184 protein-coding genes, 4 tRNA genes and 2 pseudogenes (1 of these 190 cut by a window edge) are annotated in these 214,480 nt (G+C 68.6%); 80 read left to right on the top strand and 110 right to left on the bottom strand.

The window, feature by feature from the left end:
* The 12 genes and pseudogenes from bamA (ASD78_RS21490) to ASD78_RS07805 form a co-directional block, all read left to right on the top strand.
* Window positions 1–823, top strand: a pseudogene (gene bamA / locus ASD78_RS21490) (outer membrane protein assembly factor BamA); the annotation flags it as partial.
* A 1-nt stretch (window position 824) separates the two neighbouring features.
* Window positions 825–2,372, top strand: a 1,548-nt coding sequence (gene bamA / locus ASD78_RS07855) for an outer membrane protein assembly factor BamA (RefSeq protein ID WP_235566459.1), incomplete at its 5' end; no start/stop codon positions are given.
* 28 nt (window positions 2,373–2,400) lie between these two features.
* Window positions 2,401–3,438, top strand: a complete 1,038-nt coding sequence (lpxD, locus tag ASD78_RS07850) for a UDP-3-O-(3-hydroxymyristoyl)glucosamine N-acyltransferase (protein WP_055902480.1) — start codon at window positions 2,401–2,403, stop codon at window positions 3,436–3,438.
* Window positions 3,435–3,890 (top strand): 3-hydroxyacyl-ACP dehydratase FabZ, encoded by a 456-nt coding sequence (gene fabZ, locus ASD78_RS07845; protein WP_055902482.1) that lies wholly within the window; start codon window positions 3,435–3,437, stop codon window positions 3,888–3,890. The genes lpxD and fabZ overlap by 4 nt, the downstream gene beginning before the upstream one ends.
* A 19-nt stretch (window positions 3,891–3,909) precedes the next feature.
* The gene (gene lpxA / locus ASD78_RS07840) at window positions 3,910–4,707 is read left to right on the top strand and encodes an acyl-ACP--UDP-N-acetylglucosamine O-acyltransferase (protein ID WP_055902484.1); all 798 of its coding nucleotides are present in this window, start codon (window positions 3,910–3,912) and stop codon (window positions 4,705–4,707) included.
* Between the two features lie 2 nt (window positions 4,708–4,709).
* Window positions 4,710–5,198 (top strand): hypothetical protein, encoded by a 489-nt coding sequence (locus ASD78_RS07835; RefSeq protein ID WP_056099776.1) that lies wholly within the window; start codon window positions 4,710–4,712, stop codon window positions 5,196–5,198.
* Window positions 5,195–6,418, top strand: a complete 1,224-nt coding sequence (lpxB, locus tag ASD78_RS07830; RefSeq protein WP_056099773.1) for a lipid-A-disaccharide synthase — start codon at window positions 5,195–5,197, stop codon at window positions 6,416–6,418. Before ASD78_RS07835 ends, lpxB begins: the two co-directional genes overlap by 4 nt.
* 13 nt (window positions 6,419–6,431) lie before the next feature.
* A pseudogene (rnhB, locus tag ASD78_RS07825) lies at window positions 6,432–7,025 on the top strand (ribonuclease HII); the annotation flags it as partial.
* A gap of 384 nt (window positions 7,026–7,409) precedes the next feature.
* Window positions 7,410–8,039 carry a hypothetical protein gene (locus tag ASD78_RS07820; protein ID WP_156087629.1) on the top strand — a complete coding sequence of 210 codons (630 nt, stop codon included), beginning with the start codon at window positions 7,410–7,412 and terminating at the stop codon, window positions 8,037–8,039.
* A 163-nt stretch (window positions 8,040–8,202) separates the two neighbouring features.
* Window positions 8,203–11,724 (top strand): DNA polymerase III subunit alpha, encoded by a 3,522-nt coding sequence (dnaE, locus tag ASD78_RS07815; RefSeq protein ID WP_056099770.1) that lies wholly within the window; start codon window positions 8,203–8,205, stop codon window positions 11,722–11,724.
* 130 nt (window positions 11,725–11,854) lie between these two features.
* Entirely contained in the window at window positions 11,855–12,814 is a 960-nt protein-coding gene (locus ASD78_RS07810; protein WP_055902497.1) for an acetyl-CoA carboxylase carboxyltransferase subunit alpha, read from the top strand.
* A gap of 16 nt (window positions 12,815–12,830) precedes the next feature.
* Window positions 12,831–13,523, top strand: a complete 693-nt coding sequence (locus ASD78_RS07805) for a transglycosylase domain-containing protein (RefSeq protein WP_156087628.1) — start codon at window positions 12,831–12,833, stop codon at window positions 13,521–13,523.
* A 24-nt stretch (window positions 13,524–13,547) separates the two neighbouring features.
* Here ASD78_RS07805 and ASD78_RS07800 read toward each other — a convergent pair whose 3' ends face one another.
* Window positions 13,548–14,609, bottom strand: a complete 1,062-nt coding sequence (locus tag ASD78_RS07800; protein WP_055902502.1) for an NADH:flavin oxidoreductase/NADH oxidase — start codon at window positions 14,607–14,609, stop codon at window positions 13,548–13,550.
* Between the two features lie 103 nt (window positions 14,610–14,712).
* Between ASD78_RS07800 and tilS the strand changes: the two genes are divergently transcribed.
* The 3 genes from tilS to ASD78_RS07785 are packed head-to-tail and all read left to right on the top strand — an operon-like array spanning window position 14,713 to window position 17,209.
* Window positions 14,713–16,011, top strand: coding sequence for a tRNA lysidine(34) synthetase TilS (gene tilS, locus ASD78_RS07795; RefSeq protein WP_056099763.1), 1,299 nt, complete (start codon window positions 14,713–14,715; stop codon window positions 16,009–16,011).
* A gap of 57 nt (window positions 16,012–16,068) precedes the next feature.
* The gene (locus ASD78_RS07790) at window positions 16,069–16,335 is read left to right on the top strand and encodes an exodeoxyribonuclease VII small subunit (RefSeq protein WP_055902506.1); all 267 of its coding nucleotides are present in this window, start codon (window positions 16,069–16,071) and stop codon (window positions 16,333–16,335) included.
* Window positions 16,328–17,209, top strand: a complete 882-nt coding sequence (locus ASD78_RS07785) for a farnesyl diphosphate synthase (RefSeq protein WP_056099758.1) — start codon at window positions 16,328–16,330, stop codon at window positions 17,207–17,209. The genes ASD78_RS07790 and ASD78_RS07785 overlap by 8 nt, the downstream gene beginning before the upstream one ends.
* Before the next feature lie 716 nt (window positions 17,210–17,925).
* Here ASD78_RS07785 and ASD78_RS07780 read toward each other — a convergent pair.
* Together ASD78_RS07780 and pmbA are read right to left on the bottom strand one after the other, a co-directional pair.
* A complete protein-coding gene (locus ASD78_RS07780) occupies window positions 17,926–18,288 on the bottom strand; it encodes a DUF4870 domain-containing protein (protein ID WP_055902510.1) in 363 nt (120 codons plus the stop codon).
* A 227-nt stretch (window positions 18,289–18,515) separates the two neighbouring features.
* Window positions 18,516–19,877, bottom strand: a complete 1,362-nt coding sequence (gene pmbA, locus ASD78_RS07775) for a metalloprotease PmbA (RefSeq protein ID WP_156087651.1) — start codon at window positions 19,875–19,877, stop codon at window positions 18,516–18,518.
* A gap of 119 nt (window positions 19,878–19,996) precedes the next feature.
* Here pmbA and yjgA point away from each other — a divergent pair, with 119 nt between their 5' ends.
* A complete protein-coding gene (yjgA, locus tag ASD78_RS07770) occupies window positions 19,997–20,569 on the top strand; it encodes a ribosome biogenesis factor YjgA (protein WP_055902515.1) in 573 nt (190 codons plus the stop codon).
* Window positions 20,570–20,763: 194 nt separating this feature from the next.
* On the opposite strand, the gene tldD is transcribed toward yjgA, so the two are convergent.
* The 4 genes from tldD to ASD78_RS07750 all read right to left on the bottom strand — a co-directional run bounded on the left by tldD (window position 20,764) and on the right by ASD78_RS07750 (window position 28,623).
* Window positions 20,764–22,206 (bottom strand): metalloprotease TldD, encoded by a 1,443-nt coding sequence (tldD, locus tag ASD78_RS07765; protein WP_056099752.1) that lies wholly within the window; start codon window positions 22,204–22,206, stop codon window positions 20,764–20,766.
* A 306-nt stretch (window positions 22,207–22,512) separates the two neighbouring features.
* Complete coding sequence (locus ASD78_RS07760) at window positions 22,513–26,421, bottom strand: YhdP family protein (RefSeq protein WP_235566458.1); 3,909 nt, start codon at window positions 26,419–26,421, stop codon at window positions 22,513–22,515.
* Window positions 26,422–26,499: 78 nt separating this feature from the next.
* Entirely contained in the window at window positions 26,500–27,987 is a 1,488-nt protein-coding gene (rng, locus tag ASD78_RS07755; protein WP_056099749.1) for a ribonuclease G, read from the bottom strand.
* A gap of 66 nt (window positions 27,988–28,053) precedes the next feature.
* Window positions 28,054–28,623, bottom strand: coding sequence for a Maf family nucleotide pyrophosphatase (locus ASD78_RS07750; protein WP_055902520.1), 570 nt, complete (start codon window positions 28,621–28,623; stop codon window positions 28,054–28,056).
* Window positions 28,624–28,746: 123 nt separating this feature from the next.
* Here ASD78_RS07750 and ASD78_RS07745 point away from each other — a divergent pair, with 123 nt between their 5' ends.
* From ASD78_RS07745 to ASD78_RS07740, 3 genes are all read left to right on the top strand, one after another.
* A complete protein-coding gene (locus ASD78_RS07745) occupies window positions 28,747–29,526 on the top strand; it encodes an SIMPL domain-containing protein (protein ID WP_056099746.1) in 780 nt (259 codons plus the stop codon).
* On the top strand, window positions 29,523–29,693 hold the full coding sequence (locus ASD78_RS20625) for a hypothetical protein (protein WP_156087627.1): 171 nt from the start codon (window positions 29,523–29,525) through the stop codon (window positions 29,691–29,693). The genes ASD78_RS07745 and ASD78_RS20625 overlap by 4 nt, the downstream gene beginning before the upstream one ends.
* Before the next feature lie 279 nt (window positions 29,694–29,972).
* Window positions 29,973–30,644: an energy transducer TonB gene (locus tag ASD78_RS07740; protein ID WP_056099744.1), complete on the top strand. Its 672-nt coding sequence runs from the start codon at window positions 29,973–29,975 to the stop codon at window positions 30,642–30,644.
* A 123-nt stretch (window positions 30,645–30,767) separates the two neighbouring features.
* On the opposite strand, the gene rlmH is transcribed toward ASD78_RS07740, so the two are convergent.
* On the bottom strand, window positions 30,768–31,238 hold the full coding sequence (gene rlmH, locus ASD78_RS07735) for a 23S rRNA (pseudouridine(1915)-N(3))-methyltransferase RlmH (protein ID WP_055902522.1): 471 nt from the start codon (window positions 31,236–31,238) through the stop codon (window positions 30,768–30,770).
* A 142-nt stretch (window positions 31,239–31,380) separates the two neighbouring features.
* On the opposite strand from rlmH, the gene ASD78_RS07730 reads away from it, so the two are divergent.
* The gene (locus ASD78_RS07730) at window positions 31,381–32,928 is read left to right on the top strand and encodes an alkaline phosphatase PhoX (protein ID WP_056099741.1); all 1,548 of its coding nucleotides are present in this window, start codon (window positions 31,381–31,383) and stop codon (window positions 32,926–32,928) included.
* A gap of 246 nt (window positions 32,929–33,174) precedes the next feature.
* On the opposite strand, the gene rsfS is transcribed toward ASD78_RS07730, so the two are convergent.
* The 6 genes from rsfS to ASD78_RS20620 form a co-directional block, all read right to left on the bottom strand.
* The gene (rsfS, locus tag ASD78_RS07725) at window positions 33,175–33,600 is read right to left on the bottom strand and encodes a ribosome silencing factor (RefSeq protein ID WP_055902527.1); all 426 of its coding nucleotides are present in this window, start codon (window positions 33,598–33,600) and stop codon (window positions 33,175–33,177) included.
* Window positions 33,601–33,640: 40 nt separating this feature from the next.
* Window positions 33,641–34,306: a nicotinate-nucleotide adenylyltransferase gene (nadD, locus tag ASD78_RS07720; RefSeq protein WP_056099737.1), complete on the bottom strand. Its 666-nt coding sequence runs from the start codon at window positions 34,304–34,306 to the stop codon at window positions 33,641–33,643.
* A gap of 49 nt (window positions 34,307–34,355) precedes the next feature.
* Window positions 34,356–35,402 carry a DNA polymerase III subunit delta gene (gene holA, locus ASD78_RS07715; protein ID WP_055902533.1) on the bottom strand — a complete coding sequence of 349 codons (1,047 nt, stop codon included), beginning with the start codon at window positions 35,400–35,402 and terminating at the stop codon, window positions 34,356–34,358.
* Window positions 35,403–35,404: 2 nt separating this feature from the next.
* Window positions 35,405–36,052, bottom strand: coding sequence for an LPS assembly lipoprotein LptE (gene lptE, locus ASD78_RS07710; RefSeq protein WP_082575478.1), 648 nt, complete (start codon window positions 36,050–36,052; stop codon window positions 35,405–35,407).
* A 259-nt stretch (window positions 36,053–36,311) separates the two neighbouring features.
* Window positions 36,312–39,071: a leucine--tRNA ligase gene (leuS, locus tag ASD78_RS07705; RefSeq protein WP_055902535.1), complete on the bottom strand. Its 2,760-nt coding sequence runs from the start codon at window positions 39,069–39,071 to the stop codon at window positions 36,312–36,314.
* A gap of 178 nt (window positions 39,072–39,249) precedes the next feature.
* Window positions 39,250–39,417, bottom strand: coding sequence for a hypothetical protein (locus ASD78_RS20620; RefSeq protein WP_156087626.1), 168 nt, complete (start codon window positions 39,415–39,417; stop codon window positions 39,250–39,252).
* 177 nt (window positions 39,418–39,594) lie between these two features.
* Between ASD78_RS20620 and ASD78_RS07700 the strand changes: the two genes are divergently transcribed.
* Entirely contained in the window at window positions 39,595–40,902 is a 1,308-nt protein-coding gene (locus ASD78_RS07700; RefSeq protein WP_056099731.1) for an amidohydrolase family protein, read from the top strand.
* 112 nt (window positions 40,903–41,014) lie between these two features.
* Window positions 41,015–41,266 carry a SemiSWEET transporter gene (locus ASD78_RS07695; RefSeq protein WP_156087625.1) on the top strand — a complete coding sequence of 84 codons (252 nt, stop codon included), beginning with the start codon at window positions 41,015–41,017 and terminating at the stop codon, window positions 41,264–41,266.
* A gap of 30 nt (window positions 41,267–41,296) precedes the next feature.
* On the opposite strand, the gene ASD78_RS07690 is transcribed toward ASD78_RS07695, so the two are convergent.
* Genes ASD78_RS07690 through ASD78_RS07680 form a run of 3 tightly spaced genes read right to left on the bottom strand, consistent with a single transcriptional unit; the run spans window position 41,297 to window position 42,752 of the window.
* On the bottom strand, window positions 41,297–41,902 hold the full coding sequence (locus tag ASD78_RS07690; RefSeq protein WP_235566457.1) for a DUF998 domain-containing protein: 606 nt from the start codon (window positions 41,900–41,902) through the stop codon (window positions 41,297–41,299).
* Window positions 41,899–42,099, bottom strand: a complete 201-nt coding sequence (locus ASD78_RS07685; protein WP_200944138.1) for a helix-turn-helix transcriptional regulator — start codon at window positions 42,097–42,099, stop codon at window positions 41,899–41,901. The genes ASD78_RS07690 and ASD78_RS07685 overlap by 4 nt, the downstream gene beginning before the upstream one ends.
* Before the next feature lie 23 nt (window positions 42,100–42,122).
* Window positions 42,123–42,752, bottom strand: coding sequence for a hypothetical protein (locus tag ASD78_RS07680; RefSeq protein ID WP_156087624.1), 630 nt, complete (start codon window positions 42,750–42,752; stop codon window positions 42,123–42,125).
* Between the two features lie 132 nt (window positions 42,753–42,884).
* Between ASD78_RS07680 and trxA the strand changes: the two genes are divergently transcribed.
* The 7 genes from trxA to ASD78_RS07645 all read left to right on the top strand — a co-directional run bounded on the left by trxA (window position 42,885) and on the right by ASD78_RS07645 (window position 51,552).
* Window positions 42,885–43,760: a thioredoxin gene (trxA, locus tag ASD78_RS07675; RefSeq protein WP_056099716.1), complete on the top strand. Its 876-nt coding sequence runs from the start codon at window positions 42,885–42,887 to the stop codon at window positions 43,758–43,760.
* A gap of 142 nt (window positions 43,761–43,902) precedes the next feature.
* On the top strand, window positions 43,903–44,355 hold the full coding sequence (locus ASD78_RS07670) for a DUF4442 domain-containing protein (protein WP_056099712.1): 453 nt from the start codon (window positions 43,903–43,905) through the stop codon (window positions 44,353–44,355).
* 268 nt (window positions 44,356–44,623) lie between these two features.
* Window positions 44,624–46,645 carry a bifunctional serine/threonine-protein kinase/formylglycine-generating enzyme family protein gene (locus ASD78_RS07665; protein ID WP_082575477.1) on the top strand — a complete coding sequence of 674 codons (2,022 nt, stop codon included), beginning with the start codon at window positions 44,624–44,626 and terminating at the stop codon, window positions 46,643–46,645.
* 300 nt (window positions 46,646–46,945) lie between these two features.
* Window positions 46,946–47,611, top strand: coding sequence for a DUF502 domain-containing protein (locus tag ASD78_RS07660; protein ID WP_055902560.1), 666 nt, complete (start codon window positions 46,946–46,948; stop codon window positions 47,609–47,611).
* Between the two features lie 5 nt (window positions 47,612–47,616).
* The gene (locus ASD78_RS07655) at window positions 47,617–48,819 is read left to right on the top strand and encodes a PQQ-dependent sugar dehydrogenase (protein ID WP_156087623.1); all 1,203 of its coding nucleotides are present in this window, start codon (window positions 47,617–47,619) and stop codon (window positions 48,817–48,819) included.
* An 11-nt stretch (window positions 48,820–48,830) separates the two neighbouring features.
* Window positions 48,831–49,622, top strand: a complete 792-nt coding sequence (locus ASD78_RS07650) for a queuosine precursor transporter (RefSeq protein ID WP_056099964.1) — start codon at window positions 48,831–48,833, stop codon at window positions 49,620–49,622.
* Window positions 49,623–49,746: 124 nt separating this feature from the next.
* On the top strand, window positions 49,747–51,552 hold the full coding sequence (locus ASD78_RS07645; protein WP_056099706.1) for a DUF885 family protein: 1,806 nt from the start codon (window positions 49,747–49,749) through the stop codon (window positions 51,550–51,552).
* 169 nt (window positions 51,553–51,721) lie between these two features.
* Here the strand turns inward: ASD78_RS07645 and ASD78_RS07640 are convergent, their stop codons facing one another.
* Together ASD78_RS07640 and ASD78_RS07635 are read right to left on the bottom strand one after the other, a co-directional pair.
* On the bottom strand, window positions 51,722–52,948 hold the full coding sequence (locus ASD78_RS07640) for a WG repeat-containing protein (protein ID WP_162250142.1): 1,227 nt from the start codon (window positions 52,946–52,948) through the stop codon (window positions 51,722–51,724).
* Window positions 52,949–53,061: 113 nt separating this feature from the next.
* Window positions 53,062–53,772: an rRNA pseudouridine synthase gene (locus tag ASD78_RS07635; RefSeq protein WP_056099700.1), complete on the bottom strand. Its 711-nt coding sequence runs from the start codon at window positions 53,770–53,772 to the stop codon at window positions 53,062–53,064.
* 96 nt (window positions 53,773–53,868) lie between these two features.
* Between ASD78_RS07635 and ASD78_RS07630 the strand changes: the two genes are divergently transcribed.
* Window positions 53,869–54,726, top strand: coding sequence for a PA4780 family RIO1-like protein kinase (locus ASD78_RS07630; protein ID WP_055902576.1), 858 nt, complete (start codon window positions 53,869–53,871; stop codon window positions 54,724–54,726).
* Window positions 54,727–55,027: 301 nt separating this feature from the next.
* On the opposite strand, the gene ASD78_RS07625 is transcribed toward ASD78_RS07630, so the two are convergent.
* The 4 genes from ASD78_RS07625 to ASD78_RS07610 all read right to left on the bottom strand — a co-directional run bounded on the left by ASD78_RS07625 (window position 55,028) and on the right by ASD78_RS07610 (window position 58,444).
* Entirely contained in the window at window positions 55,028–56,134 is a 1,107-nt protein-coding gene (locus ASD78_RS07625) for a hypothetical protein (RefSeq protein WP_156087621.1), read from the bottom strand.
* A gap of 113 nt (window positions 56,135–56,247) precedes the next feature.
* Complete coding sequence (locus tag ASD78_RS07620; protein WP_056099694.1) at window positions 56,248–56,562, bottom strand: hypothetical protein; 315 nt, start codon at window positions 56,560–56,562, stop codon at window positions 56,248–56,250.
* 57 nt (window positions 56,563–56,619) lie between these two features.
* On the bottom strand, window positions 56,620–56,991 hold the full coding sequence (locus ASD78_RS07615) for a hypothetical protein (RefSeq protein ID WP_056099690.1): 372 nt from the start codon (window positions 56,989–56,991) through the stop codon (window positions 56,620–56,622).
* A 121-nt stretch (window positions 56,992–57,112) separates the two neighbouring features.
* Window positions 57,113–58,444 (bottom strand): DEAD/DEAH box helicase, encoded by a 1,332-nt coding sequence (locus tag ASD78_RS07610; RefSeq protein ID WP_055902587.1) that lies wholly within the window; start codon window positions 58,442–58,444, stop codon window positions 57,113–57,115.
* A 729-nt stretch (window positions 58,445–59,173) separates the two neighbouring features.
* On the opposite strand from ASD78_RS07610, the gene ASD78_RS07605 reads away from it, so the two are divergent.
* The gene (locus ASD78_RS07605) at window positions 59,174–59,530 is read left to right on the top strand and encodes a DoxX family protein (RefSeq protein WP_055902590.1); all 357 of its coding nucleotides are present in this window, start codon (window positions 59,174–59,176) and stop codon (window positions 59,528–59,530) included.
* Between the two features lie 13 nt (window positions 59,531–59,543).
* Window positions 59,544–60,737 (top strand): low temperature requirement protein A, encoded by a 1,194-nt coding sequence (locus ASD78_RS07600; RefSeq protein ID WP_056099686.1) that lies wholly within the window; start codon window positions 59,544–59,546, stop codon window positions 60,735–60,737.
* A gap of 60 nt (window positions 60,738–60,797) precedes the next feature.
* Here the strand turns inward: ASD78_RS07600 and ASD78_RS07595 are convergent, their stop codons facing one another.
* From ASD78_RS07595 to ASD78_RS07585, 3 genes are all read right to left on the bottom strand, one after another.
* Window positions 60,798–62,171, bottom strand: coding sequence for an MBL fold metallo-hydrolase (locus ASD78_RS07595; RefSeq protein ID WP_056099961.1), 1,374 nt, complete (start codon window positions 62,169–62,171; stop codon window positions 60,798–60,800).
* Between the two features lie 120 nt (window positions 62,172–62,291).
* The gene (locus ASD78_RS07590; protein ID WP_056099682.1) at window positions 62,292–63,278 is read right to left on the bottom strand and encodes a hypothetical protein; all 987 of its coding nucleotides are present in this window, start codon (window positions 63,276–63,278) and stop codon (window positions 62,292–62,294) included.
* Window positions 63,279–63,580: 302 nt separating this feature from the next.
* A complete protein-coding gene (locus tag ASD78_RS07585; protein ID WP_055902602.1) occupies window positions 63,581–64,597 on the bottom strand; it encodes a hypothetical protein in 1,017 nt (338 codons plus the stop codon).
* 333 nt (window positions 64,598–64,930) lie between these two features.
* On the opposite strand from ASD78_RS07585, the gene ASD78_RS07580 reads away from it, so the two are divergent.
* Together ASD78_RS07580 and ASD78_RS07575 are read left to right on the top strand one after the other, a co-directional pair.
* Entirely contained in the window at window positions 64,931–67,018 is a 2,088-nt protein-coding gene (locus tag ASD78_RS07580) for a M13-type metalloendopeptidase (protein WP_056099957.1), read from the top strand.
* A 354-nt stretch (window positions 67,019–67,372) separates the two neighbouring features.
* Complete coding sequence (locus ASD78_RS07575) at window positions 67,373–69,394, top strand: M13 family metallopeptidase (RefSeq protein WP_056099680.1); 2,022 nt, start codon at window positions 67,373–67,375, stop codon at window positions 69,392–69,394.
* A gap of 77 nt (window positions 69,395–69,471) precedes the next feature.
* Here the strand turns inward: ASD78_RS07575 and ASD78_RS07570 are convergent, their stop codons facing one another.
* Complete coding sequence (locus ASD78_RS07570; RefSeq protein WP_055902608.1) at window positions 69,472–70,128, bottom strand: rhomboid family intramembrane serine protease; 657 nt, start codon at window positions 70,126–70,128, stop codon at window positions 69,472–69,474.
* A gap of 82 nt (window positions 70,129–70,210) precedes the next feature.
* The gene (locus tag ASD78_RS07565; protein ID WP_056099677.1) at window positions 70,211–70,558 is read right to left on the bottom strand and encodes an MGMT family protein; all 348 of its coding nucleotides are present in this window, start codon (window positions 70,556–70,558) and stop codon (window positions 70,211–70,213) included.
* A gap of 41 nt (window positions 70,559–70,599) precedes the next feature.
* Here ASD78_RS07565 and ASD78_RS07560 point away from each other — a divergent pair, with 41 nt between their 5' ends.
* On the top strand, window positions 70,600–71,007 hold the full coding sequence (locus ASD78_RS07560) for a hypothetical protein (RefSeq protein WP_055902613.1): 408 nt from the start codon (window positions 70,600–70,602) through the stop codon (window positions 71,005–71,007).
* Between the two features lie 141 nt (window positions 71,008–71,148).
* On the opposite strand, the gene ASD78_RS07555 is transcribed toward ASD78_RS07560, so the two are convergent.
* Both ASD78_RS07555 and ASD78_RS07550 read right to left on the bottom strand, forming a co-directional pair.
* On the bottom strand, window positions 71,149–72,276 hold the full coding sequence (locus tag ASD78_RS07555; protein WP_056099674.1) for an inorganic phosphate transporter: 1,128 nt from the start codon (window positions 72,274–72,276) through the stop codon (window positions 71,149–71,151).
* Window positions 72,277–72,286: 10 nt separating this feature from the next.
* Entirely contained in the window at window positions 72,287–72,913 is a 627-nt protein-coding gene (locus tag ASD78_RS07550; protein WP_055902623.1) for a DUF47 family protein, read from the bottom strand.
* Between the two features lie 346 nt (window positions 72,914–73,259).
* Here ASD78_RS07550 and ASD78_RS07545 point away from each other — a divergent pair, with 346 nt between their 5' ends.
* Window positions 73,260–74,597 carry a hemolysin family protein gene (locus ASD78_RS07545; RefSeq protein WP_055902624.1) on the top strand — a complete coding sequence of 446 codons (1,338 nt, stop codon included), beginning with the start codon at window positions 73,260–73,262 and terminating at the stop codon, window positions 74,595–74,597.
* Window positions 74,581–75,216, top strand: coding sequence for an exopolysaccharide biosynthesis protein (locus tag ASD78_RS07540; RefSeq protein WP_055902627.1), 636 nt, complete (start codon window positions 74,581–74,583; stop codon window positions 75,214–75,216). Before ASD78_RS07545 ends, ASD78_RS07540 begins: the two co-directional genes overlap by 17 nt.
* A gap of 172 nt (window positions 75,217–75,388) precedes the next feature.
* On the opposite strand, the gene ASD78_RS07535 is transcribed toward ASD78_RS07540, so the two are convergent.
* The 3 genes from ASD78_RS07535 to ASD78_RS07525 form a co-directional block, all read right to left on the bottom strand.
* On the bottom strand, window positions 75,389–77,521 hold the full coding sequence (locus ASD78_RS07535) for an EAL domain-containing protein (RefSeq protein WP_056099670.1): 2,133 nt from the start codon (window positions 77,519–77,521) through the stop codon (window positions 75,389–75,391).
* Window positions 77,518–78,405, bottom strand: coding sequence for a phosphate/phosphite/phosphonate ABC transporter substrate-binding protein (locus tag ASD78_RS07530; RefSeq protein ID WP_055902633.1), 888 nt, complete (start codon window positions 78,403–78,405; stop codon window positions 77,518–77,520). Before ASD78_RS07530 ends, ASD78_RS07535 begins: the two co-directional genes overlap by 4 nt.
* Window positions 78,406–78,559: 154 nt before the next feature.
* Complete coding sequence (locus ASD78_RS07525; RefSeq protein WP_056099955.1) at window positions 78,560–79,306, bottom strand: RNA methyltransferase; 747 nt, start codon at window positions 79,304–79,306, stop codon at window positions 78,560–78,562.
* 121 nt (window positions 79,307–79,427) lie between these two features.
* Between ASD78_RS07525 and ASD78_RS07520 the strand changes: the two genes are divergently transcribed.
* Complete coding sequence (locus ASD78_RS07520) at window positions 79,428–80,246, top strand: inositol monophosphatase family protein (RefSeq protein ID WP_055902636.1); 819 nt, start codon at window positions 79,428–79,430, stop codon at window positions 80,244–80,246.
* A 390-nt stretch (window positions 80,247–80,636) separates the two neighbouring features.
* Here the strand turns inward: ASD78_RS07520 and secF are convergent, their stop codons facing one another.
* The 8 genes from secF to ASD78_RS07480 form a co-directional block, all read right to left on the bottom strand.
* Complete coding sequence (gene secF, locus ASD78_RS07515) at window positions 80,637–81,590, bottom strand: protein translocase subunit SecF (protein WP_055902639.1); 954 nt, start codon at window positions 81,588–81,590, stop codon at window positions 80,637–80,639.
* Window positions 81,591–81,603: 13 nt separating this feature from the next.
* Window positions 81,604–83,472, bottom strand: coding sequence for a protein translocase subunit SecD (gene secD / locus ASD78_RS07510; RefSeq protein WP_055902642.1), 1,869 nt, complete (start codon window positions 83,470–83,472; stop codon window positions 81,604–81,606).
* A gap of 58 nt (window positions 83,473–83,530) precedes the next feature.
* On the bottom strand, window positions 83,531–83,884 hold the full coding sequence (gene yajC, locus ASD78_RS07505; RefSeq protein ID WP_055902644.1) for a preprotein translocase subunit YajC: 354 nt from the start codon (window positions 83,882–83,884) through the stop codon (window positions 83,531–83,533).
* A 317-nt stretch (window positions 83,885–84,201) separates the two neighbouring features.
* Entirely contained in the window at window positions 84,202–85,299 is a 1,098-nt protein-coding gene (gene tgt / locus ASD78_RS07500; RefSeq protein WP_200944137.1) for a tRNA guanosine(34) transglycosylase Tgt, read from the bottom strand.
* Between the two features lie 23 nt (window positions 85,300–85,322).
* Entirely contained in the window at window positions 85,323–86,399 is a 1,077-nt protein-coding gene (gene queA / locus ASD78_RS07495; protein WP_056099666.1) for a tRNA preQ1(34) S-adenosylmethionine ribosyltransferase-isomerase QueA, read from the bottom strand.
* 256 nt (window positions 86,400–86,655) lie between these two features.
* Window positions 86,656–87,258 carry a response regulator transcription factor gene (locus ASD78_RS07490; protein WP_056099663.1) on the bottom strand — a complete coding sequence of 201 codons (603 nt, stop codon included), beginning with the start codon at window positions 87,256–87,258 and terminating at the stop codon, window positions 86,656–86,658.
* Window positions 87,255–88,424, bottom strand: a complete 1,170-nt coding sequence (locus ASD78_RS07485; RefSeq protein ID WP_056099661.1) for a sensor histidine kinase — start codon at window positions 88,422–88,424, stop codon at window positions 87,255–87,257. The genes ASD78_RS07490 and ASD78_RS07485 overlap by 4 nt, the downstream gene beginning before the upstream one ends.
* A gap of 99 nt (window positions 88,425–88,523) precedes the next feature.
* Window positions 88,524–90,305: a CIA30 family protein gene (locus tag ASD78_RS07480; RefSeq protein WP_162250141.1), complete on the bottom strand. Its 1,782-nt coding sequence runs from the start codon at window positions 90,303–90,305 to the stop codon at window positions 88,524–88,526.
* A 450-nt stretch (window positions 90,306–90,755) separates the two neighbouring features.
* Here ASD78_RS07480 and ASD78_RS07475 point away from each other — a divergent pair, with 450 nt between their 5' ends.
* The 3 genes from ASD78_RS07475 (at window position 90,756) to upp (ending at window position 93,468) form a co-directional block, all read left to right on the top strand.
* Window positions 90,756–92,249, top strand: a complete 1,494-nt coding sequence (locus ASD78_RS07475) for an aminotransferase class III-fold pyridoxal phosphate-dependent enzyme (protein ID WP_055902660.1) — start codon at window positions 90,756–90,758, stop codon at window positions 92,247–92,249.
* A gap of 54 nt (window positions 92,250–92,303) precedes the next feature.
* Window positions 92,304–92,615 carry a hypothetical protein gene (locus tag ASD78_RS07470; RefSeq protein WP_056099654.1) on the top strand — a complete coding sequence of 104 codons (312 nt, stop codon included), beginning with the start codon at window positions 92,304–92,306 and terminating at the stop codon, window positions 92,613–92,615.
* A gap of 217 nt (window positions 92,616–92,832) precedes the next feature.
* Complete coding sequence (upp, locus tag ASD78_RS07465; RefSeq protein ID WP_055902665.1) at window positions 92,833–93,468, top strand: uracil phosphoribosyltransferase; 636 nt, start codon at window positions 92,833–92,835, stop codon at window positions 93,466–93,468.
* Between the two features lie 316 nt (window positions 93,469–93,784).
* On the opposite strand, the gene ASD78_RS07460 is transcribed toward upp, so the two are convergent.
* The 8 genes from ASD78_RS07460 to rsmD form a co-directional block, all read right to left on the bottom strand.
* Entirely contained in the window at window positions 93,785–94,555 is a 771-nt protein-coding gene (locus ASD78_RS07460; protein ID WP_056099650.1) for a TMEM43 family protein, read from the bottom strand.
* Window positions 94,552–95,442, bottom strand: a complete 891-nt coding sequence (locus ASD78_RS07455) for an MBL fold metallo-hydrolase (protein WP_055903933.1) — start codon at window positions 95,440–95,442, stop codon at window positions 94,552–94,554. Before ASD78_RS07455 ends, ASD78_RS07460 begins: the two co-directional genes overlap by 4 nt.
* 320 nt (window positions 95,443–95,762) lie before the next feature.
* Complete coding sequence (locus ASD78_RS07450; RefSeq protein WP_156087620.1) at window positions 95,763–96,365, bottom strand: hypothetical protein; 603 nt, start codon at window positions 96,363–96,365, stop codon at window positions 95,763–95,765.
* A gap of 103 nt (window positions 96,366–96,468) precedes the next feature.
* Window positions 96,469–98,178, bottom strand: a complete 1,710-nt coding sequence (ggt, locus tag ASD78_RS07445) for a gamma-glutamyltransferase (protein WP_056099642.1) — start codon at window positions 98,176–98,178, stop codon at window positions 96,469–96,471.
* Between the two features lie 9 nt (window positions 98,179–98,187).
* Window positions 98,188–98,436: a YfhL family 4Fe-4S dicluster ferredoxin gene (locus ASD78_RS07440; protein WP_055902675.1), complete on the bottom strand. Its 249-nt coding sequence runs from the start codon at window positions 98,434–98,436 to the stop codon at window positions 98,188–98,190.
* A gap of 240 nt (window positions 98,437–98,676) precedes the next feature.
* On the bottom strand, window positions 98,677–99,180 hold the full coding sequence (locus ASD78_RS07435) for a hypothetical protein (protein WP_056099638.1): 504 nt from the start codon (window positions 99,178–99,180) through the stop codon (window positions 98,677–98,679).
* Window positions 99,181–99,202: 22 nt separating this feature from the next.
* The gene (gene coaD, locus ASD78_RS07430; RefSeq protein ID WP_055902681.1) at window positions 99,203–99,709 is read right to left on the bottom strand and encodes a pantetheine-phosphate adenylyltransferase; all 507 of its coding nucleotides are present in this window, start codon (window positions 99,707–99,709) and stop codon (window positions 99,203–99,205) included.
* Window positions 99,710–99,906: 197 nt separating this feature from the next.
* Window positions 99,907–100,509, bottom strand: a complete 603-nt coding sequence (gene rsmD, locus ASD78_RS07425) for a 16S rRNA (guanine(966)-N(2))-methyltransferase RsmD (RefSeq protein ID WP_235566456.1) — start codon at window positions 100,507–100,509, stop codon at window positions 99,907–99,909.
* A 65-nt stretch (window positions 100,510–100,574) separates the two neighbouring features.
* Between rsmD and ftsY the strand changes: the two genes are divergently transcribed.
* The 4 genes from ftsY (at window position 100,575) to ASD78_RS07405 (ending at window position 104,532) form a co-directional block, all read left to right on the top strand.
* On the top strand, window positions 100,575–101,765 hold the full coding sequence (gene ftsY, locus ASD78_RS07420) for a signal recognition particle-docking protein FtsY (protein WP_056099630.1): 1,191 nt from the start codon (window positions 100,575–100,577) through the stop codon (window positions 101,763–101,765).
* Window positions 101,766–101,785: 20 nt separating this feature from the next.
* A complete protein-coding gene (locus ASD78_RS07415; RefSeq protein WP_056099627.1) occupies window positions 101,786–103,069 on the top strand; it encodes a hypothetical protein in 1,284 nt (427 codons plus the stop codon).
* A gap of 86 nt (window positions 103,070–103,155) precedes the next feature.
* The gene (mutY, locus tag ASD78_RS07410; protein ID WP_082575493.1) at window positions 103,156–104,190 is read left to right on the top strand and encodes an A/G-specific adenine glycosylase; all 1,035 of its coding nucleotides are present in this window, start codon (window positions 103,156–103,158) and stop codon (window positions 104,188–104,190) included.
* A 69-nt stretch (window positions 104,191–104,259) separates the two neighbouring features.
* Window positions 104,260–104,532, top strand: a complete 273-nt coding sequence (locus tag ASD78_RS07405) for an oxidative damage protection protein (RefSeq protein WP_055902695.1) — start codon at window positions 104,260–104,262, stop codon at window positions 104,530–104,532.
* 20 nt (window positions 104,533–104,552) lie between these two features.
* On the opposite strand, the gene ASD78_RS07400 is transcribed toward ASD78_RS07405, so the two are convergent.
* A complete protein-coding gene (locus ASD78_RS07400) occupies window positions 104,553–105,041 on the bottom strand; it encodes a DUF6491 family protein (RefSeq protein WP_056099625.1) in 489 nt (162 codons plus the stop codon).
* Window positions 105,042–105,210: 169 nt separating this feature from the next.
* On the opposite strand from ASD78_RS07400, the gene ASD78_RS07395 reads away from it, so the two are divergent.
* From ASD78_RS07395 to ASD78_RS07385, 3 genes are all read left to right on the top strand, one after another.
* Window positions 105,211–105,286 (top strand) — tRNA-Phe (locus ASD78_RS07395).
* 444 nt (window positions 105,287–105,730) lie between these two features.
* A complete protein-coding gene (locus tag ASD78_RS07390) occupies window positions 105,731–106,306 on the top strand; it encodes a sigma-70 family RNA polymerase sigma factor (RefSeq protein ID WP_055902703.1) in 576 nt (191 codons plus the stop codon).
* Window positions 106,303–107,070, top strand: a complete 768-nt coding sequence (locus ASD78_RS07385) for an anti-sigma factor (RefSeq protein ID WP_056099623.1) — start codon at window positions 106,303–106,305, stop codon at window positions 107,068–107,070. Before ASD78_RS07390 ends, ASD78_RS07385 begins: the two co-directional genes overlap by 4 nt.
* A gap of 261 nt (window positions 107,071–107,331) precedes the next feature.
* On the opposite strand, the gene ASD78_RS07380 is transcribed toward ASD78_RS07385, so the two are convergent.
* Window positions 107,332–108,723, bottom strand: a complete 1,392-nt coding sequence (locus ASD78_RS07380; protein ID WP_056099948.1) for a S8 family serine peptidase — start codon at window positions 108,721–108,723, stop codon at window positions 107,332–107,334.
* Window positions 108,724–108,981: 258 nt separating this feature from the next.
* On the opposite strand from ASD78_RS07380, the gene ASD78_RS07375 reads away from it, so the two are divergent.
* The 12 genes from ASD78_RS07375 (at window position 108,982) to ASD78_RS07320 (ending at window position 124,048) form a co-directional block, all read left to right on the top strand.
* Window positions 108,982–109,788: a DUF6689 family protein gene (locus ASD78_RS07375; protein WP_327037115.1), complete on the top strand. Its 807-nt coding sequence runs from the start codon at window positions 108,982–108,984 to the stop codon at window positions 109,786–109,788.
* Between the two features lie 44 nt (window positions 109,789–109,832).
* Entirely contained in the window at window positions 109,833–110,708 is an 876-nt protein-coding gene (locus ASD78_RS07370) for an FHA domain-containing protein (protein ID WP_056099620.1), read from the top strand.
* The gene (locus tag ASD78_RS07365) at window positions 110,705–114,028 is read left to right on the top strand and encodes a serine/threonine-protein kinase (RefSeq protein ID WP_082575476.1); all 3,324 of its coding nucleotides are present in this window, start codon (window positions 110,705–110,707) and stop codon (window positions 114,026–114,028) included. The genes ASD78_RS07370 and ASD78_RS07365 overlap by 4 nt, the downstream gene beginning before the upstream one ends.
* A 9-nt stretch (window positions 114,029–114,037) precedes the next feature.
* Entirely contained in the window at window positions 114,038–114,754 is a 717-nt protein-coding gene (locus ASD78_RS07360) for a sensor histidine kinase (RefSeq protein WP_055902712.1), read from the top strand.
* A 45-nt stretch (window positions 114,755–114,799) separates the two neighbouring features.
* Window positions 114,800–115,450, top strand: a complete 651-nt coding sequence (locus ASD78_RS07355) for a response regulator transcription factor (protein WP_055902718.1) — start codon at window positions 114,800–114,802, stop codon at window positions 115,448–115,450.
* Between the two features lie 283 nt (window positions 115,451–115,733).
* Entirely contained in the window at window positions 115,734–116,210 is a 477-nt protein-coding gene (locus tag ASD78_RS07350) for an LEA type 2 family protein (protein ID WP_055903945.1), read from the top strand.
* Window positions 116,211–116,312: 102 nt separating this feature from the next.
* A complete protein-coding gene (locus tag ASD78_RS07345) occupies window positions 116,313–118,103 on the top strand; it encodes an acyl-CoA dehydrogenase C-terminal domain-containing protein (RefSeq protein WP_056099616.1) in 1,791 nt (596 codons plus the stop codon).
* Window positions 118,104–118,296: 193 nt separating this feature from the next.
* Window positions 118,297–118,911 (top strand): HNH endonuclease, encoded by a 615-nt coding sequence (locus tag ASD78_RS07340; RefSeq protein WP_235565810.1) that lies wholly within the window; start codon window positions 118,297–118,299, stop codon window positions 118,909–118,911.
* Between the two features lie 187 nt (window positions 118,912–119,098).
* Window positions 119,099–120,277, top strand: a complete 1,179-nt coding sequence (locus ASD78_RS20615; protein WP_156087618.1) for a hypothetical protein — start codon at window positions 119,099–119,101, stop codon at window positions 120,275–120,277.
* 118 nt (window positions 120,278–120,395) lie between these two features.
* Window positions 120,396–122,303, top strand: coding sequence for a 1-deoxy-D-xylulose-5-phosphate synthase (gene dxs, locus ASD78_RS07330; protein WP_056099610.1), 1,908 nt, complete (start codon window positions 120,396–120,398; stop codon window positions 122,301–122,303).
* A 114-nt stretch (window positions 122,304–122,417) separates the two neighbouring features.
* A complete protein-coding gene (locus ASD78_RS07325; RefSeq protein ID WP_056099607.1) occupies window positions 122,418–122,690 on the top strand; it encodes a hypothetical protein in 273 nt (90 codons plus the stop codon).
* Window positions 122,691–123,037: 347 nt separating this feature from the next.
* A complete protein-coding gene (locus ASD78_RS07320) occupies window positions 123,038–124,048 on the top strand; it encodes a TraB/GumN family protein (RefSeq protein ID WP_056099604.1) in 1,011 nt (336 codons plus the stop codon).
* A 60-nt stretch (window positions 124,049–124,108) separates the two neighbouring features.
* Here ASD78_RS07320 and ASD78_RS07315 read toward each other — a convergent pair.
* The 13 genes from ASD78_RS07315 to uvrB all read right to left on the bottom strand — a co-directional run bounded on the left by ASD78_RS07315 (window position 124,109) and on the right by uvrB (window position 137,030).
* Window positions 124,109–124,185 (bottom strand) — tRNA-Pro (locus ASD78_RS07315).
* Between the two features lie 53 nt (window positions 124,186–124,238).
* Window positions 124,239–124,595, bottom strand: a complete 357-nt coding sequence (locus ASD78_RS07310; protein ID WP_055902735.1) for a MerR family transcriptional regulator — start codon at window positions 124,593–124,595, stop codon at window positions 124,239–124,241.
* On the bottom strand, window positions 124,576–124,875 hold the full coding sequence (gene ihfA / locus ASD78_RS07305) for an integration host factor subunit alpha (protein ID WP_055902738.1): 300 nt from the start codon (window positions 124,873–124,875) through the stop codon (window positions 124,576–124,578). The genes ASD78_RS07310 and ihfA overlap by 20 nt, the downstream gene beginning before the upstream one ends.
* A 35-nt stretch (window positions 124,876–124,910) precedes the next feature.
* Window positions 124,911–127,316 (bottom strand): phenylalanine--tRNA ligase subunit beta, encoded by a 2,406-nt coding sequence (pheT, locus tag ASD78_RS07300; protein WP_056099601.1) that lies wholly within the window; start codon window positions 127,314–127,316, stop codon window positions 124,911–124,913.
* 97 nt (window positions 127,317–127,413) lie between these two features.
* The gene (gene pheS / locus ASD78_RS07295) at window positions 127,414–128,439 is read right to left on the bottom strand and encodes a phenylalanine--tRNA ligase subunit alpha (protein WP_055902743.1); all 1,026 of its coding nucleotides are present in this window, start codon (window positions 128,437–128,439) and stop codon (window positions 127,414–127,416) included.
* Between the two features lie 158 nt (window positions 128,440–128,597).
* Window positions 128,598–128,957 (bottom strand): 50S ribosomal protein L20, encoded by a 360-nt coding sequence (rplT, locus tag ASD78_RS07290; RefSeq protein WP_055902745.1) that lies wholly within the window; start codon window positions 128,955–128,957, stop codon window positions 128,598–128,600.
* A gap of 13 nt (window positions 128,958–128,970) precedes the next feature.
* Complete coding sequence (gene rpmI / locus ASD78_RS07285; RefSeq protein ID WP_055902747.1) at window positions 128,971–129,168, bottom strand: 50S ribosomal protein L35; 198 nt, start codon at window positions 129,166–129,168, stop codon at window positions 128,971–128,973.
* Between the two features lie 218 nt (window positions 129,169–129,386).
* The gene (locus ASD78_RS07280) at window positions 129,387–130,628 is read right to left on the bottom strand and encodes an XVIPCD domain-containing protein (RefSeq protein ID WP_056099597.1); all 1,242 of its coding nucleotides are present in this window, start codon (window positions 130,626–130,628) and stop codon (window positions 129,387–129,389) included.
* A 65-nt stretch (window positions 130,629–130,693) separates the two neighbouring features.
* Window positions 130,694–131,368 carry an ankyrin repeat domain-containing protein gene (locus tag ASD78_RS07275; RefSeq protein ID WP_055903951.1) on the bottom strand — a complete coding sequence of 225 codons (675 nt, stop codon included), beginning with the start codon at window positions 131,366–131,368 and terminating at the stop codon, window positions 130,694–130,696.
* A gap of 441 nt (window positions 131,369–131,809) precedes the next feature.
* The gene (infC, locus tag ASD78_RS07270) at window positions 131,810–132,334 is read right to left on the bottom strand and encodes a translation initiation factor IF-3 (protein ID WP_235565829.1); all 525 of its coding nucleotides are present in this window, start codon (window positions 132,332–132,334) and stop codon (window positions 131,810–131,812) included.
* An 88-nt stretch (window positions 132,335–132,422) separates the two neighbouring features.
* Window positions 132,423–134,324: a threonine--tRNA ligase gene (gene thrS / locus ASD78_RS07265; RefSeq protein WP_056099594.1), complete on the bottom strand. Its 1,902-nt coding sequence runs from the start codon at window positions 134,322–134,324 to the stop codon at window positions 132,423–132,425.
* Window positions 134,325–134,792: 468 nt separating this feature from the next.
* Window positions 134,793–134,867: transfer RNA gene (locus ASD78_RS07260), tRNA-Val, on the bottom strand.
* A 132-nt stretch (window positions 134,868–134,999) separates the two neighbouring features.
* Window positions 135,000–137,030: an excinuclease ABC subunit UvrB gene (uvrB, locus tag ASD78_RS07255; protein ID WP_055903957.1), complete on the bottom strand. Its 2,031-nt coding sequence runs from the start codon at window positions 137,028–137,030 to the stop codon at window positions 135,000–135,002.
* 149 nt (window positions 137,031–137,179) lie between these two features.
* Here uvrB and ASD78_RS07250 point away from each other — a divergent pair, with 149 nt between their 5' ends.
* The 4 genes from ASD78_RS07250 to ASD78_RS07235 all read left to right on the top strand — a co-directional run bounded on the left by ASD78_RS07250 (window position 137,180) and on the right by ASD78_RS07235 (window position 139,387).
* The gene (locus tag ASD78_RS07250) at window positions 137,180–137,710 is read left to right on the top strand and encodes a GspH/FimT family pseudopilin (RefSeq protein WP_055902757.1); all 531 of its coding nucleotides are present in this window, start codon (window positions 137,180–137,182) and stop codon (window positions 137,708–137,710) included.
* 68 nt (window positions 137,711–137,778) lie between these two features.
* A tRNA-Asn gene (locus ASD78_RS07245) sits at window positions 137,779–137,855 on the top strand.
* 309 nt (window positions 137,856–138,164) lie between these two features.
* Window positions 138,165–138,869: a DUF5343 domain-containing protein gene (locus ASD78_RS07240; RefSeq protein WP_056099592.1), complete on the top strand. Its 705-nt coding sequence runs from the start codon at window positions 138,165–138,167 to the stop codon at window positions 138,867–138,869.
* Between the two features lie 5 nt (window positions 138,870–138,874).
* Window positions 138,875–139,387: a hypothetical protein gene (locus tag ASD78_RS07235; RefSeq protein WP_056099589.1), complete on the top strand. Its 513-nt coding sequence runs from the start codon at window positions 138,875–138,877 to the stop codon at window positions 139,385–139,387.
* A gap of 350 nt (window positions 139,388–139,737) precedes the next feature.
* On the opposite strand, the gene ASD78_RS07230 is transcribed toward ASD78_RS07235, so the two are convergent.
* The 12 genes from ASD78_RS07230 to grxD all read right to left on the bottom strand — a co-directional run bounded on the left by ASD78_RS07230 (window position 139,738) and on the right by grxD (window position 154,992).
* Entirely contained in the window at window positions 139,738–140,400 is a 663-nt protein-coding gene (locus tag ASD78_RS07230) for a hypothetical protein (protein ID WP_162250140.1), read from the bottom strand.
* 412 nt (window positions 140,401–140,812) lie between these two features.
* A complete protein-coding gene (locus ASD78_RS07225; RefSeq protein WP_056099583.1) occupies window positions 140,813–141,223 on the bottom strand; it encodes a type IV pilin protein in 411 nt (136 codons plus the stop codon).
* Window positions 141,224–141,245: 22 nt separating this feature from the next.
* Entirely contained in the window at window positions 141,246–145,115 is a 3,870-nt protein-coding gene (locus ASD78_RS07220) for a PilC/PilY family type IV pilus protein (protein ID WP_056099580.1), read from the bottom strand.
* Window positions 145,116–145,126: 11 nt separating this feature from the next.
* Entirely contained in the window at window positions 145,127–145,600 is a 474-nt protein-coding gene (locus ASD78_RS07215; protein WP_055902770.1) for a PilX N-terminal domain-containing pilus assembly protein, read from the bottom strand.
* Window positions 145,601–145,612: 12 nt separating this feature from the next.
* Window positions 145,613–146,872 carry a PilW family protein gene (locus ASD78_RS07210; protein WP_056099577.1) on the bottom strand — a complete coding sequence of 420 codons (1,260 nt, stop codon included), beginning with the start codon at window positions 146,870–146,872 and terminating at the stop codon, window positions 145,613–145,615.
* Window positions 146,869–147,354: a type IV pilus modification protein PilV gene (gene pilV, locus ASD78_RS07205; RefSeq protein ID WP_082559644.1), complete on the bottom strand. Its 486-nt coding sequence runs from the start codon at window positions 147,352–147,354 to the stop codon at window positions 146,869–146,871. Before pilV ends, ASD78_RS07210 begins: the two co-directional genes overlap by 4 nt.
* A complete protein-coding gene (locus tag ASD78_RS07200; RefSeq protein ID WP_082559645.1) occupies window positions 147,351–147,887 on the bottom strand; it encodes a GspH/FimT family pseudopilin in 537 nt (178 codons plus the stop codon). Before ASD78_RS07200 ends, pilV begins: the two co-directional genes overlap by 4 nt.
* 334 nt (window positions 147,888–148,221) lie before the next feature.
* On the bottom strand, window positions 148,222–149,625 hold the full coding sequence (gene ppnN, locus ASD78_RS07195; protein ID WP_200944132.1) for a nucleotide 5'-monophosphate nucleosidase PpnN: 1,404 nt from the start codon (window positions 149,623–149,625) through the stop codon (window positions 148,222–148,224).
* A 99-nt stretch (window positions 149,626–149,724) separates the two neighbouring features.
* Window positions 149,725–152,988 carry a TonB-dependent receptor gene (locus ASD78_RS07190; RefSeq protein ID WP_056099575.1) on the bottom strand — a complete coding sequence of 1,088 codons (3,264 nt, stop codon included), beginning with the start codon at window positions 152,986–152,988 and terminating at the stop codon, window positions 149,725–149,727.
* Window positions 152,989–153,323: 335 nt separating this feature from the next.
* Window positions 153,324–153,920 (bottom strand): YhgN family NAAT transporter, encoded by a 597-nt coding sequence (locus ASD78_RS07185; RefSeq protein WP_055902790.1) that lies wholly within the window; start codon window positions 153,918–153,920, stop codon window positions 153,324–153,326.
* Window positions 153,917–154,675 (bottom strand): SDR family NAD(P)-dependent oxidoreductase, encoded by a 759-nt coding sequence (locus tag ASD78_RS07180; protein ID WP_056099570.1) that lies wholly within the window; start codon window positions 154,673–154,675, stop codon window positions 153,917–153,919. Before ASD78_RS07180 ends, ASD78_RS07185 begins: the two co-directional genes overlap by 4 nt.
* On the bottom strand, window positions 154,672–154,992 hold the full coding sequence (gene grxD, locus ASD78_RS07175) for a Grx4 family monothiol glutaredoxin (RefSeq protein WP_055902796.1): 321 nt from the start codon (window positions 154,990–154,992) through the stop codon (window positions 154,672–154,674). Before grxD ends, ASD78_RS07180 begins: the two co-directional genes overlap by 4 nt.
* Window positions 154,993–155,162: 170 nt before the next feature.
* On the opposite strand from grxD, the gene sodB reads away from it, so the two are divergent.
* A complete protein-coding gene (sodB, locus tag ASD78_RS07170; RefSeq protein ID WP_056099568.1) occupies window positions 155,163–155,741 on the top strand; it encodes a superoxide dismutase [Fe] in 579 nt (192 codons plus the stop codon).
* 115 nt (window positions 155,742–155,856) lie between these two features.
* Here the strand turns inward: sodB and ASD78_RS07165 are convergent, their stop codons facing one another.
* The 3 genes from ASD78_RS07165 to purE form a co-directional block, all read right to left on the bottom strand.
* Window positions 155,857–156,360 carry a DUF2314 domain-containing protein gene (locus ASD78_RS07165; RefSeq protein WP_056099565.1) on the bottom strand — a complete coding sequence of 168 codons (504 nt, stop codon included), beginning with the start codon at window positions 156,358–156,360 and terminating at the stop codon, window positions 155,857–155,859.
* Between the two features lie 74 nt (window positions 156,361–156,434).
* Window positions 156,435–157,583 carry a 5-(carboxyamino)imidazole ribonucleotide synthase gene (locus ASD78_RS07160; protein ID WP_056099562.1) on the bottom strand — a complete coding sequence of 383 codons (1,149 nt, stop codon included), beginning with the start codon at window positions 157,581–157,583 and terminating at the stop codon, window positions 156,435–156,437.
* The gene (gene purE, locus ASD78_RS07155) at window positions 157,580–158,113 is read right to left on the bottom strand and encodes a 5-(carboxyamino)imidazole ribonucleotide mutase (protein ID WP_055902808.1); all 534 of its coding nucleotides are present in this window, start codon (window positions 158,111–158,113) and stop codon (window positions 157,580–157,582) included. Before purE ends, ASD78_RS07160 begins: the two co-directional genes overlap by 4 nt.
* 64 nt (window positions 158,114–158,177) lie before the next feature.
* Here purE and ASD78_RS07150 point away from each other — a divergent pair, with 64 nt between their 5' ends.
* Both ASD78_RS07150 and nadC read left to right on the top strand, forming a co-directional pair.
* Window positions 158,178–158,447 (top strand): Trm112 family protein, encoded by a 270-nt coding sequence (locus ASD78_RS07150; RefSeq protein WP_056099560.1) that lies wholly within the window; start codon window positions 158,178–158,180, stop codon window positions 158,445–158,447.
* Window positions 158,444–159,319 (top strand): carboxylating nicotinate-nucleotide diphosphorylase, encoded by an 876-nt coding sequence (gene nadC / locus ASD78_RS07145; RefSeq protein WP_056099557.1) that lies wholly within the window; start codon window positions 158,444–158,446, stop codon window positions 159,317–159,319. Before ASD78_RS07150 ends, nadC begins: the two co-directional genes overlap by 4 nt.
* Before the next feature lie 97 nt (window positions 159,320–159,416).
* Here nadC and ASD78_RS07140 read toward each other — a convergent pair whose 3' ends face one another.
* The gene (locus tag ASD78_RS07140) at window positions 159,417–160,214 is read right to left on the bottom strand and encodes an FHA domain-containing protein (protein ID WP_055902817.1); all 798 of its coding nucleotides are present in this window, start codon (window positions 160,212–160,214) and stop codon (window positions 159,417–159,419) included.
* A gap of 79 nt (window positions 160,215–160,293) precedes the next feature.
* Here ASD78_RS07140 and ASD78_RS07135 point away from each other — a divergent pair, with 79 nt between their 5' ends.
* Window positions 160,294–160,617, top strand: coding sequence for a DUF3301 domain-containing protein (locus ASD78_RS07135; RefSeq protein WP_055902819.1), 324 nt, complete (start codon window positions 160,294–160,296; stop codon window positions 160,615–160,617).
* Between the two features lie 299 nt (window positions 160,618–160,916).
* Here ASD78_RS07135 and ASD78_RS07130 read toward each other — a convergent pair whose 3' ends face one another.
* From ASD78_RS07130 to ASD78_RS07105, 6 genes are all read right to left on the bottom strand, one after another.
* Entirely contained in the window at window positions 160,917–161,396 is a 480-nt protein-coding gene (locus ASD78_RS07130; protein ID WP_235565830.1) for a ClpXP protease specificity-enhancing factor, read from the bottom strand.
* 150 nt (window positions 161,397–161,546) lie between these two features.
* Window positions 161,547–162,182: a glutathione S-transferase N-terminal domain-containing protein gene (locus ASD78_RS07125; RefSeq protein WP_055903960.1), complete on the bottom strand. Its 636-nt coding sequence runs from the start codon at window positions 162,180–162,182 to the stop codon at window positions 161,547–161,549.
* Between the two features lie 178 nt (window positions 162,183–162,360).
* Window positions 162,361–163,206 (bottom strand): cytochrome c1, encoded by an 846-nt coding sequence (locus tag ASD78_RS07120; protein ID WP_200944131.1) that lies wholly within the window; start codon window positions 163,204–163,206, stop codon window positions 162,361–162,363.
* Complete coding sequence (locus ASD78_RS07115; protein ID WP_056099551.1) at window positions 163,199–164,458, bottom strand: cytochrome bc complex cytochrome b subunit; 1,260 nt, start codon at window positions 164,456–164,458, stop codon at window positions 163,199–163,201. The genes ASD78_RS07120 and ASD78_RS07115 overlap by 8 nt, the downstream gene beginning before the upstream one ends.
* Window positions 164,459–164,461: 3 nt before the next feature.
* Window positions 164,462–165,073, bottom strand: a complete 612-nt coding sequence (gene petA, locus ASD78_RS07110; protein ID WP_055902826.1) for a ubiquinol-cytochrome c reductase iron-sulfur subunit — start codon at window positions 165,071–165,073, stop codon at window positions 164,462–164,464.
* A gap of 235 nt (window positions 165,074–165,308) precedes the next feature.
* The gene (locus ASD78_RS07105) at window positions 165,309–166,271 is read right to left on the bottom strand and encodes a lytic transglycosylase domain-containing protein (RefSeq protein ID WP_056099548.1); all 963 of its coding nucleotides are present in this window, start codon (window positions 166,269–166,271) and stop codon (window positions 165,309–165,311) included.
* Window positions 166,272–166,410: 139 nt separating this feature from the next.
* Between ASD78_RS07105 and miaB the strand changes: the two genes are divergently transcribed.
* Window positions 166,411–167,856, top strand: coding sequence for a tRNA (N6-isopentenyl adenosine(37)-C2)-methylthiotransferase MiaB (gene miaB, locus ASD78_RS07100; protein ID WP_055902831.1), 1,446 nt, complete (start codon window positions 166,411–166,413; stop codon window positions 167,854–167,856).
* An 18-nt stretch (window positions 167,857–167,874) separates the two neighbouring features.
* Window positions 167,875–168,372 carry a GNAT family N-acetyltransferase gene (locus tag ASD78_RS07095; RefSeq protein ID WP_055902834.1) on the top strand — a complete coding sequence of 166 codons (498 nt, stop codon included), beginning with the start codon at window positions 167,875–167,877 and terminating at the stop codon, window positions 168,370–168,372.
* Between the two features lie 15 nt (window positions 168,373–168,387).
* Here the strand turns inward: ASD78_RS07095 and ASD78_RS07090 are convergent, their stop codons facing one another.
* From ASD78_RS07090 to ASD78_RS07065, 6 genes are all read right to left on the bottom strand, one after another.
* The gene (locus tag ASD78_RS07090) at window positions 168,388–169,782 is read right to left on the bottom strand and encodes a DUF1501 domain-containing protein (protein WP_056099545.1); all 1,395 of its coding nucleotides are present in this window, start codon (window positions 169,780–169,782) and stop codon (window positions 168,388–168,390) included.
* 18 nt (window positions 169,783–169,800) lie between these two features.
* Window positions 169,801–171,591, bottom strand: coding sequence for a DUF1800 family protein (locus ASD78_RS07085; protein ID WP_162250139.1), 1,791 nt, complete (start codon window positions 171,589–171,591; stop codon window positions 169,801–169,803).
* Between the two features lie 134 nt (window positions 171,592–171,725).
* Window positions 171,726–172,841, bottom strand: coding sequence for an ABC transporter permease (locus tag ASD78_RS07080; protein ID WP_056099540.1), 1,116 nt, complete (start codon window positions 172,839–172,841; stop codon window positions 171,726–171,728).
* Window positions 172,838–173,773 carry an ABC transporter ATP-binding protein gene (locus ASD78_RS07075; RefSeq protein ID WP_055903963.1) on the bottom strand — a complete coding sequence of 312 codons (936 nt, stop codon included), beginning with the start codon at window positions 173,771–173,773 and terminating at the stop codon, window positions 172,838–172,840. Before ASD78_RS07075 ends, ASD78_RS07080 begins: the two co-directional genes overlap by 4 nt.
* A gap of 53 nt (window positions 173,774–173,826) precedes the next feature.
* Window positions 173,827–174,837: an HlyD family efflux transporter periplasmic adaptor subunit gene (locus tag ASD78_RS07070; RefSeq protein WP_156087615.1), complete on the bottom strand. Its 1,011-nt coding sequence runs from the start codon at window positions 174,835–174,837 to the stop codon at window positions 173,827–173,829.
* A 42-nt stretch (window positions 174,838–174,879) separates the two neighbouring features.
* Window positions 174,880–175,560 carry a TetR/AcrR family transcriptional regulator gene (locus ASD78_RS07065; RefSeq protein ID WP_055902850.1) on the bottom strand — a complete coding sequence of 227 codons (681 nt, stop codon included), beginning with the start codon at window positions 175,558–175,560 and terminating at the stop codon, window positions 174,880–174,882.
* 542 nt (window positions 175,561–176,102) lie between these two features.
* Between ASD78_RS07065 and ASD78_RS07060 the strand changes: the two genes are divergently transcribed.
* The 3 genes from ASD78_RS07060 (at window position 176,103) to ybeY (ending at window position 177,935) form a co-directional block, all read left to right on the top strand.
* The gene (locus ASD78_RS07060) at window positions 176,103–176,336 is read left to right on the top strand and encodes a hypothetical protein (RefSeq protein ID WP_056099535.1); all 234 of its coding nucleotides are present in this window, start codon (window positions 176,103–176,105) and stop codon (window positions 176,334–176,336) included.
* Window positions 176,337–176,437: 101 nt separating this feature from the next.
* Window positions 176,438–177,424, top strand: coding sequence for a PhoH family protein (locus tag ASD78_RS07055; RefSeq protein WP_055902856.1), 987 nt, complete (start codon window positions 176,438–176,440; stop codon window positions 177,422–177,424).
* Window positions 177,425–177,452: 28 nt separating this feature from the next.
* On the top strand, window positions 177,453–177,935 hold the full coding sequence (ybeY, locus tag ASD78_RS07050; protein ID WP_055902859.1) for an rRNA maturation RNase YbeY: 483 nt from the start codon (window positions 177,453–177,455) through the stop codon (window positions 177,933–177,935).
* 330 nt (window positions 177,936–178,265) lie between these two features.
* Here the strand turns inward: ybeY and ASD78_RS07045 are convergent, their stop codons facing one another.
* Window positions 178,266–178,766, bottom strand: a complete 501-nt coding sequence (locus ASD78_RS07045; protein ID WP_200944130.1) for a hypothetical protein — start codon at window positions 178,764–178,766, stop codon at window positions 178,266–178,268.
* Between the two features lie 263 nt (window positions 178,767–179,029).
* Here ASD78_RS07045 and ASD78_RS07040 point away from each other — a divergent pair, with 263 nt between their 5' ends.
* The 6 genes from ASD78_RS07040 (at window position 179,030) to ASD78_RS07015 (ending at window position 185,969) form a co-directional block, all read left to right on the top strand.
* On the top strand, window positions 179,030–179,563 hold the full coding sequence (locus tag ASD78_RS07040) for a GspH/FimT family pseudopilin (RefSeq protein WP_055902866.1): 534 nt from the start codon (window positions 179,030–179,032) through the stop codon (window positions 179,561–179,563).
* A 219-nt stretch (window positions 179,564–179,782) separates the two neighbouring features.
* Window positions 179,783–180,643, top strand: a complete 861-nt coding sequence (locus ASD78_RS07035) for a transporter associated domain-containing protein (protein WP_055902869.1) — start codon at window positions 179,783–179,785, stop codon at window positions 180,641–180,643.
* Between the two features lie 446 nt (window positions 180,644–181,089).
* Complete coding sequence (locus tag ASD78_RS07030; protein WP_082575490.1) at window positions 181,090–182,304, top strand: DUF4105 domain-containing protein; 1,215 nt, start codon at window positions 181,090–181,092, stop codon at window positions 182,302–182,304.
* Between the two features lie 47 nt (window positions 182,305–182,351).
* A complete protein-coding gene (gene corA / locus ASD78_RS07025; protein ID WP_235565812.1) occupies window positions 182,352–183,344 on the top strand; it encodes a magnesium/cobalt transporter CorA in 993 nt (330 codons plus the stop codon).
* A 356-nt stretch (window positions 183,345–183,700) separates the two neighbouring features.
* Complete coding sequence (locus ASD78_RS07020; protein ID WP_056099529.1) at window positions 183,701–185,761, top strand: carbon starvation CstA family protein; 2,061 nt, start codon at window positions 183,701–183,703, stop codon at window positions 185,759–185,761.
* Window positions 185,733–185,969, top strand: a complete 237-nt coding sequence (locus tag ASD78_RS07015) for a YbdD/YjiX family protein (protein WP_055902881.1) — start codon at window positions 185,733–185,735, stop codon at window positions 185,967–185,969. The genes ASD78_RS07020 and ASD78_RS07015 overlap by 29 nt, the downstream gene beginning before the upstream one ends.
* Window positions 185,970–186,085: 116 nt before the next feature.
* Here the strand turns inward: ASD78_RS07015 and ASD78_RS07010 are convergent, their stop codons facing one another.
* A complete protein-coding gene (locus tag ASD78_RS07010) occupies window positions 186,086–188,164 on the bottom strand; it encodes a S9 family peptidase (RefSeq protein ID WP_056099526.1) in 2,079 nt (692 codons plus the stop codon).
* A 151-nt stretch (window positions 188,165–188,315) separates the two neighbouring features.
* Between ASD78_RS07010 and ASD78_RS07005 the strand changes: the two genes are divergently transcribed.
* The gene (locus tag ASD78_RS07005) at window positions 188,316–190,043 is read left to right on the top strand and encodes an oligopeptide:H+ symporter (RefSeq protein ID WP_056099523.1); all 1,728 of its coding nucleotides are present in this window, start codon (window positions 188,316–188,318) and stop codon (window positions 190,041–190,043) included.
* A gap of 113 nt (window positions 190,044–190,156) precedes the next feature.
* Here ASD78_RS07005 and ASD78_RS07000 read toward each other — a convergent pair whose 3' ends face one another.
* From ASD78_RS07000 to ASD78_RS06925, 16 genes are all read right to left on the bottom strand, one after another.
* A complete protein-coding gene (locus ASD78_RS07000) occupies window positions 190,157–192,145 on the bottom strand; it encodes a S9 family peptidase (protein WP_056099520.1) in 1,989 nt (662 codons plus the stop codon).
* A gap of 109 nt (window positions 192,146–192,254) precedes the next feature.
* Window positions 192,255–194,261 carry a S9 family peptidase gene (locus tag ASD78_RS06995; protein ID WP_056099518.1) on the bottom strand — a complete coding sequence of 669 codons (2,007 nt, stop codon included), beginning with the start codon at window positions 194,259–194,261 and terminating at the stop codon, window positions 192,255–192,257.
* 112 nt (window positions 194,262–194,373) lie between these two features.
* The gene (rfbD, locus tag ASD78_RS06990; RefSeq protein WP_056099515.1) at window positions 194,374–195,264 is read right to left on the bottom strand and encodes a dTDP-4-dehydrorhamnose reductase; all 891 of its coding nucleotides are present in this window, start codon (window positions 195,262–195,264) and stop codon (window positions 194,374–194,376) included.
* Window positions 195,261–195,818, bottom strand: a complete 558-nt coding sequence (gene rfbC, locus ASD78_RS06985; protein WP_056099512.1) for a dTDP-4-dehydrorhamnose 3,5-epimerase — start codon at window positions 195,816–195,818, stop codon at window positions 195,261–195,263. The genes rfbD and rfbC overlap by 4 nt, the downstream gene beginning before the upstream one ends.
* On the bottom strand, window positions 195,815–196,699 hold the full coding sequence (gene rfbA / locus ASD78_RS06980; protein WP_055902913.1) for a glucose-1-phosphate thymidylyltransferase RfbA: 885 nt from the start codon (window positions 196,697–196,699) through the stop codon (window positions 195,815–195,817). The genes rfbC and rfbA overlap by 4 nt, the downstream gene beginning before the upstream one ends.
* Window positions 196,700–196,707: 8 nt before the next feature.
* On the bottom strand, window positions 196,708–197,760 hold the full coding sequence (gene rfbB / locus ASD78_RS06975; RefSeq protein ID WP_056099509.1) for a dTDP-glucose 4,6-dehydratase: 1,053 nt from the start codon (window positions 197,758–197,760) through the stop codon (window positions 196,708–196,710).
* 547 nt (window positions 197,761–198,307) lie between these two features.
* Window positions 198,308–199,507: a CoA transferase gene (locus ASD78_RS06970; protein WP_235566455.1), complete on the bottom strand. Its 1,200-nt coding sequence runs from the start codon at window positions 199,505–199,507 to the stop codon at window positions 198,308–198,310.
* 114 nt (window positions 199,508–199,621) lie between these two features.
* Entirely contained in the window at window positions 199,622–201,478 is a 1,857-nt protein-coding gene (locus ASD78_RS06965; RefSeq protein ID WP_056099505.1) for a beta-L-arabinofuranosidase domain-containing protein, read from the bottom strand.
* 4 nt (window positions 201,479–201,482) lie between these two features.
* Entirely contained in the window at window positions 201,483–203,675 is a 2,193-nt protein-coding gene (locus ASD78_RS06960; RefSeq protein WP_056099501.1) for an SUMF1/EgtB/PvdO family nonheme iron enzyme, read from the bottom strand.
* 50 nt (window positions 203,676–203,725) lie between these two features.
* Window positions 203,726–204,643: a ribokinase gene (locus tag ASD78_RS06955; protein ID WP_056099498.1), complete on the bottom strand. Its 918-nt coding sequence runs from the start codon at window positions 204,641–204,643 to the stop codon at window positions 203,726–203,728.
* Complete coding sequence (locus ASD78_RS06950; protein ID WP_162250138.1) at window positions 204,640–205,878, bottom strand: serine hydrolase domain-containing protein; 1,239 nt, start codon at window positions 205,876–205,878, stop codon at window positions 204,640–204,642. Before ASD78_RS06950 ends, ASD78_RS06955 begins: the two co-directional genes overlap by 4 nt.
* Before the next feature lie 125 nt (window positions 205,879–206,003).
* Complete coding sequence (locus ASD78_RS06945; RefSeq protein WP_056099492.1) at window positions 206,004–208,280, bottom strand: TonB-dependent receptor; 2,277 nt, start codon at window positions 208,278–208,280, stop codon at window positions 206,004–206,006.
* 307 nt (window positions 208,281–208,587) lie between these two features.
* A complete protein-coding gene (locus tag ASD78_RS06940; RefSeq protein ID WP_056099488.1) occupies window positions 208,588–209,469 on the bottom strand; it encodes a LysR family transcriptional regulator in 882 nt (293 codons plus the stop codon).
* A 59-nt stretch (window positions 209,470–209,528) separates the two neighbouring features.
* The gene (locus ASD78_RS06935) at window positions 209,529–212,033 is read right to left on the bottom strand and encodes a sodium:solute symporter (RefSeq protein WP_082575472.1); all 2,505 of its coding nucleotides are present in this window, start codon (window positions 212,031–212,033) and stop codon (window positions 209,529–209,531) included.
* A complete protein-coding gene (locus ASD78_RS06930) occupies window positions 212,030–212,878 on the bottom strand; it encodes a CoA ester lyase (protein WP_055902936.1) in 849 nt (282 codons plus the stop codon). The genes ASD78_RS06935 and ASD78_RS06930 overlap by 4 nt, the downstream gene beginning before the upstream one ends.
* Window positions 212,879–213,062: 184 nt before the next feature.
* Window positions 213,063–214,480, bottom strand: partial view of a serine hydrolase gene (locus ASD78_RS06925; RefSeq protein ID WP_082575471.1) — the 3' portion only. The gene runs 142 nt beyond the window's last position; the window shows 1,418 of its 1,560 coding nt (coding positions 143–1,560); its start codon lies beyond the right edge, outside the window; the stop codon is at window positions 213,063–213,065.

Raw genomic sequence — 214,480 nt, 5'->3', positions numbered from 1 at the left:
TGTTCACCTACCTGCCGATCGAACGCGGCGACACCATGGACGGCGCCAAGGCCGGCGATGCGATCCGCGCGCTGTACAAGACCGGCTTCTTCGAAGACGTGCAGATCGGCCGCCAGGGCAGCATCGTCGTGGTCACCGTGACCGAGCGTCCGGCGATCAACAAGCTGACCCTGACCGGTAACAAGGACATCAAGAGCGAAGACCTGCTGCGCGGCCTCAAGGAAGCCGGCCTGGCCGAAGGCGACACCTTCGACCGCCTGGCCCTGGACAAGGTCACCCAGGAGCTCACCAAGCAGTACAACAACCGCGGCAAGTACAACGTCGAGATCACCCCGACCGTCGCCCGCCTGGACCGCAACCGCGTCGACCTGACCATCACGGTCAAGGAAGGCAAGGCCGCCAAGATCCGCCACATCAACCTGATCGGCAACGAGAAGTTCGAGCAGGAAAACATCGTCGACAGCTGGGAATCGCGCGAGCACAACTGGCTCAGCTGGTACCGCCGCGACGACCAGTACTCGCGCGAGAAGCTGTCCGGCGACCTGGAAAAGCTCAACAACTACTACCTCGATCGCGGCTACGTCGATTTCAACATCGAATCGACCCAGGTCTCGATCAGCCCCGACCGCCAGGACATGTTCATCACCGCCGGCATCAGCGAAGGCGACCAGTACAAGGTCTCCAAGGTCGAGGTCACCGGCGACACCGTGCTGCCGAAGGACCAGATCGAGCGCCTGGTGATCGTCAAGCCCGACCAGATCTTCTCGCGCCGCCTGCTCGAGATCAGTTCCGACGCGATCGTCGCGACCCTGGGCAACGTCGGNATCGAGCGCCTGGTGATCGTCAAGCCCGACCAGATCTTCTCGCGCCGCCTGCTCGAGATCAGTTCCGACGCGATCGTCGCGACCCTGGGCAACGTCGGYTATGCGTTCGCGCAGGTCAAYCCGATCCCGGACGTGGACCGCGAAGGCAAGACCGTGGCCATCAACATGCAGGTCGTGCCGGGCCCGCGCGTCAACGTGCGCCGCGTSGTGTTCAAGGGCAAYACCCGCACCGGCGACGAGGTCATGCGCCGCGAGATGCGCCAGTTCGAAGGCAGCTGGTACTCGCAGGCCGCGATCGACCGYTCCAAGATCCGTCTGCAGGGCCTGGGCTACTTCGAGACCGTCGACGTCGAGACCCAGCCGGTGGCGGGCAGCAACGACGAAGTCGACGTGGTCTACAACGTCAAGGAAACCACCTCGGGCAGCTTCGTGTTCGGCCTGGGCTTCTCCCAGCTGACCGGCCTGACCACGCAGATCCAGCTGTCGCAGAGCAACTTCCTCGGCAGCGGCAACCGCGTGTCCGTGCAGGCCAGCCGCAACGACTACCTGCAGCGCTACGACTTCTCGTACACCAACCCGTACTTCACCGACGACGGCATGTCGCTGGGCTACAACCTGTGGTGGCGCGAGTTCGACAACTCCGACTACAACACCGCCCAGTACTCGACCACCAGCGGCGCGGCCCAGGTCGTGCTCGGCCTGCCGATCACCGAGACCGATACCGTCTCGGCGATGTTCGGCATCGACAGCAACGAGATCCTGGTGACCCGCGGCGGCACGCCGTTCAGCCTGGTCGACTACATCGACGCCCTCGGCACGCGCACTTTCCACGCCTGGCGCGCGGAGTTCGGCTGGTCGCGCAACTCGCTCGACAACCTGCTGACCCCGACCCGCGGCATGCAGCAGCGCGTCTGGCTGGAAATGACCCTGCCCGGCTCGACCGTCGAGTACTACAAGCTCAACTACAACATCTCCAAGTTCTGGCCGATTTCGCGCCACTTCGTGCTCAACACCCGCGCCGAACTCGGCTACGGCGACAGCTACGGCGACGCGGTCACCCGCGTGATCCCGGACCCGGACGGCGCCGGCCCGCTGACCGGCCGCACCGTCACCGCCGACGGCCTGCCGTTCTTCGAGAACTTCTACGCCGGTGGCGTGCGCTCGGTGCGCGGTTTCACCGACAACACCCTGGGTCCGCGCGAAGGCGCCGCCCCGACCAGCACCTTCACCCAGCCGGTCGGCGGCTCGTTCAAGACCGTCGGTTCGCTGGAAATGTACTTCCCGACCCTGTTGGACACCCCGCAGGCGCGCGTGTCGGCCTTCATCGACGTCGGCAACGTCTACAAGAACTACGACGCCTTCGACGCCGGCGAACTGCGCGCGTCCACCGGCATCTCGCTGATGTGGCGCTCGCCGATGGGACCGATCTCGATCAGCTACGCCTTCCCGCTGAAGAAGGAGGACGCGGTGTTCAACGCCTCCGGACAGAAGATCAAGGAAGGCGACGAGCTCGAGCGCCTGCAGTTCACCTTCGGCGGCACGTTCTGACGGCGGCGGTCGCCCCCGGCACCGCCCCGTGTTGACGCCCGACTACACCGCCCGCGAGCTGGCCGAGCGTTTCGCGCTCGGCCTGCGCGGCGACGGCGAGGCGCGCGTGCGCGGCGTCGGCACGCTCGCGCGTGCCGGCGGCGACCAGCTCGCGTTCCTGGCCAATCCCAAATACCGCGGCCAGCTCGCCGACAGCGGCGCCGGCGTGGTGGTGATGCGCGAGGACGACGCCGAAGCTTACGCCGGCACCGCCCTGATCGCGCGCGACCCCTACGTCGCCTTCGCCCATCTGGCCGCCCTGTTCGAGCCGCGCCCGCTGCGCGAGCCCGGCATCCACCCTTCCGCCGCGATCGACCCCAGCGCCCAGGTCGCCGACGACGCCCACATCGGCGCCTTCGTCAGCATCGGCGCGCGCAGCCGGGTCGAATCCGGCGCCAGCATCGGCCCCGGCTGCGTGATCGGCGACGACTGCGTGGTCGGCGCCGGCAGCGAGCTCGTCGCGCGCGTCACCCTGGTCACGCGCGTGCGCCTGGGCCGGCGCGTGCTGGTGCACCCCGGCGCGGTGCTCGGCGCCGACGGCTTCGGCCTGGCCTTCGAACGCCTGCCCGACAGCGAGCCGCACTGGATCAAGGTGCCGCAGCTGGGCGGCGTGTCGGTCGGCGACGATTGCGAGATCGGCGCCAACACCACCATCGACCGCGGCGCGATTGAGGACACCGTGCTCGAAGACGACGTCCGCCTCGATAACCAGATCCAGATCGGCCACAACGTCCACATCGGCGCCCACAGCGCCATGGCCGGCTGCTCGGCGGTGGCCGGCAGCGCCCGGATCGGCCGCTACTGCATGATCGGCGGCGCCGCCGGCGTGCTCGGCCACCTGGAAATCTGCGATCGGGTCACGGTCACCGCCATGAGCCTGGTGACCAGCTCGATTCGCGAGCCCGGCGAGTATTCCTCGGGCACCCCGTTGATGGACAATCGCAGTTGGCGCAAGAACGCCGCCCGCTTCAAGCAGCTCGACGCGCTCGCAAGGCGTGTGGCGGCTGCCGACAAGGAACCGAAATGAGCCCTACCGTGCAACTCCCGATCGATGTCCCCGCGATCCAGAACCTGCTGCCGCACCGCTACCCGTTCCTGCTGGTCGACCGCGTGGTCGAGTTCGAGCCCTTCAAGCGCGTGCTCGCGTACAAGAACGTGACCGCCAACGAACCCTTCTTCAACGGCCACTTCCCCGGTCACCCGGTGATGCCGGGCGTGCTGGTGGTCGAGGCCCTGGCCCAGGCCGGCGGCATCCTGACCCAGCTGTCGACCCAGTCCAGCGCCGACGGCCGCCTGTTCTACCTGGTCAAGATCGACGGCGCCAAGTTCGTCAAGATGGTCGTCCCCGGCGACCGCCTGGAGCTGGACGTGACCGTCAAGCGCGTGATCCGCAATGTCGCCATCTACACCGGCATCGCCCGCGTCGACGGCGAGCAGGTCGCCTGCGCCGAGATCGTCTGCGCCGAGGCCAAGGCCTGAACCGCGTGAGCAAGATCGTATGAGTGAGCCGACCTCCTCCAGCGCGATCCATCCCAGCGCGGTGATCGAGCCGGGCGCCAGGCTCGGCGCCGGCGTGCGCGTGGGCGCCTTCAGCTACATCGGCGACGAGGTCGAGATCGGCGACGGCACCGTGGTCGGTCCGCATTGCGTGATCCGCGGCCCGACCCGGATCGGCCGCGACAACCACTTCGTCGCCCAGTGCGCGATCGGCGGCGACCCGCAGGACAAGAAGTTCGCCGGCGAGCGCACCGAACTGGTGATCGGCGACCGCAACACCTTCCGCGAATTCGTCACCGTCAACCGCGGCACCGGCAACGGCGGCGGCGCCACCCGCATCGGCGACGACAACTGGCTGCTGGCCTACGTCCACGTCGCCCACGACTGCGTGGTCGGCAACCAGTGCGTGTTCTCCAACAACGCGACCCTGGCCGGCCACGTCGCGGTCGGCGACCACGTCATCCTCAGCGGCTTCGCCGGCATCCACCAGTTCTGCCGGATCGGCGCGCACGCCTTCATCGGCATGGGCGCGTTCGTCAACGGCGACGTGCCGCCGTTCGTGATGGTGGCGCAGGACGGCTACGGCCGCCCGCGCGGCATCAACAGCGAAGGCCTCAAGCGCCGCGGCTTCGACGCCGAGCGCATCGCCGCGATCAAGCGCGCCTACCGCGCCCTGTATATGTCCGGCACCTCGCTGGAAGAAGCGCGCGGCAAACTGATCGCGCTGGCCGGCGACAGCGACGACGTGCGTGCGCTGCTGGCCTTCATCGACGCCGGCGAGCGCCCGCTGCTGCGCTGAGCATGGCCGCGGCCTTACATCGCCTGCGCATCGGCGAGGCCGTCGCCGAAGACCGCATCGACGGCCGGCCGCAGCGCTGGGCGGTCACCGAACTGTTCATCGACGAACGCCCGCTGTGCCAGTGGCTGGGCATCGCCCGCGACCTGCGGCGCCACGGCACCGATCTCGACCCCGAACTGCCCCTGCCCGAGCGCGAGCTCGGGCGGGACGCGTTCCTGGGCCGCATCCCGGCGCCCAATCAATTCGGCTCCGGTCGCCTGGTCCTGTACCGCTGCCACTGCGGTAGCGACTACTGCGGCGTGATCTCCTGCCGCCTGGAAACGGACGGCGATCACGTGCTTTGGCAGGATGTGACCCATGAGGACGACGATGGCCCCTTGGCAGGGCACAATGCCGCCGACAGCTCAGCCCCCGAGCTGACGCCCGTGGCGCGCTTCGTGTTCGACCGCGCGCAGTACGAGCAAGAACTGGAGCGCCATTTCCCCCGATGAACGCCACCGCCCCCGCTGCCGCCGTCGAAGACATCTTCCCGGCCCCGCCGCCGCCCCCGCTGCGCATCGCCCTGGTCGCCGGCGAGGCCTCCGGCGACCTGCTCGGCGCCGGCCTGATCGCCGAACTCAAGCGCCGTCATCCCGGCGCGCTGTTCGTCGGCGTCGGCGGCGAACAGATGCAGGCCGCGGGCCTGGATTCCTGGTACGACGCCTCCGAACTGGCGGTGATGGGCATCGTCGAAGTGCTCAAGCACCTGCCGCGGCTGCTGAGCCTGCGCAGCGAGCTGCGCAAGCGCGTGCTCGACTGGAAGCCCGACGTGTTCATCGGCATCGATGCGCCGGACTTCAACCTCGGCGTCGAACGCTGGCTCAAGCAGCGCGGGGTCAAGACCGTGCACTACGTCAGCCCCTCGGTCTGGGCCTGGCGCGAGAAGCGCGCGGAGAAGATCGGCCGTTCCGCCGACCGCGTGCTGTGCCTGTTCCCGATGGAGCCGGCGATCTACGAGCGCCACGGCGTCGATGCGCGCTTCGTCGGTCATCCACTGGCCGACGAGATGCCGCTGCAGCCCGACCGCGAAGAAGCGCGCATGCGCCTGGGCCTGGACGACGAGGCGCCGGTGCTGGCGCTGCTGCCGGGTTCGCGGGTCGGCGAAGTCGAACGCCTGAGCGGCGACTTCCTCGCCGCCGCGGCGCGCCTGCGCGCGGCCGAGCCGCGCCTGAGCGTGGTCGCGCCGATGGCCAACGCCCAGGCCCGCGCCGCCTTCGAGCGCGTGCTGGCCGCGCACCCGGACGCGGCCGCCCTGCGCCCGGCGCTGCACGTCACCGACGGCGGCGCACGCACGGTGATGGTCGCCAGCGACGTGGTCCTGCTGGCCTCCGGCACCGCGACCCTGGAAGCGATGCTGGCCAAGCGGCCGATGGTGGTGACCTACAAGATCGCGCCGCTGACCTACACCCTGGTCAAGACCTTCGGCCTGCTCAAGACCGACACCTACTCGCTGCCCAACGTGCTCGCCGGCGAGCGCGTGGTGCCGGAGCTGATGCAGCACGACTGCACGCCCGAGAAGCTGGCCCAGGCCACGCTCGCGCTGCTGCGCGACCGCACGCTGGCGGCGGCGCTGCCGGCGCGCTTCGAACGGATCCACGCCAGCCTGCGCCGCGACGCCTCCGCGCGCGCCGCCGACGCGGTCGCCGACCTGCTGCCGACCGGCCATGACTGAGCTCCCAGGCCAGATGACGCTGGACTTGGCCGTGGCGCGCGGCGCGCAACGCATCGCCGGCGTCGACGAAGCCGGACGCGGCCCGCTCGCGGGCCCGGTGGTGGTCGCCGCGGTGGTGCTGGGCCCGGGGCGCACGCCGGTCAACGGCCTGGACGATTCCAAACAACTCAGCGCGCAGCGCCGCGAAGCGCTGTACGCGCGCATCGTCGAACGCGCGCTGGCCTGGAGCGTGGTCTACGTCGAAGTCGACGAGATCGACCGCATCAACATCTTCCAGGCCACCATGGCCGGCATGCGCCGTGCGGTCGAAGCGGTCGCGCACGCCGCCGAACTGGCGCGCATCGACGGCAACGCCCTGCCGCGCGGCCTGCCCTGCCCGGCCGAGGCACTGATCGGCGGCGACGCGCGCGACCGCGCGATCATGGCCGCGTCGATCCTGGCCAAGGTCTCGCGCGACCGCCACATGCGCGAACTGCATGCGCAGTGGCCGCAGTACGGCTTCGACGAACACAAGGGCTACGGCACGCCTGCGCACCTGGCCGCGCTGGCCGCGCACGGCCCCTGCCCGCAGCACCGCCGCAGCTTCGCTCCGGTGCGCGCGGCGCTGACGCCGCAAGCCTTCGCCGAAGCGATCGCGGTCGGCTGAGCGCGGCCTGCGCCACCGCCACAACCTCCACCGACCACGTCTTCGCCGAACTGCCCGGCTAGCGCTACCCGCAAAGCCGCCCGCGGCGCGCGCCTTCCGCGAGCCTTCCACGATCGCGACGACTCCCAGGGAAGTAGCGCTACACTACGCAACAGATCGAGCGGTCTTCGCGGCGACCGCCCGTCGGCTGAACAGCCGCCCCGTGCCCTAGGTCACGGCGACTTTCCGCAGGCGCGCCCAGGCTTGGCAACCACGCATGCTGCCGCGGCATCCTTAAGGATGAGGGTCGACGCACTCCGGCCGTGCCCGACGCCCCGCTCCCATGGCCGGACCCGGAGGTGCACCATGCGCACGCCCCATCCGACCCCGACTTCGCAACCCCTGCCGTTCGAATCCGATCACGCCGCAGCGCCCACGCCGGAACCGGCGATGGCGCTCACGCCTGCCGCGATCGCCGCCTTCGACGCCCTGGTCCACGAACTCCACCCCGACGCCGCCCGCGTCGACGCCACCCGCCTGCAGCGCCTGGCCGCCTGGCTGAGCGCGATGCCGACCGAGCAGGCGCGCGCCGTCGTAGACGAGCGCCTGCAACGCCTGCAGGAGCTGCGCGGCATGCTCGCCGATCCCGACTGGGACTGCGACGAGGCCATGCGCGCGCGCCTGGCCAAGCTGTTCGCCTACATCGAGAACGACGACGGCCTGATCCCCGACCGGATGCCGCTGCTGGGCCTGCTCGACGACGTGCTGCTGATCGAACTGGCCTGGCCGGCCTTCGCCGAGGAGGCCGAGGACTACCGCGATTTCTGCGCCTACCGCGAGGTCAGCCATCCGGACGGCAACGGCGCCGAACTGCGCGCGGCCTGGGTGCGCGAGCGCCTGGACGAAATCGCCCTGCTGCAGCAGCGCGTGCGCATCCACGATTATCACTATGCGCCGGCGTTCCACGCCGCCGAATCGCCGTTCCGGGTGACCTGACGCCCGTGGCGGGCACGGCCGAACGCGCGCGAAAGCGCGGCGATCGGCGCGCAACGGCAGCGATTCGCGCCATCCGGCGCGGGCGTCGGACGGCGGCCGCGATGTCAAGCCTTGTACCCGGCGGCCGGGCTGCTAACCTGCTGGCTGTCACGCCGGTTGTCGCATGTCCGCACGCTTCGTTCATCTCCACCTGCACAGCGAATACTCGCTAGCCGACTCGACGATCCGCATCGGCGAGCTGGTCAAACGCTGCGCGAGCCTGGGCCAGCCCGCGGTCGCCCTGACCGACATCGACAACCTGTTCGCCACGGTCAAGTTCTACAAGGCCGCCGAAGGCGCGGGCCTGAAGCCGATCATCGGCGCCGACATCGGCATGGCCGACGGCAACGAAACGCCCTCGCGCATGACCCTGCTGTGCCGCGACCGCGGCGGCTACCTGACCCTGTCGCGCCTGCTCAGCCGCGCCTGGCTGGAAGGCCAGCGCATCGACGGCGTGGTGCTGCGCCCGGAATGGCTGCGCGAGGACAACGCCGGCCTGTTCGCCATGGCCGGCCGCCACAGTCTGGGCGGACGCCTGGCGATCGGCGGACGCCACGAGCTGGCCGAGGCCTGGATCGCCGACTGGCAGAGCGTGCTCGACGATCGCCTGCACCTGGAACTGACCCGTACCCGCCGCGACGGCGAGGACGCATTCAACGCCTTCGCCCTGCACGCGTCCAGCAAGCGCGGCCTGGCCGTGGTCGCCAGCAACGACGCCCGCTTCCTCGACCGCGACGGTTTCGAAGCGCACGAGGCGCGCGTGTGCATCGCGTCGGGCCGCGTGCTCGACGACCCCAAGCGTCCGCGCGACTACAGCGAAGAGCAATACCTGAAGTCGTCGGAGGAGATGGCCGAGCTGTTCGCCGATATCCCCGACGCGATCGACAACGCGCTGGCGCTGGCGACGCGCTGCAACGTCGAACTCAAGCTCGGCGAATATGCCCTGCCCGCGTTTCCGGTGCCGAGCGAGCACACCATCGAGAGCTGGCTGCGCAACTCCGCGCACGAAGGCCTGGAAAAGCGCCTGGAAAAAGCCCCGTTGGCCGAGGGCAAGAGCCGCCAGGACTACGACGAGCGCCTGGAGATCGAGCTCGACGTCATCATCAAGATGGGCTTCCCCGGCTACTTCCTGATCGTCGCGGACTTCATCAACTGGGCCAAGGACCACGGCATCCCGGTCGGTCCGGGCCGCGGTTCCGGCGCCGGTTCGCTGGTGGCCTGGGCGCTGGGCATCACCGACCTCGACCCGCTGCCCTACGACCTGCTGTTCGAGCGCTTCCTGAACCCGGAACGCGTGTCGATGCCCGACTTCGACATCGACTTCTGCATGGACCGCCGCGACGAAGTCATCGACTACGTCGCCGCCAAGTACGGCCGCGACCGGGTCAGCCAGATCATCACCTACGGCACCATGGCCGCCAAGGCGGTGGTGCGCGACTCCGGACGCGTGCTCGGCCATCCGTACGGCTTCGTCGACGGCATCGCCAAGCTGATCCCGAACACCCTGGGCATCAGCCTGGACGACGCGCTCGGCAATTCCGACGCGGCCAAGCAGAACCCGATGCTGGCTTCGGCCGACCTGATCGACCGCTACCGCACCGAAGACGACGTGCGCGACCTGCTCGACCTGGCGCTGAGCCTGGAAGACCTGACCCGCAACGCCGGCAAACACGCCGGCGGCGTGGTGATCGCGCCCTCGCCGCTGAGCGACTTCTGCCCGCTGTTCGCCGAACACGACGGCGAGGGCCGCGGCAGGAATCCGGTCACCCAGTTCGACAAGGACGACGTCGAAGCGGTCGGCCTGGTCAAGTTCGACTTCCTCGGCCTGCGCACGCTCACCATCATCGATTGGGCGGTGAAGGCGATCAACGTGCGCCGCGCCGCCGCCGGCGAAGCGCCGCTGGACATCACCGCGCTGGAGCTCGACGACAAGCTCAGCTACGAGCTGTTCGCGCGCGGCGACACGGTCGCGGTGTTCCAGTTCGAATCGCGCGGCATGCGCGAGCTGCTCAAGCGCGCCAAGCCCGACACCTTCGAAGACATCATCGCGCTCGCCGCGCTGTTCCGCCCCGGCCCGCTGGGCTCGGGGATGGATCGCGAATGGGTCGACCGCAAGCACGGCAACACCGAAGTCAGTTACCCGCACCCCTCGCTGGAACCCGTGCTGTCGCCGACCTACGGCGTCATCGTGTACCAGGAACAGGTGATGCAGATCGCGCAGGTGCTGGCGGGCTATACGCTCGGCGGCGCCGACATGCTGCGCCGCGCGATGGGCAAGAAAAAGCCCGAGGAGATGGCCAAGGAGCGCGCCAAGTTCGAGGCCGGCTGCGCCGAGCGCGGCATCCCGGCCAAGCAGGCCAGCCCGATCTTCGACTTGATGGAGAAGTTCGCCGAGTACGGCTTCAACAAGTCGCACTCGGCCGCCTACGCCCTGGTCGCCTACCAGACCGCCTGGCTCAAGGTGCACTACCCGGCCGAGTTCATGGCCGCGGTGCTGTCGTCGGACATGGACAACACCGACAAGATCGTCGGCTTCCTCGACGAAGCCCGCACCATGGGCCTGGACGTGCTGCCGCCGGACGTGGACGCCTCGGCCTACATGTTCGAAGCCAAGGACGCGCGCACCATCCGCTACGGCCTGGGCGCGGTGAAGGGCGTCGGCCGCGGCGCCTGCGAGGCCATCGTCGACGCGCGCCGCGCCGGTCCCTTCGACGATCTGCTGGATTTCTGCAAACGCGTCGACAGCGGCAAGCTCAACCGGCGCGCCCTGGAAGCGCTGACCCAGGCCGGCGCGCTCGACCGCCTGGGCAAGAACCGCGCGAGCCTGATGCTGCAATTGCCGGAAGTGCTCAAGGCCACCGACCAGCTCGCGCGCGAGCGCGACGCCGGCCAGGTCTCGCTGTTCGGCGGCTTCGAAGCCGCGGCGCCGGCGCTGCACCTGGACCTGTCGGAGGCCGACGAATGGCCGCTGGCGCAGCTGCTGGCCGGCGAACGCGAAACCCTCGGCCACTACCTCAGCGGCCATCCCTTCGATCCCTACCGCGACGAACTGCGCGGCCTGGTCGGCAACGACCTGGGCGAGCTCGACCGGATCTGGGAAAACCGCCCGGAAAGCGCGCGCAGCGGCTGGCGCCCGGAGCTGGAAGTGGTGGTCGCCGGCCAGGTCGTCGGCCTGCGCAAGAAGGGCGACAGCCAGATGTTCGTGCAGATCGAGGACGGCCGCGGCCGCCTGGAATGCGCCTTCTTCGCCGAGACCTACAGCGAATTCGCGTCCATGCTCGCGCGCGACCGTCTGCTGGTCGTGCAGGGCGGCCTGCGCGAGGACGCCTTCAGCGGCGGCTTCGCCCTGCGCGCGCAACGCTGCTGGGACTACTCGCAGGTCTGCGCCAAGCACGCCCAACGCCTGTCGATGCGCCTGGACCTGCGCGTGCCCGGCACCTGGCAACGCGTCGACGCCCTGCTGGCCAAGAACCGCCCCGGCCAGACCCCGATCCGCCTGGACCTGCTGCGCACCGGCGCGGCCGGCATGCTCGACCTCAACGGCAGCCAGTCGGTGCGTGTGGACGCCGACCTGGTCGGCACCTTGCGCGCCCAGCCCGGCGTGCGCGCGGTCAAGCTGACCCTGGCCAAGCCCTGGGCGAACTGAGCCGCGGCGCGAATTTTCCGCAGCAGAAACCGTCGCTTACGTATCGCAACACCGCGATACGCTACCCAACCCCTCGGTACGGTCGTGGTCGCTGGGCTAGACTGTGCCCCTTTCCGGCCCCGGCCCGAGCATGAATCCGAACTACCTCGACTTCGAGCAGCCCATCGCCGACCTGGAAGCCAAGATCCAGGAACTGCGCCACGCCAACAGTGGGCCGGCGGTCGACATCGATTCCGAGATCCACGCCCTGCAGGACAAGCTGCGCCTGCGTACCGCGCAGATCTTCCGCGACCTCAGCCCCTGGCAGATTTCGCAGCTGGCCCGCCACCCGGCGCGCCCCTACACCCTGGACTACATCCGGGTGTTCTGCGACGAGTTCCAGGAACTGGCCGGCGACCGCGCCTTCGCCGACGACGCCGCCATCGTCGGCGGCCTGGGCCGCATCGACGGCCGCTCGGTGGTCATCATCGGCCACCAGAAGGGCCGCGACACCAAGAGCAAGATCCGCCGCAACTTCGGCATGCCGCGCCCCGAGGGCTACCGCAAGGCGCTGCGCCTGATGAAGATGGCCGAGCGCTTCAAGCTGCCGCTGCTGACTTTCATCGACACCGCCGGCGCCTGGCCGGGCATCGACGCCGAAGAGCGCGGCCAGTCCGAAGCGATCGCGCGCAATCTGCTGGAAATGGCCGAACTCAAGATCCCGGTGATCTGCACCGTGATCGGCGAAGGCGGCTCCGGCGGCGCGCTCGCGATCGGCGTGGGCGACCGCACCCTGATGCTGGAATACAGCACTTACTCGGTCATCACCCCCGAAGGCTGCGCCTCGATCCTGTGGAAGACCGCGGAAAAAGCCAAGGACGCCGCCGAACAGCTGGGCCTGACCGCCAAGCGCCTGTTCGAGCTGGGCCTGATCGACAAGATCGTGCGCGAGCCGATCGGCGGCGCGCATCGCAATCCCAAGCAGATGGCGACCCGGCTCAAGGCCGTGCTGCTGAACGAACTCGACGCGCTGGAACAGATCCCGACCCCGGAACTGCTGCAGCGCCGCTACGAGCGCCTGCGCGGCTACGGGGCGTACGAGGCCGCGTAAGCGCGCGGCCGGCGACGTGGGCGGCTGGCCGAAATGGATCGTCGGCGCGGTGTTGGCGCTGATCGCGGCGTTCGTGTCGCTGGTTTACGGCTTGTATTGGTATGGGGCGAGCGCGCTTCCGCATGAACTGCCACGCGCGCAGCGCAGCTACCCCGACGAAGTGCGTGCGATCTACTGGGCGTCGCTGGGCGGCGAAGGACCGATGCGGGTCGAGCCACTCGATCCTCTGAAGTTGATCTGGCAGGTTTATAGCGATACTCAGGAGGATCGGTGGCCTCATCCTCCTCCGCCTGAGCATCAGCTACTGACTTCAACGGCGCGTCAGATTGCGCTCGAACACGCGCGAGAGTTACGCGGCGCCCGCTGGCACATGGCAGACATCGCTGCCGTCATTCGTCTAAGCAACGAACAAGCACCCGAACAGATTGCAGACCTCACGTTCGACCGCGCCTGGATGGGTCGCGACGCGCACGGTCTGGACGAAGCAGCTCCCGCCTACTTCGGCGTGCCGTTCGAGCAAACGACCCAGGCTGAGCGCATCGCATTGATCGCCTTGATGCGCGGGCCGTCCTATTTCGATCCGAGTCGAAACCCGGAGCGCTTTCGTAAGCGTTACACGCACGTTGCTCAGCAATTCGGCATCAGCACCACAAGCATCGATCCGGATCGCGATCTGGCGCGGCTAAAACCCACTGCGACCGCGCGCTAGCCGCGCGGTCGGACGCGACTCGGGCTACCAAGCCCGCAAATACTGATCCGGCCCATGCAGCTCCGCGCCCAGCTCCGCCGCAGCGCGGCGCGGGAAATACGGGTCGCGCAGCAGTTCGCGCGCCAGCAGGACCACGTCGGCTTCGCCGCTGTCGACGATGTGTTCGGCCTGCGCGGCATCGGTGATCTGGCCGACCGCGCCGGTGGCGATACCGGCTTCGCGGCGGATGCGCGCAGCGAACGGCACCTGGTAGCCGGGGCCGACCGGAATGCGCACTTCGGGCATCAGGCCTCCGCTGGACACGTCGATGAGATCGACGCCCAGCGATTTGACGATGCGCGCCAGCTCGATGCTCTGTTCGACGTCCCAGCCGCCCTCGACCCAATCGGTCGCCGACACCCGCAGCCACAGCGGCAGGCGTTCGGGCCAGACTTCGCGCACCGCCGCCAGCACTTCGCGCAGCAGGCGCGTGCGGCTGTCGAAATCGCCGCCGTAGCCGTCGTCGCGGCGGTTGCTCAGCGGCGACAGGAATTCGTGCAAGAGATAACCGTGCGCGGCATGCAGCTCGATCAGCTGGAAACCGGCCGCGAGCGCGCGGTGCGCGGCGGCGGCGAAATCGTCGACGACGTTGGCCAGACCGCAGGTATCCAGCGCGCGCGGCCGCGTCGAACCATCGGCGAACGGCAGCGGCGACGGCGCCACCGGCGTCCAGCCGCCGTAACCCGGCGCGATCGCGCGCCCGCCCAGCCACGGCGGCTCGACGCTGGCCTTGCGGCCGGCATGCGCCAGCTGCATGCCCGGCACGGCGCCGTTGGCGCGAATGAAGCAGGCGATTTCCGACCAGGCTTCGCCCTGGCGATCGTTCCAGATGCCGGTGTCGCTGGGCGAAATCCGGCCTTCGGGCGAGACCGCGGTCGCTTCGGTCAGGACCACGCCCGCGCCGCCGACCGCGCGGCTGCCCAGGTGCACCAAGTGCCAGTTCTCGGGCATGCCGTCGATCGCCGAGTACTGGCACATCGGCGAAACCGCGATGCGGTTGCGCAGGGTCACGGAGCGTTGCGGGTACGGGTCGAACAGGCGGGCCAATGCAGCGTCTCGATAGGGGGTGACGAGACAGTAAGCCCGCTGCGCGGCGGATACAGCGCCATCGATGGGTTGCTCCGTCCCACCGCCGTGGCACCATCGGCGGATGCCGCCGCATGCGCCCTCCCCGTTCGCCGACGCCCTGCGCGACCTGCCGCAGGGGCCGCTGTGCGTGGGCTACAGCGGCGGCCTGGATTCGACCGCGTTGCTGCATCTGTTGGCCGAGACGCCGGCCGCGCGCGCGCGCGGCTTGCGCGCCTGGCACGTGCATCATGGGCTGCACGCGCAGGCCGACGACTGGGCCGCGCACTGCGCCGCGGAGTGCGCGGCACTCAGCGTTCCGCTGACGGTGTCGCAGGTGAACGTGACCCGCGACGGCGGCGACGGCCCCGAGGCCGCGGCGCGGCGCGCGCGTCATGCCGCCTTCGAGCGCGGGCTGGGCGAAGGCGAGACCCTGGCCCTGGCCCACCATCGCGACGATCAGGCCGAGACCTTCCTGCTGCGCGCGCTGCGCGCCTCCGGCCCGGACGGTCTGGCGGCGATGCGGCGCTGGCGCGACTGCGGCCGCGGCCGCTTGTGGCGGCCCTTGCTGGAACTGCCACGCAGCGCGCTCGAACGCTACGCGCGCGATCGCGGCCTGCGCTGGATCGAAGACCCCAGCAACGCCGACGATGCCTACGACCGCAATTTCCTGCGCCGGCGCGTGCTGCCGCTGCTGCGCGAACGCTGGCTGCAGGCCGATGCGGCATTGGCGGCCTCGGCCGGCCTGAACGCGCAGGCGGCGGCGCTGCTGGAGCAAGGCGACGCGCTCGCCCTGGCCCAGGTCCGCAGCGCCGATCCGCAGGCCCTGTCGCGCGCGGGCTTGCGCACGCTGCCGTCCGCGCGCCGCGCCCGGGTGCTGCGGCGTTGGATCGCCGAACTCGGCCTGCCTCCCTTGCCGGCCGTGGGCGTCGTCCAGATCGAACGCGAACTGCTGGCGGCGCGCGACGACGCCGAAGCCGAGTTCGCCTGGCACGGCGCGAGCATCCGCGCCTGGCGCGACCTGCTGCATGCACAAACGCGGTCCGCCGCCCTGCCGCCCGGCTGGCGCACGCCCTGGGACGGCCGCGCGCCGCTGGCGCTGCCCGGAGGCGGCGAATTGCGCCTGGAAGGCGCGAGCGCGCTGGAAGGCGCCTGCGAGGTCCACGCGCGCGTCGGCGGCGAACGCATGGTCCTGCCCGGCCGCGAGCACAGCCACGCGCTCAAGCAGGTCCTGCAGGAGCTGGGCGTACCGCCCTGGGAGCGCCGCAGGCTGCCACTGCTGTCGCGCGACGGCGTGCTGCTGGCGGCCGCCGATCTGGCCTATTCCGCCAATCTCGACCGCTGGCTGCGCGAACGCGGCGCGCGCCTGGTCTGGCGCGCCTGAGCGCCGCCCGGCCGCGCATGCGTTGACCCCGCCGACCCCGCGCCGCACACTAATCGCATGCCCCGCAAAGCCGCCACCGAGCCTTCGCCCGTGACCGATTTCGAGCAGTCCCTGGACGCGCTCGAACAACTGGTCGAAAAGATGGAACACGGCGAGATGAGCCTGGAAGACTCGCTCGCCGCCTACGAACGCGGCGTGGGTCTGTACCGCCGTTGCCAGAGCGCGCTGGAACAGGCCGAACTGCGCGTGCGCCTGCTCAGCGATCCGCAGGACCCGGCCGGCGCCGAACCCTACTCCGGCTCGCACAACGCCTCCGATGCGTGACCCGCGCCTGGTCGTCTGGCGCGAACGCGCCGACGCTGCGCTCGTGCGCGCGCTGCCCGACCCGGACTCGCCGCCACAGGATCTGCACGCCGCGATGCGCCACGCCGTGCTGCTCGGCGGCAAACGCCTGCGTCCGCTGTTGGTCTACGCCGCCGGCGCGCTGTTCGACGCCGACGAGGCCGCGCTGGATGCGCCCGCCGCCGCGGTCGAACTGATCCACGCCTATTCGCTGGTCCACGACGATCTGCCGGCGATGGACGACGACGCCCTGCGTCGCGGCCAGCCGACCGTGCACGTGGCCTACGACGAAGCCACCGCGATCCTGGCCGGCGATGCGCTGCAATCGCTGGCCTTCGCGGTGCTGGCCGATGCCCGCACCGACGACGGCGTACGTGTCGCCCTGCTGAGCACGCTGGCCCACGCCGCCGGCGCCGCCGGCATGTGCGGCGGCCAGGCGCTGGACGTGGCCGCCACCGGCGGCGGCGCCTCGCTGGATCTGGCCGCGCTGGAACGCCTGCATTCGCTCAAGACCGGCGCCCTGATCCGCGCCGCGGTGCGCATGGGCGCGCTCTGCGGCGGCGCCGACGCCCAGGCGCTGATCGCGCTGGACCGCTACGCGCATGCGCTGGGCCTGGCCTTCCAGGTCCGCGACGACATCCTCGACATCGAAGGCAGCAGCGCCACCCTCGGCAAGACCGCGGGCAAGGACGTGGCCCAGGACAAGGCGACGTTTCCGGCCTTGATCGGCCTGGACGGTTCGCGCGCGCGCCTGGACGCACTGGTACGCGGCATGCATGAGGCGCTGGCTCCGTTCGGCGAGAAGGCCGCGGCGCTGACCGAGTTGGGCGAGTTCGCCGCGCAGCGGAATCACTGAGGTCGGCGAGAGGGCCGGCAGGCGAGGTTGTCCGTAGCGCCTGCAGCGGATGCGGCTCGCGCGGCGATGCGGTTCGCCTGTGGCTCACCGCATCCTACAAAGCACACATGCAGCGGCAGCGCCGTTGGCATTGAAATCCATTGAGCCGCACCACGACGAACAACCGTAGACCCGAAGGGCGGCGCGCAGGACGCGCGCCGTTTTTCGAGGAACAGGATGTTCCTTCGAAAAGTCCCCGCGTCAGCACCGAACCCGCACGGGAGGGTTGTCTAGGTAAGCCCTTCTCTTTGGTTACTTTCTCTTGGGCTAGCAAGAGAAAGTGACCCGCACGCGCAGCGGGCGGAAGCCGTTGCTTAAGAACGAAACCAACGAAGTAGCTGGGATTCGCGATCGCGGCTCACGCCGCTCCCACAGAAAGCAAAAAGCAGAAAGCGAAGCCGATCCGCATCGAAACTCATGCGGCAGCCGGAGGTCGTGGTCGCGGCTCACGCCGCTCCTACCCCAAGGCAAGTGGCAAGAGAAGTGATCCGCATGCGCAGCGGGCGGAAGCCTTTGACTTGGGAATCGAAACCTTCGCCGAACCTCGGAGTTCGCAATCGCGGCTTACGCCGCTCCCACAGAAAGCGACGGCGGGCCCCAGGCGAAAGGTAATCGGCTCCCAAAACGAAACGGGCCCGGCAATGCCGGGCCCGCAATACCGCAGTCTCGCTCGCCGATTACTTGATCAGACGCAGCGTAACCGGGTAACGATAGCGTTCACCCTTGTTCGCAGCCAGACCGGCCATGATGAAGAGAATCAGCGACACCACCCACACCAGCATCGACACCAGACCGGTGAGCCCCAGGGTGAAGGGAGCGAGAACGGTCAGCACGACATAGACGATCAGCAAGGTGATGGTGAAGTTCAGCGCTTCCTTCGACTGATCGATCAGGAATGCCTTCTCCGGCTTGTCCTTGTTGATCAGCCAGATGATCAGCGGGACGATGAAGCCCAGCAAGATTCCCGACAGATGGGTGATCAGCGCCAGGGTGCGGTCTTCGGAGTTACCGTCGACCGATGATTCGTTGATATCGCTCATTCCTTGTTTCCCCTTTCCAGTTCCAGTTTGGATGGCCTTGCGGCGGCCATTGGCGGCCGCCCCAGCCGGCCCACTCTCAGCCGCGTTGCCACCGCTGTCAAGGACGGCGGCGCACGGTCCGCGGGGCGCGGCCTTCGAAGCAACGCGGCAGCGGTCCCGCAACGGCCGGACCGGCGCGGTCGCGCAGCATGACCGGTCCGCGTTACAGGCCGGCGTCGGCGCGGGACTCAGTCTTCGCCGGTATCGCCGGCGACGGTCATGCGTCCGACCAGGATCGAGCCGGTGCGCAGGTGCGAACGCAGGTCGACGTCGCTGCCGACCGCTTCGATCGATTCGAACATGCTGCGCAGGTTGCCGGCGATGGTGATGCCGTCGACCGGGTGCTGGATCTGGCCGTTCTCGACCCAGTAGCCCGCGGCGCCGCGCGAGTAGTCGCCGGTGACGGTGTTGACCCCCTGCCCCATCAGCTCGGTGACCAGCAGGCCGCGGTCCATGCCGCGCAGCATGGCGTCGAAGTCGCCGCCGTTGGCGGCGACCTGCAGGTTATGCACGCCGCCGGCGTTGGCGGTGGTCTGCAGGCCGAGCTTGCGCGCCGAATAGCTGCCCAGGATGTAACGCTGCAGCACGCCGTCCTGGACCAGCGCCGACTCGCGCGTGGCCACGCCTTCGGCGTCGAAAGCGCTGGAGCGGAAGCCGCGCACCAGGAACGGCCGCTCTTCGATCGAGAACCACTCCGGGAACAGCCGGGTGCCGGCGGAATCGAGCAGGAAGCTGGCGCGCCGGTACAGCGCGCCGCCGGACACCGCGCCCAGCAGGTGGCCGATCAGCGAGCGCGCGGATTCGGCCGCATACAGCACGGGGTATTCGCCGGTGGCGATCTGGCGCGGCGCCAGTCGCGACACCGCACGCTGCGCGGCGTGGCGGCCGATCGCGGCGGTGGCTTCGAGGTCGCCTTCGGCCAGCGCGATGCTGTACCAGCCATCGCGCTGCATGGCGTCGCCGCGGCCGGCGATCAGGGCGCAGCCGACGCTGTGCTGGGTGCTGCCCTCGCGGCCGATGAAGCCGTGCGAATTGGCGTAGACGCCCAGGCTGGCGCCGGTACCGACCGAGGCGCCGTCGGAATTCTCGACCCGGGCGTCGTACTCGCGGCCGGCGTTTTCGCAGGCCAGGGCCAGGTCGACCGCGCGGTCGGCTTCCAGCATCCACGGGTGCCAGCTGTCGAACGCGCGCCAACCGCCCTCGGCCTGGGCCGCGGCCATCAATTCGGCGTCGGCCAGGCCGGCGGCGGGGTCGTCCTCGGTGTAGCGCGCGATCGCGCACGCCTGCTCGACGGTGGCCTCCAGGCTGTCCGCGCGCAGGTCGGCGGTGCTGGCGCTGCCCTTGCGGCGGCCGAAATAGACGGTGACCGCGATGCCGCGGTCGCGGGTGGCTTCGACCGTCTCGACCTCGCCCATGCGCACGTTGACGTTGAGCCCGGTCTCTTCCGAGCACGAGACTTCGGCCTGGCTGGCGCCGCGTGCGCGCGCGGCGGCGAGCAGGCGCTGGGACAGCTCGGACAGGGCGTCCAGGCGCGCTTCGGGGTCGGCGATGACGTGGGCCGGAGCGGTCTGACGGAGGGCGACTGCGTTCAATGTCTTATCCTTGGCTGCCGTGGCGCTGGACGCCACGGGATTTCGATTCAGTTTGACGGTACGAGAGGTGGTTTGCGATGCGCGGCAGAGACGACGAAACCGGTGAATTCTTCAGCCCCAGCCGCAGCCAGAACCGGCGCGAGGCGCTGGAGGTGCTGGCCCTGGGCGACCAGCTGTCCAAGCTGACCGACGCCCAGCTGGCGCGGCTGCCGATCCCGGAGGGCCTGCTGCCGCATATCCGCGAATGCCGGCGCATCACCGCGCACATCGCGCACAAGCGCCAGCTGGCGTTCCTGGCCAAGCAGATGCGGCGCGAGGACGACGCCACCCTGGAGGCAATCCGCGATGCGCTCGACGTCAACGGCGAGGCCGGGCGGCGCGAAGTCGCGGCGATGCACCGGGTCGAGGCCTGGCGCGAGCGCCTGCTCGCCGACGGCGACGCCGCGCTGGCGACGCTGCTCGACGAGTACCCCGAGGCCGACCGCCAGCGCCTGCGGCAACTGGTGCGCAACACGCTCGAAGAGCGCAAGCGCAACAAGCCGCCGCATTCGTTCCGCGAGCTGTACCGCGAACTGCGCAGCCTGGTGCTGGGCGCGAACGAGGCCGGCGACGACGACAGCGACGAACTCGCGAGCGACGACGAGAACTGAGCCGCATGCAGTGAACCCCTCTYCCGCWTGCGGGAGAGGGGTTGGGGTGAGGGCCCGCCGCGAGYGTYGAAYGCCCACCGMCTGCGCCGCCCTCATCCGCCCTGCGGGCACCTTCTCCCGCRAGCGGGAGAAGGGAGGACCGAAGCGTCGCGCTATTGGACCTGCTCCCGCCGGGACCAGGACGCCGACAGCACTCACGACTGCGTGCCACCCACCGTCAGCCCATCGATCAGCAGCGACGGCTGGCCCACGCCGACCGGGACGCTCTGGCCGTCCTTGCCGCATACGCCCACGCCTTCGTCCAGGGCCAGGTCGTGGCCGATCATGCGCACCTTCTGCATGGTTTCCGGGCCGTTGCCGATCAGGGTCGCGCCCTTGACCGGCGCGGTGATCCTGCCGTCTTCGATCAGGTAGGCCTCGGTGGCCGAGAACACGTACTTGCCGCTGGTGATGTCGACCTGGCCGCCGCCGAAGTTGACCGCGTACAGGCCCTTCTTGACCGAACGGATCATTTCTTCCGGGTCGTGCGTGCCCGCCAGCATGTAGGTGTTGGTCATGCGCGGCATCGGCAGATGCGCGAAGGACTCGCGGCGGCCGTTGCCGGTCGGCGACATGCCCATCAGGCGCGCGTTGAGGGTGTCCTGCATGTAGCCGACCAGGACGCCGTCCTCGATCAGGGTGGTGCAGTTCGTCGGCGTGCCTTCGTCGTCGATGTTGAGCGAACCGCGGCGGCCCGGCAGGGTGCCGTCGTCGACGATGGTGACGCCGGGCGAGGCCACGCGCTGGCCCATGCGGCCGGCATAGGTCGACGTGCCCTTGCGGTTGAAGTCGCCTTCCAGACCGTGGCCGACCGCTTCGTGCAGCAGCACGCCGGGCCAGCCGCTGCCCAGCACCACCGGCATCACGCCGGCGGGGGCGGCGATCGCCTCCAGGTTCACCAGCGCCTGACGCAGCGCTTCGCGCGCCAGCGACTCGGGCTTGCCGCCGGCGAACAGCTCGGCGTAGCCGTAGCGGCCGCCGCCGCCGGCGTAACCGCTCTCGCGGCGGCCGTTCTGCTCGACGATCACCTGCACGTTGAGCCGCACCAGCGGGCGCACGTCGGCGGCGAGCACGCCGTCGCTGCGCGCGACCAGCACGGTGTCGACGCCGCCGGACAGGCTGACGGTGACCTGCTGCACGCGCGGGTCGGCGGCGCGCAGCAGGCGATCGATCTTGCGTAGCTCTTCGACCTTGTCTTCGTTGCCGATGCCGTCGATCGGATCCTCGGCCGGGTACAAGGCACGCCCTGCGCCACGCACCAGCGCGCGCGGCTCGTGCGCCGAACCGTCGCGCGAAATCGCCCGCGCCGACTTCGAGGCCGCGATCAGCGCTTCGCCGTTGATCTCGTCGGAATAGGCGAAGCCGGTTTTCTCGCCGCTGATCGCGCGCACGCCGACGCCCTGCTCGATCGAATGCGAACCGTCCTTGACGATGCCGTCCTCGACCGTCCAGCTCTCGCGGCGCGCGTGCTGGAAATACAGATCGCCGAAATCCACGCCCGGCCCCAACAGGGTGCCGAAGGTGCGGTCCAGGCCGTTGGCGTCCAGGCCGGCGGGCAGCAGCAGGCGGGTTTCGGCGAGTTGCAGGGGCAGCGTCATGGGGTGTCCGGGGGCGATGAAGGAGACATGCTAACCAACGAGCGCCGGGCTGGGTCTGGCGGGCTGGATGGTTCGGGCGGTGCAGTTAGAGATGGAGTCTGGGCGGGGCGGGTTCAACCGTGTGGGGTTTGGCGCCAAGTGGATCGATTCGGGGCGTATTTCCCACGAAAGGTGGGAAGCAGTACGGTTTTGGTTCGCACTGGCACCTCGCACTCCGGGATTTTGGACGAAACCAGGCCGAGACCGCGCTTGCCCGGGCCCTGCGCCCAACCCCTCTCCCGAGAGAGAGCGGCTGATCTTGCCTGGCTAGCCGGCCGGAGGCGCGCTGTTGCCGGCGCTGCGCGTCTGCTCGCGGGTCATGACCTCGACCTTGGGTTCCTTCCAGGGACCGGTCACCCGGTAGGTCTTGGCGCCGATCTGGCTCAGCGGCTTCTGCAGCACGGTGCCGGCGGCGGCGCCGATGGCCGCGCCGACCGGGCCGGCCGCGATCGCGCCGACCGCGGTCAGCAGGTTGCCGGTCTTGGGCCGGACCTCGATGGTCTGGTCGTAGCTCTGCGCGCGCAGATTGGTGGAGCCGCGGATGTTCACGGTCGCCGCGGGGCCGTCCATGACCAGGTCGTCGCTGCGCGCGCTGCCGCCGCCGATGGCGATGTGGCCGCCGACGCGGTTGAAGGCGAAGCCCTTGGAGAACAGGTCGCGGAAATCCAGGCCCAGGCGCCGCGGCAGCTGGGCGATGCTGAGCAGGCCGATCACCCGCCCGGTGCCGGGCTCGACCTCGAGCAGGCGCCCGTCGCGCACGTCCAGGGTCAGGCTGCCGTCCAGCGAACCCAGCGCGAACGTGGCCGGGCTGCCGGGCCAGCCCGCATCGAAGCGGACCTTGGCCTTGCCGCCGGCGACCAGGCCGCCGAAGCCGAAGCCGCTCAGCAAGGCGCCGGTGTCGCCGCTGTCGATGTTCATCGTCAGGCGCGTGCGCGCCGCCGCGCCGCGGCCGTTCCAGTCGCCACTGATGTCGATACTCTGCTTGTCGGCGCGCGTCTGGATCTGTTCCAGGCGCATGCCGAGCGCGGTCGGCCGGGTACGGACGCGGGCGCTGCCCATGCGCGCGTCGCGCAGGCGAAGATCGGCGATGTCGATGGTCAACGGCGGCACCTTGGCCGGGTCGAAGCCGGCGTCGATCGCGCGCGCGGCCGGTGCGGGAATCGCGGCGGCAGGCGCAGCCGATGCCGTGCCGTTGTCGGCCACGGATGCGGTGGGCGCGCGCCAGTACACGCGCTCGAACTTGCCGGCCAGCGGCGCGGCCGGATCGGCCGGGGCCAGCACTGCGCCTTCCAGGGCAGGGCCTTCGACCCGCACCGCGGTGGCGCCGCGCGGGGCCGGCACGACGACCAGGCGGGTGTCGGCGAACACGCCGCCCAGCAGTTGCAGCTTCTGCGCGGTCACGTCCACGCGCTGCAGCGGCAGGCCCTCGCCTTCGCCCTTGCCGCCGCTGCCGGCGAACGCCATCCATTCGATCGCGTCCAGTGCGCCGGCGCGGCCGGTCGCGACCAGACCGTGCGCCGGCGGCGCTTCGTCGACGCGGGTGGTGCCGAGCGCGACGCGCACGCCGGTGCGGCCGTTGACGGTGCGCGCGCGCAGCGCCATCACGTTGCCGAACCCGACCCGGATGTCGCCGCTGCCCACCGGCAAGGGCGTTTCCACCGTCGTCGCCAGGCTGCCCGCGGCCGGCTTGTGCAAGGGCGCCGGCAGTTCCAGGGCGGTGCCGACCAGGTTGGAATGCAGTTGCAGCAGGGTCGGCGGGGTGGCGCCGGCGAGCGCCTTGGGGATCGCTATGCCGATGGTCCAGTTCGAACGCCCGTCCAGATAGGGCTTGAGCCAGCCCAATTCCGGCGCGCGTTCGATCAGCGATTGCGCACCGACGCTGGCGTCCAGCCCGGCCTCGAACACATTGCCGCGGTCGCGCACGTAGTCGCCCGCGCGCAGCGAGAGCTTGCCGGGCTGGCCTTCGTGGCGCACCGCCAGATCGTTGGCGCCGAAGCCGCCGCGCGCGTATTCGGCACGTCCGCGCACATCGTCGAAAGCGAGTTTCCAGCGCGCGTCGGCGAGCTTGGCACCCTGCAATTCGACCGAACCCGAAATCGCGGTGACGCTGCCCGGCTTCAGCGGCAGTTTCATATCAAAGCCGACCTGGGCCGGACCGCTGGCGGTGAGATTGGCGAAGGTGTCGGCGTGCTGCTTCTGCAGCGGGCTCAGGCGCAGCATGCTCAGCAGCTGCGCGGCGTCGGACGCGGTCCGCGCCTGCACGCTCAGCGCGCCGTCCTTGTAGTGATCGATGCCGGCATGGATCTTCTGCACGCCGACACCGGCGAGCCTGGCGACGCCGTCGACGCTGAAGCCGTCGGCGATGAAGGCCACGTCCGCATCCAGACCCTCGGCCGCCGGCCATTCGGGCTGGAACTTGACCACCGCCTGGTGCAGCTTCGCGGTCGCTTCGAACCGTCCGTTGCGGTCGCGGAACGGCCAGTTGTCGAGATCGCCGGACACGATCGCATGACCGTCGCGCACGCTGCCGCCGATCAGGGCCGAATCCAGCCACTTCACCAATGCCGGCGACATGCTGTGGCGAATCCAGAAGCCCTTGGCGACCGGCACCCGCGCCTCGTCGAGGTCGGCGGCGATGTCGATCCACGGCCGCGTTCCATCGCCCTGCCACCACAGGCCGCCGCGCGCGCGCGCGCCGAAACCTTCGCCCTTGATCGTCAGGGCATGGGTGCCGACGCGCCAGCCCGCGCCCTCGCGCCAGCCGGCGACGGTGCCGTCGAGGTTCACGGTGTGGGCCACGCCGAAACCGGCCGGCCAGTCGAACCGCATCGGCGAGGCCGAATCCAGGCGCAGGCTGAAACCGTCGGCGTCGCCTTCGATATCGCCCGACAGGCCGCTCAGGCCCGGTGCGGTGCCGATCGCGGCGAAACCCAGGCCGTCGATGCGCGCGCTGGCGTGCAGCGGCCCGTCGCGGCGGCCGGCGACCGAGATGCGTTGCAGCGACATCTGCGGCTTGGTCCGGTGCAGCCAGCGGCGCAGGCCGGCGGGCACGCGGTCGCTGAGCGCGGCCGCCTGCAGCAGCGGCCCGGCGTCGATGCGGTCGGCGAGCAAGGCGTAGCGTTCGCCGCCGGCCAGCGCGAGGCCGTCCAGCACCTGTTGCCTGGGCGCGCCGCCGATGCGCAGATGCGGCGCATCGAAGCGCCAGCCGCCATGGTCCAGGCGCCAGCGTGCACGCGCTTCGACGCGGTCGAACTCGATCCGCGGCAGCGCGGCGGCGCCGTCGCCCAGCGGCGCGCCGCGCAACGCGACCCGCTCCAGCGCGGCGTCGACGGTGACCATGGCGACGCGGTGGTCGCGCAATTCGGCCCAGGCCTCGGCGCGGCCCTGCCCGCTTTCGGCGCCGATGCCGGCGACCTGCAGCAGCGCCGCCCAGGCGCTAAGGTCGGCGCGGCGCGCGCCGGCGTAGGCGCGGCCGTCGCCGCGCTTGCGATCGAAGTCCAAGGCCGCGTCCAAGGGCGAGGAAGCTGCGCCGGCGACGCCTACGCTGGGCCAGGCGCGCAGGCCCGCACGCACGCGGTTGCCGTCCACGCGCAGGCGCAGGTTGATCTTGGGAATGCGCGCGTCGACGCCGAGCTTGGGCGCGATCACCGCGAGCTTGCCGTCGATCACCTGCAACTCGCCCAGGCCTTCCAGCGCGGCCAGCGGGTCCTTGCTCGGCTGCTCCTGTCCGGGCAGGCCGCGTACCTTCCAGCGGCCGTCGTCGGCGCGCTCCAGGGTCAGGTCGAGGCCGTGCAGGCGCAGCTCGGAAAAGGAATGACCGGGCAAAAGGCCGGCGTAGATCGACACCAGCATTTCGGCATCGCCGACCACGAAGGCCTGCGCGCCCTCGCCGACCCGCAGGCCGTCCAGACGCAGCAAGGGCCCGCGTCGGGTCCATTGGGTTTCGACCCGGTCGAAGGCGACCGGACGGCCGGCGCGCTGGCTCAGCCAGGCCGCGATCCGGTCCGGATTGCGCTCGGCCATCGGCAGGATCTGGCTGGCCACGCCCAGCGCCAACGCCAGCAATACCAGCAGTACCGCGCCGGTATAGGCGACGCTACGGCGGGCGAAGCGCAAACGGCGGCGCAGCGGGGTCGGCATCAGCGTCGCGCTCCGCGCGCCGCCGGGATTCGGCATTCGGGATTCGGGGTTCGGCGAAGCACGGGCCGGCATTCGCCTCTGCGAATCGCGAATCCCGAATGCCGAATCCCGGCTTTAAAGCAGCACGACATCGAACTGCTCCTGCGCGTACTGGTCGTCGGGCTGGAAGCGGATCGATTTGCCGAGGAACTCCTCCAGCTCGGCCACCGCCGCCGACTCCTCGTCGGTGATGCGCGCGACCACTTTCGGCGAGGCGATCACCAGCAGCCGCGGCGCGTCGAACTGGCGCACCTGGCGGACGATGTCGCGGAAGATTTCGTAGGTCACCGTTTCCGGCGTCTTCAAGGTGCCGCGGCCGCCGCACTCGTGGCAGGGCTCGCTGAGCTGGCGCTCCAGGCTTTCGGTGGTGCGCTTGCGGGTCATCTCGACCAGGCCCAGCGGCGAGAACTCGTAGACCGTGGTCTTGGCGTGGTCGCGCGCCAGCGACTTCTCCAGCTGACGCAGCACCTGGCGCTTGTGCTCGGCGTCGGTCATGTCGATGAAGTCGATGATGATGATGCCGCCGAGGTTGCGCAGGCGCAGTTGCCGGGCCACCGACTGCGCCGCTTCCAGATTGGTCCGGTAAACGGTTTCCTCGAGATTGCGTTGACCCAGGAAGGAGCCGGTGTTGATGTCGACCGTGGTCATGGCCTCGGTCTGGTCGATCACCAGGTAGCCGCCCGACTTCAGCGGCACCTGCTTGTCGAGCGCGCGCTGGATCTCGTCCTCGACCCCGTACAGGTCGAAGATCGGGCGCGCGCCGGTGTAGTGCTCGATCTTCTCGTCCAGGCCCGGCATGTATTGGCCGGCGAACACGCGCAGGCGTTCGCAGGTCTCGCGCGAATCGACCTTGACCTTCTCGACGTCGCGCCGCATCAGGTCGCGCACCGCGCGCAGCGGCAGGCTCAGGTCCTCGTACACGCGCTCGCCCACGCGCGAGCTTTGAGATTTCTCGGCGATCAGGGCCCAGGCCCGGCTCAAGTAGGCCACGTCCTCGGCCAGGGCCTCGGCGGGCTGGCTCTCGGCGTTGGTGCGCACGATGTAGCCGTGGTTCTCGCCAGCCGGCGCCAGTGCGGTGACGTGCGACTTCAGGCGCTGGCGCTCGCTCTCGTCCTCGATCCGCGCCGATACCCCGACCACGCGCGTGCGCGGCAGCAGCACCAGGTAACGCGAGGGAATGCTCAGCTGGGTGGTCAGGCGCGCGCCCTTGGTGCCGATCGGGTCCTTGACCACCTGGACGATGATTTCCTGGCCCTCGCGCAGCAGCTCGGCGATCGGCCGGGTCGGGGCCGGCGGCAGCGGCGCCTGGTCGCCCTCGCCCTCGCCGACCTGGGCCGGCTTGACGATGTCGGCCGCGTGCAGGAACGCGGCGCGCTCCAGGCCGATCTCGACGAACGCCGCCTGCATGCCCGGCATCACCCGCTGGACCCGGCCCTTGTAGATGTTGCCGACCACGCCGCGGCGCCAGCCGCGCTCGATGTGCAGCTCCTGCAGCATGCCGTTTTCGACCACCGCGACTCGGGTTTCGCGCGGGGTGACGTTGACGAGTATTTCTTCGGTCATGGCGTGGATGGCGCTCTGCGTTCGTCAACGGTGGGGGAAGGTCGCGCGGCGGCCGGCGCGCGCGGGTCACGCATCAAGGCCGGCCTCGCGCAGCAGGCGTACGGTTTCGTGCAGGGGCAGCCCCATCACGCCGGAGTAACTGCCCGACAATCGGCTGACGAAGGCCTCGGCGCGGCCCTGGATCGCGTAGGCGCCGGCTTTGCCCTGCCACTCGCCGCCGGCGATGTAGCCGGCGATGCGCGGCTCGTCCAGGGTCTCGAACACGACCTCCGACACCGACACCGCCTGCGCTTCGCGCGCCGGCGAGACCAGCGACACCGCCGAGATCACCCGGTGGCTGCGCCCGGACAGCCGGCGCAGCATGGCCGCGGCGTCCTGCGCATCGCGCGGCTTGCCGAAGACCTCGTCGTCGAGCACGACCTCGGTGTCCGCGCCCAGCACCAGCGCGCTCGGGTTGGCGACCACGCTCAGCAGACCGGCGCCGGCCTTCTCGCGCGCGACCCGGCGCACGTAGTCCTCGGCGGGCTCGCCGGGCTGGCGGTGCTCGGGTATGTCGAGGTCGAGCACGCCGAACGGCAGGCCCAGGCGGCCGAGCAACTCGTGCCTGCGTGGCGATTTGGAGGCGAGATAGAGCATCCTGCGAAGCATAACCCGCGCTGACTGAGCGCCGGCCGACGCGACGGGCGCCAACCCCGCCGCGGATCACGGTTCGTTAACCAGCTCGGCAACACCCTATTCCCACATCAACAGGAGTTGAACATGTCGTCCTCGCCAAGCTGGCACCGTACCTCCACATCCCGTTTCGCCCTGCGCCCCCTGGTGCTGGCCGCCACTCTCGCCCTCGGAGCCGTCACCGCCATGTCCGCCACCGCCCAGACCGCTCCGGCCTACGTGGCCACCGACGGCACCCTGCTCTCGGTGTCGGCCCAGGCCGAGGCCAAGCGCGTCCCCGACATCGCCACCGTCTCCACCGGCGTGGTCACCCAGGCCGCCGACGCCAACGGCGCGATGCGCGCCAACGCCGAGCAGATGGCCAAGGTGGTGGCCGCGATCAAGGCCGCCGGCATCGCCGACCGCGACGTCCAGACCAGCGGCGTCAACCTCAACCCGCAGTACCGCTACGCCGAGAACCAGCCGCCGGTGATCACCGGCTACCAGGCCAGCAACAACGTCAACGTGACCGTGCGCGATATCGCCAAGGTCGGCAAGATCCTCGACGCCCTGGTCGCCAACGGCTCCAACCAGATCAACGGCCCGACCTTCGACATCGACGAGAAGATCAAGGAAACCGCCTACGACGAAGCCCGCCGCAGTGCGATCGAGAAGGCCCAGGCGCGCGCCGAGATGTACGCCAAGACCCTGGGGCTGAAGGTGCGCCGCATCGTCAGCGTCAGCGAGGGCGGCCGTTTCAGCCCGCCGATGCCGATGATGTCGATGGCGCGGATGGAGAAGGCCGGCGCCGCCGCCGACACCTCGATCTCGCCGGGCGAAAGCGCGCTGTCGATCAACCTCGACGTGGTCTTCGAGCTGGGCAAGTGAGCTCCCCGGCCGCCCCCGACCCGCGCAAACCCGCGCCCGGCTACGCCGAGCCGCAACCGCGCAACCCGGACGACGCGCGCCAGCCGCATCCCAAGCGGCCGCCGAATCCGGACGAAGGCGGCCTGGAACGCGAGCCGGACCCGGCGCCCGACCCGGCCGAGGAGTGATAGCCCGGTATCCGCAGCACCGAAGGCCCGCGCAAGCGGGCCTTCTTCATTTTGCGGCGCGCAGACGGCTGACCGGCCGCGCCGCGCTCTTTGCCAATCGGCTTGGCGGCGGCCTGCCGGACCACGACACCGGACTCAATCCCCGCGCCTCGCCGTGCCGCTCGTCCCAGGCGCCGACGAGGCGCGCCGACGCGCCATCGAAAAAATTTCCGCGCGGCTTAACCCCGCCCGCGATCCCGGCCCGTTTCGATCCGTGCAGACCACACCAGGAGAGCTTCCATGGCGCACGCGATCCCGCATCCCGACCGTCCGCAACTGGACTACAACCGCATCGCCGGCAACGCCGGGGCGATCGCCGTCAACGCGGTGCTGCTGATGTTGCTGCTGGTGCCGCTGTCGGCGCCGCAGCTGATCGAAAAGCCCGACGAGTTCATCACCGACGTGTTGTTCCGCGATAAGCCCAAGGTGACCGAGCCGCCGCCGAAAGTGGTCGAGCGCGAGATCCGCAAGGAGCCCAAGCCGAACCCGACGATCGCGCCGAAACAGGTGCTGGTGGAGACGCCGCCGCGGCCCGTGGTCGACCCGATCGAGACCGACAACATCTACGTGCCGGAAACGCCGCAGCAGCCCGAAGTGTTCGCCAAGAACGACATCGGCCGCGGCGAAATCCTGACCGGCGCGACCCTGCAGGTGGTCAACAACCCGCCGCCCAGCTATCCCGGCGAGGCGGTGCGCAACAACCTCACCGGCACAGTGATGCTGGAAATCCTGGTCGGCATCGACGGCAAGCCGGTCGAGGTGACCGTGGTCAAGAGCAGCGGCCACCGCGTGCTCGATCAGGCCGCACGCCGCGTGGTGATGTCGCGCTGGACCTTCCAGCCGGCGATGGAAGGCGGCCAGCCGGTGCAGGCGCGCGGACGGGTGCCGATCGAATTCACTCTGGAACGTTGAGTCCCTTGGCGAGGGAGCGGCCCGGGCCGGTATGGCCGGGCCGTTTTTTTGTGTCGCCTCGCTCAGGCGCAGCGATGCTCAGGCGCGGTGTGCCCCAGCGCGGTGTGCTCAGGCGCGGTGTGCTCAGGCGCGGTGATATGGATGGTTCGCCAGCAGCGCCGCCGCGCGGTACAGCTGCTCGGCCGCGACTAGGCGCACCAGCATGTGCGGCAGGGTCAGCGGCCCCAGCGACCACTGCTCGTCGGCGCGCGCGAGCGCATCGGGCGCATGGCCTTCGGGGCCGCCGATCAGGAACGCCAGATCGCGGCCCTGGCCGCGCCAATGCTCCAGGCGCTGCGCCAGCTGTTCCGAGGTCCACAGCCGCCCGCGCCCTTCCAGCGCGACCACGCAGGCGTTCTTGGGCAAGGCCGCGATCACGCGCGCGCCTTCGTCCGCGGTCGCGCGCGCGGCGTCGCGGCCCTTGCCGCGCAGACCCGGCTCGATCTCGACCAGGTCCAGCGGCAGCCAGTGCGAGAGCCGCTTCTGGTATTCGCCGAAGCCCTCGGCGACCCAGCGCGGCGCGCGTTCGCCGACGGCGATCAGTTTCGCTTTCATCGCGACATGGTAGCGGTCCGCGACGCATGCACGGGCCAAACCGCGCCTGCGTCGCATTTGGGCGCTGTGACACGCTCGCGTCATCGAACGGTTACCGCGCCGACCTAGCGTGCAGGCTCCCCCAGCCAGCAGGAGCTGCACCATGGATGCTTTCGATCCCTCCCGCCGCCAGGTCCTCAAGGGCAGCGCCGCCGCGATGGCGGTCGGCGCGATGAGCACGCTGGGCGCGTTGTATTCGCGCCAAGCGCTCGCCGCCCAAGACCCGACCCGGCTCGCCCCCGTTCCCAGCCGCTACGGCCCGCTCGCCCCGGTCGCCGATCGCAGCACCGGCCTGCCGCTGCTGCAGCTGCCGCGCGGCTTCAGCTACCGCTCCTTCGGCTGGAGCGGCGACCGCATGGACGACGGCCAGCCCTGCCCCGACCGCCACGACGGCATGGCCGTGGTCGGCGTGCGTCCGGGCGGGCGCCGGCCGCACGAGATCGGCGCCGGCCGCCTGCGCCCGCACGGCCCCGAATACGTGCTGATCCGCAACCACGAGCGCGGCGCGGCGACGCCGATCCAGGCCCCGGGCATGTACGACAAGGGCGACCTCGGCGGCGGCAAGTTCGCCGGCGGCGGCACCACCACGCTGAGCTACCGCAACGGCGAATGGGGCAGCCTGGAACCCAGCCTGGGCGGCACCCTGGTCAACTGCGCCGGCGGCCCCACGCCCTGGGGCACCTGGCTGAGCTGCGAGGAGATCAAGAGCGACGCGGTCTCCAGCGCCGGCCGCAAGCACGGCTACGTGTTCGAGGTCGATCCGCGCAGCGAACGCACCACCGGCCGGCCGCTGATCGGCCTGGGCCGCTTCAGCCACGAGGCGGTGGCGATCGACCCGCGCACCGGCATCGTCTATCTGACCGAGGACGACCGCAACAAGGCCGGCCTGTACCGCTTCATTCCCAACGACCGCGCCGGCCGCAACGGCTCGCTCGAGCACGGCGGCCGCCTGCAGGCCGCGCGCGTGCGCGGACGCCGCAACGCCGACCTCACCGTCGCCAGCATCGGCACCGAGTACGCGCTGGAGTGGGTCGACATTGCCGATCCGGATCTGGATTCGATCGCCGCCCCGGCCGGCTTCCCCGACATCTCCGCCGGCGAAACCCTGAGCGGCACGTTCGCGCAGGCCTGGAGCGACGGCGCGCTGCGCATGAGCCGCGGCGAAGGCATCTGGTACAGCTACGGCAAGATGTTCATCGTCGACACCAGCACCGGCGTCGACAGCCAGGGCCGCAAGGGCCGCGGCAACGGTTCGGTATGGGTGCTGGACCTGGCTAGCCAGCGTTTGCGCGCGCTGTTCGTGAGCGGCAACCAGCTCGCCGCGCACAACCCCGACAACGTCAGCGTCAGCGCGCGCGGCGGCGTCATCCTGTGCGAGGACGGCGGCGAAAGTCCGGACGAATACGGCCCCGGCGCACGCCTGATCGGCCTGACCCGCGCAGGCGAATCGTTCTATTTCGCCAAGAACAACGTCGCCCTGACTTCGCAGCAGATCGCCGACGCCGGCAAGTCGGTGCCGGAAGGCGACTACCGCGACACCGAGTTCTGCGGCGCCTGCTGGGACCCGTTCGCGCGCACCTTGTTCGTCAATATCCAGACGCCGGGGATCACCGTGGCGATCACGGGACCGTGGGAACGCGGCCCCTTGTAAGGCCGGCGCAGGAAGCGCCGGCCCACGGCGCTCCCTGCGGCGACGGATGCCCTGCAGGAGCGGCGTAAGCCGCGATTGAAACCTCAGTCGCGGCAGAATTCGTCGCTTGAGGCTGTCCAATCGCGACTCGCGTCATTCCCACACGCGAAGGCGTTCGCATGGCAACAGGCAGCGGACGCAAACGAAAACGGCGCCCTCGGGCGCCGTCGTCTGTTACGAATCAGGTGTTACGGATGAGGAACGGCCTTACAGCCGGTCCTCCTCGTCGGTCTCCAGCGCATCGCCGAATTCCGGCGGCTGGTCGCCGACCGTCCACAGGCGCTCCAAGGCGTAGAACTCGCGCACGCGCGGCAGCATCACGTGCACGACCACGTCGCCCAGATCGACCAGCACCCACTCGGCCTCGCGCTCGCCCTCCACGCCCAGGGGCATGACATCGAGGTTCTTGGCGAACTTGACCACTTCGTCGGCGATCGACTTGACGTGGCGGGTCGACGTGCCCGACGCGACCACCATGTAGTCGGTGACGCTGCTCTTGCCGCGCACATCGATCTCGACGACGTCCTTGGCTTTGAGTTCCTCGACCGCCGCGCGCACCGTGCTCAGCAGAGCGTCGGTCGACGGGGGAGGGGTCGGCATGCGGGTCTTGATGACGTGGGCTTGGCTGGTCAAGGAAAGGACTCTGGGGGACTAAGCGGGGTTGCGTCGGAGATTATAACGGAGCGCCGGCCGCCGCCTGGCCTCCGTACAGGCCATGGCGCTCGATATAGACGGCCACCGGCGCCGGCACCAGGTCCTGCCAGGGCTGGCCCGCGGCGATGCGCTGGCGCACCTCGCTGGCCGACTCGGCGTGAAGAGGCTGGTTCAGGCGCAGTACCCGGCCGGCCGGGGCGGCGCGCAGCGCGGCCGCGTCGGCGGCGTCGCGGCCGGCGACCAGGGCCGCCAATTCAGGCGCCAGGCCCTGCTCCAGGGGGCTGCTGGGGCGCTGGGCGACGACGAAATGGGCCAGGTCGAACAGCGACCGCCATTCGTGCCACTGCGGCAGGCCCAGGAAGCTGTCGGCGCCGACCAGCAGCGCGACCGGCGCGGCGTCGCCGATCTCCCGGCGCAGCTCGCGCAGGGTCTCGACCGTGTAGGAGCGGCCGGCGCGGGCGAGTTCGCGGGTGTCCACGAGCAGCCGCGGTTCTCCGGCCACCGCGAGATCGAGCATGCGCGCGCGTTGCGCGGCGTTCGCGCCCGGCGGCGCGCGATGCGGCGGATCGGCCGCGGGCATCAGGCGGATGGTCGCGTCCAGGGCGTCGCGCGCGGCGCGCGCGATCGCGAGGTGGCCGTCGTGGACCGGATCGAAGGTGCCGCCGTAGTAGACCCGCAAGCTCATCGTCCGGCCGCCGTCGAACGCAGGCGGCGATCGCGCGGGGCGACCGCGCTCACGCGCCGCCCGACACCAGCAGCCGCGCTGCGCGCGGTTCGGCGACGGCCAGCAACAGGCGTTCCAGCGCGATCCAGGCGTCGCCGGCTTCGCGGCCCTTGGCCATGCGATCGACGCGCCCGGCCTGGGCCACGAACGCGTCCCAACGGCGCGCGTCGTGGCGCTGCAGCGCGCGCCGGTACATCGGCTGTTTGGAATCCCACACCCGCTGCGCCTTGAACTCCGCCGACAGATTGCCGCCGCGCGCATTGACCCGCGCCAGCGCGGCGCCGCGCTGCAGTTCGATCACCACCATGCCCAGCAGCGCCGGCACCGCTTCGCCTTCCGCGCGCAGGCCGGCGAGCATGCGCGAGACCTGCGCGCCCTGCCCGTTCATGGCCGCATCCACGACCCGGAACACGTCGTAACGCGCGGCGTCGGCGACCAGCGATTCCATCCGCGCCAGGTCGATGGCTTCGCCGTCGGACAGCAGGGCGAGCTTGTCGACTTCCTGGGCGGCGGCGAGCAGGTTGCCCTCGACCCGGTCGGCCAGGCTCTGCACCGCGTCGCGGTCGGCGCGCAGGCCGCGCGCGCGCAGGCGGCGCTCGATCCATTCGGGCAATTCGTGCGGCTTGATCTGCCAGGCGATCGCGACCCTGCCGACCCGGCCGATCGCCTCGCTCCACTTGCCGCCGTGCTGCTTGCTCCATTCGCCGCAGCTCACCAGCAGGCACACGTCCTGCGGCGGATCGGCGCAGAAGCCGGAAATCACCTCGGCGCCGTCCTTGCCGGGCTTGCCGGTGGGCAGGCGCAATTCGACCAGGCGCCGGCTGGCGAACAGGCTGGGCGCACGGAAGCTGGCCTCGAGCGCGTTCCAGTCCGGTTCGCGCTGGTTGCCTTCGGCTTCGAACACTTCGCGCTCGGCGATGCCCTGCTGGCGGGCGGCGGCGCGCACGGCATCGGCGGCTTCCAGCACGCGCAGCGGCTCGGGGCCGGCGATCAGGTAGGCCGGACGCAGCGGCTCGGACGCGACTTGGGCGGCCAGCTGTTCCGGCTTGAGTTCCATCGTCAGCGCGGCGGCTTGGGCGGCGCCGGCTCGATCTTCGCGGGAGCCTGCGGCGCGGCCGAGCCGGCCGCTTCCATCGCCGCCTGCGCGGCGTCGGTGGCGATCGGAGGCTCGCCCTGCGCGCTGGGCGCGGCGGCACTGCCGTCGACCTTCTTCACCACCGCATCGATGCGGCGCAGCACCGAGGCGCTCATCTCGCGGCGCATTTCGCGCTGCAGGGTTTCGCGTTCGCCCTCGGTACCCAGCGAGGTCACCGGGTTGGAGACGTAGTCCCGCGACAGTTCGACGGTCTGGCGCGGCACCAGCGGGCTGCCGTCGGCCTTGCGCAGTTCGAAGATCACCGCGTAGCGCAGGCTGTATTCCTGGGCGCGGCCGAGCTGGTCGAGCGCGACCGGGGTATCGCCCCAGCGCTCCGACATCAGGTCCAGCACCGCGGCCGATTCGGTGTCCGCCGTGGCCGGCACCGCCCCGGCGCGGGTCAGCGCCTGGGCCAGCGATTCGGCCAGCGGACTGTAGCGATCCACCGACACCACCCGCACCGGACCCAGGTCCGGCGGCAGCGTCAGAGCGCTGCGCAGTTGGAAACCGCAGGCCGACAAGGCCAGCGCGAGGGTGGCCGTGGCGACGGCGATGAACGGACGAGGGGTCATGCGCGAAGTCTGGACGAGCGGGCCGCGCGCATCAATAGCGGCGCCGGATTCGGCTGAACGAGGCTTCAGGGGTCTGAGCCGCTACTCCGGCCTCCGCACGAATGGAGGGCCGCAAGTTTCAGAAGAATCGAAACTTTCGCAGGCGCCGCCGTGGGCGCTGCGAAACACCCGGGCTTGCGACACCCCATCCCTGCCCGCGTGCCGCGAGCGCCGCGGCCCCGCTCCCCGTGCAGCGGGGAGCGAGGGAATCGCTGCAGATTCAGCTCGCGACGATATTGACGATCTTGCCCGGCACCACGATCACCTTGCGCACGGTCAGGCCTTCCAGGTACTTGATCACGTTCGGCTCGGCCAGGGCCAGGCGCTCGGCGTCTTCCTTGGCGACGTTGACCGCGACTTCGATGGTGCCGCGCAGCTTGCCGTTGACCTGCACCGCCAGCGTCAGCGCGTCGCGTTGCAGCGCCGAGGCGTCGGCCTGCGGGAACGCCAGGTCCTCGAGCAGGGTTTCGCCGTGGCCCAGCGCCTGCCACAGCGCATGGCTGGCGTGCGGGGTGATCGGATTGAGCAGCAGCACCGCCGCGGCCAGCGCTTCCTGGCGCAGGGCGCGGCCGTTGCCGCTGGCGTCGTCGAACTTGGACAGGTGGTTCAGCAGTTCCATCACCGCGGCGATCGCGGTGTTGAAGCTGTGGCGGCGGCCGTAGTCGTCGCCGACCTTCTGGATGGTCTCGTGCAACTGGCGGCGCAGGGTCTTCTGCGCGGCGTCCATCGTCGCCAGGTCCAGCGCCGGCGCCGGGCCGTCGGCGGCGTGCTTGTGCACCATCGTCCACAGCCGGCGCAGGAACCGCGCCATGCCTTCGACGCCGGCCTCGTTCCATTCCAGCGACTGCTCCGGCGGCGCCGCGAACATCGAGAACAGGCGCACGGTGTCGGCGCCGTACTTGCCGACCATCAACTGCGGGTCGACGCCGTTGTTCTTCGACTTCGACATCTTTTCGGTGCCGCCGATATGCACCGGCTGGCCGTCGGACTTCAGCGTCGCGCCGACGATGCGGCCGCGCTCGTCGCGCGCGATCTCGACGTCGGCCGGGTTGATCCAGTCCTTGGAGCCGTCTTCGAGGTCGCGGTAGAAGGTTTCGGCGATCACCATGCCCTGGGTCATCAGGTTGGTCGCCGGCTCGTCGCTGTCGACCAGGCCCTGGTCGCGCATGAGCTTGTGGTAGAAGCGGAAATACATCAGGTGCAGGATCGCGTGCTCGATGCCGCCGATGTACTGATCGACCGGCGTCCAGTACTTGGCGCGCTCATCGACCTGCGCGGCCGCGCCCGGCGAGGTGTAGCGCGCGTAGTACCAGCTCGACTCCATGAAGGTGTCGAAGGTGTCGGTTTCGCGCTCGGCTGCGCCGCCGCAGCTCGGGCATACGGTCTTGCGCCACTCGGGGTCGGCCTTGATCGGCGACTGCACCCCACTGAAGGCCACGTCTTCGGGCAGCACCACCGGCAGTTGGTCTTCCGGCACCGGCACGTCGCCGCAGTTCGGGCACAGGATCACCGGGATCGGGCAACCCCAGTAGCGCTGGCGGCTCACGCCCCAGTCGCGCAGGCGGTAATTGACCCGGCGCACGACCCGGCCGTCGCCGCCGTAGCGCGCGGCGATCGCATCCAGCGCCTGCTGGAAGTCGAGGCCGTCGAACTCGCCCGAATTCACCAGCCAGCCGCGCTCGGTATAGGCCGATTCCTCGACGATGCGGCGCTGGAAGTCCTCCACCACCTGCACCGCGGCGCCGGTGTCGTAGACGTCGACCGAACCGGCTTCGCCCAGCGCGCTGCGCATCGGGTCGTCGTGGCGGGCGACGTGGCGGCCGATCTCGTCGAGCGCGTCGCGCACTTCGTCGGGCACGATCACCATCTTGATCGGCAGCGCGTAGCGCAGCGCGAACTCGTGGTCGCGCTGGTCGTGGCCGGGCACGGCCATGACCGCGCCGGTGCCGTAGTTCATCAGCACGAAGTTGGCCACGTACACCGGCAGCTCCTCGCCGGTGACCGGATGCAGGGCGCGCAGGCCGGTGTCCATGCCGCGCTTTTCCTGGGTCTCCAGCTCGGCCTCGGTGACGCCGCCGCGCTTGAGATCGGCCAGGAACGCGGCCAGGTCGGGATCGCCCTCGGCCGCGGCCAGGGCCAGCGGGTGTTCGCCGGCGATCGAGACGAAGGTCGCGCCCATCAGGGTGTCGGGGCGGGTGGTGAACACCGTCAGCGGTTCGACCGCATTACCGGCCTCGTCGCGCACCTCGAAGCGGATCTCCAGGCCTTCGCTGCGGCCGATCCAGTTGCGCTGCATGGTCTTGACCGCCTCCGGCCAGCCCGGCAGCGCGTCCAGGCCGTCGAGCAGTTCCTGGGCGTAGTCGGTGATCTTGAGGAACCACTGCGGGATCTCGCGCTTTTCCACCAGCGCGCCGGTGCGCCAACCGCGGCCGTCGATCACCTGCTCGTTGGCCAGCACGGTCTGGTCGACCGGGTCCCAGTTGACCACCGAGTTCTTGCGGTAGGCCAGGCCCTGCTTCATCAGGCGCACGAACATGCGCTGCTCGTGGACGTAGTAGTCCGGGCGGCAGGTCGCGAACTCGCGCGACCAGTCGATCGCGTAGCCCATGGTCTTGAGCTGCGCCTTCATGTGTTCGATGTTGGCGTAGGTCCACTTGGCCGGCGCGGTCTTGTTCTTGATCGCGGCGTTCTCGGCCGGCAGGCCGAACGCGTCCCAGCCCATCGGCTGCAGCACGTTGTGGCCGGTCATGCGCTTGTAGCGGCTGATGACGTCGCCGATGGTGTAGTTGCGCACGTGGCCCATGTGCAGCGCGCCCGAAGGGTACGGCAGCATCGACAGGCAGTAGTACTTGGGCTTGTCGGAGCGCTCGTCGACCTCGAAGGCGCGGGTGCCGTCCCAAAACTGCTGGGCGGCGACCTCTACGGACTTGGGGTCGAAGGCGTGGCTGTCGGTGGGAGCTGGGGCGACGTCGCTGGACACAGGGGGTCTGGCAGGGCAAGGAAAGACCGGAAAGCCTACCGCAGTGCACAAAAGCCCGCCATGGCGGCCGGCCCTGGGCCCATGTCTGGCCTGGGTCGGGCCCGGCGCGGCGGCCGCCCCGAGGCGTCGAAGGGGGTATGGCCGCGGCCGGCGGCGCGCGCCGGCCGCGGCGACGGCGTCAGCGTTTCACACACACCCAGGTGACGACCTTGCCGGTGCTGTCGTATACAGGCGCGGCCTTGTATCCGATCGGACAGAGCAGCAACGGCTGGTTGGCGGCTACGGCCACGACCGGCGCGAGCGACATCGCGACGAACGCGGCGAGCAGACAGAGCGTCAATTTCATGGACGACCTCCAGTTGATTTCCGCAAAGGTTCGCTTGCATGCTGCGGCGGCCATTCCCGGACCGCGCGGGCGATTGTCCCTGCATTCGTCCCCGCATGTGCGAAGTCGGTCGCACTATTTGCCGGTGCGCCAGCGTATGGCGCATCGATTCCTCCACGAGCACCGCCGGAATCCACGATGACCCGCCTGACCGCCGCCGTATCGTTCGTCCTCGCCGCCCTCCTGGCCCCGCCCGCCCTCGCCGCCGAAGCGCCGACCGCCCTGCACTGCGGGCATCTGTTCGACGCGCGCAGCGGCCGGTTGCTGGACGCACGCACGGTGGTGGTGCGCGAGGGCAAAGTCGCCGAAGTGCTGCCGGGCCGCGCCGATGTCGCCGGCGCGCTCGCGATCGACCTCAGCGGGCACACCTGCACCCCGGGCTGGACCGATCTGCACGTGCACCTGGCCTCGCAGTCCAGCCCGCAGAGCTATTCCGAAGGCTTCCGCCTCGACGACGTCGACTTCGCCTTCCGCTCGGTCGGCTTCGCCAAGAAGACCCTGCTGGCCGGATTCACCAGCGTGCGCGACCTCGGCGGCGAAGTCAGCCCGCACCTGCGCGACGCGATCAACCAGGGCCTGGTCGACGGGCCGCGGATCTGGGCCGCGGGCAAGTCGATCGCCACCACCGGCGGCCACGCCGATCCGACCAACGGCTACAACGACGCGCTCTCGCACCTGATCGGCCCGCCAGGCCCGACCGAGGGCGTGATCAACTCGATCGAGGACGCGCGCCAGGCCGTGCGCCAGCGCTACAAGGACGGCAGCGACGTGATCAAGATCACCGCTACCGGCGGTGTGCTGTCCTACGCCAAGTCCGGCGACGCGCCGCAATTCACCGTCGAGGAGGTCAAGGCCATCGTCGACACCGCCAAGGACTACGGCTACCGCGTCGCCGCCCATGCCCACGGCGAGGAAGGCATGAAGCGCGCGGTGCTAGGAGGCGTCACCAGCATCGAGCACGGCACCTACATGAGCCCGGAAGTGATGGCGCTGATGAAGCAGAGAGGGACCTGGTACGTGCCGACCATCTACGCCGGCCGCTTCGTCGCCGAAAAGGCCAAGATCGACGGCTATTTCCCCGAAGTGGTGCGGCCCAAGGCCGCGCGCATCGGCGCGCAGATCCAGGACACCGCCGGCCGCGCCTACCGTGGCGGGGTCAAGATCGCGTTCGGCACCGACATGGGCGTGGGCCCGCACGGCGACAACGCGCGCGAGTTCCTCTACATGGTCGAAGCCGGCATTCCGGCCGCGACCGCGCTGCAGGCCGCAACCATCCGCGCCGCCGAAGTCCTGGGCGTGGACGACCAGGGCGTGATCGAAGCCGGCAAGCGCGCCGATATCGTCGCAGTGCCGGGCGACCCGATCGCCGACATCAACGCGGTGATGAAAGTCGCGTTCGTGATGAAGGACGGCAAGGTCTACAAGCAGCCCGGCGCCGCGGAATGAACCTGGTCGCGACGTCGTGCCGGCAGCCCCGGCCGGCGTCGCGGCGGTGCCCGCGACAACAGACACACCGATAGCCGGATCGATAGCCACACCGACAGCCAGGAGAACGCCCGTGGACCTGGAATGGATGGGTTACGTCGGCGCCACGCTGACCACACTGTCGTTCCTGCCGCAGGCGGTAAAGACCATCCGCAGCCGCGACACGCGCGGCATTTCCCTGGGCATGTACGTGGTGTTCACCGTCGGCGTCGGCTTCTGGTTCGGCTACGGCGTGGCGCTGCAGTCCTGGCCGATGATCGTGTCCAACGCCATCACCTTCGTGCTGGCGACGACCATCCTCGGGCTCAAGCTCAAGCACGGCTGAGGCCGCGCGCCGCCCTGCCCCAGCGCAAGCTCACGACGGGCGCGGCGCCGCCTGCGCGCGCGCCGCGGCCAGCCACCACAGCAGCCAGGCGCCGAACGCCGCGCGCTGGGCCAGGCCCACCGGCAACAGCGACGGCAGCACCAGGGCGAACAGCAGCACCGCCAGCGCCGCGATCAGGCTGGCCTGGCTGAAGCCGCGCAGTTCCGGCCGCGCGCGGCTGCGGCTGCCGATCGCGATCGCCAGCGCACCGGCGGCGAAGGCCAGCCACCACAGCAGCCACACGGTCGCGTGCAGGCGGCTGGGCGCGGCGTCGAAATCCTGCGGGTCCAGCGGCAACAGGCCCTGCGCCGCGAACGCCAGCGCCGACAGCAGGACCAGCTGCGCACCCACGCGCACGCTCCAGCGCGTGCCGGCCAGCGACTGGCGCAGGCCCACCGCGACCGCCGCGGCGAGCACGCCCGGCAGCACGAACGCCAGCAGGTTGAACCACAGCGCATACGGCACGCCGGCGGCGCCCAACAGCGCGACCGGATGGCGGCTGTGCGCATAGCCGTCGAGGACCGCGCCGAAGCCGGCCAGGGCGAGCGCGAACGACACCAGCGCCGCCGCGGCCACGATCGATTTCCAGGATTTCACGTCGTCTCCCAAGCGAATACGTCTTCGACTCCGACCCCGAACGCGCGCGCGATCCGGAACGCCAGCTCCAGCGACGGCGCGTAGCGTCCGGCCTCCAGCGCGATGATGGTCTGCCGGGTCACGCCGCAGGCATCGGCCAGCGCCTGCTGGGTCATTTCGCCGCGCTCGAAGCGCAGGCGGCGGATCTGGTTCGCGATCGGTGTGCTGCCCATGCGCGCGCTCAGTGCCGGTCGCGCCAATAGTGGACTGCGCTGGCCGCGTATTCGAACAGCCAGCCGCACATCAACGCGAACACCAGCAGGCTGGACACCATCGCCGGCGTCGCCCAGTCCAGTCGCGCGGCGGGGCTGAAACCCAGCGTCACCGCCATCGCGATCACGCTCAAGGTCAGCGCGCCACGGCCCCAGTCGGCGGCGCGGCGGGCGATCTCGCGGTCGCGCTCGTCCTCCTCGACCGCACCTTGCCAGCGCGAGCTCAGCAACTGCGACAGCACCGCCCATGCCGCCAGCAGCAGGACCAGATGGCGGCCGACCGCGCCGGCCTCGGGGTTGCGCCAGATTTCCGCGCCCTGGAAGGCCTGCAGCTTGGCCAGGTAATAGGCCACCGCCACGGCCATGAAGCCCAGGCCGATCCAGGCCCGCCATTCGGCCGGCGCGGCGCGGCCTTCGAACTCCGCGCGCGGCACCCGCTGCAGCCGCCACAGCGACACCCAGGCGGTGGCGACCAGCAGGGCCACGCCGATCTTGCCGCCGTCGAAACCCAGCACCGCCGACGGGCTCGCGATCAGCAGCCACAAGGCCAGCCCCGCCACCGCCAACAGCCCGGCCAAACTCCAGGTACGCGTCATCATGATGTCTTCCCTGCCAGACAATATGTACGCTTTACATTACATTCGCTGCGACGCATGTCAAGTATCTTTTACATGCCTTGGATTCCCCCGCGACTGGCACCATGTCCGCTGGATCGCTTTCCGGGACCACCCATGACCGCCTCCGCCACCGCCTCGCCGCACGTCTTCGACGCCACCACCGACCGTTTCGAAGCCGACGTCATCCAGAAATCCGCGCAGACGCCGGTGCTGGTCGACTTCTGGGCCGAATGGTGCGAACCCTGCAAGACCCTGGGCCCGCTGCTGGAAAAACTGGCCGCCGAGTACAACGGCGCCTTCGTCCTGGCCAAGGTCGACGTCGAAGCCGAGCAGCAGCTGGCCGGCATGTTCCAGATCCGCTCGATCCCGACCGTGTACCTGGTCAAGGACGGCCAGCTCGTCGACGGTTTCCCCGGCGCCCTGCCCGAAGGCCAGTTGCGCGAGTTCCTGAGCCACCACGGCATCCAGCCGGCCGCGGCCGCCGAGGAAGCCGCGCCGGTCGCCGCGGAAGCCGAACCGGACCCGCACGCCGAAGTGGTGCGCCTGCGCGCCGAGGTCGCGGCCGAGCCCGGCCAGGACGAACGCAAGCTCGACCTGGCCCTGGCCCTGCTGCGCACCGGCGCGGCGACCGAGGCCGAACACCTGCTGGACGCCCTGCCCGCCAACCTCGCCACCGACGACCGCGCCCTGCGCGCCCGCGCACGCCTGGGCTTTGCCGCTGTGCTCAAGGACGCGCCGCCGCCGGAAGTGCTGGAGGCGGCGATCGCCAGCGACGAAAGCGACCTGCGCGCGCGCCACCTGCTCGGCGCGCACCGTCTGGTCGGCGGCCAGTCCGAGGCCGCGCTGGAGCAGTTCATCGAGATGCTGCGCCGCGACCGCGCCTACCAGGACGGCCTGCCGCGCAAGGTCCTGATCGACGCCTTCCGGGTGGTCGAGGACGAGGACCTGGTCGGTCGCTACCGCCGCAAGATGTCGTCGCTGCTGTTCTGAGACGCGGCGCCCCGGCGCACCGTCCCGAACGCAAACCCGAGGCGGCGCCCGCGCGGCGCCGTCGCGCGGCTTGACCATCCGCGGCTTGACTATACGCATGCGTATGGCAGGCTGGGCGCCTCTCACCGCTCCCCGGCCGCGCATGAAAGCCAGCACCCTCAAACTCGGCCTCAACCTGTGGCCGCCGTTCCTGTTCAGCGGCATCCGGGTGCGCAAGATCGCGCCCGATTACCGCCGGGCCCAGGTCGAGCTGCGGATGCGGCCGTGGAACCGCAACTACGTCGGCACCCACTTCGGCGGCAGCCTGTTCGCGATGACCGATCCGTTCTGGATGCTGCTCACGCTGAGCGCGCTGGGCCGCGACTACATCGTCTGGGACAAGATGGGCACGATCGAATTCGTCAAACCCGGGCGCGGCACGATGCACGCCGAGTTCGCGCTCGACGAACAGGTACTGGAGCAACTGCGCGCGGCCACCGCCGGCGGCGACAAGACCCTGCACTGGTTCGACACCGACGTGATCGACGCCGACGGCGAAGTGGTCGCACGCGTGCGCAAGCAGCTTTACGTGCGCCGCAAGCCGGGCCGCGGCTGACGCCCCTCCGCGCCGTGCCCGACGTGGCGGCGTTCACGATGCGCAGACCGGCGACGGTCGATTTCTGACGCAATGGGGCCAATCCCGACGCGCCAGCGGCAGGACGCAGGCGCACCGCCACACGCGGCCTGTCGCCTTGCGCTCGCAACGAGGCACAATAGGCGTGCGCGCCAATGGATGGCGCGTCTTCACGTAATTTGCGTGATGTGAGTGTGGTCAGTCCCGGCACGCATCGGCGTATGCTGGGCACTCGCGACAGGGGGCCGCGATGTCCAGGTCTACACAAAACCCGCACGAAATCGCAGCACCGTTGCCGGAGATCACCGGCTATCGCCTGCTGCGCGTGATCAATCACGGCGGCATGTCGACCGTGTACCTGGGCGAACAGATCGGCCTGGCGCGCGAAGTCGCGATCAAGGTCATGCAGCCGATCGCGCTGGCCGACGAAGTCAGCCGCCGCCGCTTCGAGAACGAAGTGCGCACCATCGCGCGGCTCGAACACCCCAACGTCGTCGTGATCCACGAAGTCGGCCGCACCCGCGAGGGTCTGCCCTACTACGCCATGCCCTACCTCTCGCGCGGCCACCTCGGCCAGCGCGATCTGAGCAAGGACGAACCGCGCGCGATCTCGATCATGGAGACGCTGCTGTCGGCGCTGGACTACGCGCATGCGCGCGGCGTCGTGCATCGCGACGTCAAGGCCGAGAACGTGCTGTTCGACGACGCCGAACGTCCGCTGCTCGCCGATTTCGGCATCGCCCTGCGCCGTGGCTTCGGCCCGCGCGTGACCGCCGCTGGCCTGGCCGTGGGCAGCACCGCCTACATGGCGCCGGAACAGGCGCGCGGCGAAGACGTCGACGGCCGCGCCGATCTCTACAGCCTGGGCGTGCTGGGCTGGGAAATGCTCACAGGGCGCCTGCCGTTCGAAGCCGCCGATGCGCTGTCGATGGCGGTGATGCACGCCCAGGATCCGATTCCGAAACTGCCGCAGCACCTGCGCCACTGGCAGCGCTTCATGAATCGCGCCCTGTGCAAGCAGCCCGCGCAGCGTTTCCAGGACGCCGCCGAAATGGCCGAAGCGCTCGCCGACGTGCAGCGCAGCGGCCTCAAGCACACCATCAAGCGCATGATTCCGCGCGCCAGCCGCCTGCGCCAATGGGCGGTGCCGCTGTGGGCCGGCGTCGCGGCCGCCGCGGTCGCGGTGGTCGCGATCGGCTTCGGCCTGAACAATCGCCAGGACGACGGCTTCTTCCGCGTCCAGGCCGGCACCGCCGCGCCGGTCGGCGCCGCCGCAGCGGTCGCCACCCCCGGCGATCCCACCGATGCGATGCTCGCGCCGTTGCCGGAAGCGCCGCTGCAACGCTCGCTGGAAGAAGTGCGCCGCTACATCCGCCAGGGCAAACTGACCGCGCCGGCCGACGGCAACGCCTATAACAGCCTGCTCACCGCCTGGCATGCCGACAGCACCAGTCCGGACGTGCGCGCCGGCGTGACCGAACTCACCCACGCGCTCGGCGACCAGATCGCCGTCGCGGTGCGCGAACGCAACGACCAGCGCGCGCGCGAACACTTGCTCAACGCCACCACCCTGGCCCAGCAGACCGGCAGCGCCGACTCGCCCGCGATGCGCGCATTGCGCGAGCAGGCCGCCGCCGCGCTGCAGGCGCGCCTGGAACTGGACGCCAAGCGCAACGACCGCGAGGACGCGCAACGCACCGCCGCGCTCGCCGCCGGCTTCGACCTGCCCAAGGCCACCGCCACCCGCCTGATGGCCCAGGCCCGGGCCGTCGGCGGCGTCGCCGCCGGCGAACCGATCGCGGTCGGCAGCCTGATCCAGGACAACAGCCGCGTCACCGTCGCGCTCAGCCCGCGCCCGGTCAGCCGCGCCGAGTACGCGCGCTTCGCCAGCGCCAGCGGCCGCAGCCCGGCGCTGTGCCGCGAACGCGCCTCGCTGCTACGCGTGCTGGCGCCGCGCAACTGGGAGTCGCCGGGCTTCAAGCAGGCCGACGCCGAACCGGTGGTCTGCGTCTCGCAGGCCGACGCCGAAGCCTATGCGCAGTGGTACAGCCAGCAGACCGGCCGCCGCTACCGCCTGCCCAGCGCGGCCGAAGCCGAACACCTCAACGACACTCCCGGTCGCGCGCTGTCGATGTGGCTGCGCGACTGCGGCCGCGACTGCCAGCAGCGCCAGGCCAGCGGCGCCTCCTGGCGCAGCAACCAGGCCCAGCGCCCGCTGGCCGCCGCGCGCGGCTACGACGACGTCGGCTTCCGTCTGGTACGCGAGCGCTAGGCGCAGTCCCGACGCAGTTGCCGGTTTCGCCGCGCGATCCGGCTGATGGTGCGGCGGTCACTGCACCCCACGTCCACCCTGCCCACCCCGCACTCCACCGTAGGATGCGGTGAGCCGAAGGGCGAACCGCATGCCGCGCGATCCGGCGGACGACGACGGTGCGAGCCCACGGCCCCACCGTCCCAGCCGTTCGCGCCGAGTCTGTAGAACCACGACGCGGCGGCCCGCACAGCCGCTTTTCCCGCCAAATCGCCACCACGCACCGCCGCCCTTGCCCGCGCTCGCCTACAATCTGGCGCCATGCGCATGTCCAGCCTGCAACGCCTGTTCCTCACCGGTCTGCTGACCCTGCTGCCGATATGGCTGACCTGGGTCGTGGTCAAGTTCGTGTTCGTGCTGCTGTCCGACACCAGCCGCCCGCTGATCGATCCGCTCCTGGCCAACCTCGCCGCGACCAATCCGCAGGCGCTGGGCTGGCTCACCGAACGCTGGTTCGCCACCGCGCTGGCCCTGGCCGCGACGCTGGGCGTGATCCTGCTGTCCGGGGTGATGGCGCGGCGCGTGGTCGGACAGACCGCGCTGCGCGGTTTCGAATCGTTGATCAAGCGCATCCCGCTGGCGAACACGATCTACTCCAGCGCACGCCAGCTGCTCGACATCCTGCAGACCAAGCCCGACGGCACCCAGCGCGTGGTCCTGATCGACTTCCCGCACACCGAGATGAAGTCGATCGGCTTCGTCACCCGCGTGCTCAAGGAACAGGGCACCGGCCGCGAGCTGGCCGCGGTATACGTGCCGACCACGCCCAACCCGACCTCGGGCTATCTGGAAATCGTGCCGGTGGAAAAGATCACCCCGACCGACTGGACCGTCGATCAGGCGATGAGCTTCATCATCTCCGGCGGCGCGGTCTCGCCCGAAACCATTCCCTTCTCCGTCCCCGCCGACGTCAAAGCCGCGAGCTGACCCGCATGAACTTGCAAGGACGCTTCCACTTCCGCCCGTTGTTGCTCGCCGCTGCGCTGCTGTGCGCCGCGATCGCCGCGCCCGCCGACGCCGCGCCTGCGCCGCTGGTCGCGCAGACCGTCAAGCTCGACGACGGCCGCAGTTTCCAGCTCAAGCTGCCGGCGAACCTGGAGATCGTGCCGGTCGCGCAGGGTTACAAGCGCATCCGCTTCTTCGCCCGCAGCCCCGACGGCCGCCTGTTCCTCACCGACATGCGCGACCTCAGCGACAACCGCAAAGGCCGGGTGTTGATCCTCGACGGCTGGGACGAGAAGAAGGCCAAGTTCGCCAGCATCACGCCCTACCTCACCGACCAGCGCAATCCCAACAGCCTGGCCTTCCACACCGACCGCGACGGCCAGCAATGGCTGTACCTGGCCCTGACCGACAAGCTGGTGCGCTACCGCTATCGCGCCGGCGACCTCAAGCCCAGCGCGGCGCCGCAGACCCTGGCGACCTACCCCGACTACGGTCTGAGCTACAAATACGGCGGCTGGCACCTCACCCGCACGGTCGCGTTCGCCAACAACGGCAAGATGTACGTCTCGGTCGGCAGCAGCTGCAATGCCTGCATCGAGAAGGAAGTCGTGCGCGCAACGGTGATGGAGTACAACCCCGACGGCAGCGGCGCGCGCGTGTATGCGCGCGGCCTGCGCAACGCGGTCGGGCTGATCGCCCACGACGACCGCCTGATCGCGACCAACCAGGGCTCCGATCACCTCGGCAACGACAAGCCCGACGAGACCTTCTTCAAGCTCAGCGACGGCGCCGACTACGGCTGGCCGCACTGCTACCACAGCGCCGGCAAGGTCTACGCCGATCCCAAGTTTCCGCGACCGGCCGGCTGCGCCAAGGTGCCGCGCGCGTTCGGCTGGTTTCCCGCACACGCGTCCGCGCTCGGCGTCGACTGGTTCCCGGCCGGCGACAGCACCCTGTCCAGCCAGTACGTGGTCGCCCTGCACGGCTCGACCAACGCCAAGATCGGCCACGGCTACAAGCTGGTGCGGGTCAACGCCGACGGCAGCAGCGGCGGCGACCTGATCACCGGTTTCCTCGACGGCGCCAAGGTCAACGGACGCCCCTGCGGCGTGATCCGCATGGGCCGCGACGCGTTCCTGTTCACCGACGACAAGTACGGCGTGATCTATTACGTGAGGCCGAAACGATGAACCACGAAACGATGAATCAAGTGCAGACCGGTATCGGCGCCAAGACGCTGGAAGACCGCGCGCTGCGCTTGTTCATCGTGCTGTCGGCGTTCTTCTGCGTGAACGCCGTGCTGGCCGAGTTCATCGGGGTCAAGATCTTCGCGCTCGAAGACACCCTGGGCATCGCTGCGCTGCAGTGGAACCTGTTCGGCCAGAGCGGCTCGCTCAGCTTCACCGCCGGCACCCTGCTGTGGCCGGTGGTGTTCCTGATGACCGACGTCATCAACGAGTTCTTCGGCCGCCGCGGCGTGCGCACGATTTCCTGGCTGGCCGCGCTGCTGATCGTCTACGGTTTCGTGTTCGCGTTCGCGGCGATCTCGCTGGCGCCGGCCGACTGGTGGGTCAAGGCCGCGCAGTCGCAGGGCGTGGACGACTACCAGGCCGCATTCTCCGCGGTGTTCGGCCAGGGCCTGTGGACCATCGCCGGTTCGCTGGTCGCCTTCATGCTCGGCCAGCTGATCGACGTCGCGGTGTTCCACCGCATCCGCAACGTCACCGGCGAAAAGCACATCTGGCTGCGCGCGACCGGCTCGACCGCGGTCTCGCAGCTGGTCGACAGCTTCGTGGTGCTGTACATCGCCTTCGTGCTGGGGCCGCAGAAGTGGCCGACCTCGCTGTTCCTGGCGGTGAGCACGGTCAACTACGCCTACAAGATGCTCGCCGCGATCGCGATGATCCCGCTGATCTACCTGGTGCGCGCGGCGATCGTGCGCTACCTCGGCCGGGCCCGCGCCGAACAGCTGCGCGACGAAGCCGCCGCCTGAACGCGACGCAGGCCGCGATTCGGGCCATCGGCGCGGCGCATCGCTGCGACCCGTGACTTCCGACCGGGGCGGCTGAGCGGGCGCTCGGCCATGCTGGGTGACTCATCGCTCCGGGGAACCCGTAATGACCTTGCGTCCGCTCGCTCTCGCACTCGCTCTGACCGTCGCCGCCGCGGCCATTGCGCCCGGCCATGCCGCCGAAACACCCAAGGCCGCCGCCGTCGACCAGGCCAAGGCCGCCAAACTGACCGCGCTGTACGGCCAGTACTGGGAGGAAGTGCTCAAGCTCAACCCGGTCCAGGCCACGTTCCAGGGCGACAACCGCTACAACGACCAGTTGCCCGATTTCGGCACCGCCCAGTATCGCCAGGAATCGCACGACTTCACCGTGCGCTGGCTCAAGACCGTGCAGGACATCGGCCCGGCCGGCTTGCAGGGCCAGGACCTGCTGAGCTACGAGACCTTCGTGCGCGACTCGAAGATGTCGCTGGAGTCCGAGCAGTTCCCCGACTGGATGATGCCGATCAATCAGATGGGCAGCATGGCCAGCTTCGCCGTGCAGATGGGTTCGGGCACCGGCCCGCAGCCGTTCAAGACGGTCAAGGACTACGACAACTGGCTCGCCCGCGGCAGCAAGCTGCCGGGGCTGTTCGACACCGCGATCGACAACATGCGCCAGGGCATGAAGGCCGGCGTGGTCCAGCCCAAGGCGCTGATGATCAAGGTCATCCCGCAGTTCGACGCGCTGATCAAGGACAAGCCGGAAGAAACGCTGTTCTGGGGCCCGATCACCAACCTGCCCAAGGACTTCTCCGACGCCGACAAGCAGCGCTTGACCGCGGCCTACCGCGAGATGATCGGCACCCGTCTGATGCCGGCCTACAGGAAGCTGCGCGCCTTCATCAACGACGAATACCTGCCGGCCACGCGCGACAGCGTCGGCCTGGACAAGTTGCCCAACGGCCAGGCCTGGTACGCGTTCAACGCGCGCCAGCGCACCACCACCGACCTGAGCCCGGCGCAGATCCACCAGATCGGCCTGGACGAAGTCGCGCGCATCCACGGCGAGATCCGCAAGGTGATGACGCAGGTCGGCTTCAAGGGTTCGCTGCAGGACTTCTTCAAGTTCATGCAGAACGATCCGCGCTTCGGCTTCAAGAGCGAGGACGCCCTGCTGGCGCATTACCGCGCGCTGGAAGCCAAGATCAACCAGAAGATCCCGCAACAGTTCTCGCTGGTGCCGAAGGCGCCGTTCGAGATCCGCGCAGTCGAACCGTTCCGCGCCCAGTCCGCGGCCGGCGGCGAATACCGCAGCCCGAGCGAGGACGGTAGCCGTCCGGGCGTGTTCTACGTCAACACCTACGACCTGCCCACGCGCAAGACCTGGGACGCCGAGGACCTGTACCTGCACGAAGCCATCCCGGGCCACCACTTCCAGCTCGCGCTGCAGCAGGAGCTGACCGGCATTCCGGCGTTCCGCCGCTTCGGCGGCGAAACCGCCTTCATCGAGGGCTGGGGCCTGTACGCCGAATCGCTGGGCAAGGACCTGGGCGTCTACACCGACCCTTACGACTACTTCGGCTACCTGCAGAACGAACTGTGGCGCGCGATCCGCCTGGTCACCGACACCGGCCTGCACAGCAAGGGCTGGACCCGCGAGCAGGTGATCAAGTACATGCTCGACAACTCGGCCGAGAGCGAAACCCAGTCCACCGCCGAAGCCGAGCGCTACATCGCCTGGCCGGGCCAGGCGCTGGCGTACAAGATCGGCGAACTGAAGATCCAGGAACTGCGCCGCAAGGCCGAAAAGGAGCTGGGCACGAAGTTCGACGTGCGCGAGTTCCACGCCGAAGTGCTGAAGGACGGCTCGGTGCCGCTGGAAGTGCTGCAGCAGAAGGTCGACCGCTGGATCGCCAGCAAGAAGGGCTGACCGCGAATGCGGTGATGCAAGAAAAAGCCGGGCATGCCCGGCTTTTTCTTTGTCCGCGACTGGCGCGGGCGATGCTGCGAGGTGGCGCGCCTGCCGGCGCGGCAGACGCACGCCACTTATCGGATCGGCGGAAAAGCGGATTGCGCCTCACGTCACGCGTTTCAGGAGTTCAGCCGCCATACCGGGGATAGCCAGCGGGCACGGCCATTGGACCTCGTTGTCGGCGCTCGCGCTTGCCTGCGTCCTTCCTGGTGGCGGCCTTCGCGCAGTCGCGCGCGGCCCGCTCCGTGCCCGGCGGATCGGCGGCATCGATGCACACCGTACGGCCGGAAGAGGTCATCAGGGCCTGCCCGCCACCGTAGTCCTTGATCTCGTCGTACTTGAAATCGGTCAGCGGCCGGCCATCGGCATCCAGCAGGGCTATCTTGTTCGCTCGCCACACCGCGGTGAGTCCGCTCAAGTCCCAGGTATCGCCGATATCGCCCTGGTCGTAGACCAGCTTGCCATACATATCGAACAACTCCAGCCGATAACGTTCGTCGTGGTCCTTGCGCCACTGAATTTTTTCGTACGGGTTGAGCGTTTCAGGCTCTGGATTGAGCAGGGTGCTATAGCCCACCGTCCGGCCGTAATAGCTGCCGCCCGGCCGTTGCATGCGCAAGCCGGTGATGAAATTCACAGTGATGCTCTTGTGCTCCTGTTCGGACACGCGGGCCCAGCCGTTATCCAGACCATCGAGCGCGTAGCCAGGCGAAACTTCGTAGTACTCGCTCGGTAGCACGACCCGACCTCGGGCATCGAGCAAGCCCCGGCGGACCTTTCTCGGCTCTCCCGGTTTGGCGACATCGCGCTGCACCTGATACCAGGAGACGTCCGGTCGCAACTTGGTGCTGACTTCGACGATGTTGAGATACTCGAAGGGGATGACAGTACTTCCGTCCTGGCCGATGACGCCGTAGCGATCGTCCCTGAAACCCCCGTCCGAAAGCTTGGTGATGGCAACCGCCTGACCGTTGACGAAATGCAGTTCCCTGGCGAACAAGGTGGCCGACAATTCATTTCCTTGACGATCGAATTTGCGCACGCTCTGCAGGCCGATAGCGCGCAGGCCCTCGTCGCCCAGATCGGCAATGTGCTGATAGCCGATGGGGATGACGACGAGATTGCGTTGATCCACCACGCCGAAGGCGGATCGGCCTTTCCTGTCGATCCGGGCCAAATACAGGCAGCCGCCGAGCGATGCGACCTTCCGATGCGATGGCGCGCGTTTCCCGCGCTCTGATATCGAAACAGGTCCAGGTTCCGGACTCTCCTTGCCGGTCATCGCCTGATAGAAACGAACCGGCGCGCAAGCCGCCAAGAGGCAAAGCAGAACTACTGAGGCGATCCTGGCCATCTTTCTCATACGTCCGATGTTTGCATGCGCACGCGCGCCCGGAAAGGGCCGCGCGCGGCCCCTATGGCTGCGATCACGGCGATCCGCGCACGTCCCACATCTCTCGCGACGACTCAGAACTTCTCGCCCACCGGCAAGTAGCGCCACTCGCCTACCGGCATCTTGCTCAGCGAAATGCGTCCGATGCGCAGCCGCTTGCTGGAAACGACCTCCAGGCCGACCTGGGCGCACATATGCCGCAACTGCCCGCCCATCACGTTCTTGATCGCGAAGCGCAGGCGGGTTTCGTTCGCCCAGCTGACCTTGCACGGCGCCAGCGGCCGCCCGCGGTATTCCAGACCGTGCGCGAGTCGCTTCAAACCGTAGGGCCCCAACTCGCCGCTCACTTCGACCACGAACTCCTGCTCGATCTGCGCGTAGTCCTCGGTCAGGCGGCGCCAGGTCCGGCCGTCCTGGCTCAGCACCACCAGGCCGGAGGCCTCCGCATCGATCGGCATCAGCGGGGTCAGGTTGTGGAAATGGCGCTTGAGCAGGCGCACGCCGGACAGGTCGCCCTCGGCGTGGGCCGCCGCCAGGGCCAGGCCGGGGGCGTCCTTGAAGTCCACGCCGGCCGGCTTGTGCAGCAGCATCGTCGCCGGCTCGGCCGGCTCCAGCCGCGCATCCGGGTCCAATTCGACCTGTTGGGTCGAGATCGGCGCCTGGGGCTCTTCCACGACCTCGCCGTCGACCCGGACCCAGCCGCCCTCGATGTATTGCTGGGCTTGCGCGCGCGAACAGCCCGTCAGTTCTGCGACGCGTTTATCTAGACGTAGGGGCTCGGACATGGAAAAAAGTCGGTGGGAAAGGCGTTAAGTGTAAAGATACGCCGGCGCCCGGCGGAAAACCCTTCTCCGCCGGACCGATTTCGTTCATAGGATTAGATGAAGACTCCCTCCGGCTTGCAGGCGCTGATCGACGACGGCGTAATCGATGAAGTGATGCGTCCGCTGAAAAGCGGCAAAGAGGCGTCGGTGTACGTGGTGCGCTCCGGCAACGACGTGCGCTGCGCCAAGGTCTACAAGGACATGGCCCAGCGCAGCTTCCAGCAGCGCGTGCAGTACCAGGAAGGCCGCAAGGTGCGCGGCAGCCGCGAGGCGCGCGCGATCGGAAAAGCCAGCAAGTACGGGCGCAAGCAGCAGGAAACCGCCTGGAAGAACACCGAGGTCGATGCGCTGTACCAGTTGCGCGAGGCCGGCGTGCGCGTGCCCGAGCCCTACGGCTATTTCCACGGCGTGCTGGTGATGGAACTGGTGACCGACGCCGACGGCCACTCCGCGCCGCGCCTGGGCGAGGTCGAGCTGGCGCCGGATCAGGCGCGCGGCTTCCACCGCTTCCTGGTCCGCCAGGTGGTGAAGATGCTGAGCGTGGGCCTGATCCACGGCGACCTGTCCGAGTACAACGTGCTGGTCGCGCCCGACGGCCCGGTCATCATCGACTTCCCCCAGGTCGTCAGCGCAGCCGGCAACAACGCCGCGCGCACGATGCTGCTACGCGACGTCAACAACCTCACCGCCAGCCTCGGCGCCTGGGCGCCGGAGCTGCTCGACACCTGGTACGCCGAAGAAATGTGGGCGCTGTTCGAAGCCGGCGAGCTGCATGCCGACAGCGAACTCACCGGGACCTTCGTCCACGACGAGTCGACGGTCGATCTGAACAGCGTGCGCGATGCGATCAACGATGCCCGCGATGAAGCCCTGATCCGCCAGCAAGGGCGCGAAGCGGCGGCTGCGGAAGAGTGAGACACGACGCCGCGCGATCGCGCGGCGAATCGCTCAAGCGCGAAGGGCCATCACAAAGCGCTCGCTCGACGACATCGCTCGGTGATCGACCTGTCTCGACCGGTTTCGCCACCGGCTGGAGCTATGGCGCAGTCCGAAGCGAGAACATGATCGTGGCCTACGCAGGCTATTGCTGGCGCCCCGGTTTCCGGGGCGCTGCTTGGGTTCTCGCGGAAGAAGGCCTCTACACAGGCACCGCTTGGGTGTCATCGTTCGCTGCGTGGGCGGCATCAGTGGCGTGGCGTCGCCAAAACACGGGCGACTAACCGCCGAAGATCTCTTCCGTGCAGACCAATTTGTCGCCTGGCTTAAGGGCAATGACATTGGTGCCGCCGGGCTGCACCAGCCAGGATGATTCACCAGAGGCGGTGACTTGTCCGGTGTAAGTGCGATTCTTTCCGGCCTGGGCGAAACCAAACGCTTGAGCGACCTGCTTACCGTTGATTGCGCAGCCGACAATCACGTCTCCCTGCTCGGGACTCGACGCGACAAAGCGCAGTTTTCCGGCATTGGGCGCAGCTTGACGTACGTCGACCACACGTTGCGTTTGGTCGTCCGCCGTAGCGGCCACGACCACATAGCGCCCACCACCCTTGCGAACCGGATAGACCATGACCTTGCCTTCCGGCATTTCGTTCATGGAAATGGGTTCGAGCTCGGCGTCGTATGCATCGAATCCAAAGGCTTGATAGGGGAGTTGCATTGCAGGGAAGCGCTTGCCGATCAGGCCGGAAAACGCAGCGCCATTGCCCCTGGCTGGCGTGGAGCCGGCCATCGCGCTTTGCGTTACGCCAGTGCTGCCTTTCAATTCCGCACGTTCGCTATCGCGCAACGGGCGGGTAAAGCGCAGTACGGTATTCGCGCGCGGCCAAGCCATCTCTCCCAAGTTGCCGGCGTCTTTACAGCGGCCGCCGAGATGCTTGATCGCCGCGCCTTCGACGACAAAGCGGCTTTCGCACTCACCGTCTTCACTCTTGCCTCTCAGCACCCACGCCCCATTGCTGAATGTGGCGATGCCGGAGGTCTCAACCGTTCCATTCATCACGCCGCCGAAGCCGCCGGGGTCGGCAGCGCTGGCGTCACCAATGAATTTGACCAGAGCGCGTCCACTACCGATGTCTTCAATGGAGTAGCTGAACTCGGCGCCCTCATTCTGCAGCTTTCCCTTGCCATCTTTGTGTCGCGACTGTGCTTGGTAGCTGTAAACGCCTGAGGCCGGTGCACCAACAGCCCCTCGCTGATTGACCGATACCGCAGCGCCACCCTGGGCCACAAGATTGACTAAGGCCGTTTGTCCGCCAGAGGTTCCAGCGGAGACTTGATAACTAAGCAGAGCGATAGATGCCGCCAGAAGAGCCAATCTTTTCATTCGAAATGCGTCCTTTTCCTTGGATGATGAATTTTCACGGCGCGCCGTATCTTGCCGAACATTTCCAGCGTAAATCGCGGGGTAGGAACAAACCTGCGATCACGCCCATACCCCTACACCGCCGCCTGCTGCAACAACTTCGCCAGTTCTTGCGCCTGAGCCCTGCTCAGCCGGTAGGGCACCATGCTGATCGCCAACGGCGCCTTGGACACCACGGACAGCGCGACGAAATCTTCGCCTTCCGCATCCTCCATGCGGATCACGTTGAGCGTCTGCGAGGTCATCACACGGCCGGTCAGCTCGACCTTGCCCACCTCGCGCTTGATGGTGCCGCCCAACAGCGCGCCGACCAGACTGCCGCTGCGCGCGTAGCGCAGGATGAAGTAGCCGATGATGCCTAGAAACAGGATGGGGAACAGGTAGTCCATTCGATCCTCTTCGATGCCTGCCCAGAATTCGCAGATCGGCGCAGCGGGTCGCTGCGGTTACATCTCCCAGCTCGCCTTCGACACGATGCGCCGGCCTTCCAGGGTCAACGTCGCCTCGGTCGCGGTCATGACCAGCGTGAACGAGGGAATGCCGGGGGCTTGGTCGGTCGCGGTGTAATGCAGTTCGAGCCGCTTGCGCTGGGTATCGAATTCCTTGACGCGCACCTGCTGCCTGGGCACCGGCCGGTAGTCCTTGTCGCCGGGCTGGCCGATGCGGACGGTCGAGATCACGGGACGTTCGTCGTCGCCGATTTCCAGGTCCACCGAATACCCCTCGCCGTTGAACTGCAGGGTCGAGGTGGCGTGCGCGGACCGCGTGGGCGCGAAGGCCAGCACCAGGGCGGCGAACAGGGCGAGCAGTGGCTTCATCGGTGCGTTCCTTGCGTTCCGTAGGTACCCCATCCTAGCGCGCGCGGCAGGTTGCCCGCCTGCGCGCCGGCAAAGAAAAAGGCCGGCGATGCCGGCCTTTTTCATCGACGCTGCGAAACGCTTACACGCCTTCGCGACGCTGGCCGTTGCCCGAACCCGAGCGGCCGCCGCTGCGGTGCTGCGGACCGGCGTGGGCGTGGCGCGGGGCCGGCTTGCCGTGCGGACGATGCGAGGGCTTGCGCGGGCCGTTGTTGCCGCCCGGACGCTGACCGCCGGGGCGACGGGCGCCCGGTGCGTCGGAACCCATGCGGATCGGGCGGCTCGGCTCGAAGCCCTCGACCGTGACCATCTGGATGTCGTCCTTGAGGATGCGCTGGATCTGGCGCAGCAGGCCGCCTTCGTCCGGCGAGACCAGCGACAGGGCTTCGCCGGTCGCGCCGTTGCGGCCGGTGCGGCCGATGCGGTGGACGTAGTCTTCGGCGACCATCGGCAGATCGAAGTTGATCACCAGCGGCAGGCTGGGGATGTCGAGGCCGCGCGCGGCGACGTCGGTGGCGACCAGCACGCGGGCCTTGTTGGCCTTGAAATCGCGCAGGGCTTTCTGGCGCTGGGCCTGGCTCTTGTTGCCGTGGATGGCGACGGCCTTGAAGCCGGCGTCTTCCAGCTGTTCGGCCAGTCGGTTGCAGCCGTGCTTGGTGCGGCCGAACACCAGCACCTGGTCGGTGCTGCGCTCGGCGAGGATGCGGACCAGCAGATCGCGCTTGCGGCCGCCGTCGACCGGATGCGCCTTGTGGGCGATGGTGTCGGCGATGGTGTTGTTGGCGGCGACCTGGACCTGCTGCGGCTCGCGCATGAACTCCAGGGCCAGCTTCTTGATCTCGGTTTCGAAGGTGGCCGAGAACAGCATGGTCTGGCGCTGCGGCGGGACGCGGCCGAGGATGCGCTTGATCGCGGGCAGGAAGCCCATGTCGAGCATGCGGTCGGCTTCGTCCAGGACCAGCACTTCGATCGCGTCGAGCTTGGCGGTGCCGCGCTCCATGTGATCGATCAGGCGGCCGGGGGTGGCGACGAGCACGTCGACACCGCGACGCAGCATGTCGACCTGCGGGCCCATGCCGGCGCCGCCGTAGATCGAACAGATGCTCAGGCGCAGGTGCTTGGCGTAGCTGCGCAGGCTGTCGTTGACCTGCACCGCGAGCTCGCGGGTCGGCACCAGCACCAGCGCGCGCGGCTTGCGCGGGCCGTTGGCGCCGGTGAGCTTGGACAGGCGGTTCAGCAGCGGCAGGCCGAACGCGGCGGTCTTGCCGGTACCGGTCTGGGCGCCGCCCAGCAGGTCGTGCCCGGCCATCGCCAGCGGGATCGCTTCGGACTGGATCGGGGTCGGGGTGTTGTAGTTCTGCTCGACGAGCGCGCGCAGCAACGCGGGCGCGAGCCCGAGGGATTCAAACGTCATGGTGGAACTCCAAGTGCTAAGGATCCGCGGACCGAAGTCGCGGAGTCACTCGGAGCGTTCCCTAGAACCGCGCTGCGAGTAATCGAAATGACGGTGCCGGATGCTCCGGACCGTGTCGGCGCTACGAAAGACGTGCGGGATAAAAGCCGATCGGCGAGTCCTGGACTCTTGCGATACGGCGGGCAACCTGGGAAACGTACCCCTTGCGGGGAGGCAGCCGTGCGCTGAACAGGCGGAACTGTACGCGAAAGCCGGCGCTTCCGCCAGCGCTAAATTCTTGTCGGGATTAGGAAAACGGGCGGTGGGCAGGAACGGGCGGTTCGCCGGCCGGCCCGGTGGGTGGTGCCTGGCGCCCTGGGTACCGTGGCCTCGCGGTACCGATCAGCCCGCCCGGTAAGCCGGTGGAGGCCGCCTTGGCCACAGACGGAAAGTTAAATTTGCGTTAAATAACAAGGGGCGCGCCAGAGCCGCGGAGCCTCAGGACGCGTCCACCGCTCGCGCCGATTCGACCGGCCCCAGCCGATCTTCGCCAGCCGGTGCCGGAAGGCTCAATGGATTCGCGGCCCACGACCGCGCCCACTCGCCGCAGCCATCGCCGCCCCCTTGCTCACTCGACCTGCATGCTCTCGCCCACGGCCATGCATGATCGCGCGCAGACTGGTAGAAAGGGTCGAACCGCGCGTCCGTCGGGCGCGCGGCGCAGCACCACCGCAGCCTGGGGAGCAGGCCATGGACAACCGCAGCCTAGCCACCACCGCACGCACGCTGATCGCCAGCGTCTTCATCGTCATGGGCCTGTACCGCCTGCTCACCGCCTGGGGCGGCGCGGCGACGCCGGTCGCGACCCTGGTCTTCAGCGCGGTCGAACTGGTCCTGGGCCTGCTGATCGCCAGCGGCTGGAAACTGCGCTGGACCGCCGGCCTGGCCGCGCTGCTGATGGCCGTGGACGCGCTGATGTCGCACCCGTTCTGGAGCCTGGCCGGCGCCGAACGCGGCGCCCAGTTGCTGCACTTCATGAAGAACGTCGGCCTGATCGGCGGCCTGTTCTTGCTGATGGCCCACGCCGGCCATCCGCCGCGACGCTGAGCGGGGCCGCACCATGAGCGACGCCTCCGCACGCGGCCTGCTGCGCACCCGCAACGCGCACGAGCACGGGCGGGTGACCATGGTTGAGCTGTTCTTCGACCTGGTGTTCGTATTCGCCGTCACCCAGATTTCGCACACCCTGCTCGAACACCTGACCCTGGCCGACGCGCTGCGGACGGTGCTGCTGTTCGTGGCCGTGTGGTGGGTCTGGATCTACACCTCCTGGTGCACCAACTGGCTGGACCCGGAAACCGCGCCGGTGCGGCTGCTGCTGTTCGCGCTGATGCTGGGAGGGCTGTTGCTGTCGAGTTCGCTGCCGCAGGCGTTCGGTGAGCGCGGACTGCTGTTCGCCGCGGCCTACGCGGCGATGCAGGTCGGGCGCACGCTGTTCATGCTGTACGCGCTGCACGGCGTGCACGCCGCATGGTTCCGAAGCTTCCTGCGCATCGCGGTGTGGCTGCTGGTCTCGGGCCTGCTCTGGATCGCCGGCGGCCTGGCCGAAGGCGAGGCGCGCGTCGCCTGGTGGGCGGGCGCTTTGTCGATCGAGTTCCTCGGGCCGATCGCGTACTTCTGGGTGCCGGGCCTGGGCCGCTCGACCATCGGCGATTGGAACGTTGATGGCGGCCACCTGGCCGAACGCTGCGCGCTGTTCGTGATCATCGCCCTGGGCGAGTCGATCCTGGTCACCGGCGCGACCTTTGCCGGGCTACCGATGGACGCCAGCCATACTTCTGCGTTCGTGTTCGCCTTCGTCGGCAGCGTGGCGATGTGGTGGATCTATTTCGACAGCGGCGCCGAGCGCGCGAGCCGGCGCATCGTCCATGCCGCCGATCCTGGCCGGCAGGCGCGCATGGGCTACACCTACCTGCATCTGCTGATCGTGGCTGGCGTCATCGTCTGCGCGGTCGCCGACGAAATCGTGCTGGTGCATCCGGGCCATGCCGACAACGCCGGCATCGCCGCGATCCTGGGCGGGCCGGCGCTGTACCTGCTCGGCAACGCGCTGTTCAAGTGGACGACGAACGACCGCCGGACTCCGCCTTTGTCGCATCTGGCGGGTTTGATCCTGCTGCTGGCTTTGTCGTTGACGGCGCGCTCTCTGCGTCTGTCGGCGCTGGCGCTGGGCGGCGCCACCACCGCGATCCTGGTACTGGTGGCGACGTGGGAGCGCCTGGCGCTGTCGCGCGAGGCGCAGGCGGCGCATTGAACGAACGACAGCGTCGCCGACAGGAGCCCGAGACCGCGCGACACCACGGCGTAGAAGCGCTCACACCTCCAGGGTCATGCCCGGCCGCGCCAGCGCCGCTTTGATGCCATAACGCTCGCCGATCTCCCCGGCCAGCGCCTCGCGTGCCTTGTCTTCGCTGTGCACCAGGGTTAGCGGCGGATGCCCGGCGATCGCACCGTACCAATCCATCAGCCCGCGTTGATCGGTATGCGCGGACAAGCCGCCGACGGTATGGCGCTGCGCGTTGACGCGCACGTCGCGGCCATGGATACGCGCCCACTGCGCGCCGTCGACCATGCGACGCCCCAGCGTGCCTTCGGCCTGATAGCCCACGAACACCACCCGCGTCTTCGGGTTGTCGAGGCGATGGCGGAAGTGGTGCAGGATGCGGCCGGCGTTGGCCATGCCGGAGCCGGCGATCACGATCGCGCCGCGCTCGATGCGGTTGATCGCGATCGAATCCTCGCTGGACTCGGTCAGCTGCAGGTTCGGCAACCGGAACGGATTGGGTTTGTCGCGCCAGACCTGCTGCGCGTCCTCGTCGAACAGACCGGCATGCCGGTCGTAGACGGCGACGACTTTGGCCGCCATCGGGCTGTCGAGAAAGATCTTCCAGCGCGCCATCTGCCATTCGTCCCAGTGCTTGGCGAACCAGTACAGCAGCTCCTGGCTGCGCCCCACCGCGAACGCGGGGATCAGCACGTTGCCGCCGTCGTTCCAGGCCTGATCGAGGATGCGGCCGAGTTCGCGAATGGTCTCGGCGCGGTCGCGGTGCAGGCGATCGCCGTAGGTCGATTCCATCAGCACCAGGTCGGCGCTGTCGATGCGGGCGGGATCGCGCAGGATCGGCGTGCCCTTGGGGCCGAGGTCGCCGGAGAACACCAGCTTGCGGCCGTCGGCCCAGACTTCGACCGCGGCCGAGCCGAGGATATGACCGGCATCGCGGAACGCGATCTCGACGCCGGGCAGGATCTCGCTGCGTTGGTCGTAAGGCAGCGGCCGCACCAGCGCCATCGCGGCTTCGACATCGGTCTGGGTGTACAGCGGCAGCGCTTCGGGTTCGTCGCGGCCACGCCGGCGATTGCTGCGCTCGGCCTCGCTTTCGGCGATATGGGCCGAGTCCAGCAGCATGATCCGCATCAGTTCGGCGGTCGCGGTCTGGGCGTGGATCGCGCCACGGAAACCGCGACGCACCAGCAGCGGGACCCGGCCGATATGATCGATGTGGGCATGACTGATAACCAGCGCGTCGAGCGCGGCCGCATCGAACGGGAACGGATCGGCGTTGCGGCGCTCGCCCTCGGGGCTGCCCTGGATCATGCCGCAGTCCAGCAGTACGCGCCGGCCGGCGGCCTCGACTTCGTGCAGGGAGCCGGTGACTTCGCCGGCGGCGCCGCGGAAATGCACTTTCATCGCAAGGATCCGATACGCGGCCGCACGGCCGAAGTCGGCACCATCGCCCATGCGGGCCGCCTCCACAAGAGCGAAGGCCCGCGCGAGGCGGGCCTTCGGCACAGCAATTGCAGTCCGGACTTATCGACCCGGCACGCGGCAGCAACGCGACGCGGCTTTGGCGGTGGCGGCCGAGGCGCCTTCGTTGATCATGTTGCAATGCGAGGTCCAGCTGCCGGCCTGGCGCATGCTGAAGGTCGACGGACGGCACTGCACTTCGACCTGAGTGTAACCGGCGGCGCAGGCCGGCGCGAATACGTTCGCCGACGCACCGGCATTGATGTTGGTGTCAGCGCTTTCGACCTCGACGCATTCCAGCGCGGTCGCCTGCGGATTGATGAAGTAGCCGATGATGTCGCCGACCAGATGGGTCTGGGCGAACGTATACACCGACAGCTCGTTGGCCGAGGCGCCCTGATCCAGCGCGACGGTGGCGACGTTGCCGCGGATGTCGCCACCGGCATAGTTCACCGTCGCCGCGAGCGGCTGGGTGGTGCCGAACGGGAAGGCGGTGATGTAGCCCGCGCCCGCCGGCGTGACGGTGGTGAAGTTGATGACCGCCGCGGCGAACGAGCCGGCCGCGCCGACGCCGTTGCAGTTGCTGGCCGCGCCGCCCTGGAAGCTGTAGTCGGACACCGCCGTCACGTCGAAGCTGCGCACCGTGTTGGCCGCGATCGCACCGCCGGCCAGGCGGGTGTCGAACAAACGGCAGGGCGAGATCGGCACGAACACCAGATCGGTGGCGGCGTCGCCCAGGCTGTTCGGAGAGATGTCGGCGCCGGCCTTGCTCGCCGTCGGAGCGCCCAGCAGCGCGCTGGTCATGGCGTCGAAGTTCGACGCGTCCGCTGCGCTCTGCAGCGCGCTCAGCGGTGCCTTGGCGAAGGTCGGGCCCATTTGCTGGGCCCAAGTGCCCATGTCAGCGCGATAGGCTTCCTGTACGTACGGCCCCCACTTCTTGACGACCTGATAAACGAGTTCGCCGCGGGCGCCACGACCGGCCGCATCCGCCGGTTGCGACAGCAAAGGCGCAAGCGCGAACAGACCGGCGGCCAGAATCAACTTGTTCATGGTGTATCCCCTCTAGGCTCGATTCGCGGGTCGGGTCCCCCTTGGACCCGATCGCCGACACTCCAAAGGGACGAGAACCAAAACGAAAACAGGACATTCATCTCAAAATCGCAGTGACGGAATACGCATAACGGCCGCCATCCTTCACCGCGTTTCCAAGGGAACCGCGCGTGCAAACGCTTGCAGCCGCCGCGGCCTGAGGGAAAACACCCAACCGGTGCCGCGACTGCGCCTCAGCAATGCGAAAGGCCCGCACGAAGCGGGCCTTTTATAAGGGTTACGCAAAAGCGCGCCGCGACCGGTCAGCGTCCGGGCAGACGACAGCACTCGGCATAGACGGTCACCTGCATGGCGGTCGGGCTTTCGTTGGCGAAGACGCATTGGTGCAGCGTGCCGTTGGGATAGGACGCGACCACGCGGCCAGCCGTGCCCGCTGCCTGGCAATAACCGCCCGTCTTGGTGTAGCCGGCCGGGCAGCTCGGCGAAGTACCGGTGAACGAAGCGCTTCCGTTCATGGTGCTCACGTTCGACACCGTCGTGCATTGCAATGCGGTCGGTGTCGGCGCGATGAAATACCCCACGATGTCGCCCACCAGATGCGTCTGCGCGTACGAATACACGCTCATGTCGCTGGCCGCGGCGCTCGTGTCCAGCGCGACCACGGCCAGGTTGTTGACGATGTCGCCGCCGGCGTAGTTCGCGCTCGCCGCCAGCGGACGCGCACCCTGGTAGGGAAAGGCGGTGATGTAGCCGGCCATGCTGGGCGTGATCACGGTGAAATTGATCATCGCCGCACCGATCGCTCCGGCGGTCCCGACGCCGTTGCAGTTGCCCGCGCTGCCGCCCTGGAAGCTGTAGTCGGTCACCGCCGCCACGTCGAAATCGCGCGTGCCGTTGGCCGGGATGACACCGCCGGCCAGGCGCGTGTCGAGGATGCGGCAGGGCGCGATCGGCACGAAGGTGAGATCGGCGGTCAGATTGCCGATCGCGCTCGGCGTGATCTGGCCCGCCGCCGTCGCGCGCGCGCCGGCCCGGCCCAGCAACGCATCGTTCATGGCGTCGAAATCGCGCGCGTCGGCCGCGCGCTGCAGGGCGTCCATCGGCGATTTTGCGAAAATCGGGCCCATCTGCCGGGCCCAGTCGCCGATGTCGGCGCGGTAGGCCTCCTGCACGTGCGAGCCCCACTTGCGCACGATCTGGTAGACCAGCTGGCCGCGCGGCGAATGGCTCGCTGCGTCGGCGCCGCGTACGAGGGTCGGAACGAGCAGCAAGGGTGCGGCCACGGCGAGCGCGGCGGCCGCGAGTATCGTCTTATTCACTTGATCTCCCTGTGGCGCGACGCGCGGCGCGGGCATCCTGCCCCGTCCCGGCGCCGCGTGGTTGGTCGGCGTCCGCCGCAGAGTATGCCCTGCGTCCAGGCCAGGGCTGTGCCGGGTTTGCCGGTCCGCGCGCCGGCTCCCGCCGCAGCCCCGACCCGGCCGCCTCGCGCGCAACGTACCGGCGTCCGCACACCCCGCCATGACCTTCGACACCCCCTCGCCGGGCCGAAGGGGTCTATTGTCCTGCCACGCCCCGCACGGGGCGGCAACGATGCCCTACTCCCAAACGCCGCTAGGCCGGAGCCCGCTGTGACCCTGAAGAAACCCCAAATCCTGCTGCTGACCCTCGCCATCACCACGGCGATGGTCGCCTGCACCAAGAAAGACGACGCCGCCCCGGCCGCGGACGCCGCCAAGCCTGCCGCCTCCGCCGACGCCGCCGCGCTGAAGATCGACGACAGCAAGCTGCCGGGCGTGAACCGCTTCCAGGTCAGCGACCTCGACACCAGCAAGGACGCCTGCACCGACTTCGGCGGCTACGTCAACGGCAAGTGGCTGGCCGCGAACAACATCCCGGGCGACCGCACCTCCTGGGGCGCGTTCGAAATGCTCGACGAGCGCTCCACCGCGGTGCAGAAGCAGCTCGCCGAGAAGGCCGCCGAACTGCCCGACGCCACCGGCGTGGACAAGATCGTCGGCGATTTCTATGCCAGCGGCATGGACGCGACCAAGATCAACGCCCAGGGCATCAACCCGATCAAGGCCGACCTCGACGCGATCGCCAAGCTCGAGAACAAGGACCAGATCGCCGACTACCTGCGCACCAGCGCCGCCAAGGGCCAGAACGTGCTGTTCGGCTTCGGCGCCGAGGCCGACTTCAAGGATTCCAAGAACAACATCGCCTACGCCTCGCAGGGCGGCCTGGGCCTGCCGGACCCGACCTACTACACCTCGGCGGAGAAGAAGGACAAGCTGGCCGCGTACGAGAAGCACGTCGCCAACGTCCTCCAGCTCAGCGGCGTGGCCGCCGCCGACGCCGCCAAGCAGGCCAAGGACGTGGTCGCGTTCGAAACCCGCCTGGCCAAGGTCTCCAAGACCAGCGAGCAGCTTTCGCGCGATGCCGAGCTGTACTACAACCCGGTCAGCCCCGCCGACGCCGACAAGCTGGCGCCGAACTTCCCCTGGACCAAGTTCATCGAGTCGCAGGGCGTGGCGGTGCCGAAAATGTTCTCGCTGGCGATGCCGGACTTCCACAAGGAAGTCAGCAAGATGCTGGCCGACGTGCCGGCCGCGCAGTGGCAGAGCTACCTGCGCTTCCACACCGTCGATAGCGCCTCGCCCTATCTGTCGGACGACTTCGTCAAGGAAAACTTCGACTTCTACCGCAAGACCCTGCGCGGCCAGACCGAGCTCAAGGAGCGCAGCAAGCGCGTGCTCGACACCATCGAGGAGCAGGCCGGCGAAGCCCTGGGCCAGATGTACGTCAAGGTCGCGTTCTCGCCCGAATCGAAGACGCGCATGGAAGCCCTGGTCAAGAACCTCAGCGAGGCCCTCAAGGCGCGCATCGAGAAGCTGGACTGGATGAGCCCGGAGACCAAGAAGAAGGCGATGGAGAAGTGGGCTGCCTTCACGCCCAAGATCGGCTACCCCGACAAGTGGCGCGACTGGGCCGGCCTGCAGACCAACCGCGACAGCTACTACGGCAACCTGATGGCGGCCACCGAGTTCAACTACAAGTGGAACCTGGGCAAGATCGGCAAGCCGGTCGACCGCACCGAGTGGGGCATGCCGCCGCAGATGGTCAACGCCTACTACAACCCGCTGCAGAACGAGATCGTGTTCCCGGCCGCGATCCTGCAGCCGCCGTTCTTCGATCCCAACGCCGACGACGCCACCAACTACGGCGGCATCGGTGCGGTGATCGGCCATGAGATGACCCACGGCTACGACGACCAGGGCAGCCGCTTCGGCGCGACCGGCAACTTCGAGAACTGGTGGCAGCCGGCCGACGCCAAGGGCTTCGGCGGCCGCACCGACAAGCTGATCGCCCAGTTCAACGGCTACGAGGCGGCTCCGGGCGCCAAGGTCAACGGCAAGCTGACCCTGGGCGAGAACATCGCCGACCTGGGCGGCCTGGCCACGGCCTACGACGCGATGGTCAAGGCCACCGCCGGCCAGCCCGATCCGAAGACCGACGGCCTGACCCGCGACCAGCGCTTCTTCCTCAACTGGGGCACCGTGTGGCGCCGCAACTTCAAGCCCGAAGAGCTGAAGGTGCGCCTGGCCACCGATCCGCACGCGCCGGCCAACTTCCGCGCGATCGGCGCGCCGTCGAACCTGCCGGCCTTCGCCGCTGCGTTCTCGTGCAAGCCGGGCCAGCCGATGGTGCGCGAAGGCGACAAGCAGGTCGTGATCTGGTGAGTCACCGCGCCGCGCGCGCGTTCCGCCACCGTGAGCGGAACGCGCGAACTACGCGGCGCACTTAATCCCCGCCCTCGTCGGCAGGCGCGAAGGCCCGGGTTTCCCGGGCCTTCGCTTTTCCGGCCACCGGACCGCCCCGCCTTGGGGTAGGAGCGGCGTAAGCCGCGACCGCGACCTTCGACCGCCCACGCAAGCCGCAGGCCCCTCGACGATCGACCGCCCCAGCCTCGTGTCGCCGTCGGCTCTCCGAGGCAGCGCAACCCTCCCCCGCCACTTTCCGCAACCGCCAAACCCGTTCATAGGCAAGCGACGGGCGCTTGTTAAACTGCCCCGATCACCAGGACGGAATCCGCGATGACGACCCTACGCCCGCTTACCTGCGCCCTCGCCCTCAGCCTGATCGCCGGCCTGGCCCTGCCCACCGCCGATGCCGCCAAGAAGAAGCGGGCGCCCGCCAAGCCCAAGGCCGCCGCCGTCGCCACCGCCTGCACCGATTTCTACGCCAACGCCAACGCCGACTGGCTGCGCGGCAACGCCCTGCCGTCCGGGGTCGCCTCGGTCTCGGCCTTGGAACAACTTGACGCGCGCACCCGCCAACAGACCCTGGACCTGCTCAACGGCGCCATGACCGCACCGCAGGGCAACGTGCAGAAGCTGCTCGGCGATTTCTGGGCCAGCGGCCTGGACGAGGCCGCGGTCGAGCGCGACGGCGCCCAGCCGATCGCCCCGCTGCTGTCGCGCATCGCCGCGATCAAGAAGGCCAAGGACATCCCGGCCTCGATCGCCGCGCTGCACCAGGTCGGCATCCCGGTGGTCTTCAACTTCGCCGCCGACGTCGACCTGCAGGACCTCAACCGCCACATCGGCTACTTCGGCCAGGGCGGCCTGGGCCTGCCCGACCCGGCCTACTACACCCGCAACGACGCCGAGACCCGTCAGCTGCTGGGTTACTACAACAACTACGTGCAGAAGATCCTGGCCCTGACCGGCACGCCGCAGGCCCAGTTGGCAGCCGAGTCGCAGCTGGTGATCGATCTGGAAACCCGGATCGCGCGCGCCTCGCAGTCGCTGCCGGAGCTGCGCCAGCTGCGCAACCACTACGCCCCGGTGCAGGTTTCGGCGCTGGCCAAGCAGTACAAGCGCCTGCAGCTGGGCGACTTCCTAAAGGCCCAGGGCGTCAGCGACGACAGCGTCTCGATCGGCAACGCCAAGCTGTTCGCCGAACTCGACAACCTGGTCGGCACGCTCAAGCCCGAGCAGTGGAAGGTTTACCTGCGCTGGCGCGTCGGCGATTCGATGGCGCCCTACCTGGCCAAGCCCTACCGCGACGCCCAATACGATTTCCACGGCCGCATCCTGCGCGGCATGACCGCGCCGCTGCCGCGCCAGCAGGCCGTGCTCGACGCCATGAACCTCGCCGCCGGCCCGATGATCGGCCGCGAATACGCCGCCAAGTACCTGCCCGCCGGCACCGACAAGCGCGCCGAGGAAATCGCCTCGCAAGTGCTGGCGACCCTGGGCAAGGCGATCGACGCCGATACCCGCTTCAGCGATTCGGCCAAGGCCGAGGCGCGCGCCAAGCTGGCCAAGCTCAAGATCGAAGTCGGCACCCCGCACCGCGATCTGGACTATTCGGTACAGCCGATGGGCCGCGGCAGCTTCGGCAGCAACATGTTGATCGCCTCGACCTGGCGCCACCGCGAAGAGATGAAGCGCATCGGCCGCGGCAACGCCGATCGCCGCTGGGACGTGCTGCCGCAGGACCCGGCCCTGGCCTACGACATCGCCCAGAACCGCCTGATCGTCACCGCCGCCGTGCTGCAGGCGCCGGTGCTGGACATGAGCAAGGACGCGGCCGCGCAATACGGCTCGTTCGGCGCCCTGGTCGGGCACGAACTCAGCCACGGCTTCGACAGCCGCGGCCGCCTGGTCAACGCCAAGCAGGAAGTGCGCGACTGGTGGACCCCGACCGAAACCGCGGCCTGGGAAGCGCTGGGCAATCGCGTCGCCGCGCAGTACGGCGCCTACGAATACCCGGGCCTGAAGGGCGTGAAGGTCAACGGCCAGCAGACCCGCGACGAGAACATCGCCGACATCGCCGGCATCGAGCTGGCCTGGAAGACCTTCCGCGCCGAAGTCCCGACCCCGGCCAAGGACGCCGACCAGTCCTTCTACCGTGCCTGGGCCGGACTGTGGGCGCAGCAGGCCAGCACCGAGGCCTACACCCAGCGCGCCGCGACCAGCGTGCACGCACCGGGCCAGTGGCGCACCAACGGCCCGCTGGTCAACCAGCCCAGCTTCGGCGAGGCGTACGCCTGCAAGGCCGGCCAGCCGATGCAGGCCAAGCCGGAACAGCGGATCACGATCTTCCCCTGATCGACGCGGCGGCGAAGCAACGAAAAACGGCGCGGATTCCGCGCCGTTTTTCTTTTGCGAGTATCGCGGCCGCTGGACTAGCGCACGATCCGCGGCCGCGGCGGCTTCGGCCGCCCGAACGGCGGCTGCCCGCGCCAGTAGCGGATCAGCAGCCAGCCGAACAGCATGCCGCCCAGATGGGCGAAATGGGCCACGCCCGGCTGCGTGCCGGTCACGCCCAGCAGCAGTTCGACCGCGCCGTAGATGATCACCAGCGTGCGCGCCTTCATCGGGATCGGCGGGATCAACAGCATCACGCGCTGGTTCGGGAACATCAGCCCGTAGGCCAGCAACAGACCGAAGATGCCGCCGGACGCGCCCAGGGTCGGATACGCGCCGCCGCCCTGGGTCATGGTCCAGTAACCGACCGCGAGCTGGCACAAGGCCGCGCCGATCACGCATACCAAGTAATACGTCAGATAACGGCGCTGGCCCCACACGTGCTCGACCTGGGCGCCAAACATCAGCAGGGTCAGCATGTTGAACAACAGGTGCATGACATTGCCATGCAGGAAGGCGTAGCTCAGCACCTGCCAGGGCATGAAGCCGTAGCCGGCGTAAGGGTCGCTCTCCGCGCCTGGCGGCCAGAGCATGAAAGGGGCGAAAACGGCGTCGCCGAGGGCGAATTGCAACAGAAACACCAGGCCGTTGGCGATCAACAGGGCCTTGGTGACGGGCGGCAGGTTGGAGAACATCGGTACTCCCGGGGGATGCGGCTATGGTAGCCGTTGCGTGCGCGCATCGTCTTGAACGCAGCGCGCACGGCCGGGCCGGACCTCAGTCCGGCGGCCCCCAGATTTGCGAATCCAGCGTCGCGGCGGCGCGAACGCCGATCACCCGCCCTCCTTCCACGCGCAGGCCCTCGGCGCGCAGGCGCTGGCATTGCTCGCGATAGCCCTGGGAGCCTTCCGGCAGCGCGATCCGGCCGTCGGAGCGCAGCACGCGGTGCCAGGGCAGTTTGCGGTCCTCGTTCTGGCTGAGCAGGCGCGCGACCAGACGCGCCCGCCCGGGCAGGCCGGCACGGCGCGCGACTTCGCCATAGCCGGCGACCTCACCCTTGGGAATGGCGCGGATCGTGGCGAGGATGCGTTGGGCGGCGACCTCGGAGTCCATGAGGGTTAGCATAGCGAGGTCGCACGTACAAAGAAGCCCGCAGGGAGCAGACCATGAAATTCGAACAAATCCGCAAGCACCTCACCCAGTCCGGCTTCCACCTCACCCTGCACGACGAAGGGGTGCTGTGCATCGAGCTGTCCTTGGAACAGGGCACGCGCCACCAGGCGATCTTCCTGTCCGAGCTGGAGGACGACGACCAGCGTCCGTTTCTGCGCGTGAGCACCGCGATCGCGCCGACCACCGGCCTGGACGCGCGCCGCGCCCTGATCTTCAACTGGCAGAGCCACGTCGGCTACCTCGCCATCGGCGACCTCGACGGCGTGCCTTACCTGCAGCTGTGCGAGAACCGCCCGCTGGAAGGCCTGGCCGCGTCCGAGATCGACCGCCTGGTGCTGGAGATCGGCGGCCTGGGCGATCGCATGGAGCGGATGCTGTCGGCGGATGGGGATCTGCTCTAAGCCGCGCGGGAAACCGTAGGGTGCGGTGTAACCGCAGCCTGCGATCCTGACGGGGTTCGCAGTCGCGACTCGCGCGCTCCTACCCCAAAGCGAAAAGCCCGCAGCGATGCGGGCTTTTCGCTGTCCGACGATGCGCCGGACTCAGGTCCAGCCCAGTGCCCGCATCGCCTCGAACAGGCCGTAGGCGATGCCGCCCGCGGCCGGGATGGTCAGGATCCAGGCCCAGATCATCTTCTCGACCACGGTCCACTTGATCGCGTTGAAGCGCTTGGCCGTGCCCACGCCCATGATCGCAGCGGAGATGTTGTGGGTGGTCGACACCGGGATGCCCAGCGACGAGGCCAGGGTGATCACCGTCGCGGCGCTAGCCTCGGCGGCGAAGCCGTGGATCGGGTGCAGCTTGACCAGCTTGTGGCCCAGGGTCTTGATGATGCGCCAGCCGCCGGCGGCGGTGCCCGCGGCCATGATCACGGCGCAGGTCAGCTTGATCCACAGGTCGATGTCGTTGTTGGCGAGCGCGTTCGGCGAGGGATGCAGGAACGCCAGCCATGCCGGCAGGTCGTTGAGGGTGCCGTCGGCCTGTGCCGCGACCAGGGTCAGGGCGATGATGCCCATGGTCTTCTGGGCGTCGTTGGAGCCGTGCGCGAAACCCATGTAGGCCGCGCTGGCCAGCTGCGCCTTGCCGAAGAAACCATTGACCCAGCGCGGACGCGCCAGGCGCCGCAGCACGCCGCCGCTGCGGGCCATGAAGGAAATGATCCCGAACAGCACGCCCATCAGCACGAAGCCGGCGGTGAAGCCCAGCACCGGCGAGCTGATCATCGGCACGATCACCTTCCACAACACGCCGGCGCTCTTGTACCAGGGGTCGGCGGGCTGCGACCAGACCACCGCATGCGGGTCGTTCATGGCCGCTGCGACCGCGGCGCCGCACAGGCCGCCGATCAACGCGTGCGAAGACGAAGACGGCAGGCCCAGCGCCCAGGTGATCAGGTTCCAGACGATGCCGCCGAGCAGCGCGCACAGGATCAGCTGCGAGCTGACGTCGACCATGCCGGCATCGATGATGCCCGAGGCGACGGTCTTGGCCACCGCCGTACCCCAGAGTGCGCCGACCAGGTTCATGGAGGCCGCCAGGCCCACCGCCTGCGCCGGCGACAGCACCTTGGTCGCGACCACGGTCGCGATCGAATTGGCGGTGTCGTGGAAGCCGTTGATGTACTCGAAGACCAGCGCCACGAGCACTACGACCAGGACGAGCGTCAGCATCGCGCGCGCCTCAGGAGTTCTTCAGCACGATCTGGTAGGCGACCACGCCGGCCTCGCGGCAGCGGTCGATCGCCTTTTCCAGGATCTCGAAGAACTCCTTCAGCAGGAACATCTGCAGGTTGTCGAGCTGGCCGGAATAGATGTCGCGGTACAGCTCCAGCATCAGTCGGTCGGCCTCGTTCTCGAGCGAGCGCAACTGATCGTTGAGCGCCTTCATCGGCTCCAGCTTGAGCTGGCGCAGCTGATGGACCATCTTCACGACCACGGCGGCGGCCTGCTCCAACATCGCTGCGCGCGGCGCGAAGTCGATGTGCTCGAGGTGGCGGGTGGCCAGCGAATAGCGGTCGGCGAACTTCTCGACCTGCTTGGGGATCTTGTACAGGGCCGTCCCTAGCGCCTCGATGTCCTCGCGCTCGATCGGGGTGATGAAGCTGTCGACCAGCTCCTGGCTGATCTTGTCCGAAGCCTCGCGCTCGCGCTGGCGGGCGAGCTTGAACGCGTCCAGCGCCGGCTGCCGATCGGCCTCCTTGAGCATGGCGTGCAGCGCCTTGGTGCTGTCGTGCGCCGCGACCGCGGCTTCCTCGAGCAGCGTGTAGAACTGGTTGCCTTGGCCGAAGATCGTTTGCAGGGAGAACATGCGTGGAAAGCCTCTAGATGCCGGCCGCGACCGGCCCGGGATGGGTCTGCGGGCGCGATTATGACCGTTTGATGGCAGCTGCGCCCGTCTTTCCCACCGGCCGCGCCCACAAAACCGGCCCCGGACCCGGTTCCGAACCGCCCGCCTCCACCCTCACCGGCCGCTCACGCGGCCGCCGTCGCCGCGCCTGTTAAGATCGGCGCTGCGCATCCCCCGCTCACCCCTATTCCATGGACGACGACCCAACATCGCCCGCCCGCGCTTCCGCGGCCCCCCCGACCGGCCCGCGGTATTCCGCCTACGCCCCCGGCGCACCCGCCACTGACCCGACGAAGGAGCGGCCCACATGCTGGAGCTGCTGATCGTCGCTGCCCTGATCGTGCTCAACGCCTTCTTCGCTGTGTCGGAGATGTCGTTGATGACCTCGCGCAAGCTGCGCCTGAAGCAGATGGCGGAGACCAGCAGAGGTGCCCGCCTGGCCCTGGCGCTGGCCGAGCACCCGGACAACCTGCTGTCGACCGTGCAGATCGGCATCACCGGCATCAGCGTGGCGACCGGCTACTTCGGCGGCGAGTCGATCGGCCTGATCATCACCGGCTGGCTCGGTCATCTGCTGACCGGCGATTTCTCCCAGTACGCCCGCCCGATCGGCATCAGTACGGCGATGGCGCTGATCACCGCCGCCCAGGTGATCTTCGGCGAGCTGATCCCCAAGCGCCTGGCCCTGACCAACCCCGAACGCATCGCCAGCGCGGTCGCGCTGCCGCTGTACGGCCTGTCGCGCATCGCCCGGCCGGTGGTGAGGGCGCTGGGCGCGATCAACCGCTTGGTCCTGCGCATCCTGGGCATCAAGGACGACGCCCGCAGCGAGATCAGCGAAGAAGAGATCCGCCTGCTGGTGACCGAAAGCCACGAGCAGGGCGTGATCGACGCCGACGAACGCAAGATGATGAACCGCGTGCTCAGCCTCGGCGACCGCACCGCGGAAAGCCTGATGACGCCGCGCACCCGCATCGCCTGGCTGGATGCGAACTCCAGCTTCGCCGAGAACCTGGCGGTCATGCGCGAGAACGCTTACTCGCGCTATCCCGTCTACCGCGACAACGACAGCGACGTGCTCGGCGTGCTCGAGGTGAAATCGCTGCTCGACCGCCTCGACCAGACCGCGCCGGATCTGTTCCCGGAACTGCGCCCGCCGCTGTTCGTGTCCGAGTCCACCCACGCCCTGAAGCTGCTGGAGATCTTCCGCGAGGAACAGCAGTCGCTGGCGCTGGTGGTCGACGAATACGGCGACGTCGCCGGCCTGGTCACGGTCAACGACCTGATGGGCGCGGTGATCGGCCGCATCCAGACCAACGAGACCGCCGACGACGCCGCACCGGTGGTCCAGCGCGCCGACGGCTCGTACCTGCTCGACGGTTCGCTGGCCTTGGAAGACCTGCGCGAGCTGGTAGGCGGCGGCCGTCTGCCGGACGAGGACCAGCACGACTTCCACACCGCCGCCGGCATGGTGATCGCGCACTTCGGCCGCATTCCGCACGTGGGCGAGCATTTCGACTGGAGCGTGTGGCGCATCGAGGTCGTCGATCTGGACGGTCCGCGCATCGACAAACTGCTGCTGCAGCGCATCGTCGCGCCGCGCGAGGAAGCCCAGGAACCGATGGCCGATGACGCCTCAGGCTGATCGCGACAAACCGCAGGAGGCCGGCACCCGCGCCATGCTCGATGGCTTCGCCGCCGGCGACCCGGACGAAGTGCTGCGCCTGGGCGACGTGCTAGCCGGCCTGAGCGAACGCTCGTTCGGCATGCTGCTGTTCGTGTCGACGATCGCGGCCTTCATTCCGATCCCCGGCGTCGGCGGTGCGGTCAGCGGCCCGCTGGTGGTCCTGATCGGTCTGCAATTGCTGATCGGCTTGCGCAAGCCCTGGCTGCCCGGCTTCCTGGCCCGGCGCGGCCCGCACCGGCACGCGATGGCCCGCTTCCGCAACCTGCTCTCGCCCTGGCTGGCGCGGCTGGAACGCGTGGTGCGCCCGCGCGCCACCGGCCTGCTCGACCACCCGGCCGCGAGCGCGTTCACCGGCCTGCTGCTGGTGCTGCTGGGCGTGCTGCTGTCGCTGCCGATCCCGTTCACCAATTTCCTGTTCGGCGCGCTGCTGTTGCTGTTCGCGCTGGCATTGCTGGAGCGCGACGGCCGCCTGATGGCGGTGGCCTGGGCGCTCGGCGCGATCGCGGTGGCGGTGTTCGGCGTGCTCTCGGGCAGTCTGGCGACGATGATCGGCGGCTGGATCGATCGCCTCATGTGAGCTCGCGCGATGGCGCGGGCGCTCAACATGCATCAACGCTTTAGATTTGGGTAGGAGCGGCGTAAGCCGCGACCGCGAATCCGGGGGCGCCAGGCGGATTCAATCGCCGCCACCGCAGTTGCGGGTCGCGGCTTACGCTGCTCCTACCCCAAAGCGGAGCCAGCGCGCCGGCTCAACCCAACAGGGTCAGGAATTCCTCGGCGCCGACCGGGTGGCCGAGCCAGTAGCCCTGGGCCAGGTCGCAACCGCGCTCGCGCAGCACCGCGTATTGGCCTTCCTTCTCCACGCCCTCGGCGACCACGGTGATGCCCAGCGAATGCGCCATCGCGATGATCGCGGTGGTCAGGGCGAGGTCGTCCGGGTCGCGCAGTACATCGGCGATGAAGCTGCGATCGATCTTGACCCCGTCCACCGGCACCCGGCGCAGATGGCTGAGGCCGGAGAAGCCGGTGCCGAAATCGTCCAGCCACACCTTCACGCCGGTCGAGCGCAGGCGCGCCAACAGACTGCTGGCGTGGATCTCGTCGCCGATCACCGCGGTCTCGGTGAGTTCCAGGTGCAGGCGCTGCGCCGGCAGGCCGGTTTCGTGCAGGCAGGCCGCGACCACGTTGGGCAGGTCGCCGCTGCGCAGCTGGCGCGGCGAGACGTTGACCGAGACGAACAGCGGTTCCGCGCCCGGGCGCAGGTGCTGCCAGCGCACCGCGTCCTGGCAGGCCGCGCGCAACACCTGCGGGCCCAGGGTTTCGATCAGGCCGCTCTGCTCGGCCACGTCGATGAATACCGACGGCGCCACCAAGCCTTGTTCGGGATGCTTCCAGCGCAGCAGCGCCTCGGCGCCGACCATGGCGCCGTCGCCCAGGCGGTACACCGGCTGATAGACCAGGCTGAGCTCGCCGCGATCCCAGGCGCCGCGCAGTTCGTGCTCCAGGTGCACGCGGCGCTCCACCGCCTGGTCCATCGCGCGGCTGTAGAAGCGATAGCAGTTCTTGCCCGCGACCTTGGCCTGGTACATGGCGATGTCGCCGTTCTTCATCAGCGAGGTGGCGCCGGAGGCGTCCTCGGGGAACAGGGTCACGCCGATCGAGGTGCCGAGGAAGACCTGGCGGTCGTGGACCACGATCGGCTGGCCGAGCTCGGCCACCAGCACGTCGGCCAGATGGCTGGCGCGTGCGCGCACCCCGCCGTCCAGGCCCTCGCCGTCCTGCACCAGGATCACGAACTCGTCGCCGCCGAAGCGGGCCAGCAGCGCGCCCTCGCCGCCCAGGCGGCTGACCGTCTCCTGGATGCGGTTGGCGAACTGCAGCAGCACATCGTCGCCGGCATCGTGGCCGAGGGTGTCGTTGACGCGCTTGAAATCGTCGATGTCGGCGAACAGCAGCCCCAGCTGGCGACCGGCGCCGCGCAGTTGCAGCAGGCGCTGGTCCAGGGTTTCGCGGAACGCGAGCCGGTTGGCCAGGCCGGTCAGCGCGTCGGTATAGGCCATGCGCCGGATATCGCGGTCGTGGCGCGCCAGGCTCTGGCTCATGCGTCCGAACGCGCGCATCAGGTCGCCGACCTCGTCGTGACGGTTGCTGGCCGGCGTGCTGGTGTCGAAGTGGCCGGCCTCGATCTCCATCGACGCATCGGCGAGCTGGCGGATCGGCCGCACCAGGAAGCGCTGGATCAGATAGACCATCAGCGCGCCCAGCGCCAGCAGGCCGGCCGCCAGTAGGCCGATCCAGATCATGTGCCGCTGCGCGAGCGCGTCGAGCCGGCCGCGCAGGCTGCTCACGGCCCGATCCTGGAATTTGTGCACGATCTTGAGGTCGTAGCCCACGCGCACGCCGCCCAGGCGCTCTTCGCCGATCATGATCGGCGCCGACACGTCCATCACCGTGTCGCTGGTCTGGGTATGCAGCTTGCGCGCGGCGATCACCTCGAACGCCATCGGATCGTCCATGCGCTTGCCGTAGCTGGGGATCTCCTCGCTGCCGTCGTGGACGATGTTGCCTTCGTTGTCGTAAACCAGGACGTAGCTGATGCCGGGGTTGCGCAGGGTCGCGCGGCTGAGCACGCCGACCGCGTCCAGATCGAAGTAGTACAGCGGATTGGCCAGCGATTCGGCCAGCTGCGCGACCATGCCCTCGCTGTGGCGCTTGAGGCTGTCGGCGACCATGCCGCTCATGGCCTGGCGGCTGACTCCGACCACTTCGCGCTGCATCTGCTCCTGGCGGTTGAGCAGCAGCACGATCAGGGCCAGCACCACCAGCGCGGCCGCGACCATCATGGCCAGGAATTTGGCCTGCAGGCCGAAATGCAGCTTCATTCGACCTCCGCCCGGACCTGGGCGACGCCGTTGCCGATGCGCTGCAGCGCTTTGGCCGACGCCGGATCGATCGGCATGAAGCGGGTGGTCTTGAAGAAGCGCAGCAGCGCCTCGCCGGCGTCCGGATCCCCGGCCGCGTCCAGCAGCACTTCGCGCAGGCGCGCCTCGACCCGCGGGTCCAGATCGCCGCGCACCACTTCGACCGCGCGCGGATAATCGCCGGTGCGGCCGATCTCGATCAGGTCGCGCCGGAACGCGGGCGGCATCCGGCGCGGGTTGTTCCAGTCCAGGTTGCTCATGACCCCGACATCGACCAGACGCTTGTGCACCCAGGTCGAGATGTTGAGTTCCGAACGCGCGAACAGGTAACCGACTTCGCCGCGTTCGATGCGGTCGGTCGGCGACAGCAGGATTTCCGGGCTCAGGCCGCGCTCGAGCAGTTCGGCCACCGGCACGAAGTAGGCGCTGGTCGAGGACGGCCGCTGGAACGCGACGCTGTGGCCGCGCAGGTCGTCGAGCGAACGCAGGCCGCTGTCGCGGCGGGCGAAGAACACGCTGTGATAGTGACTGGTGCCGTCGCGCTCGGTCAGCAGCAGCGGCTCGGCGTCGGCGCGCTGTTTGAGCAGCATCGCGGTGCCGGCGGTCTCGGTGACCCAGTCGACCCGGCCGCGGCGCAGGTAGCTGGCCATCTGCTGCGAGTCCTTGGCCATCAGGATCCGGCCTTCGCGGATGCCGACATCGGCCATGCGCGGGACCACATAGTCCAGCAGCGGCTTGAGCTGCTCGTAATGGGCCTTGGGGTCGTCGCTGATCCGGCCCAGCACCAGCACCCCACCGCGGGCGTTGTCGGCCGATCGCGCGGGAACCGGCACCGACAGTCCCATGGCCGCCAACGCGAGCCCAAGCAGGACAGCGATGCAACGCGCGCTAGCGATCAAGAAAGTGACTCGTGGGGACTGCCCGCCGCAGCGTAATCGAAACCAGCCCTGGCCGATACCACCGAAATCCGTACCGCGCCGGCCCGGGCCCGTTCGCCGCTCAACGGCGCTGGCCGGCGAGCATCGCCATGCGCTCGGCGTCGGCGAGGATGCCGCGCAGCAGCCGCACCTCGCGCTCGTCGAGCTCGGCGCGCAGGAACAGCCGGCGCAGCTTGCGCAGCGCCGATTCCGGGGCGCGGCCCTTGTGGAAGTCGATCGCGTCCAGGGTCTCGCCGAGCTGGGCGAAGAAGCCCTCCAGCTGCGCGTGCGAGGCCGGCAGGTCGGCGCGCCCGGCCGCAGGCACCGCCGGCGCGGCCGCCAGCGCCGCCATGCGCAGTTCGTAGGCCAACACCTGCACCGCCGCGGCCAGGTTCAGCGAGCTGTAGCCGGGGTCGGCCGGGATGTGCACCGCGGCGTGGCACAGCTGCAGTTCCTCGTTGTCCAGGCCGGTGCGTTCGCGCCCGAACACCAGCGCGACCTGGGCCCCGCCGACCGCCTCGCCCAGCATCCGCCCGGCGGCTTCGCGCGGGTCGAGCTGGTCCAGGGCGACCCGGCGGCTGCGCGCGGTGCAGCCCAGCACCAGCCGGCAGTCGGCCAGGGCCTCGGCCAGGGTCGCGTGCACGGTCGCCGCGGCGAGCACGTCGTCGGCGCCGGCGGCCAGGGCCAGGGATTCGTGGTTGGGCGCCTTTTCGGGCGCGACCAGGGCAAGCCGGGACAGGCCCATGGTCTTCATCGCGCGGGCCGCGGAGCCGATATTGCCGGGGTGCTGGGTGCCCACCAGCACGATACGCAGCTGCGACAACGCGATTAGGGGAGAGTTGGGATCGATCGCCATGCGCAATGGTAAACTCCCCGCCCCGGCCATAGCGCCGGTTCGTTCTTTCAGCCCGCCAGCCCGTCCCCCACCTCCGTTCCCGAGGCCGTTCGCCATGCAGAAACCCGCCGTCACCCTCATGGTCAAGGCCGCCCGCGCCGCCGGCAATGTGTTGCTCCGCCACATGTACCGGCTGGACGCCCTGAACGTGGTCGAAAAGGACCGGATGGACTACGCCAGCGAAGTCGACGGCCTGGCCGAGGCCGAGATCATCAAGGAATTCCGCCGTTCCACCCCCGACTACGCGATCCTCGGCGAGGAAAACGGCTCGATCGGCAGCGGCCGCTTCACCTGGGTCATCGATCCCCTGGACGGCACCAGCAACTACCTGCGCGGCATTCCGCACTACTGCGTCTCGATCGCCCTGGTCGAGAACGGCGAGCCGATCCACGGCGTGATCTTCGACCCGCTGCGCAACGAGCTGTTCACCGCCAGCCGCGGCAGCGGCACCCAGCTCAACGAGAAGCGCGTGCGCGTGGCCGAGCGCAAGGACCTGAACGGCGCGATGGTCATCACCGGCTTCCCGCCGCGCGAGCGCCCGCGCGCCAGCGCCCACCTCAAGTGCGTGGACTCGCTGCTGACCGAGGCCGAGGACATTCGCCGCACCGGTTCGGCCGCGCTGGACCTGGCCTACGTCGCCTGCGGCCGCGCCGACGCCTATTTCGAAGCCGGCGTGAAGCCCTGGGACATCGCTGCGGGCGCGCTGATGGTGCGCGAGGCCGGCGGCAAGGTCGTCGACTTCCGCGGTCGCGGCACCGGCCCCATGGACGCCCGCGGCACCATCGGCCGGCAATTGGTCGCCGGCAACCTCAAGGTCTGCGACGCGTTGCAGAACCGCATCGTCAACACCGGCTACGCGGCCGCGTTCGACTGAGACGGAGCGCCCCGGCTGCACACGAGAGGCCGCGCGTTGCGCGGCCTTTTCGTTTGAGGGCAAGCAGGTGCACCGACGCTTTCTGTGGGAGCGGCGTGAGCCGCGATGGGCTCCGGGTGCGACGACGCGACGGTGGCGCGCGTCCGGCCACCGATCGCGGCTCACGCCGCTCCCACAGGAGGCACCGGCGCGCCCGCGCTTGCACCGCTTTGGGGTAGGAGCGGCGTGAGCCGCGACCCGGAGCCGCAACGATGATCGAACCTGCATAGCAGGCCGGAACCCGCAATCGCGGCTCACGCCGCTCCTACCCCAAGGCCGCAAACGAAAAGGCCGCGCAATCGCGCGGCCTTTTCGTTGCCCGAGCCGAGGCCCGGGCGGATGCCTCGGCGCTTACGGACGGCGCGCGAGCGCCGCCTCGTCCTTGGCCTTGGGCATCAAGTCCTGCTTGGTGACCTTGAGCCAGCCCATGGTCAGCAGCGGGCAGGCGACGAAGATCGACGACAAGGTACCGATCACGATACCCAGCATCTGCGCGATCGCCATGCCTTCCAGCGAACCGCCGCCGTACAGGTACAGGGCCAGCACGGTCAGGAAGGCCACGAACGAGGTGATCACCGTACGCGACAGGGTCTGGTTGATCGACTTGTTGAGGATGGTCTCCGGATCGGCGCGCATGGTGCGGAAGTTCTCGCGCACGCGGTCGAACACCACGATGGTGTCGTTGATCGAATAGCCCATCACCGACAGCACGCCGGCCAGCACGGTCAGGTCGAACTCCAGGCCGAACAGGGCGAACCAGCCCGCCACCACGACCACGTCGTGCAGGGTGGTCAGCACCGCGGCGACCGCGAACTTCTTCTCGAACCGGAACGAGATGTAGATCAGGAAGCCGACCACTACGAACAGCAGCGCCCAAACGCCGTTGGCGGCGAGGTCGCGGCCGACCTGCGGACCGACGTAGCCGCCGCCTTCGACGCGGCCCGGGTTGTCGGGCGTGGACGCCGCGGCCTGGACCTCGCTGATGGTGTTGCTCGAATCCTTCTCGCCGCCGGTCTTGGGCTGCAGGCGGATCAGCAGCTCGTTGCCGGTGCCGAAGGTCTGGACCTGGGCGTTGCCGTAGCCGGCGGTTTCCAGGCGCTCGCGGATGCCGTCGACGTCGACCGGCTTCTTGAAGCTCATCTCGACGCTGGTGCCGCCGGTGAAGTCGAGCGCGAAGTTGAAGCCTTTGACCGCGATCGCGCCGATCGCGACGAACATCATCAGCGCCGCGACCGCCAGCGACACCCAGCGCAGGCGCAGGAAGTTGATGTTGCTGCCGTAAGGGAACACGTTGAAGGGTTTCATGTCGCGTGCTCCGTCAGATCGCGATCGATTTCAGCTTGCGACGACCGCCGTAGATCAGCGTCGCGATACCGCGCGACACAGACACCGCCGTGTAGGCGGAAGTGGCGATGCCGAGCATCAGGGTGATACCGAAACCGCGCAGCGGACCGGTGCCGAACACCGCCATCGCCAGACCGGCGAGGAAGGCGGTGACGTTGGCGTCGATGATGGTGCCCGAGGCGTGCTCGTAACCGCTGACGATCGCGGCCTGCGGCGGCAGGCCCGCGCGCAGCTCTTCTCTTATTCGTTCGTTGATCAGCACGTTGGCGTCGACCGACATACCCACCGTCAGGGCGATACCGGCCAGGCCCGGCAGGGTCATGGTGGCGCCGAACAGCGACATCAGCGCGATCACCATCAGCAGGTTGATCAGCAGCGCCAGACAGGTGATGACGCCGAACATGCGGTAATAGATCAGGAAGAAGATCAGGGCGAAGGCGAACGAGAAGCTGACCGCCTTCAAGCCGCGCTGGACGTTCTCGGCGCCCAGGCTGGGGCCGACGATGCGCTGCTCGATGAAGTCCATCGGTGCGGCCAGCGAACCGGCGCGCAGCAGCAGGGCCAGGTCGGAGGCTTCCTGCGAGCTGTCCAGGCCGGTGGTGTTGAATTCCTTGCTGAAGACGCCGTTGATGGTCGCGACGTTGATCACTTCCTCGTTGATCTTGGTCGTGCGCACTTCCTTGCCGTCGACCATGCGCACCTCGGGGATGCGCTCGATGTAGACCACCGCCATCGGCTTGCCGACGTGCTCGGTGGTGTAGTCGAACATGCGCGCGCCGCCGACGCCGTTGAGGCGGATCGACACCGAGGCGGTGCCGGTCTGCTGGTCGAAGCCCGCGGTCGCGCCGACCAGCTGGTCGCCGGAAGCGATCACGCGCTTGTTGAGCAGGATCGGCAGCGGCTTGCCGTCCGGACCGGTTTCGCGGCGGTAGTAGATGCGCGCCTCCGGCGGCACGTTGCCGCTGCGCAGCGCTTCCTGGGCGTCGCCCTCGACCACGCCGCGGTATTCCAGGGTCGCGGTGGCGCCGAGGATGCGCTTGGCCTGGGCGGTGTCCTGCACGCCCGGCAGCTGGACCACGATGCGGTCGCTGCCCTGGCGCTGGATGATCGGCTCGGCCACGCCGAGCGCGTTGACGCGGTTGCGCAGGGTGCCGACGTTCTGTTCGACCGCCTCGGCCTGCATGCGCTTGAGCTCGGCCTCGGGCACCTGGATGCTGACCGTGTTGCCGCTCACGTCCTGGATCAGCAGCGGCTGGCTCTTGGCGACGATCTGGCGCGCCTTCTCGGCGTCGGCAGGGTTGCCCAGGGTGGCGACGATGCTGTTGTTGGCGCGACGCTCGACCGACTCGTAGCGCACGTGGCCGTCGCGCAGGCTGACCCGCACGTCTTCGGCGGTCGCGTCCAGGCGCTTGTCCAGCGCGGCCTTCTGATCGACCTGCATCAGGAAGTGCACGCCGCCCTGCAAGTCCAGGCCCAGCAGCATCGGCTTGGCCTTGAGCATGCTCAGCCAGTCCGGCACGGTCGAGGCCAGGTTCAGCGCCACCACGTAGTCGCTGCCGAGCGGATCGCGCAGCGCGTCGGAGGCCTGGATCTGGTGCTCGTTGTCGGTCAGGCGCACCAGCAGGTTGCCTTCCTTCTCGATCGCGACCGACTTGGTCGGCACCTTGGCCTTGACCAGGGTATCGATGACGCGCTTGCGCAGCGCCTCGTCGACGGCCGCGCCGCGGGCCGAGGTGATCTGCACCGACGGATCCTGCGGGAACACGTTAGGCAACGCATACAGCGCGCTGAGCAGCAAGACTACGAGGATGGCCAGATATTTCCAGCGCGAGTAAGTCAGCATCGATTGCCCCTGCGGCGGCCACCCCGGCCGCCGTGCTTCAAAAAGTCGTGGCGTCGGCTTAGGCCGACTTCAAGGTGCCCTTGGGCAACACGTTGGCGATCGCGCCCTTCTGCACGCGGATGCGCACGTTGTCGGCGATTTCGACCGTGATGAAGCTCTCGCCGATGTCGGACACGGTGCCGGCGATGCCGCCGTTGGTCAGCACCTCGTCGCCCTTGGCGAGCTTCTCGAGCATGCCGCGGTGTTCCTTGGCGCGCTTCATCTGCGGACGGATCATCAGGAAGTACATGACCGCGATCAGGATGACGGGCATCAGCAGGCCGCCGAGGCCGCCGCCGAACAGACCGCCGCCGGCCGCGGGCGCGGCGGCCTGGGCGTAGGCGGGAGCGATCAGGAAGTCGAGCAGGTTCATTGAAGAAAGTCCTGGAACGAAAATAGCCGGGGATTATGCCATGGCTGGCCACGGGCCACGGCCGGGCCCGAAATGGGCCTGCGCGCACGCTTTGCATGGACGGGCGGATGGCCCGGACAGCGGCCGCCCCCCCTGCGGACGCGGCCCCGGCCCCGTTCACCGGGTGGGGTCGCCTCCCCTGCCCGCGCATCCGCGGCGCCCGACCCGAGGGTCGCGCGCCCCGCGCCAGGCCCGGCCTTGCGGCGCAGGGCCGGGCGGGACAGCGGTGCGGGCCGTCGCCGGCGCGAACGCAGGCGACGGTGGAGCGTAGGCAGGCGCTAGGCGCGTGCGGCGTAGAAAGAGTCGCGGAAGGCGGCAAAGGTTCCCTGCTCGATCGCCGCGCGCATCTGCGCCATCAGGCGCTGGTAATAGCGCAGGTTGTGCAGGGTGCCCAGCATCGGGCCCAGCATCTCGTTGCAGCGGTCCAGATGGCGCAGGTAGGCGCGGCTGAAACCGTTGACGCAGGCGTAGCAGTCGCAGCCTTCCTCGATCGGGCGCAGATCCCGCTCGTACTTGGCGTTGCGTACGCGCACGGTGCCGCTGGCGGTGAAATAGTGGCCGTTGCGGGCGTTGCGGGTCGGCATCACGCAATCGAACATGTCGACGCCGCGCGTGACCGATTCCACCAGGTCCTCGGGCCGACCCACGCCCATCAGGTAGCGCGGGCGGTCTTCGGGCAGCTGCGGGCAGGTGTGCTCGAGCATGGCGTTGCGCTCGGCCTCGGGTTCGCCCACGGCCAGGCCGCCGACCGCATAACCGTCGAAACCCAGCGCCTTCAGGCCTTCGGCCGAGCGCGTGCGCAGGTCGTGGTGGACGCCGCCCTGGACGATGCCGAACAGCGCGGCGTCGTTGCCTTCGTGGGCCTTCTTGGAGCGCTCGGCCCAGCGCAGGCTCAGTTCCATCGATTTGCGCGCGACCTCTTCGGTGGCCGGGTACGGCGTGCACTCGTCGAAGATCATCACGATGTCGGAATCGAGCACGCGCTGGATGTGCATGCTCTCTTCCGGACCCAGGAATACCTTGCTGCCGTCGACCGGCGAGGCGAAGGTCACGCCCTGCTCGGTGATCTTGCGCCGGTGTGCGAGCGAGAACACCTGGAAGCCGCCCGAGTCGGTCAGGATCGGCCCGTTCCAGCGCGCAAAGCCGTGCAGGCCGCCGTGGTCGCCGATCACGTCCAGGCCCGGCCGCAGATACAGATGGAAGGTGTTGCCGAGGATGATTTCCGCGCCCAGCGCGCTGACGTGCTCGGGCATGATGCCCTTGACCGAGCCATAGGTGCCGACCGGCATGAAGGCCGGGGTTTCGACCGTGCCGCGCGGAAACGTCAGCCGGCCGCGGCGCGCGGCGCCGTCGCTGCCGAGCAGTTCGAACGTCATCCGGCTGGAGCTTTCGGCCGCGCTCATGCGTCCGCCTCGGGCAGCAGCAGCATCGCGTCGCCGTAGGAGAAGAAGCGGTAGCGCTCGCGGATCGCGTGCTCGTAGGCGGCGAACACGCGGGCGTGGCCGGCGAAGGCGGAAACCAGCATCAGCAAGGTGCTCTCCGGCAGGTGGAAGTTGGTGATCAGGGCATCGACCGAACGGATCTTGTAGCCGGGCAGGATGAACAAGCGGGTCTCGCCGGCGAACGGTCGCAGTTCGCCGTCTTCGCCGCCGCGCATCGCCGCGCTTTCGCGCCAGGCGCTTTCGAGCGCGCGCACCACCGTGGTCCCGACCGCGACCACCCGGCCGCCGGCGGCGCGGGTGCGGCGGATCTGTTCGATCAGGCCTGCGCCGACGTTGAGCCATTCGCTGTGCATCACGTGCTGTTCGAGGCTGTCGACCCGCACCGGCTGGAAGGTGCCCGCGCCGACGTGCAGGGTGACGTGGCCGAACTCGACGCCGCGCTCGCGCAGGCGCGCCAGCAGTTCCTCGTCGAAATGCAGGCCGGCGGTGGGCGCGGCGACCGCGCCGACTTCGCGCGCGAACACGGTCTGGTAGCGCTCGTCGTCGTCGCTGCCGGGCTCGCGCTGGATGTAGGGCGGCAGCGGCAGGCGCCCGGCATGCAGCAGCCAGTTCTCCAGCGAATCGCCGTGCGGCTGGCCATCGAGGTGGAACTGCAGACGGTAGAACTCGCCTTCGCGGCCCAGCACTTCGGCTTCGCCGCCGGCGTCCAGGGCGATGCGCGCGCCGGGCTTGGGCGACTTGCTCACGCCCAGCTGCGCGCGCGCCTGGGCGCCGCCGAGCAGGCGCTCGATCAGGATCTCGACCCGGCCGCCGCTGGCCTTGTGGCCGAACAACCGCGCCGGGATCACCCGGGTGTCGTTGAACACGAGCAGGTCGCCGGGCGCCAGCAGCTCGGCCAGGTCGCGGAAGCTGCGGTCGGCGAACGCGGCCGGCGCCGGCGGCACCAGCAGCAGGCGGCTGGCGGAACGTTCCGGCAGCGGGGCCTGGGCGATCAGTTCCGGCGGCAGCTCGTAATGGAAGTCGGATTTTTTCAAGGAAGACGGATTCTGGGCGGGGTGGCGCGCGGGCGCGCACGGGCGCGACGGAAGCCGCGGCAGCGGCCGCAGGCCGGTGGCGGCCGGTCGCTGGGACGGGCACCGGCAGGGTCGCGGGAGGGGCGCATTATCCGCGCCTTCGGGGTCGCGGGGCAAAAAACGACGCGGCTGCGCGCCGAAGCCTGGTTCGCGGGCCTGGTTTGCGGGCTCGGTTCGATAGCGTGGCCGCGAACCGAGGCCGCGACCGTCGCGCGCCTTACAGCCAGCCGTTCTGGCGGGCCTGGCGGTAGGCCTCGATGCGGTTGCCGGCGCCGAGCTTGCCGATCGCCTCGGACAGGTAGTTGCGGACCGTGCCCTGGCTCAGGTGCAGGCGCTGGCCGATTTCGGCGGTGGACACGCCCTCGCCCGCCAGGCGCAGGACCTGGCGCTCGCGTTCGGTCAACGGGTCTTCCTCGCCCCAGGCCGCGACCGCCAGCTGCGGGTCGATCGCGCGGCCGCCGCGGTGGACCTGGCGCAGGGCATCGGCGAGCTGTTCGGCGGGCGCGTCCTTGAGCAGATAGCCGCGCACGCCGGCGTCCAATGCGCGGCGCAGATAGCCGCTGCGGCCGAAGGTGGTGACGATCACCACCCGCGTCTCCAGGCCGGATTCGCGCAGGCGCTGGGCCAGCTCGATGCCGGTCATCTGCGGCATTTCGATGTCGGTGACCAGCAGGTCCGGCTGCAGCCGTTGCACCGCCGTCCAGGCCGCCTCGCCGTCGCCGACCGCGGCCACGACTTCCAGGTCGGACTCCAGGTTCAACAGCGCCGCCAGGGCGCCGCGCACCATCGCCTGATCCTCGGCCAGCACCAGCCGGATCATGCCGCCCCCCGTTCGCTGAAAGCATGCGCCGGCGCCGCAGCTTCGTCGCTGCGGCGCGCGACGGCCAGGGCCTCGCGCGGCAGGATCAGGCGCAGGCGGGTGCCGGCGCCGACCGGGCTGTCGATTTCGACGCTGCCGCCGACTTCGCGCAGGCGTTCGCGCATGCCGGTCAGGCCGTGGCCCTCGCGGCCGGCGCCGCCGCGGCCGTCGTCGGCGATCAGCAGGCTCAGGCCGCCGCGGGCCTCGCCGATCAGCTCGACCTCGACCCGGGTGGCGCCGGCATGGCGCAGCACGTTGGTGACCGATTCGCGCAAGGCCAGGGTCAAGGCGGTTTCCACCTTTTCCGGAATCTCGACCGGCGCCAGTCGGTGATCGAGGCTGATCTCGGCGCTCAGCAGGGCCAGGCGCGCGGCCGCCAGTTCGGCCTGCAGGCCGTTGGCGCGAATCCCGGCCACCGCTTCGCGGACCTGGGTCAGGGCTTCGCGCGCGACCCGCTCGACCTCGCCGATCTGGGCGCGCGCGCCCTGCGGGTCGCGTTCGAACAGGCGCGCGGCGAGCTGGGTCTTGAGCACCACCAGCGACAGGGTGTGGCCGAGCAGGTCGTGCAGGTCGCGGCCGATGCGCTCGCGCTCGGCCAGGCTGGCCAGGCGCCGCACCTCGTCCTGGGTCAGGCGCAGTTCGGCGTTGCGCAGCTCGCGGTTGCGGATGCTGACCACGCCGACGAAGACCATCGCCGCCACGATCACGTTGATGATGTAGGTCGACAAGGGCATCGCCGCGGCCGGCACGAAACGGTAGAAGCACAAGCCCTCCATCGCCAGCATCGCCACGCACAGCGCCAGCGCACGCCCGCTCGGCAGGCTGGCCGCGGCCAGGCCGACGGCGAAGATCACATAGGCCGCGCCGGCGCCGATCGGCATCGTGACGAAGCCCAGCGCGGCCACCGCCAGGGTCAGGGCGGTGCGCCGGCGCCGCGACACCGCGTAGTGGTGCGCGAAGTACAACAGCACGAACAGCAGCGCGGCGCCGATGAAGATCGCGACCACCCAGGCCGGCACCCGCGGCCAGTAGAGCAGCGGCAGGAACGCGAAGATCAGGTACAGCAAGGACACCCAGCGCCAGACCGGCGGGTGTTCGTGGGCTTGGATGAAGGCCTTGATGCGCATTCGGGGGTGTTTCCTTCGCTGCCGCGACTGTAAGGAATCCGCGGACAAAAGTTCAGGGTCGTCGCGCGCGGATGCGCAAAACCGGTCGCGCGCACCGGCTCAGCGCAATTCGACCGCTTCGATGGCGAAGGCGAATGCGCCCGGCGTGGCGGACGCCAGCGAGATGCCGCGCAGGCGGGTCAGATCGACATTGGCCATGCTCGCCAGGGGCACCTTGACCTCGCGCCAGTCGCTGCCGGTTTCGACCTGTTGCATGCCGGGACGGCCGTGCATGTCGGCGCCGGAGAACACCAGCAAGGTCAGCGGCCGGCCATCGCCGCGCACTCGCAGCACCAGCTCGCGCACGCCGCTGGCGTCGGTCGCGGCCATCGGCTCGACGCCCGGGAACAGGATGGTGCCGGCCCAGGTACTGGACGCGCCGGCGACGACTTCGCCGGCGACTTCGATCGCCGGACCGCCGTCGCGGCCCTGCCCGGCCGCGAGCTTGGACTGCGAGTGCCCGCCGATGATCTGGTCGGTGCTCGCCGCCCAGCCCGGCGCCGGTTGGCCGCCGCGCAGCAGTTCGACCGCGCCCACGCCGACGCGCGCCGCCGGCGTGCCGGCGACGCGGGCCACGCTGTAGCCGTTCTTCCAGACCGTGCGGATCGCGCGCGTGGCGGTGATGTCGGTGCCCGGATCGCCGTCGACCAGGACCAGGTCGGCGCGCAGGCCGGGGGCGATGCGGCCGCGGTCGCTCAGGCCGAAGCGTTGCGCCGGCGCCGAAGTCGCGGCGCGCAGCGCTTCCACCGGGGTCAGGCCGGCCTGCACCAGCAGGGCCAGTTCGGCGTGCTGGCTGGCGCCGTGGGTGGTGCCGGGATTGCCGGCGTCGGTGCCGGCCAGCAGGGTCACGCCGGCCGCGTGCAGGCGGCGCACGTTCTCCAGGGCGTTGGGCAGGTGCTGGTCGATGTCCTTGGGCAGCGGGAAGGTCTGGCCCAGCGCGTCCTTCTGCGCCGGCTGCAGCATCGGCGCGATGCGCGGATCGGCCGCCAGCCTGGCGCCCTCGCCGCTGCGCGACAGGGTCGCCATCACGCTCAGGGTCGGGGTCACGAAGGCGTCGCGGCGCTTGATCTCGGCGACCAGGGCCTGATCGGCGACGCGGTCGCTGTAGACGTGGATCAGGCCGTCGGCGCCGGCATCGATGACCTTGCGGGCGTCGCCGGCCTGGGCCACGTGGACTATCGCCAGTTTCTTCTGCCGATGCGCGGCGGCGATCGCGGCCTGCATCGAGGCGTCCGACAGGGTCGGGATGCGCGGGCGGCCGACGTAGGCGGCGCCGTCGTCGACCACCAGCTTGATGTAGTCCGAGCCCTCGCCGATGCGCGTGCGCACGAAGTCCTCGGCCTGGGCCGGGTCGTCCAGGGTCGGGATCGCCATGCCGTACTCGGTGCCGTGGCCGCCCTTGGCGGTGACCAGGGTGCCGGCCGACCACAGATCGGCGCGGTCGGTGCGCGCGTGGCCTTCGCGGTCCTTGCGCGCCTCGCCGATCAGGCGGTGGTCGGTGAACATGTCCAGCTCGGTGGTCACGCCGAAACGCAGGGCGTCGCGGCGGGCTTCGCCCCAGCTGTGGGTGTGGGCGTCGATCAGGCCCGGTAGCAGGGTGCCGCCGCGGCCCTCGACCACCGGCACGCCGGCCGGGATCGCGACCTTCGGGCCGATCTGCGCGATCAGGCCGTCGCGCACCAGCACCGTGGTCGCCGGCAGCATGCGCTGGCCGTCGAATACGCGCACGTCGCGGATGGCGACATCGTCGCCGGACTCGGCACCCGGGTCGGCGGCGACCGCGCCGCCGCTCAGGGCGACCAGCACCAGCACGCTCAGCCAATTGGGTCGGGGAATCGTCATCGTGGAGCTCCATGGGGGCCGGCGCGGCCGGCTTCGGGGTGGCGCCACTGTCGCGATCCCGGCCGCGGGCCGGCAGTGGGCGTCGTCACCGGGCCCGGATGACAGCTGTCACCAGCACCGGCGGATGGGGGTTATCGCCGTGCCCTGGACGTGATAAACTCACACAAGCTATTGAATTGAAACGAAAAACAACCAAAGCAACGCCGGCGACGGCAGGCCCTGCGGCTGGTTTCGTTTCGAACATGCGCGTTTCGAGCAATGTGTCAGATATGTGTGTGTCAGACATCTGCGTTCGAAACTGCGCGTGCCGACTTGCATGAAGGGCGGCGCTTGGCGACCCGGCACCGATCCGGGGCGCTGCAACTGCGAGCGCTAGGCCACGGAGGCCCGGCCTGTTCTTCATCCCACGATGCTTCGGCCGGACTGCCGACGACCCTTGGAGATCCCGTAATGACCCTGCTCAGCCCCCTCGCGCCGCTGCGTGCCCATGCCGGCGCGCGCCGCACCATCGGCCTGGACGACGCCACCGTCGCCCGCTTCGCCGCCACCCACCCTGAACTGGTCGAGGCCATCGAAGCCGCCGCGGCCGAATACGCCGCCGTGCGCGCCGACATCGCCGACCTGCTGGACCTGGACGAAGACGCGCAGATCCGCGCCGTCCAGGCCGGCTACGTCAATTTCTACACCGACGACGGCGTCAATCCCTACATCGCGCTGGTCGCGCGCGGCCCCTGGGTGATCACCCTTAAGGGCGCGGTCCTGCACGACTCCGGCGGCTACGGCATGCTCGGTTTCGGCCACACCCCGGGCGCGGTGATCGCGGCCATGGCCAAGCCGCAGGCGATGGCCAACATCATGACCCCGTCGCTGTCGCAGCTGCGCTTCGAGCGCGCCCTGCGCGCCGCGATCGGCGGCGAGCGCGGTTGCCCCTACACCCGCTTCCTGTGCCTGAACTCGGGCTCGGAGTCGATGTCGCTGGCCGCGCGCATCGCCGACGTCAACACCAAGCTGATGACCGACCCGGGCGCCAAGTACGCCGGCCGCACGATCAAGCGCGTGGTTGTCAAGGGCAGCTTCCACGGCCGCACCGAGCGTCCGGCGCTGTACTCGGACTCCTCGCGCAAGGCCTACACCCAGTACCTGGCCAGCTTCCGCAACGAGGACTCGGTGATCACCGTCGAGCCCTACGACATCGAAGCGCTCAACCAGGTCTTCGCCGACGCCGACGCCAACGGCTGGTTCGTCGAGGCGATGTTCCTGGAGCCGGTGATGGGCGAAGGCGACCCGGGCCGCAGCGTGCCGCCGGCGTTCTACAGCGCCGCGCGCGAACTCACCCGCAGCCACGGCTCGCTGCTGCTGGTCGACTCGATCCAGGCCGGCCTGCGCGCGCACGGCGTGCTGTCGATCGTCGACTACCCGGGCTTCGAAGGCCTGGATCCGCCGGACATGGAAACCTATTCCAAGGCCCTCAACGCCGGCCAGTACCCGCTGTCGGTGCTCGCGGTCGGCGAACGCGCGGCCTCGCTCTACCGCAAGGGCCTGTACGGCAACACCATGACCACCAACCCGCGCGCGCTGGACGTGGCGGTGACGGTGCTGTCGCAGGTCACCCCGGAGCTGCGCGAGAACATCCGCGCGCGCGGCGCCGAAGCGCTGCAGAAGCTGGAGAAGCTCAAGACCGAGCTCGGCGGCCTGATCACCAAGGTCCAGGGCACCGGCCTGCTGTTCTCGTGCGAACTCGCCCCGCAGTTCAAGTGCTACGGCGCCGGCTCGACCGAGGAATGGCTGCGCGAGCGCGGCATCGGCGTGATCCACGGCGGCGTCAACTCGCTGCGTTTCACCCCCAACTTCAACATCAGCAGCGAAGAGATCGACCTGCTGGTGTCGATGGTCGGCCGCGCGCTCAAGGAAGGCCCGCGCGCGCAGCAGGCCGCCGCGGCTTGAAAGCCTGAAGCGAATCTGGAGCAGCGAGCGCAAGCCGCTGCTCGCTTACCGCCCATGGCGCTCGATCTGATCCAGGCCCGGCACGAGCGCGAGATCCACGCCTCGCGCAAGTGCTTCGCTATCGACGAAACCTTGCACGCGCAGTTGCTGGCGCGGGCGCTTCCGCGCGGCGAGTATCCGCTGCTGCAGCAGATGCGCGATTACTACGCCGACACGACCTTGCTGTTCGGCCAGCTGCGCGCGCTGCATGCCGAACTGACTCGGGTCGCGGACAAGTTCGGCGATCGCAACCAGGTGCTGGCCTTGTCGCGGTTCGTCGAGCAGGCCATGGCCGACGGCGACAATCTTTACGCCACGGCCGATTGAACTCCCCGCTCCGTCGCTGCGCTTTCGGGCCGGGAATTCGGGATTCCCTACTCCTCGTGAGTAAAGGCGAATCCCGGCGACGGTGCGCGTCGCCCGCCCTCTCCGCAAAATGGGGAACAGCGGCGTCGATGGTTCCGCCGCGCCGCGCTTGCGCCCCGCTCCGCAACCATTAATCCTGTGCGGCAAGCATCGCCCGCACACCGTCCCCAGGTCGCCCATGAAGATCGTCGAAGTCCGTCATCCGCTGGTCCAGCACAAGCTCGGCCTGATGCGCCGCGCCGGCAACAGCACCAAGGAATTCCGCGAGCTCGCCTCCGAGGTCGCGACCCTGCTCACCTACGAAGCCACCGCCGATCTGGAAACCGAGGAAGCGACGATCGAAGGCTGGGCCGGGCCGGTCACCATCCGCCGCATCAAGGGCGCCAAGGTCACCCTGGTGCCGATCCTGCGCGCCGGCCTGGGCATGCTGACCGGCGTGCTGGAGCTGATCCCCTCTGCCAAGGTCGGCGTGGTCGGCCTGCAGCGCGACGAGCGCACCCTGCAGCCGGTCGGCTACTACGAAAAACTCACCGGCCGCATGGACGAGCGCACCGCGCTGATCCTGGACCCGATGCTGGCCACAGGCGGCACCCTGATCGCGACCGTGGACATGCTCAAGGCCGCCGGCTGCACGCGCATCAAGGGCCTGTTCCTGGTCGCCGCGCCGGAGGGCCTGCGCGCGCTGCAAGCCCGGCACCCGGACGTCGAGGTCTACACCGCCTCGGTCGACGAGCGCCTCAACGAAGTCGGCTACATCCTGCCGGGCCTGGGCGACGCCGGCGACAAGATCTTCGGCACCAAACACGAGACCTGAGCCCGGCTTGCTCCTGCCCCGGCGTTGCGTTCGGCGACGCAACCCATCGCCGATCCGCTGCCTGAATGTTGCTTTCTGTGGGAGCGACGTGAGTCGCGATAGCACTCCACATGCCAGCGAACGTTGGCGAGCGCATTTTACCCGGCAGCCCTCGAACGATGGCCGGCCAACGCGAAATCCCCGCCCACGCATGCCGCCGAAATTCATCGCGACTCACGTCGCTCCCACAGAAAGCGGCGCGGGCAAGACCGCGCAATGCTTTGGGGTAGGAGCGGCGTAAGCCGCGACCGCTCCCCGCAAAACCTCAAAGCAGACGTCAGTCCTGCAGTTGCGCAGCGCGCGCCTTGGCCTTGCGACGGCGCCGCGCGACCACGGCGATCGCGACCACCAGCGCGCCGCCGCCGAACCACGGCCATACACGGTGCGCGCCTTCGGCTTCCGGCGCGGCCACGGGCGCCGGCACCGGCGCGGCGTTCAAGGCCGCCGCCGCCACCGCCGGCGACATCCGCCAGCGGCCTTCGACCAGTTCGACCTTGCCTTCCAGCGGCGGCAGGCGCAGCTCGCGCCAGCTCACGCGCAGATCGCCGATCTGCGGATCCAGCGGATTCTCCGCGCTGCCCAGGCCATCGCCTTCGGGCTGGAAGGTCGCCGCCAGATTGGCCGGCAGACGCGAGAAATTGGGCCGGAACACCCGCCACTCGCCCAGCGCCTGCAGCACGGCGGCTTCGATCGGGCGTCCGTCCAGGCTCGCCGACTCCGACCACCAGCGCCGATTTTCCAGCGGCAGCGTCGGCGGATTCTCGTGGCCGGGCGCATAGCCCTGCGAATCGATCCGCGCCGCGTTCCAGACCCGTTCGTAACCGGTCGGGGTGGCGCGCCACTGGTACATCTCGACCCGGCGGTCGAGTCCGAACTGACGGCTGGCGATGCCGAATTCCCTGTCGCGCAGCACGCCCGCGGTGCGCGGTTCGCCGACCGGTTCGGCCGCAACGACCGGCGCCGCGGTCGGCGCCGCGGGCGCCTGCGCCGCGGCCGCGGCCACGAAGCAGACGATCGGCAGCAGCAGCGCCGCCCGCGCCGATCTCATGCAGTCAGGGCCCGCGCGTGCAAGGCCGGGACCTCGTGGGCGGTGCCGAACTTGCCCTTGTCGTCGCGCACCACCTGGGCCAGCGCGCAGCCCGGGTCGTGGGTGAAGAACAGATGCACGTTGCGCTCCAGCTTGTCGGCGAGGAAGGACTTCTTCTCGTCGATCAGCAGTTCGGCGTTGCGGTCGTAGCCCATGGTGATGGGCACGTGGACCCAGGGCCGGCCCGGGATCAGGTCGGCGCAGAACACCACGCCGCCGTGCGGGCGCCCGTCCACGATGTCCGGGCCGACGATCTCGGCCAGCATCAGCCCCGGCGTGTGGCCGTCGCTGTAGTGGAAGCGCACGCTCTCGCCCAGGGTCTTGGAATATTCGCCGTCGACCAGCTCCAGGCGGCCGGTGGCTTCGAGCAGGTCCGGCAATTCCGGGATGAAACTCGCGCGGTCGCGCGCATGCGGATGGCGCGCGCGCTCGTAATGCGCGCGCCCGACCAGGTAACTCGCGTTCGGGAACAGCAGCCGCGGCGCCTGGCCTTCGGCCCAGGGCGCGAGCAGGCCGCCGGCATGATCGAAATGCAGGTGCGACAGCACCACCACGTCGACGTCCTCGGGCGCGAAGCCGGCGTCGGCGAGCGACTCCAGCAGCACGTGGCGTTCTTCGACCACGCCGTAGCGTTCGCGCAGCTTGGGTTCGAAGAAGGCGCCGATACCGGCTTCGAACAGCACCGTCTTGCCGGCCAGCGGACTGGCGAGCAAGGCGCGGCAAGCCAGATCGATGCGGTTGTGCTCGTCCGGCGGCGACCACTTCGCCCACATCGCGCGCGGCGCGTTGCCGAACATGGCGCCGCCGTCGAGCTTCTGGCTGTTACCCAATAGGGACCAAAGTTTCATCGCGGCCATCCGGGGGGAGGATCTGAGGGGATCTGGGGGAGCGAGCGACCGATGCGGGCGCCGGCGGGCGCTCGCAAGCGCATCGCGCAGGCACGCCGCGCAATCGACGCGTCGTAGGCATAGGGTAACTCCGCAGGCGTTAGCGCCGCGATAGCGCGGGCTGGCGCAAACGGACGATGCGCGACACGCGCCCCGACGGCCAGAATGATCCGGTCGCCAATGCCGAAGCGGGAAGCGGCGTGGGTCGCGATCGAACCCGAAAACGAAGAAACAGGTCGGGATCGTCGCCCTGCCGCCCCACCCGCTGCGGGCACCGCCGGTTAATCCTGCGGCGTCGCCACGGTCGCGAACTGGAACACGAACTCGCCCGACTTGCCGCCGTCGGCGGTGACCCGGATCGGCGCCAGGGAACCGTCGGCGCGCAGCTTGGCGCTGCCGCTGGCGACGGTACGGCTGATCAGGCCCGAGCTGCGGCCGGTGATCTTGATGGTCATTTCCTGGCCCGGCACCAGCACCACGCGCGCGATCGAAGGATCGCTGGCGCGCGGACGCGCGATCGCGTCGGCACCGGTGTCGACGTAGTCGCGCGAAGCCAGCGAGAACAGTTCCTCGCCGCCGCCTTCGATCTCGAACGACCACGCGGTGCTGCCGCTGGTGCCGTCGTCGATCACTTCGATCTGCTTCAAGGTCAGCAGTACCGCGGTCTTGCGCGGCGCCTGCTGCGAAGTCGCCGGCGCGACGGCCGGCTTGCCCGGCGCGTTGGCCGGAGCGTTGGCCGGAACCGCAGTCGCCGCCGGCGCGTCGTCGCTGAGCCAATCGCGGACGTTGTTGACCAGGGTGGTCAGGCCGACCAGGAACGCGAGCAAGGCGACCGAGATCGCAGGCACACGGGTGTACCAGGGCTTGTCCTGTTGATCCGTCACTGTCGGCCCCGCCCCTGTTCGTCGCGTCGTTGTGTCGAAGGCGCAATCTACTGCACTGCGCGCGGCGGCTCTAGCGCGGCCGCGCATCGGATCGCACCCGGGTTCAGGGCTGGGGCAGCACCGCGGCCTTGCCGACCGGATTGCGCGGGTCGGTGCCGCCGGACAGCGTGCCGGCGGTCTTGTCCCACATCACCGTCTGCAGATTGCCCCAGGTGCTTTCGCCGGCGTTGACCTTGTGGCCCATCGCCTGCAACGCGGCGACCGTGGCCGCGTCGAGCGCTCCGGCCTCGGCCGAGATCGCGTCGGGCATCCACTGGTGGTGGTAGCGCGGCAATGCCGCGACCTGCTGCGGCGCCAGGCCGGCGTCGTAGGCCAGGATCGCCAGCAATACCTGGGTGATGATGCGGCTGCCGCCGGGCGCGCCGACCGCGATCACCTTGTCTTTCGACTCCAGGAAACTGGGCGTCATCGAGCTGAGCATGCGCTTGCCCGGCGCCGGCGCATTGGCCGAATAGCCCATCACGCCGAAGGCGTTGGGCGTGCCCGGACGCAGCGCGAAATCGTCCATTTCATTGTTGAGCAGCACACCGGTGCCCGGCGCGACCATGCCCGAGCCGTACAGCAGGTTGACGGTCTGGGTCGCGGAAACGCGGTTGCCTTCGGCGTCGATGATCGAGAAGTGGGTGGTCTCGTCGTCTTCCAGCGGCGCCGCCTGGCCCGACAGCAGCTCGCTGGGCGTGGCCTTGTCGGGATGGATGGTGGCGCGCAGGCCGGCCGCGTAGTCGGCGCTGGTCAGGCGCGCCAGCGGCATCTTCACGAAGTCGGGATCGCCGAGGTAGAGGGTGCGGTCGCGGTAGGCGCGGCGCATCGCCTCGACCACGATGTGGACGCGGTGGGCGTCGTCGAGCTTGGACAGGTCCCAGCCCGAGATCGTCTGCAGGATTTCGGCCAGGGCCACGCCGCCCGAGGACGGCGGCGGCGCGGTGACGATGTCCCAGCCGCGATACTTCAGGCGCAGCGGTTCGCGTTCGCGCACCTGGTAGCCGGACAGCTCGTCGGCGCGCCACTGGCCGCCTTCGTGCTTGACCGCGGCCAGCAGCTTCTTGGCGACTTCGCCGCGGTAGAAACCGTCGTAACCCTTGGCCGCCAGCAGCTCCAGGGTATGCGCGAGCTCGGGCTGCTTGAGGATTTCGCCGGCCTTGGGCGGGCTGCCGTCGGCCAGGAACACCGCGCGCGTGCCGGCGTAGCGCTCCATCACTTCGCGGCGGCTGGCGTAGCCCTTTTCCAGGCGCGGGTAGATCGGGAAACCTTCGCGCGCTATCCGGATCGCCGGCGCCAGCGAAGTCTTCAGCGGCAGCTTGCCGTAGCGCTCGGCCAGGTGCACCAGCGCCGCCGGCAGGCCGGGGATGCCGGCCGACCACGGACCGTTGGTGGCGCGGTCGCGATCGAGTTCGCCGTTCTTGTCCAGGTACGCAGCCGGAGTCGCCGCGGCCGGCGCGGTCTCGCGCGCGTCGACGAACACGTCGCGACCGGTCTTGGCGTCATGCAGCAGGAAGAAGCCGCCGCCGCCGATGCCGGAGCTGATCGGCTCGACCACCGACAGCGTCGAGGACACCGCGACCGCGGCATCGAAGGCGTTGCCGCCCTGGCGGATCGCTTCCAGGCCGGCGTCGGTCGACAGCTGGTGCGCGCTGGCGATGGCGGCGCCCGGCGGGTGCGCGACGCCGGCTTGCGGCGCCTGCGCCGCCTGCGAGGGAGAGAATGCGAACAGCAGACCCAGGGACAGCAGACCGGCGTGCACTACGGGCGCCATGCGCATCGTTTACTCCTGTTGCAAACGCTGCAGCTTGGCCAGCAGCTGTTCGTGGGATTCGGGATGGGCCGGGTCGTTGTCGATGCACTCGACCGGGCAGACGACCACGCACTGCGGTTCGTCGTAGTGGCCGACGCATTCGGTGCAACGCGCCGGATCGATCACATAGATGCTCTCGCCCTGCGTGATCGCCTGGTTGGGACAGGCCGGTTCGCAGACGTCGCAGTTGACGCAGAGCTCGTTGATGCGCAGGGACATGGGGACATCATGGGGGCGGAACGGGCGCTTGAGAACGGGCCCATGAAAACGGACGCTTCAGAACCGGTTCGTCCTACAACCGGCTCGTCCTACAACCGGCTCGTCGGGAACCGGGCGCCGGCCGGGCAAGGCGACCGCGTCGCCGCGCGCGGGCGGCGGAACGGCCGGGATGCGATCCGCGCCCGACCGTCCGTAAACCAGCGGATGCGGCCGCCGGGCGGCGGCCGCATCCGCGGGCGATTACTTAACTTCGACGAACGAGTATTCGACGTTGTACGGCGCGACGGCGGCCTTGACGCGCTCGCTGTCGGCCGGGGCGCCGATGAACAGCACCTTCACGCCCTTCATCGGCGGGGTGTCCTTGGTCGGAGCCGGGAACGCCTCGATGATCAGGTCGGCCATCTTGGCCGAGGCCGGCGAGCCGTAGGCCAGCAGGTTGCCTTCGGTGATGCCGCGCGCGATGTCGAGCTTGGCCTTCTCGACCTGGCGGTCGTAGAAGCCCTGGAAGTCCGGGCTGCTTTCGGCCGGCAGGTAGTACAGGTACGGGCTGACGGCGATGCCTTCGGCTTCGACCTTGCGCTTGACCACGTCGGTCAGGTACTTGCCCCATTCGTTGTCGTCGGTGCCCTTGGGCGCGGTCAGCGGAGCCTGCACGGCGGCGACCGGCGCTTCTTCCTTCTTGCACGCGGCCACGAAGGGCAGCGCGAGGCAGGCGATCAGCATCAGGCGGGAGGTGGTGTTCATCGGGATCCCCGTGTGTTGGAAGTCATCGTTTCTGATTGCGCTGCCATTCGGCCTGCAGCGCTTCGGCTACCGCCGGTGGTACGAATCCGGAGACGTCGCCGCCGAGGCGGGCGATCTCGCGTACCAACGACGAGGAAATGAATCCGTACTGCTCGGCCGGGGTGAGGAACAAGGTCTCCACCTCCGGGATCAGGTGGCGGTTCATGCTCGCCAGCTGGAACTCGTATTCGAAGTCCGAGACCGCGCGCAGGCCGCGCAGCAGCACCCCGCCGCCGACTTCGGCGACGAAATGCGCGAGCAGGCAATCGAAACCGCGGACTTCGATGTGCTTGTGGTGGGACACCGCCTGCCGGGCCAGATCGACGCGCAGCTCCAACGGCAGCGCCGGACCTTTGCCCGGGCTGGCGGCCACGCCGATGATCAGACGTTCGAACAGCGGAGCGGCGCGGTCGACGAGGTCGATGTGGCCGTTGGTGATCGGATCGAAGGTGCCGGGATAGACGGCGATTCGAGTACGGGCCACGCTCATGGAGTGTTCGTTCGCGTCTGCTGGCGGATGGCGGCGGGGCGGGCGTCGGTCCGGGCCGCAGGGGCACCGTTACCGTCGCGACGCGCCCGTCGGGACGGAGCGAAGTGTAGCAGTCGGGCGCTTTCGCAGGGTTCGTTGCGACCGTAGCCGCGCCGGGCCTGGTTTCGGTCGTGTTTTCGGCCTGGTTTCGGGCCCGTCTAGACCGCCGGGCGCCGCCGATACAGGGCGTAGCTCACTTCCCTGGTGCCGCCTTCGCGGTGCCGCAGCCAGTCCGGCGGCAGCGCGATCGGCACGCCCTGCGGCGCTTCGACGTACAGCCAGGCCCCGGCTGCCAGTTTCGGCAACAAGGCCGGCCAGACCGCGTCCCACAAACCGGCCGCGAACGGCGGGTCGACGAAGGCCAGGTCGTAGCCGGCCTCGGCCTGCCCTCCCAGCCAGGCCAGCGCGTCGGCCTGGACCACCTGCGCGGCCTCGCCGCCGGGCAGGCGCGCCACGGTCGCGCGCAGGGCGGCGGCCAGGCCAGGGTCGCGCTCGACCAGGGTCGCGCTGGCCGCCCCGCGCGACAGCGCTTCCAGCCCGAGCGCGCCGGTGCCGGCGAACAGATCGAGCGCGCGCGCGCCGGGCAAGGCCGGCAGCAGCCAGTTGAACAGGGTTTCGCGGACGCGGTCGGAGGTCGGGCGCAGGCCCGGCGCGTCGGCCACGTCCAGGCGGGTGCCGCGCCAACGGCCGCCGATGATGCGGATGCGTCCGGGCGTACCGGCGGCGGCGCGCATGGGCCGGCCTGCGGTGGGTTTGTTCATCGGGAGCGTGGCGGAGCCGGTGCTAGCATGTGCGCATTCTCGCGCATTCGTGACGCTTCCCCCTGATGATCGGTTTTTTCCGCCGCAAGAAGCCCGAAACTCCCGCCAGCGAAGCCCGACTCAGCACCGAGGAACTGGCCGCCGCCTTCCCGTCGGCGCAGCCGGTCGAGCCTGCGGCCGAGCCCGCTGCTGTCGCGCCCGCCGACGCCGAACCTGCTGCCGCCGAAGGCATCGCCGCAGCCGAACCGGTGCCGGCCGAAGTGATCGCGGCCGCGCTCGAAGTCGACGCCCCCACCGCTACCGCCGTCGCCGCCGACAGCGCCGCGCCCGCCGCCGCCGGCAAACCCGGCTGGCGCGAGCGCCTGCGCGGCAGCGTCTTCGCGCGCAGCCTGGGCGGGCTGTTCTCGCGCAATCCCAAGCTCGACGACGACCTGCTCGACGAAATCGAAACCGCCCTGCTCACCGCCGACGTCGGCGTGACCGCGACCACCGCCCTGATCGAAGGCCTGCGCCGGCGCATGAAGGCACGCGAGTTCGCCGATGCCACGGCCCTGCTGGCCGCGCTGCGCGCCGACCTGATCGCGCTGCTGCGGCCGGTCGCGCAGCCGCTGCGGATCGACACCACGGCGCGCCCATTCGTGCTGCTGACCGTCGGCGTCAACGGCGTCGGCAAGACCACCACCATCGGCAAGCTCGCCAAGCGCTTCCGCGACGAGAACCGCGCCCTGATGCTGGCCGCCGGCGACACCTTCCGCGCCGCCGCGGTCGCGCAGCTGCAGGCCTGGGGCGAACGCAACGGCGTGCCGGTGATCGCCCAGGGCCAGAACGCCGACGCCGCCTCGGTCGCGTTCGACGCGCTGCAGGCGGCCAAGGCGCGCGGCATCGAAGTGCTGATCGCCGACACCGCCGGCCGCCTGCACACCCAGCAGGGCCTGATGGCCGAGCTGGGCAAGATCAAGCGCGTGCTGCAGAAAGTCGACGCCGGCGCGCCGCACGAAGTGCTGATGGTGATCGACGGCACCACCGGCCAGAACGCCCTGTCGCAGCTGCGCCAGTTCAACGCCGCGGTCGGCGTGACCGGCCTGGTGGTGACCAAGCTCGACGGCACCGCCAAGGGCGGCGTGGTGTTCGCGCTGGCGCGCGAGTTCGGCATTCCGATCCGCTACGCCGGCATCGGCGAGCGTCCCGAGGATCTGCGCGTGTTCGACGCCGAAGCCTTCGTCGACGCGTTGCTGCCCGAAGCGCTCGGCGCCTGAGCCCGCCCGCCGGCGCGCGCATGGTCGCCGACCCCGCCCCCGCCAATCCGACGCCGAAACGGCGCGGGCGGCGCGCGCTCATCGCGCTCGCCGCCCTGGCGCTGCTGGCGACGTTCTCGCTGAGCTGGATCTCGCGCCCGGACCGCGCCGCGGCGCTGATCCTGGGCCGCGTCGGCGCCGCCCTGGGCCTGGAAATCACCGCGTCCGGCGCCGGCGAATACCGCCTGCGCGGCAGCCCGATGCTGCTGGTGCGCGACGTGGTCGTGCGCGAGCCCGGTGCCGCCACGCCGCTGCTCAGCGCCAAACGCATCCAGCTGTCGCTGCCGTGGTCGACGATCCGCAGCCGCGGCGAGCAGTTGACCGTGGAGCGGATCGAACTCGACGCGCCGCTGCTGGACCTGCCCGCGCTGCAGCATTGGCTGGCCAGCCGCCCGCCCTCGACCGAAACCCGCATCCCGACCCTGACCGACGGCCTGCGCATCGTCGACGGTCGCATCCGCAACGACGACTGGCGCATCGACGGCATCCGCGCCGACTTGCCCGAGCTCTATCCCGACCGGCCGGTGCGCGCGCGCCTGCGCGGCCGCTATCTGGATCCGCCGCTGACGATCCCGTTCGATCTCGCGGTCGCGTTGTCGCGGCCCGCGCCGGCGGCCGGGCTCGGCGCCAACGGCCGCGTCGCGATCGAACAACCGGGCTGGCGCCTGCCGGCGACGGTCGCGCTGTCCGGACCGCTGCGCATCGGCGACGACGAACTCACCATCGTGCCGGCGCTGCTGGGCGCGGCGGCCAGCTACGAATCCGGCGATACGCATCTGCCGTTCGCGCTGGGCCTGCACGGCCCGCTCAAGTTCGACGAGGCGGTGTGGTCGCTGGAACCGGTCGCGCTGGCGCTGCGCGCGCGCGGCGGCGACGGCAATCCGATCCCGAGCCTGGACGCGACCGGCGCGCTCGCGCTGGGCCGGCGTCTGGTGCTGCAACTGGACGGAAGCCTGGCGCGCTGGCCGCAGGCCTGGCCGGCGCTGCCGGCGCCGTTGGGTACTTCGTCCGCGCCGCTGCCGTTCGAGCTGCGCTACGTCGGCCGGCCCGATCTGTCGGAAACCGCCGGACTGCGCCTGAGCCGCGACGCTGCCCGCATCGACAGCCGCTTCTGCCTGCCCGCAGTGCTGGCCTGGATCGACGCCGGCGCAGGCGGCCCACCGCTGCCGCCGCTGGCCGGCAGAATCGTCGCGCCCAAGCTGGAAATCTCCGGCGCGACCCTGGAAGCGGTCGAGGTCGAACTCGGCGACGAGGATCTGCCGTGAGCAGCGCCGCACGCGCGATCGCCGCTGCGCCTGCGCCCGCGAACGAGCGCGCGGACGGCGAGCGCACGGATACGTTCGCGCCGCGGCTGCTGCGCTGGTTCGACGTGTCCGGCCGCCACGACCTGCCCTGGCAGCATCCGCGCACGCCATACCGGGTCTGGCTGTCGGAAATCATGCTGCAGCAGACCCAGGTCAAGACCGCGGCGCCCTACTTCGAACGTTTCGTCGCCGCCTTGCCGTCGCTGCCCACGCTCGCCGCCGCGCCGCAGGACCAGGTGCTGGCGCTGTGGTCGGGCCTGGGCTACTACGCCCGCGCCCGCAACCTGCACGCGACCGCCCAGCGTTGCGTCGAACTGCACGGCGGCGAGCTGCCGCGCGATCTCGACGCCCTGACCGCCCTGCCCGGCATCGGCCGCAGCACCGCCGCGGCGATCCTGTCGCAGGCCTGGGGCGATCGCCACGCGATCCTCGACGGCAACGTCAAGCGCGTGCTCAGCCGCTACCACGGCGTGACCGGTTATCCCGGCCTGCCGGCGGTGGAAAAACAACTGTGGGCGCTGGCCGAGCGTTCCGTTTCGAGCCCGCAGCTGCCCGCCGCGCGCATGGCCGACTACACCCAGGCGCAGATGGATCTGGGCGCGACCCTGTGCACGCGCGCCGATCCGGCCTGCGTGCTGTGCCCCTTGCAGGACGACTGCGTCGCCCGCCGCGAAGGCCGGGTCGCCGAACTGCCCACGCCCAAGCCCGGCAAGGTCGCGCCGCAGCGTTACGCGCAGGTGCTGTGGCTGATCGACGCGCAGGACCGGGTGTTGCTGCAGCGGCGCCCACCGGCCGGGATCTGGGCCTCGCTGTGGACCCTACCGCAGGCCGACGACGCGCAGCTCGCGCAACATTGGTTCGACGGCCACGTGCGCGGCGACTTCGCCGGCGCCGAAGCCTTGGCCCCGATCGCGCACGCGTTCAGCCACTACAAGCTGGAATTGCAGCCGCTGCGCTGGCGCGGCATCGCCCCGCACGACGCGGTGCGCGACAATGACGAGCTGCGCTGGGTCGCGCGCGCCGAACTGTCCGCGCTGGGCATACCGGCGCCGATCCGCAAACTGCTGGAACGCAACGACTAGCGCGGCGGCCCCGCCGCCACGCACCACGCCCGCGGCCTGCGCCGCGGGCCGCCAATCTCAGGAACTCCGATGCCGCGCACCGTCCATTGCCAATACGAACACCGCGACACCGACGGCCTGGACTTCGTGCCCTGGCCCGGCGAACTGGGCAAGCGCGTATTCGCCAACATCGGCAAGACCGCGTGGGCGGCATGGCTGGCCCATCAGACCATGCTGATCAACGAGAACCGCCTGTCGCCGCTGGACCCCAAGCACCGCGCCTTCCTGGAAGCGGAAATGGAGAAGTTCCTGTTCGGCGGCGGCGCCGACAAGCCGGCCGGTTACGTGGCGCCGGAGACCTGAGCGACGCCGCCCGGCGCGGCTTACTTGCCGTCCTGCGCTTTGGCGTCCTGCGGCGACACGTCGTCGCGCGTCTCCGGCACCGTGCCGGCCGAGCGCATGTCGCGCTGCGCCTGCTTGATCGCCTTGACGTCGAGCGGACGGATCGAGCCGATATGGCAGGGGAATGGGATCGCACTGCGGCTGAGCACCATCACCTTGTCGAAGCGCGAATAGACCCGGCCGGCCTGGTTGCTGACGGTGATCGCCGAGGCGAAATCCAGGTCCGGGCAACGGCCCTGCAGCTCCAATAGAAACGCCTGGTTGGGCCGCGTCCATACCGCGAGCGCGCTGTCGCCGAGCGGAGTCCAGCCGTCGAGGCGGCCGAAGTACTGGAAGGCCGGCACCGGCGCGCCGGCGTGGGCGCGATACAGCGCGAGGCGGTCGGCGTCGCGCATCTTGGGATCGGTCGCGCAGGCGCTCATCGCGAACAAGGTCAGCGCGGCGGATACGGCGAAAAGTAAGCGTTTCATGGCGGCTCCTATGGCTGGTACAGCCCACATCTGCTTGCTCCGAAAGCATCATGCGCCGCCGCCGGCGCACCGCGTCGGCGCCTGCGCAGGCCGTTCAGCGGACATGCGGCTTGCCAGATCGTTCGGCCCTCCGTATCATCCCGCTCCTCATCACGGCCTGCCGTGAAATGGCCGGGTAGCTCAGTTGGTAGAGCAGGGGATTGAAAATCCCCGTGTCGGGGGTTCGATTCCCTCCCCGGCCACCATTTCGCAGGTCTTGAACCGTCAACCCCGCATGGCGCCAGCCCTGTGGGGTTTTCTGTTTCTGGGGTCGCGATCCTGGGATGGCGATCCTGCGATGGCGCTTTTCTCGGGTGCGATTTCCTCGGCGCGATTTCCCCGAGGGCGATTTCGGCGGGCTCGATTATGGGCGAGCTCCCGAGCGACCGCTGCGCCCTACCCGCCCGACCGCCGCGTGCATCCATTCCCGGCCCGCGCTCGTATGGATACGCATGCTCGGACTGCGCATCGCCTTCCCTACCCATCCAGCGCGCGCGACGCCGACCGCGCCGGGGATCGATTCGGCTTTCGGGCCCCCATCATCGCGGTGTCGGCGTGCCCGCCTCATCGTCGCCCCTCGCGGCCGCCGCCATGCGCTGCGATACGATGCGGCGGCAACCTCGATCCGCCTTGGCCACACAGGTGCAGGAATGCCCGAGTTACCGCAACGCCAGCCCACCCCGGAAAGCGAACGCCTCGACGGCCTGTTGAGCGCGGTCGCCGGCGGCGACCGCGGCGCCTTCGAAGCCCTGTACCGTGCCACCTCCGGCAAGCTGCTCGGCGTCTGCCTGCGCGTGCTGCCCGACCGCGCCGAGGCCGAGGACGTGCTGCAGGAGGTCTACGCCAGCGTCTGGCGCAAGGCCGTGCAGTTCGACGCCGGCCGCGCCGGCGCGATCACCTGGCTGGCGATGATCGCGCGCAACAAGGCCATCGACCGCGCCCGCACGCTGCCGGCGCCGCAGCGCATGGCCTCGATCGAACTCGCCGACGACGTCGCCGATCACGCCGCCTCACCGCTGCAGCAGGCCGAGGCCGCGAACGAACGCAGCCGGCTGGATATCTGCATGCAGGGCCTGGAAGCGCGGCGCCGCGCGCTGATCCGCACCGCGTTCTTCGACGGCGCGACCTACGAGGAACTGGCCGCGCGCATCGGTTCGCCGCTGGGTTCGGTCAAGAGCTGGATCCGGCGCGGCCTGGTCCAGCTGCGCGCGTGCCTGGAATCATGAGCGCGCACGATCCCCGCTTCGACGACGACGCCGGGCCCGAGCCGCCCGAGGCGGATCTGTTCGCCGCCGAATACGTGCTGGGCGTGCTGGACGCGCGGCAACGGCTGCAGGCGCAGGCGCGCATCGCCGCCGATCCCGCGTTCGCGCAGGCGGTCGCCGATTGGGAACGGCGCCTGGCGGACCTGCTGGACGGGATCGCGCCCGCGGACGTGCCCGCGCACCTGTGGCCGCGCCTGCGCACGCGCCTGGGCTGGTCGCCGGTCGGCGACGAGCGCCGCGGCCTCTGGCAGAGCCTGGGCTTCTGGCGTGCCGCGACCGGATTCGCGGCCGCCGCGGCGCTGGCCGCGATCTTCGTTGGCCGTCCGCCGCAGCCGCCGGCCGTGACGCCGACGCCGCCGGTCGCGGTACAACCGGCCGCGCAGGCCAAACCGGTGACCACCCTGGTCCACGACGACGGCAGTCCCGGCTGGATGGCCTCGCTGGACCTCAAGCAAGGCCAGGTGCTGATGGTGCCGGTGCGTGCGCCGGCCGACGCCCAGGGCCGCATGCCCGAGCTGTGGCTGATCCCGGCCGGGCACGCGCCGCTGTCTTTGGGCATGGTCTCGACCGAATGGCCGCATATGGTCGCCGTGCCCAAGCAACACCAGTGGGCGCTCAAGCCGGGCACGATCCTGGCGGTCACCCTGGAGCCGGCCAGCGGCGCCCCGCAGGGCGCGCCCACCGGCCCCATGGTCGCCAAGGGCGGCCTGCAGACGATCTTCTGAGTTCGGCAAAAAAATGGCCCGGCAGCGGCCGGGCCAGTCTCGCCTTGCGGCGAGGGGGATGCGTAGACGTCCATTCCGACCTCTATAAGGCGCTAACGCAGGCGGCTGCCGACAGCGGCCAGATCCGCGCCGCAGACAGCCGACAAAAAAAGGGCACCCGCTACGACCCGGATGCCCCCGATGAGCGCTTAGAGAGTGCAAGAGAGGGAGGGAACGCCTGCTTTCCACCCGGACCGTCCTTGGCCGGATAGGGCGGGAAACTCAGTAGGACTGCGCGACCAGCGCCGCCTCGTACGCATCGACATGGCCGCTGCCGACCTCGAACGGCAGGCGCCCGGCCATGGGGTTGGCGGTCGCGGTGAGGATCTGCTTGACCTCCATCGGGTTCAGCGCCGGATTGGCCTCCAGCAACAGGGCGACGATGCCGGCCACGTGCGGGGTCGCCATGGATGTGCCGCTCATATGCGTGTAGTACAGCGCTTTGGCACCGAGCGAGACATCCTGCGGCAGCGCCAGCACCGGCAGCAGGCCGGTCAGGGCGCGGGTCGAGACGATGTCGACGCCGGTCGCGACCAGGCTGGGCTGATTGGTGTAAGTCCAGCTCACGCCGTCGGGCATGGTGAAGCTGGCGCTTTCGCCGGGATTGCCGCGCGAAGAGAAGTCGGCGAGCGTGCCGTCCTTGTTGCCGGCGCCGACCGAGATCACCCACGGCGCCTGCGCATAGGGGTTGTGGGTATTGGCGGCGGGGCCGTCGTTGCCGGCCGCGAACACGCTGACGATGCCCTGCTTGTAGGCCTCGTAACTGGCGAGGTTGACCGGGTCGGTGGGATCGAACGCGCCCGAGGAGCCCCAGGAATTGGAGATCACCCGGATCGGCGAGGCGAAGCTGTTCTTGTGGCTGATCGCGTAGTCGTAACCGCCGACCGCGTCCAGGATCGAGATCACCGCGCCGGAGCCGTAGCCGACCAGGTCCGCGCCGGTGGCGACGCCGCGGTACAGCCCGGCCGACTGCGCGCCGCTGCCGCCGACGGTGCCGGCGCAATGGGTGCCGTGGCCGGAGCTGATATCGGTGTTGAGCTGGTTCTCCAGTACCACCACCGGCAGGAAATCCAGCACCGCGTGCAGGTTGGTCAGGGCCTGCACGTTCTGGATCACGCGCTGGCCGTACTTGAGGTCGGCGTGGGTGGCGTCGATGCCCGAGTCGTTGATCATCACCGCCACCCCGCGCCCGGTGTAGGGCGTGGTGCGGCCGAAGTCGCCGGGATTGGCCTGGACCCGGTTCACCCCGGACAGCTCGCGCGCCTCCTGGTTGTAGTACTCCAGCGCACGGTTGAGGTGGATCGCGCGCACGTCGCTGCGCTGGGCCAGGGCGCGGATCTGCGCCGGCGTGGCCAGCGCGCCGGCGATCGGCAGGTTGCGCATGCTGATGCCCTTGCCGATGCCGAGCGAACGCAGCACCTGCAGCTGGCTGCTGCGCACCGGCCCGGTCTGGTCGTAGGACACCACGACTTCGAGCCGCTCCAGCGCGGACGCGGTGCCGAGCACCCGGTTCAGGGCGGCATCGAGCTGGGCGCCGGCCAGGGCCATGCCGCTGGCCATCATGCCCACGGTCAGCGCGGACAGCTTGAGGAAGGTGCGGCGAGTGCGTTGCATGCGCGGGTTCTCCATGAATACGGACGGCGGCGCCGGGGACGATGCGGGGGTCCGGCAACCGCACGATGGCGGTCCTGATCCGGGCGCAGCCATCCGGATGAACGCCCAGGGCCCGTGGGGGAATTCCCCTAGAGACTTCATCTGGCACGCGGAGTACGCTCGGCGCATGCCGTTGCCCTGTCTGCGCCCACGGCGGACGCCGACCGGGCCACGGTCCACGGGGGGTGTCGCATGGCGAACTGGGCATGGAGTGCGCTGTTGGCTGCAGTGTTGTGGGGCGGTTCGGGACCGGCCAATGCGCAATCGCTGCCGGTCAGCGTCAATATCTCGGGCAACGAGGCCAATGCCTTCGTCGGCCTGCCCGGACTGACCATCCTGGACCTGAGCCTGGAGTTCGAGAACGCCCAGGGCCTGAACGCGAACAGCCTCGGCATCGGCGCCAAGATCGTCAGCCCGCTCAGCCCACTGCTGCAGGGGCGATTGCCCAGCCTCAGCCTGACCTCGCTGACCGCGGCCCTGCCGGTGCTGATCACCATCGAGCCGCCGGCCAACGGCGGCCTGCGCTTCCAGGGCACCGGGCGAGTCGAACTGCATACCCACGTCCTGCCCTATGCGCTGGGCAGTTCGCTGCGCCTGTTCAAAGGATCGCTGGGCGGGCCGTTCTACGACATCACCGACGAGATCGCCCAGGGCAGCGTGCGCGCACGCGGCACCTATGGCGGCTTCTCGCAGTTCCTGATCCTGATCGACCTGCGCCCCACCGGCATGGTCATCGACGAAAAGATCCTGCGCCTGCGCAACCGCGTCGCCTTGCTGCCGGTCGCCGAGCAGCCGGCGTTCACCGCGCTGCTGGACAGCACCGAGGATGCCCTGGACAACGGCGACTACCCGGCCGCGCTGACCGCGATCGACGCCGTGCGCAGCCTGGCCCAGGCCAACGCCGGCACCACCCTGCCCAACGAATGGCGGGCCGACCACAGCACCACCAACCATGCCGGCGAACTGATCGCCGGCGCCGCGACCCTGCGCTTCAGCGTGGTCTACCAACGCGACTACGGACAGTGATGCGCATCCGCCATGAGGCCGCCGGCCGCGCTTAAGATGCGCCCATGCCGGCGCGCCTGATCGCTTACCCGCCCGAAACCGCAGCGATCACCTGCTGGATCGCCGCGGGCGGGCGTCTGCGCATCGGCCGCGCCGGCGATTGCGACCTGGTCCTGGAGCACCCCTCGGTCTCGCGCGCCCACGCCGAACTGCACCACGACGGCAAGCAGTGGCGCCTGCACGACCTGGGCAGCAAGAACGGCAGCTACGCCGACGGCATCGCGGTCGAGGACTCGGCGCTGGCGGCGCCGTCCTGGCTGCGCTTCGGCGACGTCCACTGCGATTTCGCCGAGTTCGACGAAGCCCAAAGCAATGGCCTGCGCCTGCGCCAACAGCAGCGGCGCGATTTCTCGCTCGCGCTGACCCGCCGGGTCGAAGCCGGAGCCGACCCCGACCGCCTGCCCGAGGAAGTGCTGCGCGGCGTGGTCGAGCTGGCCGACTGCAGCCGCGGTTTCCTGCTCCTGGCTAGTGGCGACGACTACTCGGTGCGCGCCAGCGTGGTACTGGACCCGGCCGCGCTGCGTTCGCGGGTGTTCTGCGGCAGCGTCGGCGCGGTCCAGCGCGCGCTGTCGCTGCGCAAGCCGGTGGTGGTCAACGAAGTCGCGCGCAGCGACTGGGCCGCCGACCGCGCGTCGATCGTCGACGGCGGCCTCAAGAGCCTGGTCTGCCTGCCGCTGCTGGACGGCGCGCGCACCCTGGGCGCGATCTACGCCGACCGCCGCAGCCCGGGCGAACCGATCACCGAGTTCGACCTGGAACTGCTCAGCGCCTTCGCCGAGAGCGCGGCGCTGTGGCTGCTGGCGCGCAGCGCGGTCGAAGCGCTCGACGACGCCCCGCGCTGGAGCACGATAGTCGCAGGCCCGCACGGAAGCACACCATGACCGAACCTTCCGCGGCGACCGCCACCGGGCTCTACGCGCAGCAGCGGCTGGCGCCGGGCACGGTGCTGGCCGGGCGCTTCCGGATCGAGTCGGTGCTGGGCGTCGGCGGCATGGGCGTGGTCTACCGCGCCACCGACCTGACCCTGGACGTGACCGTCGCGCTCAAGCTGCTGCGCCCGGAACTGGCCACCCGCGCCGACGCCTTCGAGCGCTTCCGCCAGGAACTGCTGATGGCGCGCCAGGTGTCGAGCCCGCGCGTGGTGCGCATCCACGACCTCGCCCAGCACGACGGCCAATGGCTGATCGGCATGGACTACATCGACGGCGAAGCGCTGGACCGCAAGCTCGACCGCGAAGGCCCGCTGCCGATCGAGGACGCGATCCGGATCGCGCGCCAGGTCGCGCAGGGCCTGTCGGCCGCGCATGCGCGCGGCGTGATCCATCGCGACCTCAAGCCGGCCAACGTCCTGGTCGATCGCGCCGGCGACGCCTGCATCACCGACTTCGGCGTCGCCCGTTCGCTCGCCAGCACCGGCCTGACCCAGTCCGGCGCGGTGGTCGGCACGCCCGACTACCTGTCGCCGGAACAGGCGCGCGGCGAAGCGGTCGATGCGCGCAGCGATCTCTATGCGCTCGGCCTGATCCTGTACGAAATGCTCGCCGGCGCCATGCCCTTCGCCGGCGGCACCGTGCACGAGGTGCTGGCGCAACGCATGCTGCGCGCGCCCGCGCCGGTGACCCGGCAACGGCCGCAGACGCCGCCGTGGCTGGCGCGCCTGGTCGACCGCCTGCTGCGCCCGCAACCCGCGCACCGCCTGCGCAGCGCCGACGAGGTCGTGCGCGCGCTCGAACAGCGCAAGCTCGCGCGCGACTACCGGCCGCGCCGCGGCGCCTGGCTCGCGTTGGCCGCGGCGCTGGCGCTCGCGTCGGCGGCCGGCGTCTGGCTGTGGCGCGCGCAAACTCCGGCCGTGCCCGAAGGCGTGGCCGCGGTCGCGCCGCTGCACCGCCTGCTGGTGTTGCCGATCGATGCGCCGGACGAGGCCCAGCTCGCGCCCGCACGTCGCGTCGCCCTCGCCGCGCAATTGCGCAGCGCCCTGGCCGGCGTGCCGGGCCTGGCCGTGGTCGACGAGGACCGTACCCAGCAGGCATTGCGCCAGCTCGATCCCACCGGCAGCGCACGGCTCGACTCCGATGCCTTGCGCCGCACCGTCGGCGCCGACCGCATGCTGCACGTGGTGCTGCGTCGTGACGGCCAGGGTTGGCTGGCCGACGCCGAACTCGAAGACGAGCGCGGCGGCGCTCATCGCAGCAGCGGTCGCGGCGCCGATCCGCTCGCCGCATTCACAGCCTTGCCGGCCGATGCCGGCTTCCGTCGCGATCTCGGCCTGAGCGCACCGCTCGCCCTGAACCTGCCCGCCTCAGCCGCGCTCGACGCCTACGGCGACGGCCTGCGCGCGCGCCAGGACAGCGCGCCGGTGGAAGCGATGGCGGCGTTCCGCAAGGCCATCGAGGTCGCGCCCGCCTTCGCTCCGGCCTGGCTGGGCGTGGCCGAATCGGCGCAGGCGATCGGCGATCTCGACGCCGCCTACGACGCGCTCGAACGTGGCCAGCGCGTCGCCGCCGATGCGCCGCAAACGCTACGCCGCCGCTTCGCCGCCGAACGCGCCCTGCTCGACGGCGATGCCGAAGCCGCGGCCGCGCAATGGCGCGCGCAATTGCAGTCCACCCCCGACGACACCCGTGCCGAACTCGAACTCGGCCGCACCCTGGGCGCGGGCGGCGATCTCGCCGGCGCGGTCAAACAACTGCAAAGCCTGACCGCGCGCGACGCCAACGACCCGCGCGCCTGGTACGAACTGGGCAAGTTCTCGATCCTGCACGGCCAGGCCCGGCGCGCGGTCGACGACTACCTGGTGCGCGCGCTGGTGCTCTACAAGCGCAGCGGCAACCGCTACGGCGAGGCCGAAACCGTCAACGCACTCGGCATCGGCTACAGCCGCCTGGGCCAGAACGATCAGGCCCAGGAGCAATACCGCAAAGCCGTGGAACTGCGGCGCGCGGTCGGCAATCGCCGCGGCCTGGCCACCAGCCTGCGCAACCTCGGCAACGTGCTGTCGCTGTCGGGCCGCTACGACGAAGCCGCCGCCAGCCTGCAGCAGGCGCGCGAACTGCACCTGGCCCTGGACGACCGCCACGGCCTGGCCGCGGTCGACAACGAGCTGGGCCTGCTGGCCGAAGAACGCGGCGACTATCCGGCCGCGCTGGCTGCGTTCCGGCTCGCCCTGCAAGGCTGGCAGCAGACCGGCGACGCCCAGGGCACCGCGCAGGCGCTCAACGACATCGGCTTCGCCCACTACCAACTCGGCGCCTACGACGACGCCCAGGCCTATCTGTCGCAGTCGGCCGGCGCCTACGAAAAGCTCGGCGACCAGACCGGACGCATCCGCACCGCGCAGAACCTCGGCCAGCTCGCGATCGCGCGCGGCCAATGGAACGCCGCGCGCGAACAGCTGGAACGCGCATTGAGCGACGCCGAACGCGAACAGATGGTCGAGGAAGCCGCGGTCAGCCGCCGCAACCTGGCCGAACTGGCGCTGCTGCAGGGTCGCTACGACGAAGCGCTGACCCAGGCCGGCAAGGCCGAAGCCTTGTTCCGCCAGCGCCAGGATCCGCGCGGCATCGCCGATGCCGGACTGCTGCGCGCGCAAACCCTGATCGCCGCCGGCGCCGACGGCGAAGCGGCCAAGGCCCTGGACGCGATCGCCGAACCGGTCGCGCAGGCGCCCGCCGAACAACGCGGCATCGATGCGCTGCTGCGCGCGCAACTCGCCCGCCGCGCCGGCGACGCCAAGGTCGCGGCGCAGCGTCTGGCCGAGGCGCGCCGCTACGCCGATGCCTCCGGCGTGCGCCTGCTGCGGCTGCAGGTCGATCTGGAAGCGATGAAAGCCGGCGCCAGCGAACCCCGACTCGGCGCCGACGTGGTCGCGCTCGGCCACACCGCGCTGCGCCTGGACTGGGCGGAAGCCGCGATGGTCCAGGCGCTGGCCGCGCGCGACCCGGCCGGCGCGGTGAAACGCTATCGCGAGGTGGTGCCGCTGCTGCGACGCGGCGACTACGCCGGCGCCCTGCGCCTGCACGACCTCGGCGCACAGGCGCTGAGCCTGGCCGGCGATGCCGGCGCCGCCGCCCACGCCCGCGACGACGCCGTGGCCGCGCTCCAACGCGTGCGCGAACACCTGCCCACGACCCTGCGCAGCGGCTTCGATGCCGCGCCGCAGATCGCGCGCCTGGACCGCGCGCACCCGGCGCGCGAGCCCTGAGCCGTCGCCATGGACGAACTCTCGACCCTGCGCCGGCAATACCAGGACCTGCTCGAACGCCTGGAGCGCAACGAGCGCGAATTCCGCCGCCTCGGCCGCGCGGTCTGGCGCGTGCAGGAGGACGAACGCCGCCGCCTCGCGCGCGAACTGCACGACGGCATCGGCCAGAACCTGACCGTGCTCAAGCACCGCCTGGACCAGCTCGACGCCGCCCTGCCGCCCGCCCGCGACGACGCCCACGCCACCCTAGCCGCGGCCTTGGCGCTGTGCGGCGACACCCTGCAGGACACGCGCGAACTGTCGCGCCTGCTGCGTCCGCCGATCCTCGACGACCTCGGCCTGGAAGCGGCGCTGCGCTGGCTGGTGCGCAGCCAGGCCGAAGCCAGCGGCGTGCGCATCGAGCTCGAGATCGAAGCCCTGCCAGCGCTGGACGGCGAACTGCAGACGCTGCTGTTCCGGGTCGCCCAGGAAGCGCTCAACAACGCCGCCAAACATGCTCAGGCCCAGCTGGTTCGCGTCCACCTGACCGCGCGCGACGGAGGCTTGCAGTTGCGCGTGCACGACGACGGCCGCGGCTGCGAGCTCGAACAGGCCGTGCAGGGCGGCGGCAGCGGCCTGGGCGGCATGCGCGAGCGCCTGCGCCTGTACGGCGGGGTGCTGCAGTTGCGCAGCGCCCCCGGCGAAGGCCTGCGCCTGAGCGTGCGCGTGCCCTTGTCGCCTCCTTGAACGCCGACGCTTGACGCGCGTCGGACACGCGAGCAGCGTAGAGCCATGGGGACCAAGACCGTGCGCGTACTGATCGCCGACGACCACACGATGGTCCGGGAGAGTTTGGTCGGGCTGTTGCAGGCCGAGGGCGACGTCCAGGTCGTGGCCCAGGCCGCGGACGGGCTGGAAACCCTGGAGAAGGCGGTCGCGACCCGCCCCGACGTGGTCATCACCGACATCTCGATGCCGCGCCTCAACGGCATCGAAGTCGTGCGCCGCCTGTGCGAGGCCCTGCCCGACACCCGCGTGCTGGTGCTGACCATGCACCAGGAAAACGAATACGTGCTGCAGGCGGTGCGCGTCGGCGCCTCCGGCTACATGGTCAAGGACAGCGCCGCCTCGGAACTGCTGGCCGCGGTGCGCGGCGTCCATGCCGGACACGGCTACTTCGGCCCGCAGGCGGCACGCGCGCTGGCCGAGCAACTGCAGCATCCCGAGCGCGACCTCGGCGATCCCTACGGCCGCCTGACCGCGCGCGAACGCGAGGTCTTCCACCTGATCGCCGAAGGCCACACCACCAAGGAAATCGCGCGCGAGCTGACGATCAGCGTCAAGACCGCCGAAAACCACCGCGCCCGCGTGCTCGACAAGCTGGACGTGCGCAACACCGCCGAACTGGTGCGGTATGCGTTGCGCAAGGGCCTGGTCGACTAGGTTGGAGCGAATTCCTCCTTTGCGAAGGGGGAACAGCCAGGCGGTGCAACCGGATCGGCCGTGCAAACGCCTCTGGAGCCGAAGCGACTGCCCCCCACAAAGAGGACGGCAGTCCCACACCCAGGATCGACCGCAGCCGCCTCCCCATCCAACGGGGAGCGAGGGCGATCGGCTCGGCACTCGCCGGCCTGCATCGCTCCCCCCACGGCAGCATCCCCCACCCTACGCCGTAGTATCCTCGGCCTCCCATAACGGCTTACGGCGGAGCGGCAGCATGAAGGCGATGCGTTGGACTCGTGGATTGGCCCTGGCGAGTTGCGCCTTGCTGCTGGCCGCCTGCGTCGGCGGACCGGTACGTCGCGTGTCCGAGCCGTCCGCGCGCATCCAGCAGCTGACCGTGCGCGCCGACGGCAGCTGGTCGGCCGAGCTGCGGATCGAGAACTTCAGCAGCATCCCGATGCGCTTCGACCGCTTCGACCTGGCCCTGAGCCTGGGCAGCGACGAGGCCGGCCGCCTGCAAGGCACGCCGGCGTTGTCGATCGGCCCCGAATCGGCGGACGTGATCGCGGTGAACCTGCGGCCCACCGGCGCGGCCAAGCTCGCCGTCGCCGACGCGCTCGCGAGCGGCCGCAGCGTGTCCTACACGCTCAAGGGCAGCATCGACGCCACCCCGGACGAAGCCAAGAAGCAGCGCAACTTCGAAGTCGACCGCAGCAGCGCGCTGAGTCCCGCGCCCGGCCTGCCCGGCGTGCTGCGCTGACGGCCGCGATCGGGGCTTCGGGATTCGGGAGTCGCACCCCCGTCCTGACCCCTGCTTCTTCGCTTTCGCCAATCCCGAATCCCTAATCACGAATCCCAGCCTATGAGCACCTACAAAGCCCCCCTCGCCGATATGCGTTTCGCCCTGTTCGACGTGCTCGGCGCCGAAGCCGCATTCAAACGCCTGGGCTTCGCCGATGCCACGCGCGACGTGCTCGACGCCGTACTCGACGAAGGCGCGCGTTTCACCGAAACCGTGCTCGCTCCGCTCAACCGCGTCGGCGACGAGATCGGCTGCAGCTACGACAAGGCCAGCGGCGCGGTGACCACGCCGCCGGGCTTCAAGCAGGCCTATGCGCAGTACGTCGAAGGCGGCTGGGCCGGCCTGGTCTCGCCCAGCGAATTCGGCGGCCAGGGCCTGCCGCACGCGGCCGGCGTGCCGCTCAAGGAAATGATCGACGCCGCCAACCTGGCCTGGGGCAACTTCCCGCTGCTTTCGCACGGCGCCACCGAGGCCCTGCTGCATCACGGCGAAGCCTGGCAGCAGGAGGTGTTCCTCAAGCCGCTGATCGAAGGCCGCTGGACCGGCACCATGTGCCTGACCGAACCGCATTGCGGCACCGACCTGGGCCTGCTCAAGACCCGCGCCGAGCCCAACGCCGACGGCAGCTATTCGATCACCGGCACCAAGATCTTCATCACCGCCGGCGAGCACGACTTCACCGACAACATCGTCCACCTGGTGCTGGCGCGCCTGCCGGACGCGCCTGCCGGCAGCAAGGGCATTTCGCTGTTCGTGGTGCCCAAGGTCCAGGTCTCCCGCGACGGCGGCATCGGCGCCGCCAACGCGGTGCGTTGCGGCGCGCTCGAACACAAGATGGGCATCCACGGCTCGGCCACCTGCGTGATGAACTTCGACGGCGCCCAGGGCTATCTGATCGGCCAGCCGCACAAGGGCCTGATGGCGATGTTCACCATGATGAACACCGCCCGCCTCGCGGTGGGCCTGCAGGGCCTGGGCCTGTCCGACCGCGCCCTGCAGAACGCGCTCACCTATTCGCGCGAACGCCTGCAGATGCGCGCGCTGTCGGGCGCGAAATTCCCCGACAAGGCGGCCGATCCGATCATCGTCCACCCCGACGTGCGCCGCATGCTGCTGACCTGCAAGGCCCTGGTCGAAGGCGGCCGGGTGATGGGCTACCACGGCGCGCTGCTGGTCGACGTCGCCCACCACGCGCCCGACGCCGCCGAACGCGAACGCGCCGATGCGCTGGTCGGTTTCATGACCCCGATCGTCAAGGCCTGCCTGACCGAGTGGGGCGTGGAATGCACTTACCACGCGCTGCAGTGCTACGGCGGCCACGGCTACATCGCCGAGCACGGCATGGAACAGCTCGCCCGCGATGCCCGCATCACCACCCTGTACGAAGGCACCACCGGCATCCAGGCCCTGGACCTGCTCGGCCGCAAGGTCATGCAGCTGCAGGGCGCGGGTCTGCGCGTGATGCTGGAGGAGATCGAAACCTTCTGCGCCGCCAACGCCGACAACGCCGCGGTCGCCGAATTCATCGGCCCGCTGCGCGAACAGGCCGCGCAATGGCAGCAACTGACCATGCAGATCGGCCAGCGTGCGGTCGCCGACGCCGACGAAGTCGGCGCGGCCGCCTACGACTACCTGATGTATTCGGGCTACGTCGCGCTGGCCTACTGGTGGGCGCGCAGCGTCGCCGCCAGCGAAGCCTCCTCTCAGTCCGAGCGCTTCAAGGCCGGCAAGCGCGAGACCGCGCGCTTCTACTTCGCACGCCTGCTACCGCGCACCCGCGCCCACGCCGCGGCGATCGCCGCGCCGGCCTCGACCCTGACCGCGCTCGACGCCGACGCCTTCGACGTCTGATCGCAACAGCACCCGCGCGGCCACGGACGGCCGCGCAGCGGGCATCGCGCCCGCGCCAGCTACCCAAAACGTCATCAAACGGGTATAAGCTGATATCCCGATGGAGACCCATAGAGCGAGCCTACGCTTGGTCCGAACCGGAACCCACGCAGAGCGACTGCTGCGTGAGCCGGAAGTCCTCGGCGTCTCTGGCTTGGACCTCGCCCAGCGCTACGCGCACCCACGCCCGCCCAGCGACCGCCTCAATGCGGTACGGCTCCTGTCGCTCGATGCGCATGGCCGCGTGCTCGACTGGATGAACTGGCAGGAAGCGACCTGCCTTTACGTGCGCGGCGCGGTGGCCTGGACCTTGGGCGACCCCTGCCTGCGCGTGCACGGCGGCACCAGCCGCCTCAGCGGCGAGCAGAGCCTGATCGAACTGCATCCGATCGTGGCCGCGCGCGGCCACGCCCGTACCCATGCGCTCGACCCGACCCCGGCCCTGACCAACGCCGCCCTGTTCGCGCGCGACGACTACCTGTGCCTGTACTGCGGCCGCGACTTCAACCGCCCGCACCTGACCCGCGACCATGTGATCCCGGTGTCCAAGGGCGGCCGCGACATCTGGGAGAACGTGGTCGCCGCCTGCTTCCACTGCAATTCGCGCAAGGGCAACCGCACCCCGCAGCAGGCCGGCATGCCGCTGCTCGCGGTGCCGTACCGGCCGAGCTGGGTCGAGCACCTGATCCTGTCGAACCGCAACATCCTCGCCGACCAGATGGCCTTCCTGCGCAACCAGCTGCCCAAGAAGGCGCGTCTACCCGCCTGAACGGCGCAAGCCCTGGCCGTCGATACGGCCGTACCGCGCAAGGCCAAGCCGTGACGCCCGTCGCGCTCTACCGCTCGCTAAACGCGCACCTGCCGAAGAACGCTGGTTTGCGACGCGTTGCGCGCGTTGACGAGGTGATGGCTGTCCGCAACACTCGTCCACCACAGAAAAGATGGACGACGCAACGATGGCTCTGACCCTCGGTCTGACCGGAATGGACCCGGCGACGGAGACCGCACTGCAGGCGGCCTTCAAAGATGCCAACGCCCGCCTCGGCGCGCGCTGGCAGCTGCTGCCCGAGAGCCAGGCCGACTACGTCGTCGTGGACATGGACAGCATGTACGGCCCGATGAGCTGGCTGCGCCTGCATGCCGCGGGCAAGAGCGTGATCGCGCTGACCAGCGCCCCGCGCACCCAGGCCGACTACCGCCTCGCCCAGCCGTTCGACGCCAACGCTATCGGCGATTTGTTACGCGAGATCGCGACCCAGGCCGGGCAGCCGCTGGAACCCGCGCCGGCGCCGCCCGCGATCGCCAGCGCGCCGAGCCCGGCGCCCGCCGCGCCCCGGCCCGCGCCGGCCGAACCGATCCCGACCCTGGACCGCGCGGTCGAGATTCCGCTCGGGGTCGCGCCCACGCCGGCGCCGGCGCCCAGGGCGGCAGCTGCTCCAGCGCCGGCTCCCGCACCTGCACCTGCACCCGTCGCAGCCGCGCCTGCGCCTGCGCCTGCGCCGGCTCCCGCACCGCCTGCGCCCGCACCCGCCGCACCCGCCGCACCGAAGCCCGCACCCGCCCCGGCACCCGCCGCCGCGGTCGGCGAATCGCTGCTGGTCTGGCTGACCTCCGGCCGTCTGCGCGGCCGAGTCCGCCTGCGCGGCGCCGAGCCCCTGTTCATCGACGCCGAGCAGCGCCAGTACTACGGCCCGTCCGCGCTCAAGCCGCTGTCGGCCTATTTCGAGAAGAACCCGTCCGCGGCCGATTTCGAAGCCGTCGACGACAAGAGCTGGGCCGCCGCGATCGCGCCGCTGGGCGAGGCCATGCCGCTGGCGCGCCTGGTCTGGTTCGGCAGCCTGCTCGCCGGCCACGGCGCCCTGGCGCCCGGCTACGACCCGCAGCGCCGCTACCAGATGGTCAAGTGGCCGCAGACCGAACGCGAGTTCCCCAAGCACTTCCGCATCGCCACGGTGATGATGAAGGGCCCGGCGACCCTGGCCGAGATCACCGAAGCCAGCGGCGTGCCGGCCAGCGACGTCGCCGACTTCGTCAACGCCAACCTCGCCACCGGCTTCGCCGAGCCCGAGTCCGAGCCCGATCCGGCGGAACCGGCCAAGGCCGGCGGCCTGTTCGGACGCCTGCGCGGCCGCTGATCGCCGCGATCGCAGGCGCGAGGCCGCGGCCCGCGCCTGAACCCGCCACGCACCCGCTTCTTGCCCGCCTCACACAGGGGCGGGACAATGACCGACTGAACGCCAGAACCCGTCGGTAATGATCGATTCGCAGCGCTACCCGCGTCTTTCCCGCATCCAAACCCCCGCCGACCTGCGCCAGTTCGCCGAAGACGAGCTGCCCGCGATCGCCGAGGAGTTGCGCAACTACCTGATCGAACAGGTCGCCCTGGTCGGCGGCCACTTCGGCGCGGGCCTGGGCGTGATCGAGCTGACGGTGGCCCTGCATTGGCTGTTCGAAACGCCCACCGACCGCCTGGTCTGGGACGTCGGCCACCAGTGCTACCCGCACAAGATCCTCACCGGCCGCCGCGACGATATCCACACCGTCAAGCAGAAGGACGGCGTCGCGCCGTTCCCGAAGCGCGAGGAGTCCGAGTACGACACCTTCGGCGTCGGCCACAGCTCGACCTCGATCTCGGCGGCGCTGGGCATGGCGATCGCGCTGCAGCGCGCCGGCGACGAGCGCAAGGTCGTGGCGGTGATCGGCGACGGCGCGATGACCGCCGGCATGGCCTTCGAAGCGCTGGCCCACGCCGGCGGCATGACCGATCCCGAGCCGAACCTGCTGGTGATCCTCAACGACAACCAGATGTCGATCTCGGAGAACGTCGGCGGCGTCACCAAGATGCTCGGCCGCCTCACCGGCAGCCGCACGCTCAACGCGCTGCGCGAAGGCGGCAAGAAACTGCTCGGCGACAAGCGCAAGCCGGCCGCCAAGTTCGTGCGGCGCTGGGAAGAACACTGGAAGGGCATGTTCGTGCCCTCGACCTTCTTCGAGGAAGTCGGCTTCCATTACACCGGCCCGATCGACGGCCATGACCTGCCGGCCCTGCTCGGCGCGATGAAGACGCTCAAGACCCTCAAGGGTCCACAGCTGCTGCACATCATCACCACCAAGGGCAAAGGCTACGAGCTGGCCGAAGGCGACCAGATCGGCTACCACGCAGTCGGTCCCTTCGACCCCGAGAAGGGCCTGGTCAGCAAGCCCGGCGCCAAGAAGCCGACCTACACCGACGTGTTCGGCGAATGGCTGTGCGACATGGCCGCGGCCGACGACACCCTGCTCGGCATCACCCCGGCGATGCGCGAAGGCTCCGGCCTGGTGCGCTTCAGCAAGGAATACCCGGGCCGCTATTTCGACGTCGCCATCGCCGAACAGCACGCGGTCACCTTGGCCGCGGGCATGGCCTGCGAAGGCGCCAAGCCGGTGGTCGCGATCTACTCGACCTTCCTGCAGCGCGGCTACGACCAGCTGGTCCACGACGTCGCGATCCAGAACCTGGACGTGCTGTTCGCGATCGACCGCGGCGGCGTGGTCGGCCCGGACGGCGCCACCCACGCCGGCAACCTCGACCTGTCCTACCTGCGCTGCGTGCCGAACATGGTGGTGATGGCGCCGGCCGACGAGGACGAGTGCCGCAAAATGCTAAGCACCGGCCATCGCTATCCCGGCCCGGCCGCGGTGCGCTACCCGCGCGGCACCGGTCCCGGCGTCGCGGTGCAGCCGAACCTGGACACCCTGCCGATCGGCAAGGCCGAACTGCGCCGCAGCGGCAAGCACATCGCCCTGCTCGCCTTCGGCGCGATCGTGCCGGCGGCCGAACAGGTCGCCGCCGAGCTCGGCCTGAGCCTGGTCAACATGCGTTTCGTCAAACCGCTGGATCGCGGCTTGATCCTGGAACTGGCCAAGAACCACCGCGGCTTCGTCACCCTCGAGGACAACGTGGTCGCCGGCGGCGCCGGCAGCGGCGTGGCCGAACTGCTCGCCGCCGAAGGCATCGTCCTGCCGATCCTGCACCTGGGCCTGCCCGACGAATTCCAGCACCACGCCAGCCGCGAACAGCTGCTGGCCGAATCCGGCCTCGACGTCGCCGGCATCCGCAGCGCCGTGCTTGCGCGCTGGCCGGAACTGCTGGAAGCGCCGCCGCGCAGCGCGGCGCTCTGAGGCAGCGATGAAGCTCAGCCCCCTGGTCGCCACCGCGACCGCGGAGGAGCTGGCCTTCATCGCCGCGCTCGACTACGGCCAGGACACCGAGCCGCACTTGCGCGCCTGCGTACAGTGATCTTCGAGCAGGACGGCGCACTGCGACCGGGCCAGCATTGGCATCCCTACGAAGTGATCGAGCTCGGCGCGAACGCGCTCGTGCCCGATCATCCGCGCGAATTCGCCCTCTGCACCCTGCTGGTCCTGCATGCGGTGGCCACCGGCTACGACACCGCAACCGACCTCGCATCCAAGTTCGAAACCCATGCGGCGGACTACGACGCCCTGCCTGCCGACTTGCGCGACGAGGTCTTGCGCGCCTACGCCGGCACGCAGCCCCGACCGTAGGTTGCAGTGACGCAAGCTCTCTGTGGGAGCGACGTAAGTCGCGATCCCCAGTCGCCGGGTCGCGCGGATCAGGTGGAACCCCATCGCGACTCAGGTCGCTCCCACAGGAAGCGGCTACGCTCCGCCTGCGCTGGCTGAAATCGCACGGCCCCCRGTCGCCGGGTYGCGCGGATCAGGTGGGGCTCAATCGCGACTTACGTCGCTGCCACAGGAAGCAGCCGCGCTCCGCTTGCGCTGGCTGAACGAAATCCGCACGGCCCACCCGGCATGCACCGATCCGCACTGCGCCGGGAAGCGCGAATCTGGCAGGCTCCGGACTCCTCCCCGTCACCACGGAAACGCAACGGATGCGCCCTGCCCTGCTCGCCTGCCTCGCGCTCTCGCTCGCATCGCTCGCCCCCGCCGCACTCGCGCAAACGCCGCCGGCCGCGCCTGCCGCCGAAACCATCCGCGACATCGACACCGTGGTCGTCTCCGGCGTGCAGCCCGGCCCCGGCATGTGGAAGGTCAGCCGCGGCGAGCACGTGCTGTGGATCCTGGGCACGCTGAGCCCGATACCGAAGAACATGCGCTGGCTGTCGCGCGACGTCGAAGCGACGATCGCGCAATCGCAGGAAGTGCTGGAACCGCCGTCGGCGTCGATCGGCACCGACCTGGGCATGTTCCGCAGCATGCTGCTGATCCCCTCGGCGCTGAAGGCGCGCCGCAATCCCGACGACAAGACCCTGCGCGAGGTGGTGCCCGCCGAGCTCTACGCGCGCTGGCTGCCGCTCAAGGCGCGCTACATCGGCAGCGATCGCGGGGTCGAGAAATGGCGCCCGGTGTTCGCCGCGCAGGAACTGTACGAAGCCGCGATGCGCCGCTCCGACCTCTCGCTCAAGGGCGTCGTCTGGCCGGTGGTCGAGCGCAGCGCCAAGCAGCACAAGGTCAAGATCACCTCGTCCAAGGTTGAAGTGAAGATCAAGGACCCCAAGACCGCGCTCAAGGACTTCGCCAACACCACGCTCAGCGACACCGACTGCTTCGCCAAGACCCTGAGCCGGATCGAGAGCGACATCGAGACCATGCGCGCACGCGCCAACGCCTGGGCGATCGGCGACATCGAAGCGCTGCGCGCGCTGCCGCAGGGCGATCAATACGAGGTCTGCCTGCGCGCCGTCACCGCCTCCGGCGCCGCCCAGCGCCTGGGCTTCGGCGACCTGCGCGAGCGCGTGGTCCAGAGCTGGCTGAGCAGCGCCGACCGGGCCCTGCTCAGCAACCGCACCAGCTTCGCCAGCCTGCCGATCGCCGAACTGCTCAAGCCCGACGGTTACCTGGCGCGGCTGCAGGCGCGCGGCTACACGGTCGAGGCGCCGTAAGCGCGCGGCCCAAAACGCAAAACGCCCGGCGCGGGCCGGGCGTTGCGGTGAAAACCATATTGGTCGGGACGGCCGGATTTGAACCGACGACCCTCTGCCCCCCAGGCAGATGCGCTACCAGGCTGCGCTACGCCCCGACGTGTTGCGATGTCCGCTCTGGCGAGCGGGCGGCAAGTATAGCCGCAAAGGTTCAGCGCCGCAGCAGTTGCAGCACTTCTTCCAGCTCCATCCGCACCTGGCGGATGATCTGCGAGCTCAGCGCGGACTCGTCCTTGGCGGCCTCGCCTTCCAGGCGCAGGCGCGCGCCGCCGATGGTGTAGCCCTGTTCGTACAGCAGGCCGCGGATCTGCCGCACCATCAGCACCTCGTGGCGCTGGTAGTAGCGGCGGTTGCCGCGGCGTTTGACCGGATTGAGGGTCGGGAACTCGGTTTCCCAGTAACGCAGCACGTGCGGCTTGACGTCGCACAGCTCGCTGACCTCACCGATGGTGAAGTAGCGCTTCGCCGGGATCGGCGGAAGTTCGCGATTACTGCCCGGATCCAGCATAGGCCTCCACCCGCTCCTTGAGTTTCTGTCCCGGACGGAAGGTCACCACCGTCCGCGCCGAAATCGGAATTTCCTCGCCGGTCTTCGGGTTGCGCCCGGGCCGCTGGTTCTTGCGGCGCAGGTCGAAATTGCCGAAGCCCGACAGCTTGACCTGCCGGCCGTGCTCCAACGCTTCGCGCAACGCATCGAAGAACGCGTCGACGAATTCCTTGGCCTCGCGCTTGTTGAGCCCGACTTCGTCGAACAAGCGCTCCGCCATTTCCGCCTTGGTCAATGCCACATCGTTTCCCCTGTTCTCAACCGACGATGCGCAGCTCAGGCGCGGATCTTCGCGCCATGGTCGCGCTCGATCGCCGCCATCACCGCGATCACTACTTCTTCCACATCGCGGTCAGTCAGGGTGCGTGATTCATCCTGCAGAATCAAGCCCATAGCGAGACTCTTGAATCCCGTTTCCACCCCTTTGCCCTGGTAGCGGTCGAACAGCACCAGATCGCGCAGGGACGGGCCCGCAGCCGCCTGAACGGAGGCCGAAATCGCCGCCCAGGGGGCGTCCTCGGCGACGACGAACGCGAGATCGCGGCGGACGGACGGGTACCGGGACAGGGTGCCGGCGCGCGGTACGGCGCGCTGCGACAGCGGTGCCAGATCCAGCTCGAACGCGACCACGTCGGCGTCCAGATCCAGGGCGCGCTGCAGGCGCGGGTGCAGCTGGCCGATCCAGCCCAGTCGGCGGGCTTGACCGTTCTCATCGAGCCGGTAGACGTCGGCCGAGCGACCCGGGTGGGCCCAGGCCGGCTGCGAGGGCCGGTACTCCAGGCGGGCGCCGGCCAGCGCGGCCAGGCTGTCGAGGTCGCCCTTGAGGTCGTAGAAGCCGACCGGGCGGCTCTTGCCGCTCCAGTGCTCGCCGCCGGCGTCGCCGCAGGCGGCCGCGGCGATGCGCGCGGTCTGCAGCGGCGCTTCGCCGGCACGCGTCGCGAACACGTTGCCGAGTTCGAACAGGCGCAGCCGCGACTGCTGGCGGGCGGCGTTGCGTGCGAGCGCGGCGACCAGGCCCGGCAGCAGCTGGGTGCGCATCACGCCGAGTTCGGCGCTGAGCGGGTTGGCCAGCGCCACCGCGCCGTCGCTGAGCTGCCAGGCGGCGAGCAGGTCGGCGTCGACGAAGGCGTAGTTGATCGCTTCCAGATAACCGCGCGCGGCCAGCTGGCGCCGCAGCACGCCGGATTCGACCTGGGTTTCGCTGGGCGCGATCAGGCGCGTGGCGCCGCCGGGCAGCGTGGTCGGGATCGCGTCGTAGCCGTGGATGCGGGCGATTTCCTCGATCAGGTCTTCCTCGATCGCCAGATCGAAGCGGCGGCTGGGCGGGATGACGCTCCAGCCCTCGGCCGTGTTGGCGACCGTCAGTCCCAGCGCCTGCAGGATGCGTTCGACATCGCTGTCGGCGACGCGCAGGCCCAGCACCCGGGCCAGGCGCTCGCGCCGCAGCGGCACCGCCTGCGGCGGCGACAGGTGCTGCGGCAGCACCGCTTCGATGACCGGACCGGGCGCGCCGCCGGCGATCTCTACGATCAGCCGGGTCGCGACCTCGACCGCCTGGCGCGGCAGTTCCGGGTCGACGCCGCGCTCGAAGCGGTGGCCGGCATCGGTGTGCAGGCCGAGCTTGCGGCCGCAGCCGATGATCGCCGAGGGAATCCAGTGCGCGGCTTCCAGGAACACGTTGCGCGTGGCGTCGGTGACGCGGGTGTCGTAGCCGCCCATGATTCCGCCCAGCGCGACCGCGCGCGCAGCGTGGCCGCCCTGGCTGTCGGACACCACCAGGAAATCCGGATCCAGCGCGACGGTGCGGCCGTCGAGCAGCTTGGTTTCCTCGCCGGCGCGCGCGGGTCGCACCACGATCGGCTGAGTCAGGCTGTCGCGGTCGAAGGCGTGCATCGGCTGGCCGAGTTCCAGCATCACGTACTGGGTCACGTCGACCAGGAAACTGATCGGGCGCACGCCGCTGCGGCGCAGGCGCTCGACCATCCAGATCGGCGTGGCCACGGCGGCGTTGACGCCTTCGATCACGCGGCCGACGAAGCGCGGCACCTTGGCGCCGGCATCCAGTTCGACCGTCAGGGTGGCGTCGTTCAAGGCCGGCATCGGGGTGGCGTCGAACGGCACGACCGCCGAGCCGCAGGCGGCGGCAACGTCGTAGGCGATGCCGCGCACGCTGAAGCAATCGGCGCGGTTGGGAGTGAGCTTGATCTCGATGCTGGCGTCGGGCAGCGACAGGTACTGCGCCAGCGGCGCGCCCACGGGCGCGTCGGCCGGCAGTTCGAGCAGGCCGGAGGCGTCGGGATCCACGCCCAGTTCCTTGGCCGAACACAGCATGCCGAACGATTCGACGCCGCGCAGCTTGGCGGCCTTGATCGCCATGCCGCCCGGCAGGTTCGCGCCGACGGTCGCCAGCGGCGCCTTCAGGCCGGCGCGCGCGTTGGGCGCGCCGCACACGATCTGCACGGTCGCGCCGTCGCCGATCTCGACCTGGCAGACCTGCAGGCGGTCGGCTTCGGGATGCTTTTCGGCGCTGACGATGCGGCCCACGACGACGCCGTCGAGCGACTCGCCCAGGGCGGTCACCTCTTCGACTTCCAGACCGATCGCGGTCAACGTCGCGGCCAGTTGCTCGCGGGTCGCGTCGGTCGGCACGTGCTGGCGCAGCCAGTTTTCGCTGAATTTCATTCTGAAATTCCGGGATTGGGGATTAGGGATTCGGGATTCGTAAAAACGGGTCTCATCGCTTTGCGAATCCCGAATCCCGAATCCCGAATATCGGCTCTCAAGCGAACTGCTTCAGGAAGCGGACGTCGTTCTCGAAGAAGCTGCGCAGGTCGTCGACGCCGTAACGCAGCATCGCGAAGCGCTCCACGCCCAGGCCGAACGCGTAGCCGGTGTACTTCTCCGGATCGATGCCGACGTTGCGCAGCACGCTGGGATGGACCATGCCGCAGCCCAGCACTTCCAGCCAGCGCGTCGAACCGTCGGGCTGCTGCCAAGCGATATCGACCTCGGCCGAGGGCTCGGTGAAGGGGAAATAGCTCGGACGGAAGCGCATTTCGAAATCGCGCTCGAAGAACGCGCGCACGAACTCGGCCAAGGTGCCCTTGAGGTCGGCGAAGCTGGCGTGCTCGTCGACCAGCAGGCCTTCGCACTGGTGGAACATCGGGGTGTGGGTCTGGTCGCTGTCGCTGCGGTAGACCTTGCCCAGCGCGATCATGCGCAGCGGCGGCCCGCTCTTATCGGCGACGGCCTGCAGCATGTAGCGCACCTGCACGCCCGAGGTGTGGGTACGTAGCAGGCGGGCGACGCCGGCGCTGTCGGGCGGGAAGTAGAAGGTGTCGTGCATCGCCCGCGCCGGATGGTGCGGCGGGAAGTTCAAGGCCTCGAAGTTGTGCCAGTCGTCCTCGATCTCGGGACCGTCGCTGAGCGCGAAACCGAGCCGGCCGAAGATGTCGGCGATGCGCTCCATGGTCCGGCTGACCGGGTGCAGGCCGCCGACGTCGGCGGCGAGCCCGGGCAGGGTCACGTCGATCGATTCGGAGGCCAGTCGCGCGTCGAGCGCGGCGTCGTCCAGCGCGTGCTTGCGCTCGTTGAGCGCGGCGGTCAGCAGGTCGCGGGCGCGATTGATCGCCTCGCCCGCGCTCTTGCGCTGTTCCGGCGGCAGCGCGCCCAGCTGCTTGAGCTGCGCGGTGACGCTGCCGGACTTGCCGAGCAGGGCGATGCGCAAGGCCTCGACCGCTTCGGAGCTGGTGGCCGCCGCGATCTGCGCGAGCGATTGCTGGCTGAGTTGCTCGATTTCACCCATGGGGGTCTGCTTCCTGGTTCGCCTTACGCAGCAACGGATTACGGGAGCCCAAAAACGGCAATGGGGAAGGACTCGCGCCCTTCCCCATGCCTTAACCACGTTGTCCCTCGCACCGAACCAGTGCGGGGCACGTGGCTCGGGACGGGGATGGAAACAGGTTACGCCGCGAGCGCGCTCTTCGCCTTTTCGGCCAGCGCCGCAAAACCCACCGCGTCGTGCACGGCGATATCCGCCAGCACCTTGCGGTCCAGGGTGATGCCGGACTTGAGCAGGCCGTTCATGAAACGGCTGTAGCTCATGCCGTTGATGCGGGCAGCCGCATTGATGCGGGTGATCCACAGCGAACGGAAATTGCGCTTCTTCTGCTTACGACCGATGTAGGCGTACTGCAGGGCCTTCGTGACCGCCTGCTTGGCGACGCGAAAGACTTTGCGGCGGGCGTGATAGTAGCCCTTGGCCTGCTTCAGGATTTTCTTGTGACGGCGGCGCGCCGTAACACCACGCTTAACTCGTGCCATTGTTCAGTCCTCCTCAGAGATACGGCAGCATGCGAACCAGACGGCCTGCGTCCTCGGGACGAACATGGTTCGTCTGCCGCAGGTTGCGCTTCCGCTTGGTGGCCTTCTTGGTGAGGATGTGGCTCTTGTTGGCGTGGCCGCACTTGAACTTGCCGGAAGCGGTCTTCCGGAAGCGCTTGGCTGCCGCCCGATTGGTCTTGATCTTGGGCATTGCGATGTCCTTTCGGAGTTATGTCACTGGCCTGGGCGGTGGCATGGCCACTCTTTCCGTCCTGCCCTTGCCGGCTTGTAAGTCATTGATCTGAAACGAGATCAGCAACAGGTCCTGAGTCTTGCGCACAACAAACCCGGCGAACCGGGCCGCACATTATGCAGACCCTGGGATTCTTATGCAAATCAGCGATTTAGTCGGCGATGGCGGGGCCGGCGTCAGCGGCCCCGGGCCGCACTCAAGGCCTCGGCCTGCGGCGCCGGCTGCGCGGCCGCGGCCGCCCGGTGCGCGAGCTGGAGCGACTGCTCGCTGCTGAGCGCGAGCGACTGCTCGCGGGCCGCCGCCACGTCGACGTGGGCGACCTGCTGCGACTCGGGCCGGGTGCCCTGGACCGCGAAGGCGCGCCGGCCGTCCTCGCCGAACACCACCTGGTCGATCCGCTGCAGGCCGCCGCGCTGGGCTTCCAGCGCGAGCGCCCCGGCCAGCTGTTCGGTCTGCCCGCCGTTCAGGCCGCGCGCGGCGGCGCCGTCCTGCACGCCGCCGTACGACTGGCGATACAAGGCATTGGCCGGGTGCGAGGGCTCGTCCATGCGCGCGCCCCGGCTTTCCGGAGCCTGGTTCGCGGAAACCCTGCTCTCAAGACCCTTGCCCTCGAAATCCTTGCCGAAGGCCTTTTCCTGCGCCTCGATCACCGAGTCGATGTAGTGCATCGCCACGCCGTGCTTGATCGATTTGACCGGGTTGAGCTTCTGCCAGAACGTCTGCGGATCGGGGTCGGGCAGTTCGATCTTGTGGCCGACCGCGTCCGGCATCAGGTGCCGGATGATCGGCTTGTTCTCCTGCAGCTCGGTCAGGATTTCGTTCTGCACCGCGTAACGCCGGATCAGGCCCTGCCCGGCTTCGTGCTTCACCGCGTCCGGGTCCAGACCGATCCGCTCCAGGGTCTTGTCGTGCACGCCCGAGGCGTTGAAGGTGACCGCCGGGGTATCGGTGGCGACCGCCGCCGCCGCGGCCAGCCCGCCGCCCAGCGAATGGCCGGTGATGACCATGTCCTGGCCGAAGGCGATCTTGGCCTGGCGGGCGAGCGCCATCGCCTGGTTGTACTGCGAGGTCTCGAAGCCCAGGCCCTGGCCGAAATTGGTCAACCAGTCCTTGGGCTCGTCGGTGCCGCTGTAGGCCAGCACGTGGCGGCCCTGGCCGTCGCCGTAGACCACCGCCAGGAAGCCGCTGCTCTGGTTCTTGAGCAGGGTCGGATCGATGCCGACCTGGCGCAGTTCGTCCTCGCCCATCGGCTTCCACGCGCCGACGCCTTCCTGGCGGCCGTTGCGGTCGTAGTCGTAGACGTCGCGCATCAGCTTCGCCAGGGTCATGTCCACCGGCAGCGCGGTCTGTCCGCGCACTTCGTCGGCGAACGACGGGCGCTGGCCGTGCAGGCGCTCCGGATCGATCAGTGCATTCATCCTTGCCACTCCCCGTTACGGATTTGGCCGGCCGCGCGGCCGACATCCTGTCGTTTGCTACGTGCTCAGCGCGCGCCCTCCAGCGCAACGCCATGCCCGGTCAACCACGCTTCGACCGCCTCGCGCTGCTTGCGCGCCTGCGCCGTCAGCAGCGACGCCCGGGTCATGAACAGATAAGCCTGGAACGTCGCGCCCTGGGCGTTGCGCGCGTTCGGCTCGGCGCCGGCCTGGAGCAGGTCGAGCGCGCGAGCGGGATCGTTGATCTGGCCGGCGATGTGCAGCGGCGTATTGCCGAGGCGGTCGGCGAGGTTCGGGTCCGCGCCCGCGGCGAGCAGCGCGCGGAACTGAGCCTCGCGCTCGCCCATCAGCGCGGCGCGCAGCGGGCCGGCGCCGGATTCGGGATTGCGCACGTTCGGATCGGCGCCGCGCGCAAGCAGTTCGGACAGGTAGGCGCCGTCGTTGGCCGCCGCGGCCATGTGCAGGACGGTGTCGCCGTCCACGCCGGGCTGCCTGGGGTCCGCGCCGGCGTCGAGCAGCGCCTTCAGGCTGTCCAGGCGCTGGTTGAGCAGCGCCCATTGCAGCAGGGTCACCTGCTTGTCGCCGCGCGCCGACAGGTCGACGCCGGGCGCGAGCGTGCGGATGCGGGCGGTATCGCCGTCGGCGATCGCTTCGGCCAGGGCCGCGACCGCGGGGTCGGCAAAGATCTCCTGCCCGCGCGGGCGGGCTTGGGTTGCGAGCATTGCGTTCTTCTCCATGGCGCAAGTCGTACATGCCGCGCATGCGGCGATCATCAACAGGATGGCCCCCGCCATCCTTCGGGCTTTCGCGCGTTCCGGTCGCATCAGCACCTCAGGGCGCGCACACCGCGCACCTACCCCACCGCATGGTGCCGCGAAGGCATGGCCGGGACAAGTCGCGCGGCGGCGACGACGCGCCCCGCGTTGGGTCGTGCGTCACAGATTCCCGGCTGCCCCGGCCCGTCCCGGGGGTCGCGCGGGCCTCGTCCAGGCCTCAGCCGCGCCTGCGGTCCACGGATATGGGAACGGGGACGGGATCGGCGCCCCCGCAGCCCCGCAGCCCCGCCCGCACCCGCGACCGCGACCGCGACCGCGACGGCCCAGAAACAAAAAACCCCCGCACTCGGCGGGGGTTTTCGGACTCGATCCGGCGGTCGCCGGGGATCAGGTCTTCTTCTTCGGCGCGATCATCATGACCATCTGCCGGCCTTCCAGGCGCGGACGCGACTCGATCACGATGTCTTCGCCCAGGTCGGCCTCGATCCGGGCCGCCATCTCGCGGCCGAGTTCCTGGTGGCTCATCTCGCGGCCACGGAAACGGATGTTGACCTTGACCTTGTCGCCTTCTTCCAGGAACCGGCGCATGTTGCGCAGCTTGATCTGGTAGTCGCCTTCGTCGGTCACCGGGCGGAACTTGAGTTCCTTGATCTCGACCTGCTTCTGCCGCTTCTTGGCCTCGTTGGCCTTCTTCTGCTGCTCGAAGCGGAACTTGCCGAAATCCATGATCTTGCAGACCGGCGGATCAGCATTCGGCTGGATTTCCACCAGATCCAGGGCTTCCTCTTCGGCCATGCGCAGCGCTTCGTCGCGCGTGAGCACGCCGATCATTTCGCCGTCGCTGCCGATCACGCGCACGCGCGGTACGCGGATCTCCTGGTTCTTACGGCTCGGCTTCTCGGGGGTACTGATTGTTGCAATCTCCAAAGTGGACACGGCGTTCCGTGTCGGGCCGTCCCGGACCACTCCGGGACGGATCTGAAACTGGCTGCTACGCGGCTTAAGCGACGCTCTCGTCGTGCAAACGCGAGGCGAACTCGGCGACGGTCATCGTCCCCAGGTCCTCCCCTCCCCGAGTGCGCACCGCAATCATGCCATTTTCCTTCTCGCGATCGCCGATTACGAGCAGGTATGGCACCCGCTGCAGCGTGTGCTCGCGAATCTTATAGCCGATCTTTTCGTTCCGCAAATCGGCCTGGACCCGGAACCCTTGATTTGCAAGGAGTTTCCGGACTTCATCCACATAATCGGCCTGGGCGTCGGTAATGTTCATGACGGTGGCCTGGACCGGGGCCAGCCAGGCCGGGAACTGGCCGGCATGGTGCTCGATCAGGATGCCGATGAAGCGCTCCATCGAGCCGACGATGGCCCGGTGCAGCATGACCGGGGTCCGGCGCTGGCTGTGCTCGTCCACGTACTCGGCGCCGAGGCGGCCGGGCATCATGAAATCGACCTGCATCGTGCCCAGCTGCCAGGTCCGGCCGATCGCGTCCTTGAGGTGGTATTCGATCTTGGGGCCGTAGAAGGCGCCCTCGCCCGGCAGTTCCTGCCATTCCACCCCGCAGGCGCCCAGGGCGCTGCGCAGGGCGGCCTCGGCCTTGTCCCAGGTGGCGTCGTCGCCCAGGCGCGATTCCGGGCGCAGGGCGATCTTGATCTGGATGTCCTCGAAGCCGAAATCGCCGTAGACCGCCAGGGCCTGCTGGTGGAAGGCCGTGACTTCGGCCTCGATCTGGTCTTCCAGGCAGAAGATGTGGCCGTCGTCCTGGGTGAAGCCGCGCACGCGCAGGATGCCGTGCAGCGCGCCGGAGGGCTCGTTGCGATGGCAGGAGCCGAACTCGCCGTAGCGGATCGGCAGGTCGCGGTAGCTGTGCAGGCCCTGGTTGAACACCTGGACATGGCCCGGGCAGTTCATCGGCTTGACCGCGTAGGTGCGCTTCTCCGACTCGGTGAAGAACATGTTCTCTTTGTAGTTGTCCCAGTGGCCGGACTTCTGCCACAGCGACACGTCCAGGATCTGCGGGCAGCGCACTTCGCCGTAGCCGCTTTCGCGGTAGACGCGGCGCATGTACTGCTCGACCACCTGCCAGATCGACCAGCCCTTGGGATGCCAGAACACCAGGCCCGGCGCCTCTTCCTGCAGGTGGAACAGATCCTGCTGCTTGCCGATGCGGCGGTGGTCGCGCTTCTCGGCTTCCTCGATGCGCTGGATGTAGGCCGAGAGTTGCTTCTTGTCGGCCCAGGCGGTGCCGTAGACGCGCTGCAGCTGCTCGTTCTTGGAATCGCCGCGCCAGTACGCGCCGGAAATGCGGGTCAGCTTAAAGGCCTTGAGGAAACGCGTGTTCGGCACGTGCGGGCCGCGGCACATGTCGACGTATTCCTCGTGGTAGTACAGGCCCATGGCCTGCTCGTCGGGCATGTCCTCGACCAGACGCAGCTTGTAGTCCTCGCCGCGCGACTGGAACACCTCGATCACTTCATCGCGCGGCGTGACCTTCTTGATCACGTCGTAGTCCTTGTCGATCAGCTGGATCATGCGCTGCTCGATCGCGGCCAGGTCCTCGGGCGTGAACGGGCGCTCGTACCAGATGTCGTAGTAGAAGCCTTCCTCGATCACCGGGCCGATCACCATCTTCGCGGTCGGGTACAGCTGCTTGACCGCGTGGCCGACCAGGTGGGCGCAGGAGTGGCGGATGATCTCGACGCCCTCCGGATCCTTGGGCGTGATGATGCGCAGCGTGGCGTCGTGGTCGATGCGGTCGCTGGCGTCGACCAGCTTGCCGTCGACTTCGCCGGCGACGGTGGCCTTGGCCAGGCCGGCGCCGATCGAGGCGGCGACTTCCATGACGGATACGGGCTGTTCGAATTCGCGGCGGCTGCCGTCGGGGAGCGTAATGGCGATCATGGCGTTCGGGATCTGGATTCTGAGTATGGAGCGATGTGGGTCGCGGCCCGGGATCGCCGGAACCGTCGCCTGGGCGGCGGGGACGCGGCCTGCGCCGCGGGCACCCGACGACCGTTCAGGGAACGGGACGCGACTACGGGATACGCAAGGGGGTCGAAACGGACGCAGCGGGGAGCGGAAGCAAGAAAAAAGCGCCACGAGGGCGCCTGCGTTCGCGGGTGCCTCGGGCGATTCAACGATGGGCGCGGGTAGTGTCCATGTCGCACGCTAGGCCGGCGGTTACGCGGGCCACCTCGTTCGCGGGACGCGGCCGGATGCCGTGTCGGTAGCGCTAATAGTTGGGGACGAAGCGGGCCAAGTCAACGAGGACGGCGCTGGCGGGCGTTCTGCGCGGGTCCCGGGAGCGAATCCGCGGCGGGCGCCGAAAACAGAAAGGCCCGGCTTGCGCCAGGCCTTTCGTCACCGAATTGGTGGGCGGTACAGGGTTCGAACCTGTGACCCCTACCATGTCAAGGTAGTGCTCTACCGCTGAGCTAACCGCCCGTCGCCGAACTTGCTTAAAACTCCCCGGCGAGGGGCGCGCAGTGTAGCCCAGCGGCGAGCGGCCGACAAGCATCCGCGGACGCGAACGCCGTCGCCGCTGTCGCGTCCGCCGGCAGCGCCGGCGGATCGCATTCAGGCCGCGAAGCCGGCGTCCTTGAGCTTGCGCAACTGGTCGCGCACCGCCGCGGCCTCCTCGAACTCCAGATCGCGGGCGTGCTGGTACATCTGCTGTTCCAGCGCCTTGATCCTGGCCGCGAACTGCGACGGGCTGAGCGCGGCATAGTCGGCCGCGGTCTCGGCGACCTTGCGGCCCTTGCCGCGGCCGCGCACGGTTTCGGGATCGGCGCGCGCGCCCTCGAACAGGTCCACCACCGCCTTGGCCACCGACTTGGGGGTGATGCCGTGCTCGGCGTTGTATTCGACCTGGCGGGCGCGGCGGCGGTCGGTCTCGTCGATCGCGGCCTGCATCGAGCGGGTGATCCGGTCGGCGTACAGGATCGCCTTGCCGCGCACGTTGCGGGCGGCGCGGCCGATGGTCTGGATCAGCGAGCCGGTCGAGCGCAGGAAGCCCTCCTTGTCCGCGTCCAGGATCGCCACCAACGACACCTCGGGCATGTCCAGGCCCTCGCGCAGCAGGTTGATGCCGACCAGCACGTCGAACTTGCCCAGGCGCAGGTCGCGGATGATCTCGACCCGCTCGACCGTGTCCACGTCCGAATGCAGGTAGCGCACGCGGATGCCGTGCTCGCCCAGGTACTCGGTCAGGTTTTCGGCCATGCGCTTGGTCAGGGTGGTGATCAGCACGCGGTCGCCCATCTCGACGCGCTGGTTGATCTCGCCCAGCACGTCGTCGACCTGGGTCGCGACCGGGCGGATCTCGACCACCGGGTCGATCAGGCCGGTCGGGCGCACCACCAGCTCGGTCACCTGCCCTTCCGACTTGCCCAGCTCGTAAGGGCCGGGCGTGGCCGAAACGAAGATCGCGCGCGGCGAGCGCCCCTCCCATTCCTCGAACTTCAGCGGCCGGTTGTCCAGCGCCGAGGGCAGCCGGAACCCGAACTCGACCAGGGTTTCCTTGCGCGAACGGTCGCCTTTGTACATGGCGCCGATCTGCGGCACGGTCACGTGCGATTCGTCGACCACCAGCAGCGCGTCGGGCGCCAGGTAGTCGAACAGGCACGGCGGCGGCTCGCCGGGCATGTGCCCGGTCAGGTGGCGCGAGTAATTCTCGATGCCGTTGCAGTAGCCGACCTCGGCCAGCATCTCCAGGTCGAACTGGGTGCGCTGGGCCAGGCGCTGGGCTTCGACCAGCTTGTTCTGCGCGTACAGCTGCTCCAGGCGCATCCGCAGCTCGTCCTTGATCGCGTCGATCGCGTCCAGCACGGTGCGGCGCGTGGTCACGTAATGCGACTTGGGATAGATGGTGTAGCGCGGCAGCTTGCGCAGGGTTTCGCCGGTGAGCGGGTCGAACGCGGTCAGGTTCTCGATTTCGCCGTCGAACAGCTCGATACGCAGCGCTTCCATCTCCGATTCCGCCGGATGCACGTCGATCACCTCGCCGCGCACGCGGTAGGTGCCGCGGCGCAGTTCGGTGTCGTTGCGCGCGTACTGCATCTCGGTCAGGCGGCGGATCAGCTCGCGCTGATCGATGCGCTCGCCACGCACCATGTGCAGCACCATGCGGAAGTATTCGTTGGGATCGCCCAGGCCGTAGATCGCCGAGACCGTGCACACGATGATGGTGTCGCGACGCTCCAGCAGAGCTTTGGTCGCGGACAGCCGCATCTGCTCGATGTGCTCGTTCACCGAGCTGTCCTTCTCGATGAAGGTGTCGCTGGACGGAACGTAGGCTTCGGGCTGGTAGTAGTCGTAGTAGCTGACGAAATACTCGACCGCGTTGTGCGGGAAGAACGCCTTGAACTCGCCGTACAGCTGCGCGGCCAGGGTCTTGTTGGGCGCCATCACCAGGGTCGGCTTCTGCACCGACTGGATCACGTTGGCGATGGTGTAGGTCTTGCCGGAACCGGTCACGCCCAGCAGCGTCTGCTGGGCCAGGCCGCTCTCGAAACCGGCGATCAGGCGCTCGATCGCGGGGGGCTGGTCGCCGGCCGGCGAATACGGCGCGACCAGCTGGAAACCTGCGGGATGAATGAGTTCGTTCATGGTCATCGGCTGCGGTCGATCCTCAAGTGTACCCAGACGCGGCGACACGCGGCCGGGTGGTTTTCCTACGCGACCGAGCCGCTCCTTCCGATGGCCCGGAGCCGCCGTTGCGCGGAAGCTGGAGCCTCCTCCGAACGGAATCGGTCGACATGAACACAGGACAACACCGGCGCTACGCCGGCGGCTTCGCCACCCTTCCGGCCCTGCTCGGCCTGGGCCTGCTCAGCGGCAGCCTGGGGCTGGCCAACCCCACGCTGGAGCGCTACGAGCTCGCCAGCACCCTGCAATCCCTCAGCGCCGATGTCGACTACGCCAGAGGTGCGGCCATCACCCGCCGGACTCAAGTCGTGCTCTGCCCGCGAGCCGAGAACGGGCGCTGCCGCCCGAACGGGCGCTGGGAGGCAGGCTGGGTGATCTTCGTCGACCGCAATGGCGACCAACGGCCCGACGCCACCGACAAACCCCTGCGCGAGGTCGTCTACGCCCGCCACGCGCTCACCATCCGCTCCACCCTCGGACAGCCGGTGCTGAGTTACGGTCGCGACGGCCACAATATCGACCGCAACCAGTTGCTGCAGGTATGTCGCGGCGATGAATTGCTGGGCGAAATGCGCATCGACGCCACCGGCCGCGTTCAGACCACCCGGCCCAAGCACCCGCCGCGCTGCCCGCCGCCGTGATCGCAGCGCACGGCGGTGCGTCTCAGGGCTTGACCCCCCGGGGACCTCCCCCTAGGATATGCGTCCCCGCCCGAATAGCTCAGCCGGTTAGAGCACTTGACTGTTAATCAGGGGGTCGTTGGTTCGAGTCCAACTTCGGGCGCCAGAAATTCAAAGACTTACAGAGGCTCATGCAGCAATGCGTGGGCCTTTAATTTTACGTCCGACGTAAAATTCGCCTCATGGCTCAAGAGATGTCTTCCTGCAAGTTTTCTTGCCTGAATTTTGAGGCGTAACGCAACTCTGGCGACCTCAGAAAGCTGATCATTGCAAGAGGCGGTCAAGGATCGCTTCAAGCGCAGACCCCACCTCTCCCGCTAGCTATTTTTCACAGGAATTGATTGCCCCAGCGGACAATCTGGCTCTGTGGTAAATAGGATCTCAAGGGCTGGGGTGGCCCAAACGGGGGCAAGGAATGGCTGACGAGAAGAAGAGTTACCCGAAGATCCCGCGCAATAACTGGTTTCTGCTCCGCGACAAGTTCAAGCAACGGACGCCTGAGCGGGTTTCACCCAGCTATGTAGCTACGGCTTTGGGGATGAGTGAGGCTTCGGCCAGTGCGAACATCATCCCGCCGCTTCGTGCTTTCGGACTTATCGGAGAGGACAGTAAGCCGACTGACCTCGCCTACGACTGGCGCGACGATAGCAAGTACGCGGGAGTATGCGAGAAGATCTTCGAGAAGGTATATCCCCAAGAACTTCGAGACATCTTCCACGATCCGCAGAACATCGACAGCAAGGCCATTGAGAATTGGTTTGCCAGAGATGCGAAAGTCGGGCAATCCGCTGCCAGGGCCTACACAGCAACGTTTGCGATGCTTCTTGAAGCAGACGTATCGAAAGCGAAAGAGCAAAAAGCCCCCAAGCTGAAGAATGGTGGCGACAAGCCGAAGCCGATCAAGTCCTCCACTCCAAAAGTTGCAGCCACTCCGGCTACGAAGAAGGCTGTGCATCAAGATGTGCCTTCAACTGGCGAAACGCCCGGCACTGGCGGGAAGCCAGTGTTCAGTCCTAAGTTGCATGTTGACATCCAGATACACATATCGCCCGACAGCAGTCCTGAGCAGATCGACAAGATCTTCGAGAGCATGGCAAAGCACCTTCCCCTGAAGGGATAGGCTAAATGGACGTCGAAAGTGCGCTGCGCGGGGTTAGGCAGTTGCGGGATAGCGTCCGCGGCCAGAACCCTCCCCCGGAGGAAGGTGCCCCGAGTCCAGATGACCCTGTCATCTACTTCTCGTTGGTTAGGAACTCCCGCGGGTATATCGAGCGAGTAGTGCATCAGATCAACGGCGCATACGCCAATGGTTGGTATGACGCGTGTGCTGTGATGATCCGCCGCTTAGTCGAGACTCTCATCATCGAATCTTTCGAGAAGCACGGAATCATCGACAAGATCAAGAGCCCAAGCGGTGATCTCCTATTTTTACGAGATTTGATAGCCATTACCCTTGCCGAAACTGCTTGGAACCTAAGCAGGAACACCAAGCAAGCTCTCCCCAGGCTTAAGGATGTGGGGGACCTTTCTGCGCATAGTCGACGCTACATTGCACAGCGAAAGGACATCGACAAGCTCACCCAGGATCTGCGCGTTGTCGTTCAAGAGTTCGTAGCACTGGCTGAACTCAAAAGATAACTTCGGTCTTTTGAGATCACGAGCTGAAACGCCGCGATATCACGGACTGTCAAGCACCCAATAGAGCGCGCTGCCGGCAAACCGGCTAGGGCAGTACGTAAAATTGGACCGCACAAGTCAACCGTATCAACTACTTACTGAGAGCAAAGACGTAAATTGATTCGACGTAAGTCATTGATCTAAAACAACTGTAGCGATGACTGTTAATCAGGGGGTCGTTGGTTCGAGTCCAACTTCGGGCGCCAAAATACTGAAAGACCCGCGATCCTGATCGCGGGTCTTTTTTTATGCCCTTGTTTTCATGTCCGCCGCCGGCGCGGCGAGGCGAATCGGGGCGGCGAACGGCGCAATTACCGCCCCGCACCCGACCCGGCCGTCGCGGTTCCCGGCGAACATTCGCAGTCGCCGACGAAGGTCTTGCAGTCGCTCGGCACCATCCATTGCTCGCGGTAGCCATCGCCGTCGCGGGTGAGCCGGATCACGCCGCGGCGCGCGCCGATGTACCAGCGGTCGCGATGCTCGACGATGCTGGCCGGGTCCAGATGCCACCAGTACATGTTCTGATGCACGCGCGTGGTCTGCAGCGTGCGCAGGTCCAGCCGGGTGACGCCCAGCACCGTGACCAGGTACCAGGAGCCGTTGCGGGCGTAGGCGCCGAGCGGCGCCTCCTCCAGGTCCAGGACCTTCTCGATCTGCCATTGGCCGTCGCTGCGCGAACGCAGGCGATAGATCGAGCCGTCGCCGAGCACACGGTGCGAGAGGCCGGCGGCGACGAAGATATCGCCGCGATGCTCGGCGAACGCGACCGGGCTGATGTCAAGCAAGGTGCGCCGTTCTCGGCCCGAATCCGTCACCCACTCCAGAGTGCCGCCGGCCAGGCCGCGATTGCGGCCTACGAGCGTGCCGCGCTTGCCGATCGCCCAGACCAGGTCGCGATTCTTGGCCGCCGGCGTGCGCGGCGAGAACTGCAGGTTTCCGCCGGTCACCTGGGTGGTCCACTGTTGCTTGACCATGCTCGTGCACTGCCATTCGATACCGGGGCGCGGCGCGTCGATGACCGTCCATGACGATGCGGCGGCGGCTGCGACCAAGGCGATGCTAGTCAACACGGGACGCGTGCGCTCTTCGCGATAAGGCTGCGTTCGGCCGGAAGCAGGTCATGAGCGCAACCGGCTGCGGCCCTATCGGAGGCCGGCCGCAGGCTGACAGGACGGCGATGCCCCAGATCCGATATCCACAACGCGCAATCCATAGCCCCCCCAGCTCCAGCGCTCCGTATAGGCTGCATCTTGGCAGAAGATCGACGCGCTGGCGTCGGCATGCCGGCCGGCGTGGACGACGGCGGGGCGATTACCGCTCAGCGACGCAAAGCGAAAGAGCCGCGGTTTCCCGCGGCCCTTTCGTGTTCGCAACCCACGTTTCGGCTTACCAGCAGCGCGCGATATCCGGGGTGGCCGCCGTCTTCGCGCCGGCGGCGTTGAGGCTCAAGGTGCCGCACAGCGTGTCCTCAGTCTGCGGTCCCTGCGGCGTGGCCGTCAGGGTGTAGGTGTTGGGGCTCTGGTTGGCGATCGCGATGTTGTAGTAGGCCGTGCCCTGGCGCGGCGAGACGTTCATGCCGGTCGGAAGGGCGAAGCCCACATAGGTGTTGTTGACCGAGCGGAAGCGCTCGGCCAGCTGGGCGATCTCGACCAGGTCGGCCTTGACCTGACCGCGCCGCGATTTGCGCACGCTGTCCTGGTACGCCGGCACCGCGACGGCGACCAGGATGCCGACGATCGCGATCGCGATCATCAGCTCGATCAAGGTAAAGCCTCGGATAGCGTTGTGACGGTTCATATCTGCGGGCTTCCTGATTGCGTTAACGGACCTGACGCCACGACTGACGACCGCACATGCCCCACTTGTACAGCGACGGGCCGCCGGCGGCGTTGATGATACGGGTGCAGGGCGGCTGATTCAGGCGGGCGTCGATCTCGGCCTGCGTCGCTCCCGGCGGCAGATCCGGCGGCGGCGGCGGGCTGAAGATGTTCACGTCGGTGATCGGACCGCTGGTGTCGCTTTCCAGTTTCACCGCGCCCGAACCGGCGGCCATCGGACTGCCCGTGGGCGAACCCGGCCGCACGCTGCTCATGTAGGCGCTGCCGCTGAGCGCGCTCAGGCCATAGAGCCAGTTGGTGCCGCCCGCTGCGCATCCGGTCTCGGCCGCGTTTGCCGCAGTCGATACGATGGGTTCGAAGGTCGGGAAGAAGAAGGTGCCGTCCTGGATGCGCGGACGACCGACCATGCGCTCGCCGGTCTGCACGGGCGCCCCGGTCCCGGTCTTCACCGCCAGGTCCAGATACCAACCGGACTTGGTCAGGAAGTTGACCGAGTTCTGGGTGACCTCGCGGGTGGCGTCGACGTTGTCGTTGCTCAGCACCTGCTGCTGCAGCGCGGTGTCGCGCGCTGCGGTGATGCGGACGCCGCTGTCGACCACGCCGTACACCGACTGCATGTCCTTGTTGTCGGAGTCGCCGCCGAAGGAATAGCTGCCGGTGCCGAACAGGATCATCACGCCGCTGGACGGACCCGCGACCGCGTTCAGACCACCGGTGATGGGCTGGCGCTTGCCGTTGGCGTCCTTGGCGGTGAAGAAGGGCTTGTCGGCGCCGAAGGCGGCTGTGTTGGTGCGCAAGTCGAACTTCCAGATGTTGCCGTGCAGGTCGCCGCCGTAAACGGTGTCGACATAGCCGTCGCTGCCCGCGGTGAAGGTGCCGCCGCCAGCGGAATCGAACACATAGCGGTCCAGCGCCATGACGTTGCCCATGCCGTTGGGCTCGGTCGGCACGCCGGTACCGGGGGTCTCGGCGACTTCGATGGTGACCACCGAACCGTCGATCACGTCGACCACGAACAGCGAAGCCTTGCCGCTGATGCTGCCGTAGCCGTTGCCGAAGATCGCCTTCCAGCGGGTACCGCCGGAGGTACGCACCGGCACGACCAGCGGCTTGCCCAGCACGTGGCCGATGCGCTGGCCGGTGGTGCCGGTGACCTTGTCGTTGATTTCCCACAGCACGTTGCCGGCGCTGAACAGGGTCGGATCGGTCACGTTCAGACCGAACACGCTGCGGCCGCCCGCGCCGGAGCTGCCGACCAGCACGGTGTTCCAGCCGCTGCCGTTGTAGGCGTCGGAGACCGTGATCGGGCCGTCGACGAAGTAACGGTGCTGGAAGATCTGGTCGCTCTTGCGGTCGGGATCGTACGGGAACAGCAGGTTGCCCATGTGGCCGACCGCGGTGGTCGGGATGTAGCCGAAGGACTCGCCGCCGTTGTCACCGCGGAACGCATGCAGCATGCCGTCGTTGGCGCCGACGTAGACCATCGGCAGGCGGTTCTGCTTGAGCGTCAGATAGGCTTCGTAGTTGTAGGGATCGAAATCGGTGGCGGTGGCGCCACGCAGGGTCATGTAGCCGTAGTTGTCGAACGCGGAGGACACCACCGGCGAAGAGTTGACGATATCGCCCAGTCGGGTGGTGCGATCGCGCATCTTGCCGCCGTTCTTCTTCTCGCCGGTGTCCTGGCCGGCCAGATAGGCCACGGCCTCGGACTCGGTCACGCCCAAGGTCGTGACCGCGGCCTTGCTGCAGTTCGAGAAGCTGTCGGCGCACAGGGTGGTGAACACGTCGCCGAGGTTGCTGGATGCGAACGACTTCACCACCGGCTTGACGCTGCCGCCGGACGAGGTGCCGAACAGCAGGTTACGGCCGGTGCGCGGCAACTGCGCGCTCGCTTCCCACTTGCTGGTGAAGGTGATCTGACCGGTGGTGCTGACGCTGACCGACGATGCGGTCAGGCGGCTGTACCAGTCGGTGTTGTTGTTCCTGGCCTCGTAGAACGGCACCACCGACAGCGAGTTGGTGGAAATGCGCGCACCGCTGAGGCCGGCGCTGCCGGACGGGCTGGCGCCGCCGGAGACCGAGGCCAGCACGCGGCGCATGGCGGCGGTGATGTCGGCCGGGGTCTTGGCGTTGATGTACTCGCCGCGGGTGTTGACCGAGGCGTGCCAGATGTCGTCGACCGTGGTCGGGTTGTCGTTCTGCCAGCCGGGCCAGGCCGGGTTGGTCACGAACGGATCCTGGACGACATCCGGGTTGAAGATGGTGCCGCGGGCGCCGAGCGTGATGCCGTAGAAGTTGATGTGCAGGCGGCGCTCGCAATCCAGCTTCTTGCTCGGCGACACGCCCTTGCACTCGTCCGGAACCGGCACGCGGCCGGCGCCGGTGCCGAGGGCGAAGTTGCCGTCGGTACGCAGCGGAACGACGCCGCCGGCTTCGGTGCCCAGGTAGTACTGGCTGACGATGTCGGCCATCGTGTCCGAGTTGCTGTCGGCGAACGGCGCGCCCATGTTGCCGTCGACGTTGCCGGTGGTGACGCTGCCTTGGTTGCTGTAACCGTCGGTGAACAGCATCACCGCATTCTTCTGGCAGACGCGCTGGACCGGTGCGCCGCCCTTGCCGTCGGCCAACCCATCGGTACGCCGGAACTGACTGGCGGCCGCGCTGACCGCCTGGCGATTGGGCGTGCTGCCGCTGGCGCCAAGTTTGAAGATGCTGTTGGTGTACAGGTCGTCGCGCCGGGCCTGCACGCTCATGTCCTGCATGAAGACACGGTCGCCGACCGTGTTGATCGGGTCGTTGTAGCTGTTATGCGAGTTGATCGGGAAGAAGCCGACGCGCATGTCCTTGATGTCGGCCAGCGAACGGCTCATGCCGGCGACCATGGCGCGGTTGCGGTTGCCGTAGTAGCTGAACCAGTTGGCGAAATTCTGCAACATGGCGTTGTAGTTGGCCGTGGTGTCGAAATTGGCCGTGGCGATGGTGTACTTCCACATGTTGCAGCCGGTGCCGCAGGCATTGGAGATCACCGGACGCGAGGTCGTGTCGGTCTTGTACCCCACCGGTTGTTCCGCAGCCGGCGTGGTCGTCTTCATATAGAAGGTCGCCGGGTAGTACTGCATGTAGACGTTGGTGTTGCCGCTGTTCCAGGTCAGGCCGCCGGAGCCGACGATGTTGTTGTTGCCGCCCACGACCCGGTAATTGGTGCCCGCCGGCAGGAACATGCCGTTGCGCAGGGTGAACACGTCCGTGTTCGTATCGTAGCGGTTCGCAGCCAGGTTGACCGTGGTGCCGGCGGTCCGCGGGTCGATCTTGGTGGCGGTGGTCGAAGCGTTGCCGTTGGGATTGGCGAGACTGTAGTCGTACGGGACCTTGGTCGGCGGCATCGCCGCGGTCAGCCAGGCTTCGTACTTCACGTTGGGATTGAAGAACGAAGGATTGAAGTCCGACGAGCGCGCTGCGCCCAGCGAATCCAGCGGCGGCAGGCCGAGGAAGCCGCTGCCGATACGCGGACCGGGCAACAGGTAGAAGTGGTCGCAACCGCCGTCGGTGCGCGGCTTACCGGCGTTGGCGCCGCTGGTATAGAACAGGCCGTAGGGCTGGGTGGAGCTGTCGCGGCCGAAGCAGATCTCGCCGTCCTGACCGGGGAACATGGTCTGGAAGGTCATCGAGCCGGAGTCGTCGACCGCCATCATGAAGGCCGGTGGTACGCCGTCGCCGCCCAGGTTCAGCGGCGCCTGCGCGAGCGTGCCGGCGCCCTGGGTGGTCGTGTTCGCGCCCAGCTGCGGTGCGCGGATACCGAGCACAGCCAGGCTGGTCGCGGCGGCGATAATGAGTATGCGATTCGCGTTCATGGCCAAGGCCCTCAGCGGCCGATGAAAATGGTGTCGACGACAGCGTCGGACGACGGTTCTGAAGCCCGATCGGCGCGGTAGGCGGTGATGCGATAACGCACGAACACCTTCTCGCTGGCCGGGAATTCGCCGATGTTCAATTGCCCACCGCCGATGCACTGGTCGATGTTGCGTACGCGTGCGGCCGGCTCCGGACTGCCGGCCGGCGCGATCGACGCCGCCGTACCGAATGCAGCCGGATCGAACACGCCGCACTCTTCCATGCGGGTCGAAGCGCCAACCTGACCCTCGGCCTCGCGCGCGAGATCCTCGGCACGCTGGAACGCCTGGTTGGTGGCCAGATAGTTGGACGACATGCGCTCCTGCATCGTCGCCACCTGCATGCCCGTGATGCCGAGCAAGGCGAGGATGATCAGGAAGATCAGGGCCACGTAGAGTGCAGCACCTTGTTGCTTGCGCGGACCGTTGAATCCGGAACGACTCATGGGCCTGTCTCCTCAGTTCTCGAACAGGCGGTTGCGCTGGGCAACGTTGGTTTCGTAAACGGCGCGGTAGTAGCCGTCGTTCTGCGGGGTCACCAAGGTGCCCAGCACCGACATCCGCTGCACGGCCGGATCCATCTGCGCCGACACGGCGCCTTCGGAGCTGCGCATCACCAGGCCTACCTGGACCGAGCCGATGCGACGCCAGAGGCTGGCGTTGTTGCCGTTCGGATTGACCACGCCGCCGCCGACCTGATTGGCGGTCCAACTGGTGGTGATGTAGCCGCTGGGGGGCGTGGCTGCAGCCGTGACCCGATCCTGGCCATAGAGCAACTGCAAGGACTCGACGCCTTCGACCAGCTCTTCGCGTTCGGCCTGCAAACCGCCGGCGGCATTGCGTGTGTAGCGCGCCCGGTACAAGGACGGCGCCGCGGTGCCGACGGCGCCGGTACCCATGCCGACGCCGACGTAGTACACGACGATTTCGGCACGGTAGAGCGTGGCCTTGCTCGCGTCGTAGGAGTCGCGGTCGCCCATGAAATTGGACAGGTTCAGAGGATCGGCGGCGGAGGAGACGGTGATCACGCCGGTGCCCGCGTTGACGCCGCCGGCGAACACGCTGGCGCGCCTGCAGTCGCTGATGCCGAACAAGCCGGAGCCGCCGGTGGTGACTTCCGTGGTGATCGGAGTCACGGTGCTGGTCGGGTCGCCGGCGGTGAACGCGGTCATGCCGGTACCGATCGGCCAGAAGTACCGCAGCACCAGGATGTCGCTGCCGGCCACCGGCTGCAAAGCGCCGATATCGGCAGGCAGCGCCGGGTTCCACTGATTGACGTTGCCCAGCACGGGTGCGCCGCTGGTGACGTTGATGGTGTCGCCGGGCGACGTGTTGACGGCCTCGAAGCCCTGCATGCCGACGTCGAAGCGCAGCAGGTAGGGCGCGTTGGCGAAGTTGCTGGCGACGCGGTCGGCCGGGTTCAGGAACAGCAGGTTCAGGCCCTCTTCGGCCGGAACCGCCGCCTGCAACAGGGCGGAATCGTTGACGCAGCCCAGGTGCCCGGCCATGCGCAGGTCGCGTTCCAGCGAGTCCATCGCGAAACGCGCGTTCTCCTGGGCGCGGCCGATGCCCTCGGCCAGACGGTAGGCCGAGCGCGAGGCCGACATCACCTGCACCAGGCCCAGCATCAGCACCATGCCGATCGCCAGCGCGACCATCAGCTCGATCAGCGACAGACCCTGCTGCGAGCGGTAACGAATATGCGAATGACGAGTCATAGCCGTGTGGTCACCACGTAGGTCGATTGGGCCTGGCCCAAGGCGGCCTGGTTGAGGTCGTCGGCCCAGCGCAGGGTCACGGTCACGACATTGCCGTTGAACACCACCTGGCCCTGCCCGCCCGGCAGGCTGGAACTGACTTCGCAGCGCCACACGTTCATGTTGGCGTTGAAGTCGGTCGCCGCGCCGCGGCCGCAACCGCCGACGGCGGGCGCGGTCGGGAAGCTGTTGAAGGTCAGTGCCGCGTACTGGCGCGAGACCACGCGATTGGTCCGCATCATGTCCACGACCTGATGCGACAGGTTCACCGCGGTGGTGCGGTGGTTCGCGCTCTGGGTGTAGCGGATGTTGAGGGTCTGCAGGAACGCCAGGCCGAGCAGGCCGAAAGCCAGCACCAGCAGCGCGATCAGCACCTCGATCAGAGAGAAGCCGCCCACGGAGCGCCGCAACGACGCCCGGGCGCGCGAAGAGGACCGACTCATGAGCAGCTTTCCTTCTGAATGCGCACCTGACCGGCGCGGGTAACGGTGAGGCGGCGTTGCTTGTTGGCGGCGCCGGCCGTGCAGTCCACGGCGTGCGCGGTGAACACCGCATTGGCGGCCGGGGCGGTCATGCGGCCGCGACGGTCGAACACGATGCTCGGCACCGCCGCGCCGGCCGAAGCCAGGGCCACCTGCGCCGCGTTGCCCTGGAAGTAGCGGATCGCCGGCTCGTCGGCGGCCTTGGCGCCGTCGGTGTTGGCGTCGTTCCAGACCAGCCAGCCGGCGCTCCAGTCGTTGCCGCAGGTGGCGCCGTCGGCGCTGGGGCAGACGCCGCCGGCGCGATTGCTGCGCATGGCCTCGCTGCGGGCCAGGTTGACGCCGGCGATCATCGAATTGGACGCAGCCGCCAGGCGGTTGTTGCTCAAGGCGTCAGTGAACGACGGCCAGCCCAGGGCCAGCAGCACGCCCAGAACGGCGATCGCGATCATTAATTCCATCAGGGTAAAGCCCTGATTGGCACTCAATCTGGACATGCTCTCTCCCCAGCATTCACAAAGGCGATGCTAGAGAAGTGCCGTCAAGTAGCAAGTCTTGGCCGGACGGGCGGTCGAGCGGTCGGTACAGGCGTGCCCTGACGGCGTCATTTTGTGACGAGCAACGGCAACAAACTGCGACGTGAACCGGCACGGCCGTGTCGAACGCGGGAAATCGGCCTGCCATCCGACCGTTCGGCGGCATCGGCGGCCCTTGCGATCAGTGGCGCCTCGCGCGAGCGCCCTGCCCGTCGCGCTGTCCGTGCCGAGCCTGGGCGCCGCACGCGACGCCCCTCCTTCCTACGCCCGGTCGCGGTGGACCGGGCACGATCGCTCAGGTCACGACCCGATAGCAGGGCCGGTACTCGCCCGCGATCTTCATCCGGCGCTGCTCCACGAACGCGCGCAACAACGCGTCCAGCGACTGCATCATGTCGGCGTCGCCGTGGATCTCGAACGGGCCGAACTCCTCGATGCGGCGCATACCGTCTTCCTTGACGTTGCCGGCGACGATGCCGGAGAACGCGCGCCGCAGGTCCGCGGCCAGCTCGTGCGGCTTGCGGCCGTGGTGCAGATCCAGCGCCGCCATCGCCTCGTGGCTGGGCACGAACGGTTGCTGGAACTCGACCGGGATGTCGATCGACCAGTTGAAGTAGAACGAGTCCTTCTGCGCGATGCGGTGCTCGCGCACCTTGCGGATGCCCGCGGACATGCGCTTGGCCACCGCCTCCGGGTCGCCGACGATGATTTCGTAGCGCGAGGTCGCCGCTTCGCCCAGGGTCAGGCGCAGGAAACGGTCGATCTGCTCGAAGTACGGCGCCGAAGCCACCGGGCCGGTCAGGATCAGCGGGAACGGCAGGTGCGCGTTCTCCTCGCGCAGCAGGATGCCGAGCAAGTACAGGATCTCCTCGGCGGTGCCGACGCCGCCCGGGAACACGATGATGCCGTGGCCGAGGCGCACGAAGGCTTCGAGGCGCTTCTCGATGTCCGGCATGATCACCAGGTGATTCACGATCGGGTTCGGCGACTCGGCGGCGATGATGCCCGGCTCGGTGATGCCGATGTAGCGCATGCGGCGCTTGCGCTGCTTGGCGTGGGCGATGGTCGCGCCCTTCATCGGCCCCTTCATCGCACCCGGGCCGCAGCCGGTGCAGATGTCCAGGCCGCGCAGGCCCAGCTCATAGCCGACCTGCTTGGTGTAGATGTACTCGTCGCGCGAGATCGAATGGCCGCCCCAGCAGACCACCAGGTTGGGATCGGCCGGGTGCAGGATGCGCGCGTTGCGCAGCAGCCCGAACACCGCATCGGTGATGCCGTCGCTGCTCTTGAGGTCGCGGCCGGCGTCGGCGGACAGCTCGATCGCGGTGTAGGCCAGGTCGCGGACCACCGCGAACAGCAGCTCGGCGACGCCGCGGATGATCTCGCCGTCGACGAAGGCCATCGCCGGCGCATAGGCCAGGTCGATGCGGACGCCGCGGTCCTGCTGATGGACCTGGATATCGAAATCCGGGTACAGCTCGCGCGCCGCGCGCGGGTCGTCGGAGGCGCTGCCGCTGGTCAGCACGGCCAGGGCGCAGCGGCGCAGCAGGTCGTGCATGCCGGTGGAGGCGTCGCGCAGGCGCGCGACCTCGTCCCGCGACAGGACGTCCAGCCCGCCCTTGGGGTAGATACGTGCGTTCACCGTCGGCAGGGCGGTGGTGATGGTTGCGGTCATGCTTGCCTTCTCTTGGGTGTTCATCGTCGATAGTTGGACAGCGACTCTAGCGCAGGGGTCCCCATAAAAGAAAACGGCCGGGTTTCCCCGGCCGTTTCCTGGTGTCGCAAGACTGGCTTCCGATCAGAACTTGTAGCGGAAGCTGATCTGGGCGGCCCAGCGCGAGATGCCCTTGTCGTCGTAGATGTTCAGGGCGTCCGGACCGTTGTAGCGGTACACGTACTTGCCGGCGTTGCCGGCGCAGGTGCCGGTCAGCGGAGCGCCGCCGGCGCCGCAGATGCCGCCGTACTCGACGATGCCGCGGTAGCCCGGGAACGCCTGTTCTTCGACGCTGCCCCACTTCTTGTTCAGCAGGTTGCCGACATTGAGGATGTCCAGGGCGATTTCGGCCTTGTGGCCTTCCATGAAGCCCGGGATTTCCTGCGAGATGCGCATGTCGAACTGGTTGACCCAGCGGCCGTGCGCGGCGTTGCGCTCGGCGACCTGGCCCTTGTGCTGGCTCAGGTAGTCGTTCGAGTTCACGAACGCCCAGAAGCCAGCCGCTTCCGCCGCGGAACCGAACACCACGTCGGTGAGGTCCTTGGGGATGTACAGCAGGTCGTTGGCGCGGCCGTCGCCGTTGGCATCGTTGTCGAAGGTGTAGCTGTACGGACGGCCCGAACGGCCTTCGTAGAACATCGACACGCTGGTGTTGTAGTCGCCGAAGAAGGCGTGCTTCCAGCTGACCGCCGCGGTGAAGCGGTTCTTGATCTCGTAGCTGGAGGTCGACGAGACCTCTTCGTTGGACTGGAACACCGCCACGTTGCCCAGCTGCGAGCCCGAGGTCGAGCTGGTCAGCGGGCTGACTTCGTTGGCGTTGGTGTAGGTGTAGGCGAGCAACCAGGACCAGTCGCTCTCGTTGAACGGCTTGTTCAAGGACAGGGTCAGCTGCTGGCTTTCGCCCTTGCTGGTCGAACGGGCGATGATCGCGTCGTTGTAGCCGCGGTTACGCAGGGTACGAGCGTCCGTACCGCTGCTGACGCAGGAGCTGCCCGGCTGCACGCCGGTCTCGTTGCGGCAGGCGGCGCCCAGCGAATTCCAGCTGGCCGGATTCAGGCCGGCGTTGTTCCAGTACATCGCACGGCCGTCCTGACCCAGACGGGTGGAGTTGCCGAGGTTCAGCTGCTGGTAGTAGATACCTTCCTTGACCGAGGTCAGCACGATCTCGGCGGCGCCGACGACGCCCCACCACGGCAGCTCGGTATCGAACGCCAGGTTGGCCTTCCACACCGACGGCTGGCCCAGGTCGGGATCGATGAAATCGACCGACTGCACGCCCGGCGTGCCGCCAGCCTGTGCGATCGCGAGCTGGCCATTCGGATTCGGCGAGAAGACGTTGGTGCCGTTGGAGTCGAAATAATCGATATACGACAGACCGTTGTTGGCGTACGGGTTGGCGAGCCATACGGTCGCGGCCGAGCCCTGGAACAGACCGATACCGCCGCGCACCTGGGTCGGACGCTCGCTGTCGAAGGTGTAGTTGAAGCCGAAGCGCGGCGAGAGCAGGCCGTTGCCGTCGATGGTGGCGTCGTTGCGATAGCCGAACGCAGTGGACGCGGCGGCGTTGAACGGCGGCTTGCCATCGACCATCGGCTCGTCGTAACGCAGGCCGAAGGTCAGGGTCAGGTTGTTGTTGACCGCCCAGCTGTCCTGCACGAACAGGCCCAGGTTCTTGAGCTTGAACTCGGCCGCCATGTTGTTGAGTTCGCCACCGGCCGGATAGAACAGCTGGTAACGGCTGGAACGACCGGCCGCGTAATCGGCGATGCTGTTGAAGGTGTAGACGCCATTCACACGACGACCGAACAGGTTGTAGACCTCGTTCTCTTCGTAGTCGACGCCGAACTTCAGGGTGTGATCGCCCAGGAACCAGTTACCGGCGAAGAACGCGTTCTTCGTGGTGGTTTCCAGCACGTTGGCGTGGGTGTTCTCTTCGGTACCCAGGTTCAGCGTGGCCGAACCGATGCGGACGGCGATTGCCGGCAGGTCGGCGAGCGGGTTGCGCACGGCCGAGTAGTCGCGGTACGAAACCTTGGCTTCGGTGGAGAAGTTGTCGGACCAGTCGCTGAACAGCTGCGCGGTGTACGACTCGAGCTCGAAGTCACGCACGTAGTGGTAGGTGTTCAACGCCAGCGTGGTGTTGCCGAAGCCCTGCAGGTTGGCGGTGTTCTGCTCGGACTTGCTGTAGCGGAAACTGGCGCGGTGGGCGTCGGTGATGTTCCAGTCGATCTTGATGCCGTACTCTTCGGCTTCCGAGTTCAGCGCCGGCTTGGCCAGCGTGCCCGGATCGAAGCCCCAGGTGTTCTTCGAAATATTGATGACGTCGTTAATCTGTTGCTGGGTGATGTTGACGATGTTGCTCTCACCCGAACCGACCGGACCGAAACCGGAGTTACCGGTGAACAGGCCCTTGCCCTTGTAGTTCTCGTAGTTGGCGAAGAAGAACAGCTTGTCCTTGATCAGCGGGCCGCCGAAGGTCGCGCCGTAGGTGGTCTCGTTGTCGAACAGCTTGGGACGGACGTTGTTGCGGTTCTTGCCGGCCCAATCGCCGTCGCGGTAGATGCCGTACAGCGAGCCGTGGAACTCGTTGGTGCCCGACTTGGTCACGGCGTTGATCACGCCGCCGGTGCCGCCGGAGATGGTGACGTCGTAGTTGGCGACGTCGACCGCCACTTCGTCGATGGTGTCCATCGAGAACGGCTGGCGCGGGGTCGGCAGGCTGTTGGATTCCAGGCCGAAGGAGTCGGCGGTGCTGATGCCGTCGACGCGGACCACGTTGTAGCGCGGGTTCTGGCCGCCGACCGAGATCTCGTTACGCGACTTGTCGGTCTGCGCGACGCGCGGGTCGAGGCGGACGTAGTCCTGCAGGTTGCGGTTGATCGACGGGAACGATTCCAGCTGCTGGCGGGTCACGTTGGAACCGGCGCCCATCTTGGTCGCGCTGAACACTTCCGAGCCGCCGTAGGACACGGCCTGGACCGATTCCAGCGTGGTGACCGAATTGTTCAGGGACACGTCGACGTTGTTGACCTTGTCGAGGTTCAGGAACACGCCGTCCTGCGAGCCGGTGCCGGCGCCTTCCTTGGTGGTGGTGATCACGTACGGACCACCGACACGCAGACCGCGCGCGTTGTAGCGGCCGTCGGCGTCGGTCACGGCGCGGCTGACGGTGCCCGACTCGGTGTGGGTGATCGTGACTTCGGCGCCTACGACGGGTTGACCATCTGCGCCGACCACGCGGCCGGCAACGCCGGCGGACGTGCTCTGCGCGAATACGGGCGCGGTGGCGAGAACGGCGAGCAGACCAAGCGTGAGCTTGGACAACCGGACGCTATTCGGATGGGTCATTACGATGGCCTCAGTGCGTGGGATACATGGAATTCTTGGCGTGCGTCGGCGGGCGCTATGCGCCATACGCCAAAGACTGGTGGTGTTCCGCCCCTACCCGGGTGCAGCGCGTGCAGCCCCGCCGGGTTAACAGCAGTTTAACAGGCTAAGTGGGCTGTGTGACAGAGACGTGACCAGCGTCAAGGCTTGTCACACGGTGACCGCGGTCCAAGCTGAACCGGCTACTGCGGCAAAGTCCGGGCGCCCGCCGCGTGGCTTTGCGATGCCGGACAGGCACTTAGCTCGTGCCTGCGGGCACCGGCCGGGCGCGCGGTCGCGGCCGGGCCGGAGGTTCCTCAGGGCGGGGAAATCTGCAGGTAGGTGCCGAGGCCGTCCAGGAACATCTGCACCGAGATGGCCACCAGCAGCATACCCATCAGCCGCTCGATCGCGATCAGGGCGCGCCGGCCCAGCAGCTTATAGAGCAAGGTGGCCGAGAACAGGATCGCCGCGGTCGCGCCCCAGGCGATCATCAGCGCCAGGCTCCAGTCGCCCAGGCGGGTGGGCTCGTTGCTGCCCATCAGCATCACCGCGGCCATGCCCGAAGGGCCGGCCACCAGCGGGATCGCCATCGGCACGATGAAGGGCTCGCCCTCGGGCAGCTCGCCCATCAGGCCTTCCGGCGGCGGGAAGATCATGCGGATGCCGATCAGGAACAGGACGATGCCGCCGGCGATCGAGACCGACTCCTGGCGCAGGTGCATCAGCTCCAGGGCGTACTTGCCGCCCCACAGGAACAGCATCAGCACGCCCAGCGCGATCAGCAGCTCGCGCGCCAGCACGATCCGCTGCCGCTTCGGCGGCAGGCCGCGCAGCAGGCTCAGGAACACCGGGATGTTGCCCAGCGGGTCCAGGATCAGGAACAGCAGCAGCGCGGCCGAGGCGATGGTCACGGCGCGGCGCGCTCCGGCAGCGGATGCCAGACCTGGCCGCGGTGGGCGGCGCCGGCGGCCGACAGCAGGGTCACGCAGGCGGCGGCGTAATCGGCCGGGTCGCGGGCCTCGCGGTCGTTCTCTTCGACGTAGGCCTTGCCGCGCAGCGCGGTGCGCATCGGGCCCGGCTGCAGGCCGGCGACGCGGACCGGGCCGTTGCCGATCTCGGCGTGCAGCATGCCGACCAGCGCCGCCAACGAATGCTGGGCCAGGCCGTAGCCGCCCCAGTAGGCGCGGCCGACCCGGGCCGGGTCGTCCATGGCGAATACCAGCGCGGCGTCCGGCGCCCTCGCAAGCAGTGGCAGGCAGGCCTGCGACAGCCACCAGCGCGCGGTGAGGTTGACGTGGATGGCGCGCGCGAACGCGGCCGGGTCGGTCTGCAGCAGCGGGGTCAGGCCGGGGAAGTCGGCGGCACAATGCAGCACGCCGTCGAGGCGGCCGAATTCGTCGCCGATGCGCTGCGCCAGTTCGGCGTAGTCGTCGGGCGCGGCGCCTTCCAGGTCCAGCGGGTACAGCACGGGCTCGGGACCGAGCTTGGCGATCGCATCGTAGACGCGGTTCAACTTGGCCGGCTTGCGCCCCAGCAGCACCACGGTGGCGCCGGCGCGCGCGCAGGCCTGGGCCGCGGCGGTGCCGAGACCGCCCTGCGCGCCGCTGACCAGGACCACGCGATCGGCCAGCGCGGCCGCATCGGCCGATGCCGCGACCGCGCTCACTGGCGCTGGGTCTCGCTGATCATGCGCGCCAGCTCGCCGGACTCGAACAGCTCCAGGGTGATGTCGCAACCGCCGATCAGCTCGCCGTGGATGAACAACTGCGGGAAGGTCGGCCAATTGGAATAACGCGGCAGGTTGGCGCGGATCTCCGGATCCTCGAGCACGTTGACCGTATGCAGCACGGTCGCGCCGGCGGACTTGAGCGCCTGCACTGCGCGGCTGGAAAAACCGCACATCGGGAACTGCGCGGTTCCCTTCATGAAAAGAACGATCGGATGGCCTTCGACTTCGGCCTGGATCCGCTCCATAACGGACATGGGGGCAACTCCTGCAATGCTCTGTTGCGCCGTATACGTTCAGGCAACAGAGCGTGGGGATAGAATGGGCAATTGTAAGCCTTCACGGCAGCGGACACGCGACCCGGCAGCGGTACGCACCCCGTCGCCCCCCTCTAGCCAGCCCCCAGAATCCAGCAAGGAGCCCGCCAATGGCCATCGAACTGCCCGCTCTGCCCTACGACCGCACCGCGCTCGAACCGCACATCTCCGGCGAGACCATCGACTTCCACTACGGCAAGCATCATCAGGCCTACGTGACCAACCTCAACAACATGATCCCCGGCACCGAGTTCGCCGACATGTCGCTCGAGGACATCATCCGCAAGTCGCAGGGCGGCGTATTCAACAACGCGGCGCAGATCTGGAACCACACCTTCTACTGGAACTGCCTGTCCCCCAACGGCGGCGGCGAGCCGACCGGCAAGCTGGGCGAGCTGATCGCCAAGTCCTTCGGCGACTTCGCCAAGTTCAAGGACGAGTTCACCAAGGTCACCGTCGGCACCTTCGGCTCGGGCTGGGGCTGGCTGGTGCAGCGTCCGGACGGTTCGCTGGCCCTGGTCAGCACCTCCAACGCCGGCACCCCGCTCACCGGCGAAGACACCCCGCTGCTGACCTGCGACGTGTGGGAACACGCCTACTACATCGACTACCGCAACGCTCGCCCGAAGTACGTCGAGTCGTTCTGGAACCTGGTCAACTGGGACTTCGTGGCTTCGAACCTGAAGTAAGCGACGCGCTCACGCAGTACGCGAACATGCAATACGCGAAACGGCCGGGGAAACCCGGCCGTTTTCGTTTGCGTGCGGGCGGCGGGCGAACCTGAGCGCGCCGCGATCGGTCTACTCAGTCGCAGCTGAGGCCGAACTCGCGCTTGAACGCTTCGGCCTGCTCCGGCGGCTCGTGGCTGAGCAAGGCGCAGCCGGTGAAGTTGCCGTGCGTGGTCTTGCGTTCGTCGTCGCGATAGGTCCAGTCGACGATCTCGCCGCGCGCGAACTCGTAGCGCTGGCCCAGGCGCACGCGGTCCACGCGCTCGGGCTGGTTGTCGATGGTCGCGGAGTAGCCGCTGGCGGTCTCGTCCAGATCGGACAACCAGAAAAATTCTTTGTAACCGTCCTGCTCGATGCCGACCTTGACCGAGAAAGCCGACAGGTGCGGTGGCGGGTTCTTTTCGAGTGTCAGGAAACCGTCCAGCGACGCGCGCGCCTTGGCGAACGCGGCCTCCATGGCCGGATCGCCGGTCGGCACCTCGGTCACGTCGTCGTCCTTGGCGCGCTCCAGTACGGTTTTAGCATCGGTCGCCTGAGAGCAGCCGGCCAGCAGTACGACGATCAGCAGAATCTTGTGCATCCATGCATCCCAGTGCGTGAGCGGTAGCGCATGCCGACGCAGCGCGTCGCATGCGCCTGGACAGAATCGTGAGTTTACGAGCGCGGGCCCAGGGCCTCGATCACCGGCGCGACCTGCGCCTGCCGGCTCAGCGCCGCGCCGACCCGGGCCAGCGCTGTGGCCAGTTCGTCCTGCGCGTCCGCACGCAGGGTCGCGTGCCCGACCTTGCGGCCGTCGCGCGAGGACTTGCCGTAGTCGTGCCAATGGCCGCCGGCCTCACGCAACACCGCTTCGGCCGCGGGCATCTCGCCGATCCAGTTGAGCATGCAGGCATGGCCGAGCATGCGCGTGTCGCCCAGCGGCAGGCCGAGCACGGCGCGCAGGTGGTTCTGGAACTGCGAGGTCTCGCTGCCTTCGATGGTCCAGTGGCCGGAGTTGTGGACGCGCGGCGCGAGTTCGTTGGCCAGCAGTTCGCCGTCGCGGCAAAACAGCTCCAGCGCGAACACGCCGACGTAGTCCAGCGCTTCGGCGAGCTTGCGCGCGTGCGCATGCGCGGTGCGCGCGAGCGCCTCGTCGGCCTGGGCGGGCGCGAGGCTGGCCGAGAGCACACCGTCCACGTGCCAGTTTTCGGTGAGCGGCCAGGCCCGGAACTCGCCGTCGCGGCCGCGCACGGCGACCACCGACAGCTCGCGCTCGAAGCGCACGAAGCCTTCCAGGATCAGTCCGACCGTGGTCGCCTGCGCGCCCAGCGCGGCCCAGGCCGCGTCGGCGTCGGCCGGCGTCTTGATCCGGAACTGGCCCTTGCCGTCGTAGCCCAGGCGGCGGGTCTTGAGGATGCACGGCGTTCCGATCGCGGCGATCGCCGCGTCCAGCGCGACGCGGGTGGCGACGTCGGCGAATTCGGGCACCGGGATGCCGAGCTCGCGGAACAGGGTCTTCTCGGCCAGGCGGTCCTGGGCCACGCCCAGCGCGCGCGGGCTCGGGAACACCGGTACGCGCTCGGCCAGCCATTGGCCGGACTCGGCCGGCACGTTCTCGAAATCGAAGGTGGCGACGTCGATCTTGGACGCGAACTCGGCCAGCGCGGCCTGGTCGGTGTAGTCGCCCACCACCATCGGCGCGAACTGACCGGCGCAGGCGTCGTCGGCGCTGTCCATGACCAGGAAGCGCAGGCCCAGCGGCGCGCCGGACAATGCGAGCATGCGGGCGAGCTGCCCGCCGCCGAGGATGCCGACCGTGGTCATTTACGCGGATCGTCGTTGGCGAGCACGTCGTCGGTCTGCTTGGCGCGGAACGCGTTCAGCGCCTGACCGATCGCGGCGTGTTCCGGGGCCAGCAGCGCGGCCGCGAACAGCGCGGCGTTGGCGGCGCCGGCGTTGCCGATCGCGAAGGTGGCGACCGGGATGCCGGCCGGCATCTGCACGATCGACAGCAGCGAATCCATGCCGTTGAGCGCCTTGGACTGCACCGGCACGCCCAGCACCGGCACCGCGGTCTTGGACGCCAGCATGCCCGGCAGGTGGGCGGCGCCGCCGGCGCCGGCGATGATCGCGCGCAGGCCGCGTGCCGCCGCCGTATCGGCGTATTCGAACAGCACGTCCGGGGTGCGGTGCGCCGAGACCACCCGCACCTCATGCGGCACGCCCAGCGCCTCGAGCTTGGCGGCGGCGTGCTGCATGGTGTCCCAGTCCGAACGCGAGCCCATGACGATGCCGACCAGCGGCGGCGAGGCGGACGCGGAGCGGTCGGAACCGGGCGAATCGGATGCGGACATTGGTCGGGCCTTGGCGCAAAGACGTATTCTAACGCCCTGTCCCGTCGTATCGGCACCACACCGTATGGATCGCAAACTGTTGGACCTGCTCGTCTGCCCCGTCACCCGCCAGCCGCTGCTGCCGCTGGACAACCGCGGCCTGCAGGCGCTGAACGCCGCGATCGCGGCCGGCGGCGTGGTCCGCGGCGACGGCGCCGCGCAGACCCAGGCCCTGCGCGAGGGCCTGATCACCCGCGACCGCAAGACCGTCTACCGCATCGACGACGGCATCCCGGTGCTGCTGGCCGAAGAGGCCGTCGCCACCGCCCAGATCGACGGCTTCCCGTCGGCATGAGCGCACCGATCGCGCCGCCGCCGGCCGAACAGGTCGAAGCCGACGTCGCCCAGGCCCTGGCCGAGGACCTCGGCAGCGGCGACGTCACCGCCGCCCTGCTCCCGGACATCGCCGACAGCGCCTACCTGCTGTGCAAGGAGCCGGCGGTGGTCTGCGGCCGGCCCTGGTTCGACGCCTGCCACCGCGCTCTGGACCCGGACGTACGCATCGCCTGGCGCGTGGCCGAGGGCGACCACGTCGCCGCCGGCACCGTGCTGGCGACCCTGCAGGGCCGCGCACGCGCCCTGGTCAGCGCCGAGCGCGCTTCGCTGAATTTCATGCAGACCCTGTCGGCCACGGCCACCGTCACCGCGGCCTATGTCGAAGCCGTGCGCGGCACCCGCGCCAAGATCCTCGACACCCGCAAGACCCTGCCCGGCCTGCGCCTGGCGCAGAAGTACGCGGTGCGCGTGGGCGGCGGCGTCAATCACCGCATCGGCCTGTACGACGCGGTGATGCTGAAGGAAAACCACGTCCGCGCCGCCGGCTCTCTGACCGCGGCTATCCATGCGGCACGCGCCATGCACCCGACCCTGCCGCTGATCGTCGAGGTCGAGTCGATCGCGCAATTGCACGAAGCCCTGGGCGAAGGCTGCGACCGCATCCTGATCGACGACTTCGACGCCGCGACCCGGCGCGAGGCGGTGCGGATCGCGTCCGCCGCGCCCTATCACGGCGCGATCCCGCTGGAAGTATCCGGCGGCGTCGACCTGCCCGGCCTGCGCGCGATCGCCGAAGACGGCGTCGACTGCATCTCGATCGGCGGCCTGACCAAGCATGTGCGCGCGATCGACCTGTCGTTGAAGCTGGGCCCGCCGCCGGGCGAGGCCTGAGCAAGCCCGAACGCTTCGGGACGCGTTGGCGGAGCTTGCCCGGCCCCGCAGGACGCGGCGGGCACCGCGAACCGCATAGCCCCGAACCGCCCCTCGCTCAACGCAGCAGCACGAACCCCACCAGCGCCAGCAGCACCGCACCGGCGAGCGCGGCCCAATGCCAGGACGGTCGCCCCAGCTTGACCGGCGCGGCGGCCGGCGCCGGTGCGCCCTCGGCCGCGGGCGCCTCCTGCAGCGAACCGGTCAGGCGGAAGCGCAGCTGGTCGAAACCGATCTCGTCGCCGACCTGGGCGATCGCGCGCAGCACGCGCCGGCCGTTGACCGTGGTGCCGTTGGTCGAACCCAGGTCCTCGATCTGCAGGCCGTCGTGGGTCGGAATCAGGCGTGCGTGCTGACGCGACAGGCCGCTCTGGTCCAGTTGCAGGCCGCACTCGGGCGCGCGCCCGACCACGGTCGCGGCCAGCAGCGGGAAGCTGCGGCCGAACAGGTCGCCGGACACGCCGCGCAGCACGTAGCGCGGCAGCACCGGGCGTACCGCGGTCACGCCGGGGTCGTCGTTGGCCGACGGCGGCAGCACGCCGGCGACGCCGCCCTGGTGGCGCACGGCCGACGGACCGATCGCCGCCAGACGCGCACGCACCTCGTCGAAAGCGACGTCGTCCCCCGGGCGCAGCGCGATCAGCCCGGCCGCGACCTGGCGGCCGTTGACGCGCACCTGCGCGCCGGGCGGCACGTCCAGCATCACGCCCTGCGCGCTTACGTGCAGTTGGCAGTGCTGGGGCATGACCCCCGGCCGGTCGAGGACGATGGTGGATTCGGGGTCGGAGCCGACCCGGTTGACGCCGTGGCCCAGCAATACCTGCGGATGCTCGCCATCCGGAAAGACCAGTTTCATAAGTTGTATGTTTCCCCCTGTTGCGCAAGCGTAGGGCATAAGCCTTGCGAGTGGCGCATACCGAGACCACATTGAAAACATGCCTACTTTGATTCTGTTAATGATCCTGGGCGCCGCGGCGTTCTCGTTCTGGAGCGCCGGGCGCGCCGCCGCCGAGCGCGCCGAGGCCCTGGGCCGCGACGCCTGCCGCAACGCCGGGGTGCAGTGGCTGGACCAGAGCGTGCACGCCACCGGCATGCGCCTGTGCCGTCACGACAACGGCTGGCTCGGGCTGGAGCGGACCTTCCGCTTCGACTACTCGCTGGACGGCCAGGACCGCCACATCGGCCGCATGATCCTGCGCGGCGAGCGCCTGATCGCGTTCAGCGGGCCGGTGACGCGGGAGCCGACGCAGTTGCATTGAGGGGCCCCGCCGAAGCGGGCCGTAGCGGCACGGCAGCGGGACGACGATTTCTGTGGGAGCGGCGTAAGCCGCGATCGCGAAATCCGGTTGCGACGCCGTTCGCGGTGGCGAAATCGCGGCTTACGCCGCTCCCACAGAAGGCACCGTGGGCTGCGCTGGGACCGGCATCCGCCGCCGGGACGGACGGCAGCGCTGCAACGGAAACGGGAGTGGCGCTGCCGATCGGGCTGGCGCGGTCGCGGCTTACGCCGCTCCTACCCTAGGGCGGGCGGCGCATCCGTGCCCGGATCTGCTCCGGCTTACTTCACCACCCGCAAATGCCCGCCGCGGCGCGGCGTGGGGGTGTGGGGGCCGTCGTCGTCGCCGTCGGACAGGGGGTCGCTGGGGACCGCGCTCAAGGGCGCGTGACCCGGCGCCATCGGCTCGTCGAAATCCTCGGACGGGTCGTCGTGGCCGCCTTCGTGGGTGGTCCCTTCGTCCGGCAGGGCCATGCCCTGCCCGGTCTCGCGGGCGTAGATCGCCAGCACCGCGCCCACCGGCACCGAGACCGGATGGCTGACGCCGCCGAAGCGGGCGCTGAAGCGGATCGTGTCGTTGCCCATTTCCAGGCGCGAGACCGCGCGCTCGGCCACGTTCAGCACGATCTTGCCGTCCTTCACCGCATGGGTCGGGACCTGGACCATGGGCCGGGTGGCGTCGACCAGCAGGTGCGGGGTCATGCCGTTGTCGGCGATCCACTCGTACAGCGCCCGCAGCAGGTACGGGCGGTGGCTGGTCATGCTGGGGGCGTTCTCGTCACTCATGCCGCCAGTTTAGCGCCTGGCCGGCGATCCCGACGTGCCTGTCGTCCGCGATCCGGCGGTCGCCGGATCGCGCAAGGCGGACGGGGCCGGCGGATACAGGGCCGGCGCCCCGCTGTAGCCAGCGTGTCAGGCCGGCATGTCGCGCAGCTTGCGTTCCTGGTCGGTCAGGCTGCGGGTGAAGCCGGGATTGCGGAAAATGCGGTTGCCGTAGTCCTCGATCGCCTTGCCGTCCTTCGGCAGCGCCACGCCCAGCGAGTCCAGGCGCCAGATGATCGGGGCCATGGCGCAGTCGGCCAGGCTCATTTCCGGGTTGAGGAAGAACTTGCTGGCCTTGAACAGCGGCACCGAGGCGGTCAGCAGTTCCTTCAGGCGCTTGCGTGCGGCTTCGGCCTGGGCCTTGTTGCCCAGCTGGATCGCCTGCACCTGCGGCACCCAGTCGTGTTCCAGGCGCAGCGTCGCCAGGCGCAGGCGCGCGCGCGACAGCGGATCGACCGGCATCAGCGGCGGATGCGGGTAGCGCTCGTCCAGGTATTCGCTGACCACACTGGCCGCGTACAGCACCAGATCGCGCTCGACCAGGGTCGGCACCGAGTGGTACGGGTTGAGATCGACCAGGTCTTCGGGCGGGTTCTGCGGATCCACCGGAATCAGGTCGTAGGTGACGCCCTTGGCGGCCAACACCAGGCGCACGCGATGACACAGCACGCAGTCGGTGGAGGAAAACAGGGTCAGGGCATTACGCATACGTGGACTCGCCGCCATCATCGACCTCTCCAGCAACCGGAATCCGCCGGTCGCAAGACGCCCCCCACCCCGTGTGGGCGGTCGTCACGGTCCCCGAGCGTATGCGCTTTCCCCCCTTCCGCGAAAGGCTCCGGCGTCCTGGCCGGCCTTACGAGGAAGGCCCGCGCATCGCTGCGCGGGCCTTGCGGGGAAATACTCAGTGTTCGACGTCTCGCCAGTACTCGCTCTTGAGCAGGTAGGCCAGGAAGGTGAACACCGCCAGGAACAGGACCACCCAAACGCCGAGACTCTGGCGCTTGAGCGCGGCCGGTTCGCCGGCGTACTCGAGAAATGCGGTGATATCGCGCACCGATTGATTGAACTGCTCCGGCGCGACCGAGCCCGCGGCGCCGGCTTCGAAGTGCGTGAAGCACTTGCCGTCGACTTCGCTGCTGCCGTGCGGGCATTCCAGGATCGGCTTGCCCTTGTCGTCCTTCTTCTCGCCGAACATGCCGTGCGCCGGCACCTTGTCGGTGAACTTCGGTGTCTGCGTGCCCTGCATCTGCCACAGCGGATTGGGCATCGAGGCATTCGGGAACAGGGCGTTGTTCCAGCCCAGCGGACGCGCCTCGTCCAGGTAGAAGGACTTCAGGTAGGTGTAGATCCAGTCGCTGCCGCGCACGCGCGCGATCACGCTCAGGTCCGGCGGCATCTTGCCGAACCACTGGTTGGCGTGTTCCGGCGTCAGGCTGACCTGGATTTGCTCGCCGAACTTGGCGCCGGTGAAGTTGAGGTTGGCCATGACCTCGTCTTCGCTCAGGCCCAGGTCCTGGGCGATGCGCGAATAGCGCAGGTACTTCAGCGAATGGCAGCCGGAGCAATAGTTCATGTACAGCTGGGCGCCGCGCTGCAGCGACGCGCGGTCGCCCAGGTCGGTGCCCGACTGCATCAGGTTGCCGCCGCCGGACGCGAAGGCGGTGGCCGACACGAGCATGCCGGCGGCGAAGGTGGCGAGCTTCTTCACGATGCGGTTCTTCATCAGAGGCTGGCTGGTCTTAGTCATGCATCGTCACCCGTTCCGGCACCGGCTTGGTCTTATCGAGCTTGGTCCACAGCGGCATGGTGATGAAGAAAGCGAAGTACAGGAAGGTCAGCACGCGGCCGACGATGGTCTCGACCGGATCGGTACCCGGACCGGCGCCGATCTTGCCCAGCCACACGAAGCTCAGCGCGAACACGCCCAGCAGCACCTTGGACAGGATGCCGCGGTAGCGGTAGGACTTGACCTTGGCGCGGTCCAGCCACGGCACCAGGAACAGGATCGCGATCGCGCCGAACATCACCAGCACGCCCGACAGCTTGTGCGGGATCACGCGCAGCATCGCGTAGTACGGCGTGTAGTACCACACCGGCTTGATGTGCTCCGGCGTCACCAGGCGGTTGGCCTCGGTGAAGTTGTCGTGCTCCAGGAACCAGCCGCCGAACGCCGGCGCGAAGAAGATGATGAACGCGGCGATGATCAGGAAGAAGCCGACGCCCACCAGGTCCTTGACCGTGTAGTACGGGTGGAACGGGATGCCGTCCTTGGGCTTGTTCGCATCCCAGCGGTTGCCCTTCGGGCCCTTCTTGATGTCGACGCCGTCGGGGTTGTTGGAACCGACTTCGTGCAGCGCGCCCAGGTGCAGCACGACCAGCAGCAGCAGCACCAGCGGCAGCGCGATCACGTGCAGGGCGAAGAAGCGGTTGAGGGTGGCGTCGCCGGGCAGGTAGTCGCCCATGATCCACTCGGTCAGGCCGTTGCCGATCACCGGGATCGCGCCGAACAGCGAGATGATCACCTTGGCGCCCCAGAACGACATCTGGCCCCACGGCAGCACGTAGCCCATGAAGGCTTCGGCCATCAGCACCAGGTAGATCAGCATGCCCAGGATCCACACCAGCTCGCGCGGCTTCTGGTACGAGCCGTACAGCAGGCCGCGGAACATGTGCAGGTAGACGACGATGAAGAACAGCGAGGCGCCGGTGCTGTGCATGTAGCGGATCAGCCAGCCCCACTCCACGTCGCGCATGATGTATTCGACCGACGAGAACGCTTCGGCCGCGGACGGCTTGAAGTGCATCGTCAGGAAGATGCCGGTCAGGATCTGGTTGACCAGCACCAGCAGCGCCAGCGAACCGAAGTAGTACCAGACGTTGAAGTTCTTGGGCGCGTAGTACTCGGTCATGTGCTTGCGGTAGACCGGCATCATGCCGGGCGCGCGCGCGTTGACCCAATCCCAGGCGCCGTTGGCGGTGCGGGTAATGATGTTGGACATGACTTACGCCGCTCCCTTCGGATCCACGCCGATGATGATCGTGGTGTCGTTTTCGTAGTGGTGCGGCGGCACCAGCAGGTTGATCGGCGCCGGAACGCCCTGGAACACGCGGCCGGCCATGTCGAAGCGCGACTTGTGGCAGGGGCAGAAGTAACCGCCCTTCCACTCCGGATCGAACGGTTCCGGACGGATCTCAGCCTTCATTTCCGGCGAGCAGCCCAGGTGGGTGCACAGGCCGACCAGGACCGAGATGTCCTTCTTGATCGAGCGGAACTCGCCCTTGACGTAGGACGGCTGCTGATCGAGGTTTTCCGACTTCGGATCGCGCAGATGGCTGTCCAGAGTCGGCAGCGCTTCCAGGACCGCCTTGGAGCGCTTGACGATCCAGATCGGCTGGCCGCGCCATTCGAAGACCAGACGCTGGCCTTCTTCCAGGGCGCTGATGTCGGCTGTCACCGGAGCGCCGGCGAGCTGAGCGCGCGCACTGGGGTTCCAGGACTTGATGAAGGGCACCGCCGCAAAACCGGCCCCGACCGCGCCGACCACTGCCGTGGTCGCCGTCAGGAACCGACGGCGGCCCGTATTGATAGGATCGTTGACCCCTTGGTTGGCCATCCGGCACTCCGCAAAGCTGCAATTCGAAGTTACGCCGCACAGCACGCCGCCACTGGCGACTGCTCGCGGCTCAAAAGACGGGGAAGTGTAACGGAACGGTTAACGGCCCGACAATCCGCCGCTGCGGCGAAACCCTCCCGCGGGTGCGCGCCCGACGCCGCCGGACCCATGCGCGGCACGCGCGCAGGGCGCCGATCGCGCCGCGATCGTCGCGGAAACGTCCATGGGGCGGGGATCAGCGGACCACGGGGGTGGCGCGGTAACGCTGCGCCAGCAGTGCCACGCGCTGCACGTAGCGCTGGGTTTCGCTGTAGGGCGGCACGCCCTTGTACTTGTCGACCGCGCCCTCGCCGGCGTTGTAACCCGCCGCGGCCAGGGTCAGATCGCCATTGAAACGCTTGAGCAGCCAGGCCAGGTACTGCACCCCGCCCTGGATGTTCTGGCCGGCGTCGAAGGCATTGGACACCCCGAACCGGCGCGCCGTGGCCGGCATCAGCTGCATCAGACCCTGGGCCCCGACCCGCGACAGGGCATTGGGGTTGTAGGCCGATTCGGCATGGATGATCGCGCGCACGATCGCCTCTTCGACCCCGTGCTGGCGCGCCGCGGCCGCGATCTCGTCGCGGAAGGCGTCCACGTTCAAGCGGATCGAGCCGAAATTGACCCCAGGCTGCGCCGAGCAGGCGTAGCAGGTCTCCATGAAGCTGTATTTGATCGTCCGCACCGCCGAGGCATTGGCCAGCCCCTTGGGCCGCTTGCTGGTGTAATGGCGGACGCCGTCTTTTATATAGGAATAGACCTGGCCCTGGACCAGGCGCGAGGCCGGCGCCGGGGGCGCGGCCGGCATCTGCACGGCCGCAGCCGGAGCCGCCATGGCTGGAGCGGTCGCGGCCGGAGCTGCAGCGCCCGGCGTGCCCATAAAGGTGGCCGGAGGATTGGAATGGATCGAGGCCGGCGAACCGGCGACCAGGTTGGCCGGCGTCGCGCTGCCGGCGCCACTGGGCGCTCGCGCGGGCACGTAGGCCGAGGCCCGGCTGGGACGGTACTGGCTGACCACGGTGCACTTGGCCCCGGGCACGCGCTTGCTCACATAGCTGCGTTCGCCGCCCGCGCCGTCGCAACGGTAGACGGTGCCGGCCACGGCGGGCGCCATGGCCAACAGGCAGATAGTCCCCAGCAGCAGTGAGCCCCCCCTCATCCGGCGAGTGTCCCCTTTCGCGCTTAAGTTGCCAAGTCTTTGATTCGAAAACGTGACGGCCGCCCGCGACCGGCCTACGGGCGCTAAACTGGCGCCCCTTTCCGGCGCGGATTAACCGCCGCCCTCCCCGGACTACGCGATGACCGACACCGCCCTGCCCGCCGCGCCCGAAGCCGGCGCGGCGCCCGCCCTCCCGGGCAACCCCGTCGCAGCCTGCGCTCCGACGAAAAAACTGTTCATCGAGACCCACGGCTGCCAGATGAACGAGTACGACTCGGCCAAGATGGCCGACGTGCTCGCCGCCAGCGAAGGCCTGGAGCTCACCACCGACGCGGCCGAGGCCGACGTCATCCTGATCAACACCTGCTCGATCCGCGAGAAGGCCCAGGAAAAGGTGTTCAGCCAGCTCGGGCGCTGGAAGCAGCACAAGCAGGGCGACCGCCCGGTCATCATCGGCGTCGGCGGCTGCGTCGCCTCGCAGGAAGGCGAGGCCATCGTCAAGCGCGCGCCTTACGTCGACCTGGTGTTCGGCCCGCAGACCCTGCACCGCCTGCCCGAGCTGATCGCCGCCAAGCGCGCCACCGGCAAGCCGCAGGTCGACATCAGCTTCCCCGAGATCGAAAAGTTCGACCGCATGCCCGAGCCGCGCGCCGAAGGCCCCAGCGCCTTCGTCTCGATCATGGAAGGCTGCAGCAAGTACTGCTCGTTCTGCGTGGTGCCCTACACCCGCGGCGAGGAAGTCAGCCGCCCGTTCGAGGACGTGCTGGTCGAGGTCGCCCAACTCGCCGCCCAGGGCGTGCGCGAGGTCAATCTGCTGGGCCAGAACGTCAATGCCTACCGCGGCCCGTACGGCGAAGAAGGCCCGGACGGAGAGCCGCTCGTCGCGGACCTGGGCCTGCTGATCCGCACCATCGCCGAGATCGACGGCATCGACCGCATCCGCTTCACCACCTCGCACCCGCTGGAGTTCAGCGACTCGCTGGTCGAGGCCTACCGCGACGTGCCGCAGCTGGCCAACTACCTGCACCTGCCGGTCCAGGCGGGCAGCGATCGGGTACTAGCGGCGATGAAGCGCGGCTACACCGCGCTGGAGTTCAAGCAGAAGATCCGCAAGCTGCGCGCCGTGCGCCCGGACATCTCGATCTCGTCGGACTTCATCGTCGGCTTCCCCGGCGAAACCGAGGCCGATTTCGAGAAGACCATGAAGCTGATCGAGGACGTCGGCTTCGACCAGTCGTTCTCCTTCATCTACTCGCGCCGCCCCGGCACGCCCGCCGCCGACCTCGAGGACGCAGTCAGCGACGCCGAGAAGCACGCGCGCCTGTCGCGCCTGCAGGCGACCATCAACGCCAACGCGATGCGGATCTCCGAATCCATGGTCGGCAGCGTCCAGACCGTGCTGGTCGAAGGCCCCTCGCGCAAGGATCCGAACGAGCTCACCGGCAAAACCGAGAACATGCGCTCGGTGAACTTCCCCGCGCCGAAGCGCCTGATCGGCCAGTTCGTCGACGTGGTCATCACCGAGGCTCTGTCCAACTCCCTGCGCGGCCGCGTACTGACCGACCAGACCCTCGACGCCGCCTGACCTGGAGAGCCGCTACGCATGGACCGCGACTTCAACATCCGCGAGATCGGCCCGGACGAGTTCGAACGGATCTGGCCGATCTTCCACGAAGTGCTGGCGCGCGGCGAAAGCTACAACTACCCGGCCGAGCTGTCGCTGGAACACGCTCGGGAGATGTGGACGGCCCCGCCCTACCGCTGCTTCATCGCCGAGGGCGACGACGGCGAAACCCTGGGCGGCTACAAGCTCGGCCCCAACTACGCCGGCCGCGGCGACCACGTCGCCAACGCCAGCTACATGGTCGCCGAGCGTTGCTGGGGCCAGGGCGTCGGCGCGGCGTTATGCAGGCATTCGCTGGTGCAGGCGCAGCAAGCCGGTTTCGTAGCGATGCAGTTCAACTACGTGGTCAGCACCAATGCGGCCGCGGTGCATCTGTGGCTCAAGCACGGTTTCCAGATCGTAGGCCAGATCCCCGGCGCGTTCCGCCACGTCAGCCTGGGCCTGGTCGACGTGTACGTGATGCACCGGATGCTGTGAGGCGCGGGCCGCAGGCTAGGCCATGAAGCCCAGGTCGCGCGTGGGGAAGTTGCGCAGGTTCGGGAAGATCAGGTCCAGCTCGGTCTCGCCCACCCCGAACCAGCGCGCCAGGGTCGCTGCGTACTGATCGACCGAGGTGGTCGGGATGATCTGGCCCCAGCCGGCATCGTCGGGGCCGTCGTTCTGCAGCGTCGGCATGGTGCCGACGAAGCGCCCGCCGCGGACCGCGCCGCCGACCGCGAAATGGTGGCTGCCCCAGCCGTGGTCGGAGCCGTCGCCGTTGGACGACAGGGTGCGCCCGAAGTCCGAGGCGGTGAACGCGGTGACGTTGTTGGCCACTCCCAGTTCCACCGTGGACTGATGGAACGCGGTCATCGCCTGCGACAGCCCCGACAACAGCGCCGGCTGCTCGTCCAACAAGCGGTCGTGGTGGTCGAAGCCGCCCATCGACACGAAGTACACCTGCCGCTTCAGCCCCAGCACCCCGCGCACCTTGATCAGGCGCGCGACCATCTTCAGCTGCCGCCCCAAATCGTTGTCGGGGAACGCCGTGGTCAGCGGCGCCGATGCCTCCAGCGCGGTGGACACGGCCTCCGCATTCTCGCGCGCACGCCGGACCGCGTCCGCGTAGCTGCGTTCGAACACGTGCGTCTGGGTGCCCTGCTGCATCAGCGCCAGCATCGCCTCACGGGTGTCGCCGTCCCATTCGAAATAACTGAACCTGCGCGGGCCGTCGCTGCCGATCACGTACTGGCTGCCGCTCTGGCCGCGATGCAGGATGCTCTCGAAGTTCAAGGCGACGTTCATCGGAATGAAAGCGCCGGGGTTGGCATCGTGCAGCAGATCGGCGATGCGGCCGCCCCAGCCCAGGCCGCTGCCGTCGTTGGCGCGCGAGACCTGCCAGTACGACTGCTGGTCGTTATGCGAGAACAGCTGCGGCGGCACCTCGGCCCCGCCGCTCTGGTACTGCGCCTTCGTCACCGGCCGTATCAGGGTGCCGACGTTGCCCAGGATCGCGGCCTTGCCTGTGTTGAACAGGCCTTGCAGGCCGCTCATGCCGATGCTGTCGTCGCCGCCGGTCGAAACCTGCAGGCCGTAGTCGGCGCCGTCGGACGCGCCGCCGCCGGCCTGCGGAGTGAGCGCCAGCAGCCGCGCCTGCGGCACCGCCAGGGTCGCGCGCGCGGCCGCGTAGCGCTGGTAGTGCAGATTGCTGCGCGGTATCACCATGTTCAGGCCGTCGTTGCCGCCGAACAGGAATACGCACACCAGCGCCTTGTAGTCGGAGAACGCATTGGGGCCGTAGGCGCGCGTCGCCGACTCCAGCATCCGCAGGTTGCCGCGCGCCGAATACAGGCCGGCGCCGCCCAGGCCGGCGAGAATGGCGCGGCTCAGGAACTCACGACGCCTCATGACCGTCTCCTCGTGTATTCATTTCTGCACCACGTATTCGGGCGAGTTGACGATGATGTACAGCGCTTCCTGGACCCGCGCGCGACGCTCTTCCTCGCTGTCGGCGGGCATGCCGTTCAAGCGCTGCAGCAGCACGTTGCGCATCCGCGCCGACATCTGACCCGACAGGAACAAGGTGTTGTAGCGCTGGATCAGGTCGGCCGGACGCACCGCATAGGGCAACTCGTCGGTCAGATCGATCGCGACCTCGTGCTCGTCCAGGTCCGGCGCGCCGACGTAGACCTCGTAGATCTTGGCGCCCAGATAGCCCTCGGTGCCCGGCAGCATGAAGTCCGTCGCCAGCTGCAGCTCCGGCGCGGCCAGGCCCAGCTGCGCGGGCTCGCCGATCGGCGAATAGCTCGGGCTGAAGAAATTGAACACCGACGGCGACGACAGCGGGGCCTGACCCATGCCGTAGCCGATGGTCCAGAACTCGTCCATGAAGCCCGACTGCGAACGCGCCTTCATCGCGCGCCAGACATGGGTCAGGCGCAGCAAGGGCTCGCGCACCTTGCCGAAATTGGCCGGACGGTAGGCTGCTTCGCGCGCTTCCGGGTCCAGCAGCACGGCGGTGACCACCGCCTTCATGTCGCCGCGCACGCCATGGCCGTTGTCGTTGAAGCGCGCCGCCACGCGCGCGACGTAGGACGGGCTGGGGTTGCTCGTCACCAGTCGCTGGATCAGCTGCCGGCCGATGTAGGGCCCGACGTTGGGGTGGTAGAAGATGTTGTCCAGCGCGGCGCGCAGATCCGACGGACCGTCGCCGCCGGCCGGCAGCACGCCGCCGGGCAGCGCCACGCCCGGATACACCAGCAATTGCTTGGCCTGCGCCGACGCATGGTAGGCCGCGTGGTTCTGCATCGGCCGTACCCAGGCCGGCGCGTCGGAGTCGTAGAAGTAGCAATCGAACTGGCCGCAGCCGTTGAAGGTCCAGCCGGTGAATACGTGCGCGAACCCCTTCACCGTTTCCTGGCCGTAGGTCGGCACCTTGGCGCCGTTCTCCAGGATCGGGCTGCCGTCGGGATTCAGCCGCACCAGGCCGACGCTGAACAACTGCAGCACTTCGCGCGCGTAGTTCTCGTCGGGGCGGATGTTGCGCGCCGGGTCCGGCTTCTGGTTCTGCATCATCGACAGATAGATGCCCATCGCCGGGTGCAGGGTCACGTCCTCGAGCAATTTGCGGAAGTTGCCGAAGGCGCCGCGCGCCAAGGTGTCGTAGTAGTCGGTGACCCCGTGCGGGGCGTTGCCGAGCAGGTCCGAGTTGGCGTCGGACAGCACGAAGATTTCGCTGAGCGCGAACGCCACGCGCTGGCGCAGCTGGTCGCGGTGCATGAGTTGCGGATCGAACGGGTCGCGGCCGCCGATGGCGTGCAGGAACCACGCGTCCATGCGCCATTCGCGTCGCATCTCGCCGCCGGACACGGCGCTGGCGGCGTTGAGGAAGCGCAACTGCGAGGACATCGGCAGCGCGACCTGCTCGTCGATCCAGCCGCTGTAGCCCAGTCGCTCGACCCGGGCCATGTCCTCCCAGGTCGGACCGAAGGTCGCCTGGGCCAGGAAGCGCGCGGCCGCCGCGTCGTCGTCGACCACCGGCAAGGCCGGCAGCGGTCCGGACTTAGGCGGCGCCGGCTTGGCCGCGGTAGCGACGGCGCCCGATGCCGGCGGCGGCGGCACGCGCAGCCAGCGATCCGGCACGAACACCAACCCCAACACCAGCAGGAACAGCAGCACGCGCGACCAATGAGTCGCCCATGCCGCACGCAATGCCATCCATCTCATGCCGCCCCCGACTGGCTGAACGGACGCGATGCTAACGCGACGGCATATTCGGATTCATGACTACACGCACAGTAATCGATGCGGCCTGCGCCGGATCGGTCTTGACCGGCGGTTCGGGCGCGACTTCAGTCCAGGCGTTTGCGGAAGCGCAGGATCGCCAAGCTCATCATCACCGTGATGAAGACCAGCAGCGCCAGCACATCGGGCCACAACTCCCACAGGCTCGCGCCGCGCAGCATCACCCCGCGGATCAGGCGCAGGAAATGGGTCAGCGGCAGCACCTCCGCCAGCCACTGCACGACCTTGGGCATGCCCGCGAACGGGAACATGAAACCCGACAGCAGGATCGACGGCAGGAACACGAAGAACGCCATCTGCATGGCCTGGAACTGCGACTGCGCCTTGGTCGAGATCAGCAGGCCCAGGCTCAGATTGGCGACGATCAGCAGGACCGCGGCGCCGTACACCTCGAACACGTTGCCGCGGATCGGCACGTCGAACAGCCACAGGCCCAGCAGCAGCACCAGGGTGGTCTGGATGAAGCCGATGCCCGCGTAAGGCAGGACCTTGCCGACCATCAGCTCGCTGCGGCTCAGCGGCGTGGCGATCAACAGCTCCATGTTGCCGCGCTCGCGTTCGCGCACCACCGCCACCGCGGTGAACATCACCATGGTCATGGTCAGGATGATGCCGATCAGGCCGGGGACGATGTTTACCGCCGAACGCCGCTCGGGGTTGTAGAACGCGACCACGGCGATCTGGCCGCCGCCCTGCCCTGGACCGGCGCGCAGCGGACGGTCGTTGCTGGTCGGGGTCGCGTTCAAGGGCAACTGCGCCAACTGAGCGGCCGCGGCCTGGACCGTGGTATCGCTGCCGTCCACCAGCACCTGCACCGACTCGCGCCCCTCGTAACGGCGGCGCTCGAAGTCGGGCGGAATCACCACGCCGATGCTGATCTCGCCGCGACGCAGGCGCTGCATCAGCTCCTCCGGCGTGCGCGCGGCGACCGCCGGGTCGATCACGCCGGTGGCGACCATGTCCATCACCAAGGCGCGCGAGGCCGAGGTATTGGCCTGGTCGGCGACGCCGGTCTGCAGGCCGCGCAGGTTGAGATTGATCGCGTAGCCGAACAGCACCAACTGCATCACCGGGATCCCGACGATCATCGCCAGGGTGACGCGGTCGCGGCGCATCTGCCGCAGTTCCTTCAACACGATCGCGAACAGTCTGCGCATGTTCATGCGGCACGCTCCGCGGGCGGGTCCTCGTCCCGGCCCTGGGTGGCCGAAACGAACACGTCTTCAAGGTTGGGATGCGAGGGTTCGACCTGGGCCTCGATGCCGGCCTGGGCCAGCACGCCGCGCAGGCGCGCGGCGGTGTCGCCGTCGCGATCGGTGAGCACGCGCAGGCTGTTGCCGATCTGGGCGACGCTGAGCACGCCGGGCACCGCGACCAGCGCCTTCTGCGCGCGACGCGGCTGCGGCGCCAGCACTTCCACCGTGCGTCCGGCCAGCTCGTCGGTGAGTTCCTGCGGGGTGCCATCGGCCACCAGCACGCCGCGGTCGAGGATCGCGATGCGGTGGCAGCGCTCGGCTTCGTCCATGTAGTGGGTAGACACCAGCAGAGTGGTGCCGGCATCGGCGAGGTCGAACAACTTCTCCCAGAAGTCGCGGCGCGATTCCGGATCGACCGCACTGGTGGGTTCGTCCAGGAACAGCAGTTCGGGCTTCTGGATCACCGCGCCGGCCAGGGCCAGGCGCTGCTTCTGGCCGCCGCTCATGGTCCCGGCCAACTGCTTCTGCCGGTCCTGGAAATGGTATTGCTCGACCAGCTCGTCGATGCGGCGACGCGCTTCGCTGCGCGGGATGTCCTGCACCGCGGCCAGGAACTCCAGGTTCTCGCGCACGGTGAGGTCCTCGAACAGCGAGAACTTCTGGGTCATGTAGCCGATGCGCTTGCGCAGCGCCTCGGCCTGTTCCGGGATGCGCAGCCCCAGCACCTCGATGTCGCCGGCGGTGGGCGTGAGCAGGCCGCACAGCATGCGGATGGTGGTCGACTTGCCCGAGCCGTTCGGACCCAGGAAGCCGTAGACGTGCGCGCGCGGCACGGTCAGATCGACCTTGTCGACCGCGGTCAGCGCGCCGAATTTCTTGGTCAGGCCGCGGGCGCGGATGGCCGGTTCGTCGGCGCCGGCACCGCGCGCGAGCGTGGAATCGGCGGCGGCGTTCATGGGCGGCTCTCGCTCGCTTTGGTCCCGTCGGAGTTGTTTCCGTCGGAGCCGCTCTCGTCGAACTCGACCCGCACCGGTAGGCCGGCCGGCAATTGCGCGGCATCGCGACCGGTCAGCTCGACCTCGGCCAGGTAGCTCAGGCGCGCGGCGTCTTCGCCGATCAGGGCGTAGTAGGGAGTGAAGTTCGGATCGCTACGGATCGCGCGCACGCGTCCGCTCATGGCCTGTTCGCGGCCGTCGATGTAGACGCGCGCCGCTTGACCGATGCGGACCTTGGCGCGGATCGGTTCGGGCACGTAGACGCGTGCGTAGGGCGCGGCGCCGACCAGCATCACCGCCAGCGGCGCGCCCACCGGCGCTTGGTCGCCGAGCTTGTACGGCAGGCTGTCGACCACGCCGGCGCGCGGCGCGACCACGTCCAGTTTCTGCAAGGTCACCGCCTGCGCGGCGGCCTGCGCCTGCGCGGCGGCGAGCGCCGACTCGCCCTGTGCGAGTCGTTCGCTGCGGGTACCATGCTCGAGTTCCAGCAACGCCGCCTGCGCCGCGCGCACCTGCGCTTCGGCATTGCCGGCGGCGGCGCGGGCGCGGTCGACGTCGGATGCGGCGACCAGCTTCTGCCGGCCCAGCGGCTGCAAGCGCGTGTAGTAAGCGCGAGCGTCTGCGGCCTGCGCCTGCGTCGCACTCAGATTGGCCCGTGCCTGCGCGATCGCTTCGCTGCGCGGCCCGGCCTGCAGTTCGGCCAGGGAGTCGCCGGCCTGGCGCGCCTGTGCCTGCAGCGCGTTGAGCTGCGATTGGGTGCGGCTGAGCTCCAACTGCAGCAGCGACGCACCGGCCGCGACGCGCTGGCCCTCACGCACGTCGATGCGCACGACCCGTTCCGCCGCCGGCGCCGGCAGGGTGATGCGATCCCATTCCAGCGTGCCCAGCGCCTGCGGGCGATCGTCGCCGCAAGCGGACAACGCGAGCGCCAGCAGCAGCGGCACGGCCCAGCGGGATTTCGGTTTCATCGGATCGCTCCGGTAGGCATGAACGTTCATGGGCTCAAGGCCTCAGCCGCAGCCCAGGCCGCGGTCTAGCAAGGCGACGGTGTGCTCGCGCAGCGCGACGGTGTCGAAGGTCTCGATCCCGAACACGCGTTGCCAGACCGGTGCGCCCGCGATCGGGAACAGGGTCAGACCGACCAGGGACACCACCAGGAAACGCGGATCGAGATCGGCGTTGAGCTGGCCCTCGCGCTGCGCCAGCGCGAACTTCTGCGCCAGCATCTGCGGCAGCTGCGGGCCGATCTGGTCGACCAGCAGATCGCGCAACGCCCCGCCCTCGCACAGCACCTCGCGCACCCACAGCGACGGGAACCACGGATACTGGCCGACGGTTTCTCCGACCCCGCGCACGAAGCCCGCGATCAGTTTGGCGACGTCGTCGCCCGCCGCGATCAGATGGCCGCGCAGGGTCGCGATCGCCGGCATTACCCGCTCCTGGATCACCGCCTGCTGCAGTTGCTCCTTGTCGCCGAAGTAGTAATGCAGCAACGCCGGATTGACCCCGGCCTCGACCGCGATGGAGCGCAACGCGGTGGCGGCGATGCCCTGGCGGGTGTAGCAGACGATCGCCGCGTCGAGCAGCCGCGAACGCAGATCGGGACCGTCCGCGACCGGGCGGCCGGGGGCGCGCCCGGCGGGAACGGTTTTGCGGGGGCGGCGGGAGGCTTGGGGCTTGTCGGTGGGCATGGCTCATATTTAATTCAATGATTAATTAGTTGGCAAGGGCGAGCCGACGAACGGTCGGCGGGAACCGGGCGCGGCGGAAGGGAACTAAGGCCGCCTGCTCCCTTGGCCGCTGCTAAAGAGGAGCATTGGGACTGTCTGGGCACGGCCAGGCCTGCCTCTTGCGTACTCCGAGCCCCGCGAACGCCTTGATCGCTCGAACTCGAAGCGCGGCGCACCGCAAACCGAAACCCCGATCCCGATCCAACGACCATGCAAGCTCAACTGCTGCGGCAGTTGCACATCGGCGCTGCACTCCCTCACCCCACCCTCTCCCGCCAGCGAGAGAAGCAGTAGCCGCCGACAGCAAACGGCAACGACCCTCACGACCGACGCGACCACGACCGGCCGCCGCAGCATTGCCGCGGCAACAACATCGGCAGCGGCCGCGGGAGCGACGGCGAGATTTCGCCGGGCCCGAACCCGGCCATTCCGGCAAGCTTCCCAACCACCTCCCCAGCAACCCTCCCGCTAAGCTGTCGCCAGCCAATCTGCGCCCCTCCACCATGCCCTCCACCCGCCAACCCAGTCTGCTCGCCCGCGGCGCCGTCGGCTTCTGGCTTCTCGGCCTGGGCGCGCTCGGCCTGCTGCGAGGCGCGATGCGCGCGTTCCGGCACGGCCCCTTCGCCGCCGACACCATCACCTGGGTCTGGCTGATCGGCTCGGCGATCCTCGTGCTGGTGGGCGCGCTCGCGATCGCACGCGCCGCACGCAGGCGCCGCGACGACGACACGGCCTGAACGTCGCAGCCGTCAGCCTTTGCGAAACCGCGCCTGCGGGCGCAAGCTGAGCACCCCACGCGCGACTACGCCGCGCAGCCCCTGGAAGACCCGTCCCTACGATGCAAGCACGTACCGCCTCCGAATTCGTCCTCGAACCGGCCGAAACCGAACGCCTGGCCAACCTCAGCGGCCCGTTCGATGGTCACCTGCGCCAGATCGAACTGCGCCTCGGCGTGGAGATCGCCAACCGCGGCAATGTGTTCCGCGTGGTCGGCCCGCAGACCTCGGTCGGCAAGGCCGAACGGCTGCTGCGCCAGCTGTGGCGGGACGCCGCCGAGGAAACCCTCGACGAAGGCACGATCCACCTCGCCCTGACCGAGGCCGACTCCGACCAGTTGGTCAACGACGACATCGAACCGCAGGAAGTCGCGATCCGGGTCAAGCGCGGCACCATCCGCGGCCGCGGCGCCAACCAGGCCAAGTACCTGCACGCTATCGCCGGCCACGACATCAACTTCGGCATCGGCCCGGCCGGCACCGGCAAGACCTTCCTCGCCGTCGCCAGCGCGGTCGAAGCGCTGAACGAAGCGCGCGTGCAGCGCCTGATCCTGGTGCGCCCCGCAGTCGAGGCCGGCGAGAAGCTCGGTTTTCTGCCCGGCGACCTGAGCCAGAAAGTCGACCCCTACCTGCGCCCGCTCTACGACGCGCTCTACGAGATGCTGGGCGTGGAGAAGGTGGTCAAGCTGCTGGAAAAGAACGTGATCGAGATCGCGCCGCTGGCCTATATGCGCGGACGCACGCTTAACGACGCCTATGTGATCCTCGACGAGGCGCAGAACACCACGATCGAGCAGATGAAGATGTTCCTGACCCGCATCGGTTACGGCAGCACCGCCGTCGTCACCGGCGATCTGACTCAGGTCGATCTGCCCAAGCACGTGAAGTCGGGGCTGAAAGACGCCTTGGACGTACTGCGCAACGTCAACGGCATCAGCTTCACTTTCTTCGAGGCGCGCGATGTGGTCCGGCATCCGCTGGTGTCGCGCATCGTCAGCGCCTACGACGCACGCGACGCCCAGGACGTCCAGACCGGACCGTCCGCCTGAGCCACCCCCACTTCATTTCGACACTACGATGACCAAAGGTCCCGTCCGTCTCGATGTCGCGATCAACTATGCGGTCCCGCGCACCGGCATTCCGGCCGCGGTGAGCTTCCGCAAGTGGGTCGCGGCGGCGCTCGACAGCCGCATCCGCGAAGCCGACCTGGCGATCCGCATCGTCGGCAGCAAGGAAGGCCGCGCCCTCAACCGTCACTACCGCGGCCGCGATTACGCGACCAACGTGCTCAGTTTTCCAGCCGAAGTGCCCGAGGGCCTGCCCAAGGGCGTCAAGTTCCCGCTGCTGGGCGACCTGGTGATCTGCGCCCCCGTCGTCGCACGCGAAGCACGCGAACAGAAGAAGCCGCTGGTCGCCCACTACGCCCACCTCACCGTCCACGGCGCCCTGCATCTGCTGGGCTGGGATCACGAGGACGAACGCGAAGCCGAATGCATGGAGCAGCTGGAGCGCGAAATCCTGGCCGGGCTCGGCATCGCCGATCCGTACCTGGAAGACTGAGCGCCGAAGCCGGCCCGGTCGGCGCGGGCCCGATCACCCCTGAGTGGGACCAGCCGAACCGGCTCCGCATCGTTCGGCCGGAGTCGTAAGCCCGCGCCCTGATCCACCTGCCCTCGCACTCACCTCGCTGCAGTTCAACTCGCACCACTGGCCTCGATCGTCTTCAGGCCGGCGACCACGAACCGCGCCAGTTCGTCGCCTCCAGGGGACTTCCCACGACTACGCCAGCACCGCCTGCGGAGGGTGGACCAGGGCCAAAGGCACGTCGGCGAGTCTTGCAGCCGCGTCCCAGCCCCGGTCCGCGCGCCCGCCGCAGGCGCCTGCCAGGAATCACAGACAGTCGATCAGCCCGTCGTACAGCGTGCGCGGCGTCCCCGGCAGCGGCGCGCGCATCGGGGTATCGCCTGCAAGCGCGCCCAGCAGGGCTTCCATCGTCGTCCGCGACGCCAGCGGCGCGCGGCAGCGCCAGTGCTGGAACTGGACGTTTACCCGGCCGGTCGCCGGGTCGACGTCCTCGTTGCTGGCGGCGAACAGCCACAGGCACTGGCCGATGCGGCCGCTGGAACGCTCCACCGAGCAGCGGAAGCTCAAGGACTGGATGTTGCTGTAATCGCCCTCGCAGAAGGTGTCGCCGCAGATATCGTCGAAATCGCGGCGCAGGCGATGGACCAGGCCGTACCAGGCTTCGAACTCGGCGTCGCTGCGCAGATAGCTGCCGGCTTCGATGTAGTCGCGCGCCGGTTCGGCGGTCGCGGATGCCGGCGACGCGGCAAGCAAGGACAGGGCCGTCGCCCCCGCCATCGACATCAGCCGAAAATCGTAACGGTGCATGTGCGCTCCTCCTTGAGTGATGAGATCGCCGAGCGCGAACCGCCGCTCGGCATGCACAGACTGCGGCCACGGCGATGGCGGATCCATCAGGCCGTTGCCCATCCGGATGTAGGAAATCGCCGCATGCGTTTTGCATGCCCGACAAGCAGCTATTCGGCACATCTACCGATCGCGCAGTTGCCCGACACGCCATCGGGGAGATTCCCTACTGCCCCGTCTCGAAACGCGGCCGACACTGAGTCACCACCGCAAAGGACGGCCGTATGAACCGCATGCACGGAATCACTCTGCTCGAAATGCTGATCGCACTCGTGATCGCCGCCGTCCTGGCCGGCATCGCGATACCGACCGCGGCGAACGCCATGGCCAAGGCGCGCATCTCCGGCGTCGCGATGGCGATGACCGACAGCTTCCTGACGTCGGCGCGCGTGGCCGTGTCCACCGGCAGCGCCGTCATCATCTGTCCGGCGCCGCAGGGTGCCGGTTGCGACGATAGTGTGGAATGGAGCCGCGGCTGGATGCTCTACGCCGACATCGACGGCAACCGCCGCTACGATCCGCACGAACCGGTGATCCAACGCGCCGAAGCGCTCGCCGGCGGGCTGCGCATGTACAGCACGCAGGGACGCCGACGGGTGGTGTTCCAGTCCGACGGCGGCAACGAGGGCAGCAATGTCAGCTTCACCTTGTGCGCGGACAGCGGCGAGCAGGTCGGTTCGCTGGTGCTGTCCAACGCCGGCCGTTTCCGCCTCGCACAACCGACCGGTCGCCAGCGCCAGAGATGCCAGGGCGGCTGAGGGGCGATGAATTACAGTGAACTACAGGAGGACGCCGGACCGGTCTCCGCCAGATCACGGCCGGACGGCGGCCGCCGCCCACAGCCGGCCGTCGGTCCGAAACCGCCGCCCGGCGCTGTCTGCGGCCCCTGGCCGGTGCCCGTCCTGGCACCCGGGCAAACCATCCGGGTTAGACTGGAGACCTCGCCCTTCCCCCGACGGGCATAGTGCAAGCATCGAATGTCCGAGGACGACAGTAGTCACACCGAGCAGCCCGAGAAGCGGCGCTCTTGGCTGGAACGGATCAGCTCGGCGCTGTCCGGTGAGCCCACGACCCGAGAAGACCTGGTCGAATTGCTGCGCGACGCGCAGGCCGACGGGCTGATCGCCGCCGACACCTTGCGGATGATGGAAGGCGCGATCGCCGTGTCCGACCTGACCGTGGGCGACGTGATGATTCCGCGTTCGCAGATGGTCGTGCTGCCGGCCGACGCCAAGTTCCTGGACCTGATGAAGCTGGTGGTCGAATCCGGCCATTCGCGTTTCCCGGTCCACGGCGAAGACAAGGACGAGATCCTCGGCGTGCTGCTGGCCAAGGACCTGCTGCGCGGCGTGGTCGCCGACAATGGCCCGGGCAGCATCCATGAGTTGCTGCGTCCGGCGGTGCTGATCCCCGAGTCCAAGCGTCTGGACGTGCTGCTGCGCGAGTTCCGCCAGTCGCGCAACCACATGGCGATCGTGATCGACGAGCACGGCGGCGTCGCCGGCCTGCTCACCATCGAAGACGTGCTGGAGCAGATCGTCGGCGAGATCGACGACGAGCACGACGACGCCGAGGACCCGAACGCGCTGATCGCGGCCCAGGCCGACGGCCAGTACGTGGTCGATGCGCTGACCCCGATCGCCGATTTCAACGAGCGTTTCGGCGCCGATTTCGACGACGACGAGTACGACACCATCGGCGGCTTGGTCACCGCTGCGATCGGGCATCTGCCCGAGGCCGGCGAGGAACTCACTCTGGGCCGCTTCGTGTTCCGGGTCGCCAGCGCCGACGCGCGCCGTGTCCACGCCTTCCACGTCGGCGTGCTGGGCAACGACTGACCGGCCTGCCGTGGTGCGCACCCCCAAGCGCGCGCCCGTGCCGCCTCGGCTACGGCTACACGCGACGACGCCCACCCCGCATCGGAAGCAATGATCCGAATGCGGGAGCGGCGTCGGCCGTGGCCGCGCCACGCCGCCAACGGAGCAAGACCGATCCCTGGCGCATGCGCAAAGCCGGCATCGTCGACCCGTTTGTCATGCCGGTCCGGCCCACCGACAGTCGCGAGCGTCCCGCTAGATCATCGCTGCGGCAATCGCCGGTCGCGGCTGACGCCGCTCCCACCACAGCCGTGCCGCGCCTGAACCCCTGCGATCCGCACGCGCGGTCGCGGACCCGGTCATGCCCGGTGTCGCGTACGCCGCTTAGAATGCTCCGACCCGTCGACCGGCCATCCGCATTGAACCCCATTCGCCGCGCCCTGCCCCGTTTGTTCGCCATCGCCGCAATGTGGCTGAGCGCCACCGCCGCCTTCGCCGCACCGCCGTCGCAAGCCGCGGCAACGCGGGACTCAGCACCGGCAGCCCAGGCGCCGACCGCCGCGGCACCGTCGCAGTCCCCATCGGTCCCGCGCATCGGCATGGCGACCATGCAGCCGGGCGAGATCTTCTGGGAGCGCTTCGGCCACGATTCGATCGTGGTGCTCGACCCCGACACCGGCGCCGCGACTTCGTACAACTTCGGCTTCTTCGACCCGGAAGCCCCCGACTTTATCGCCCGCTTCGTCCGCAACGACATGCGTTACCGCCTGGCCGCGCTGCCGCTGGAACAGGACCTGGCGCTGTACCGCGAGGAAGGACGTGGCGTTTCGGTGCAGTGGCTGGACCTGGACGACGACCAGGCGCGCTCGCTCGCCGCCTCCCTGGCCGAGAACGCCAAGCCCGAGAACGCCTACTACCGCTACCAGTATTTCGACGACAACTGCGCCACCCGCGTGCGCGATGCCGTGGATCGGGCGCTGGGCGGCGCGCTACGCCGGCAGATAGAGAGCCGATCGCACGGCAGCACCTTCCGTAGCGAGGCGGTGCGGCTGGCCTCGCCGGCACCGTGGATGTGGCTGGGCTTCGACATCGGCCTGGGGCCGTCGGCCGACCGTCCGCTGCCGGTGTGGAACGAGTCCTACGTGCCGATGCGCCTGGCCGCGGCCCTGCGCGGGGTCAAGAACACCCAGGGCCGGCCGCTGGTCCTGGCCGAGCAGGAGATCCTACCGCACCGGATCGCACCCGAGCCCGCCGATGCGCCTATCGTCTGGACCCCCTGGGCGCTGTCGGGCGTGGTCATCGGCCTGGGCCTGGCCTGGCTGGGCCGGCGCCGTCCGCGCCTGCTGGCCGCGATCGCGCTGCCGTTCTGGACCCTGTGCGGCATCCTGGCCGCGCTGATGCTGTTCATCTGGTTCGGCACCCAGCACACCTACGGCTGGGCCAATCAGAATCTGCTGTTGTTCAATCCGCTGTGCTGGCTGCTCTGGCTGGGCGGCTGGCGCGTCCTGCGCGGGCGCGAAGCCGGGCCATGGTTCGGCCGCATCCTGGCGGCGGTCGCGGCCTGCGCGGTGCTGGCGCTGTTCGCGCACTGGCTGCCGATGCAGCCGCAGCGCAACCTGCACTGGATCAGCCTGCTGCTGCCGCTGCACCTGGGCCTGCTGCTGGGCCTGCGCAAGCGTTGAGCGCGCGCGGCTTGCCGGCAACGCCGCGCACGGGCACGATGCGCGGCATGAAGGATCCCAACCTGCCCCAGTGCGTGATCAACTGCGCGGCCTACAGCCGCGAAGGCGTGCGGCGCGACATCAGCCTCGACCAGATCAGCGACGTGCTCGCGGTCGACGACGGCAGTTTCGTCTGGGTCGGCCTGTACGAGCCGGACGAGGGCATCCTGGAGAAGCTGCAGGAAGAGTTCTGCCTGCACGACCTGGCCATCGAAGACGCGCACAACGCGCACCAGCGGCCCAAGATCGAAAGCTACGGCAACTCGTTGTTCATCGTGGTGCACACCGCGCAGACCGTCGACAGTCATATCCGTTTCGGCGAGACCCATCTGTTCGTCGGCCCGCGCTACCTGGTCTCGGTGCGCCACGGCGCGTCCAGCAGCTACGCCGCCGCGCGCATGCGCCTGGAGCGCGAATCCGAGGATCTGCGCCACGGCCCGGCCTCGGCGCTGTACGTGGTGCTGGACATGGTGGTCGACAACTTCAGCCCGATCGTCGACGAGTTCAGCCAGGAGCTCAACGAGCTCGAAAAGGACGTCTTCGCCGAAGATTTCCGCAAGGGCACGGTCGAGAAGCTCTACGACCTCAAGCGCGAACTCACCCGCCTGCGCATGGCGGTATCGCCGTTGCAGGACATCCTCGGCCAGCTCGCGCGTTCGCGCAGCGCGCTGATCGACGAAGAAAGCCAGCTCTACTTCCGCGACGTGCTCGATCACGCCGTGCGCATCAACGAAACCACCGATACCCTGCGCGAGATGCTGACCGCGGCGATGAGCGTGAACCTGTCGCTGGTCACCATCCGCCAGGGCGAAGTGGTCAAGCGCCTGGCCGGCTGGGCCGCGCTGCTGGCCGCGCCGACCCTGATCGCGAGCTGGTACGGCATGAACTTCACCCACATGCCGGAACTCGCGGGCGAGCACAGCTATTGGATCGTGATCGGTGTGACCCTGGTGGTCTGCGTCGTACTGTTCGGTTTTCTGCGCCGGGCGAAGTGGCTGTAGCGCCGGCTCTCCGGGCCAACCGCAACACCGCTTTGGGGTAGGAGCGGCGTAAGCCGCGATCACGTAGTAGCCGAAGTCTCGCGATCGCGGCTTACGCCGCTCTCACAGCAGCTCGATGATTCCGCTGCGCAATCGCGGCTCGCGTCGCTGCCTGGCCGTAATCCCGGCATTCCACTGCGCGGTCGCAGCTTACGCCGCTCCTACCCCACAGCCCCGGCGCGGGCGATGCCTCGCGACGCGCCGATGAATAGCGGGGCGCGGCCCCTTAGACCAAAGTACTAGCCTCGATGCCGCACCGCGCATTGACCCGCGCGGACGCAGGGGCGACGCTGCCGGAGTCCATTCGGAGGGTCGTCATGAAAGGTCTGTCCTGGCTCGGCTGGGGGCTGATGGCGGTGCTGGCGGCGTTCTGCCTCGGCACCGTGGCCCTGAACCGCGGCGAATCCATCAGCGCGATGTGGCTGGTGGTCGCGGCGGTATCCACGTTCACCATCGCTTACCGCTTCTACGGCCGCTACATCGCCCAGCGCGCGCTGATGGTCGATCCCTCGCGCGCGACCCCGGCTTGGCGCCGCAACGACGGTCTGGACTACGTGCCGACCGAGAAGAGCGTGGTGTTCGGCCACCACTTCGCGGCGATCGCGGGCGCCGGCCCGCTGGTCGGCCCGGTGCTGGCCGCGCAGATGGGCTACCTGCCCGGCACGCTGTGGATCCTGTTCGGCGTGGTTCTGGCCGGCGCGGTCCAGGACATGCTGGTGCTGTTCTTCTCCACCCGCCGCGACGGCCGTTCGCTGGGCGAGATGATCCGTGCCGAGATGGGCCCCGCGGCCGGCGTGATCTCGATGATCGGCATCCTGATGATCATGGTGATCCTGCTCGCGGTGCTGGCGCTGGTCGTGGTCAAGGCCCTGGCGGAAAGCCCCTGGGGCACCTTCACCGTCGCCATGACCATCCCGATCGCGATCCTGATGGGCGTGTACCTGCGCTACTTCCGTCCCGGCCGCATCCTCGAGGTCTCGATCATCGGCTTCGCCCTGTTGCTGCTCGCAATCTGGCTCGGCGGCCGGGTCGCCGCGGATCCGACCTGGAGCGCTGTCTTCCACCTCAAGGGCACGACCCTGGCCTGGCTGATGATCGGCTACGGCTTCATCGCCTCGGTGCTGCCGGTGTGGTTCCTGTTGGCGCCGCGCGATTACCTGTCGACCTTCCTCAAGATCGGCACCGTGCTGGTGCTGGCGCTGGCCATCGTGATCGCGGCGCCGCAGCTGCAGATGCCGGCGATGACCCAGTTCGTCGACGGTACCGGCCCGGTGTTCTCGGGCAAGCTGTTCCCGTTCCTGTTCATCACCATCGCCTGCGGCGCGGTCTCGGGCTTCCACTCGCTGATCTCCTCGGGCACCACGCCCAAGATGATCTCCAGCGAAGGCGACATCCGCCTGGTCGGCTACGGCGGCATGCTGATGGAAGCCTTCGTCGCGATCATGGCCCTGATCGCCGCCTGCGTGCTGCAGCCGGGCGTGTACTTCGCGATGAACGCGCCGGGCGCGCTGATCGGCACCACCGCCGAATCGGCCGCCCTCGCGATCTCCAACTGGGGTTTCGTGATCACCCCCGACGTGCTGACCGCGACCGCGAAGGAGATCGGCGAAACCACGATCCTCTCGCGCACCGGCGGCGCCCCGACCCTGGCGGTGGGCATGGCCCAGATCCTGCACGGGCTGATCCCGGGCGAAGGCATGATGGCGTTCTGGTACCACTACGCGATCCTGTTCGAAGCGCTGTTCATCCTGACCACGATCGACGCCGGCACCCGCGTGGCGCGCTTCATGATCCAGGAACTGGTCGGCCTGGCCTATGCGCCGTTCCAGCGCACCGACAGCTGGGTCGCCAACATCGCCAGCACCCTGCTCGCGGTCTCGATGTGGGGCTACTTCCTGTACCAGGGCGTGGTCGATCCGCTCGGCGGCATCAACACGCTGTGGCCGCTGTTCGGCATCGCCAACCAGATGCTCGCCGGCCTGGCGCTGGTGTTCTGCTGCGTGGTCATGGTCAAGATGAAGCGCGAGAAGTACCTGTGGATCCCGCTGATCCCGACCGTGTGGCTGCTGATCTGCACCCTGACCGCGGGCTGGCAGAAGCTGTTCGATCCCAACCCGAAGATCGGTTTCATCGCCAATGCGCGCAAGTTCGCCGACGCCGCCGCGCGCGGCGAGGTGCTGGCACCGGCGAAATCGGTCGAGGAGATGCAGCGGGTGGTGTTCAACAACTACCTCGACGCCGGCCTGACCGCGCTATTCGTGGCGGTGGTGATCGCGACGGTGTTCTTCGGCCTGCGTGCCGCATTCGCGGCGCGTCGCAACGCCGCGGCCACGGCGAGGGAGAGCGATTATGTCGCGCTCGAATCGCTGGCTCGCTGATGCCGGCTTGCTGGTCTGGTCGCTGCTGTCGCGCTGGTGGCGCACGGCAGCGCAGACCGCGCGCCTGGCGATCGGGATACCGGACTACGACTACTACGTCGAGCACATGCGTCGCGCCCACCCCGGGCTGGAACCGATGTCGCGCGACGCCTTCTTCCACGAGCGGATGTTGGCGCGCTACGGGAAAGGCCGGTCGCGCTGCTGTTGAGCTGATCGCGCAGCAACGGAAAAGGCCGCCCCAGGGCGGCCTTTTCTTTGCGATCGTGTGCGATCCGCAGGACTCGCCGCACCCCTCTCCCGCATCGCGGGAGAGGGGGCCTGGCATCACTGGCCGATGTGCTGCTTCAACCAGCCGTTGACCGTGTCGTGCCAGAGCACGCTGTTCTGCGGCTTCAGCACCCAGTGGTTCTCGTCCGGGAAGTACAGGAACTTGGACTCGATGCCCTGGCGCTGCAGCGCGGTGAACGCGCCCAGGCCCTGCTCGACCGGGATGCGGAAATCGAGCTGGCCGTGCACCACCAGCATCGGCACGCGCCACTTGTCGACGTGGTTGACCGGGTTGAAACGCTCGTAGTTCTTCGGCACCGCGTAGGGCGTGCCGCCCTGCTCCCACTCGGTGAACCACAGCTCTTCGGTGGCGTAGCCCATCATGCGCTGGTCGAACACACCGTCGTGGTTGACCAGACACTTCCACGGCTGGTTCCAGTTGCCGGCGATCCAGTTGACCATGAAGCCGCCGTAGGACGCGCCCAGCGCGCAGGCCTTGTCGCCGTTGAGGAAAGCGTACTTCTTCTGCGCCGCGGCCCAGCCCTTCTGCAGGTCTTCCAGCGGGCGATCGCCCCAATGCTGGCTGATCGCGTCGGTGAAAGCCTGGCCGTAGCCGGTGGAGCCGTGGAAATCGATCATGACCACCGCGTAACCCTGGCCGGCGTAGGTCTGCGGATTCCAGCGGTAGCTCCAGCCGTCGCCGAAGCTGCCCTGCGGACCGCCGTGGATCAGGAACGCGACCGGATAGCGCTGGCCCTCCTGGTAGTTCCAGGGCTTGACCACGTAGCCGCGCACGGTGTCGCCGTTCCAGCCCTTGAACTCGAACTGCTCGTAATCGCCGAAGGCCACGTCCTTGAGCATCTCGCCGGCGCTGGGCGTGATCGCGCGCTCCGGCGCGCCGTCGACGCCGCCGACGAAGATCTGGTCGCCGCTCTTGAGGCTGTTGCGGGTGAAGGCGAAGGTCGGGCCGCCGCGCACCAGCGAAGACACGCTGCCGCCGCCGATCAGGCGGGTCACGCTGCCGTCCTCGATACCGATGCCGAACACCGGCAGCTGGCCCATGTCCTGGGCGGTGGCGTAGATGGTCTTGCCGTCCTTGGACAGGACGATGTTCTCGGCCGAGCGGTCCCATTTCGGCGCGATCTCGCGGCGCTGACCGCCGCTCAGGTCCAGCGCGATCAGGCCGAAGCGGTCGGCCTCGAAGCCCGGACGCTTCATCGCGCGGTAGTACAGCGTGCTGCCGTCGGCGCTGAACACCGGTCCGGTGTCCCAGGCGGGATTGTCGGGCGTGAGGTTCTTCGCCGCGCCGGTGCCGTCGGCGTTGACGCGGTACAGGTCGAAGTTGGTCGACCAAGGTTCCTTGGCATCGGCCTGGCGCGCGCTCAGCACCAACGACTGGCCGTCCGGCGCCCAGGCGTATTCGGCGCTGTCGCCGAACGGACGCGAGGGCACGTCGCCGATGACATCGGCACCGATCAGGGTCGCGCTGGCGATCGGCTTGATCGCGCCCTGCTTGTTCGCCACCGGCAGCGTGGCCACGAACACGCGGTTCAGGCGGCCGTCGTTCCAGGCGTCCCAATGGCGCACGAACATGCGGTCGAAGACCACGCCGCTGGCCTTGTTGGCGGCGCGCTGGTCGAGGCGCTTCTTGCTGCAGCCCAGGTCGGCGGCGCAGTCGGCGAAGGTTTCGGCGCTGAACGCCACGCGCTTGCCATCGGGCGAGAGCTGGTAGCTGCCGACATCGGCCGCGAACGCAGTCAGCTGCTTGGGCGTGCCGCCGCCGGCCGGAATCGCGTACAGCTGCTGGCTGCCGGATTTCGCGCTGAGGAAGTACACGGTGCGGCCGTCGGGCGAGAAACTCGGCGTGTTCACGCTCCAGCCGGCGGGCGTGAGCGGCTGCGGCGGCGCCGCGTCGCGCGCGAACAGGTCCTCCACGTACAGGCCGGTGCTGGACTTGTTGGCGGCGAAGTCGACCTTGCGCTTGGCGAACACCAGACGGCGGCCGTCCTCGGACACGGTCGGCGAGGACACCCGGTCCAGGGTGGCCAGATCGCGTATTTCAAAGCCGCGCTGAGCGGCGGTGGCGGGCAGCGCGGCCGCGATCAGCAGCGGCAGGACGGCGTGACGCAGGTTCATGGGAACTCCGGGCGGGACCAAAACGCCGATGGTAGGGGTCCGGGCCTGGGGCCGCAAAGGCCGCAGCCGGGTCCGGGCGGGGCCGGCCGGCCCCGCCCGCGCCGCTATACTCCATCGATTGTCCCGAATGCCCCTCCCTACGGAGCCCGTTGTGACCGTACCCGCAACCGCACCTCCGCCGGTCCACGGCGAGTTCTTCGGCCATCCCAAAGGCCTGTACGTCTGCTTCTTCACCGAAATGTGGGAGCGCTTCTCGTTCTACGGAATGAAGGCGCTGCTGTTGCTGTACCTGCTGAAGTACCACCGATTCACCGACGACGACGGCTACGACCTGCTCGGCGCCTACGGCGGCCTGGTCTACGCCATGCCGGTGATCGGCGGCCTGCTGGCCGACCGCTACCTGGGCATGCGCAAGGCGGTGGTGCTGGGCGGCGTGCTGCTGGTCCTGGGCCACCTGGGCATGGCCTACGAGGGCCACGCGGCCACCGTCGTCAACGGCGTGGTCCATCGCGACCAGGGCGCGCTGCAGGTGTTCTACCTGTCGCTGGCGCTGATCATCATGGGCGTGGGCTTCCTCAAGCCGAACATCTCGACCATCGTCGGCAAGCTGTACCCGGAAAACGATCCGCGCCGCGATTCGGGCTTCACCCTGTTCTACGCCGGCATCAACATCGGCGCGCTGTTCGCCAGCCTGATCTGCGCCTTCCTGGGCGAGACCTACGGCTGGAAGTACGGCTTCGGCGCCGCCGGCGTCGGCATGGTCGCCGGCCTGATCATGTTCATCTGGGGCCAGAAGTACCTCTACGGCCATGCCGAACCGAACAACCCGGCGCTGCTGCGCGAGCGCGTCGCCGGCCTGGCGCGCGAGTGGTGGATCTACCTGGGCGCCATCGGCGGCGTGGCGGTAGTGTGGCAGCTGATCCAGCGCACCTGGACCGTGCACGGCGCCATGCATCTGATCGCGGCCGGATTCCTGGCCTGGTTCATCTGGTTCCTGGTCGCCAAGTGCAACAAGGTCCAGCGTGAACAGATGATCTCGCTGGTGCTGATGATCGTCGGCGTGCTGATCTTCTTCACCCTGTACGAGCAGACCTACGGCAGCTGGATCACGTTCACCGACCGTCTGCTGACCAAGGACCTGTTCCCCAGCCTCAGCAACGTGAGCACCAGCACGCTGCCATGGTCGCTGTTCCTGCTCGCGGCCAGCCCGTTCCTGATGATCGTGGCCCTGAAGGCCAGCGACAATAACAACGCCGGCCTGGCCAAGGGCATGGTGGCGCTGCTGACGCTGGGCCTGGGCGTGGCCTGCTTCCACGACGTGGTGCTGGTCCCGCAAACCGCGGGCTCGCTGACCTTCCTGGGCGCGTTCTTCATCGTCGTGCTCTCGCCGATCTTCGCCTGGCTGTGGCCGTGGCTGGAAAATCGTGGGCTCAACCCGAGCAAGCCGGCCAAGATGGCGATCGGCCTGATCGTCGCCGGCCTGGCCTTCGTGCCGCTGATGCTGGCCGCGCAAGCCACCGCCGGCGGCGCCATGGCCAGCGTGTGGTGGCTGGTGCTGGCCTACTTCGTGCTCGAAGTCGGCGAGATGTGCCTGTCGCCGATCGGCTTGTCCGCAGTCACCCAGCTGTCGGTGGCGCGCGTGGTCGGCCTGATGATGGGCGGCTTCTGGCTCGCGACCGCATACTCGGAAGTGCTGGCCGCACAGTTCGGCAAGCTGGCTTCGCTGGACCTGCCGGAAGGCGCCGCGGTCGATTTCGCCACTGCGAGCGCCAAATACGGCGAGCTGTTCCAGCTGATGATGTGGATCGGCATCGGCTCGGGCGTGCTGTACTTCGTGATCTCGCCGCTGCTGCGCAAGTGGATGCATGGAGTGAAGTAAGGGCCCGGCCTTCCGCGCAGGATCCAAAGAAAAACGGCGCCTCGCGGCGCCGTTTTTTTGTGGCGGATCGTTGCAGCCGGACTCGAAGCGAACCCGGCTCTCGGCCCGGCCGCTTACTTCCCCGCAGCGGGCTTCGCCGCCGCAGGCGCGGTCGCGACCTGACCGCCGAGGCTGCGCGCCAGGAACGCCAGCAGCTTGGTGTAGTACTCGCGCTGATGGGCGTCGGTATAGAAGCCGTGGCCTTCGGTGTCGTAGTACAGGGTTTCCACCGGCGTACCGGCCTTGCGCAGCGCCTGCTCCATCATCTTGCTGTGCGAGATCGGCGCGCGCTCGTCCTCGCCGCCTGCGGCCAGGAATACCGGTACCTTGATCCGGTCGGCCATGCGCGTGGGCGATACCGCGCCGAGTTCCTCGCGGCTGCCGATCCACTCGCGCAAGTAAGTTTCGCCCGAACCGCGACGCTGGATGTCGCCGGTGTTGTGCATGCTGGGCAGGTCGTAGACGCCGACGTAGCCGGCCGCACACTTGTACAGGGTCGGCTCCTTGGCCGCACCCATCAAGGCCGCATAGGCACCGTAGCTGGCGCCGTAGATGCAGATGCGGCCGCTGTCGGCGACGCCCTGCTGGATCGCCCAGCGGGTCGCGTCGGTGACGTCGTCCTGCATCTTGCCGCCCCATTCGCGCGCGCCGGCGTGGACGAAGGCGCGGCCATATCCGCCCGAACCGCGGAAATCGACCTGCAGCACCGCGTAGCCAGCGGCGGCCAGCATCTGCGCTTCCTCGTCGAAGCCCCACGGATCCTGGATGCCGTACGGTCCGCCATGGGGCATTACCACCATCGGCAGATTCTTGCCGCTGCTGCCCTTGGGAATGCTCAAGTAACCCTGCAATGCCAGGCCATCGCGCGCCTTGAGCGATATGCTGCGCTTCTCCGCCATTTCCGCCGGATCGAACCAGTCGCGCCGGCTGAGCAGGTGCTCGGCCCTCTTCGCGGTGGTGTCGAACAAAAAGAAGTCGCCGGGATTGTTGCCGCCGGACACTTCGACCAGGGCCAGACGTTGATCGCTGGTGCGCGAGGTGATGCGCACCGGATCGCCGCCGAACGCAGATTCCAGACTCTTGTACAGGCGCGATTCCGGCGCGGCGGTATCGAAGAACTTGGTGATGCGCTTGCCGTCGACGAAGAACGCGCCGACCGGCGTCGCCGAATTGCTGCGATAAATGAAACCGGCCGGATCGACCTTGGCGTCCTGCAGCAGATCGGTGCGCTTCTGGGTGGCGATGTCGTAGGCGACGATCGCGTCCGGCCCATTCTTGCGCTCAGCCTGGAAGTAGGCCGTCTTGTCGTCGGCAGAGAAACCGATCGGGTATTCGATGCCTTCGCCGGTGTTCTCGGCGCTGATCATCTCCCATTCCGCACTTTCGCTCTTGCGGTAGTAGAGCTTGCGGATACGGTCGATGCCGAAACCGCTGGCGAAACGCACCAGTCCCTGGTTGTCGGTGATGAAATCGGCGTTGCGCACCGGCGCGCGCGCGAGCGGCGAGCGGCGGCCGGTGTAGACGTCCATCTTCTCGACCCGGGTATAGGGATCGTCGGCGAACGGCTGCACCGAGATGATGATGTTCTTGTCGTCGTTCGGCAGGTCGTCGACCACGAAAGCTGCGATCTGCTCGACCTTCTTGGGCTGGATCTTGGTGCCGAGCCCTGCACCTTGCACGCTCTGGCCCACCAGCAAGCCCGGCTGGGTGCCGTCGGCATTGATCGCGTAAAGGTTGCCGTCGAGCCGCGGCTGATCGAGCGCACCGATCTTGCGCGCCATGCTGATCACCACGCGATCCGGATTGACCCACCAGAAATCGTCGACGTGCGTGTTCTTTTCAAGACGGAAGTTCGCCGTGACCTTATTGTCGGCCCGGCGCAGGATCACCAGCGCGGTCTTGTCCTCGAACGGAACGGTCGCGGCCAGGTAATCGCCGTTGGGCGAAATCTTGACGTCGTTGAACTGATCCTTCTTGATGTAGGCATCGACATTGACCGCCGACGCCATCGGCGCCGCAATCAGGCCGGCGCACAGCGCGGCCGCACTCAACCACTGCTTCATTTCCTAACTCCCCTGATTTCTATGTACCTGTAGGCACGCCCTGCGGAAAACGACTGCGGCCACCCGGATGGGTGGCCGCAGATGCAACGGGCGAACGCGCGCGAAGGGCTCAATTGGCCTTCGACGCGCCCCCGACCTTGACCTTGCCGCCGATATGGCGGTCGAAGAAGTTCAGCATCTCAGTGTACAGACGCTGGTTGTTCTCTTCCTTATAGAAACCGTGCATTTCGCCGGACTGGATGATCATGCCTTCCGGCGGATTGCCAGCCGCGATCAGCGCCTTGTTCATCGATTCGGTGTTTTCCGGCGGGCAACGCGGATCGCGCGCGCCGGCGGCGAGGTAGACCGGGATCTTGAACTTGTCGGCGTGCTTGACCGGCGACATCGCGTCCTGCTCGGCCTTGGTCTTGCCGAAAGCACGGGCCATGTAGCGACGGCCGCTTTCGCGGTCGGAGGTATCGCTCTTGGTCAGCTGCACGTCGATGTCGTAGGCGCCGACGTAACCGAACGAGCACTTGAACAGCGTCTGGTCGATGGTCGGCGCCATCAGCGAGGCGTAGCCGCCGAAGCTGCCGCCGTAGATGCAGACGCGGTCGCCGTCGGCGTAACCCTGGTTGATGGTCCACTTCGTGGCGTCGATGATGTCGTTCATGATGCCGGTGGCCCAGGTGCCGTAGCCCATGTCCTGGAAGCCCTTGCCGAAGCCGCCCGAGCCGCGGTAGTTGATCTGCATCACCAGGTAGCCGCGGCTGGCGAGCATCTGGGTTTCCCAATTGAACGCCCAGTCGTCGCGCGGGCCCATCGGGCCGCCGTGCACGTTGACGATCATCGGCAGGTTCTTGCCGTCGGAACCGTTCGGGATGGTCAGGTAGCCATGGATCTTGAGGCCGTCGCGGGTGGTCATCGAGAACGGCTTGACGCTCGCCATCTTCTTCGGGTCCAGCCACTTGCGGCCCTGCATCAGGAAGCGCGCCTTGCCGGTGTCGCGGTCGTACAGATAGAGCTCGCCCGGGTTCTTGTCGCTGACCACCGAGACCACGATCTTCTTGCCGTCCTTGGTCGCGCTGGAGAAACGCACCAGCTGGCCCGGGAACGCGCCGGCGAGCGAGGCGTAGATCTCGGCGTCGGGGTGCTTCTCGTCGACCATGGTCACGCGCGGCGCGCCGGCCTCGGTGATCACGCCGAGGATGGTGTCGCCGTCGGCCGAAGTGATGTAGCCGGCCGGGTCGGAAACCGCGTCTTCGAACAGGCTGTTGAAGGCGCCGGTGGCCGGGTCGATGGTGCCCAGGGCTTCGGGCTTCTTGCCGTCGCTCTGGTTGGCGTAGATCAGGCCGTCGGTGGAGGTGCCGATCACGCTCAGGTGCTTGCCGGAGCTCTTGGAACTGTTGATCAAGGTCCACTTGCCGTCGTCGCCGCGGCGGTAGAGCTCGTTCTGGCTGTCGAAATTGCCCTGTGCGTCTTCGTCGTCGTAGCAGATGGCGAAGCGCGGCGCCTTGGCGGCATCCAGCGCGATCTCGCAATTCTCGCGCGGCGCGCGCGCCAGCGACTTGCGGCGGCCGGTCAGGGTGTCGAACAGCACCAGCTCGGTGCCCGAGCCTTCGCTGGAACGCGGCGAGGTCACCGCCATGATCACGTTGACGTCGTCGTCGCGCAGCGTATCCAGCAACTGGAAGCGCTCGTTACCGACCTGCTTGCCGCGCTGGGTGGCGTCGCGGGTGCCGTAGAACACCAGCGGTCGCGGCTGGGTGCCGTCGGCGTTGACGCCGTACCATTCGCCGGTGCCGAAAGGCTGGGCATAGCGGCCGAGCTTCTTGACCGAATTGAAGATCAGGCGCTCGGGACTGACCCATTCGAACTGACCCACGCTCTTCTCGTCCGGCAGCTGATTGACCTTGACCACGCTCAGGTCCTTGGTGCGCAGCACGGTCAGGACGTCCTGGTCGCCGCGGTCGACGGTCAGCGCCAGGTACTCGCCGCTGGGCGAGATCTTGGCGCCGCTGTAGGTCGGATGGCGGACGAAATCGGCGATCGAGGGCGCGCCGGACGGCGCATCGGCGGCTTGCGCAGAGGCCGCGCACAGCGCCAGGCCCAGCACCGCGAGGTGCAGCTTTTTCATTTCGGTTATCCCCTAAAACGACGCGAAAAAACGGCTCGCGCCTAGCCTACCGCATCCAACGCGCTTGGGCACCCGGCCCCCTACCCCAAGCGCGCCGACACGGAGACTTTGCCTAATCTGTCGCCAGAGTGCGATCCAGGGCCGCGCGCCAGTCCGGCAGGTCCAGGCCGTAATCGCGGCGCAGGCGCGTGGTGTCCAGCACCGAATAGGCCGGACGCCGGGCGCGCGTGGGGTAGTCGGCGGTGGCGATCGGATGCACGCTCGGCCGGCGTGCGATCAGGCCGCGCTCGGAAGCGCTTTCGAAGATCGCCTCGGCGAAGCCGTGCCAGGTGGTTTCGCCGCCCGCGACGAGATGCCGTATGCCGGACTCGGCCACGCCCTGGCGCAGGATCTGCGCGCTGACGTCTGCGATCAGCCAGGCCGGCGTCGGCGATCCGATCTGGTCGGCGACCACGCGCAGTTCGTCGCGCTCGGCGCCGACCCGCAGCATGGTGCGCAGGAAATTGACGCCGTGGGTGGCGTAGACCCAGGCCGTGCGCAGGATCAGATGACGCGTGCCGCTGACCGCGATTTCGCGCTCGCCGGCCAGCTTGCTGGCGCCGTACACGCCCAGCGGCGCGGTGGCGTCGTCTTCGCGATAAGGGCGCGTGCCGCTGCCGTCGAACACATAGTCCGTCGAGTAATGCAGCAGCGGCGCGCCGCGCATCGCGCAGGCCCGCGCGATGCGCCCCGGCGCCTCGGCGTTGATGCGAAACGCCAGCTCGGGTTCGTCCTCGGCACGGTCGACTGCGGTATGCGCGGTCGCATTGACCACGATGTCGGGCGCGACCCGCTGGAACAACGGCGCGATCGCGTCGAGTTCGGCCAGGTCCAAGGCCTCGCAGCGGCCGCCGTCGGGCAGCTCGCCGCTGCGCGTGGTGACCACGACCTCGCCCAACGGGGCCAGGCTGCGCCGCAGTTCCTGGCCGACCTGGCCGTTGCCGCCCAGCAGCAGGATCTTCATGCGGAATAGACGGGCAGGCGGTCCGCCGGGACCTCGGCCAGCAAGGGCGCGCGCGCGTCCTTGTCCGACAGGCTCGGCTCGCTGATCGGCCAGTCGATCGCCAGCGCCGGGTCGTCCCAGCGGATGCCGGCGTCGGCCTTGGCATCGTAGGTCGCGGTGCACAGGTAGGTGAACACCGCGCGCTCGCTGAGCACGGCGAAACCGTGGGCGAAGCCTTCCGGTATCCAGAAGTGGCGCTTGTTCTCGGCGCTCAGCAGCACCGCGGCCCAACGGCCGTAGTGCGGCGAGCCGCGGCGGATGTCGACCGCGACGTCCCAGACTTCGCCTTCGATCACCGACACGTACTTGCCCTGCGGATTGGGCCACTGGTAGTGCAGGCCGCGCAGCACGCCGCGCGCCGACGAGGACACGTTGCCCTGGACGAAGTTCGGCGACAGACCGTGCTCGGCGAGCTTGTCGCGGTTGAACGATTCGAAGAAATAACCGCGCGCGTCGCCGAATACCTGCGGTTCGATGACCACGCAGCCCGGCAGATCGGTTTCGATTACTTTCACGGCACGAACCCCCGCTTGGCCAGGCCCAGCAGATATTGGCCATAGCCGTTCTTGGCCAGCGGCGCGGCCAGCTCGATCAGGCGGTCGCCGTCGATCCAGCCGTTGTTCCAGGCGATCTCCTCGGGACAGCAGATGCGCAGCCCCTGGCGCGCTTCGATGGTCTCGATGAAGTTGGACGCTTCCAGCAGCGACTGGTGGGTACCGGTGTCGAGCCAGGCATAACCGCGGCCGAGCTGCTCCAGATGCAAGGAGCCTTCTTCGAGATAGCGGCGGTTGAGATCGGTGATTTCCAGCTCGCCGCGCGGCGAAGGCTTGAGATCGGCGGCGAAGTCGCTGGCACGGCCATCGTAGAAGTACAGGCCGGTCACCGCATAGTTGGAACGCGGCTGCTCCGGCTTTTCTTCCAAGCCGATCACCCGGCCCTCGCCATCGAACTCGGCCACGCCGTAGCGCTCCGGATCGTTGACCCAGTAGCCGAATACGGTTGCGCCCTGTTCGCGCTGGTCGGCGCGCTTGAGCATCGCGGTCAGGCCCGGGCCGTGGAAGATGTTGTCGCCCAGGACCAGACAGCTGGGACCGCCGGCCAGGAACTCGCGGCCGATCAGGAACGCCTGCGCCAGGCCGTCGGGGCTGGGCTGCGCGGCGTATTCGATGTTCATGCCCCAGCGCGAACCGTCGCCGAGCAAGTGGCGGAACAGCGCCTGCTCGTGCGGGGTGTTGATGATCAGCACGTCGCGAATGCCCGCCAGCATCAGCACGCTGAGCGGGTAATAGATCATCGGCTTGTCGTACACCGGCAGCAGCTGCTTGCTGATCGCCTGGGTGATCGGATACAGCCGGGTGCCGGAGCCGCCGGCGAGGATGATGCCCTTGCGATTCATGGTCGTCCTCAAGCCTGGCCGATGCGTTCGAGTCGGTAGCTGCCGTCGAGCACGCGCTGCACCCACGGCTGCTGCTCGAGGTACCAGTCGACGGTGCGCGCCATGCCCTCCTCGAAGGTCACGGTCGGCGCCCAGCCCAGTTCGCCCTGCAGCTTGGAAGCGTCGATCGCGTAGCGGCGGTCGTGACCCGGGCGATCCTTGACGTAGGTGATCAGCGACTCGCGCTTGCGGCCGTCGGCGAGCGGGCGGCGCTGGTCGAGCAAGGCGCAGATGGTCTTGACCACGACGATGTTCTGGCGCTCGGCGTCGCCGCCGACGTTGTAGGTCTCGCCCAGGCGGCCGGCTTCGAGCACGCGCCGGATCGCGGCGCAGTGGTCGCCGACGTACAGCCAGTCGCGCACGTTGAGGCCGTCGCCATAGACCGGCAACGGCTCGCCGGCCAGCGCCTTGGCGATGATCAGCGGAATGAGTTTTTCCGGAAACTGGTACGGACCGTAGTTGTTCGAGCAGTTGGTGGTCAGCACCGGCAGGCCGTAGGTGTGGTGGAAGGCCCGCACCAGATGATCGGACGCGGCCTTGGAGGCCGAGTACGGCGAATTCGGCGCGTAAGGCGTGGTCTCGGTGAATTTGCCGGTATCGCCGAGGGTGCCGTACACCTCGTCGGTGGACACGTGCAGGAAACGGAACGCGTCGCGGCCCGGCGCGTCCAGCGATTTCCAGTAGTCGCGGCTCTGCTCCAGCAGGCTCAGGGTGCCGACCACGTTGGTGTGCACGAACGCGGCCGGGCCGTCGATCGAACGATCGACGTGGCTCTCGGCGGCGAAGTTGATCACTGCGTCGGGACGGTGCTCGCGCAGCAGGCGTGCGACCAGTTCGGCATCGCCGATGTCGCCCTGCACGAACACATGGCGCCCGTCGCCGTCCAGCGGGCCCAGAGTGTCGAGGTTGCCCGCATAGGTCAGCGCGTCCAGGTTCACGACCTTGACGCCGCGCTGCACCGCTTCGAGTACGAAATTACCGCCAATGAACCCGGCGCCGCCGGTCACCAACCAAGTAGACACTCAACCACTCCCTGCTCAAGAAAATTAGACCGTACGTCCCCGCCGTGACCAGCCCACCCCTATGGCGCGGATCGGGCCGGATCGGAAACCGCCGGAACGATACGGCAGGCGACCTGAAAGGACCCATCACACCGGTGAGCAGCCGGGGTCCGGCAACGCCCGAGTCATGCAAGCGAATGATTCTAATACTTTCTTTCTTTGCGGCCGATGCCGCGTAGGGCCGGCCTGGGCGCCGTTTCGGCGCGCGCCCCGCGGGCCGGCCAGCGGGCTCGTTCAGGCATCGCCACAGGGGCAAAGCCTTGCGCGGCAAGGCCCGGGGACGTGGATCCGGCAGCCAGGGTCGGGCCTGCCTGAACGAGGGACTCGGACACCCATGCACGCTGCGGGTACGCGAATTCAGGCGCCAACCCACGGAAAATATGGCGATTCGGTGCTGAAGCTGTGGCCTGGGCCCATACCCGCCGACGGAATGCAGGCTTTGCGACGGCGCTCGCGTTTCCGGGGCCGACGATTCGGCGGGATGCGCTGCCGCCGCAGCGGGCAGCGCTCAGTCGGCGTCCGTACCGGCCTCGACCGCCGCCCGCACAGCCTCGGTGTCCTGCCCCAGCATCGGCGCGGCGAACGGCGCCGGCCCCGGCGTGCGGCCGAACTTGATCGACTGCGCGACCGCGCGGTAGCGGCCGACGCGCGGGTGCTCGATGGTGCCGACGATGCCCTCGGCCAGCACCTGCGGATGCTCGAACATGTCTTCGATGCGGCGCGCCGCCGCGCACGGCACCTCATCGCCGAACAGCGTCTCCCATTCCATCGCCCCGCGCTGCGCCAGTGCTTCGTGCAGGCGCGGCACGATCTCGGCCGCATGTTCGGCGCGTTTGCGCACGCTGTCGTAGCGCGCCTGCGCCGCAAAGTCGTCCAGCCCGGTCTTCTCGCACAGCGCCTTCCAGAAGCGCGGCGTGTTGGCGGAGATGTAGATGTGGCCGTCGCGAGTGGGATGAATGCCGGTGACGCCGCCGGAACGCATGTCGCGACCGATGTCCAGGGACTCGCCCTCGGCCCAGATCATCCGTGCCGACTGCATGGTCAGGGCGCTGCGCAGCAAGGACACGCCGACGAACTGGCCCAGACCGCTGCGCTCGCGCTCGAACAGCGCCGAGGACACGCCGGCGGCCAGCAAGGCCGCGGTGTAGTAGTCGACGACCGAGCCGTAGATGATTTCCGGCGGCCCGCCGCGCCGGCCTTGCAGCGCGCACATGCCGGTCATGGTCTGCAGCACCTGGTCGTAGCCGGCCTTGTCCTTCATCGGACCGGTCTCGCCATAGCCGGTCACCGCGCAATAGATCAGGCGCGGATTGATCAGGCTCAGGCGCTCGAAATCGATCCCCAGCCGCTGCGGCACGCTCGGGCGGAAGTTGTGCACCAGCACGTCGGCGTCGCGCACCAGCTTGAGCAGGACGGCATGGTCGGCGGCCTGCTTGAGGTCGAGCACGATGCCGCGCTTGCTGCGGTTCACGCCGAGAAAGGCGCGGCTTTCGCTGGGCAGCGTCGACGGGTACTGGCGCAGGTTGTCGCCGTCGGGCGGCTCGATCTTGATCACGTCCGCACCCTGGTCGGCCAACAAGGCGCAACCGTAGGGACCGGCGATATAGGCGCTCAGGTCGAGCACGCGCACGCCGGCGAGCGGACCGGACGGATTGGCGCGCGCGGCGCCCGGATCAGGTGGGAATGCGTCCATACGCTGCGTATCCATGAAACTCCTGACGTGGTGCCCGATGCACTTTGCGCCTTGGGCGCGAACCGAACCAGACAGGCCGCATATGTTCTGGCGCCACAAAATCTTGCTTGGCGATTCGCGCGCCTGCGCTCATGGCGTCGGCTCCGGCGCCAGCGACATCCAGGTCAGCCGCCAGGCGCCGTCGACGCGGCCGCCGGCGCGGTAATAAGGCGCGAACACCAGCGGCGAGCGGTAGCCCAGGCGCAGCTCGATGGTCGGCTCGCCGTCCCTGTCCTGCGCCGGCAACAGCCAGTTCTCCTCCGGCGTCGAGGGCAGCCGCAGCGTTTCCTCGGTCTTGAAGCCGTCGATCAAGCCGGATGCGTAGACCAGCGGTCCGCGGCTGATGCCCAGGTATTCGAAATGCAGCACTTCCTGGCGCACCGGGCTGCCGTCGGGCGCGCGCGATTCCTGCACGTTGCGGTTGATCGCGCGATGACTGCGCGGCGCCATCGGAAAATGCAGGCTCACCACGTCGCCATCGCGCCAGACGCGGTCGAGCACGGCATAGGCGCCCTGCTCGACCGCGGCGCTGGCCGTTTCGCCGTAGACGCGCACGGTCGCGCCTTCGGCCCAGGACGGCACGCGCAACTTCAAAGCGAACCGCGCCTCGCGCTCGACGCCGACGCGCAATCGCACGTCGCCTTCGAACGGATAGCCGGTCGCCTGCTCCAGGCGCACGCGGCCCGCCGCGCCCAGTTCGATCTCGGCCCGGCCCGGCCCGTACAGATTCACCGCGATGGCGGCCTCGTCGATGCGCGCATAGGCGATCGCCGGCAGTTCCTCTAGCGCCATCGCGCCGCTGGACTTGCAGCAGCGCCAATAGGTGGTGTGCACGCGGCGCCCGTTCGGGTACACGTAATAACACCAGTCCTCGCCGTTGGGCGCCTGCGCGCCGAGCAGGTCGTTATAGGCCGAACGCTCGATCTCCTCGGCGTAGCGCGGGTCGCCGTCGATCGCGAGCAGCTCGCGGTTCAACTGAATCCAGGCCAGGGTCGAACAGGTCTCGACGTAGCCATGCGGACTGAATGCGCCCGGCGCGTTGAACACTTCGCGCGAGCGATGCGCGACGCCGCCCCAGGGACCGCCGCCCAGAGTCAGATGCTGTTCGCGGATGCTGCGCCACAGGCGCTCGATCGCTTCGCGATAGTCGGGAATGCCGGTGGCGCGATGCAGCTTGGCCAGGCCGACCAGGTTCCAGGCCAGCTGATAGGCCTTGCCGGTGGCGATCTCGGCCGCATCGGCGCCGGCCAGGGCACGGCTGAGCAGTGCCAGTTGCGGATGCCGGTCGGCCTGCTCCAGCACCGTCGTCGCCAGTTCTAGATAGCGGCGCTCGCCGGTCGCGAAGTAGAGCTCGGTGGCGGGGTCCATCAGCACCGTCGCCGACATGCCGTGATGGTTGCCCAGTTCGGTGATGTCGATGCCGCCCTCGCCCAGCGTGCGCGCGCACAAGTCGCCGATGCGGCGCGCGGCCTCCAGATAACGCGCCTCCGGGAAATGGCGGTTGATTTCCAGCAGCCCCAGGATCAGATAAGCGTGGGTCCAGATGTCCCAGGTGCGAACGCTGGGCGCGCCGTCCCAGCTGATCGGCTTGGGCAGCTGCTTGCGCATGAAGCGTCGCTCGGGCGCATAGGTGCCGAGATAGCCATCGGCCTCCTGGCTCGCGACCAGGAAATCGGCCACGCGCCGCAGCCGCGCCAGCAGGTCGGCATCGCCCGAGCGCGCCGCGGCCTTGGCGGCGGCGACCATCCACTTGCCCGCGTGTTCGCCGTACCAGTCGCCCTCGCGGTTCTGCGCACGCAGCTCCGGGGCGAAGATCGCGATCGCGGGGCTATGTTCGTCGACGATGAAACGCGACAGGCGCCCGGCGAGGTTGGCGTCGAGCGCGTCGCCGAGCAAGCCGTCGAGGTGGACGGCGATCGCCGCGGCGCTGGCGGGAATCCGGCTCATCGCGTCAGGCCGCATCGACGACGCAGCGGAAACCGATGCAGCCCGAGCGGTCCTTGCTCGGCGCCATCAACAGATACTTTCCGTGCTGGTCCAGCCGGTGCGCCTGCGGGAAATACCAATGCGAGGTCTGCGGCTGGTAGGAGCTGCCGCCGCGCAGGATCGCCGCGCGCGTGTGTTCGTCCTGGTACTCGTCGGTCCATTGCCAGACGTTGCCGACCAGGTCGAGCACGCCGAAAGGACTGGCCCCGGCCGGATGCGCGTCGACATCGTCGGGCGCACGCAGACGTCGGCCGCGGTTCGTAGCAGGCACCGCATCCTCGCGCCAGGCATCGCCCCAGGGGTAGCGACGGCCGTCGCTGCCCTGCGCGGCATACTGCCACTCCCATTCGCGCGGCAGGCGTTTGCCGGCCCAGTGCGCGTAGGCGCGTGCGTCTTCGAGCCCGACCCAGGTCACCGGCTTGCGTTCCCAGCCCGGCGGTGGCGCACCGTCGATCCAGTCGCGCAGGTAATTGTGAGAATCGCGCGGGCGATAGCCGCTGGCCTCGATGAAGCGCCGGTATTCGGCGTTGGTCACCGGCGTGCGGTCGATATGGAACGGCCGCATGCGCATGCGCTGACGATGACCGCGACGCGCGCTGGACTCCCAGGGGTATTGCACGTCCACGCCTTCCCAGGTCTGGCCCTCGATCTCGACGCCGCCGACCACGAAATCGAAGTCGCCGGCGGGGATCGCGATCATGCCCGGCGGCGGCGTCTGCGCCGGCGTGGTCGGCTCGATCGGCACCAGCACCTGAGCCAACGCGCGCCACTGGTTCGAATAGTCGCGCAAGGGCGTGGCCGCGCGTTCGGCCATGCCGGCGAGGAAGGCGCCAAGCCCCTCGACATCGGCGCCGGGCGCCAGCGCCGCGACCGCACCAAAGCCGCGGCCTTCGATCGCGAATTCGAACACCGCGCGGCCGCCATCGATCCGCGGCGCCAGAGCGACGCCGTTCCAGGCATCGTAGTAACGCGTTCCTTCGGTGTGCGGCACCGCCAAGTGCTCGCCCGCGACTTCGTACTCGTTACGGTTGACCAGCGTCCACAGGGTCACGCCCTCGCGCGGGAAGCGGCTGGCGAACACGCCTGCCTGCAGGGTGCGCTCGTACGGGCGCCAGTCCAGGCTGACCATGCAGTCGGCGAAGCGGCGCTCGATCGCGGCGATGCGGCGCAATGCCTCGGCGTCGCGCGGGGTGAGCTGGTTCCACAGGCCCCAGATGTTTTCCCAGGCGTTGTAACCCACGCCGTTGAAGAAGATGTATTGCAGGTCGTGGTTGCGGTCGCGGCCCCAGCGGTTCTCGTAGTTGATCATGTGGCGCGGTTCCAGCCACTTGAACTTGGCCACCGGCGGCACGACTTCGTTCGGCGCCTTCTTGCCCCAGCTCTGCACGTTCCAGATCAACGCCTCCTCGGCGCTGATGGTCGACTCCGGTTGCAATACCACCGGGTGACCGAGCGCATCGCAGGCGTCGAAGAACGCGCGCGGCACGCCGTTGTAGGTGTCGCCGTTGATGCCGTCGGCGCCGACCGCCTTGACCAGCTCGGCCATCGACTCCCAGTCGTTGCGGCCGTCGTCGCGGGTGCCGTTGTCCCAGGGCATGGTCGGCAGCAACACGCGCACGCCATGGCGATGGAATTCGGCGATGGCGCCGCGCAGGCCTTCGATGCCGCCCGGCAGGTCGCCAGCCAGGTCGAACTGGTTGCGGTCGTCGACACCGATGTTCGGATACACATGCCAGATCAGCACGCTGTCGATGCCGCCGTAGCGGCGCTTGAGATCGTCGAGGTAACGCTCGACGGTATAGCGGCCTTCGACCGGATCGTAGAAGTAGCGGTCCTCGGCCATCATCTGGGCGTGGACGAAATTGCGCTGCGCCCATTGCAGCTCGGGGCGGCGGTAGTTGGCGTCGTCGTAGCCGATCCGGGTCAGGTGCTCGCGGCGCCAGTCGATCAGCTCGGCGATCCAGTCGTCGACCGAGCCGTCGACATCCATCTTCCAATGCCCGATCTCGGCGAACGGCCAACCCGGCGCCTTGCCCGGCAGCGGCAGGTAGCGCTGGGTGGTGACATGCGAGAACTTGTACTCGCTGCGCACTGGGCGGCGCTCGTCACTGTCTGTGCCGTTGGGGTCGGATGCGGGTTGGTCGGGACTGGGATTCATCGGTTCGGGCGGTATCGGAAGAACGGAAAGGGGGACGATACGAATCGGCTTCAGGGCGGCGCGGCGGCAGCTGCCGACACCGCCTGTTCGCCTGCGAGCAAGGCATCGACCTCGGCGCGCGCGGGCACGCTGGATTGTGCGCCCGCGCGCGTGCAGGCGAGCGCCGACGCTGCGCTGGCCAGGCGCAGCGCGGCGGCGTAGTCCTCGCCCGCGGCCAGCGCCGCTGCCAGTGTGCCGCAGAACGTGTCGCCGGCGGCGGTCGTATCCACCGCCGCGACCGGGTACGCAGCCTGATGCAGAAACTCGCCGCCGACACGCGCGCAGCAGCCGCGCGCGCCCAGGGTGACGATCACGCACGGTATGTCCAGGCGCGCCAGCGCGGCTTCCAGATCGCCGCGCACGCCGGTGATCGCAGCGAGTTCGCCTTCGTTGACCACCAGTACGTCGACCGCTTGCAGAAGACCGGGCGCCAGGGCGCAGGCAGGCGCTGCGTTCAAGATCACCGTCGTCCCGGCGGCACGCGCGGCCCGAGCCCAGGCTTCGACCGTCGCCAGCGGCGTTTCCAACTGCAGCAGCAGGTGGCTGACTCCGTCCAGATTCGGCAGGTGCTCGGGGCGCAGCACGGCGTTCGCGCCCGGCGCTACGGTGATCGCGTTCTCGGCGTCGTCGGACACGCAGATGAAGGCGGTACCGGTCGCGCAGCCGGACATGCGCAGTGCGTGCAGGTTCACGCCGGCCGCCTGCAGCGAACGTTCGATCGGTGCGGCATGGCCGTCGTCGCCGAACGCAGCCAGCATGCGGGTAGGCGCGCCCGCGCGCGCGCAGGCCACGGCCTGGTTCGCGCCCTTGCCGCCGGGATAGGTCGCGAAATCGCGCCCGAGTACGGTCTCGCCCGGTGCGGGCACATGCGCGGCGCGGACCACGAAGTCCAGATTGGCCGAGCCGGCCACCAGCACGGTACCGCTCATGGCGCCAGTCCTTGATAGACCAGCGCATAGAAGCGTCGCGCGATCCGCGGCAGATCGACGCGGTCCTCGCGCGGCGAATGTTGCAGCATCAGGATAGCGACCAGCTTCTCCTGCGGATCGAGGGTGTAGCTGGTGGAGGCCGCACCCGACCAGCCGAATTGCCCCACCGATCCCGCCTGGCCGCGCCGCGCCGGATCCAGCACCACATAGCCGCCCAGGCCGAAGCCCTCGGCATCGCTGAACTGGGTCACCGGCGGATCGAGCATGGTCAGATGATTGCGCAGCATCAGCTCGACGGTCTTGCGGCCGAGCAGGGTTTCGCCGTCCAGCGTGCCGCCGTCGAGCAGCATCTGGCAGAAGCGCGCGTAGTCGCCGGCGGTCGAATACAGGCCGCCGGCGCCGCTGCTGTAGGCATTGAGCGGCGCCCCGGGTTCGCGCGCGCTGGGCCCGTCGTCCAGGCGCAAACGGCCGTCGTCGCCCATCGTGCTGATATCGACCACGCGTGCCCGCTGCGCCATCGGCACCTGGAAGCCGGTGTCGCGCATTCGCAAAGGGCTGAAGACGCGTTGCTGCAGGAACACGTCGAACGGCTGACCGCTCACGACCTCGACCAGGCGCGCCGCGGTTTCCAGCGCAGCGCCGTCGTAGCCGAAGCGGGTGCCCGGATCGGCGGCCAGCGGCACCTGGCTCAGGCGCGCGACGAAGCCGCGCAGATCGCCGGCCCCGTGCGGATCGGCACGCCGCAGCAATTGCAAGGCGATGTCGTCGCCGGGACGCCCGGCGGCGAAGCCGGCGGTGTGGGTGAGCAAGTGCTCGATCGTGATCGGTCGGGCCGCCGGGCGTAGTTGCGGCGCGTCGGCGCTGCCGCCGGCGACCACCTGCGATGCATCGAAACCCGGCAGATAGCGCGAGATCGGATCGTCCAGCGAGATCCTGCCCTCCTCCATCAGCATCAGCACCGCGACCGAAGTGACAGTCTTGCTCATGGAGTAGATGCGAAAGATGTCGTCGCGCCGCATCGGCTGGCTGCGTGCCAGATCGCGGTAGCCATAGGCGCGCCAATCGACGATGCGGCCGTTGCGCGCGATCAGAGTCACACCGCCGAGATAGCCGCGCTCGTCGGTGGCCTGAGCCATAAACTCGTGCAGCCGCTCCAGGCGTGGTGCCGAATAGCCTTCGCTGGCCGGTGCCGCCTGCGGCAGGGCCGCAAGCTCCGCCGCATTCCCGGACGCCATGGCGAACGCGCACCACGCCGCCATACCCATCGCCATCCCGCGGCGCCCGGCAACGCGGAAAAAAGAGCCGCCGCGGGACGGGGACCCGACGGCGGCGATTCGAAGGTGTCGCGCCACTTCCTGTGTCAGAACTTGATCGTGTGAGTGAGCGAGACCATGCGGCCGCGACCGGCCCAGTAGTTCTGGAAGCCGCCCGGCGGCTGCGACCAGCTCAGGATGTACTGCTTGTCGAGCAGATTCTCGATGCCCAGCGAGAAACGGCCCCAGCGTTCGGTCTCGTAGTTCATGCCCAGGTCGAACAGGGTGTAGCCGTTGGTCTTCTCGGTGAAGCTGAAGTTCTGGCCGTCGAACGCCCGCACGTCGGTACCCGACAACTTGCGCGAGAACAACGTGGTCGCGCCCAGGGTAATGTCGCCGTGCGGGACGAAGCTCCAGGTCACCGACCAGGCGAACTTGTCGGGATTGATGTCGAGCACGCCCATGGGCCGGTTCAGGCCGCCCGCCGGATAACGGCCGGCCGCGTCGGCGGACCAGAACGAGGTCTTGCCGCGGGTATGCGAATAGACCGCGCTGAACTTCCAGGACTCGGAGAAACGGTAATCGCCGGCCAGCTCGTAGCCCTTGATCCGCACCGGCGCACGCAGCAGCACGAAGTCGTTGGTGATGGGATCGATCGACAGCGACTGGCCGAAGTCGGACTTGGAATCGTAGTGCGAGGCGCTCAGCGAGCCGCGGCTGCCGCGCCAATTGAAGCCGAACTCGGTGTTGTCGACCACGATCGCGTTGAGGTCGAGCAGGTCGCCGACGCTGATCTGCGGATCGTTCGGGCAGCCGTCGGGCTGGGTGCCGTCCGGGTTGTCGTTGGAGCACTGGATGTTGCGCAGCGGGATGCCGACATTGGCCAGGGTGAAGCCCTCGCCGTAAGAGCCGAACACCGAGAAGCCCTCGTTGATGCGCCAGACCACGCCGCCGTTGACCAGGTTTTCCTGGTAGTCGAGGGTGCCTCCCTTGACGAAGCGACGGTCGCGGAACCAGGTGGTGGTGTAGTCGTCGACGTGCAGCTCGCCGTCCTCGCGGCGGATGCCGCCGCTGAAGGTCAGCGGGCCGACGTCCCAGGACAGCTGCATCCACGGCGCCCGGCTCTTGTATTCCATCGGCGGCACCCAGACCCGGTTGGTCAGGGCCAGGCGCTGCTCGGCGGTGTCCTCGACCAGGTCCAGGCCGACGCGCAGTTCCAGCCCGGCGACCGAGAACAGCGACGGCCGGGTCCAGGACGTGCGCAGGCCCTTCTTGTTTGTCACGATTTCGGACTGATCGTAGATCGTGCCGATCGGCGCGATCAGCGGATCCTGGCGGTCGGACGAATTCTCGACCAGGTAACGCATCGCCTGATCGGCCTTGTAGGCGTTGACCAGCAGGGTGCCGCCGCCGAGATCGAAGTGGCTGTAGGTCAGCTGATACTGCTTGAAATCGTTGAACGCGGCCTTGGAGCCGAAGATCTGCCCGGGTTCGGACGTGTTGGTGCGGGTCTCGCCGCAGATCGCGAACTCTTCGGGCCGGCAGCCCAGCACCTGGATGTAGTTGGCCTTGCCTTCGATCTTGAAGTGACTGACCGAACCTTCGATGCGCTGCGAGCCGTCGGCGCCGAAGTTGTAGCCGGCCTTGAGAAACAGGTTGCGCGCTTCGGAGTCGGCGACCGAGCCGCTGGTGTTCATGCCGACGCGGCGGCCGTCGGCGTCGTAGCTGATGCCGCGGTCGATGATCGAGGCGCTGGCGAGCATGTCGAAGTCGCCGTCCTTGCGGGCGAAGTTCAGGCCCAGCTTCCAGCCGTCGCTGTCGTCGCCGAACTGGGTCGAGTAGCGCGAGATCAGGGTGACCTCGTTGCCTTCCTTGGTCGGCGCCGCCGACAGGTAGTTGATGATGCCGCCGGCCGCGCCGATGCCTTCGGAGGCCGAGGGACCGTTGATGACCTCGATCCGGCCGACGATGCCCATATCGGTGAAGGTGGCGTTGCGGGTGCCCTCGCGCAGCGGCGAGCCCTGCGGCACGCCGTCGAACAGACGCAGCGCGACGCGGCCGCGCAGGTTCTCGCCGGTGTTGCTCATCGCCTGCGAGGATTCGGCGTAGCCCGGCACCGAGCGCGCCAGCACCGCGGTCGCGTCCTCGGTCAGGACCAGGCTGCGCTGCACTTCTTCCTTCGACACCAGGGTGATCGCGCCCGGGATCTTGTCGACCGCCTTCGGGCTGCGCGTACCGGTGACGACGACGCTGTCCAGGTCGACCGCGGAGCTGTCCTTGCTTTCGCTGTCGGCGGCCGTTTCGGCGTCCTGCGCACGGGCTTGTCCGGAGATGACGGAGAGCAGCAGGATGCTGCCGATCGCGGCGCTGAGTGGCTTGACCATGTCGTGTCTCGTAATGGGTTCGGATGGCGACGGATCGCGCCGTCGCGGCGTTGTCCGTGATCGATGCTGCGTGATCGGTAATGCGTTGGAACCGCGCTGGCCGCGCTTCGCTCTGGCGACGCCCCCCGACGTCCCGGCAGTCCGTTGTAGTGCAAGCGAGCGTATGCGCTAGTCCGCGGGCATAGAACCGCTGCGGGCTATGTTCAGAGACTAGGTTTTGTTGCTTGAGTGCGCAGGAAAAATGTCGCATTGCAACATTTCCACGCGGACCGCGTTCGGCGCGACACGCACGACCGCATGCGCGGGATCAGCCCTTCTGCACCTGCATCGCCTTTCGGCTTTCCTGCAGGAACACCGTCACCAGCCGCACCCGCACGCTCGAGCGCGACCATACGATGCCGATACGGCGGGTGGCCGAAGCGTCGGGCAGCGGGATGCGCGCGAGCTTGAGGCCTTCCGGCCAGGGCTTGGCCCAGTCCGGAACCAGCGACACGCCCAGGCCGCGATCGACCATCACCGCGATCGCGTTGAGCGCATTGAGCTCGAAGCGCTCGCGCGGAACGATGTTGGCCGCACGCAGGTACTCATCGGCCTGGCGCCCGCCCCACTGGTGGCGGTCGTAACGGATCAGCGGCTGGGTCGCGAGCAGTTCGTGCGGGTCGCGCTCGGCCATGCTCTGCGGCGCCAGCACGATCAGCGGCTCCTCGCGCAGCAGCTGCCATTCGCAGGTCTTGGGCAGCGGGAACGGCGCCTGCAGCACCACCGCTGCGTCGAGGTCGCCCTTTTCCACCGCATGATAGAGATCGGCCGAATAGCCCGGCTTGATGAACACGTTGATCCGCGGAAAGGTCTCGACCATGCGCGCGAGCACGTCAGGCAGCATGCCGGCCAGCGCGGTCGGACAGGCGCCCAGGCGCAGCTCGCCGGAGACCCCGCTTTCGTTGGCCACGCTGCGCAGGTCGGCGACGCTGCGCAGCAGTTCGCGCGTGCGCGGCAGGATCCGCGAACCCTCCTCGGTGACGCTGACCGTGCGGCCGACGCGGGCGATCAGCGGGGCGCCGATCTCGCGCTCCAGGGTCCGGATCTGCTGCGCGACCGCGGCCGGAGTAATGCCCAGCACGCGCGCCGCCGCGGCCATGGAGCCCTGGTCGACGACGGTCACGAAAGTGTTGAGGAACTGGGTTTCCACGGCGGCTCGCTGCTGCTGTCCGGCAGGCTACACGAGGGCTCGCGCAGGCGCGAGTGCGCTCAGGGCCGCGACGCCTCGGCTTCGGCAGCAGCTGCGGCGGCCGCCGCGGCCGCGGCCGCTTGCTTGCGGCCGTAGATCGTCAGCCCTTCCAGCGAACGGGTCGGTGCCGGGAACATCAGACTGGCCAGGTAGCCGATCACGATGCACAGCAGGATCGATATCGCCAGGTAGAAGTACGGATGGACCAGATGGAACGACCAGATCACCAGGGTCAGCACGATGCTGGCGCCGATGCCGATCGCCACGCCCGGCGAATTGGCCCGGCGCGTGAACATGCCCAGGGTGTAGGCCCCGGCGAAGCCGCCGCCGAGCAGGCCGGCCAGTTCGATCGAGACGTCGAACAGCGAATGGATGTCGAAGCGCGACAGCAGCAGCGCGGTGCCGATGCCGACCAAACCCACCACCACCGTCATCAGCTCGGCGAAAAACACGCTCTTCTTCGGCGTGCGGTTCTTGGCCAGCTTCTCGTAGAAGTCGACCGAGATCAGCGTCGCCACCGAATTCATGATCCCCGACAAAGTCGCCATGGCCGCGGCGAAGATGCCGGCGATGATCAGTCCGGTCACGCCGACCGGCAGTTCGGCGGCGATGAACATCGGGAAGGTCGCGTCTATCGGCAGCAGCGGGTTCATCCGCTCCGGGTTGGCCTTGTAGTAGACGAACAGCGCGGTGCCGATGGTGTAGAAGATGATGCCGCCGGGAATCATGATCGCGGCGAAGGCCCAGATCGAGCGCCCGGCCTCGCGGTCGGACTTGGTCGACAGGGTGCGCTGCATCAGCACCTGGTCCTTGGGGAAGGTCAGCACGACTTCGAACAGGACCAGGAAGATGAAGCCCCAGACCGTGGCCTTGGTCAGGTCGAAGCTGAAATCGAAGGTGTGCATCTTGTCCTGGGCCATGGCCGTGGACCAGAACTCGCCGAATCCGCCGCGCAGGCTCCAGATCATGAAGCCGATGGCGAAGATCGCGCCGCCCATCTTGACGATCACCTGGACGAAATCGGTCCAGATCACCGCCTTCATGCCGCCCATCGCGGTGTAGACGATGGTGAAGCCGCCCATCAGGATCACGCTCCAGAACACGCTGATGCCGGTGATTGTGGCGATCGCCAGCGCGGGCAGGAACAGGATCACGCTCATCCGGCTGCCGATCTGCACGAACACGCACAAGGCGCTGGCGAGCATGCGGATCGAGGGATGGAAACGCGTTTCCAGGTAGGAGAACACCGACATCAGGTCCAGGCGCCGCAGCAGCGGTACGATCCACACCGCCACGAACATCAGGCCGAACACCGCGATGACATTGTTGGCCATGTACTGCCAATTGGTCTCGAAAGCCTTGGCCGGAATCGCGATGAAGCTGATCGAGCTGGTATTGGCCGCGTACAGGCTGATGCCGGCGGCCCAGAACGGAATGGTGCGGCCGCCGACGAAGAAGTTGCTGGTCGAGTTGCGTTTCTCGCGCAGATAGAAGTACAGGCCGATGCCGATCATGCCGGCCAGGTAGACCACGATCACCACCCAGTCCAGCCAGTGCAGGCGCAGCTTGCTGGACTGAACCTGCGCGGTGGCGAAGGCGATGCCGCGGCCTCCGGTGCCGGCCTGAGCCCATACCAGGCCGTCGGGCCAGGCGGCCGTGGCGATCGTGGCGCCGGTCTGCGCGCCGGGCAGCGTCGCCCAACCGGCGGTGATGGTCTGGTAGGTCATGAACTTCGCTGGCGCACGCGCATCGGCGCCGTCGCCCACCAGATATAGGATGTGCGCCTGTCCCGTCGCGCGGCCCGAGCCGGCGACGACGCGGCCCGGAGCGCGGCCCGGTTCGGTCCAACCTTGGTCGGTCGACCAGCGCAGCATGCGGTCGTTGCCGCCGGCTTCCGGCACCACCGCGAACAGCGCCCTGGTCTGTGCGACCAGCGAACTCGCGGGCGCACCGCCCGGCCATACCGTCAGCGGCGCCCAATGCGGGCGTTCGTCGTCGAAGCGCAGTTGCAGTAGACGGGTCGTGCCGTCGCCGGCCTTGCCGGCGATATAAAAGGCCTCCGCCGACAAAGCACCGCGCGGTTCCTGCAACGCGACCGGCAGGGACGGCAGCGGTTGCATGGCGAGCGCGCCCTCGTTCACGCTCAGCTGCCCGACCCGCATCGCTGCGCGATCCTCGCCCTGGCTCAGCAGCAGATAGGCGCGCTGACCGTCCTGAACCACGGCGACGATCTGGGTCGGGACGACATCCGCCGGCCACCGCAGCGGCGACCAGGCCCGGCCGCCCTCTTCCAGCGACCAGGCGCCGTCGGGCGAGATCGCGACCGCGCGACCATCGATGCGGGCGATGCCGGTCAGCGAGTTGGTGCCGGCCAGAGCCGGCAAGCGATCCGGACGCATCGGCGTCAGGGCCTCGGCCTGCAATGGCCCGATCACGCTCAACAGCAACAGGAACAACAGAGCGCGCCATGAGGCCAGCGTCGCGAACGCGGAGACCCGAGGGCCAGACGACGGACGCGCGCTCATCGGCGGCCCGCCGTGGCGAGCAGCGCCTGCGCGCGTTTCAGGAACGGCAGATCGACCATGCGTCCATCTACCACGAACACCCCGCGTTCCGGCGCCCGCGCCGCAGCTTCGACGATGCGCCGCGCCGCTTCCAGCTCGGCCTCGGTCGCGGCGAAGGCGGCGTTGGCCAGGGCGACCTGGCGCGGATGCACGCAGGTCTTGCCGAGGAAGCCCAACCGCCGCGCCATCGCGGCCTCGGCGCGGTAGCCGTCGTCGTCGTGGAGATCGGCGTACGCGCCGTCCAGTGCGAACACTCCGGCCTGAGCCGCGGCCATGCGCAGGGCGAACATTGCCGCGTGCACGTTGGCCCGGTCGCTCCGCTCCACGCCTTCAGGCTCGAACAGATCGCCCAGGCCCAACTGCAGCCCGGCCACGCGCGGATGCGCGGCCGCGATCCCGGCCGCGGCCGCGAGCGCGCGCGGGGTTTCGATATTGATCAGCAGGCCGATCGGGCGTTCGACGCCATTGCCGGCCTCGGCGACTTCGATCTGCGCGACCGCGGCCAGCAAGGCTACGCCCGATTCGATCTTGGGCAGGTTGAGCAAGTCCACGCCCGGGCGCGCGACCGCGGCCAGGTCGGCGGCGAACCAGGGCGAGTCCGGCGCGTTGACGCGCACGATCGCGAGTTTGGCGCTGGCCGCCACCGCGTCGGAGCCGACGAACTCGGCGACCGCGGCACGCGCGGCGCCCTTGCGTTCGGCGGCGACCGCGTCCTCCAGATCGAACGACAGCGCATCGGCCTCGCCGGCCAGCGCCTTGGCGAACAGCTCCGGCCGCGTCCCGGGCACGAACAGTTTGCTACGCATGGAGCGGCCGGGCCTGGGTCGTCTGGGTCATGGCCCGAAGTGTGCGCCAAGGCAAAGATAGCGGACGCACAGGGCAGGCATGTTCAAACGATAGGTTTTGTTTCTATTCCTGCATCGCCCGGCATCGACGCTGCTGCAAAAATCTCGTCGAATCAAGGCCGTTGCAGCGCGGCAGGCACGACGCTCAGTCGCAGCCGCCCACGCGAACGAAGGCCAGGTCCTCGTAGTCGTAACTGAAGTCGGCCTCTGGATCGACCTTGGCCATCTTCATGGTTCCCGTATCCGGTGCGGCGCCGAAGTCCAGCCAGGCTTCGGCGTCGACGCTGACGTCGTCCCAGTCGACCAGCCAGCGCGCGTCGACGCGCTGCACGGTGCCGCTGAGCATCGGCGACTTCCGCGAAACGAAGCGTACCCGTCCGTCCTTGGCGCACAGCGAGACTTCGCCGAACCAGGGATCGCCGTAGCGGCCGAGCCAGGGGCGCATGGCGTCGGCCGTGGCCGGTTTGCGCGCCGAGGTGTCGGGCGCGCGCTGCGCGGGCGGGGTCGCGGCGCGCTCGCGCTCCAATGCCTGCGCGTAGTAAGCGACATCGCGGCGCTGTGCGGGCGCGCTGTAGCGCTTGACCAGCACCTGGTTCAGCACCGTGCGCGCTTCCTCGGCCTCGCCGTTGATCAGGACCACGAAGCCGACGTCGCGCTCCGGCAGCATGGTTACCACCGAGTACATGCCCATCAGGGTGCCGGTGTGCGAGACCTTGAAAGTGCCGTCGACGTCGGCCAGGCGCCAGCCGTAGCCATAGGCGCTGTAATGACTGCCGTCCCAATCGCGCTGGCGCTGCGAGACCGGCATCGGCATCTGCGCCGACCATAGCGCGCGGCGCTGTTCTGCCGACAGCCAGGGCGCGGCGGCGTTGTCAGGGCGCAACCATGTGCGGACCCAAGTCAGCATGTCGTCCAGACTGCAGCGCACGCCGCCGGCCGCGGCCATGGTGGTATTGGCGACGACGGCGCCGTCCTCGCGCACCGGAAGGTTGCGGTCGCCTTCGCGCCGGTGCGGCTGGGCGACGTTGCCGACGCTATCGCGATTCCATTCGCCGATCCGGCAGCGCTGCAGGCCCAAGGGTTCGAATACTTCACGGCGCAGCAGGGTCTCGTAAGGCGCGCCGCCGGCCGCGGCCGCCACTTCGCCGGCGACGATGTACATCAGGTTGTCGTAGTCGTAACGCGAGCGGAAGCTGTGCACCGGCTTGAGATAGCGCAGGCCGTGGATCACGTCGGCGCGGCTGAAGCTGTTGGGCTCGGGCCACAGCATCAGGTCGCCGGCGCCCGCGCGCAGACCGCTGTCGTGGATCAGCAGGTCGCGCACCTGCATCTCGCGCGTGACCCAGTCGTCGTACATGCGGAACTGCGGCAAGTGCCTGGTGACCGGGTCATCCCAGCGCAGCTTGCCGGCATCGACCAGGCGCGCGAGCAGTGCGGTGGTCATGGACTTGCTGTTGGAAGCGATCTTGAACAGGGTCTCGGGCGTGACCGGTTCGCCGCTGCCGGCAACCAGCTCGCCCACGCCGCGCCGGTACACAACCTCGCCGTGCTCGATCACACCGA

The organism is Lysobacter sp. Root667 (assembly GCF_001427715.1).
Lineage (GTDB): Bacteria > Pseudomonadota > Gammaproteobacteria > Xanthomonadales > Xanthomonadaceae > Lysobacter.
The sequence above is the reverse complement of the archived record's forward strand: the minus strand, read 5'-3'. Positions and strand labels throughout refer to the sequence as shown.

Excerpts from the sequence above, each read along its gene's own strand:
- ASD78_RS07665 (WP_082575477.1), top strand. The coding sequence starts at position 44,624 with ATGTCCAGGTCTACACAAAACCCGCACGAAATCGCAGCACCGTTGCCG.
- ASD78_RS07615 (WP_056099690.1), bottom strand. The coding sequence starts at position 56,991 with ATGAAGCCACTGCTCGCCCTGTTCGCCGCCCTGGTGCTGGCCTTCGCG.
- lpxA (WP_055902484.1), top strand. The coding sequence starts at position 3,910 with ATGAGTGAGCCGACCTCCTCCAGCGCGATCCATCCCAGCGCGGTGATC.
- ASD78_RS07415 (WP_056099627.1), top strand. The coding sequence starts at position 101,786 with ATGGTCGCCGACCCCGCCCCCGCCAATCCGACGCCGAAACGGCGCGGG.
- pilV (WP_082559644.1), bottom strand. The coding sequence starts at position 147,354 with ATGAGTCGGTCCTCTTCGCGCGCCCGGGCGTCGTTGCGGCGCTCCGTG.
- yajC (WP_055902644.1), bottom strand. The coding sequence starts at position 83,884 with ATGAACCTGCTCGACTTCCTGATCGCTCCCGCCTACGCCCAGGCCGCC.
- ASD78_RS07455 (WP_055903933.1), bottom strand. The coding sequence starts at position 95,442 with ATGAAACTTTGGTCCCTATTGGGTAACAGCCAGAAGCTCGACGGCGGC.
- ASD78_RS07400 (WP_056099625.1), bottom strand. The coding sequence starts at position 105,041 with ATGAAACGCTTACTTTTCGCCGTATCCGCCGCGCTGACCTTGTTCGCG.
- ggt (WP_056099642.1), bottom strand. The coding sequence starts at position 98,178 with ATGGCGCCCGTAGTGCACGCCGGTCTGCTGTCCCTGGGTCTGCTGTTC.
- ppnN (WP_200944132.1), bottom strand. The coding sequence starts at position 149,625 with ATGAACACCCAAGAGAAGGCAAGCATGACCGCAACCATCACCACCGCC.
- ASD78_RS07240 (WP_056099592.1), top strand. The coding sequence starts at position 138,165 with ATGGCTGACGAGAAGAAGAGTTACCCGAAGATCCCGCGCAATAACTGG.
- ftsY (WP_056099630.1), top strand. The coding sequence starts at position 100,575 with ATGATCGGTTTTTTCCGCCGCAAGAAGCCCGAAACTCCCGCCAGCGAA.
- ASD78_RS07745 (WP_056099746.1), top strand. The coding sequence starts at position 28,747 with ATGTCGTCCTCGCCAAGCTGGCACCGTACCTCCACATCCCGTTTCGCC.
- ASD78_RS07620 (WP_056099694.1), bottom strand. The coding sequence starts at position 56,562 with ATGGACTACCTGTTCCCCATCCTGTTTCTAGGCATCATCGGCTACTTC.
- ASD78_RS07590 (WP_056099682.1), bottom strand. The coding sequence starts at position 63,278 with ATGAACAAGTTGATTCTGGCCGCCGGTCTGTTCGCGCTTGCGCCTTTG.
- ASD78_RS07220 (WP_056099580.1), bottom strand. The coding sequence starts at position 145,115 with ATGAACGCGAATCGCATACTCATTATCGCCGCCGCGACCAGCCTGGCT.
- rpmI (WP_055902747.1), bottom strand. The coding sequence starts at position 129,168 with ATGCCCAAGATCAAGACCAATCGGGCGGCAGCCAAGCGCTTCCGGAAG.
- purE (WP_055902808.1), bottom strand. The coding sequence starts at position 158,113 with ATGTCCGCATCCGATTCGCCCGGTTCCGACCGCTCCGCGTCCGCCTCG.
- rfbD (WP_056099515.1), bottom strand. The coding sequence starts at position 195,264 with ATGAAGATCCTGCTGCTGGGCGGCAACGGCCAGGTCGGCCAGGAACTG.
- ASD78_RS07070 (WP_156087615.1), bottom strand. The coding sequence starts at position 174,837 with ATGAAACCGAAATCCCGCTGGGCCGTGCCGCTGCTGCTGGCGCTCGCG.
- ASD78_RS07310 (WP_055902735.1), bottom strand. The coding sequence starts at position 124,595 with ATGCTGGATCCGGGCAGTAATCGCGAACTTCCGCCGATCCCGGCGAAG.
- ASD78_RS07440 (WP_055902675.1), bottom strand. The coding sequence starts at position 98,436 with ATGTCCCTGCGCATCAACGAGCTCTGCGTCAACTGCGACGTCTGCGAA.
- uvrB (WP_055903957.1), bottom strand. The coding sequence starts at position 137,030 with ATGAACGAACTCATTCATCCCGCAGGTTTCCAGCTGGTCGCGCCGTAT.
- rng (WP_056099749.1), bottom strand. The coding sequence starts at position 27,987 with ATGACCGAAGAAATACTCGTCAACGTCACCCCGCGCGAAACCCGAGTC.
- ASD78_RS06930 (WP_055902936.1), bottom strand. The coding sequence starts at position 212,878 with ATGCGTAGCAAACTGTTCGTGCCCGGGACGCGGCCGGAGCTGTTCGCC.
- ASD78_RS07570 (WP_055902608.1), bottom strand. The coding sequence starts at position 70,128 with ATGTTCTCCAACCTGCCGCCCGTCACCAAGGCCCTGTTGATCGCCAAC.
- ASD78_RS07015 (WP_055902881.1), top strand. The coding sequence starts at position 185,733 with ATGTCGCGCTCGAATCGCTGGCTCGCTGATGCCGGCTTGCTGGTCTGG.
- ASD78_RS07480 (WP_162250141.1), bottom strand. The coding sequence starts at position 90,305 with ATGACGATTCCCCGACCCAATTGGCTGAGCGTGCTGGTGCTGGTCGCC.
- upp (WP_055902665.1), top strand. The coding sequence starts at position 92,833 with ATGAAGATCGTCGAAGTCCGTCATCCGCTGGTCCAGCACAAGCTCGGC.
- ASD78_RS07010 (WP_056099526.1), bottom strand. The coding sequence starts at position 188,164 with ATGAACCTGCGTCACGCCGTCCTGCCGCTGCTGATCGCGGCCGCGCTG.
- ASD78_RS07000 (WP_056099520.1), bottom strand. The coding sequence starts at position 192,145 with ATGAAGCAGTGGTTGAGTGCGGCCGCGCTGTGCGCCGGCCTGATTGCG.
- ASD78_RS07275 (WP_055903951.1), bottom strand. The coding sequence starts at position 131,368 with ATGCTCGCAACCCAAGCCCGCCCGCGCGGGCAGGAGATCTTTGCCGAC.
- nadC (WP_056099557.1), top strand. The coding sequence starts at position 158,444 with ATGAGCGCACCGATCGCGCCGCCGCCGGCCGAACAGGTCGAAGCCGAC.
- ASD78_RS07520 (WP_055902636.1), top strand. The coding sequence starts at position 79,428 with ATGCAGAAACCCGCCGTCACCCTCATGGTCAAGGCCGCCCGCGCCGCC.
- ASD78_RS07090 (WP_056099545.1), bottom strand. The coding sequence starts at position 169,782 with ATGAGGCGTCGTGAGTTCCTGAGCCGCGCCATTCTCGCCGGCCTGGGC.
- ASD78_RS07355 (WP_055902718.1), top strand. The coding sequence starts at position 114,800 with ATGGGGACCAAGACCGTGCGCGTACTGATCGCCGACGACCACACGATG.
- miaB (WP_055902831.1), top strand. The coding sequence starts at position 166,411 with ATGACCGACACCGCCCTGCCCGCCGCGCCCGAAGCCGGCGCGGCGCCC.
- ASD78_RS07125 (WP_055903960.1), bottom strand. The coding sequence starts at position 162,182 with ATGGCGGCGAGTCCACGTATGCGTAATGCCCTGACCCTGTTTTCCTCC.
- ASD78_RS07470 (WP_056099654.1), top strand. The coding sequence starts at position 92,304 with ATGGCGCTCGATCTGATCCAGGCCCGGCACGAGCGCGAGATCCACGCC.
- ASD78_RS07380 (WP_056099948.1), bottom strand. The coding sequence starts at position 108,723 with ATGCAACGCACTCGCCGCACCTTCCTCAAGCTGTCCGCGCTGACCGTG.
- dnaE (WP_056099770.1), top strand. The coding sequence starts at position 8,203 with ATGTCCGCACGCTTCGTTCATCTCCACCTGCACAGCGAATACTCGCTA.
- ASD78_RS07820 (WP_156087629.1), top strand. The coding sequence starts at position 7,410 with ATGCGCACGCCCCATCCGACCCCGACTTCGCAACCCCTGCCGTTCGAA.
- coaD (WP_055902681.1), bottom strand. The coding sequence starts at position 99,709 with ATGAGCGTGGCCCGTACTCGAATCGCCGTCTATCCCGGCACCTTCGAT.
- ASD78_RS07035 (WP_055902869.1), top strand. The coding sequence starts at position 179,783 with ATGTCCGAGGACGACAGTAGTCACACCGAGCAGCCCGAGAAGCGGCGC.
- ASD78_RS07545 (WP_055902624.1), top strand. The coding sequence starts at position 73,260 with ATGCTGGAGCTGCTGATCGTCGCTGCCCTGATCGTGCTCAACGCCTTC.
- lpxB (WP_056099773.1), top strand. The coding sequence starts at position 5,195 with ATGAACGCCACCGCCCCCGCTGCCGCCGTCGAAGACATCTTCCCGGCC.
- ASD78_RS07535 (WP_056099670.1), bottom strand. The coding sequence starts at position 77,521 with ATGAAGCTGCATTTCGGCCTGCAGGCCAAATTCCTGGCCATGATGGTC.
- trxA (WP_056099716.1), top strand. The coding sequence starts at position 42,885 with ATGACCGCCTCCGCCACCGCCTCGCCGCACGTCTTCGACGCCACCACC.
- ASD78_RS07555 (WP_056099674.1), bottom strand. The coding sequence starts at position 72,276 with ATGCTGACGCTCGTCCTGGTCGTAGTGCTCGTGGCGCTGGTCTTCGAG.
- fabZ (WP_055902482.1), top strand. The coding sequence starts at position 3,435 with ATGAGCCCTACCGTGCAACTCCCGATCGATGTCCCCGCGATCCAGAAC.
- thrS (WP_056099594.1), bottom strand. The coding sequence starts at position 134,324 with ATGATCGCCATTACGCTCCCCGACGGCAGCCGCCGCGAATTCGAACAG.
- ASD78_RS07835 (WP_056099776.1), top strand. The coding sequence starts at position 4,710 with ATGGCCGCGGCCTTACATCGCCTGCGCATCGGCGAGGCCGTCGCCGAA.
- rsmD (WP_235566456.1), bottom strand. The coding sequence starts at position 100,509 with ATGAACAAACCCACCGCAGGCCGGCCCATGCGCGCCGCCGCCGGTACG.
- rplT (WP_055902745.1), bottom strand. The coding sequence starts at position 128,957 with ATGGCACGAGTTAAGCGTGGTGTTACGGCGCGCCGCCGTCACAAGAAA.
- ASD78_RS20620 (WP_156087626.1), bottom strand. The coding sequence starts at position 39,417 with ATGAAATTGACGCTCTGTCTGCTCGCCGCGTTCGTCGCGATGTCGCTC.
- ASD78_RS06970 (WP_235566455.1), bottom strand. The coding sequence starts at position 199,507 with ATGGATACGCAGCGTATGGACGCATTCCCACCTGATCCGGGCGCCGCG.
- pheT (WP_056099601.1), bottom strand. The coding sequence starts at position 127,316 with ATGAAATTCAGCGAAAACTGGCTGCGCCAGCACGTGCCGACCGACGCG.
- ASD78_RS07385 (WP_056099623.1), top strand. The coding sequence starts at position 106,303 with ATGAGCGCGCACGATCCCCGCTTCGACGACGACGCCGGGCCCGAGCCG.
- corA (WP_235565812.1), top strand. The coding sequence starts at position 182,352 with ATGAAGGATCCCAACCTGCCCCAGTGCGTGATCAACTGCGCGGCCTAC.
- ASD78_RS07250 (WP_055902757.1), top strand. The coding sequence starts at position 137,180 with ATGAACACAGGACAACACCGGCGCTACGCCGGCGGCTTCGCCACCCTT.
- ASD78_RS07660 (WP_055902560.1), top strand. The coding sequence starts at position 46,946 with ATGCGCATGTCCAGCCTGCAACGCCTGTTCCTCACCGGTCTGCTGACC.
- ASD78_RS06995 (WP_056099518.1), bottom strand. The coding sequence starts at position 194,261 with ATGAAAAAGCTGCACCTCGCGGTGCTGGGCCTGGCGCTGTGCGCGGCC.
- ASD78_RS07700 (WP_056099731.1), top strand. The coding sequence starts at position 39,595 with ATGACCCGCCTGACCGCCGCCGTATCGTTCGTCCTCGCCGCCCTCCTG.
- ASD78_RS07460 (WP_056099650.1), bottom strand. The coding sequence starts at position 94,555 with ATGAGATCGGCGCGGGCGGCGCTGCTGCTGCCGATCGTCTGCTTCGTG.
- ASD78_RS07785 (WP_056099758.1), top strand. The coding sequence starts at position 16,328 with ATGCGTGACCCGCGCCTGGTCGTCTGGCGCGAACGCGCCGACGCTGCG.
- ASD78_RS07630 (WP_055902576.1), top strand. The coding sequence starts at position 53,869 with ATGAAGACTCCCTCCGGCTTGCAGGCGCTGATCGACGACGGCGTAATC.
- ASD78_RS07150 (WP_056099560.1), top strand. The coding sequence starts at position 158,178 with ATGGATCGCAAACTGTTGGACCTGCTCGTCTGCCCCGTCACCCGCCAG.
- ASD78_RS07750 (WP_055902520.1), bottom strand. The coding sequence starts at position 28,623 with ATGCTCTATCTCGCCTCCAAATCGCCACGCAGGCACGAGTTGCTCGGC.
- ASD78_RS07165 (WP_056099565.1), bottom strand. The coding sequence starts at position 156,360 with ATGCACAAGATTCTGCTGATCGTCGTACTGCTGGCCGGCTGCTCTCAG.
- rfbA (WP_055902913.1), bottom strand. The coding sequence starts at position 196,699 with ATGAATCGCAAGGGCATCATCCTCGCCGGCGGCTCCGGCACCCGGCTG.
- lptE (WP_082575478.1), bottom strand. The coding sequence starts at position 36,052 with ATGACCCCTCGTCCGTTCATCGCCGTCGCCACGGCCACCCTCGCGCTG.
- ASD78_RS06965 (WP_056099505.1), bottom strand. The coding sequence starts at position 201,478 with ATGAGCCGGATTCCCGCCAGCGCCGCGGCGATCGCCGTCCACCTCGAC.
- ASD78_RS07810 (WP_055902497.1), top strand. The coding sequence starts at position 11,855 with ATGAATCCGAACTACCTCGACTTCGAGCAGCCCATCGCCGACCTGGAA.
- ASD78_RS07115 (WP_056099551.1), bottom strand. The coding sequence starts at position 164,458 with ATGTCCAACATCATTACCCGCACCGCCAACGGCGCCTGGGATTGGGTC.
- ASD78_RS20615 (WP_156087618.1), top strand. The coding sequence starts at position 119,099 with ATGGCTCTGACCCTCGGTCTGACCGGAATGGACCCGGCGACGGAGACC.
- ASD78_RS07060 (WP_056099535.1), top strand. The coding sequence starts at position 176,103 with ATGCCCTCCACCCGCCAACCCAGTCTGCTCGCCCGCGGCGCCGTCGGC.
- ASD78_RS07065 (WP_055902850.1), bottom strand. The coding sequence starts at position 175,560 with ATGCCCACCGACAAGCCCCAAGCCTCCCGCCGCCCCCGCAAAACCGTT.
- ASD78_RS07130 (WP_235565830.1), bottom strand. The coding sequence starts at position 161,396 with ATGACCAGCCACCGCCCGTACCTGCTGCGGGCGCTGTACGAGTGGATC.
- ASD78_RS07160 (WP_056099562.1), bottom strand. The coding sequence starts at position 157,583 with ATGACCACGGTCGGCATCCTCGGCGGCGGGCAGCTCGCCCGCATGCTC.
- ASD78_RS06955 (WP_056099498.1), bottom strand. The coding sequence starts at position 204,643 with ATGAGCGGTACCGTGCTGGTGGCCGGCTCGGCCAATCTGGACTTCGTG.
- ASD78_RS07550 (WP_055902623.1), bottom strand. The coding sequence starts at position 72,913 with ATGTTCTCCCTGCAAACGATCTTCGGCCAAGGCAACCAGTTCTACACG.
- ASD78_RS07645 (WP_056099706.1), top strand. The coding sequence starts at position 49,747 with ATGACCTTGCGTCCGCTCGCTCTCGCACTCGCTCTGACCGTCGCCGCC.
- ASD78_RS07080 (WP_056099540.1), bottom strand. The coding sequence starts at position 172,841 with ATGAACATGCGCAGACTGTTCGCGATCGTGTTGAAGGAACTGCGGCAG.
- ASD78_RS07540 (WP_055902627.1), top strand. The coding sequence starts at position 74,581 with ATGACGCCTCAGGCTGATCGCGACAAACCGCAGGAGGCCGGCACCCGC.
- ASD78_RS07640 (WP_162250142.1), bottom strand. The coding sequence starts at position 52,948 with ATGGCCAGGATCGCCTCAGTAGTTCTGCTTTGCCTCTTGGCGGCTTGC.
- ASD78_RS07595 (WP_056099961.1), bottom strand. The coding sequence starts at position 62,171 with ATGAAAGTGCATTTCCGCGGCGCCGCCGGCGAAGTCACCGGCTCCCTG.
- ASD78_RS07635 (WP_056099700.1), bottom strand. The coding sequence starts at position 53,772 with ATGTCCGAGCCCCTACGTCTAGATAAACGCGTCGCAGAACTGACGGGC.
- ASD78_RS07565 (WP_056099677.1), bottom strand. The coding sequence starts at position 70,558 with ATGCTAACCCTCATGGACTCCGAGGTCGCCGCCCAACGCATCCTCGCC.
- ASD78_RS07760 (WP_235566458.1), bottom strand. The coding sequence starts at position 26,421 with ATGCCGAATCCCGGCGGCGCGCGGAGCGCGACGCTGATGCCGACCCCG.
- ASD78_RS07210 (WP_056099577.1), bottom strand. The coding sequence starts at position 146,872 with ATGACTCGTCATTCGCATATTCGTTACCGCTCGCAGCAGGGTCTGTCG.
- ASD78_RS07435 (WP_056099638.1), bottom strand. The coding sequence starts at position 99,180 with ATGAACACCACCTCCCGCCTGATGCTGATCGCCTGCCTCGCGCTGCCC.
- ASD78_RS07390 (WP_055902703.1), top strand. The coding sequence starts at position 105,731 with ATGCCCGAGTTACCGCAACGCCAGCCCACCCCGGAAAGCGAACGCCTC.
- nadD (WP_056099737.1), bottom strand. The coding sequence starts at position 34,306 with ATGAGCTTGCGGGTCTACTACGGCGGCACCTTCGATCCGGTCCACGAC.
- ASD78_RS07225 (WP_056099583.1), bottom strand. The coding sequence starts at position 141,223 with ATGAACCGTCACAACGCTATCCGAGGCTTTACCTTGATCGAGCTGATG.
- ASD78_RS07215 (WP_055902770.1), bottom strand. The coding sequence starts at position 145,600 with ATGAGTCGTTCCGGATTCAACGGTCCGCGCAAGCAACAAGGTGCTGCA.
- ASD78_RS06945 (WP_056099492.1), bottom strand. The coding sequence starts at position 208,280 with ATGGTCAAGCCACTCAGCGCCGCGATCGGCAGCATCCTGCTGCTCTCC.
- tilS (WP_056099763.1), top strand. The coding sequence starts at position 14,713 with ATGCCGCCGCATGCGCCCTCCCCGTTCGCCGACGCCCTGCGCGACCTG.
- ASD78_RS07670 (WP_056099712.1), top strand. The coding sequence starts at position 43,903 with ATGAAAGCCAGCACCCTCAAACTCGGCCTCAACCTGTGGCCGCCGTTC.
- ASD78_RS07365 (WP_082575476.1), top strand. The coding sequence starts at position 110,705 with ATGACCGAACCTTCCGCGGCGACCGCCACCGGGCTCTACGCGCAGCAG.
- ASD78_RS07350 (WP_055903945.1), top strand. The coding sequence starts at position 115,734 with ATGCGTTGGACTCGTGGATTGGCCCTGGCGAGTTGCGCCTTGCTGCTG.
- tgt (WP_200944137.1), bottom strand. The coding sequence starts at position 85,299 with ATGACGTTCGAACTGCTCGGCAGCGACGGCGCCGCGCGCCGCGGCCGG.
- ASD78_RS07230 (WP_162250140.1), bottom strand. The coding sequence starts at position 140,400 with ATGGTCAAGCAACAGTGGACCACCCAGGTGACCGGCGGAAACCTGCAG.
- ASD78_RS07200 (WP_082559645.1), bottom strand. The coding sequence starts at position 147,887 with ATGTCCAGATTGAGTGCCAATCAGGGCTTTACCCTGATGGAATTAATG.
- ASD78_RS07320 (WP_056099604.1), top strand. The coding sequence starts at position 123,038 with ATGCGCCCTGCCCTGCTCGCCTGCCTCGCGCTCTCGCTCGCATCGCTC.
- holA (WP_055902533.1), bottom strand. The coding sequence starts at position 35,402 with ATGGAACTCAAGCCGGAACAGCTGGCCGCCCAAGTCGCGTCCGAGCCG.
- ASD78_RS07625 (WP_156087621.1), bottom strand. The coding sequence starts at position 56,134 with ATGAAAAGATTGGCTCTTCTGGCGGCATCTATCGCTCTGCTTAGTTAT.
- ASD78_RS07235 (WP_056099589.1), top strand. The coding sequence starts at position 138,875 with ATGGACGTCGAAAGTGCGCTGCGCGGGGTTAGGCAGTTGCGGGATAGC.
- ASD78_RS07135 (WP_055902819.1), top strand. The coding sequence starts at position 160,294 with ATGCCTACTTTGATTCTGTTAATGATCCTGGGCGCCGCGGCGTTCTCG.
- ASD78_RS06950 (WP_162250138.1), bottom strand. The coding sequence starts at position 205,878 with ATGGCGTCCGGGAATGCGGCGGAGCTTGCGGCCCTGCCGCAGGCGGCA.
- ASD78_RS07105 (WP_056099548.1), bottom strand. The coding sequence starts at position 166,271 with ATGAGGGGGGGCTCACTGCTGCTGGGGACTATCTGCCTGTTGGCCATG.
- ASD78_RS07370 (WP_056099620.1), top strand. The coding sequence starts at position 109,833 with ATGCCGGCGCGCCTGATCGCTTACCCGCCCGAAACCGCAGCGATCACC.
- ASD78_RS07475 (WP_055902660.1), top strand. The coding sequence starts at position 90,756 with ATGACCCTGCTCAGCCCCCTCGCGCCGCTGCGTGCCCATGCCGGCGCG.
- ASD78_RS07030 (WP_082575490.1), top strand. The coding sequence starts at position 181,090 with ATGTGGCTGAGCGCCACCGCCGCCTTCGCCGCACCGCCGTCGCAAGCC.
- ASD78_RS07610 (WP_055902587.1), bottom strand. The coding sequence starts at position 58,444 with ATGACGTTTGAATCCCTCGGGCTCGCGCCCGCGTTGCTGCGCGCGCTC.
- ASD78_RS07600 (WP_056099686.1), top strand. The coding sequence starts at position 59,544 with ATGAGCGACGCCTCCGCACGCGGCCTGCTGCGCACCCGCAACGCGCAC.
- ASD78_RS07575 (WP_056099680.1), top strand. The coding sequence starts at position 67,373 with ATGACGACCCTACGCCCGCTTACCTGCGCCCTCGCCCTCAGCCTGATC.
- ASD78_RS07085 (WP_162250139.1), bottom strand. The coding sequence starts at position 171,591 with ATGGCATTGCGTGCGGCATGGGCGACTCATTGGTCGCGCGTGCTGCTG.
- ASD78_RS07055 (WP_055902856.1), top strand. The coding sequence starts at position 176,438 with ATGCAAGCACGTACCGCCTCCGAATTCGTCCTCGAACCGGCCGAAACC.
- tldD (WP_056099752.1), bottom strand. The coding sequence starts at position 22,206 with ATGACGCTGCCCCTGCAACTCGCCGAAACCCGCCTGCTGCTGCCCGCC.
- petA (WP_055902826.1), bottom strand. The coding sequence starts at position 165,073 with ATGGCCAACCAAGGGGTCAACGATCCTATCAATACGGGCCGCCGTCGG.
- secF (WP_055902639.1), bottom strand. The coding sequence starts at position 81,590 with ATGAAACCCTTCAACGTGTTCCCTTACGGCAGCAACATCAACTTCCTG.
- ASD78_RS07490 (WP_056099663.1), bottom strand. The coding sequence starts at position 87,258 with ATGATCCGGCTGGTGCTGGCCGAGGATCAGGCGATGGTGCGCGGCGCC.
- sodB (WP_056099568.1), top strand. The coding sequence starts at position 155,163 with ATGGCCATCGAACTGCCCGCTCTGCCCTACGACCGCACCGCGCTCGAA.
- grxD (WP_055902796.1), bottom strand. The coding sequence starts at position 154,992 with ATGTCCGTTATGGAGCGGATCCAGGCCGAAGTCGAAGGCCATCCGATC.
- ASD78_RS07655 (WP_156087623.1), top strand. The coding sequence starts at position 47,617 with ATGAACTTGCAAGGACGCTTCCACTTCCGCCCGTTGTTGCTCGCCGCT.
- ASD78_RS07605 (WP_055902590.1), top strand. The coding sequence starts at position 59,174 with ATGGACAACCGCAGCCTAGCCACCACCGCACGCACGCTGATCGCCAGC.
- ASD78_RS07020 (WP_056099529.1), top strand. The coding sequence starts at position 183,701 with ATGAAAGGTCTGTCCTGGCTCGGCTGGGGGCTGATGGCGGTGCTGGCG.
- ASD78_RS07485 (WP_056099661.1), bottom strand. The coding sequence starts at position 88,424 with ATGCGCATCAAGGCCTTCATCCAAGCCCACGAACACCCGCCGGTCTGG.
- ASD78_RS06935 (WP_082575472.1), bottom strand. The coding sequence starts at position 212,033 with ATGAGCGCGCGTCCGTCGTCTGGCCCTCGGGTCTCCGCGTTCGCGACG.
- ASD78_RS07780 (WP_055902510.1), bottom strand. The coding sequence starts at position 18,288 with ATGAGCGATATCAACGAATCATCGGTCGACGGTAACTCCGAAGACCGC.
- ASD78_RS07360 (WP_055902712.1), top strand. The coding sequence starts at position 114,038 with ATGGACGAACTCTCGACCCTGCGCCGGCAATACCAGGACCTGCTCGAA.
- ASD78_RS07190 (WP_056099575.1), bottom strand. The coding sequence starts at position 152,988 with ATGACCCATCCGAATAGCGTCCGGTTGTCCAAGCTCACGCTTGGTCTG.
- yjgA (WP_055902515.1), top strand. The coding sequence starts at position 19,997 with ATGCGCGGCAGAGACGACGAAACCGGTGAATTCTTCAGCCCCAGCCGC.
- ASD78_RS07650 (WP_056099964.1), top strand. The coding sequence starts at position 48,831 with ATGAATCAAGTGCAGACCGGTATCGGCGCCAAGACGCTGGAAGACCGC.
- rlmH (WP_055902522.1), bottom strand. The coding sequence starts at position 31,238 with ATGAAAGCGAAACTGATCGCCGTCGGCGAACGCGCGCCGCGCTGGGTC.
- ASD78_RS07730 (WP_056099741.1), top strand. The coding sequence starts at position 31,381 with ATGGATGCTTTCGATCCCTCCCGCCGCCAGGTCCTCAAGGGCAGCGCC.
- ASD78_RS07560 (WP_055902613.1), top strand. The coding sequence starts at position 70,600 with ATGAAATTCGAACAAATCCGCAAGCACCTCACCCAGTCCGGCTTCCAC.
- ASD78_RS07045 (WP_200944130.1), bottom strand. The coding sequence starts at position 178,766 with ATGCACCGTTACGATTTTCGGCTGATGTCGATGGCGGGGGCGACGGCC.
- ASD78_RS06960 (WP_056099501.1), bottom strand. The coding sequence starts at position 203,675 with ATGAATCCCAGTCCCGACCAACCCGCATCCGACCCCAACGGCACAGAC.
- ASD78_RS07120 (WP_200944131.1), bottom strand. The coding sequence starts at position 163,206 with ATGACTAAGACCAGCCAGCCTCTGATGAAGAACCGCATCGTGAAGAAG.
- ASD78_RS07680 (WP_156087624.1), bottom strand. The coding sequence starts at position 42,752 with ATGATGACGCGTACCTGGAGTTTGGCCGGGCTGTTGGCGGTGGCGGGG.
- ASD78_RS07740 (WP_056099744.1), top strand. The coding sequence starts at position 29,973 with ATGGCGCACGCGATCCCGCATCCCGACCGTCCGCAACTGGACTACAAC.
- dxs (WP_056099610.1), top strand. The coding sequence starts at position 120,396 with ATGATCGATTCGCAGCGCTACCCGCGTCTTTCCCGCATCCAAACCCCC.
- secD (WP_055902642.1), bottom strand. The coding sequence starts at position 83,472 with ATGCTGACTTACTCGCGCTGGAAATATCTGGCCATCCTCGTAGTCTTG.
- ASD78_RS07790 (WP_055902506.1), top strand. The coding sequence starts at position 16,069 with ATGCCCCGCAAAGCCGCCACCGAGCCTTCGCCCGTGACCGATTTCGAG.
- ASD78_RS07345 (WP_056099616.1), top strand. The coding sequence starts at position 116,313 with ATGAGCACCTACAAAGCCCCCCTCGCCGATATGCGTTTCGCCCTGTTC.
- ybeY (WP_055902859.1), top strand. The coding sequence starts at position 177,453 with ATGACCAAAGGTCCCGTCCGTCTCGATGTCGCGATCAACTATGCGGTC.
- ASD78_RS07095 (WP_055902834.1), top strand. The coding sequence starts at position 167,875 with ATGGACCGCGACTTCAACATCCGCGAGATCGGCCCGGACGAGTTCGAA.
- ASD78_RS07280 (WP_056099597.1), bottom strand. The coding sequence starts at position 130,628 with ATGAATGCACTGATCGATCCGGAGCGCCTGCACGGCCAGCGCCCGTCG.
- pheS (WP_055902743.1), bottom strand. The coding sequence starts at position 128,439 with ATGGGTGAAATCGAGCAACTCAGCCAGCAATCGCTCGCGCAGATCGCG.
- ASD78_RS07405 (WP_055902695.1), top strand. The coding sequence starts at position 104,260 with ATGCCGCGCACCGTCCATTGCCAATACGAACACCGCGACACCGACGGC.
- ASD78_RS07140 (WP_055902817.1), bottom strand. The coding sequence starts at position 160,214 with ATGAAACTGGTCTTTCCGGATGGCGAGCATCCGCAGGTATTGCTGGGC.
- ASD78_RS07040 (WP_055902866.1), top strand. The coding sequence starts at position 179,030 with ATGAACCGCATGCACGGAATCACTCTGCTCGAAATGCTGATCGCACTC.
- ASD78_RS07530 (WP_055902633.1), bottom strand. The coding sequence starts at position 78,405 with ATGGGACTGTCGGTGCCGGTTCCCGCGCGATCGGCCGACAACGCCCGC.